Here is a 230,686-nt window from a genome sequence, read left to right as displayed (position 1 = left end):
CCGGCACCGCCGTGCTGAACTCCGTCAAGGGCCGCAAGGAGCGCATCGGCAAGATCTACCGCATGCACGCCAACAAGCGTGAGGAGATCGAGTCGGTGGGCGCCGGCGACATCGTCGCCGTGATGGGCCTGAAGCAGACCACCACCGGTGAGACGCTGTCCGACGACAAGAACCCGGTGATCCTGGAGTCCATGGACTTCCCGGCGCCGGTCATCCAGGTCGCCATCGAGCCCAAGTCGAAGGGCGACCAGGAGAAGCTCGGCGTCGCGATCCAGCGGCTGGCCGAGGAGGACCCGTCCTTCCAGGTCCACTCCGACGAGGAGACCGGCCAGACCATCATCGGCGGTATGGGCGAGCTGCACCTCGAGGTGCTGGTCGACCGGATGCGCCGTGAGTTCAAGGTCGAGGCCAACGTCGGCAAGCCGCAGGTCGCGTACCGCGAGACGATCCGCAAGGCCGTCGAGAAGGTCGAGTACACCCACAAGAAGCAGACGGGTGGTACCGGTCAGTTCGGTCGCGTCATCATCGCGATCGAGCCCATCGAGGGCGGCGACGCCTCCTACGAGTTCGTCAACCAGGTCACTGGTGGTCGTATCCCGAAGGAGTACATCCCCTCGGTCGACGCCGGCTGCCAGGAGGCCATGCAGTTCGGCATCCTCGCCGGTTACGAGATGACCGGTGTGCGTGTGACGCTGCTCGACGGTGCCTACCACGAGGTCGACTCCTCCGAGCTCGCGTTCAAGATCGCCGGTTCGCAGGCCTTCAAGGAGGCCGCGCGCAAGGCGTCCCCCGTGCTCCTCGAGCCGATGATGGCCGTCGAGGTCACCACGCCCGAGGACTACATGGGTGACGTCATCGGCGACATCAACTCCCGCCGTGGCCAGATCCAGGCCATGGAGGAGCGGGCCGGTGCCCGCGTCGTGAAGGGCCTCGTGCCCCTGTCGGAGATGTTCGGCTACGTCGGAGACCTCCGCAGCAAGACGTCGGGTCGCGCAAGCTACTCGATGCAGTTCGACTCCTACGCCGAGGTTCCGCGGAACGTCGCCGAGGAGATCATCGCGAAGGCCAAGGGCGAGTAACGCACCGCGTTCACACGCCGTAGGCTTGACTCCGGAGCCTCACGGGGCATTCCCCCGCATTCCCGGGTGAATGCCCCGGGTTCCGGGTTTTGACAGCAAAGATCACCTGGCGCCGATGAAGTAAGGCGTACAGAACCACTCCACAGGAGGACCCCAGTGGCGAAGGCGAAGTTCGAGCGGACTAAGCCGCACGTCAACATCGGCACCATCGGTCACATCGACCACGGTAAGACGACCCTCACGGCCGCCATTACCAAGGTGCTGCACGACGCGTACCCGGACCTGAACGAGGCCACCCCGTTCGACAACATCGACAAGGCGCCGGAAGAGCGTCAGCGCGGTATCACCATCTCCATCGCGCACGTCGAGTACCAGACCGAGGCGCGTCACTACGCCCACGTCGACTGCCCGGGTCACGCGGACTACATCAAGAACATGATCACCGGTGCCGCCCAGATGGACGGCGCGATCCTGGTGGTCGCCGCCACCGACGGCCCGATGCCGCAGACCAAGGAGCACGTGCTCCTGGCCCGCCAGGTCGGCGTTCCGTACATCGTCGTCGCCCTGAACAAGGCCGACATGGTGGACGACGAGGAGATCATGGAGCTCGTCGAGCTCGAGGTCCGTGAGCTGCTCTCCGAGTACGAGTTCCCGGGCGACGACCTGCCGGTCGTCCGTGTCTCCGCGCTCAAGGCCCTGGAGGGCGAGCAGGAGTGGGTCGACTCCGTCCTCAACCTGATGAAGGCTGTCGACGAGTCCATCCCGCAGCCCGAGCGTGACGTCGACAAGCCGTTCCTGATGCCGATCGAGGACGTCTTCACGATCACCGGTCGCGGTACGGTCGTCACCGGCCGTATCGAGCGTGGTGTCCTCAAGGTCAACGAGAACGTCGACATCATCGGCATCAAGACCGAGAAGACCTCCACCACGGTCACCGGCATCGAGATGTTCCGCAAGCTGCTCGACGAGGGCCAGGCCGGTGAGAACGTCGGTCTGCTGCTCCGCGGCATCAAGCGCGAGGACGTCGAGCGCGGCCAGTGCATCATCAAGCCGGGCTCTGTCACCCCGCACACCGAGTTCGAGGCCCAGGCCTACATCCTGTCGAAGGACGAGGGTGGTCGCCACACCCCGTTCTTCAACAACTACCGCCCGCAGTTCTACTTCCGTACGACTGACGTGACCGGTGTCGTGCACCTCCCCGAGGGCACCGAGATGGTCATGCCGGGCGACAACACCGAGATGCGCGTCGAGCTGATCCAGCCCGTCGCCATGGAGGAGGGCCTGAAGTTCGCCATCCGTGAGGGTGGCCGGACCGTGGGCGCCGGCCAGGTCACCAAGATCGTCAAGTAAGTGACCTGGTAGCTCCAGCTGCGAGCTCCTGAAGGGGCCCGTACGACTTCGGTCGTACGGGCCCCTTTGCCGTGCCCGGCCGCATTCGAAAATCCAGACGGTTGCGCTCGGTCTGAGTGAAAACTGGTCGAACGTTGTGCGGCGGATTGGCGAGAGTTACGGCAACTCCCTGTGACCACGGGGGGATTGTTCTTTTCTGGACCCGTGGGACGGCAGCCGCCGACGTAGCGTGAAGCGTCTGTCCAGTGGCCGTCGGGCCCCGAGTCTCTCCCGAGGATGGCTAGGTCTCCTGATGCAGGGTGTGCGCAGCCGATTGTCGATACCCATGCCGGTCGCGGCGGCAGAGCAGCCGCCGCAGCCGCTGGGTGCGCCGAAGGCAGCCACCTCGGCACGCGCCGCCCGGCGTCCGCGGCTCTACGTCGTCGACGGCATCCGCCTCGTCGCCGCGCTGATGGTCGTCCTGCACCACTTCGCCGGTACCCGCCGGGCCAACGAGCCGGGCAACATCATCTGGGACCGCCCGGTGTCGGAGCTCATGCCGACGGTGTTCCGGGTCGCCTCCTTCGGCTGGATCGGCGTCGAGATCTTCTTCGTGATCAGCGGCTTTGTGATCTGCATGTCGTGCTGGGGCCGGACGCCGAAGGACTTCTTCGTCTCGCGCGTGATCCGGCTCTACCCGGCGTACTGGTTCGCCGTCTTCTTCACGTCGGCCGTGCTGGTGCTGCTGCCGGGTGTGCAGGAGCGGCTGCGGCTGCGGGAGATCCTGTTCAACCTGACGATGCTCCAGGCCGGTTCCGACATTCCGAACGTCGACCCCGTGTACTGGACGCTCTGGTCGGAGCTGCGGTTCTATTTGTTGTTCCTCGTCGTCGTGGCCATGGGCCTGACGTACCGTCGGGTCGTCGTCTTCTGCTGTATCTGGGGTGCGGCGGCGATGCTGGCGCCGATCTCCAAGTTCCCGCTGCTGACGCTGGTCGCCGACCCGAGCGCCGCCTGGTACTTCATCGCCGGTCTCGCCCTCTACCTCATGCACCGCTTCGGCCAGGACCTGCTGCTGTGGGGCATCCTCGCGATGTCCTGGCTGATGGGGCAGCTGGAGCTGGGGGAGCGGGTCGAGTACGAACAGGTCAGCAGCTGGCGCGGCGCGGTCGTCATCTTCACCGCGTTCATGCTGCTGATGGTGGCCATCGCGCTCGGCCACACCGACCGCATCCGCTGGAAGTGGCTGGTGACGGCGGGCTGCCTGACGTACCCGCTCTACCTCATGCACTACCTCGCGGGCATCGTCTTCATCCACCACCTGCGCGGCACCATGGACCCCCGCCTCCTGGTCGCGGTCCTGGTCGCCGGGTTCCTGGTGCTGAGCTGGCTGGTGCACCGGTTCGTGGAACGGCCGGTGGCGCGGGCGTTGAAGCGGGGGCTGGAGTCGTCGTTCGTGCGGTTGCGGAGGTTTGAGCGGGTGGTCTGACGAACTCAAAAGCGGCTACAGCGGCGGCAATGGCGGCGCCTGGCAGGCCCCCGCCCTCTGACGCGTCGCTCAGTGCGGCAGCGCGATGCCGAAGGCGTCGCCGTTGCCCCCGGTTCCACCGCCCAGGCTGCTCTGCGAGACGGCCGTCGCCGACTCGAGCGTTGCGGGTTTGACCTTGAGAATGGTGACCGTTCCGGCGCCGTAGCCGGGCGCGCCCACCAGAGGTTCCACGCGGCCGTCGCCGTTGGTGTCGAGGGCGCCGACGGTCCAGCCGAAGTGGTTGCCGATGGCCACGGCGCCCGGCACTCCCTCAACGTCCTGGTGGATCGTCACCAATCCGGTCGTCGTGATGCCCTTGCCGCTGCTGCCGAACAGCACCGCCGAGGAGCCGGAGCCGGTCGCCGATCCGAGGGCCTCGCTGCGCATGCCGACGATCAGGTCGTCGATTCCGTCTCCGTCGAAGTCACCAGCGGCGAGTGACCCCGCGAAGTAGTCCTCCGGTTCGGGAGTGGCGTTGATGCCGGGAGTCGTCTGGTCGAACACCTTGACGCGGTCGTAGGACAGGCCGTCCTCGTCCGCGTAGAGCACGGCGAGTCGGCCTGCCGCACCGTCGTCTCCGACAAGCTGGTCGGAGACGCCGACCGCGACGTCCATGTATGGGTCGTCGTTGAAGTCCCCTACGGCCAGGGACGTACCGGAGAACTCGCTCACGCCGTCCACGTAGGTGGAACCGATGTACTCGCCCCCGGAAGGGCTGTCACCGAACGGGCCGAAGAGGACGATGATCGAGCCTCGGTCTGAGCTGCCGGTTATCTGCTCGCCGACGCTCGACACGACGAGGTCGTTGTCACCGTCGCCGTTGATGTCGCCGATCGCGACCTGCTCCCCGAACCGGTCGCCCACCTCCGGGCCGCCGGGCACATGGGGGCTGTCCTGGTCGAGCCACACCGCGGAGCCGGCGGTGAGGCCGGCGGCGGAGCCGAACAGCAGGCGGACGGAACCGGCCGCCGAACGTCCGCCGGCGGAGTCCAGAGGCTGTCCGACCGCGAGGTCGGCATAGCCGTCACCGTTGAGGTCGCCGGATGCCAGGGCGTATCCGAAGATGCGATCTATTCCGGCCTCACCGGGAATTCCCGGAACGTCCTCATGGAAGACGTCCGTCTCCGAGCCGGAGAGGCCGCCGGACGCACCGTAGTGCACGGTGATCGACCCGGCGCCCGTGATGGTGCCGAGCGCCTCCATCGGAGTACTGACGGCAAGGTCGGCGTAGCCGTCCTTGTCGAAGTCCGCGCTGGTGAAGGTCTGGCCGAATTTGTCGTCGGTCTCCGCCGCGCCGGACAACCCCGCCGCGTTCTGGCTCAGCTGCACGGAGCTGGTCGCGGGGCCAGTGGTGGTCCCGTTGGCGACGGTGACCGAGCCGGCGCGCGGGTTCCCGTCGATGGTGTCGCCCGGAACGCCGACGGTGAGGTCCGGCTTGCCGTCGCCGTTGAAGTCGTACGGCTTGGCGGAGGTACCGGATCCGGCCACGAGGGCGACGGTGGTCACCAAGCCGGCACAGACCACCAGGGCCACGGCGGCGTGCCAGGCCCTCAGCCGACGCTTGGTTGCCTTCTCTGCGGCCATGACCGTCCTTCGCTCATCAGACCTGGTCAGCGTGATTGATGAGGCACATTAGCCAGATGACCGTCTCGAATTGATCACGGCCTGTGATTTGCTCTGTGGTCCGCCTGGAAGGTGGCTGGAAATGATTGGCGCTGGTCAGTGGGGGTGGCGGGACCTGTGCAGGCGCCGTGACAAGCAACCCGTTGTCATGGGCACGATCTCATGCGTCTCTAATCATCTACGGTGTACGCCCATCCGGGTTATGCCGTGCCCAGACGTTCGGCGTATCTGGCTTCTCTGCTTCCGGCCGGTCGTCCCGCGCGTATGTCCGTGCGGGCGATCGGCTTTGTGGTGTGAAGGAGTTCCGTGTCCAGCCGCCCCCGTCACCGCTCGTTCGCGGGTCTCCTACGACACCGCTCCGGGCGTTCCGCGCGTGCCGTCGCGCTGACGTCCGGCAGTGTGCTGCTGGCCCTGTGCGCCACCCTGCTGCCGATGCCCGCGCTGACGCCGTTCGTCCAGGAGGCCCGGGCCTCTTCCTGGTCCGACGGCACTCCGCCTGAGCAGCAAGCCGGCACTGCGGCCGGCCGGGACCACGAGGTCGACGCCGCACTCACGGACGCCAACGGGGACAACAACGCCGACCCTGCCGACCTGCCTGGGGGCCAGGGAGCCCTGCCGCTGCACGACGCCGGTACCGGTTTCACAGCTGTCGAACCGGAGTTGCAGACGACAGAGATCCAGTCGCACACCACGGAAGGCGGGGGTCACGGCGGCTACGACCCTGAGCTGAGTACCGAGCTTCCCGGTGAACGTACCGCCACCACCAAGGAGTTCAGCAACCCCGACGGCACACGCACCACTCGCGTCTACACCGAGCCGGTGCACTTCCAGGACGCCTCCGGCGCGTGGAAGAACGTCGATACCTCGCTGGTCCCGGCCGACTCCACCGGCGACAGATTGGCGCCCGCGGCCGACGACACCGACCTCACACTGGCCCTGCGCGGAGACGATCCTGTCCTGGCCGAGCTGAGTGTCGACGACGGCCGCCACGAGGTCGGCTTCGGTATCGCCGGGGCTGCGAGCGCCGCCGCCGAGGTCAACGGCGATGCCGCTCGCTACCAGGACGTACGCCCTGACTCCGACGTGGTCCTGCAGGCCGTGCATGGCGCGGTCAAGGAGACCATCATCCTCAACTCGCCCGACGCGCCGCGCGAGTGGACCTTCCCACTCGACCTCGGCGAACTCACTCCGTCGCTCGACGCGCACGGGGCCGTCGTGCTGAAGGACGCGGCGGGCACGGTGCAGGCCGTCATCCCCAAGGGATGGATGGAGGACTCCTCCCGTGACCCCACGACTGGCGGCCCAGCGCTCTCCGGCGGCGTCGACTACCGGCTCACGCACAGCAGTGACCGCTGGTCGCTGACAGTGGTGCTCGACGACGCCTGGCTGTCCGCACCGGAGCGCGTGTATCCGGTGAAGGTCGATCCCAGCGTCACCGACGTCGACACCAACGGCGACTCGTTCGTCCAGGACTCCTGGCCCGACAGCAACTTCTCCAGTGACGACGAGCTGAAGATCGGCAGCTACGACGCCGGTGTCAACCGAGCGATCAGCTACATACGATTCGACAGCGTCACCAGTCAGCTGAAGAACCGTTACATCCTCAACGCCGACCTGGGCCTGTACAACGTCTGGTCATCCAGTTGCACGGCGCAGGAGATGCTGGTCAAACAGGTCACTGGCTCGTGGAGTTCCAGCACCGTCACCTGGAACAACCGTCCGGCGAGCTCCACCAACGTGATCGCCGGCGACTCCTTCGCATACGGCGAGAACTGTGGTGGTTCCAAGTGGCGTGTGATTGACCTCGGCAAGAAGGGCACCGATCTCGTCGAGGGCTGGGTCAACGGCTCGGTCACCAACCATGGTCTGTCCATCTGGGCCGACTTCGCTTCCTCCGGCCCCTGGAAGCGGTTCGGCAGCAACAACTCGGTCAACAAGCCGTACCTGGCCGTCACCCACAGCGCATACGGCGCGCAGTACACCGTCGGCGAGCAGACCGAGCCGCTGACCGGAGGCCAGGGCGGCGAGGTCACCGTCACCGTGAAGAACCTCGGTGATTTCACCTGGGAGCCGCTCGGCTGGAATGACGTCCGCCTCGGCGCCCGGGTGCGCAACTACAGCACCGGCGCGCTGATGAACCAGGTCGCCTTCACTCGACTCAACGAGCGCGTCACGCCCGGCGACGACACCGTCCTGAGCGCCCGTATACCCTCGCTGCCGCCGGGCCAATACAAGATCAACTTCGACATGCAGCTGCTGCGTGATCAGAGGTGGTTCTCCAGCCAGGACGTCCCCGTCGCCACGGTCACCGTCACCTCGCAGGACATCGGCCCTCGCATTACCAGCGTCTACCCGCACCCCGGCGGCCAGGTCGGCAGCCTGACCCCGGCGCTGTTCATGGCCACCGAGTCCATCGACCGCTACCCGGCCGGCGCGGCGATCGACTCCTACTTCCAGGTCTGCGAGGGCACCTCCGCCGCGCCCGTGAACTGCGTCAGCTCCGGCTGGCAGAGCAAGCGCATCTGGAACGTCCCCGCCGGCAAGCTCGCCTGGGGCAAGCAGTACATCTGGCGAGTGATGGCCCGTGAGAACGGCCTGGCGACCCCGCTCAGCCCCTTCTACACCTTCACCACCGCTGTCGAGCAGCCCGCCATCACCTCACACCTCGGCGGTCAGGGCCTGGACGGCACCGGCCGCGAGATCGACCCCGGCATCGGCAACTACACCACCACCGACACCGACGCGACCGTCGCCACGGTCGGCCCCGGCCTGACCGTCACCCGCACCTACAACAGCCGCGACCCGCGTTCCGACAACGCCTTCGGCTCCGGCTGGTCCACCCGCTACGACATGCGGATCACGCCGGACGGCGACGGCACCGGCAACGTCGTGGCCACCCTGCCGACGGGCCGTCAGGTCCGCTTCGGCAAGAACCCCGACGGGAGTTACGCACCCCCGTACGGCAGCTTCTCCACCCTCACCGCCGTCACCGGCGGCGGCTGGAAGCTGACCGACAAGGAACAGACGACCTACGTCTTCGACGCGAGCGGTCGCCTCACCCAGGTCACCGACTACCGGGGCCGCGCCCTGACGCTCACGTACGACGCGACGACGGGCAAGCTGACCACGGCCACCGCCACGGGCGGTCGCACCCTGCACTTCACCTGGTCCGGCGGCCACGTCACCTCCGTCACCACCGACGCCCCCGAGACCGGCACCGACCCGCTCACCTGGACCTACACCTACTCCGGAGACCGGCTCACCCAGGTCTGCGGCCCCGAGGACGCCCCCGGCGCATGCACCGCATACGGCTACGGCGACGGCTCCCACTACCGCACCGTCGTCCGGGACGCCGGGCCGTTCTCCTACTGGCGGCTGGACGAGACGGCCGGTGCCGACGATGCGGTGAGTGACCTGCCTCTGGACCGGAAGGACCACTACGGCGGCTACCACGGTGTCCAGCTCGGCACCGTCGGCGCCCTGCCCGGCAGCACGGACACCGCGGCTACGTTCAACGGCAGTTCGGCGTATATGGACCTGCCCGACCAGCTGCTGACCGACAGCCCGTTCCTCACTGTCGAGATGTGGTTCAGAACAACCGAGCCAGGCGTCCTCGCCACGCTGCAGAACACCGCCGTGGGCACCCAGCCCACGCAGTTCAGCCCGTTCCTGAACGTCGATGCGAACGGAAAACTGCGCGGGCAGTTCTACACGTCCGAGTACTACGGGACCAAGCCGATCGTCTCCAGCCAGGCCGTCACCGACGGCGCCTGGCACCACGTCGCCCTGACCGGCGCCGGCAACACCCAGAACCTCTACCTGGATGGCACCGCCATCGGCAGCCTCACCGGCACGATCGTGATGCGCGACGGCCAGTCCGCCTTCGTCGGCGGCGGCTGGAGCAGCCCAGGCTGGATGGGCGTCACCGCAGGCACCCACTACTTCGCCGGCGACATCGACGAGGTCGCCGTCTACACCCGCCCGCTCGGCGCTCGAACCATTGCCGAGCACCACGCCGCCGGCACGATCGCCCAGCAGCTGACGAAGGTGACGCTGCCCAGCGGCCGGGTGCACGCCGAGGTCACCTACGACACCGTGCACGACCGTGTTTCGTCGTACACCGACGCCAACGGCGGCACCTACCAGCTCTCCGACCTCGCCCTGACCGGCACTGCGGACCAGCCCGCCGGTGACAATGAACCGGCCGTCGCCGGCACAACCACCCTCACGGTCACGGTCACCGATCCCGACCAGCGCAAGTCGAGCTACACCTACGACCCGCTGCAGGGCAACCGGCTCATCAGCCAGACCGACGCGGCGGGCCACACCGGCACCTTCGACTACGACACCGGCGGCTACCTGGCGGCCACAACCGGCCCCGACGGCACGGTCACCCGCTTCGGCAACGACGCACGCGGCAACAAGATCTCCCAGACCACGTGCCGCGACACGGCGAACAGCGCCACCTGCCACACGGCGTACTACAGCTACTACCTGAACGCAGCGGACCCGCTCGACCCGCGCAACGACCAGCTCACCGCCGTACGCGACGCCCGCTCGGCGAGCGCGAGCGACAACACGCACAAGACGAGCTACGGCTACAACACCTTCGGCGACCGCACGTCCACCACCTCCCCGGCCACCCCGGACTTCCCGTCCGGCCGCACCGAGTCCTTTACCTTCACCGACGGCACGGAAGCCGCGGTCGGCGGCGGCACCACCCCGGCGGGCCTCCTCGCCACCAGCACCGACACACGCGGCGCCGTGACCACACGGCAGTACACCGCGACCGGGGACCTGGTGAAGGTCACCGACCCGGCGGGCGTCGTCACCGAGTACACCTACGACGCGCTCGGCCGCGAGACCGGCAGCAAGGTCGTCTCCGACACGCACCCCGACGGCGTCACGACCACCACCACCTACGACGGCGAGTCCCGCCCGCTGACGGTCACCGGCCCGGTCACCACCAACGAGGTCACCGGCACCGACCACCAGGCGCGCACCACGTACACCTACGACGCCGACGGTAAGGTCCTGACGGAGTCCGTTGCCGACCTCCTCGGTGGCGATTCCACCCGCACCACCCGGCGCACCTACGACACGCACGGCCGCCTGGCCACGCTCACCGACCCCGAGGGCGGGCAGGAGACGTACACCCACGACGTCCACGGCCACCAGACCAGCCGTACCCTGCCCGGCCGGGGCACCTTCCGCTACGCCTACACAGCGCTCGGCCACCTCGCGACGGTGACGCTCACCGGCTACACCGGCGATCCGAACAACCCGTCCACCGCTGAGGACGTGGTGCTGGACTCCTATGCGTACGACCCGTCCGGCCGCCTGGGCGAGCACACCGACGCGATGGGCCGCACGACGCGAAACACCTACTACGACGACGGCCTGAAGGCCCAGGAGATCCTCGTCGGCTTCCGTGACCCGGACGGCTCCACCCGCGACCTGGTGCTGAGCGATCGCACGTACGACGCCGCGGGACACCTCGTGCGGGAGACCACCGGCAACGGCAAGGTCACCACCGCCTACGAGGTGGACGCCGCCGGCCGCACCACCGCCGACGTCCTGGACCCGACGGGCCTGGCCTGCCGTACCGCCTACGCCTACGACGCGGGCGGCGCCGTCCTCGCCGTGACCGCCACGGGGGCGGGCGGAACCCGTACCGAGAAGGTCAGCTACCAGCGCAACGTCACCGGTGACATCACCCGCGAGACGGTGGAGAACGGCACCGACGACCTCGTCACCACCTACGAGGTCGACGACCGTGGCCTGGTCGTCGCCGTGACATCCCCGCGCGGCAACGCCACCGGCGCCGACCCGGCCGCCCACACCACCGACCACCGCTACGACGCGCTCGGCCGCCTGGTCGAGACCCGCCAGGCCCCGGTGACGGCCCAGACCCGGCAGTCCCCGGCGGCCACCGTCCGCCCAACCGTCACCGTCGGCTACAACACCTTCGGCGAGGCGACCGACGTCCGCGACCCCAACGGCCACGTCACGCGCACCGCGTACGACCGCCTGGGCCGGGCGACGAGCACGACGCTGCCCGACTACACGCCGCCGGGCGCCACGACCCCGCTGACGTCGAAGGTCACCCGGACCTACGACGCGGCCGGCAACCTGGCGAGCGAGACCGACGCTCTGGGCAAGGTCACCACCTACACCTACGACCAGCTCGGCAACCTGGCCAAGGTGGAGGAACCGGCCCCCGAGGACGGCGCCACCGCCCCGGTGTCCACCTTCACCTACGACCTGCTGGGCGAGCAGCTGTCGGCCACCGACCCGACGGGTGCCCGCACGGAGGCGACGTACGACGACCTCGGCCGCCAGGTCACAGCCACGGTGTTCGAACGCCGCCCCGTGCAGGGTGCGTTCACCACAACGCTCACTTACGACGACGCCGGAAACCTGCTGTCGACGAAGAGCCCTACCGGCCTGACCACGTCCGGCACCTACAATGCGGCGGGCGACCTGCTCACCGCCAGGGACACCGCGGGCGGCGTGACCGCCTACACCTACGGCCCCACCGGCCTGCCCGCGTCGGTGACGACCCCACAGGGCCGCACCAGCCGCACGACGTACGACCTGGCGGGCCGGGTGACCGGGATAAGCGACGAGGACGGGGCGGGCACGGTCCTGCGCACCACGTCCTCCGTCCACGACCCGGACGGCAACCCGGTCGAGGTCACGGACGCGCTCGGCCACACGGTCCACCAGACGTTCGACGCCCTTGGCCGTCTGACGAAACTGGTCGAGCCGGTCGACGCGGACACCTCGATCACGACGGCGTACGGCTACGACGCGACGGGCAGCCGCACGCGTCTGACGGACGGTCGGGGCAACACAACCTGGTACGACTTCACCAGCCACGGCCTGCCGGAGTCGGTGGTGGAGCCGTCCACCACGGCCCACCCGGATGCGGCGGACCGTACCTGGACCACGGTCTACGACGCGGCCGGCAGGCCGGTGAAGGAGCTGGCGCCGGGAGACGTGACGGTGCAGCGCACATTCGACGCGCTGGGCCGTCTCACCGAGGCCAGCGGCACGGGCGCCGAGGCGGCCACGACCCCGGACACCTTCGGCTACGACGCGGCGGGTCGCCTCACCTCGGCGAGCGCGCCGGGCGGCACGAACACCTTCACGTACGACGACCGCGGCAACCTGCTCGCTTCGGACGGCCCGTCGGGCACGGCGACCTTCTCCTACGACGAGGAGGGCAGGCTCACCGGACGCACGGACGCGGCGGGCCAGGCCACCTTTGGCTACGACACCGCAGGCCGCCTGAGGACGACGGCGGATGCGCTGACCCAGGCGACGCATACGTACGGCTACGACACGGCATCCCGCCTGACGTCGGTGGCGTACGGCGCCACGGGCGCGACGCGCTCGCTGGGCTATGACGTCCTGGACCGTCCGACGTCGGACACTTTGAAGTCCCCGTCCGGCACGACGACGGCATCGGCGGCATACCGCTACGACGAGGCGTCCCACCTGACCGAGAAGACGACGACCGGCACCGCGGGCGCGGGCACCCAGTCCTACGGCTACGACTGGGCCGGCCGCCTGACCAGTTGGACCGGCGCAGACGACACGGTCACGTCGTACACCTGGGACGCGGCGGGCAACCGCACGAGCGCGGGCGATGTGACGGCGACGTACGACGAGCGCAATCGCCTGCTGTCGGCCGGGGACACGACGTACACGTACTCGGCACGCGGTGCCCGCACCGGCAGTAGTGACGGGAGCGGCAGCCACACGGCGGCCTTCGACGCGCTCGGCCGGATGGTGTCGGCGGACGGCACGGCGTACGCGTACGACGCGCTGGGCCGACTGGTGAGCCAAGGCAGCCAGTCCCTGGAATACGCCGACCTGTCCAACAACCCGGTCGCCGTGGCCGGCGGGCTGGTCTTCCGCGATCCGGCCGGTGACCCCCTGTCCTCGGCCGACGCGGACGGCACGAACGCCGCCGTGCTGCTGTCGGGCCTGCACGACGACGTCACCGGTGCCTTCGATCCGGCCACGGGCGCGCTGACCGGCTCGACCGGCTACTCACCGTTCGGCGAGGTGACCGCCCGGTCGGGCGCCACCAGCGCGCTGGGCTACCAGGGTGAGTACACCGACCCGGCCACAGGCCAGGTGAACATGCACGCCCGCTGGTACGACCCGGCGACCGGGGGCTTCTCCGCCCGGGACTCCTGGACGCTGAACCCGGTGCCGTCGATCAACGCGAACCGGTACGGGTACGGCAACGGTAACCCGCTGGTGAACACCGACCCGAGCGGACACGACGTGTGCCTGTTCGGCGGCTGCATCGACACCGACTGGGTGGACCGGGGGATCCGGGAAGCCGAGAGGTACGCCAACAAGGGGTACCAGGCGGCCAAGTCGGGTGCCCGCTGGGTGGTTAGGAACCCCGGAAAGGTGCTGCGTTTCGTCGGCAAGCGGGCGCTCGGCCCGATCGGCTGGGCCTGGGATGCCTACGACCTGTACCGGAGCCTGACGCGCGAACCCACGACCCACTGGGGCCCCGTCACGAGGCCCGACTCCAGTCCCGGAGTCCAGCCGTCAGGCCCGAACAACTACCGCACCGGCCCGTACCGCGGCCGTGTGATCAGCACTTACTACGGGGGTTCCGGCGGTGGTCCCGGCGGCGGGCCCGACGTGTGCGTCTATTCCTGCGTCGATCCCGGCCCGCCTCCGCCTCCGCCCCCGCCGCCGTGGCAGGAGCTGATCAAGGATGCGCTGTTCACCGAGACGGCGCGTCCTACCACCGCGGCCACCACGGACGACGAGCACGACCGGTTCGTGGACGAGTCGTTCACCCGGTCACTGAAGGACCTGGGGCTGAGCGAGAAGGAACTGCGCAGGTTCTTCAAACACTTCCCGGGCTTCGACCAGCAGGGTGAGCTGAGCGAGGAGTTCAAGGGTCTCCTCGCCGAGTGGAACAACCAGCCGGGCAACTGCATGAAGGGCGGCGGCAAGTCCTGGGTGTACTACCATCCGCTGGACTCCCGGGACCGGGCCACCGGTGTCACCGCCTGCCTCCGGGCGGACGCGGTCGACTACCGCGGTCGCGGCAGGAAGGCCGACCCGGGCAAGGACACGGACATCATGGGCGGCGACACCACCCGGGGCCGCGGTACCGACCGCAGCAACCCGGCGGGGTGGCAGCACCTCGACGGACAGCGGGGCTGGGCCCGCGGGCATCTGCTCGGACGCCAGCTGGGCGGCAACGGCCGGAACCGGCGCAACCTGGTGAAGATGTACAACGCGGCCAACTCCGACGTCATGGAAGGATACGAGTCGGCCGTCCGCGCGAGACTCGACGCCGGGGAGCGGATCTTCTACGCCTCCGTCCCCCGGTACGAGGGCAGCAACCCCGTGCCCGTCACCGTCGAGCTGTACGCGCTGGGGAGCAGTGGCCGCCTCCAGCACTGGACCGTCCACAACACCCCCGACGGACTCCCGCCGACCTCTGGAGGAACGCCGTGAGCATCGAGCAACTCGCCCGTGACGCGGGCCTGACCGTCCCGCGGCGCTACCAGGTCGACTGGGACCGGGCCGAGGCTGCCGTGGGAACCCGGCTGCCGGCGGACTACAAGGAGTACGTGTACTGGTTCGGGCCGGGCAGTTTCGACGAGTATCTGATCGTCTGCGTCCCCGGCGTGGAGAACAGCAACACCGAGTTGGCCGCGCGCCTGGACCAGGAGCGCCGGAGCGCCCGAACCCGTGCCGAGCTCACCGGGCAGGCGCCTCGCGTGCCGCTCTTCCCCGAGCCCGGCGGCTGGCTGCCCTGGGGGTTCACCACGGGCGGCGACGGACTGTACTGGGTGACCGCCGGCGACGACCCGGACCGCTGGACCGTTGCGGGCCGACCGGGTCGGGGAGCGGACACCGCCCGGTTCGACGGCGGCTTCGCCGCCTTCCTACGGACGTTTGTGTGGGACACGGTGGACATGCCCTTCATCCCCGAGGCCGAGGGCGGGGTACCGGTCCCCTTCGAGCCGGACACCGGGGAGTGGCTGGAGGGCGGCGCCGGTGAGCGTCTGGCGGCCTACGGCCGCTTCGCGTAGCAAGCACAACCTGACGAACAGAGAGTGAAAGAGCGTGAGTACCGTCCCGCCGCCCGAGCGTCCCGACGGCGAGCCGTCCGGTGAATCGTCCTCTGTCATATCCGACGAGCAGCTGGAGTCGTTCCTGCGCGAGGCCGCCGAAGGCGGTGGCGCACCGGCGCCCAAGGAGCCGTCGGCGCGGGCGCGGATGGTGGCGGCGCGGCTGCGGGAGCAGGACAAGGCGGCTCGGCGCGCCCAGGGCGGCGCAAGGTGGCCGCGCCGGAAGCGGAAGGTGCAGGGCCTGCCGCCCGGCACCCCGCCGGGTTGGCGTACGGGCCCGGCGTGGCAGGAGATGAACGGCACCCGCGCCCGTCGCCGCCAGATCGGGTCCGTCATCGGCGTGACCCTGACCGTGGCGCTCGCCGTGGTCGCCGTACGGCCCTCGCTGGTGCTGGACCCGATACCCGGGCGGGAAGCCGAAGCAGCCGCATCCCCGACCCCGCTGCCCGCCGAGACCGCGCTGCCCACCAGCGCCCCCGGCCAGGTCGACGCCGCACTGCCCACCCGCGAGCATCCGTTCCGCGGCTCGCCCGCCGAGCGTTGGGCCGACGGCGCCGACGCCATCGAATTGCCGGAGGCGAAGGCCGTCGCCGGGCTGACCGAGGCGGACGTGGCGCTGGCGCTGCGGAACACCAAGGAGTTCCTGGTGGCCGGCAACCTGGACCCGGCCGTGCTGCGCGGCGAGCAGCCCGAACGGGCACTGGACCTGCTGGAGCCCAAGCAGTCGGCCCTGCTGTCCGAGCTGCGCCGGGCGCTGCGCGAGCCGACCCGGAAGAACGATCCCCTCAGGCTCTTCACCCGCTTCGACCCGGATGAGGTGCGCCTGGCCGGTGACGTGATCAAGGTGCGCGGCCACATGACCTTCGCCGCCTCGCGGCCGGGCGAGGTGAAGGTGCACGCGGACTACACGTTCGTCTACCCGCTGGTCCGCGCGCACGGGGGCGGGGACCAGGTGGCGCGCACGATCGTCCGCCGTGACCTGACGCTGACGATGGCCGACCCGGGCCGGTGGGCGGCCACCGAGGGCAAACTCCTGCCCGAGGGCTACACGGCCGACTACGCCAACTCCGACTGCGACGCCCACGACGGCTACCTGAACCCGGCCTTCCCGGACGACCTTCGCGGACCCGTGCCCACCGGTTTCGCCGAGGACCCCTACGACCGGAGCAGGCCGCTGACCGACGAGGCACGAGACGTGGCCGCCTGCGGGGTGGCCACCCGTACGTGACCGGGCCCGGTGAGCTACTGGCTGTTGGCAGGAATTCGATGTCGTCCGTCGGTCCTGCCACTCCCGTGCGGGTCGGCCCCCGGCGACGCTGGGTCCATGAACAGTGCCTTCGACACGGCCCTCCAGGCCGTCATCGCCCTCGCCGTGCTCGCTGTCGCGGTGGTCCCCGCGGTCATTGGAACGCTCCGGGACCGGCGCGTCGACGTCCAGTTGAGGGACGCGGCCGAGGGGCGGGACCGCCGTACCGGGGTTCTGGTCGTCTTCGACCTCGCCTACGGGCCGCACGAGGAGCGGGTGTTCCGCGCCCATGCGAGCCGCGAGCACGGCTGACCGGGGCAGGACCCGACCGGGCCGGGGTGCCGGTCGGCGCACACCCGGGCCCGGTCCCACCTCCCGTGGGTGTCAGTGGGTCACACCCGCTGCCACAGCGCCGGTACGTTCGGCGGCTCCCAGCCCGGCTGGGCCTGGTGGCTCTGGAGGCAGCGGTAGCCGGCGCCGCCGTACGTCACCGTGTCGCCCGCCTGGTAGACGGTGCCGGGCGCCCAGGTGCCGCCCGGGTCACCGGGGTCGCCCGGGTCGCCGGGGTCCGTGGTCGTCTTCAGGGTGAGGCCGTAGTTCTGGAGCAGCGGGTTGATCGGCTGGTGGAACGTCGTACCGCCGCTGCTGCAGTTGCCCGAGCCGCCCGAGGTGACGCCCTGCGCCTGGCTGCCGGAGATGTACGAGCCGCCGGAGTCGCCGGGCTCGGCGCACACCGTGGTGCGGGTGACGCCGGTGATGGTGCCCTCGGGGTAGGTGACGCTGGTGTTGTGCTGCTGGATGGTGCCGCAGTGCCAGCCGGTGGTCGAGCCGGAGCGGCACACGGAGGCGCCGACGGGCGCCTGCGTCGACCCGGTGACCTGGACGTTCTGGCCGCCGACGCCCCGGACGTACGGCGTCGCCGTCCACTGCGAGTTGGTCGCCACCCACGCCATGTCGCGGCCCGGGAAGACCGAGCCCTGGAAGGTGCCCTGCGCGACACGGTTGTAGCCGCTGGTGCTCGCCCCGGTCCGGCCGCAGTGCCCGGCCGTGGCGTAGCCCTGCTGGCCGCCCCGGGTGACCGGGAAGCCGATCGAGCAGCGCCCGCTGTTGTTGATGTAGTACGCCTCGCCGCCGCGCAGGTCGTACAGCGCGCGGGGCCTCTCGGTGGTCCTCTCGACCCGGGCGAGGGAGGCGTCGACATCGGCCGCATCCAGCAGGGCGCGGGCGGCGGACGGGCGTACGGCCTGCACCACGACGCGGTTCGTGGTGACGTCGACGTACCAGACCGGCGCGTCGGTGGTGTCCTCGTGCGCCGCCGCCCGGTCCAGGCGGGCCTTGGCGGCGTCCAGGTCGGCGAGGGAGTGGCGTACGACGGTCGCGTCGGCGCCTCGCGCCTCGATCGCGGGTACGTCGGCGGCGTCCGTGGTCGCCACGGTGAGGGTGCCGGAGTCGGCGCCGCGCACCCAGGCACCCGCGAAGTCGCCGCCGAGCGCGGCGCGCAGGCGGCCCGCGGTGGCCCCTGCCTCCGCCTCGTTGGCCAGGCGCCGCTCCGCCTGCCGCCGGTCCAGGCCGAGGTCGCGCTCCATGGCGCGGAGCAGGGCGGGGGAAGCGGCGTCGGCGCGGAGGGTCTCGGCGGCCGAGGGGGCGGTGGGGGCGGTGGGGGAGGCGGGTACGTCGGAGGCGGCCGCCCGCCCGCTCGTGGCGCCGCTGAGCCCGGCCACGAGCAGGGCGGCCGTCGCCGCCACCGCGGCACCCGCGGCTCTGGCTCGGGTGTGTCGCTGGAGCATGGGGATCTCCTCGGTCTCGGTCTCGCTCGGTGGGGAGTGCCGAAACCGTAGGGAGGCACAACAGGCGTACATAAGACGTCGGTTGACCCTCTCCCCGGCGTTATGGAAGGCGTTGGGAAGGCACGTGTGGAGGGCGGTGTGGAAGACGTTGTGGGAAACAACGTCAGGGCACGCGCCGCGCCGCCAGCCACTGGGTGTAGCTGTCGCTGCGCGCCGCCACGCCCGCGTGCGCCCTGCGGGCCTGCGCGAGAACGGTGGCGGCGGTGGCGGCGTTGTCCGTCTTATCGGTGTACTGCGCCACCGCATGCCGGCCGAGCAGATGCCGCCAGGTCAGCGGCGTGCCGCGCAGCGGCCGGGTGACGATCCCCGGCGTGGTCGGGAACGTCGCCCGGCACAACCCCACTGCCCGTCCCACCTGTACAAGGTGGACGACGGACGAGGTGTCCGTCTCGTACATCCGGCGCGGTGTGAAACCGGCGCGGGCGCAGGAGGCGGTGAAGCAGTCCCCGAAGCACCCGTCTCCGGGTACGCACGCCCACTCCTCCGCCGCCAGCTCGGCCAGCGCGACCTCGTGCGCGGCGGCGAGGGCATGCCCCTCGGGGACCATGACGAACACCGGGTCCACGGCGACTTCCTGCCAGAGCAGTTCGTCGGCGCCGGGCGGGGCGGCCGACCCGCAGGTCCCGGCGAGCGCGAAGTCCAGCCGCCCCTCGGCGAGCAGTTCGGCCAACTGCCGCTCGGACCAGGAGGCGCAGGTCGTCACGCGGGTGTCGGGCACCACGTCCGCCAGCCGGTCCACCAGCGCGCCGAGCAGCGGACCGTGGGTGCCGCCCAGCCGTAAGCAGGCCGTGGCGCGCGGGGTGCGGGCGAACCGCGCCGCCTCCTGCTGCAGTTCGGTCACCGCGGGCAGCACGACACGGGTCCGCTCCAGCACCAGCTCGCCGAGCGCCGTGGCCCGCACTCCATGCCGGCCACGCTCGAACAACGCGCCTCCCAGGGCCCGTTCGATGCGCTTGAGCTGTGCGCTCAACGCAGGCTGTGCGAGCCCGAGCGCCGTCGCCGCCCTGGTGAGACTCCCGGCGTCGGCGATGGCCCGGACCGTCTTGAGATGCCGCAACTCCAGCTCCATGAGCCGAGCTTGCGGCGGGGGAGGGGTGGGAGCAAGAGGTTGGTACAGACCAGTTGGGCCGACCGTGCGTCCGCAGGGTCAGATGCGGTGGACCGTGTGCAGCGTGGTGGCGTAGAGGCCCGTGCCGTCCAGAAGTGACGCGCCGCCCAGGTCGGACATGGTGGGGCCGTTGATCGTCTTACGGCTGGAGAGGAAGCGGCGTTTGCCTGTTGCGTCCTTGCCGAGGTAGATGCCGACGTGGTCCACCGTGATCGTCGCGTTGTCGTCGCCCGAGTCGGCGTTGAAGAGGACCAGGTCGCCGGGCTGGAGCAGGGGCGCCGTGGGTGGGTTCGTGCCGTCGGTGCGGGCGATGCGTACGCCGGGGGCGTACTCGGCCATGTCGCGGGACTTGCGGGGTATCCGCGTGCCGGAGGTGTCCTGGCCCGCGGCCATCGGTACGCCCATGTGGTAGCCGTACACCATCCGCGTGTAGCCCGAGCAGTCCAGGTTGCCGACCTGCTTGCTGGACGGGCCCGTGTAGGCGCCGTCGGGGAAGGTCCAGCCGAGGTTCATGTACTCGTGGAAGTCGGCGCCCTCGTAGCGGTAGCCCTGCGGGTCCAGATAGCCGTACCCGGACTCGCCCAGGACCTGCTTGCCCTCGGCCGGTCCGGAACCGGCGACGACGGCGGGCGCACCGGCGAGGAACATCGCCGCGTGGGCGAGGACGTCCGGGGCGGTGGAGCCGGCCCAGCCGCGGACGACCTCTTCGATCGCCGGGGTCCAGGTGCCGTCGAAGGGCTCCGGCAGTACGCGCACCCAGTCGCTGTGGGTGACGGTGGGCGGCGTCGCCCAGTTCGCGGCGCTCACCTCGAAGTGGCTGACGAGCAGTCTGACCGGCAGGTTGGTGCAGCCGTCGTTGGCGAGCGCGCGCAGGCCGACGCGTCCCTTGCCGAAGGTGGTGTCGGTGACGTCGACGGCCCAGGCGGACGGTTCCGTGGCGGCCGAGCGCCAGGCCTTGACCCGGATACGGGTGCCCTCGCGGCGGACCCGGATGGTCCAGTCGGTGCCCGCGGGCACGTTGGTGGCCAGGGTGGTGGCGGACGTCAGCTGGGTGACCGCGTCGGCGACCTCCTTCTCCACCCGCAGCTGGACGTCGCCGCCGGTGGTGAAGGACAGCCGGGCCCGGTAGTTGTTGTGGGTGTCCTGGTAGCCGAAGGACAGCGCGTAGGAGCAGGCCTGCCCGGTGGGCACCTTGTCGAACCGGGCCACGGACCGGACGTCCACGTCCGTGATCTCCCCGTCCCGGACGCTGGCGTGGCGGCTGGCGTAGTCGGTGGTGAGGGCGATGACGCCGGTGCCGGGTGCGACCGAGTAGTCCGTGTCGGCGGGCCCGAGGGTGGACCAGCTTCCGCCGCCGGGGGAGCTGCCCCAGGTGTCCGCCAGCGTGCGCTGGAAGTCGTCGGCGAAGGGCTTCTTGTTCTCCGTGAAGGTCCGCTCCGGGCCGGGCAGTACGACGGTCCGGGCCCCGTGGGTCAGCAGGGCGACGCGCCGGCTGCCCGAGGTCACCTCGGTGCGGGCCGGGGTGCCCGGCAGCACGGTTGCGGTCAGCGGCGTGCTCAGGGTCGCCTGCGTGAAGTAGGAGGCGTTCAGGGGCGGCAGTGTCACCGAGGAGCGGGCCGAGGTGAGACCGGCGGGAGCGGCGAGCGGTTCGACGGTGTGGACGGAGCCGGCGGCGCGCGCCGGGGCGGCGGCCAGGCCGCTGAAGGGGACGGAGGCGGCCGAGGCCGCGAAGACGGCGAGCAGGCTGCGCCGGGAGGTGATCGACATGCCGACCATGATCGGGGAAGGGGGCGGCGGAAGATAGCCATCCGCTGAGGGGTGGGGGGCTGGTGGGGCGGGCGGTGGGCGGTGGGTGAGGGGGCGCCGGGGCCGTGGGCTGAGGCGGTTGGTGGCGTGAGGGGTGCGGCCAGGGGATCGGCGTGCCTGGTTGCTGTGGGCCGGGGCCGGAGTACCTGGGTTGCTGTGGGCCGGGGTGGGCAGTGGGGCCTGGTGGAGGCTGTGCGGGCGCCGTACCTGATCGGCGTAGTGGCGCGCGGTAGTGGCGGGCGGGCGGGTCGGTCGCGGTTTAGGGTCCGCGTTATGAAGAGGGTCCCCGGATGAAGCCCAGGGCGGGCGTCGCCCTCACTTCGGTCATGGTGCTGCTCACGCTGACGACCGGCATGATCGAGGCCGTCAGCTTTCTCGTACTGGGCCCGGTCTTCACGGCGGTGCAGACCGGTAACCTCCTCTTCCTCGCCTTCGCGCTCACCGGCGCGGCGGCACTGTCCCCGGCCGCGGCCGGGATCTCCTGCGCCGCCTTCGCGGTGGGCGCGCTGTTCGGCTCCCGGTTCGAGTCGGTCGTGGACACGCATGGCCGCCGCTGGTTCGCGCCCGGCCTGATCGTCGAGGCGCTGCTGCTGGGACTCGGCGCTCTGGTCGCCTGGCGCACCGGCGTCGACGAATCGGACGCAGCCCCCACAGGTCGCCACTTCGCCGTGATCGCCCTGGTGGCCGCGGCCATGGGTGTACGCAACGTCACCACCCTGCGCGTGCGGGTTCCGGACGTGCCCACCACCCTGTCCACCCGGGCCCTGACCGCCCTCCTCAGCGGCCTGTCCCCGGTTCCCGACACCCGCATCGGCTCGGGCCTTCGCCACGAGGGCCGCCGCTTCGCCTCGGTCGGCGCGATGTTCGCGGGCGGCCTTCTGGGGGCCTGGCTGCTCCATGAGGCGGTGCGTCCGGCGGTGGTCCTGCTGGTGCCCGCCGCGCTGGTGCTGCTGCTGGGCCTGGTGTTCTGGGCGACACCGCGGGAGCGGACGTCGGAGCCGGGGTGAGGTGCTCCGGCTTTCGTGGCCTGCTGTATCCGTGGGCCTGTTCCGGGAGGGCGCGGGCCTTGGCGGCCCTGGGGCAAGGCGTCGCCGGTACCGCCGAGTTCGTGGCGTCCCGGGTCAGTGACCGACGTCGTGGTCGCCCGCTTCGACGAGGCCGCTCTCGTAGGCGAAGATCACGATCTGGATGCGGTCGCGCAGCCCGAGTTTGGTGAGGATGCTGGACACATGTGACTTGACCGTGGCGGCGCCGATGACGAGTTGCTCGGCGATCTCCGCGTTGCTCGCGCCCCGGGCCACGGCGGTCATGATCTCGCGCTCGCGGCCCGTGAGCCGTTCCAGCCGGCCCGCGACGGCGGTGTTGGCGACCCGGCGCGGAGCGAAGCGGTCGATGAAGCGCCGTGTGATCGACGGGGCCAGCAGCGTCCCGCCCTCGGCCACGGTACGTACGGCGGTGGCCAGTTGCTCGGGCGGAATGTCCTTCAGGACGAACGCGCTGGCGCCGGAGCGCAGCGCCTTGTAGACGTACTCGTCCGGGTCGAACGTGGTCAGGATCAGCACCCGGGGGCCCCAGTCGGCCTCCTGAAGGATGCGCGACGTCGCTTCGAGGCCGTCCATCTCGGGCATGCGGATGTCCATGAGGATCACGTCCGGGCGGTGCAGGCGCGCCGCGTCGACCGCCTCCACGCCGGTGCCCGCCTCGGCCACCACCTCGATGTCCGGGTGGACCCGGAGGATCATCGCGAAGCCCCGCCGTACCAGCGCCTGGTCGTCGGCCACGACGACACGGATGCTCACCGGGGCTCTCCCTTGGGCTCTCCCTTGGGTGTGCCCGTGACGTGCTCTCCCGTGACGTGCTCTCCCGTGACGGGCAGCCGGGCGGTGAGCCGGAATCCGCCGCCGGGACGGGGCCCGGCGTCGAGGCCGCCGCCCAGCAGGACGGCTCTCTCCCGCATACCGACGATGCCATGGCCGGGCAGGCCCTCGTGGGCGCCCGACATCGACCGGACCGCGGCGCCGCGGCCGTCGTCCAGGACCTCGATGGTGAGGCCGTCACCCTCGCCGCGCAGACGCACCTCGGTGCGGGTGCCCGGTCCGCTGTGCTTGAGCACGTTGGTCAGCGCCTCCTGGACGATGCGGTACGCCGAGAGATCCACGCGGGCCGGCAGCGGCGCCCCGACGCCGCCGGTGACCGTGACGTCCAGACCCGCCTCGCGGACCTCGGCCACGAGCCGGGGCAGATCGGCCAGGCCCGGCTGGGGGCCCAGACCGTCGCCCTCCGCCTCCGGCCGCAACACTCCCAGCAGGTGCCGCAGTTCGTCCAGTGCCTGGCGTCCCGCTTCCTCCACCGCCGCCATCGCCTCCAGGGCGCCCCGCGGATCCTCGGCGGCCACCATCCGGGCCGCCCCGGCCTGAACGGTCATCATGCTCACCCGGTGGGCGACCACGTCGTGCAGTTCACGGGCGATGTGGGCGCGCTCCTCGGTCACGATCCGCCGCGCCTCGGCGGCCTGCTCCTGACGGAGCCGGGCGGCACGCCCGGCGCGCAGCCGCAGGCGGCGGCCGAGGTACCAGGCAACGTCCATGACGAAGGCGCTGAAGACGATCTCCCCCCAGGGGAGGGAGGCCAGGAGACCGTCGACCGTGACCGCGGCGGCGGCCGCGCCGATACCGACGGGGCCCCACCGGAAGTCGTCCGCATGCCGGCCGACGCTGTACAGCGCGACGATCACGACCCCGCCCAGCGTGGCGTAGCTGCTGCCCAGCGTCGGGGCCCAGGCGGCGAGCGCCACGCACAGGACGGCGACCGGCCGGTGCCTACGCCGGTAAAGCGCCGCGCCGGCCGCCGTGAAGAGCAGGAGGACGGGCAGGGGGACGTCCGTGAGCGGGCGGAAGACCAACGAGTCCCCTGGCCCCTCCTCCAGGAACGTCGTCGCCAGGAACAGCGCCGTCGCGAGGACGGCGTCAGCGCTCCGCGGCCAGCGGGTGAACGGGCCGCGGAACCTGCCCGGCGCGCTGCCTCCCGCGGGCGGGGGCTCGGTGTGCGGAGCCGTGCGGTTCATCGACGCTCCATCGAGAGGCGGCCGGTGTCCCGGCGCGGGATGCGGGTCTTCCGGACGCACCGGGCGCGTCATCGTAGTTCCGGCTCCAAGGCACCGTCACCCGTCTGCCGACGGATCCGCCCTCCGCCCCCGGGCGGAGACGCCGCCCTGTTCTCCCCGCCGCGCGCGGGAGCCCACAACCCACCGGGCGGCGGGAGACGGCAAGGGTGCCCGCGACCACGCTGGAAGCGCTCGCTTCTTCCGTCGTCCGGCACCCACGGCCTGTCCGGCCGCCGTCCCACAGGAGCCCCGCCATGAACCGACTCACGCGCCGTATCGGCGACGCGAGCGCCCGCCGGCCATGGGTGACCATCGCCGCCTGGCTGGCCGCCCTCGCTCTCGTCCTGCCCCTGGCCGGGCTGGCCGGCGGCTCGTTCGTCGACGACCTCGTCGCCCCCGGCAGCCAGAGCGAGGAGGCGATGGAACTGCTGGAGGAGCGCTTCCCCGAAGCGTCCGGCGGCACCGCCATGGCCGTTTTCGCCGCCCCGGAGGGGGACCGGATAGAGCGTCACCGGCCCGCCGTCGAGGCGGCGGTGGCCCGGATCGCCGACGTGGAGCACGTCGCCGCGGTCACCGACCCCTTCCGCGCGGGCACGGTCTCGCCGGACGGGCGGATCGGCTTCGCCCAAGTCACCTTCGACCTGCCGCCGATGGACGTGAAGCCCGAGCAGATCGACGCCCTGGACGGCGCGATCGAGCCCGCACGCGACGCCGGTCTCGTCGCCGAACTCGGCGGCGACACCGTCTTCATCAACGCCGAGACACCGACCTCGGGCGCCGAGGCGGCGGGCCTGCTGGCCGCGCTGGTCGTCCTGGTGGTCGCGTTCGGCACGATCGTCGCCGCGCTGGTCCCGATCGCGCTCGCGCTGGTCGCCGTCGCCGTCGGCCTGGGGAGCATCACGCTGCTGGCCCACGTCATGGACGTGTCCACCGCCGCCCCCACGATCGGCGCGATGATCGGCCTCGGCGTCGGTATCGACTACGCCCTGTTCATCGTCGCCCGCTGCCGGGAGAACCGTACGGCCGGACAGGACGCCGCCACCGCGCTGTCGAACGCCATGGCGTCGTCGGGTGCGGCCGTCCTGTTCGCCGGCAGCACCGTCGTCGTGGCGATGGCCGCGCTGGCGCTGACCGGCCTGGGCTTTCTGACCTCGATCGGCCTGAGCACCTCGCTGGTGGTGCTGTTCGCCGTCGCGACCGCCCTGACGCTGCTGCCCGCGCTGCTGTCCCTGCTGGGCGACCGCGTCCACCACCGGCGCCGCCGGGCCTCCCGGACCCGTCGCACGAAGAACCCCGAGAACACGGCGTGGTGGCGGTTCGCGCACCGCGTCTCCGCCCGGCCGTGGCGCCACCTGATCGCCGCGTCCGCGGTGCTGCTCGCCCTGGCCGCCCCCGCGCTGCGCATGGAGACCGGCTTCCCCGACGCGGGCGACGACGCGACCACCTCCACCCACCGCCGTGCCTACGACCTGCTGGCCGAGGGCTTCGGGCCCGGCTTCAACGCCCCGCTGCTGATCGTCGCCGACCTGCGCGGCCCCGGCGTGGACGCCGAAGGCATCCCCGAGCTGTCCCGGAGCCTGGCCGCCGACCCCGGCATCGCGTCGGTCGGCGAGCCCCGGACGTCCGCGGCGGGGGACACCGTCGTCCTGCCCGCCCTCCCCACCACGGCCCCGGCGGACGCCGCGACCTCCGCCACCCTCGAACGCGTCCGCGACGCGGTGCCCGACAACGTCGCCGTCTCCGGCCTCACCGCCATGACCGACGACCTCACCCGCCAGCTCAACCACACCCTGCCGCTGTTCATCGCCGCGATCATCCTGGTGTCGTGCCTGCTGCTGATGCTGGTGTTCCGCTCCGTCGCGGTGCCGCTGAAGGCGGCCGTCATGAACCTGCTGTCCATCGGCGGCGCGTACGGGGTCGTGGTGGCCGTCTTCCAGTGGGGCTGGCTGGGGGGCCTGTTCCACCTCGACGAGACCCTGCCGATCGCCTCGCCCCTGCCGACGATCTTCTTCGCGGTCCTCTTCGGCCTGTCCATGGACTACGAGGTGTTCCTGCTGTCCCGGGTGCGGGAGGAGTACGACGCCACGGGCGACCCGGCCGAGTCGGTGGCGCGCGGCATGGCGGTCACCGGCCGCGTGATCACCTCGGCCGCGCTGATCATGACGGTGGTCTTCCTCAGCTTCGTCGCCAACCCCTCGCCGCTGGTCAAGATGATGGGCCTGGGCCTGGCGACCGCGATCGTGCTCGACGCCACGCTCGTCCGCATGGTGCTGGTCCCCGCGGCCATGGCCCTGCTGGGCCGCGCCGCCTGGCGTCTCCCCCGCGCCCTCGACCGACGCCTGCCCCGCATCGGCACTGAGGGCCCGGCCACCCCACCGCCACCGACCGAGCCCGCGCTCGCTCCCACCGGTCCCCGGAGGGGCTGAGGTTCCACCACGGGCCCGTGACCGGTCACCGCGACAAGTGGCGCCCGGCCAGCTCCCGGACCCGGTCCACGTCGGCGGCGTCCCGCACCGCCCGCTTCGGCAGCACGCACATGTCGTCCATGGCGGGAGCGTAGTCGTCGCTGGTGTTTGATCCGCGTCACCCTCGGGGTATTCTCTCCGGCTCGATTGGCGGAGCCCCGGCCCCGTATGGCAGACTGTCCGAGTTGCTCGGTCGAGTGTTGATGCTGCGCGCCTCCCGCCGGGAGGACCGGAAGCGAGTCCCACAGTACTCGTCGTCCCTGATCAGGGGCGGACGTACGGGAATCTTCCGGGAAGCGTGGGCGCGGCACCGGCCAGGCGCCCGGTGGGCCTCTCGCCCCCGGTTCACGGTTCGTAGGGCCGTGTGCAATCCCGCAGGGATGTTCGGACAAGGGACATCTGTGTCAGCGGGAGTGCGACACGCCCGACCGCGTGGGTCGGAGAAGAGGCTGGAACGCCGGGTTCCAGAGCTGTAGAGAGACAGGACTACGAAGTAGCCATGGCGGGACAGAAGATCCGCATCCGGCTCAAGGCCTACGACCACGAGGTCATCGACTCCTCGGCGAAGAAGATCGTCGAGACGGTGACCCGCACTGGTGCGTCGGTCGCGGGCCCGGTGCCGCTGCCCACTGAGAAGAACGTGTACTGCGTCATCAAGTCGCCGCACAAGTACAAGGACTCGCGCGAGCACTTCGAGATGCGCACGCACAAGCGCCTGATCGACATCCTCGACCCGACGCCCAAGACCGTTGACTCTCTGATGCGACTCGACCTTCCGGCCGGTGTCGACATCGAGATCAAGCTCTGAGGGGTCGTGATCTGAAGATGGCTAAGCAGATCAAGGGCATCCTGGGCGAGAAGCTCGGTATGACGCAGGTGTGGGACGAGAACAACCGTGTTGTTCCGGTCACCGTCGTCAAGGCCGGGCCCAACGTCGTCACCCAGGTCCGCACGAACGACGTCGACGGCTACGAGTCCGTCCAGATCGCCTTCGGCGAGATCGACCCGCGCAAGGTGAACAAGCCCCTCAAGGGCCACTTCGCCAAGGCCGACGTCACCCCCCGTCGTCACCTCGTCGAGATCCGCACCGCGGACGCCTCCGAGTACACGCTCGGCCAGGAGATCACCGCTGAGGTGTTCGAGGCCGGCGTCAAGGTCGACGTGACCGGCAAGAGCAAGGGCAAGGGCTTCGCCGGCGTCATGAAGCGCCACAACTTCGGTGGCCTCGGCGCCGGACACGGCACCCAGCGCAAGCACCGCTCTCCCGGTTCCATCGGTGGCTGCGCCACCCCGGGCCGTGTGTTCAAGGGCCTCCGCATGGCGGGTCGCATGGGCAACGAGCGGGTCACCACCCAGAACCTGACCGTCCACGCCGTTGACGCGGAGAAGGGTCTGCTGCTCATCAAGGGCGCGGTTCCCGGTCCGAACGGCGGCCTCGTCCTGGTCCGCACCGCGGCCAAGGGGGCCTGAGGTAACCGATGAGCACTGTTGACATCCTTTCGCCGGCAGGCGACAAGGCCGGTTCCGTCGAGCTCCCCGCGGAGATCTTCGACGTTGAGAAGGTCAGCATCCCGCTGATCCACCAGGTCGTCGTCGCGCAGCTGGCCGCCGCCCGTCAGGGCACGCACAAGACCAAGACCCGTGGCGAGGTCCGCGGCGGTGGCAAGAAGCCGTACCGCCAGAAGGGCACCGGTCGCGCCCGTCAGGGTTCGACCCGCGCGCCGCAGTTCGCCGGCGGTGGCGTCGTCCACGGCCCGCAGCCGCGCGACTACTCGCAGCGGACTCCGAAGAAGATGAAGGCCGCGGCCCTGCGCCACGCCCTCACCGACCGGGCCCGCCACAACCGCATCCACGTCGTCTCCGGCGTCGTCGAGGGGGAGACCCCGTCGACGAAGGCCGCCAGGACGCTGTTCGGCAAGATCTCGGAGCGCAAGAACCTGCTCCTGGTCGTCGACCGCGCCGACGAGGCCGCGTGGCTGTCCGCCCGCAACCTGCCCCAGGTCCACATCCTGGAGCCGGGCCAGCTGAACACGTACGACGTTCTCGTCTCGGACGACGTGGTCTTCACCAAGGCCGCCTTCGAGTCCTTCGTGTCCGGCCCGAAGGCTGTAGACACCGAAGGGAGCGAGGCCTGATGGCTATCCGTCACCCCGCCATTGCCTCGAAGGCCGCCAAGGCCGCCAAGGCCGCTCGCGTCGCCAAGGCGCGTCGCCACGCCGCCGAGGGCAAGAACACCGTCGAGACGCCGCTGAGCAAGTCGTACACGGACCCCCGTGACGTCCTGCTGAAGCCGGTCGTCTCCGAGAAGAGCTACGCGCTGCTCGACGAGAACAAGTACACGTTCGTCGTCGACCCGCGGGCCAACAAGACCCAGATCAAGGAGGCCGTCCAGGCGGTCTTCCAGGTCAAGGTCACCGGGGTCAACACGATCAACCGCATCGGCAAGCGCAAGCGGACCCGCACCGGCTTCGGCCAGCGTGCCGCCACCAAGCGCGCGATCGTGACCCTCGCCGAGGGCGACCGTATCGACATCTTCGGCGGTCCGACCTCCTGACCGGAGGTCCGGATCGTTCGATATCGGACGAGGACTGAGAAATGGGTATCCGCAAGTACAAGCCGACGACTCCTGGCCGTCGTGGCGCCAGCGTCGCCGACTTCGTCGAGGTCACGCGGTCCACGCCGGAGAAGTCGCTGGTCCGTCCCCTGCACAGCAAGGGCGGCCGTAACAATTCCGGTCGTGTGACCGTTCGCCACCAGGGTGGCGGACACAAGCGCGCCTACCGCGTGATCGACTTCCGTCGTCACGACAAGGACGGCGTGCCGGCGAAGGTCGCGCACATCGAGTACGACCCCAACCGCACGGCGCGTATCGCGCTGCTGCACTACGCCGACGGCGAGAAGCGCTACATCCTCGCGCCGCGCGGCCTGCAGCAGGGCGACCGCATCGAGAACGGTCCCGGGGCCGACATCAAGCCGGGCAACAACCTGGCCCTCCGCAACATCCCGGTCGGTACCACGATCCACGCGATCGAGCTCCGTCCCGGTGGCGGTGCCAAGTTCGCCCGCTCCGCCGGTGCCTCCGTGCAGCTGCTCGCGAAGGAGGGCTCGATGGCCCACCTGCGCATGCCGTCCGGAGAGATCCGCCTGGTCGACGTGCGCTGCCGCGCCACCGTCGGCGAGGTCGGCAACGCCGAGCAGTCGAACATCAACTGGGGTAAGGCGGGCCGCAAGCGCTGGCTGGGCGTTCGCCCGACCGTGCGTGGTGTGGTCATGAACCCGGTCGACCACCCGCACGGTGGTGGTGAGGGCCGTACCTCCGGTGGCCGCCACCCGGTTTCCCCGTGGGGCAAGAAGGAAGGCCGTACTCGTTCGCCCAAGAAGGCGTCGAACAAGTACATCGTCCGCCGCCGCAAGACGAACAAGAAGCGCTAAGGACGGGTTGAGATGCCTCGTAGCTTGAAGAAGGGGCCCTTCGTCGACGACCACCTGATGAAGAAGGTGGACGCCCAGAACGAAGCCGGTACCAAGAACGTCATCAAGACCTGGTCCCGTCGCTCGATGATCGTGCCGGCCATGCTCGGCCACACGCTCGCGGTGCACAACGGCAAGACCCACATCCCGGTGTTCGTCACCGAGTCGATGGTCGGCCACAAGCTCGGCGAGTTCTCGCCGACGCGCACCTTCCGGGGCCACGTCAAGGAAGACCGGAAGTCGAAGCGCCGCTAGGCGCGGATCGCAACAGACAGTAAGTAACTGAAGGGACAACCATGGAAGCCAGGGCCCAGGCGCGGTACATCCGCGTCACGCCCATGAAGGCCCGCCGCGTGGTGGACCTCATCCGTGGCATGAACGCCACGGAGGCCCAGGCCGTCCTGCGATTCGCTCCGCAGGCTGCCTCGGTTCCGGTTGGCAAGGTGCTCGACAGCGCCATCGCCAACGCCGCGCACAACTACGACCACACCGACGTCGACAGCCTCGTGATCTCCGAGGCCTACGTCGACGAGGGCCCGACCCTGAAGCGGTTCCGTCCGCGCGCCCAGGGCCGTGCCTACCGGATCCGCAAGCGGACCAGCCACATCACCGTGGTCGTCAGCAGCAAGGAAGGAACCCGGTAATGGGCCAGAAGGTAAACCCGCACGGGTTCCGGCTCGGTGTCACCACCGACTTCAAGTCGCGTTGGTACGCCGACAAGCTGTACAAGGACTACGTCAAGGAAGACGTCGCCATCCGTCGGATGATGACGTCCGGCATGGAGCGCGCCGGTATCTCCAAGGTGGAGATCGAGCGCACCCGTGACCGTGTCCGCGTGGACATCCACACCGCTCGCCCGGGCATCGTCATCGGCCGCCGCGGCGCCGAGGCCGACCGCATCCGCGGTGACCTGGAGAAGCTGACCGGCAAGCAGGTCCAGCTGAACATCCTCGAGGTCAAGAACCCGGAGACGGACGCTCAGCTGGTGGCCCAGGCCGTCGCCGAGCAGCTGTCCTCCCGCGTCTCCTTCCGCCGTGCCATGCGCAAGAGCATGCAGTCGGCGATGAAGGCGGGCGCCAAGGGCATCAAGATCCAGTGCGGTGGCCGTCTCGGCGGCGCCGAGATGTCCCGCTCGGAGTTCTACCGCGAGGGCCGCGTGCCCCTGCACACGCTCCGCGCGAACGTGGACTACGGCTTCTTCGAGGCCAAGACGACCTTCGGCCGCATCGGTGTGAAGGTCTGGATCTACAAGGGCGACGTCAAGAACATCGCCGAGGTCCGCGCCGAGAACGCTGCCGCCCGTGCGGGTAACCGCCCGGCCCGCGGTGGCGCCGACCGCCCGGCCCGTGGTGGCCGCGGTGGCGAGCGGCGCGGTCGCAAGCCGCAGCAGGCTGCCGGCGCCGAGGCCCCCAAGGCCGAGGCCCCCGCGGCTGCCGCTCCGGCTGAGAGCACCGGAACGGAGGCCTGACCGACATGCTGATCCCCCGTAGGGTCAAGCACCGCAAGCAGCACCACCCGAAGCGCTCTGGCATGTCCAAGGGTGGAACGCAGGTTGCGTTCGGCGAGTACGGCATCCAGGCGCTGACCCCGGCGTACGTCACGAACCGCCAGATCGAGGCGGCTCGTATCGCCATGACCCGTCACATCAAGCGTGGCGGCAAGGTCTGGATCAACATCTACCCGGACCGCCCGCTGACCAAGAAGCCCGCCGAGACCCGCATGGGTTCCGGTAAGGGTTCGCCGGAGTGGTGGGTGGCCAACGTCAAGCCCGGACGCGTGATGTTCGAGCTGTCGTACCCCAACGAGAAGATCGCCCGTGAGGCGCTGACCCGTGCGGCCCACAAGCTGCCGATGAAGTGCCGGATCGTCAAGCGCGAGGCAGGTGAAGCGTGATGTCGGCCGGTACCAAGGCGTCCGAGCTGCGCGAGCTGGGCAACGAGGAGCTTCTGGCGAAGCTTCGCGAGGCCAAGGAAGAGCTGTTCAACCTCCGCTTCCAGGCGGCGACGGGCCAGCTCGAGAACCACGGCCGTCTGAAGGCGGTCCGCAAGGACATCGCCCGGATCTACACCCTCATGCGTGAGCGTGAGCTCGGCATTGAGACGGTGGAGAACGCCTGATGAGCGAGAACAACGTGACTGACCAGAAGACTGAAGCGCGCGGCTTCCGCAAGACCCGTGAGGGTTACGTCGTCAGCGACAAGATGGACAAGACCGTCGTCGTCGCCGTCGAGGACCGCGTCAAGCACGCGCTGTACGGCAAGGTCATCCGCCGTACGAACAAGCTCAAGGCGCACGACGAGCAGAACGCCGCGGGTGTCGGCGACCGCGTCCTCCTGATGGAGACCCGGCCGCTGTCCGCGACCAAGCGCTGGCGCGTCGTCGAGATCCTCGAGAAGGCCAAGTAATCCCTCCTAGGGGGACCCCCTAGGCATCGTTCCGCCAGGCTCGGGGCGGGTGTGCAAGTGTCACAGCCCGCCCCGGGAACCGGCAGACAACCAGGAGATAGACGTGATCCAGCAGGAGTCGCGACTGCGTGTCGCCGACAACACTGGTGCGAAGGAGATCCTTTGCATCCGTGTGCTCGGTGGCTCCGGTCGCCGCTACGCGGGTATCGGTGACGTCATCGTCGCCACCGTCAAGGACGCGATCCCCGGTGGCAACGTGAAGAAGGGTGACGTCGTCAAGGCGGTCATCGTTCGCACCGTCAAGGAGCGCCGCCGTCCGGACGGCTCGTACATCCGCTTCGACGAGAACGCCGCCGTCATTCTGAAGAACGACGGCGACCCTCGCGGCACCCGTATCTTCGGCCCCGTGGGCCGTGAGCTGCGCGAGAAGAAGTTCATGAAGATCATCTCGCTCGCGCCGGAGGTGCTGTAAGCATGAAGATCAAGAAGGGCGACCTGGTCCAGGTCATCACCGGCAAGGACAAGGGCAAGCAGGGCAAGGTCATTGCCGCTTTCCCGCGCGAGGAGCGCGTCCTGGTCGAGGGTGTCAACCGGGTCAAGAAGCACACCAAGGCCGGTCCCACGGCCCGCGGTTCGCAGGCCGGTGGCATCATCACGACCGAGGCGCCGATCCACGTCTCCAACGTCCAGCTGGTCGTTGAGAAGGACGGCAAGAAGGTCGTGACCCGCGTCGGCTACCGCTTCGACGAAGAGGGCAACAAGATCCGCGTTGCCAAGCGGACGGGTGAGGACATCTGATGACGACCACCACCACTCCGCGCCTGAAGACGAAGTACCGCGAGGAGATCGTCGGCAAGCTGCGTGACGAGTTCAAGTACGAGAACGTCATGCAGGTTCCGGGCCTCGTCAAGATCGTGGTCAACATGGGTGTGGGCGACGCCGCCCGCGACTCCAAGCTGATCGAGGGCGCCATCCGCGACCTCACCACGATCACCGGTCAGAAGCCGGCCGTCACCAAGGCCCGCAAGTCCATCGCGCAGTTCAAGCTGCGTGAGGGCCAGCCGATCGGTGCCCACGTCACGCTCCGTGGCGACCGCATGTGGGAGTTCCTGGACCGCACCCTGTCGCTCGCGCTGCCGCGCATCCGCGACTTCCGCGGCCTGTCCCCCAAGCAGTTCGACGGCCGTGGCAACTACACCTTCGGTCTCACGGAGCAGGTCATGTTCCACGAGATCGACCAGGACAAGATCGACCGCGTCCGGGGTATGGACATCACCGTGGTCACCACGGCGACCAACGACGCTGAGGGCCGCGCGCTCCTTCGTCACCTCGGCTTCCCCTTCAAGGAGGCGTGAGCGAGATGGCGAAGAAGGCTCTGATCGCTAAGGCTGCTCGCAAGCCCAAGTTCGGTGTGCGCGCGTACACCCGCTGCCAGCGCTGCGGCCGTCCGCACTCCGTGTACCGCAAGTTCGGCCTGTGCCGCGTGTGCCTTCGTGAGATGGCTCACCGTGGCGAGCTGCCGGGCGTGACCAAGAGCTCCTGGTAATCCCCCACATCAGGGATTCCGGAAGCTCTCGGTAAGTAAAGGGCAGTGTCAGGTGCCCACCTCTCCATGGCTTAGGCTTGGAGGGTTGGGCGCCTGACGCCCATACGACTTACTACGCCGTAGGTCCACCGCGCCGCACCCGTCCCGTCTCGGATCGGGGAGAGGGATGGCGCACCAGGAAACCCCGGCGAGAGAGGCCGAAGGCCAATTCATGACCATGACTGATCCGATCGCAGACATGCTTACGCGTCTGCGGAACGCGAACTCGGCGTACCACGACACCGTGGCGATGCCGCACTCGAAGATCAAGTCGCACATCGCGGAGATCCTCCAGCAGGAGGGCTTCATCACGGGCTGGCGCGTCGAGGACGCCGAGGTCGGCAAGAACCTCGTCCTGGAGCTGAAGTTCGGCCCCAACCGTGAGCGCTCCATCGCGGGCATCAAGCGGATCTCCAAGCCCGGTCTCCGGGTGTACGCGAAGTCCACCAACCTGCCGAAGGTGCTCGGCGGCCTGGGCGTGGCGATCATCTCCACGTCGCACGGGCTCCTCACCGACAAGCAGGCCGGCAAGAAGGGCGTAGGCGGAGAAGTTCTCGCCTACGTCTGGTAACGGAAGGGAACGGAGGAAACAGCTATGTCGCGCATCGGCAAGCTCCCCATCGCGGTTCCCGCCGGCGTGGACGTCACCATCGACGGCCGCACGGTCTCGGTCAAGGGCCCCAAGGGCGAGCTGACCCACACCGTCGCCGCGCCGATCGAGATCGTCAAGGGTGAGGACGGCGTCCTGAACGTCACCCGCCCCAACGACGAGCGTCAGAACAAGGCCCTGCACGGCCTGTCCCGCACGCTGGTGGCGAACATGATCACCGGCGTGACCCAGGGTTACGTGAAGAAGCTCGAGATCAGCGGTGTCGGTTACCGCGTGCAGGCCAAGGGCTCGAACCTGGAGTTCGCGCTCGGCTACAGCCACCCGATCACGGTCGAGGCCCCCGAGGGCATCACCTTCAAGGTGGAGACCCCGACCCGTTTCTCGGTCGAGGGCATCGACAAGCAGAAGGTCGGCGAGGTTGCGGCCAACATCCGCAAGCTGCGCAAGCCGGACCCGTACAAGGCCAAGGGCGTCAAGTACGAGGGCGAAGTCATCCGCCGCAAGGTCGGAAAGGCGGGTAAGTAAGCCATGGCATACGGGCAGAAGATCCTGAAGGGCGACGCCTACAAGCGCGCCGCGATCAAGCGCCGTCACATCCGGATCCGCAAGCGGATCAACGGTACGGCGGAGCGTCCCCGTCTGGTCGTGACCCGCTCCAACCGCCACATCGTGGCCCAGGTGATCGACGACCTCAAGGGTCACACCCTTGCGTCGGCGTCCACCCTGGACACGTCGATCCGCGGTGCCGAGGGCGACAAGTCCGCGCAGGCCAAGCAGGTCGGCGCCCTGGTCGCCGAGCGTGCCAAGGCCGCCGGTGTCGAGGCCGTCGTATTCGACCGTGGTGGCAACCAGTACGCCGGGCGCATCGCCGCCCTGGCGGACGCCGCCCGCGAGGCCGGACTCAAGTTCTGAGTCGGTTCCGTAGCTAGCGGAAAAGAGAGAGGTAAATCCAATGGCTGGACCCCAGCGCCGCGGTGGCGGTGCCGGTGGCGGCGAGCGGCGGGACCGGAAGCGTGATGGTCGGGACGGTGGCGCCGCCGCCGAGAAGACCGCATACGTCGAGCGTGTCGTCGCGATCAACCGCGTCGCCAAGGTTGTGAAGGGTGGTCGTCGCTTCAGCTTCACCGCGCTGGTCGTGGTGGGCGACGGTGACGGCACCGTGGGTGTCGGATACGGCAAGGCCAAGGAGGTGCCGGCCGCCATCGCCAAGGGCGTTGAGGAGGCCAAGAAGCACTTCTTCAAGGTCCCCCGGATCCAGGGCACCATCCCGCACCCCATCCAGGGTGAGAAGGCTGCCGGCGTCGTGCTGCTCAAGCCCGCGTCCCCGGGTACCGGTGTGATCGCCGGTGGTCCGGTGCGTGCCGTGCTCGAGTGCGCCGGTATCCACGACGTGCTGTCGAAGTCGCTCGGCTCCGACAACGCGATCAACATCGTGCACGCGACCGTGGAGGCCCTGAAGGGTCTGCAGCGTCCCGAGGAGATCGCGGCCCGCCGCGGTCTGCCGCTGGAGGACGTCGCCCCCGCGGCTCTGCTGCGTGCGCGTGCCGGGGCGGGTGCGTAATCATGGCGCAGCTCAAGATCACGCAGGTCAAGTCCTACATCGGCAGCAAGCAGAACCACCGTGACACCCTGCGGTCGCTTGGTCTCAAGGGGATCAACACCGTGGTCGTCAAGGAGGACCGCCCCGAGTTCCGCGGCATGGTGCACACCGTCCGCCACCTCGTGACGGTCGAGGAGGTCGACTGATCATGGCGGAGCAGAACCCGCTGAAGATCCACAACCTCCGTCCGGCCCCCGGCGCCAAGACCGCCAAGACCCGTGTCGGTCGTGGTGAGGCGTCGAAGGGTAAGACGGCCGGTCGTGGTACCAAGGGCACCAAGGCCCGCTACCAGGTTCCGGAGCGCTTCGAGGGTGGCCAGATGCCGCTCCACATGCGTCTCCCGAAGCTGAAGGGCTTCAAGAACCCGTTCAAGACCGAGTACCAGGTCGTGAACCTCGACAAGCTGGCCGCGCTGTACCCGGAGGGTGGCGAGGTCACCGTCGAGGGTCTCGTCGCCAAGGGTGCTGTTCGCAAGAACAGCCTCGTCAAGGTCCTCGGCCAGGGCGAGATCTCCGTGGCGCTGCAGGTGACGGTCGACGCCGTCTCCGGCTCCGCCAAGGAGAAGATCACCGCCGCCGGCGGTACCGTCACCGAGCTCGTCTGAACGCATCAGGCGTCTCGATGACTTGAGCGATCCCGACCGGGGATGCCCCACAAATGGGGTATCCCCGGTTGGTCGTTCCAAGGGGGGCAGTCCCGCGGGTAAGGTGGCCTGCACTGCCAACTTTCACAGCTGCCGCACCTCGGGCACTTTGAGCGGCAGTTGACCGTTACCCATGTCGTTGTTCTATTGGAACCTCAAGACCGTCACCCTTGACGCAGATGCGCGGGGGTCGCAGGAGGCACCGTGCTCACCGCGTTCGCCCGGGCGTTCAAGACGCCCGACCTGCGCAAGAAGCTGCTCTTCACGCTCGGCATCATCGTGGTGTACCGGATCGGCACGCACATCCCGATTCCGGGCGTCGACTACCAGAACGTCCAGACCTGTATCGACGTAGCCAAGGGCAACCAGGGTCTGTTCGGTCTGGTCAACATGTTCAGCGGCGGGGCCCTGCTCCAGATCACGATCTTCGCGCTCGGCATCATGCCGTACATCACGGCGAGCATCATCCTGCAACTGCTGACGGTGGTGATCCCCCGCCTCGAAGCCCTCAAGAAGGAGGGTCAGGCCGGTACGGCGAAGATCACGCAGTACACCCGCTACCTGACCGTGGCGCTGGCCGTCCTGCAGGGCACCGGCCTCGTCGCCACCGCCCGCAGCGGCGCCCTCTTCTCCGGCTGCCCGGTGGCCAACCAGATCGTCCCCGACCAGTCGATCTTCGTCACCGTCACCATGGTCATCGTGATGACCGCCGGTACGGCCGTCGTGATGTGGCTCGGTGAGCTCATCACCGACCGCGGCATCGGCAACGGCATGTCGATCCTGATGTTCATCTCGATCGCCGCCACCTTCCCGGCCGCGCTGTGGGCCATCAAGCAGCAGGGCAGCCTGGCCGACGGCTGGATCGAGTTCGGCACGGTCATCCTCGTCGGCCTGTTCATGGTCGGCCTGGTGGTCTTCGTCGAGCAGGCGCAGCGCCGGATCCCCGTCCAGTACGCCAAGCGCATGATCGGCCGCCGGGCCTACGGCGGTACGTCCACGTACATCCCGCTCAAGGTGAACCAGGCGGGTGTGATTCCCGTCATCTTCGCCTCGTCGCTGCTCTACATCCCGGCGCTGATCGCGCAGTTCTCCAGCGGCACCTCGGGCTGGAAGACCTGGATCGAGGCTCACCTCGTCCAGGGCGATCACCCGATTTACATCAGTCTGTACTTCTTGCTCATTGTTTTCTTCGCGTTCTTCTACGTGGCGATCTCCTTCAACCCCGAGGAAGTCGCCGACAACATGAAGAAGTATGGTGGCTTCATCCCGGGCATCCGGGCTGGCCGACCGACCGCTGAGTATCTGAGCTACGTACTCAACCGGATCACCTGGCCGGGTTCGCTGTATCTGGGTCTGATCGCTCTCGTTCCGACAATGGCGTTGGTTGGTTTCGGGGCAAACCAGAACTTCCCGTTCGGCGGTACCAGCATCCTGATCATCGTGGGTGTCGGTCTCGAGACGGTGAAGCAGATTGAGAGCCAGCTCCAGCAGCGCAATTACGAAGGGTTCCTCCGCTGATGCGAATCGTCCTCGTCGGGCCGCCGGGTGCCGGTAAGGGTACGCAGGCCACGCGCCTTGCCGAGAAGCTGTCGATCCCGCACATCTCCACGGGCGACCTGTTCCGCGCCAACATCAGTCGGCAGACGGAGCTCGGCAAGCTGGCGAAGTCGTATATGGACGCCGGCAACCTGGTACCGGACGAGGTCACCATCGCCATGGCGAAGGACCGCATGGAGCAGCCGGACGCCGAGAACGGCTTCCTGCTGGACGGCTTCCCGCGCAATGTCTCGCAGGCCGAGGCGCTGGACGAGCTGCTCCAGTCCGAGGGCATCAAGCTGGACGCGGTGCTGGACCTGGAGGCCCCCGAGGACGAGGTCGTCAAGCGGATCGCCGGGCGGCGGATCTGCCGCAAGGACTCCGCGCACGTGTTCCACGTGACGTACAGCGCGCCGAAGAAGGAGGGCGTCTGCGACGTCTGCGGCGGTGAGCTGTACCAGCGGGACGACGACTCCGAGGAGACCGTGCGCAAGCGGCTGGAGGTCTATCACACGCAGACCGAGCCGATCATCGACTACTACAAGGCGCAGGGGCTGGTCGTGACCATCTCGGCGACGGGTGCGGTCGAAGAGGTCACGGGGCGTGCGCTGGGGGCACTCAAGCGCGAGGACGACGCTCAGTAGTCGTGTCAGTACGTGGTGGCGGCCGCGGTCCCTTGTGAAGGGGCCGCGGCCGCTGCGTGGGGTGGGCCGGTGCGGCAGCCCCGTATCGTGGAAGCAGTCCGTCCCTCCCCGGTCCAAGAAAGGCCGTCGTCTTCATGGTGCAGATCAAGAGTCCCGAGCAGATCGCCAAGATGCGTGAGGCCGGGCTGGTCGTCGCCGCCATTCACGCGGCCACGCGTGCGGCCGCGGTGCCCGGGGCCAGCACGAAGGATCTGGACGAGGTCGCGCGCAAGGTGCTCGCGGAGCACGGAGCGAAGTCGAACTTCCTGGGGTACGGCGGCTTCCCCGCGACCATCTGCACCTCGGCGAACGAGGTCGTCGTCCATGGCATCCCGTCCGACGACGTCGTGCTCAAGGACGGGGACATCATCTCCATCGACGCCGGCGCGATCGTCGACGGGTGGCACGGTGACGCCGCCTACACGGCGTTCGTGGGGTCCGGTCACGCTCCGGAGCTGGTCGAGCTGTCTCGGGTGACCGAGGAGTCGATGTGGGCCGGTATCGCGGCCATGAAGCAGGGCAACCGGCTCGTCGACATCTCCCGGGCCATCGAGACGTACATCCGCCGCCAGCCGAAGCCCGGCGGCGGGCGGTACGGGATCATCGAGGACTACGGCGGTCATGGCATCGGCAGCGAGATGCACATGGACCCGCACCTGCTGAACTACGTCGACCGGCGCCGGGGCAAGGGCCCGAAGCTGGTCCCCGGCTTCTGCCTCGCCATCGAGCCGATGGTCTCCCTGGGCACCCCGAAGACGGAGGTCCTGGAGGACGACTGGACGGTCGTCACGACCGACGGCACCTGGTCCTCGCACTGGGAACACTCGGTCGCCCTGACCGAGCAGGGCCCGCTGGTCCTGACGGCCCCGGACGGGGGCAGGGCGAAGCTGGCGGAGTACGGGGTCACGGCGGCCCCCGATCCCCTCGCATGATGATCTTCTGTGAGGGGCAGACTGGCTCGATTCGTGTTTCCGGGTGCGCTGACGTAGACTGACTCGTCGGCTCTTGTGTACCCGCATGTCTGCATGCGCTCACAGTGAGTCGATCAAGGTAGTCGATTCCGAAGGGCAAAGCGTGGCCAAGAAGCAAGGTGCCATCGAGATCGAGGGCACTGTCGTCGAGTCTCTGCCGAACGCCATGTTCAAGGTCGAGCTCCAGAACGGCCACCAGGTCCTGGCACACATCAGCGGCAAGATGCGTATGCACTACATCCGCATCCTCCCTGACGACCGGGTCGTGGTGGAGCTGTCTCCGTACGACCTGACGCGTGGCCGGATCGTCTACCGCTACAAGTAGATCTTGCCCGCGCCCCGGGCTCCCCGAGGCGATGGCACTGACCCGGAGAACCTCACCCCATGAAGGTCAAGCCGAGCGTCAAGAAGATCTGCGACAAGTGCAGGGTGATCCGCCGTCACGGCCGGGTCATGGTCATCTGCGAGAACCCGCGCCACAAGCAGCGCCAGGGCTGACCGCACGACCTACCCCTCTGCACCGCTTTCGCAGAGATTCGCGCGACGCGAGCTGAATATGTTCATACGCAGGGCCCGAGCCGCGCGACGGCTTGATACCCCCGGTCGGAGGCCGGGGACCCAGTCCGTACCTGATACGGCGGCTGGGAACCGGTCCTGTGGAAGACCTCCGAAGATCACCAGGAGCCATTGAATGGCACGCGTTTCCGGTGTCGACATCCCGCGCGAAAAGCGCGTGGAGGTCGCCCTCACCTACGTGTTCGGCATCGGCCGGACCCTTTCGCAGCAGACGCTGGCCGCCACCGGCGTCGACCCGAACACCCGCGTCCGCGACCTCTCCGAGGAGCAGCTCGTCGCGATCCGCGAGTACGTCGACAACAACATCAAGACCGAGGGTGACCTCCGTCGCGAGATCCAGGCCGACATCCGCCGCAAGGTCGAGATCGGCTGCTACCAGGGTCTGCGGCACCGCCGTGGCCTGCCCGTCCGCGGTCAGCGCACCAGCACCAACGCCCGCACCCGCAAGGGCCCGCGTCGCGCCATCGCCGGCAAGAAGAAGCCGGGCAAGAAGTAGTCCGCAGCGGACCACCGTCCACGGTCTTCGCTGTAGGACCGACCACCTCCCGTAGGAGTTAAGAGATGCCCCCCAAGGGACGTCAGGGCGCTGCCAAGAAGGTGCGCCGCAAGGAAAAGAAGAACGTCGCTCACGGCCACGCGCACATCAAGAGCACGTTCAACAACACGATCGTTTCCATCACGGACCCGTCCGGCAACGTGATCTCCTGGGCCTCCGCCGGCCACGTCGGCTTCAAGGGCTCCCGGAAGTCCACGCCGTTCGCCGCGCAGATGGCCGCCGAGTCGGCTGCCCGCCGCGCTCAGGAGCACGGCATGCGCAAGGTCGACGTGTTCGTGAAGGGTCCGGGTTCGGGTCGTGAGACCGCGATCCGTTCGCTCCAGGCGACCGGTCTCGAGGTCGGCTCCATCCAGGACGTCACCCCGACCCCGCACAACGGCTGCCGTCCGCCGAAGCGCCGTCGCGTCTGACGTACGGGCGCTTCGTCCGGTCTGTGGTTTCGGGCGGTACGGCTCTTCGGGGCCGTATCGCCCGTACCCTTGCAGTACCCGTCCCTTTTGCCGGGGACGGTTCCGTCGGGCGTCAAATAGCGGGCGTCCACGACAGAAGGATCTGATCCACACATGCTGATCGCTCAGCGTCCCTCGTTGACCGAAGAGGTCGTCGACGAGTTCCGCTCCCGGTTCGTGATCGAGCCGCTGGAGCCGGGCTTCGGCTACACCCTCGGCAACTCCCTCCGCCGTACGCTCCTGTCGTCGATCCCCGGCGCTGCTGTCACCAGCATCCGCATCGACGGTGTCCTGCACGAGTTCACCACCGTGCCGGGCGTCAAGGAGGACGTCACCGACCTGATCCTCAACATCAAGCAGCTGGTCGTCTCCTCGGAGCACGACGAGCCGGTCGTGATGTACCTGCGCAAGCAGGGTCCGGGTCTGGTCACCGCCGCCGACATCGCGCCCCCGGCCGGTGTCGAGGTGCACAACCCCGACCTCGTCCTCGCCACGCTCAACGGCAAGGGCAAGCTGGAGATGGAGCTGACGGTCGAGCGTGGCCGCGGTTACGTCTCCGCCGTGCAGAACAAGCAGGTGGGCCAGGAGATCGGCCGTATCCCGGTCGACTCCATCTACTCGCCGGTGCTGAAGGTCACGTACAAGGTCGAGGCCACGCGTGTCGAGCAGCGCACCGACTTCGACAAGCTGATCGTCGACGTCGAGACCAAGCAGGCGATGCGTCCGCGTGACGCCATGGCCTCCGCCGGTAAGACGCTGGTCGAGCTGTTCGGTCTCGCCCGCGAGCTGAACATCGACGCCGAGGGCATCGACATGGGCCCGTCCCCCACGGACGCCGCTCTTGCCGCTGACCTGGCGCTGCCGATCGAGGAGCTGGAGCTCACCGTTCGGTCGTACAACTGCCTCAAGCGTGAGGGCATCCACTCCGTGGGTGAGCTGGTCGCGCGCAGCGAGGCCGACCTGCTCGACATTCGTAACTTCGGTGCGAAGTCGATCGACGAGGTCAAGGCGAAGCTGGCCGGCATGGGCCTGGCCCTGAAGGACAGCCCGCCCGGATTCGACCCGACCGCCGCCGCCGACGCCTTCGGTGCGGACGACGACGCGGACGCGGGTTTCGTGGAGACCGAGCAGTACTGATCAGTACTTGATCGGTCGTTGCCGGTGAGCATCCGCTCATCGGGTTCCTGACCCCGGTACCTGATACGGCCGGGGCAGACACACAGGAGAAGAACAATGCCGAAGCCCACCAAGGGTGCCCGTCTGGGCGGCAGTGCCGCGCACGAGAAGCTGATGCTCGCGAACCTCGCGAAGTCGCTGTTCGAGCACGGCCGTATCACCACCACCGAGGCGAAGGCCCGCCGCCTGCGCCCGTACGCCGAGCGTCTGATCACCAAGGCGAAGAAGGGTGACCTTCACAACCGCCGTCAGGTGCTCCAGGTCATCACGGACAAGGGCGTCGTCCACACGCTCTTCACCGAGATCGGCCCGCGCTACGAGAACCGTCCGGGTGGCTACACCCGTATCACCAAGATCGGTAACCGCCGTGGCGACAACGCGCCCATGGCCGTCATCGAGCTGGTCGAGGCGCTGACGGTTGCTCAGCAGGCCACGGGTGAGGCCGAGGCTGCGACGAAGCGTGCGGTCAAGGAGGCCGAGGCTGCGGAGGCTACTGAGGCTGCTGAGGACAAGGTCGATGTGACCAAGGCCGAGGATGCCGCCGAGGAGTCGAAGGACGCGTAAGCGTTCTGCCGGGGGCTGTTTCGATGGCGGGTGCGGCTTTCGTCGTGGCTTGTCGCGCAGTTCCCCGCGCCCCTTGAGGGCGTTGCGGGCCCGTTCCTTTCGAGGAGCGGGCCCGCTCTTGTGTTGCTGAGAGGATCTGTACGTGAGTGATGTAGCAGCGCCCGGTTTCGTTCGTGTCCGGCTCGACCTGTCCTATGACGGCAGCGCGTTCCATGGGTGGGCCAAGCAGGCCGGTGGGAAGCGGACCGTGCAGGGTGAGATCGAGGACGCCCTGGCGACCGTGACGCGGTCGCGGCACACGACGTACGAGCTGACCGTGGCCGGGCGGACGGACGCCGGCGTGCATGCGCGGGGCCAGGTGGCGCACGTCGATCTGCCCCGGGAGGTGTGGGCGGAGCAGAACGGGAAGCTGCTCAAGCGGCTCGCCGGGCGGCTGCCCAAGGATGTGCGGGTGTGGGCCCTGCGCGAGGCCCCGGCCGGTTTCAACGCCCGTTTCTCGGCGATCTGGCGCCGTTACGCCTACCGCGTCACCGACAACCCGGGCGGCGTGGACCCGCTGCTGCGGGGCCACGTTCTCTGGCACGACTGGCCGCTCGACGTCGACGCGATGAACGAGGCGGCTCAGAGGCTGCTGGGGGAGCACGACTTCGCCGCCTACTGCAAGAAGCGGGAGGGGGCCACGACCATCCGGACGTTGCAGGAGCTGAGCCTCGTGCGGGGCGAGGACGGGATCATCACCGCGACCGTGCGGGCCGACGCCTTCTGCCACAACATGGTGCGCTCGCTGATCGGCGCGCTGCTGTTCGTGGGCGACGGGCACCGCCCGCCGGACTGGCCGGGGAAGGTGCTCGCCGCCGGCGTACGGGATTCCGCGGTGCACGTCGTACGGCCGCACGGGCTGACGCTGGAGGAGGTCGGCTACCCGGCGGACGACCGGCTGGCCGCGCGCAACAAGGAGGCGCGCAACAAGCGGACGCTGCCGGGTACGGCGGGGTGCTGCTGACCGGCGTCCTACTCGTTCGCCGCCGCCGACGCCTGTGCCTCGCCGCGCCTGCGGATCTGGCGGAAGGTGAACTCGGCCAGGTCGTCGCCGGTGGAGAAGACCGCCGTGTCCTTGGGGGTCACGTCGTTGCCGTTGGTGAAGCCGGCGATGGTGAAGTAGGCGTAGCGGCCGTAGGAGTTGGTAGTGGAGCGGCAGACGGCGGCGTTGCAGAAGGCCTTGACGCCGCCGCCGGACAGGGACTCCACGATGCTCTTGCTGTCGGCCTGCTTCTTGGCCTTGGCGGCCTGCGCCTCGGTGTCGAAGACGGCCACGCCGACCGTCACCGCGATGCCGTCCTTGGTGTAGGTGACGCGCAGCATACGGGTGCAGTCGTTGGCGGTGAGGACCTTGGGGAGGGTGCCCGCGGCGGCCGTGGCGCAGCTCTTGGTGTCGGCCGTCGGGCCCTTCTTGTAGACCGTCTCGCCCATGGTCAGCTGGGTGCCGGGGAAGAGGCCGGTCACGCTGAGCGGGGCGGTGTCCTTGGTCTTGCTGGCGACGAAGTCCTTCGGGTCCAGCGGCGGCGGGGCGCTGGTCGGCGCGAAGGACGGGGCCGGGGCGCTGGACTCGCTGGGGATGTCGGCGGTCGCGGGCAGCTGGGAGGTCGGGTTGTTCGACGCCTGGCTGTTGCCGTCCGCGGAGACGACGGCCACCGCGACGGCGGTGCCGATCGCGACGGTCGCCAGCGCGCCGCCGCCGATGAACAGCAGCCGGCGCCGCTTGTTGCGCGCCTCGGAGGCCTCGGCGAGCGCGGCCCAGTCCGGCGTCTGGTCGCTGCTGCCGCTGTTCCACGGCTGCTGCGAATGTGGTTTCCAGGGATCCCACTGGGACTGGGGTCCCCCCTGCCCATAGCTCATGGGGCGCAGTTTAGACGGGCCGAGGGGTGTGCTGGTCCGTCTCAACGAGCCCTGGAACCCCTAGCGTTCGCTCCATGAGCACGGGCAAATACGGCATCTGTGGGTGGTTGGTACGAAGGGTCGCGGGCGGCCTGTGGGGGGTGCTCGTCGAGATCGCGGTGGGCGTGGTGCTCTCGGGGACCCGGATGGCGGGTCCGTCGTACGACCTTCTGCTGCTGGTCGTGCCGCGTTGCTGCTCGGCGCGGGCGCGCCACAGGGCGCGGCGGGCCCTCACGTTCTGTGTGGCGGCCGTGACCGTGCGGGGCGAGCGTGCGGGGCTTTGAGTGTGGCCGCGAACACGCTCGGAAAGTGGGCCGTAAAATGGGGCGCGGAGCGGGCTCCCCGGCCGTCGTCCACCCGTTTTGACCGTGTGGACACGCCCCGGGTATCCTGCTTCTTCGTTGTGTATTGGCTTGCTCATTCTCACGGGACGGGCCCTTACACCGGTCCACCGGGCCGATGACCAGCGACCAGCACGCGGTTTGCGTCACCGCTGTGCGGTCAGGGCTGTCGTGATCGTTTCGGTGACCTTGTCTAGGACCATTCACTCGAAGCGAAGGCTACGAACCGTGCGTACGTACAGCCCCAAGCCCGGCGATGTGACGCGCCAGTGGCACGTCATTGACGCTCAGGACGTCGTCCTGGGCCGACTCGCCACCACTGCCGCCACCCTCCTCCGGGGCAAGCACAAGCCGATCTACGCGCCGCACGTCGACGCTGGTGACTTCGTCATCATCATCAACGCCGACAAGGTGCACCTCTCCGGCAACAAGCGGACCCAGAAGATGGCGTACCGCCACTCCGGCTACCCGGGTGGTCTGCGCTCCGTCCGCTACGACGAGCTGCTGGACAAGAACCCCGAGAAGGCCATCGAGAAGGCCGTCAAGGGCATGCTCCCCAAGAACTCCCTGGGCCGTCAGATGCTCTCCAAGCTGAAGGTCTACCGCGGCGAGAACCACCCCCACGCTGCCCAGCAGCCGGTTCCGTTCGAGATCACCCAGGTCGCGCAGTAAGTCCGGCCACCCCCTAAGACTGAAGAGAATCTGAGGAGAATCGTGGCCGAGACCACTGCCGAGCAGCCGCTCGAAGAGCTTGACATCGACAGCTACACCACCGAGTCCGAGGTCCCCGTCGAGGGCGAGTACACCTCGGAGTCCATGGCCTCCCGCTTCGGCGAGCCCCAGCCGGCCGCCGGCCTGGGCCGCCGCAAGAACGCCATCGCCCGCGTCCGGATCGTCCCGGGCTCCGGCAAGTGGAAGATCAACGGTCGCACCCTTGAGGACTACTTCCCGAACAAGGTGCACCAGCAGGAGGTCAACGAGCCCTTCAAGGTGCTCGAGCTGGAAGGCCGTTACGACGTCATCGCCCGCATCGCCGGTGGCGGTGTCTCCGGTCAGGCCGGTGCGCTCCGTCTCGGTGTCGCCCGTGCGCTGAACGAGGCCGACGTCGACAACAACCGCGGTCCGCTGAAGAAGGCGGGCTTCCTGCGCCGCGACGACCGTGCGGTCGAGCGCAAGAAGGCCGGTCTGAAGAAGGCCCGCAAGGCTCCGCAGTACAGCAAGCGCTAAGCGCGGGCCGTACTCCGAACGCCCCGACGGCACGCCATGGTGCCGCCGGGGCGTTCGTTTATCACAGACACAGGCGTATAACGGCACAAGACGCTCAAAGTTTTGTGTGATCGGATGGTCAGGCATCGTATGCCTGGGACCCGGGAGCCGCATGCGTGGGCCGCACCCGCAGGGCTACCCGAACTGACGTTTCCTCAGGAGGACAAGTGGGACGACTCTTCGGCACGGACGGCGTGCGCGGTGTCGCCAACGCGGATCTGACGGCCGAGATGGCGCTCGGTCTGTCCGTCGCGGCGGCCCACGTGCTGGCCGAGGCGGGCACCTTCGCGGGCCACCGGCCGACGGCGGTGGTCGGGCGGGACCCGCGCGCGTCCGGGGAGTTCCTGGAGGCCGCGGTGGTCGCCGGCCTCGCCAGCGCGGGCGTGGACGTCCTGCGGGTCGGTGTGCTGCCGACGCCGGCGGTGGCGTATCTGACCGGCGCGCTGGGGGCCGACCTCGGCGTCATGCTCTCCGCCAGCCACAACGCCATGCCGGACAACGGCATCAAGTTCTTCGCGCGCGGCGGGCACAAGCTGCCGGACGAGATCGAGAACCGGATCGAGTCCGTCTACGAGGAGCACCGGCGCGGTGAGCCCTGGGAGCGGCCGACCGGGGCCGGCGTCGGGCGGGTGCGGGACTACGAGGAGGGCTTCGACCAGTACGTCGCGCATCTGCTGGGCGTTCTGCCGAACCGGCTCGACGGGCTGAAGATCGTCCTCGACGAGGCGCACGGGGCCGCGTCGCGGGTGTCGCCGGAGGCGTTCGCGCGGGCCGGGGCCGAGGTCGTCACGATCGGGGCCGAGCCGGACGGGCTGAACATCAACGACGGGTGCGGGTCGACGCACCTGCAGCAGCTGAAGGCCGCGGTGGTCGAGCACGGGGCCGACTTCGGTATCGCGCACGACGGTGACGCGGACCGGTGCCTCGCCGTGGACCACACCGGTGAGGAGGTCGACGGCGACCAGATTCTGGCCGTGCTCGCGCTGGCGATGCGGGAGCGTTCCGTACTGCGCTCCGGCACCGTTGTCGCGACCGTGATGTCGAATCTGGGCTTCAAGCTGGCCATGGAGCGCGAAGGGATCCAGCTGGTCCAGACGGCGGTCGGGGACCGGTACGTGCTGGAGGAGATGAAGGAGCACGGCTACGCGCTCGGCGGCGAGCAGTCCGGGCACGTGATCGTCCTCGACCACGCGACGACCGGGGACGGCACGCTCACGGGGCTGATGCTGGCGGCGCGGGTCGCGGAGAGCGGGCGGTCGCTGCGGGAGCTGGCCGGTGTGATGGAGCGGCTGCCGCAGGTGCTGATCAATGTGCCGGACGTGGACAAGTCCCGGGTCGGGAGCTCGGCCGAGCTTGCCGTTGCCGTCGCTGAGGCGGAACAGGAACTGGGGGCTACGGGGCGGGTGCTGCTGCGGCCTTCGGGGACCGAGCCGTTGGTGCGGGTGATGGTTGAGGCTGCGGATATCGATCAGGCTCGGTCCGTGGCGGGGCGGTTGGCTGATGCGGTGAAGTCGGCGCTTGGGTAGTGCTTCGTTCCCGGTGGGGGCGGGGGTTTCTGTTCGCCGCGGACCGACCGTTGTGTGTGGTTGCTCGCGCAGTTCCCCGCGCCCCTTCGACCGGCGTTGCTTCGGCGGCGTCGTCGGGTGGACCAGAGCCACTTCTGGGTCAGGAGGGTGAGGGTGCCGGCCAGGAGGATGCCGAGCAGGTTGAGCAGAAGTTGCTCGATGAAGCCCACCGTTTGACCAGGGACCCGGTCTGTGGCCGGGCGCCCTCCAACTGGTCCTCGGTGAACAGGCCGACATGCACCGCCCTCGTGCAACGCCACCGCCATCGCGCCCACGATCAGGATCGCGTTGTCGAGGACGACACCGCAGGCCGCGATCATCGTGGCCGGCGTGATGAACGCGAGGTACGTGATCGACAGGGTCGACTCCTCGTGCGTCGCGTCGGTCAGGTGTTCCCACAGCACCGCGTCCGCGGCTTCGCCCGGAGCCTCCTTCTCGGCTCGCGGCTTCGCCGGGAGCCTCCTTCTCGGCTTTCTCGGCGCGCTTGGACAGCGACAGGTCGAGCTTCTCGACGGCGATCGAGCCGCAGTCCTCGATGCCCAGTTCCTGGAGTCCGCTGAGCAGTTCGTCGCCCGCCTCGCGGGCCACGTCACAGGTCACCACGTCCCCGGCCGGGTTGCGGGCGGCGCCCCGCCCCGCGTCACAGCTTGCGCAGGCGGAGGCGCTGGACCTTGTGGTCGGGCCCCTTGCGGACAACCAGGGTGGCGCGGCTCCGGGTGGGGGCGATGTTCTCGACGAGGTTGGGTTTGTTGATGGTGCGCCAGAGAGTCCGGGCGTAGTCGAGGGCTTCTCCCTCGGAGACCTGGGTGTACTTGCGGAAGTAGGAGTCCGGCTTCTGGAAGGCCGTCTGGCGGAGCTTCTTGAAGCGGCTGAGGTACCAGCTCTCGATGTCCTCGGCGCTCGCGTCGACGTACACGCTGAAGTCGAAGTAGTCGGCGAGGCCGACCCGGGTGCGGCCGTCCTTGCCGGGGAGGGCGGGCTGGAGGACGTTCAGGCCCTCGACGATCAGGATGTCGGGGCGGCGTACGACGAGCCGCTCGCCGGGGACGATGTCGTAGATGAGGTGGGAGTAGACGGGGGCGGTGACCTCGTCCTTGCCCGCCTTGATGTCGGCGACGAAACGGGTGAGGGCGCGGCGGTCGTAGGACTCGGGGAAACCTTTCCGCGACATCAGGCCGCGGGCTTCCAGTTCCTTGGTGGGCAGCAGGAAGCCGTCGGTGGTGACCAGCTCGACGCGCGGGTGCTCGGGCCAGCGGGAGAGCAGGGCCTGCAGGAGGCGGGCCACGGTGGACTTGCCGACCGCGACCGAGCCGGCGACGCCTATGACGAAGGGGGTGCCGGACTGGGAGCCCTGTTCGCCGAGGAACGTGTTGAGCGCGCCTCTGAGGCCGTCGGTGGCGGCGACGTAGAGATTGAGCAGCCGGGAGAGCGGGAGGTAGATGTCCCGCACCTCGTCGAGGTCGATGACATCGCCGAGGCCGCGCAGCTTCTCGACTTCCTCCGCCGTCAGCGGCAACGGGGTCTTGTCGCGCAGCGCGCTCCACTCGGCGCGGGTGAGGTCGACGTAGGGAGTCGCCTCCGGCCGGGGCCGGTGGGCGCTCCGCGTCGGGGAGACCGGAGAGATCACAGTCCATTGTTACGGGAGTCTGAACGGGCGGTGGGGTGGGATGCGTCACGCGGGTGTGCCGGTCAGCGGCAGTGGAAGTCCCCGCCGATACGTTCGTACCCTCGTGGGAATTTCCGATTTCGGGCACGCGGAAGCCATTTCGGGTGGCTGTCGGACCGTAGGCTGCCGCTCATGTGCGGAATCGTGGGATACGTGGGGTCGCAGTCGGCGCTCGAGGTCGTGACGGCCGGGCTGAAGCGGCTGGAGTACCGGGGGTACGACTCGGCCGGCGTCGCCGTGCTCGCGGACGGTGGGCTGGCGGCGGCGAAGCGGGCCGGGAAGCTGGTCAACCTGGAGAAGGAGCTGGGGGAGCGGCCGCTGCCGACCGGTTCGACGGGGATCGGGCACACGCGGTGGGCCACGCACGGCGGTCCCACGGATGCGAACGCCCATCCGCATCTGGACAACGCCGGGCGAGTCGCCGTCGTCCACAACGGGATCATCGAGAACTTCGCGTGCCTGCGCGCCGAGCTGGCGGAGCGGGGCCACGACCTGGCGTCCGAGACCGACACCGAGGTCGTCGCTCATCTGCTGGCCGAGGAGTTCTCGTCGTGCGCGGATCTCGCGGAGGCGATGCGGCTGGTGTGCCGGCGGCTGGAGGGCGCGTTCACGCTGGTCGCGGTGCATGCGGACGAGCCGGATGTGGTCGTGGGGGCGCGGCGGAACTCGCCGCTCGTGGTGGGCGTTGGAGAGGGCGAGGCCTTTCTCGCCTCGGACGTCGCCGCGTTCATCGCCCACACGCGGTCGGCGATCGAGCTGGGTCAGGACCAGGTGGTGGAGCTGCGCCGGGACGGCGTGACGGTGACCGGCTTCGACGGCCGTCCGGCCGAGGTGCGTTCGTACCACATCGACTGGGACGCGTCGGCCGCGGAAAAGGGGGGTTATGACTACTTCATGCTCAAGGAGATCGCCGAGCAGCCCAAGGCGGTCGCCGATACGTTGCTGGGGCGCATCGACGCGTCCGGCTCGCTGACGCTGGACGAGGTGCGGATCCCCGCGGGAGCGTTGCGGGAGGTCGACAAGGTCGTCATCGTCGCGTGCGGTACGGCCTTCCACGCGGGGCTGATCGCGAAGTACGCCATCGAGCACTGGACGCGTATCCCGTGCGAGGTGGAGCTGGCGAGCGAGTTCCGGTACCGGGACCCGATCCTGGACCCGCAGACGCTGGTCATCGCCATCTCCCAGTCCGGCGAGACCATGGACACCCTGATGGCGCTGCGGCACGCCCGCGAGCAGGGCTCCAGGGTGCTGGCGATCTGCAACACCAACGGCTCGACGATCCCGCGCGAGTCGGACGCGGTGCTGTACACGCACGCCGGGCCGGAGGTCGCGGTGGCGTCCACGAAGGCGTTCCTGACGCAACTGGTGGCGTGTTACTTGGTGGCGCTGTATCTGGGCCAGGTGCGGGGCACCAAGTGGGGGGACGAGATCCAGGACGTGATCCGGGATCTGTCGCACATCTCCGGTGCGGTGGAACGGGTCCTGGAGACGATGGAGCCGGTACGGGAGCTGGCGCGCACGCTCGCCGACAAGAGGACGGTGCTCTTCCTGGGGCGGCATGTGGGTTACCCGGTGGCTCTGGAGGGCGCGCTCAAGCTGAAGGAACTCGCCTACATGCACGCCGAGGGCTTCGCGGCGGGGGAGCTCAAGCACGGGCCGATCGCGCTGATCGAGGAGGATCTGCCGGTGGTGGTCGTCGTGCCCTCGCCGCGCGGGCGGTCCGTGATCCACGACAAGATCGTGTCCAACATCCAGGAGATCCGGGCCCGGGGCGCGCGGACGATCGTGATCGCGGAGGAGGGGGACGAGGCGGTGGTGCCGTACGCGGACCATCTCGTACGGATCCCGGCGACGCCGACGCTGTTGCAGCCGCTGGTGGCGACGGTGCCGTTGCAGGTGTTCGCGTGCGAGTTGGCTACGGCGCGGGGGAATGAGGTGGATCAGCCTCGGAATTTGGCGAAGTCGGTCACCGTGGAGTGAGAGGGCTGCGGCGTAGGGCGGTGGCAATGGCAGCGTTTTACTGGTAAATGAGCTGTGGTCATTATCACTTCACCACATGGACTCCTTGTGGACTCCATGTGAAGTTGCTTAGAACTGCCTCCACTCTTGGTTCATGCGGTGGGGGGTTCCGTGCGTCCGGCACGTTCATTTGTCGTTGCTGTCGCCTTCGTGCTGGCCGTGCTGACTGGTACCGAGCAGGCTGCCCTGCCGCTTGGCAGGCCGGCCACGGGCTCCACGGCGGACGCACCCGACCAGCGGTGGGGTTCCGCCGCCGGGCGTAGCAACAGCGCGTCCGGAGAGGTCACGGACGCGGCCGCGAAGGGCGGCAACACCGAACCGCTGCCCGGGCGGGGAGAGTTGCCCGCCGACCGGAAGCCCGGTGTCACCCGGTTGCCCAGCACCTCCCGGCTGCCCGAGCCCGGTCCGGTCCGTCGGACCGACGCGCCGGACACCTCCACGCCTCAGGGCTTCGACTCCAAGCGCAGCCAGGAGGTGAAGAGCGAGCGGAGCCAGCGGCAGCGGACGTACCGGAACCCGGACGGCACGTACACGACGCGGTTCTACACCGAGCCGGTCAACTTCCGCGCCGAAGACGGTGGCTGGCAGGCCATCGACAGCACGCTCGTGAAGTTTCCCCGTGATCTCGGACACGTGATCGTTACGCCGCAAGGGCGTGCTGGTGTCGTTGCCTGGTCTCGGCCGGGGTGAGGTAGCCGAAGATTTTGTGCTTGCGCAGACGGCGGCGGTTGTAGAAGGTCTCGATGAAGGTGAAGACCTCGGCGCGGGCGGTCGCCCGGTCGGGCCAGGTCCGGGTGCCGATCTCCTCCTTCAGGAGGGCCCAGAAGCTCTCCGCGGCGGCATTGTCGAAACATGACCCAGTCCGCCCGCAACTCTGCCGGAGTCCCAACTCCTCTATCCGGTAACGGAATTGGGACGAGGTATACTCGCTGCCGCGATCGCTGTGGATCACACATCCCGGCTCCAGGTTCCCCGGCCATGTGCCATGTCCAGGGCGTCGACGACGAGGTCGGCTCGGTGGTGATCGGCCATGGCATAGCCGACGACCTCGCGGGTGGCCAGGTCCAGCCAGCAGGCGAGTTAGAGCCAGCCCTCGGCGGTGGGCAGGTAGGTGATGTCGCCGACCAGCTTGATCCCGGGACGCTCGGCGTGGAAGTCACGGCCGATCAGGTCCGGGGCCGGCTTCGCCTTCGCATCCGGCCGGGTCAGCGAGCGGCGCTTGCGCCGTGTGACGCCGCGTATGTCGCGCTCGCGCATCACGCGGGCGACACGCTTGCGGTTCACCCGCTGCCCCAGGCGTCGCAGTTCAGCGTGAATGCGCGGGACACCGTAGGTATGGCGGGAGGCGATGTGCAGCACCGTGATCTCATGCCCGAGCGCGTCGTTCGCGGCCTCCCGGGCGCGGCGGGCCGCCTCGCCATCACACCACGCGTAGTACGACGAGCGGGCGACCTTCAGCACCCGGCACAGCAGAACGACCGGGTAGTTCGCCTTCTCCGTGTGGATGAACCGGTACAGCTCGCTCACCGGTCGTTCTCCTTCACGAAGAAGGCGGTCGCTTTTTCAGGATCTCGATCGTCTGCTGTTGTTCGCGGACCTCCTTGCGCAGCCGCTTGAGTTCCTCGCGCTCGGCGCTGGTCAGCTCACCGGGCTCGCCCTCGCCCCGGTCCGCCTTGGCCCGGCGGTACCAGCCACGCAGGGACTCCGAGCTGATGCCGAGTTCCCGGGCCACCGCAGTGACCGTCTTGCCCGAGGAGTCGACGAGCGCGATCGCGTCCCGCTTGAACTCCTCGGTGTACCGCTTCGTGTACTTGCTTCCCACCTGGTGCTACTTCCTCTGGAACCTCAGGTCCCAGTCTCCAGGTGTCCACGATCAAGGGGAAGCTTCACTCGTGCCTCGGGAGAACTCGGGTCCCAGCACCATGAGCGCGGAGGGAGAGGGCTGGGAGACCAGCTCCACCGAAGCTCCGATCGAGTTCGCCGGGGCCGCCGACGCCGACCCGGTGGTGCGGATGGAGGTCGGGGAGGGACTCGCGGTCGCGTACGGCGTCGACGGCGCCAGCTCCGCCGCCGGGCGGGCCGACGGCAGCACGGTGACGTACGAGGATGTGCGGACCGACTCCGACGTGGAGTTCATCGCGGGCAGCGAGTCGGTCAAGGAGACCTTGGTCCTCAAGGGCGCGGACGCCCCCACCGAGTGGCGCTTCCCGCTGCTGCTGGAGGGACTCACGGCACGCATCGACGAGCACGGCGGCGTGGTGTTCAGCGACGCCGAGGGAGTGGTCCGTGCGTGGACACCCGCCGGGTGGATGCAGGACTCGAACTTCGCCCCGGACTCCAACGAGGGGGCGATCTCTTCCGGAGTCACCTACAGCCTGGTGGAGGAAGAAGGCCGTCAGGTCCTGGTCGTGACGCTCGACAAGGCCTGGATCACCGCGCCTGAGCGCGTCTTCCCGGTCCGTGTCGACCCGTCCGTGAAGTCGGTCGACGCCACGTCGGGCACGTACGTCGAATACCCGTACAACACGAACTTCGCTTCCGACACGGTGCTCAAGGTCGGCACGTACGACGGTGGCAGCCACAAGGCGTCGGCGTTCCTGCGCTTCGCCGGCCTGGAGACCACGCTGAAGAACGCATGGGTGATCGGCGCCAACCTCTCCCTGTACAACTCCTGGTCGTACTCATGCACCGCCCGGCCGGTGACGGTGCACGCCATCACGTCGAACTGGTCGGAGACCACCACGTCGAAGTGGCCGGGACCGTCGACCGGTGCGTCGCTGGCATCGAAGCCCTTCGCGCACGGCTGGCGGCCATCGGGCGCCAGCAGTTGGTCGTGCGGCCCGGCCTGGGAGACCATCAAGCTCGGCTCGGCGGGCCGGGATTTGGTCGACGACTGGACGCATGGCCGGAAGAAAAACTACGGACTGGCAGTCAAGGCCTCGACCAGTGACTCCAAGGGCTGGAAGCAATTTGGTTCGGACGACTACCCGAACGGCAAGCCCAGCCTGGACGTCACCTGGACCAAGTACGGAGCCACCTACAAGCTCGGTGACTTCACCGCCCCGGTGACGGCCACAAGTGAAGGCGTGCAGAAGGTCACCGTGACCAACCAGGGGCAAGAGACCTGGCCTGCGGGCGGTAACTACAACCTGCGCTACAACCTGTTCGACTCCTCCGGTAAGGAGATCACCGAAAGCGCGAAGATCCGCTGGACGGAGATGCCGGAGGCGGTCTCGCCGGGCGAGAGTGTGACGCTGAACGCGCGGATCGCGCCACTCCCGCCCGCCACGTACACGGTGCAGTGGACCATGAACGACCTCGGTGTCAGCCGCTTCACGGCCGCAGGTGTACCGGGCCCGGCCGTGAAGATCGCCTCGGTGAACATACCGCCCCAGTTGACGGCGGAGTCGCCGGCCAGTGGCGTCACCGTCGACACGCTCACGCCGACGCTGTGGGCCAAGGGCATGGACGCGGATCGCTACCCGAAGTCGGCGCTGCAGTACACCTTTGAGATCTGCGAGGTCGAGGGCAACAACCTGCGCAAGAACTGCAAGTCGAGCACACGCGGCAGCGCGCAGCAGTGGGCGGTGCCGTCCGGCTGGCTTTCCTGGGGCAAGTCGTACACCTGGTACGCGTACGTCTATGACGGCTCCGCCACCTCAACCCGCCCGGGGCCCGCACTGCTGACCACGCAGGTGCCCCAGCCGACGGTCACCAGCCACCTGGGCGGTGCAGACGGCGGCAAGGAGATCGGCACCCGGGCGGGCAACTGTGTCACTGCCGCGACGGACGCGGCGATCGCCACGGTCGGCCCCGAGTTGTCGGTCACTCGTACCTACAACTCCCTCGACCCGCGGCGCGGCGGCGTATTCGGTGGTGGCTGGTCGACGCGCTGGGACATGCAGGTGCGTGAGGAGCCGGACACATCGACGGTCTTGGTGACGCTCGCGGATGGATCACAGGTGCGGTTCGGGCGTAACACCGACGGGACGTACACGGGGCCGACGGGTGGTTCTCTCACGCTCATCAAAGAGGCGGGGGAGGGCTGGACTCTCCGGGAGCGCTCCGGCACGACGTACCAGTTCATGCCCAGCGGTGTTCTCGCCCGGATCAGGGACGTGGCCGGTCGGACCCAGTCCGTCACACACGAGTCAGAAGACGGCGGTCCGGTGAAGAAGGTCACCGACGACCTGTCGGGCCGCTCACTGACCTTCGGCTGGGCCAACGGGCGCGTCGAGACGGTGACCACGAGCGCAGTCGACGCGTCCGCGCCCGGGCTGACCTGGTCGTACTTCTACACCGGGGGACGACTGACCAAGGTGTGCCCGCCGTCGTCGACGACCAAGTGCACGGTCTACGAGTACGGAGGCGGCTCGGTCTACCGCAGCGGCGTCCTGGATGCGGCGCCCACTTCGTACTGGCGCCTTGGTGAGCGAGAGGGCTCCGCGGCGGCCAGCGAGTCCGTCTCGAACACCGGCCTGAATGAGGCCGTCTACCGGGACGTGCAGCTTGGCACGGACTCCGCCGTCGCGGGGACCACGGACACATCGGTCAGCTTCGACGGCACGGACTCTGTGATCGAACTGCCCACGGACACGCTGAAAGGTGCTGCCTTCCCGGCCGTCGAGTTGTGGTTCAAGACGAGTACGCCGTCCGGTGTCCTCGTAGCCTTCCAGGACGCCGAGTTGGGTGATAAGCCGACTTCATGGCGGACCACGCTGAACATTGATGGCGACGGCAGGTTGCGCGGCCAGTTCTATCTGGCCGGTGTTTCCGGGGCGACGCCGATCGTGTCGCCGCAGGCCGTGACGGACGGCAAATGGCACCACGCGGTCCTGTCGGCGGGTGCCACCACCCAAACTCTTTATCTCGACGGCGCGAAGGTCGGTTCGCTGAGCGGTGCCCTCGCCGAGCAGGCCCGCGAATACGCCTACCTCGGCGCGGGCTACAGCAGCCCCGGTTGGATAGGCCTGCCTGCGGACGTGTACCGCTTCAAGGGTCAGATGGATGAAGTGGCCGTCTACAACCACCCGCTGGACGCCGCAACTGTCGCCGAGCACTACGCTGCGCGCACGGCGATCGGTCAGATGACGAAGGTGAGCCTGCCCTCCGGCCGGGTGCATGCCACGGCCTCCTACGACCCGGTCAGCGGTCGCCTCACCGAGCACAACGACAACAACGGCGGCACCTGGAAGGTGTCGGCACCCTCCTACTCGACCGCGTCCTCGTCCTATGCGGAAACGATCCAGCGCAGCGGCCCGACCGGCTACTGGCGCCTGGGTGAGCGTGGCGGCGCCCAGGCCGTGAGCCCGCTCGGCGAAGCGCTGACCGGCAGCTACCTGGACACCGTACGGCTGGGCAGCGCGGGCATCTTCGCCGACGGCGACGACACGGCGGCGAGCTTCACAGGCGAAGGCGCGGTGGAAGTGCCCGTCGAGTCACTCGGCACCGGCACGTCCATGTCGGTGGAACTGTGGTTCAAGACGTCCGGGTCCGGCGTGCTGGTCACCAACCACGATGCCGAGTTCGGTGAGGTTGCGCACGGACGTCCCATGCTGCTGATCGACTCGGACGGCAAACTACGGGGCAGATTCTCGAACGCGGCGGCGAGCATCTTTTCCATTGAGACCGTCACGGACAACAAGTGGCACCACGTGCTCCTCACCGGCAATGAGGGCATCCAGGCGCTCTTCATCGACGGCCAGTACCAGGGCAGCACGAACACCGGCGTCGAAGCGAACCGCCACTCGCACGTATTCGTCGGCGGAGGTTTTTCCTCACCCGGCTGGGACGGAGAGGCCGACGGCTATCGCAACTTCACCGGACAGATCGACGAGGTGGCGTTCTACGACAAGCCGTTGGCGACCTTCTGGAAGGTCACGAACGCCACCGGTGAAGAGAGGTGGGTGTACCTGCGCTTCCCGGTCGATGTGGCGGACCGTCACGTCCAGGCCCGTACCGCCTTGGTCCGGGGCACGGGTGACCAGTACCAGGGCGTGGCCGTCGCGGACGCACCCGCCGCGTACTGGCGGCTCGGCGAGGGGGCCGGCACGGTCCTGCGCAGTGAGGTCGGCGGTACCGGCATGAACGCGACCTTCCACCCGGACAACACGGTCGTGACCAATTCCGCGCTGTACAAGCCCGGCGTGTTCGGGCTCGGTGACGACCGGGCCCTAGGGGTCGCCTACGGCGGTCACGTCCAGGTGCCCGGCTCGATCCTCGCCGGTGCCACCGATCTGTCCGCCGAGATGTGGTTCCGTACCACCTCACCGTCCGCCGTACTCCTGGGCTTCCAGGACAAACCCATCGGACAGACCCCGACCTCGTGGCGGCCGGTACTGAACATCGACGGTTCCGGCAAACTGCGCGGTGAGTTCTTCCGCTCCGGCTCCACTGCGACCCCCATCGTCTCCGCCCAGACGGTCACCGACGGTGCCTGGCACCACGTCGTGCTCTCCGGCTCCGGCACCACTCAGACCCTCTACCTGGACGGCGTCAAGGTCGGCTCCCTCGTCGGTGCCATCGTCGACCAGGCCCGCCCGTACGCCTACATCGGCGGCGGCTACACCAGTGCCGGCTGGAACGGCCTGTCCTCCGGCACCTACTACCTCAACGGTCAGGTCGACGAGGTCGCCCTGTACCGCGGGGCGCTGACCGCCGACCAGGTCTCCGCCCACTACCGGGCGCAGGCCGAGGCGGCAGGCTCGGGCCTGACCGCCACCGTGACGGTCACGGACCCCGCCGGGCGCAACAGCACCGCCGGCTACGACGCGCTGCGCGGCCAACGGGTGGTGTCGAGGAAGGACGCGACCGGCGCGGTCACCTCGTACGCCTACGACACCGACGGCAACCTGCACACGGTCACTGACCCGAATGGGCATGCCACGGTCACCGGTCATGACGCGCGCGGGAACGTGGTGTCGACCACGGCCTGCCGGGATGCCGACTCGTGCTGGACGAGCTTCTCCTCGTACTACGTCAACGCGACCGATCCGCTGGACCCGCGCAACGACAAGCCGCTGACCTATCGCGACCAGCGGTCGAGGGACCACAAGGACGACCGCTACCGCACCGAGTACACGTACAACTCCCTGGGCCTGCCCACGAGTACGGTCCGCGCGGACGGCAGCACCGCCTCGACCACGTACACGGCAGGCACCGAGGCCGCGGTGGGCGGCGGCACGGTTCCGGCGGGGCTCGTGCTGACCCAGACCACGCCGGGCGGCTCGAAGACGTCGTATCGCTACTTCGCGAACGGTGACCTGGCCGAGATCACCTCGCCTTCCGGACTCGTCACCGCGTACACGTACGACGGACTGGGCCGCAAGACCTCCGAGAAACAGGTCTCCGATACGTTCCCCAACGGCGTGACCACCACGTACGGCTACGACAAGGCCTCGCACGTGGTGACCGAGACCGGTGCGGGCGTGAAGAACGAGATCACCGGCACCAGAAGATCACCCGCGGCTACGACGAGGACGGCAACCTGCTGTCCGAGACGACCGAGGACACCACCGGCGGCGACGCGGCCCGCAGCACCACGTTCCACTACAACGCGTACGGCCTGAAGGACAGCGTCACCGACGCCGAGCAGAGCACCACCAGGTTCGAGTACGACGCCTTCGGCCGGGTCAGTGGCATGACCGACCCGGCAGGTACGCACCTCACCTACACGTACACCCCGCGTGGCCAGCACGCCGAGACGATTCTGAACGACTGGACCGGCGATCCTTCGGGCACCGTGCGGGACCTGACGGTGGTGTCCAACGCGTACGACCCGGCCGGACGCCTGGCCTCCAGCACGGACGCGATGGGCGCGACGACGGCGTACACGTACTTCGACGACGGGCTGCCCGCCACCACCACGGCCAAGCAGGTCACCCAGTCCGACGGCAGCCGGCGCGACATCGTGCTGGAGGCCAACACCTACGACCCGGCCGGCAACCTGACCAAGCAGGTCACCGGCGGCGGCAAGACCACCGAGACGTTCACGGTGGACGCCCTCGGGCGCACCGAGACCAGCGTCCTCGACCCTGGTGGCCTGAACCGCACCAGCACCTACGCCTACGACGGCGACGACCGGGTGAAGGAGCAGACCCAGTCGATCACCGCGGACAGAAAGCTGACCACGACGTTCTACTACGACGCGGCGGGCAACGTCACGAAGGAGACGGTCACCGACGGCACCAGCACGCACACGACCACGCACACCTACGACGACCGCGGCCTGCCCCTGACGACTGTCAGCCCGCGCGGCAACGTCACCGGTGCCGACGCGTCCGCGTACACCACCACCTACCGGTACGACGCCCTGGGCCGCCTGGTGCAGGGCACCGCCCCCGCCGTGCAGGCCGAGGAGAACGGCGGTGCGGCGACGACGGTGCGGCCCACCACGCTGACCGGCTACAACACCTTCAGCGAGGCGACCGAGAGCAAGGACGAGCGCGGCAAGGTGACGCGTACCGAGGTCGACCGCCTCGGGCGTACGACCGCGGTGACCCTGCCGGACTACAGCCCGCCGGGCGTCGCGGCCGCTCTCACGGCAACGACCCGCGCCACCTACAACGCGCTCGGCCTGCCGCAGACGGTCACCGACCCGCTGGGCCGTATCACCCGCTACGGCTACGACCAGTTCGGCCAACTGACCAGCAGGACCGACCCGGTGGCCGACGCCGCCGCGGCCCTGGCGGCGACCGAGAGCAGTGACCCGGCTCTGCTCGCGTCCACGAGCGCGGACGGCGGCGGAGTCACCCGCTACACCTGGACCCCGACCGGCCTGCAACTGTCGGTGACCGATCCGACGGGCGCGCGCAGCGAGGCCACATACGACGAACTCGGCCGGCAGCTCACCGCGACCACGGTCGAGCGGTACCCGAGCCTTCTGAACCTGACTAGCCGCTACGCCTGGGACGACGCAGGCAACCAGACCGTATCCGTCAGCCCCTCGGGCCGCACCACCTCCGCCACCCACACCCCGGCGGGCGAGGTCCTGTCGGTGACCGACGCGGCCGGCACCACCCGGTTCGCCTACGACGGCCTCGGCCGTCAAACGGAGACCACCGACGCGACGAACCGCCGGACCACGACGACGTACGACGCCCTCGACAACGTCACCGCGATCACCGGCTACGGTACCGGTACCACTGCACTGCGCACGTCCGAAGCCGAGTTCGACGCCGAGGGCAACCGCACCGCCGTGATCTCCCCGCAGACCAAGGCGCGCACGACATACGCGTACGACGCGCTCGGCCGGATGACCCAGCAGGTCGAGCCGGTCACCGGCAGTCAGTCGATCACGACGACGTTCGGCTACGACGCTGCCGGCAACCGCACCCGGCTGACGGACGGGCGCGGCAACACCACCGTCCACACCTTCAACGCCTGGGGCCTGCCCGAGTCCACGATCGAACCGTCCACGAGCGCCCACCCGGCCGCCGCCGACCGCACCTGGACCACCGTCTACGACCAGGCCGGACAGCCCGTCACCGAGCTGTTCCCCGGCGGGGTCAAGCGCGGGCGCACCTACGACGGCCTGGGCCGCCTCGTCCACGAGACCGGCACCGGCGCGGAGGCGGCCACCAGGGACCGCATCCTGGAGTACGACCTGACCGGCCGCCTCACCGCCGTCGCCACGGCGGACGGCCTCACTCGGAACACCTACACCTACAACGACCGCGGCCAGCTGCTGACCGCCCAGGGACCGGGCGGCACCTCCAGCTACACCTACGACGCCGACGGCAACGTCACGGAACGCAAAACCGGCCAAGTCTCGACGAGCTACGGCTACGACAGCGCCGGACGCATCGACTGGGCCTGGGACTCCATCACCGGAAAGGACATCTGGTACGACTTCGATGCCGCCGGCCGGCCGCGACTGGAGCAGTACGCCACGAAGGCCGCCGACGGCACGTCGTACACCGTCACCGCCAAGCGCACCTATACGTATGACGCGCTGGGCCGCCTCGACGGCGACACCGTCACCAGCCCCGACGGCACGACGACCGTCGCCTCCCTCACCTACGGCTACGACCTGGACGACAACCTGACGTCCAAGAAGACGACCGGCACGGCGGGGGCCGGGAACAACTCCTATGGCTACGACCACGCGGGCCGCCTGACCTCCTGGACGAAGGACGGCACGACCACGTCCTACGAGTGGGACGCGGCGGGCAACCGCACCAAGGCAGGGACGACGACGGCGACCTTCGACGCCCGCAACCGTCGACTCACCGACGGCGCGAAGCAGTTCACGTACTCCGCGCGCGGCACGCTGGCGTCGGTCACTGGGGGCAGCGGCAGCGCGCGAACGCTGACCTTCGACGCCTTCGAACGTAAGATCACCGACGGGGACACGGCGTACACGTACGACTCCCTGGACCGGGTCCAGACCCGTGGCTCGACGACCTTCACCTACGACGGCGGCTCCAACAACCTCGCGGGCGACGGCACCAGCACGTACAACCGCACGCCGGGGGGCACTCTGCTCGCTCTGTCCACGGGCACGACCAGGCAATTGGCCGTCACGGACCAGCACACCGACCTCGTCGCCGGCCTCAACGCCGACGCCACCCAGGTCACCGGCTCCACGGCCTACGACCCCTTCGGCACGGAAACCGCCACCAACGGCACCACCCCCGCCGTCGGCTACCAGTCCGGCTACACCGACCCCGCCACCGGCGACGTCAACATGGCGGCTCGCTGGTACCAGCCGGGCACGGGCTCCTTCGCCTCGCGGGACACCTGGCAGCTCGACCCGAGCCCGTCGGCCCAGGCCAACCGGTACGCCTACGCCAACGACGATCCGGTCAACGGGACGGATCCGACGGGACATGTCTGTGCGTGCGGAGGCGGGAGCATATACAGCTCACGGCTGGTGGGTTCCGGGGTGCGCGGGGTGGGGCGCAGGGCCCACGACATCGCTCCGAAGGGACACACCGGCCGCAGTCCGAGCAGCCGGACGCGCACCTCCACCAGCCGCGGCCGCTCCACCTCCATCAGCCGGGCACAGGCCCGCAGGAACCAGATGGAGCTGCAGCGCATCGAGACCACCCGCTCCTCGGTCCGACCGAGCACGAGGACCGGCGCGGGCCGAGGGGGTGGAGGTAACCGCGGCTGTACGTACGGATGCACCACGTACAGCCCGTACCGCGGCAGCGCAACCACCCGTGGCAATGGCGGAACCATGCGCACCGGCACCACCCGCCCGCCCAAGCCGCCGACCCCTCAGAACCCGAACCGCGGCAAGAACCCGACACCGGCGCCCACGAGACCTGCCCCGAAGCCGCGCGTCGACGTCGCGCGCATCCAGCAGCGGTCCCTCGAACGCGCTGTCGTCATCGACCAGCGCGCGATGCTCAATCAGACAGTTGGCCTGTACGACGCCTCGTACACGCCGGACCCGCAGGAGGCGTATGAGACCGCGCCCGGGCACGGCGGCGACTCGGCCACCCGGAACCGTGACGACCAGGACTGTCGCCGCAATGGCGAGGGCTGGGTGGAGTACGGCGACCTGGACAGCGCGCACGGCAGTCGTGCCACAGGTGTGGAAGCCTGCCTCGACAGCGCCTACCTCAAGACCCACCCGGGATCTGCTACCAATTGGAAGGAGGTGGCTCCCTCTGGATACGAGTGGGCTCGTGACTATGCTGGCTACCTGGGCAACCGGCCTCCGGGGGAATGGGTCAACGCCTGCCATCTCCTCGGTAAGAGCCTGAGCGGTGACGGCCTGAAGTCGGAGAACCTGTCCACGTGTGCGCGATCGGCCAACTCCTACCCCGTCGCAGCGACCGACCCGGGGGTCGTCGATCACATGGCCTTCTTCGAGAGCCGGGTGAAGGCCGCGATTGATCAGGGACAGGTTGTGCACTACAAGGTGACCCCGGCGTACGTGGGGCCAAGGACCGTACCAGTTGTCTACGAGATAACTGCGCACGGCACCCTGAATGGCAAGCCTCGCCTCTCGCTGGACATCCCGGTGCCGAACATGATGTATAGCAATAAGTTCAAGAACTGGTACAACATCGGCTTAGTTACGCATAAGGGGATTCCTGTGCCGACCGGGGCCACACCTTAGACGGTGTGCGGCGAAATGGGAGAGGATCATGAACCGCTGGACGAGGAAGGCGCCATGCGCGACGCACTGGAACAACTGAGGGACGCTATGTCTTTGCTCTACGAAGGGGGAGCAGCAGGGGACACGGTCGACTGGGAAGCAGCGGCGGCCGAACTCGGTGTGACATCGTTCCCGGGCGACTACCGGGAGTTTGTCTCGACATTTGGCGCCGGATCGATCGAGGAAAGCTTGTATGTGTGGATTCCGCGCCCTGGATCGGCAAGTGCACCGCTGACGGTGGGGCGCCTGCCGGTCAACGCCCTCCGGTCGGAGTCGATGAATACGTGGCAGGAGTCCGGAGCAAGCTCCACGTACCGACTGGAAGACATGCTTGTCTGGGGACAGACGAACAGCGCCGACGCCCTGTGCTGGGTGGCGTCAGGTTCCAACCCGGACACATGGCCCGTTGCGGTGTGGGAGCGTCAGGGCGGAGGTTGGAGGGTCCACGACCGCGGAATGGTGGAATTCCTCCTGGGACTATTGCGGGGTGACTTCTCCGAGTGCCCAGTGAGCGACGAGGCCTTGTGGGGAGTGCGGAGCGCCAGATTCCTGAACTTCAGGGACGAGGAGCGATCCCTCGACGCGGGTGTGGACCCATGGACAGGCAGGCCGCTGCACAGATTCGACTGAACTTGGTTCGCCCAGAACAGCGAACAGGATGGTGGCGCGGATTCGCGCCGGCGCAGAGGGCGAGGCCCGGGAGCACCTCGAGCCGTGGGTCTCAGGTTTGGCCGCGGGGTACCGCGCGGCCTGGGCGGCAGCCATCCTGCGCGTCCTGGACACGCGCGGCGTCGAGTTCTCCGAACATCTCCACCGGGGCCTCAAACTGTGCTCCAACACCGACGGACCACCCGCTTCCTCGATCGGGCCGTCACCGCGACCCGCGAGGCCGACCTCTGGGAACGGCGGCGCCATTCGAGCCGGGTGATCTTAATGCGCTCGATCCGATCGTTGCGCGACCGGCTGCTCCAGCAGGAGGCGGCGACGCCGCCGTCGAAGGGCCTGACAGTAACCGGAGCAACAGGTGTGATACGGGAGCGGGCTTCAACTCCAAGGGCAACGTCGTGTACCTGCCGCGCCGAGAGCATGCAGGTCAGTGTGTTGCGACAGGAGCGTTCGCCAGCCTGACCCGAGCGGATTGCACTCCACTTCCCCGGCCAGCCCTGTCTTTCCCATTGCCGGGGCTGCCTGACTGTCAAAGGGAAACCGAGCACGTGGCCAATGACCGCATGTACAAGGAAGCAGAGGACGTTGTTGTCAAGTCAGATTCATTTCATTCGGAGCGAAGGAAGTTCGGTGTGAATTCGATAACGTTGTTGCAGCCGCATACAGTTGTTGGTGAACTTGAGATGGAGGAAGAGTGTCTTCCGTAGAGCGGCTGAAGGATTTGCTGGGGGTGCCTCCTCGGAGAGGTGAGAGCGGCGGTTTCAGCGCGATAGAGGCCGCGCTGGGTGTCGAGTTGCCGCAGGAGGTGAAAGGGGTATGTTCCCTCTACGGAGATGTGATGATCTCTGATTTCATCTTCGTCTTCGGGCCTGAGTGCATGGTCGAAAAGAGTCTATGGATGAGTGAATTTGTTCGGGAGGGTCATCCTGCGATCCCGAAAGCTGTGCTACCTGACGCCGGTGGAATGCTTCATTGGGGACACTCCATCGAAGGGGACCAGTTCTTCCTTGAGGATCAAGGAGGCGGTAAATGGATTGTCTCTGCTTTTCGGCGAAACTGGGGAGACTGGTACGAGTCTGATGAGTCCATCGCCGATTGGCTGGTGGGAGTGTTTGCGGGTCGGTTGGCTGTGGACTGGATGCCGGAATGGCCCACTTCGCATTGGTTTGAAGTTTGAGACTGGCCGGTAAGGTGCGCGACGCTGGGCACGGTGGGGCTGGTGTCGGGTCTGGCCATGCTGGGAGCGGTTTGGGTGTTCCGCTGATCAAGGCGTGCGGCCCGGGCAGACGCCCGGAGTGGCGGCGGTAGTGCGAGGCCCGCGGCTCGACGAGCTTCGCCTACGACCGGAGGCTCCGACAACCTCGCGGGCGACGGCACCGACACAACAACCGTGCGCCGGAGGGCACGTTGCTCTCCCTGTCCACGGGCACGACACGGCAACTGGCCGTCACGAACGAGCACACCGCCCTCGTCGCCGGCCTCAACGCCGCCGTGAGACTGGCCTTCCACCTACCCGAAGGGACCTCGTTTGCCCCACCCCGCTGTTGCCCGCCTGCGCGAGTTGCTTCCACCCCCTATCTCCGGCGGGGACGCGGTGGTGTGGGAAGAGGTCGAGCGGACGACGCGTCTGGCGTTGCTGGCCGACTACCGCGAATTCGTGGAGTCGTACGGTGGCGGCGAGATCGACGAGTACCTGTCCGTCAGCACTCCGCCGGTTCCCGGCTCGGCGTACGGGGATCTTCTGGACAGAGTCGATCCTGCTCTCTCAGACCGGGACCGCGAAGAGTTGGGCGCCCTCTTGCCGGGTAGTGCACGACCTCCACTGCTGCCTTTTGCGGACTCGGCGAGCAGCGATGTCGCGTTCTGGCTGCACGATGGCGCTCCCGACGACTGGCGGGTGGCCGTCTTCGGGAGGCAGGCGCCGCACGGGATGAACCGCTGGACGGTGTTCGCGGGCGGTATGGCGTCGTTCTTGGTGGCGGTCATGACCGGCGAGGTGAGCCCTTTCAGCGAACGGCTCCCGGCCGGGGACCGGCATGAGTTCGTGAGCTGGCGTAACCTGCAATGACCGAGCGGCTGGATGAATGAGTTCGATGTCTTCTTTTGAGTCGCTACTGGGCGGGCGGCAGCGCCTTCGTCCAGCAGCGCCGCAATCATGGCGCGCTGTGGAAGAGTGGCTTGGGCGTGATCTGCCTGCGGACTACAAGGAATTCGTGAACGGCTACGGTGACGCCATCCTCTATGGTCACCTGTTCGTCCCACATCCCGAAGGTGCTGACCCCCTTCTTGATTTTATGCGGGAAGAGAGGCGTAGCTTTCAGGAGGCCTACGGAGATGTGTGGGATATTCCGCCCATCTTGACGGCCGTATGGAAACGTATTGTTCCGTGGGCATATCACCACTGGAACGGGGATGTCTGCCTGCTCTTTCCAGACCCGGATTGCGGCCGGTGGCGGGTTGCCGTTGCATTCCGTCAGTGCCCCGAGTTCCTGATGCTCGACGGAGGTGTCACCGAATTCCTGATGGAACTATTGGTGGCGCGGAGGCTCCCTCGGGGCTGGCCACCACGGGAGCCGCTGTGGCAGTCCGCGCCGGAAAGCCCGGTGATATGAGATTTCGGCCGGTCGTACCTGGGAGACTGTACGAGTCTGATGAGGTTGGTCTGTAGGGTGAGCCGATGCTCCGGGCGTTCGGTGCGGGAAGGTGGTGGTGGGCATTTTGGTGGTTGACCAACGGGCCCGGGTCGTGCTTTCGCGGTTGGAAGCATTGGGGCTGGGTGTCGAGTCTGGCCACGAGCGGTTGGGTGCGTGCGTCCGATGTGATTCGACAATGACGTCAATGGGACCCACAGGTGCTGGTCGGGTGATTTGAGTGGGCTCAAAACTGGATGAACTGCGGCGTATTCTGGGACCGTCTCCCTGGAGTGAAGGGCGAAGTTTCGCGGCCGTTGAGCGTGAGTGGGATATCACGGTCCCTTCCGATGTCAAGGATGTCGGTCTCCTGTACGGAGACTGTATGGTGAGCGACTTCTTGTTCATCTTCGGGCCGGCCTCCATGGTTCCGAAAGGTGACTGGATGAGCTCCTATGTAAGGGAAGGGAAGTCGCGCAAAATCCCGCGGCCTGTGATCCCCGACGCCAGTGGGATGTTGCACTGGGGACACTCGATCGATGGGGACAGGCTTTTCCTTGAAGATCGCGGAAGTGGATTTTGGACCGTCTCCGCATTTCGTAAGGACTGGGGTGACTGGTACGAATCTGACCTAGCTCTGGCTGACTGGCTCGTGGAAATTTTCGAAGGGAGGCTGGCTGCGGACTGGATGCCTGAGTGGCCTGCCACTCACTCGCTTGAGACGCTTGATTGAACGCGTAGCGGTACCACCCGCCCGCAAAAGAGGTCATCTCGTTTGGGGCTGTCCCTGCCGGTGAGTGCCAGCGCCACACATCCCGCGGTCTGGGCCGTACCAAGGCTCGGGATGATGTTCGCCGGCAGACATCGGGAGATGCTGCAGTTTCACAGGGCCTGGATAGAAAGCCGAGCTGTTGGGACCGGTCATGTCTTCGCCGATCAGGTAGCGATGGAGCCATTCGGTGAAGCTCAGGCGGTGCTCTGCCCAGGTTTCGCCATAGTTGACCACGAGCCTCGTGGCATCGGCGGCTGCGTCAAGGAAGATCGTCTCTCCTCGGTCGGTGCACGCGATCGGCCATAGGCCGTTGCGGGTGCCGAAGCTCAACTCCTCGAGTCCGAAGAGCCGGCGGGGGTCCTCGTCCGCGTCGAGGTCAAGCTCATCCCAGGGCACTTCTGACCACGCGTGGATGGTGTCCCGGATCCACTGGGCCAGGTTCCAGCGCTCGGTCGCGAGGTGGGACAGGTACAGGTGGCCGTTGAGCTGGATCGGGGCGTATGCGTCGACGATCACCCGGTAGTCGGGCGGCAAACCGTCTGCCGAGATCGGCGTAGAGGCGCTCCATGCCGACGGCTGTGCATAGCGGTTCTGGGCCGGTCCAAGCATCGCCATGGTGGCAGCCAGGTAATCGGTCGCCTCGTTGGTATGGGGCGATGCTGAGCAACAGGCCAGCGGCAGGGGGGCATCGTCCGAAATGCGAGATGATGGCCGCCAGCACCTACCGGTCCCCGTACCTGCGCCGGCCTCCGCCCTGCGGCCGAACCGCCAGTCATCCACGCGACCGTGGATGTCGCTGAGTATTACATCCGATTGAGGTCGATCTACTTCCCCGCCCTCCCGGTCAACACCCGTTCGCTACCGGTAAAGGTCTATAGACCCGTGAATGCTTCAGACCCGCATGTCAACGCCTTCGCCGAGATCTTCGGCGATCCGCCGGCCGACTACGCCGTACCTGTCGACTGGACGGCAGTCGAGTCCTGGTTGGGGACGAGCCTGCCCGCCGACTACAAGGCCATCGCCGCCGTGTACGGCCCACTCGACATTGGCGCCTGGCTCTGGCTTCACATGCCATGCGTGAACCGCGGTTGGTTCGACTATGGGGCCTGGGTCCAGCAGACTCGGCGTAACGCCCCCGGCGTCCTACCCTTCGGCGCCACCCGTACCGCCGATACCCTCTACTGGGACACCACAGCATCCGACGACCCCGACCAGTGGCCGGTCGTCATGCACTGTCAGGACGACGAGAACGCGGGCCGCGACCCCTGGCGGCGCTTCGCGACCCCGCTCGTACCGACGCTGGCCCGGCTCGTGGCCGACGGCATGCGCCCGGTGGCCGCCCGAAGTGGCATGCAAACCGACCTGGAGCGCACCCCGTGGACACCGCCGCCACGGCGACCGGAGCCAACCGCTCAGCAGCGGGCGGCGCTCACCACAGGCAGCGGACTGGAGACTTTGATCGCACTCGTCCCGCCGCCGGAGACACCCGCGCTCGGTAAGCACAACTGGAACTGGCTGTACGAACGGCTGGGTACACGTCTGCCCGGCGAGTACGTACGACTGATGGAGCGGTACGGGGCCGGCACCTGGTGCGGCTGGCTGCGCTTTAACATCCCCTTCGGCGAGGACCAGTACGCGCTCGCACCGTGGGCCGAGTGGTACGCGGAGACCTACCAGGGGCAGCGAGCCGAGTTCCCTGAGTATCATCCCCTGGCTGTCTATCCCGAGCCCGGCGGATTCCTGCCCTTCGCCGACTCCATCGACGGCGACCAACTGTGCTGGCTGACCGAAGGTGCCACGCCGGACGACTGGCCATTGATCGTTGTACCGCGCCATGCCGACCAAGGCCCACCGCTCAACACCGACCTCACCAAAACACTGCTGGAGTGGCTGCGCGGCCGGTTCGCGACCGAGGGCCTGCCCCCGCTCGGACGTCGCGACGAGGACCCCCTCGACTACATCGAATTCGAGCCCTACGACGCAGAACCAGCCGCTGATGACCAATGATTCAGCGCCACATCGGTCGAGTTGTGGGAGTTCGACTCGGGGGAGATCGCGCGCTATTCGGTCACTCCCCCAATACATCGGTCCTCCCAACTCCTTGTACAGCCCGTCGAAGCAACAGCGGAGAAATCTAGGTACCGTGACGCACAACGGTATCCCCCAGCCGATCGGATCCATGCCATGAGCTCTCTTCCGCCTGGCGACCTGGCTCGCCTCTTGTCGGTGATGCGAACCGACCAGGGTGAGGACGAGCAGGTCGATTGGGAGGCACTCCGGTCAGCTTGGGGGTTCGGGTTCCCCTCGGACTATGTGGCCTTCATGTCGCACTATGGGGCTGGGGGTATCGATGATTCATTTTCAGTGCTGGTGCCCAATGAGCCGGACGACGTTGGCCAAGGGGGCGTCGCGGGCGAGACACGTAACGCCATTGGCTTGTGGACCGCGGGTACTGCGCATGTCCTGGCTTGGGGAGTGACTGTTGCCGCGGACATCATCTGCTGGAAAACGGAGCACGAGGATCCCGACCGGTGGCCCATCCTTGTCTGGCGACGTCAGAAGTCCTCGCCGCGGTGGGTCGAATACGACCTGCCCATGAGCGGATTCCTGTGCGGGTTGTTTTTCCAGGAGTTCGACGATTGCCCGCTGAGTGACTCGACTCTTTGGGGAAGTCGCTCTCCTCGGTTCATCAACCACAGGCAGGAGCAGCGACTTTATGACGCCGGAATAGATCCATGGACGGGAGAGCCTGATCCCTATGCCGACCTTTCGTTTGACGACTGACAGGAGGATGGGCCCCGATGTTTGACTGCAGGTCCGGGTGTCTAGTGCATGTTTCTCGCTTTCGTGAACTTTTGGGGCGGCCGTTTGTCAACGGTGATGTGGAACAGGACTGGACGGTGGTCGAGGCGCGTTCCGGGGTGGCGTTCCCTGACGACTACAAGTGCTTTGTCACGGCATATGGACCCGGGTGTCTAAATGATCAGTTGTATCTGTTTCATCCCAGAGCGGTTGGCGGGCATGAGGGGCTTCGCCTCGAGTCGCTTTGGGAGCAGGCTTCCTACGCGTACTCGGAGCTGTCCCGGAATGCTCCGGAGCTGTACACGTATTCTGTCCATCCAGAGCCTGGCGGATGTATTCCTGTTGCCCGGTCGGTATCCGGAAACCACGTCTTCCTGGCTCCGCCGGATGCTGGATACACGGATTGGTTCGTCGTCGTTGAGATGGGGCAGTGGGTGTCGTTGCGGATGTCGTTCACGGATTTTTTGTGGAAGGCGCTCCGAGGTGAGCTGGAAGTGCCACTGCTCCAAGGCCAACCGACATTCGAGCCGGTAGGCACGGTCGAGCCGTGATTTCGGCAGCTACCTTGAAAGGACGCTTGGTGGGGATGTTCTGGGCTCGCCGACGGAGTGTTGTCGGTGGTCGTGCGTCGCAGGTGGGGGCGGTGGGGCTGGTGTCGGGCCTGATTGTGCTGGGCTTGGCTGGGTGTTCCGCTGGTGAGAGGGCTGGGACTGGCCAGAAGACTGGGGTGGGGCAGTCGGTGATGCCGTCTGCTTCGGTGTCGGGGACGGGGAAGAGCGGCACGGCTTCGCCTTCCTCCTCGCCCAGTCCGTCCAAGTCGGCGGCGCCTGTGGCTGCGCCTACGCCTACGCCGTCGAAGGGTGCTTCCGTGGGGCGGGCGCCGGCTTCTTCGGTGGAGGACGGGGGTCCCGGGGGATCGGGTGGCTCCGGTGGTGCGGTGGGGGGAGCCGGTGAGGGTGGCGGTGTGCCGCAGAATCCGAACCGGGGGCCGAATCCCTTGCCTGCGCCGCCGCGACCGTCGCCTACGCCGGAGTGGAGTTCGGCGGAGTGGGAGCCGGGGGATCCTGTGGAGATGACGGCTCCTGTAGTGGTGCCGTCTGATCAGGGGTGAGGTGTGCCGGGGGCTTTCTGGCGCAGGTCAGAGCTTGAACAGGGCTCCTCGCCAGGTCCAGCCCGCGGCGAGGACTGTGTCCCGCAGAGGGTTCTGCATTTCACGGGAGTCGAAGTGGAATGTCTTGACCTTGTGGCGTGATGGCGATATCTGAATCTCCTCACCAGGTGCTCGGCGTGGCTCCAGAGTTGCTCGGCTGGATTCCCCAGACAAAGCCGCACCCTGCAGCCAGCCGCCAACGGAGAGGCTGCCGGTGGCCAACTGCATCGCGGGCGCGCGACTCGACCGTGCGGGCCTCAGCAGTCGTAGCGGTGGGTGCAGGGGGTGTCGGGGCAGCCGCGACAGACGAAGAAGTACATGCCGCCGAGGTCGCCCAGGGCCATGTCGTGCCCGAAGGCGTCGAGGGCGGCGGGATCGGCCTCGGCCATCCAGCACGGAGTCGCGGTCTCATCCTGGCTGGAGGCCCAGTCATTCAGAGGGAGCCACCGGCCCATGCCCGGCTCCGTCGCGGTGACGCTGAGCAGGTGTTCCATGCGGGTGCCGCAGCCTGCGCAGTCGGGCCAGTCGGGCGGCTGAGTCCACCCCGGGTAGCCCCCGACCTTGCTCTGTTGCGTGGTGGCAACTTCGAAGTAGTCGTAGCCCTTTTCCGCCTTCAGGGCCTCGAACCGCTGGTCAAGCAACTCGCTGAGTCCCTCCGGCAGGTCCCAGTTCGGGTACTCCACGGCCGGAGTGGGGGAAACGGTGCATGGGCGAGGCAGGTAGTCCTCGTCCGCGGTATGCGGGCGAGGCGGCTCCCCGGCGATGGCGTCGGCGGCCGTAAGCGCCGCGTTGCGCCAATGGAGCCGGGGGCCGGCCGCGTACTGGTCGTCCTCATGAACGAGCGGGCACCACAGGATCTGCAACAGGTCGGTGCCGGCGGGGAAGACAAGGCCGGGCACATCCCGTGCGTACAGCTGGACTACCGGGACCATCGCGACCGGCTCCGGCCTGACGGGCGGGTCGAGCGGCTTGTAGTGGCCTGGTTCGGCGCACGTCGGCCAGGGCTCGTCGGCCGGCCACAGCAGCGGCCCGCCGATAGAACTGTCACCCGGTCCCGGCTGCCCGGCCCGGGGGTAGAGGAGGGTGACATCCCGCGCCGTACCGATCAACTCCGGAAAGACGGCCTCGACATCGCAGGGAAGTGGAGCCAGCGGCCGGGGCCCGGTCGGCTGGTCCTCGGCGGTGTCCTGCTGCGCGTCCCCTGGCGGCATGGCGTCCTCTCTTGCTGGTGGTCCCAACGCGCCGACCCTAGCCCGCGCGCGACCCGGCCCAGCGAGGAGCGTGACGCTCGCTGAAGCTCTCCACTCGTAGAACGTCGTACCGAATGAGGCGACGAGCACCCCTGGCCGATTCCAAAGATCCCCATCAGCGTCGGCCGTCGGCTCCGTGCTCGTACGTCCATTCCCAGGAGACCGTCGTTATCTGGGGGCCGCGTCCGTACTTGCGTGATGTGGCCAGCCTGGGTGAGACCCCGGTCCACGTCACTTCCCGCTGCTCGACGATCGTTCGGACCTCGCGCTTCGACGGGATCAGGCGCATCAGGGTCGTGTGAGTTCGCTCCAATTGTTTGCGGGTGACGGAGGAGCCGACGGCAGGTTCCAGCATGCGCCACTCCGCCACCAGGCCGGCCTTCTCGGAGGGGCGGGCGTTGCGTACGGCGAACGGGACACCCGTGCCGTTGATGCCGAGCAAGGCGGACCGGAGCTCCATGGTGGGCAGCCGTGCGACGCCGTCGGCGGGGTACCTCGTGCCGGTCAGTCTGTCGAGAAGGCTCATCGCGGTGTCAGGGGGCGGGGGTGTTCTTGAGGGCTTGTATGAACGTGGCGAAGGCTCCGGTCGGGAAGGTGAGGGTGGCCCTGGCCGGGGCCTTGGAGTCGCGGATGGCGACGTGGGTGGGGGAGTTCGCGATCTCCACGCACTCGTTGCCGTCCCCTTCGCCCGAGTAGGACGACTTCCGCCAGTTGTCCATGCCTCACAGCTCTTTCGTCAACCTGTGGATGAATTCGCGCGACCGTTCGGGTTCGAGGGACGCTGTCTCTACTTTACGGAAGCTCATTCGATAGAGGCTGAGTTGAGCATCGGAATCGATGAAGACTGAGCCATGCGGGGCGTCACGCACCACTGTGTCCAGCTTCGGCAAGGGGCCGCCCACGTACGTCATCGTGCTTGAGGCTCTGGCGAAGCCGTCCAGGTCAAGGGGAATGACGCGCACGGTGATGTGATCCTCCTCGGAGAGCTCGAGGAGCTTGGCCAGTTGAGCCTTCGAGGTGGCACGGTCGCTGACCCTGATCCGCAGCGCCGCCTCGTGGATCACCACTTCGTACGGGATGGTGATCTGCTGGCGTGTCATTCGGTGCCGGATGCGCAACTCAAGCTCATCAGCCGTGAGTTCGGGCAGCCTGGATGAGAAGACGGCACGCGCGTAGTCCTCTGTCTGCAGCAGGCCCGGCACGAACAGGATGGCCACGTGCCGTTGAAACTTGGCGTGGTGCTCCAGCTCGGAGAGATCCAGGAACGGCGTGGGCAGCAAGCCCCGGTAGTCCTCCCACCAGCCGCGTGTTCGGTCGGTGGCCATCGCGACCAGGGCATCGATCAACTCCTCGTCCGTGCAGGCATAGTGGGAGGCAAGGCGGCGAAGCCGCTTCTCGCTCACTCCCGCGAGTGCGGACTCAATGTGGGTGATCTGGGCGGGGCTCACGCCGAGTAGTGCTGCTGCCTGCCGGGCGTTGAGGCCTGCCGCTTCGCGCAGCCTGCGCAGTTCAGTGGCCAGACGCATCTGGCGTGCCGTTGGTTCGCGCCTCAAGAGTCTCGACTGCTCCTAGGTTCAACCCGCCTTTGGGTGCGACTCGTTCGGCGTCAGATTACGCGATCGGCTTGCTGCGTCTCTAGGTTTATATCTACTGTCGGTGATGCGACGCACACACTGCGGAACGCCGGGGTGTCGGAAGCGCACCGTTTCGTCCTGCCAAGACGGACGCGGCAATGACACCGCCCCCCCCCACGACGACCCCTCTCCCGCCGAACGGAGTTCACGCATGCCCGAAAACGAGTCCTGGGAGTACTCCCTCCACATCCCGAACGACCTGCGTGCGGTCACCGTCAGCCGCCGCACGCTTCGCCTGATCCTCACCCTGCACGGCCTGATCCGGCTCGTCGACGTCGCCGAGTTGCTGGCGACCGAGCTGGTCGCCAACGCCGTACGGCATACCAAGGGGCCCGCTGCCCTACGGGTGCGCTGGTCGGACGGTGTGCTGCGGATCGGGGCGTGGGACGCGGACCCTGAACCGCCCGAGCCCCCGCGGCCGTTCGACGAGGTTGGCGAGGTGGAGGACGGCCGGGGGCTGGCGCTCGTGCGGGCCTGCGCTGACGTGTGGGGGTGGCAGCCGCTGGCCAGGGACGGGAACCGGGGCAAGTTCGTGTGGTGCGAGCTGGCCGCGGTGGCGTGAACGTCTTGTCGCCGCCCGAAAGGGTGAACGTATCCCGATCGCCCGCCAATCCGCCCCTTCGGCCCAGCAGGGTTGCGCACATGGTCACATCAGCTCACGAGGGCATGCACCGCATCTTCCAGGAGCGGCCCGAGATCCTCACGCCCATCTTTCAGCTGCTCGGCATCGAGTTACCCGAGAAGCCGACGGTGGACGCGATCGTCTCCGACGTGACGGAGGCCAAGCCGATGGCCCGCTACGTCGACACGGTGCTGCGGGTCAGCCCCGCCGACGGGGACGCCTTCCTCCTGGCTATCGAGTCCCAGGAAAAGCGCAACCCCAAGAAGGAGCTGAGCTGGCCGTACTACGTCGCGTACCTCCAGTCCAAGTACGGACTGCCGGTACTGCTGATCGTGGCCTGCCGGGACCGGGCCACGGCGAAGTGGGCTGCGGGCCCGTTCGACTGCGCAGCCCGTGGCTGGACCGTCCAGCGAACGTATCCCTTGGTCGTGGGCCCGGACAACGTTCCGGTGATCACGGACGAGAGAACGGCCGCAGAGAAGCCTGCCATGGCGGCGTTCTCCGCGCTGACACACGCCAACAGCCCTCATATCGAGGCCATACTGGAGGCACTGGCCCGTGGCTCCAAGGGGCTGCCTCCTGAGGACTCGGACTTCATCGTTCAGTTCATGGACGCTGTCCTGGCTGGTACTCCCGCCGGAGAAAAATGGAGGAAAATCATCATGACGTTCGTCAACTACTTTCCTGGCCGGGGCACCGTCATGGAGCGGGCCTACCTCGACGGCAAAGCCGAGGGCGAGGCCAAGGGCGAGGCCAAGGGCGAGGCCAAGGGAATTCTGCGCGTGCTGGAAGTGCGCGGGCTCGCGGTCTCCGATGAGGTTCGCGAACGCATCAGCACCTGTACCGACCTCGACCGCCTCAACGACTGGCTCGACCGGGCCGGCACCGTGGAGCATGCGGAAGACCTGTTCGACGCGGCCCCGGAGGCTCCCCCGAGCGCTCCTGAACATGGCTGACCAGTGGACGGTTCCCAGCCGGTGAGGCCCGGGGCGCGCAGTCGGGTCCGATCCTGCGAGTGTCGAACGGGTCGTAGGGTGCCCAGGTGAGCATTATCGGGGTCGGTATTGATGTCGCGGAGATCGACCGGTTCCAGGCGGCGTTGGAGCGTACGCCCGGGCTGGCCGATCGGTTGTTTTTGGAGAGTGAGTTGCTGTTGGCCAGTGGGGAGCGGCGTGGGATCGCCTCCCTTGCTGTGCGCTTCGCGGCTAAAGAGGCGCTTGCCAAGGCGCTCGGGGCGCCGGCCGGGCTGCACTGGACCGATGCCGAGGTCTACGTCGAGGGCAGCGGGCAGCCGCGGATCCGGGTGACCGGGACCGTGGCCGCCCGCGCGGCCGAGTTGGGTGTGCGGTCATGGCATGTGTCGCTCAGCCATGACGCCGGGGTGGCTTCGGCTGTCGTCATCGCCGAGGGGTGAAACGATCCTCGGCGGTTGACGTCAGCAGATCGACTGGCTGCTGTTGACCAGGCGGTTGTTGCGGAAGGTCGTGTTCTCGCCGCAGGGGCTCTCCCGTATCGCCGAGTTGGTCACCGTCAGGTTCTGGATGATGATGTCCCTGTTGTTCGGGAACTCCGAGCGGGCGGCCAGGCGCATCTCGCCACCGCCCGTGACACTGCCGCTCTGGGCCGCGAGGTTGACGTTGTAGCAGTTCTCGATCAGGACCGAGTTGTTGCCGGTGTTGGAGATCGTGACCCGGTCGATCGTCGCGCCGCCGCTCTCCGAGACGCAGAAGACGCCTCGGCCGCCGCCCCGCGCGATCACTTCGCCTACGCGGATGTTCGTGGGGTAGCCGCTGCCCACCCGGCCGTTGCGGTTGGCCATGCGGAAGGCCGCGTAGCCGGTGCCGGTGCCCGCGTTCTCCGCGTCGACCCTCGTGACGGTGGCGTTGATCGTCTGGTTGAGGAGCAGGCCCGACTCGCCTACGTTGCGGGCCGTCACCGTGCCGATCGTTATGCCGTCCACGCCGTAGGTTTCGACCGCGTGGCTTGATGCGCCGGAGACGTACACGTTGTCCATGCGGACGTTGCGCGTCCACTGGGACGTGTTGCCGCGGTTGTCTATGCGGATGCCCAGGCCGCGCGACAGGCGCATGTCTATCTGACCGAGGATCACGTTCTGTACGTTGCGCATGAAGACGCCGTACAGGGGTGTGCCGGTGACGTTGAGGTGCTGGACCTCCACGTCCCGGGTGCCTCGGGAGTAGATCGGGGCCTGGTCGCCGCTGCCGCTGCCGGTGACGTTGATCGTGCCGCAGACGTCGAGGGTCGTGTAGCTCGGGAGCGAGATGCGGGAACCGGCCGACATCGAGCCTGAGCCTCGTACTACTACTCGCTCCTTGGCGGTTCGGCCGGCCGTGAGGCTGTTGACCGCCGCCTGGACCGCGGAGCGGAGGTCCGTGCCGGTGTAGACCGTCGTGCCGCCTCGGCGGGCGGTCCAGGTGCTGCCGTTCAGGACCGCCTCGGCCTGGTACGAGCCCTCGCCGCAGGCCGCCGCGGGGGCGGCGGTGGCCGCCTCGGCCTTGGCCGGGGCCGTCAGGGCGCCTGCGGTGGTGAGGAGGGCGATGGCGGTGGTGGCTGCGGCGGTGGCCAATGCCGCGGGCCTTCGCCTGGAGAGCGCGGGAAGTGGGGGGAGTGCGGCGAGTGCTGGGCGTGCGGCTCTGCGTCCCATGGGGGGTGGGTCCTCCGGTCGAGTGGGGCTGAAGCGATCCGGGTGTCGAAAGCGTTCGACTGAATCGATTCATCCTGTGGGGGTGGTGAGTTTGGCAATGGCGTGGCAAAGCGTCAATGGGTGCGACGGTGTCAGTGGTCTGCGGGAGACTCGGGCGTATGCGTACTGCGTACAACGTGGAGACGGTCCGGGCGGCTGAGCGGGAGTTGATGGCGCGGCTTCCGGAGGGGGCGTTGATGCAGCGGGCCGCGGCCGGGCTTGCCGCTGCCTGCGCGGAGTTGCTGGGGCGGGTGTACGGCAGCCGGGTGGTGCTGCTGGTCGGGAGCGGGGACAACGGGGGCGACGCGCTGTACGCCGGGGCGCGGTTGGCTCGGCGGGGGGCCGGGGTGACGGCTGTGTTGCTGTCGCCGGAGCGGGCTCACGGGGGTGGGCTTGCGGCGTTGCGGCGGGCGGGGGGCTCTGTCGCGGGGGTCGCGGGTGCTGAGGGGTTGATCGAGCGGGCTGATCTCGTTGTCGACGGGATTGTGGGGATCGGGGGGAAGGGAGGGCTGCGGGCCGAGGCCGTGCCATTGGCGGAGGCTGCTGCTCGGGCTCGGGCTCGGGCGGCTGTGGTTGCCGTTGATCTGCCGAGTGGTGTCGATGCCGATACCGGGGAGGTGCGGGGGCCGGCTGTCCGGGCGGATCTGACCGTGACCTTCGGGACGCACAAGCCGGGGTTGCTGGTCGATCCTGCGCGGGAGTACGCCGGGTCGGTGCGGCTTGTCGAGATTGGGCTGGAGTTGCCGGGTGGGGGCGGTGAGTTGGAGGCCCTGCAGCATGCGGATGTCGCTGCGCTGTTGCCGGTGCCTGCTCCTGAGAGTGACAAGTACCGGCGAGGGGTTGTGGGAATCGCAGCCGGGTCGGCTCGGTATCCGGGGGCCGCTGTGCTGGCCGTGGCCGGGGCGCTGCGGGGTGGGGCGGGGGCCGTGCGGTACGTCGGGCCTGCTGCGGATGCGGTGATCGCTCGGTTTCCCGAGACGTTGGTGTCGGATCAGGGGCCTCGGCGGGCGGGGCGTGTGCAGGCGTGGGTCGTGGGGCCGGGGGCCGGGGACGACGCGGGCACGGTGAGCGAGGTGTTGCGGGCCGATGTGCCGGTGCTGGTGGATGCGGACGGGTTGCGGTTGGCGGAGGTCGGGGCTGTGCGGGGGCGGAGTGCGCCGACGTTGATGACTCCGCATACGGGGGAGGCGGCGGCGTTGCTGGGGGTGAGCCGGGAGGAGGTCGAGGGGGCTCGGCTCGCTGCTGTGCGGGAGTTGGCGGGGCGTTATGGGGCGACTGTTTTGTTGAAGGGGTCTACGACGTTGGTGGCCGAGGCGGGGGGTGGGGTGCCCGTACGGGTGAATGCGACCGGGACCGGGTGGCTGGCCACGGCCGGGAGTGGGGACGTGTTGTCGGGGCTTGCGGGGTCGTTGCTGGCGGCGGGGCTTTCGGCTCGGGATGCGGGGAGTGTGGGGGCGTATCTGCACGGGTTGGCCGGGAGGTTCGCGGCGGATGGGGCGCCGGTGGGGGCGCTGGATGTGGCGGGGGCGGTTCCGGGGGCTTGGCGGGATGTTGTGAGTGGTAGGTGCGGGGCCGGTGGGGGGCTGAGGGCGGCAGCCCTCCCAGGGACGGGACGGGTCACCACGGTCGGGTCGCACGGATGCGTCAATCTGCGGGTGGGGGACGCGCGCAGGCTGTGGGGCGTACTGAAGAAGGGGGACCGGGTGTACGTGTGGGGGCGGAGGCCGGGGACGTAGGTCGCTCCCTGGGGCCCGCGGTGGGGCCGGTGTCGAAGGGATGTCCGACCCCTCTGAGACACTGGGCGCGATGAGTACCACAGCACCGCTGCCGAGCACCGCCCCGCTGCGCGCTCGCGCCGAGATCGATCTTGCCGCGTTGCGCGCCAATGTGCGGACGCTGCGTGCCCATGCGCCCGGCGCGGCCGTGATGGCCGTGGTGAAGTCCGAGGCGTACGGCCACGGGGCGCTGCCGTGCGCGCGTGCGGCCGTGGCGGCGGGCGTCGGCTGGCTGGGGACCGCCACGCCCGAGGAGGCCCTGGCGCTGCGCGGGGCCGAGGGGATTCCGGCGGATGTCCGGATCATGTGCTGGCTGTGGACGCCCGGCGGGCCGTGGCGCGCGGCCATCGAGGCCGATCTCGACGTCTCCGTGAGCGGTATGTGGGCCCTGCGCGAGGTCACCGAGGCGGCCCGGCAGGCGGGGCGGCCCGCGCGCGTGCAGCTCAAGGCCGACACCGGGCTCGGGCGCAACGGCTGCCAGCCCGGCGACGACTGGGCCGAACTCGTGGCGGAGGCGGCGCGGGCGGAGGGCGAGGGGCTGGTCCGGGTCACGGGGCTGTGGTCGCACTTCGCCTGCGCCGACGAGCCGGGGCATCCGTCCATCGCCGTGCAGCTCGGCCGCTTCCGGGAGATGGTGTCGTACGCCGAGGGGGAGGGCCTCAGCCCCGAGGTGCGGCACATCGCCAACTCGCCCGCCACCCTCACCCTTCCCGAGGCCCACTTCGACCTCGTACGGACGGGAATCGCGCTCTACGGGATCTCGCCCAGCCCCGAGATCGGCACCCCGGCCGACTTCGGGCTGCGGCCGGTGATGACATTGTCGGCGTCGTTGGCGCTGGTCAAGCATGTGCCCGGGGGGCACGGGGTCAGTTACGGCCATCGGTACACCACCGCCGGGGAGACCACCCTCGGCCTCGTCCCGCTCGGTTACGCCGACGGCATCCCGCGGCACGCCTCGGGGACCGGGCCGGTGCTGATCGGCGGGAAGTGGCGGACCGTCGCGGGGCGGATCGCGATGGACCAGTTCGTCGTCGACCTGGGGGGAGACGAGCCGCCGCCGGGATCGGAGGCCGTGCTCTTCGGGCCCGGTGACCGGGGGGAACCCACCGCCGAGGACTGGGCGCAGGCGGCGGGGACGATCGCGTACGAGATCGTGACTCGCATCGGTACGCGCGTTCCGCGCGTCTATGTCGATAGCGATGTCGATGCGGAGATCGGTGCGGAGCAGGCCGTCGGCCACGGGCACATGTCGGCCGGGAACAGCCCTTCGGGGGATAGGTGAACGGGGAACAAGACGGGTAACCCGTCCCGGGGTTCGGCCATCAGAAGCACCAGCACCACCTGACCCACCGACGAACCTGACCCACCGACGAACCTGATCCGATGACCAACGACAACAATCCGGCGAAGAGGAGCGGTACGTGAGCGAGAGCAGTGCGGAGGGCGTCGTCAACGCCGCCGCGGCCGTCGCTTCCGCCACGGGGGTGGCCGGAAACTGGCGCAAGGTGACCGGTATCGCCGGAGCCGCCATAGGGGTGATCGCCGCCGGCGCGGCCGCCGGGGTCGCGATAGAGCGGATGACCGTCGGCCGGGGGATGCGCCAAAAGGCCCGGCTCGCCCTCGACTCGACGGGGCCGTACGGCGCGCTGCGCGGCACGCCCGGGCGGGCGAACGCCGACGACGGCACGGAGCTGTACTACGAGGTCGACGAGGTCGAGGTCGAGGCGGGCGTGTCACCGCGGCGGCGTCGGCTGTTCGGCCGCAAGGCGCCCGCGCCGGTCACCGTCGTCTTCAGTCACGGCTACTGCCTCAACCAGGACTCCTGGCACTTCCAGCGGGCGGCGCTGCGGGGTGTCGTACGGACCGTGCACTGGGACCAGCGCAGCCACGGCCGGTCCGAGCGCGGGGAGTCGCAGGTCCAGGACGGTGCGCCGGTCACCATCGACCAGCTCGGCCGAGATCTGAAGGCCGTGATCGACGCGGCCGTGCCGGAGGGGCCGATCGTGCTGGTCGGGCACTCCATGGGCGGCATGACGATGATGGCGCTGGCCGCGCAGTACCCGGAGCTGATCCGGGAGCGGGTGGTCGCGGTCGCACTCGTCGGTACGTCGTCGGGGAGGCTCGGCGAGGTCAACTTCGGGCTGCCCGTCGCGGGCGTCAACGCGGTGCGGCGCGTGCTGCCCGGGGTGCTGCGGGCGCTGGGGCAGCAGGCGGAGCTGGTGGAGAAGGGGCGGCGGGCGGTCGCCGATCTGTTCGCCGGGATCATCAAGCGGTACTCGTTCGCCTCCCGGGACATCGACCCGGCCGTCGCGCGGTTCGCCGAGCGGATGATCGAGGGCACGCCGATCGACGTGGTCGCCGAGTTCTATCCGGCGTTCACCGACCACGACAAGACCGAGGCGCTCGCCCACTTCGCGGATCTGCCGGTGCTGGTGCTGGCGGGGCTCAAGGATCTCGTCACGCCGAGCGAGCACAGCGAGGCCATCGCCGATCTGCTCCCGGACGCGGAACTGGTCCTCGTACCCGACGCGGGGCATCTGGTGATGCTGGAACACCCGGAAGTGGTCACCGACCGGCTCGCCGACCTGCTCACCCGCGCGGGTGCCGTGCCGGCAGGGGCTACCGTGGGTGGCTATGGAAGCACCAGCGGCACCGCACAACCCGGCTGAGACCGAGCTGATCGTCCACTCGCCCGAGCAGATGCGTGACCTCGGGCGCCGGCTCGCCAAACTGCTGCGCGCCGGTGACCTGGTCATGCTCAGCGGGGAGCTTGGCGCGGGCAAGACCACGCTGACCCGGGGGCTCGGCGAGGGGCTCGGCGTGCGCGGGGCGGTCACCTCGCCGACGTTCGTGATCGCGCGCGTACATCCGTCCCTCGGGGACGGGCCGCCGCTCCTCCATGTCGACGCGTACCGCCTGGGCGGTGGGCTGGACGAGATGGAGGACCTCGACCTCGACGTCTCGCTGCCCGAGTCGGTGGTCGTGGTGGAGTGGGGCGAGGGCAAGGTCGAGGAGCTGACCGAGGACCGGCTGCACGTCACGATCCACCGGGCGGTGGGGGACACGACGGACGAGGTACGGCACGTGACGCTCACGGGCGTCGGCGAGCGGTGGACGGCGGTGGATCTGGGTTCGGTGTCGGCGTGAAGCCGTGGCCCGGCTCGGGGGTCCGATAAATCGCCCGGGATTTCGACGAACGTTCCGACATCACGTCGGCAACATATTGCGTCCGAGGTCTCGGGCGTGGTCACATGGTATCCAGTCGGTAGTTAGGTGTACCTAAGTTGCGCCCGACCACCTCCGCCCCCGGCCCTCAGGAGGCGTCCATGTCGACCACGGACCGCACGCCGCAGCCGCGGCCCGGCGCGCCCGCCGGGGTGTCCATGCGCGATCTGCTGGCGTCCTGCGCCGCCGCGCACGCGATCTCCACGCCCCCGCGCGCACCGGAGCCCCCGGCTCCCGAACAGCCGGTGAACCAGCGCGAGGCCGCGTAGCACGGCTACCGGGTGGGTGAGGTCGCCGGCACGGGCTGCCGGATGAGGCCGCGCAGTACGGCTACTGGACGCGGCCGCAAGCATGGGCTGCTGGATGAGTTCGCTGGTACGGGCTGACGGAGGAGGCTGCCACCGCGGGCTATTGGGTGCGGCCGCAAGCATGGGCTGCTGGGTGAGTTCGCTGGTACGGGCTAGCGGAGGTGGCCGCCACACGGGCTACTGGATGCGGCCGCAAGCATGGGCTGCTGGGTGAGTTCGCTGGCCTGGGCTAACGGATGAAGCCGCCGCACGGGCTACTGGATGCGGCCGCAAGCACGGGTTACCGGATGGATGAGTTCGCTGGCACGGGCTACCGGATGAAGCCGCCACCACGGGCTACCGGATGAGGCCATGGCACGGGCCACCGGAGAAGACCGCCGGCGCGGGCCACCGGAGAAGAACGCTGGCGCGGGCCACGGACCAGGTCGCTCGTACGGGCTACCGGATGACGACGACCTTCTGCCCGATCGTCGCGAACTGCCACATCGCGTCCCCGTCCGCCCGCTTCTCCCGGATACCCCCCGTCCGCACCGCCGGGTCGGGTGGCGGGGCCGCGCCGTCCACCGCCGCGCTGAAGCCGATGACCACGCCGTCGACGCTGGTGAAGCGGACGACGTGCTCGACGGGCGTGCCGTCGGAGCCGGTGGTCGCGCCCGTGCGGGACGTCACCGCGTAGGTGCCCGGCGGCGGGTCGACCGGGCTGGGCATGACCTTGAAGGTGCGCTGGACCCTGTTGCGCGGGCCGACCAGCCACACCCGGTCGTCGTCGAGCGAGTACACGACCCGTTCGCCGGTGCCGGAGCCGCCGGGCAGGGCGGTGGGGTGCCGTCTGTCGCGGGGGGCCTTGGACGCGGTCGCCGCGGGTGAGCCGCCGGGGCTGTTCGGCGATGCGCTCAGCTCGGCCGGTACGGTTGCCGCCGCCTGGTAGGCGAGGAACCCGACCGCCGCGAGGGCGGCCGCCGTCAGCCCGGTCACGATTCCGGCGCTGGTGCTGGCCACGGCGCCCTCCTCCGCGTCGTATGTCCTGTATGTCCTGACGTGTGGTTACGGTAGGTGACGGTAGCAGTACTGGCGGCGTGGACCCGGGCGGCTGCCCGCCATCGGGCACCGTGTCGGAGCATCCGTGGCCCGCGTCCGCCACGGCGTCCGCCACCGGGCACCAGGAGCCGTAGGCTGTTTGCGTGCTCTTGCTCGCTCTGGATACCGCCACCCCCGCCGTGACCGTCGCCCTGCACGACGGCACGGACGTCATCGCCTCGTCCAGCCAACTGGACGCCCGCCGGCACGGTGAGCTGCTGCTTCCGGCCGTCGACCGCGTCCTGACGGACGCCGGGCTGAAACTGGACGCCGTCACCGGCATCGTCGTAGGGATCGGCCCGGGGCCGTACACCGGGCTGCGCGTCGGGCTGATGACCGCCGACACCTTCGGGCTCGCGCTCGGTGTGCCCGTGCACGGCGTGTGCACCCTGGACGGCCTCGCCTACGCGGCCGACATGGAGGGCCCCTTCGTCGTGGCGACCGACGCCCGGCGCAAGGAGGTCTACTGGGCGCGGTACGACGACTCCCGCACCCGCGTCACCGACCCGGCCGTCGACCGGCCCGCCGACATCGCCGAGCAGGTCAGGGACCTGCCCGCGATCGGCGCGGGCGCGCTGCTCTACCCGGACACCTTCCCGGTCGCGCACGAGCCGGAGCATGTGTCCGCCGCCGCACTCGCCCGGCTGGCCGTCGAGCGGCTGGACAAGGGCGAGGAACTGCCGCCCGCCCGGCCGCTGTATCTGCGCCGCCCGGACGCCCAGGTGCCCAAGAACTACAAGGTGGTCACCCCGAAGTGACCGAGTCCGTGACGCCCGTGCTGCGCGAGATGCGCTGGTGGGACATCGATCCCGTACTGGAGCTGGAGCGGGATCTGTTCCCCGACGACGCCTGGTCGCGGGGCATGTTCTGGTCCGAGCTCGCCCACGCGCGCGGCCCCGGGGCGAGCCGGCGGTACATCGTCGCTCAGGACGGCGACCGGATCGCCGGGTACGCCGGGCTCGCCTCCGCCGGGGACATCGCCGACATCCAGACGATGGCCGTCGCCCGGGACTACTGGGGCACCGGCCTCGGCGGGCGGCTGCTGACCGAACTGCTGCGGGCGGCGACCGCGTTCGAGTGCGCCGAGGTGATGCTCGAATGCCGGGTCGACAACGTCCGCGCCCAGAAGCTCTACGAGCGCTTCGGCTTCGAGGCCATCGGTTTCCGGCGCGGCTACTACCAGCCCGGCAACGTGGACGCCCTGGTGATGCGCCTGACCGACCCCGCAACCTCTGTACAAGGAACCGAGATCCAACATGGCTGACGAACCCCTGGTCCTGGGGATCGAGACCTCCTGCGACGAGACCGGCGTCGGCGTCGTCCGCGGCACCACCCTGCTGGCGGACGCCGTCGCCTCCAGCGTCGACGAGCACGCCCGCTTCGGCGGTGTGGTGCCGGAGGTCGCGTCCCGCGCGCACCTGGAGGCGATGATCCCGACGATCGACCGGGCGCTGAAGGAGGCCGGGGTCAGCGCGAGGGACCTCGACGGCATCGCGGTGACGGCCGGTCCGGGGCTGGCGGGCGCGCTGCTGGTCGGCGTATCGGCCGCGAAGGCGTACGCGTACGCGCTCGGCAAGCCCCTCTACGGCGTCAACCACCTCGCCTCGCACATCTGCGTCGACCAGCTGGAGCACGGGGCGCTGCCCGAGCCGACGATGGCGCTGCTGGTGTCCGGCGGCCACTCGTCGCTGCTGCTGTCCTCCGACATCACCTCGGACGTACGGCCGATGGGCGCCACCATCGACGACGCGGCCGGCGAGGCCTTCGACAAGATCGCCCGGGTGCTGAACCTGGGCTTCCCCGGCGGTCCGGTCATCGACCGGTACGCGCGCGAGGGCGACCCCGAGGCGATCGCGTTCCCGCGCGGCCTGACCGGGCCTCGCGACCCGGCGTACGACTTCTCCTTCTCCGGCCTGAAGACGGCCGTGGCCCGCTGGATCGAGGCCAAGCGGGCGGCCGGGGAGGACGTGCCGGTGCGCGACGTGGCGGCGTCCTTCCAGGAGGCGGTCGTGGACGTCCTGACGAGGAAGGCGGTACGGGCCTGTCGCGACGAGGGCGTCGACCACCTGATGATCGGCGGTGGCGTCGCCGCCAACTCCCGGCTGCGCGCCCTCGCCCAGGAGCGCTGCGAGGCGGCCGGCATCCGGCTGCGGGTGCCCCGGCCCAAGCTGTGCACCGACAACGGGGCGATGGTCGCGGCGCTGGGCGCGGAGATGGTGGCGCGGGGGCGTGCGGCGTCGAGCTGGGACCTGTCGGCGGACTCGTCGCTCCCGGTGACGGACCCGCATGTGCCCGGGCACTCCCACGACCATGTGCACGAGGTCAGCAAGGGGAACCTGTACTCGTGACGGTCGCGTTGATGTGGGAGGCGCGGGCGGTGCCGGGGCGGGGCGAGGAACTGCTGGCGTGGGCGCGCGAGCAGCGGCTGGAGCCCGGCCCGCTGCGCCGGGAGACGTTCCGCGCGCCGCAGGACCGGGTGCTGGTCATCACGTGGTGGGATGCGGCGTATGACGCCGAAGTGCCCGAATTGCCGGAGCCGGACGATGAGTTGGTGACTCGGGCCGTGCATCGGTGGCGGTTCGAGTCGGTCGGGGCCGCATAGCCGCCCGTCGCCACGGCTACGGCTGCGGCTGTGGTGCCGAGAGGGCCCAGACCGACGCGGACAGCGTTCCGAGGGCCAGGGCGAAACCGACGACGGAGGTCGGGGTGCCCTCGGCCACCAGAAAGGCCAGGACGATGCCGGCCCCGGTGCCGTACGCGGCGGTCAGTGCGCCCGGGCGCCATCCCGGGCGGGCCGGGCGCGGGACGGCACCGGCGGGGAGGACGAAGTAGTCCCGGGGGCCGGGGCGTACGGCCTCGTCGGCGTCGAGGAGTTCACCGGCCGGCCGGTGGTCGCGCAGTCGGCCGAGGGGGACCAGCCGGGTGCCGTCGGCGAGTTCCACCACGACCGGACGGCGGCGGCGACCGGACCCGCGGACGGTCACCGGGACCGGGCCGGAGCAGTCGGCCAGCGCCGGATGCCACATGACGCGCTGCCAGCGGGTCGTCGTTCCGCCCTCGCCGTCGGGTCCGGTCAGGACCAGCCAGGTAGTGGTCGTCTCGCGGGCGAGTGCCACGAGGCGCTCCACGGTCCGCACGGTCGCCGTCATGGCATGCCCCGGACGCCGTGTCGTCAGCCGGAAGCGCAGGCCGCGCCAGGCCCACACGCACAGGAGAGACAGGGCGACGACGCCGGCGAGGAAGACGGGGACCAGCAGGTCGTCCTCGGCCGCGGTTTCCTCGGGATCGGCCGGGAAGCCCCGGGGGGCCGAGGTGGCGGGGTCGTAGGCGACCGGGAACCGCTCGCCCTCGACGTAACGGTCGGTGTCGTAGATCCCGAAGCGCTGCACGTGCACGTGGCCGGCCGCGTCGCTCCACCGCACGCGGATGTCGCCCTCGTCGCCGATGCCGTCCTCGACGACGACACCGGAGGCCGTCGCCGTGGCCCGGTCGCGGGCGGTGACGTAGTCGTGGGCGTGCACACCGAGCCAGCCGGCGAACAGGGCGTAGCCGAGCAGCGTCACGGCCACGCCGAGGAGGGCGACGCGAAGGGCGGGGCGAGGCGCCGGGTTCATGCGGCCGCCTCCTTCCGCGTCTTCGCGGCCGCCGTCAGCAGCGCCCGCAGCGGCGCCGGATCGCCGGCGCGTACGGCCTGCGCCGCCAGCTCGTGGAGGTCGGTCACCGTGCCGTCGGGCGCGGTGAGCACGGTGGCCAGCCAGCGGTGCGCGCGGGTCCAGCCGGCCGGGGGCAGCACGGCGTTCAGCGTCTGGGCGAGCGCGGTGGTCAGTACCGCTTGGGCGACCGTCGTGCGGGCGGCGGCGGGCATCCGGCGCAGACCGGGCTCCAGCAGCCCGGCCAGCCGCGGCCAGGTGCCGTCGGCGAGGGCGTCCAGGGCGGCGGACAGCGCCCGCTCGGGGGATTCCTCGCCGGTTGCGAGCAGCAGGAGGTCCTTGCCTGTTTCGTCGCCGAGGTCGTGGAGCTGGTCCGGGGTCATGTCGAGGAGCCGTACGGGGCGCGGGTCGTCGTCGGGGTCGGGGTCGGTGTCGTCCAGCCCGGCCAGTCCGCCGAGGCACCAGCGCTCGATCGACGCGGCGGCGCGCAACGTGACGGGTTCGGCGCCGTACGCGGCGGCAGCCACGGCGTCGGGCGGCAGCGCGGCGAGGCGCTGTTCGGCGGGTGGGTGGTCGGCCGTGGCGTACGGGTCGACGGCGTCCTCCTCGGCCACGCCACGGGCCGCGCGGGCCGCGACGTAAGGGTCGCGCACGGCGGTTTCGAGGGCGTCGTAGAAGTCCACGGGATACGTGTCCTCCTCGGTGAGTGCGGACCACCAGGTGCTGCCGAGCCCCTCGAACGCCTCGTGCAGCACCCCGGTCCGCCGCAGCGCCTGAGCGGTCGCCGCGCTTCCGGTGACCCGGGCGGCGTCGGCGTCGGCGGCCAGCTCCGCCCGCCACATCGGCGGCTGGGATGCCCGCAGCAGCGGTGCGGCCAGTGCGGCGAGCGGGCGGAAACGGCGGTCCATGCGGTCGGCGAGCACCTGGCGCGCGAAGCGCAGGGCGGCGGTACGGCGGTCGCGTACGTGCTCTTCGTGCGCCAGCTCGTGCGCCACCACCGACGCCAGCTGGTCCGCGCTCAGCATGCGCAGCAGCGGGTAGCCGAGGAGCAGGGCGTAGGCGCGACCCCCGGCGGTCTTCGTGGGCGCGAGCGACGCGTCGACGGTCGGAACGACCCGGACGAGGAGCGGTTCCCGGAAGCCGATCCGCCCCGCCACGTCCCGCACCAGCGCCGCCAACTCCGGCTCGTCACCTGGGCGGAGGGCCTTCCCCGGGAGCCGTTCGCGCCGCATGGCCTCGCCGACGAACCCGGCCACGAACAGCGTCAGCGGCACCAGCACGACCGCGTGCGGCGCCCATGCCAGCCCGGCGAGGACCAGCGCCACGCCGACGACGGCCGTCGGCAGCCAGGCCACGACCAGCATGGCGGCGGCGAGCATCCACGCACGCAGGGGTGACGTTCGTATGTCCATGCTGATCCCGTGAGGTTCGCGCCGGGCGGGGCTGAGGTGTCGAGGGATTGTGTCACGGGGGCCGGAGGTGAGGAGAGGGTGGACAGGATGTGCGGATGTGTTCGTCAGCCCTCCGTCGAAGTGGGGCACAGCAACCGCCGGTCCCGCCCCAGCACCCGTGCCGGACCCGCCAGCCGCACCGGCGCCGTGTGCCGTACGTCCGCGCTGGACGCCGCCAACCGCAGCTCCAGTGCGCCCGGTTCGACGATCCGGTCGCCCGTGCGGTCGGTGAACGACGACAGGTCGGCGTGGAAGTGGAAGGTCACCCGGCGCGATTGCCCAGGCTCCAGTTCCAGTCGCCGGTAGCCGATCAGGCGGACGTCCGGGCGCGTCACCGACGCCACCGGGTCGTGGAGGTAGAGCTGGACGACCTCCGCGCCCGTCCGGTCGCCCGTGTTGCGGACCGTGACCGAGAGGTCGTACGAGCCGTCCGTGGGAATCTCCGGGGTGCCGTCGGTCATGTCCTCCCACGCGAACGTCGTGTACGAGCGCCCGTGCCCGAAGGGATACAGCGGCGTCGGGTCCAGGTTGCTGACCTCGCCCGCCAGGCCCAGTGGGGGCTGGAGGTACGTCCACGGCTGGCCGCCCGGGTCGTGCGGCACGCTCACCGGGAGGCGGCCCGAGGGGTTGACGCGGCCGGAGAGGACGCCCGCCACCGCCGGGCCGCCCTCCTCGCCGGGGAAGAACGCCTGCACCACCGCCCCCAGGCGGCCGTGCCAGCGGCCCAGTGCGTAGGGGCGGCCGGTGAGCAGGACCAGGACCACCGGGACACCCGTCGCCACCAGGGCGTCCAGCAAGTCCGCCTGAATGCCTGGGAGCTGGAGGTCGGTCGCATCGCAGCCCTCGCCCGACGTGCCGCGGCCGAAGAGGCCCGCCCGGTCGCCGAGTACCGCCACGCACACATCCGCCTCCGCCGCCCGCGTCACCGCCTCCTCGATGCCGGACGGGTCCGGGTCCGCGACCCCGCAGCCCTCCGCGAACGTCACCTTCGCGTCCGGGAGTTCCGCGCGCAGGGCTTCCAGCAGCGGCGGGATCTCGATGCCGGTGCGGGTCTCGGGGTGGCGGGGGAGGACGTGGGAGGGGAAGGAATAGCAGCCGAGCATCGCCAGGGGGTCCGCCGCTCGGGGGCCGATCACGGCGATGCGGGTGTCGGGGGCGAGGGGCAGTACGCCGTCGGGGTTGTCCAGCAGGACCACCGACTCCTCCGCCAAGCGGCGGGCCAGGGCTCGGTTCGCCGTCGAGTCCAGGTCGATCGGAGCCTCTGTCGGCTCCGGCTGCCAGTCCTCGTCCAGCAGGCCCAGTTCGCACTTCTGGAGCAGGACCCTTCGCGCCGCCCGGTCCACCAGTGACTCCGGTACCTCGCCCGCCCGCACCGCTTCCACCAGCGGCTGTCCGTAGCACTTCAGGGTCGGCAGCTCTACGTCGATCCCGGCCGCCAGCGCCGCGTGCGCGGCCTCGGCGGTGTTGCCCGCCACGCGGTGCAGGGTCTGGAGGAAGCCGATGCCGAAGTAGTCCGAGACCACCGTGCCGGTGAAGTTCCATTCGGTGCGGAGGAGTTCCGTCAGCAGGCCCGGATCCGCCGAGGCCGGGACTCCGTCCGTCTCCGTGTACGCCGCCATCACCGAACGCGCGCCGCCCTCGCGCAGCGCCAGTTCGAAGGGAGGCAGGGTGACGTCCGCGAACTCGCGGGTTCCGGCCCGTACGGGAGCGAGGTTGCGGGCGCCGGCGGAGGAGGCGTACCCGGCGAAGTGCTTCAGCGTGGCCACGATGCCGGTCGACTCCAGGCCCCGTACGTACGCCGCGCCGATCGTGCCGACCAGGTACGGGTCCTCGCCGATCGTCTCCTCGACCCGTCCCCACCGCGGGTCGCGGACCACGTCCAGCACGGGCGCCAGGCCCTGGTGCACACCGACCGAGCGCAGGTCGGCGCCGATCCGCCGGGCCATCTCCTCGACCAGGGCGGGGTTGAAGGTCGCACCCCAGGCGAGCGGGACCGGGTACGCCGTCGCGCGCCACGCCGTGAAGCCGGCGAGGCACTCCTCGTGGGCGATCGCCGGGATGCCGAAGCGGCCGGACGCGGCGATCCGGCGCTGGGCGCGGGCCAGGGAGCGGGCGCCGGACTCCGGGTCGACGGGGGCGGTGCCGAAGGGGCGGGTGAGCTGGCCGAGGCCGTGCCGGATCAGCTCGTCGAAGTCGTAGTCGGCGGTCATGTCGTGCTGGTGGGGGGCCACTCCGTCGCCGTCCGCGGTGGCGCCCACCCACACGCCGTACAGCTGTGCGGTCTTCTCTTCGAGGGTCATCCGGGAGAGCAGGTCCGTGACCCGGACGTCTGCGGGGAGGTTGCGGTCACGCCAAGGGGCGGTGGTCATGAAACTCCTGTCGTTGAACGCCTACGAAGAGTACGAGGAGCGCTACTTGCCGCCGACGCCCATCAGGCCGCCCACCAGTGCCCGCCGCGCCACCAGGTAGACGGCGAAGATCGGGACGCCCGAGAGGACGACCGAGGCGAGCAGGGCGGGGATGTTCACGCCGAACTGGCTGACGTAGTTGAACAGGCCGAGGGTGAGGACGCGCGGGCCGTCGGACTGGGTGAAGATCAGCGGGAAGAGGAAGCCGTTCCAGGCCTGCAGGGCGGCGTAGATGACGACCGTGCTGATGCCGCCCTTGGCCAGCGGGATCGTCAGCTGGAACAGCATGCGCAGAGGTGTGGCACCGTCCAGGGCCATCGCCTCGTAGAGGTCCTCGGAGACGTCTCGCAGCGTGCCGACCAGGACCAGTACCGACACCGGCATCGCGAAGGCCGCCGTGGGGAGGATGACGGCGAGCAGGGTGTCGTACAGGTCGAGTTGGGCGATCAGGAGATAGAGGGGTACGACCACTGCCTGCGCCGGGATCGCCACGCCGAGCAGGAACAGCCGGAAGGCGGCGCCGGACCAGCGGTCGCGGGTGCGGACGGCGACGTAGGCGAGGGGGATCGAGAGGACCAGGACGATGGCGACGACCGCCACGGCCACGATCGCCGTGTTGGTGAGGAGGTGGCCGAAGCCGCTGTTCAGGACGGTGTTGTAGTTGTCGAGGGTGGGGTCGGTCGGCGGGCTCAGGGGGTTGCCGGTGAGGGCGCGGTCCTGCGGGGTGAGGGAGGCCGACAGCATCGCGTAGACGGGGACGACGACGATCGCGAGCCAGAGGGCGGAGCCGAGGCCCGCCACCGGGTTGGCGCGTTTCGTCCAGTGCCGTCGGCGGCGCTTCGGTGGCGGGGGCGGGGCCGCCTGGCCTCTCGTCGTCTTCGCCGGGCGGGACAGGGTGTCGTAGGTCATGAGAGCCGTCAGATCCCTTCCCGCGTGCTGCGCATGGCGCCGAAGCCGGACAGCCGGACGAGGAGCAGGGACAGGCCCGTCGCCGCCAGGACCAGGAAGGACGCGATGGCGCTGGCGTAGCCGAAGTCGTAGCTCTTGAAGCCCGCCTCGTACATCAGGTACGGCAGGATCGCCGTGTCCGTGCCGGGGCCGCCCTTGGTGAGGATCAGGACCGTTTCGAAGTACGTCAGTGAGCCGACGACGATCAGCACGGTGGACGTGATGACGGTGTTGCGCAGCTGCGGCAGGGTGATCGAGAAGAACTGGCGGTAGCGGCCGGCGCCGTCGATGGCCGCCGCCTGGTAGAGGACCTGCGGGATCTGGCGGGCCCCGCCCTGGTAGATGAGGGTGTGGAAGGGGATGAACTGCCAGCCGCCGACGAACACGATCGCGAGGAACGCGCCGCTGGAGGAGCCCAGGGTGTCCTTCTGGATGATGCCGAAGTTCGGGTCGAGGAGGGCGTAGAAAAGCAGGGCGACGGCGGTGGAGGAGAGCAGGAGCGGGACGAAGAAGATCGCGGAGAGGACGGCGCGGTTGCGTTGCGGGCCCGCCGCCCAGACGCCGAGGAGCAGCGCCACGACCGTCTGGAAGGCCCAGCTCGCGGCGGTCAGCAGGATCGTCAGCCACAGCGACTGGGTCATGCGTGGGTCGTCGAGGAGCTTCTGCCAGTTGGCCAGGCCGACGGGCCGCGGGTCGCTCAGGCCGTCCCAGGTGGTGAAGGAGAGATAGAAGGCGAGGGCCATCGGGACGACCGCGAAGAAGGCGAAGAACAGGACGCCGGGGAGGGCCCAGACGGCGTGCGGGCGGCCCACCCTCGTCCGGGTGCTCACTTCTTCAGCTCCTTGCAGGCCGCCACGAACTCGGTCGGCGACGACTTCCCCGCGAACAGCTTCCCGATCTCCGTGTGCATCGGGGTGCCCAGCTCGCCGAGCGCCTGGTCCCAGGAGAGGGTGAACGCGGGGGCCTGCTGGACCATGTCGTACTGGAACCTGGCGTACTCGGGGTTGGGGGCCGAGTCGAGGAGCTTGGCCGCGTTGGAGGTCGTCGGCACGTCTCCGAGGTCGATCAGGTCCTTGGCGTACGCCTCCGAGGCGGCCTCCTTGAGGAACGCGATCGCCAGGTCCTTGTTGCGGGTACGGGAGTTGACGGACCAGTAGTTGGTCGGGTTGCCGACGACGTTGCGCACGTCGCCGGTGCCGCCCTCGATCTCGGGGAACGCCGCCCAGCCCAGGTGCTGCTTGGCGAAGTCGGGGAACTTGCCGAGCTGCGTCGAGTACTCCCAGGAGCCCATCAGGTGCATCGCGGCCCTGCCCTTGGCGAAGACCGCGGGCGCGCCGCCGTTGACGTACGAGACGGACGTGAACTTGTCGCCGAAGGCGCCGCCGTCGACCAGTTCCTTCACCATCTCGGCGGCCTGGAGGACGGCCGGGTCGCCCCAGCCCTCCGCGTCGCCGTCCTGGATGCGCTGGAAGACCTCGGGGCCGCCGACGCGGTCGACCAGGTACTCCAGCCACATCAGCTCGGGCCAGATGTCGGAGCCGCCGAGCGCGAAGGGCGTGATGTTCGCCTTCTTCAGCTTGGCGTTGAGGTCGAGGAGCTGGTCCCAGGTGGTGGGCGGCTCAAGCTTGTGCTCGGCGAAGACGGACTTGTTGTAGAAGAGGATCACGGGCTGCATGCCGCGCATCGGGATGCCGTAGTGGCGGCCCTTGAGGTCGCCGGCCGCGAGGACGGAGGGCAGGAAGCCGTCCTTGAGCACGGGGTCGCCGTTGATCGTGTCGGTGAGGTCGAGGAGCTTGCCCGCCTCCTCGTACGCCCGGATGGAGCCGCCGCCCCAGTTGAAGAAGACGTCCGGGGCGCTGGGCGAGCCCATGGCCGTCCGCAGCTTGGGGGAGTAGTCGGAGCCGGGGACCTTCTCCAGCTTCACGGTGCCGCCCGCCTCCTTGGCGGCCGCCGACTTGTTGAAGCGCTCCACGGCCGCCTGCTGGACCTTCACCGCGTCGTCGCCGTACACGAAGGCGGTGATCGTGCCGCCGTCGCCGCCGCCCGCGCCGCTGCCGGAGCCGCACGCGGTGAGGCCGGGGAGACCGGTGGTGAGGAGGGTGGTGGCGCCGGCGCCGAGTATCCAGCGCCTGCTGAACGATCGTCCGCCTGCGGACGACGTGGTGGACCCCATGAGACAGCACCTCTCGGGAGGACGTGCGTGTGGACAGGCCGGTCGAACAAGCCGGTCGACAGGTCGGTCGACAGGTCGATCGGCGAATGTTTCGGGAAGTAGCTCGAATGTTCCGGGAACGTAGGGTGCCGCAGGAGGCCCGTCAAGGGGTCGCGCAGGGATACGATCGCCGGCATGACTCCTCCGGAACGCCCGCAGACCCCGACAGCACGGCGGTCCGCGCAGACCGCGACCCTCGCCGAGATCGCCCGCGAGGCCGGGGTCTCCGCGCCGACTGTTTCGAAGGTGCTCAACGGCCGGGCCGACGTCGCCCCGGCCACCCGCAACCGCGTCGAGGAGCTGCTGCGCACCCACGGCTACCGGCGGCGCCGGGCCGAGGCCACCCGCTCGCCGCTGATCGACCTGGTCTTCCACGAGCTGGAGAGCGCCTGGGCGCTGGAGGTCATCCGGGGCGTGGAGAACGTGGCCCGTGAGGCCGGGCTGAGCGTCGTGCTCTCCGAGAGCGCGGGGCGGCTGACGCCCGGACGGACCTGGGCCGACCAGGTCGCCGCCCGCCGTCCGCACGGCGTGATCCTGGTGCTGAGCGAGCTCGACGAGTCCCAGCGGGCGCTGCTGACCAGCCGTTCCATACCGTTCGTGGTGATGGACCCGGCCGGTGACCCGGGCACCGACGTGCCCTCGATCGGCGCCACCAACTGGCAGGGGGGCCTCGCCGCCACCCGGCATCTGGTCGAACTCGGCCACACCCGGATCGGCGCGATCACCGGGCCGTCGCGGATGCTGTGCAGCCGGGCCCGGGTGGACGGCTACCGGGCCGCGCTGGAGACCGCCGGGCTGCCGGTGGACGTCGGCTTGATCAAGACCGGGGACTTCCACCACGAGTCCGGCTACCGGCTGGGGCTGGAGCTGCTGCGCCGCCCGGACCGGCCGACCGCCGTCTTCGCCGGCAACGACCTCCAGGCGCTCGGGCTGTACGAGGCGGCGCGCGAGCTGGGGCTGCGGGTGCCGGACGACGTGAGCGTGGTGGGGTTCGACGATCTGCCGGTGGCGCGCTGGGTGGGGCCGCCGCTGACGACCGTACGGCAGCCGCTGACGGAGATGGCGGAGGCCGCGGCCCGGCTGGTGCTGGAGCTGGGGCGCGGGGAGGGGGCCGCCGCCGCGACGCGGGTGGAGCTGGCGACGAGCCTGGTGGTGCGCAGCAGTACGGCGGCGCCGGGGGCGGCCGAAAGCTGACGTATTGACGGGTGGGGCCGGCGCCTCAACACTCCTCCGAAGTCAATCGGATGCACCACCGAAACTTTCGGAGGCACCCGCACATGAGACACACGAGATGGGCGTCGCTGTTCACCGGCGTCGTCGCCCGCCGCGCCTTGCCGGCTGTAGCCCTCGGCGCCTTACTGGTCGCGACCCTCGGCGCCCTACTGGTCGCCGCCCCCTCCGCGCAAGCCGCCGACCCGCCGCTGCGCGACCTCGCCGCCGCCAAGGGAAAGATCATCGGCACCGCGGTCACCGGAGGCAAGCTCACCGGCACCTACGCCGACATCGCGGGCCGGGAGTTCAACTCCCTCACGCCCGGCAACGCCATGAAGTGGGAGTCGGTCGAGCCGAGCCGGGGCACGTACAACTGGGCCGAGGCCGACCGGATCGTCGACTTCGCCGAGGCCCACGGCCAGCAGGTACGCGGGCACACCCTGGTCTGGCACAGCCAGAACCCGGGCTGGCTGACGGGCGGCTCCTGGACACCGGCCCAGTTCAGCGCCATCGTCCAGGACCACATCACCACCGAGGTCGGCCGCTACCAGGGCCGCGTCGACGCCTGGGACGTGGTCAACGAGCCCTTCAACGAGGATGGCACCTACCGGCAGAGCCTCTTCTACAACCACCTCGGCCCGGACTACATCGCCCAGGCCCTGACCTGGGCACGGGCCGCCGACCCGACCGCCGAGCTCTACATCAACGACTACAACGTCGAGGGCGTCAACGCGAAGAGCACCGCGCTGTACAACCTGGTCAAGTCCCTGAAGGAGCGCGGGGTCCCGATCGACGGCGTCGGTCTGCAGGCCCACTTCATCCTCGGCCAGGTCCCCTCGACGCTCCAGCAGAACATCCAGCGCTTCGCCGACCTCGGGGTCGACGTGGCGATCACGGAGCTGGACATCCGGATGCAGGTTCCGGCCACCGACGCGAAGCTCGCGCAGCAGGCCGCCGACTACAAGGCCGTCATGAACGCCTGCGTGGCGGTCGCCCGCTGCACCGGCGTCACCGTGTGGGGCTTCACCGACTCCGACTCCTGGATCCCGGACTTCTTCGAGGGGTACGGGGCGGCGACACCGTACGACGAGAACTTCGCGCCGAAACCGGCGTACTACGCGATCGCGCAGTCGCTGGGCGGCACCGGTGACGGCGGCGGTGGCGAGCCCACGGACGGCTGTACGGCGTCGTATCGCGTCGTGAACCAGTGGAACACCGGCTTCACCGGCGAGGTGACGGTCTCCTGCGCAGGCGCCTCGCTCTCGTCCTGGAAGGTGAACTGGACGTACGGCGCGGGTCAGCGGATCACCCAGGCCTGGAACGCGAACTGCACGCAGAGTGGTGCAACGGTCAACTGCTCCCACGCGTCCTACAACGGGGCGGTGCCGAACGGCGGTTCGGTGACCTTCGGCTTCAACGGCTCCTGGAGCGGCAGCAATCCGGTGCCGACCGTGGCGCTGGGCTGAGAAGTCTGAGAATTTCGGAAGAAAACCGGGTTCGCGTCCCCGCCCGTAATAATTCGGACGTACGTTCCTGTCCGTGACGGGACACATAACGGAGCACGACGGGGACGGAGACGAGGGCCTAAGAGGGGGAGGCCGGCGGTCGCGCCCGCTGAAGGCCGCCGGTCTCGCCCTCGTCGCCGTCCTGGCGCTCGGCGGCGCTGGTGCGGGCTGGGCCTACTGGCAGCTGAACGACAACATCAACAGCGTCGACATCAACAGCGCCCTCGGCGACGACCGCCCGGCGAAACCGACGCCCTCCGTCTCCGCGTCCGCCGCGACGCCGCCCACAGAGGCGCTGAACATCCTGGTGCTGGGCTCGGACTCGCGCAGCGGCGCCGAGAACCAGGCCCTCGGGGGCGGCGACAGTTCCGGCGCCCGGTCCGACACGGCGATGGTGGTGCACCTCGGCGCCGGGCGCACCGAGGCCACCGTCGTCAGCATCCCGCGCGACACCCTGGTCACCCGCCCGCCCTGCCCGCTGGAGTCGGGAGGTGAGTCGGCCGAGGCCTCCAATGTCATGTTCAACAGCGCCTACTCCGTGGGCGGTCCGGTGTGCGCGGTGAAGACCGTCGAGTCGATGACCAACGTCCGGATGGACCACTACGTCGAGATCGACTTCGCCGGCTTCGCCAGGCTGGTGGACGCGCTCGGCGGGGTCACCGTCACCACCGAGGAGGACATCGACGACGAGGACAGCCACCTGACCCTGCCGGCCGGTACCCATCACCTCGACGGCGAACAGGCCCTGGGCCTGGCCCGCACCCGGCACGGCATCGGGGACGGCAGCGATCTGGGGCGCATAGGCCTGCAGCACCAGCTCGTCAAGGCACTCATGGAACGGATCGCGGCGACCAGCCTGCTCTCGGACCCGACCCGCCTGTACGAGGTCGCGGACGCGGTGACCGGCAGCCTGACCACCGACACCGGCCTCGACTCGCTGACGGAGCTGGTGGGGCTCGGGCAGAGCCTGCGGGGCCTGTCGGCGGACGCCATGGAGACGGTGACGATGCCGGTGGTCACGGCGGCGTGGGACCCGAACCGGGTGGTGGCTCAGGAGCCGGAGGCGGGGGAGTTGTGGGAGTCGTTGCGGTAGAGGTCTCCACGCCCCGGGCGGCGTTGGCCCGCAACGAACGGGAGCGGGGGCTGCTGGAGTCGCGGGCGCGGGAATGCGGTTGACCGATCGGGGCACGATCACTCGTTCGGCTGATCGGCGCCGGTTACGGGCCGTCAGGAGCCGTGCCTCCGTAGCGTCGGCGGTGTTGCTTGTGCCGCAGTGGCGCCCGCGCCCACACTTGAAGGAGGAGGTGCTTCACGATGACCGCTCTCGTAGAAGAGGTGGCCCCGGTGGTGGAAGACAAGCCGGTTTCCGAGCCGGTTTCCGATCTGGACGAGGTCCTGTGGCAGGCGTGGAAGGCCATGGATCTCCCCGAGGGCTACCGCGCCGAGATCATTGAGGGGACCATCGAGGTGTCGCCTACCGGTCGTCGTCGTCATACCGTTCTCATGGGCCGACTCCACAGGGCGCTCGACACGCACCTCGCCGGTAGCGGATACGCAGTGCACCGCGACGGCAACGTCATCCACCGCCACAAATGCTGGATCCCCGACCTCTTCGTCGCCCCCCTCGACCTCGATGAGATCCCCGACGAGGAAGGCCTCGGCGTCGACGCCGCCGGGGTCAAGATGGTCATCGAGGTCACCTCACCCGGACACCGCAACCTCCAGCGCGACCGTGCCCGCAAGCGCCGTGAGTACGCCCGGGCGGGCATCCCCGTGTACGTGATCGTCGACGACTTCGACGACGACGGAGCCGTTGTCGTTCTGACCTCCCCGGACCCGAAGAAGGCCAAGTACACCGACGAGCACCGCGTTCCCTACGGCACCGACGCGGTGGTCCCGGAAGGGCCGGCCAAGGGGTTCACGATCGGTAAGGCGATCGTCGCGTCCTGACGTCGGTCAGCCCGACGGGTGGCCGATCAGCATGGTCGGCGCCCCCGCCACCCGCGTCAGAAACACCGTCGCGGAGTTCGGCCCCTGTGGCTTCACCTTCTTGCGGAGTTCCTCCGGCTCCACCGCCGACCCCCGCTTCTTCACGGTCAGGATCCCCACCTCCCGCTCCCGCAGCAGCGCCTTCAACTTCTTGACGCTGAAGGCGAGTTGGTCGGTGATCTCGTAGGCGGAGGCGTACGGCGTGGGGCGCAGCTCGTCGGCCGTGACGTACGCGATCGTCCCGTCGATCAGACCGCCGTCGAGCTCGACGGCCACCTCGGCGACCAGGTGGGCGCGGATGACGGCGCCGTCCGGCTCGTACAGGAAGCGCCCGACGGGACGTACCGCCGGATTCGGCAGGCCGCGGGAGCGGAGTGTGCGCGGGCCGGGGAGGAGGGTGGCGCGCACCAGGCCGGGCTCGGTGCCGAACCACAGCACCGCCTCCTTCACCTCCCCGCCGTCCGAGATCCACTCCGCCTCGGCGGCGTCGGGCACGGCCTCGTGCGGGATGCCGGGCGCGACCTTGAGGGCGGCGTGCGGGGCGGTCGTAGCCACCCGGACGGCCCAGGAGAGCGGGGGCGAGTACGCCTCCGGATCGAAGATCCTGCCCCGGCCGCCTCGTCGCGCCGGGTCCACGAAGACCGCGTCGTACGCCGACACGTCCACCTCCGTGACATCCGCCTCCCGTACCTCGATCAGCCCGGCCAGCCCCAGCGCCTCGGCGTTCGCCCGCGCGGCGGCCGCCGTCAGCGGGTCGCGGTCCACGGCGAGGACGCGGATCCCGGCGCGGGCGAGGGCGATCGCGTCCCCGCCGATCCCGCAGCACAGGTCGGCCACCGACGTCACCCCCAACTCCCCGAACCGCCGCGCGCGATACGTCGCCACGCTCGCCCGCGTCGACTGCTCGACCCCGTTGGGCGTGAAGTACATCCGCTCCGCGTCCGCCGCCCCGAACTTGGCCACCGCCCGCTGCCGCAGCCGCGCCTGGCCGAGCGCCGCCGACACCAGGTCGGCCGGGTGGTCGCGGCGCAGCCGGGTGGCGACGGCGAGTTCCTGGGTGGGGTCCGTGCCGCGCACCTCGTCGAGGAGGGCCCGGCCTTCGGGGGTGAGGAGAGGGGCGAGGTCGTTCACCGGGCCATTGTCGGCCAGTCGGTGGATGGTGCGCCTCCGGCGGCGGTGTCGGCGGCGGTTCGGGGGCGGGGCCTGGGAGGATCCGGCTCCATGCGACTAGTAGTACAAAATGACAAAATTAGGGCGCGTCGGCTTCGGAGAGCTACGGCGATCAGAGCCGGAATCGCCGTACTGACCGTCGCCGCCATCGCCTCCGGCTGCACGCGCGGCGAGGACGAAGCGCCCCCGCCCCTCAAGGCGCCCCCGGCCCGCGCCCTGGACGGCTACGCCGCCAAACTCCGCGCCGACCACGCCGCCCTGGTCGCCGCCGCGCAGCGCTGGGGCCTGAAGGAGACCCCGCTGCGGCCGCCGCGCCCGCCCGCGAAGAAGCCGACGATCACCACCCGCGTCGGCTTCGAGGTGGACGAACACGAGGAGCAGGGCCTCCCGCCGGTCTTCACCACCATCCCCACCGACCAGAAGGTCGTCTTCCTGACCATCGACGACGGCGCCGAGAAGGACCCGGCGTTCCTGCGGATGATGACCGACCTGCGGATCCCGTACACCGCGTTCCTCAGCGACTACCTGATCAAGGAGAACTACCGCTACTTCGAGCAGATGCAGGCCAGGGGAGTGGTCCTGAACAACCACACCCTCAACCACCCCTACCTGCCCGGCCTCTCCTACACCGACCAGAAGCGCGAGATCTGCGGCATGCAGGACGTCATCGAAGAGCGCTACGGCACCCGCCCGCTGCTGTTCCGCCCGCCCTACGGCAACTACAACTCCGACACCCTGCGCGCCGCCAAGGACTGCGGCATCAAGTACGTCCCGCTGTGGAACGAGGAGGTCTTCGTCGACCACTGGGACTACCGCGAGTGGGACCGCGACATCCACCCCGGCGACATCGTCCTCAGCCACTTCCGGGGCACGGACGACTGGGCGGGCGGGATGCCCGACATGATCCGCGTCTTCCTCGACAAGATCACGGCGAAGGGGTACGCGGTGGGCCGCCTGGAGGACTACCTGTGACTCGGCGCGGGCGGACGGCAGGGGCCGCGGCGCTCCTGGTCCTGCTCGCCGGCTGCGCCCTGCCCGACGCCCCGCCCTCGCGCTCCGTCGAGGCGGGGGCGGCACCCGGCTCGGCCGCCTCGCAGCCCCCGCCCCACCGCCGCTGGGGCCTGCCCTCGCCGCTCTCCCCGCCCCCCTCGCCGCCCCGCCACCCCGCACGACCTGCGGACGGGCTGCCGCCGGTCCTGGACCGCATCCCGACCCCCCACAAAGTCGTCTTCCTCACCTACGACGACGGCGCCGAGAAGGACCCGCGCTTCGTCGACATGGTCCGCGAGCTACGGCTGCCGGTCAGCATGTTCCTCACCGACAGCGTCGTCGGACCCGGCTACGGCCACTTCGCGCGCCTTCGCTCGGTCGGCGCCAGCATCCAGAACCACACCCTCGACCACGCCGCCCTGCGCGGGCTGCCGTACGCCGGTCAGCGCGCCGAGATCTGCGGGCAGCAGCACAAACTCCACACCCGGTTCGGCATCCGCCCCCACCTCTTCCGCCCGCCCTACGGCACGTACGACACGACGACCCGCCGGGCGGCCGCGGACTGCGGCATCAAGGCGATCGTGCTCTGGCGCGCCACGATGAACGCGGACGACCTCACCTTCACGAACGGCCCCGCACACCTCCGCCCCGGCGACATCATCTCGGTCCCCTCGACCGAAGCCCCGACCCCGATGCTCCGCGAACGCACGACGCGCCTGCTGCGCCGGGTGCAGGAGGCGGGGCTGACAGTGGGGCGGCTGGAGGATTACCTCTGACCACGCGAGGCTTTCGACGCCGGTCCGCGCCGCTCGGCCCGTCCGGCGTTCGAGGACGAGTCCGGCCGACGCGCCGCAGGCAATTGGCACTCCGCTTGACCGAGTGCTAACCGCAGTCATAGTCTCGGCTCTGGCACTCCCCCCTGGAGAGTGCCAAACAAGCGACGGGCAGGTCCGGCACCCGCGACGACGGATCGACCTGGTCGCCACCTCAGACAGTTAACCCCGTGAGATCTCCGAAGGGGGAGGTCGGATCGTGACGACCGCCAGCTCCAAGGTTGCCATCAAGCCGCTCGAGGACCGCATCGTGGTCCAGCCGCTGGACGCCGAGCAGACCACGGCCTCTGGCCTGGTCATCCCGGACACCGCCAAGGAGAAGCCCCAGGAGGGCGTCATCCTCGCGGTGGGCCCGGGCCGCTTCGAGAACGGCGAGCGCCTGCCGCTCGACGTCAAGGTCGGCGACGTCGTGCTGTACAGCAAGTACGGCGGCACCGAGGTGAAGTACAACGGCGAGGAGTACCTCGTCCTCTCGTCCCGCGACGTGCTCGCGGTCATCGAGAAGTAATCACCTCAGGCAACACACCGTTTTGAGCTGCGCCCCTGGCCCCCGCGACCGATAACGAAGCCGGGCGCCCGGGGCGCAGTTTCATTACCCCAAGACTTTCCGAGAGGGCTCCCGCTGCCATGGCGAAGATCCTGAAGTTCGACGAGGACGCCCGTCGCGCCCTCGAGCGCGGCGTCAACAAGCTCGCCGACACGGTCAAGGTGACGATCGGCCCCAAGGGCCGCAACGTCGTCATCGACAAGAAGTTCGGCGCCCCCACCATCACCAACGACGGCGTCACCATCGCCCGCGAGGTCGAGGTCGAGGACCCCTACGAGAACCTCGGCGCCCAGCTGGTCAAGGAGGTGGCGACCAAGACCAACGACATCGCGGGTGACGGTACGACCACCGCGACCGTGCTGGCCCAGGCGCTGGTCCGCGAGGGCCTGAAGAACGTCGCCGCCGGCGCCTCCCCGGCCGCCCTCAAGAAGGGCATCGACGCCGCCGTAGCCGCCGTCTCCGAGGACCTGCTGGCCTCGGCCCGGCCGATCGACGAGAAGTCCGACATCGCCGCCGTCGCCGCGCTGTCCGCCCAGGACCAGCAGGTCGGCGAGCTGATCGCCGAGGCGATGGACAAGGTCGGCAAGGACGGTGTCATCACCGTCGAGGAGTCCAACACCTTCGGCCTGGAGCTGGACTTCACCGAGGGCATGGCCTTCGACAAGGGCTACCTGTCGCCGTACTTCGTGACGGACCAGGAGCGCATGGAGGCCGTCCTGGACGAGCCGTACATCCTCATCCACCAGGGCAAGATCTCCGCCATCGCGGACATGCTGCCGCTGCTGGAGAAGATCATCCAGTCCAACTCCTCCAAGCCGCTGCTGATCATCGCCGAGGACGTCGAGGGCGAGGCCCTCTCCACCCTCGTCGTGAACAAGATCCGCGGCACCTTCAACGCCACCGCCGTCAAGGCTCCCGGCTTCGGCGACCGCCGCAAGGCGATGCTCCAGGACATGGCGGTCCTCACCGGCGCCACGGTCATCTCCGAGGAGGTCGGCCTCAAGCTCGACCAGGTCGGTCTGGACGTGCTCGGCACCGCCCGCCGCGTCACCGTCACCAAGGACGACACCACCATCGTCGACGGCGCCGGCAAGTCCGAGGACGTGCAGGGCCGCGTCGCGCAGATCAAGGCCGAGATCGAGGCCACGGACTCCGACTGGGACCGCGAGAAGCTCCAGGAGCGCCTCGCGAAGCTGGCCGGCGGCGTGTGCGTGATCAAGGTCGGCGCCGCCACCGAGGTGGAGCTGAAGGAGAAGAAGCACCGTCTGGAGGACGCCATCTCCGCGACCCGCGCCGCGGTCGAGGAGGGCATCGTCTCCGGTGGTGGCTCCGCGCTCGTCCACGCCGTGAAGGTCCTTGAGGACAACCTCGGCAAGGAGGGCGACGAGGCCACCGGTGTCGCCGTCGTCCGCAAGGCCGCCGTCGAGCCGCTGCGCTGGATCGCCGAGAACGCCGGCCTGGAGGGCTACGTCATCGTCTCCAAGGTCGCCGAGCTGGAGAAGGGCAGCGGCTACAACGCCGCCACCGGTGAGTACGGCGACCTGATCAAGTCCGGCGTCATCGACCCGGTCAAGGTCACCCGCTCCGCCCTGGAGAACGCCGCCTCCATCGCCTCCCTGCTGCTCACGACCGAGACCCTGGTCGTCGAGAAGAAGGAAGAGGAGCCGGAGCCGGCGGGCCACGGCCACGGTCACGGCCACGCGCACTGACGCGAGCCGTAACAGGCAGTAGGGGAGGCCCGGCACCCGGGGTGCCGGGCCTCCCTGTATCCCCTCGCGGGTCTAACGCTCCAGCTCCTCGAAGACGCCCAGCTGCTCCATCAGCCCCAGCCGGTCGTACTCCCACCAGCCCTCGACGAGCTTGCCGTCCCCGCCGCACCGGAAGACGGTCGTACCGCTCATCGACACTTCCTTCCCGGTGGCCGGAATCCCCAGGAACTCGCCCTTGTGCGTGCCCTTCCAGAACCACCGCGCGCACACCTTGTCGCCCTCGGCGATCAGGTCCTCGATGCTGAACGAGAAGTCGAACCCGTCCCGCCAGACCCGCAGGTCGCGCCGGACATGATCCATCCCGATCACATCCTGCTCGTTCGCCGGATTGTGATCGTGATAGTGCTCCCCCATCACCTCATCGAGCGGCGGCAGCTCCCCGGGCGTCGCCACCAGCTCGAAGAACCGCCGGACCGTGGCACTGAACAACTGCTCGTCCCGCACCACGTCCAGATCCGTGAACGTCGGCATCTCGTCGCACAGCGCGACCATCTCGTGAAAGATCCGATCGGTCTCCGGAAGATTCGAATTCCGCATCGCCTCTTCGTACGACGGAAACTCCACGATCTCGATGAAGTGCGACGCGTCGGACCGGTCCTTCCCGATCACACTGTGCGTCGCCGTCCGCTTTCCCTTGGTCTTCTCCACCCACGCGTCCATCAGCCGGTTCATCTCCTCGAACCGACTGGTCTTGCAGTCGATGACCTGCACGAACGTCATGGCGCCACCTCCGGCCCCCCTGGATCCGGTCGAACAGCTCCATTGTCCTACGAGGGCCTCGACCGGCACCCGCTACTGAGGCCCGTACTTCCGGCCCGCCCGCGACGAGACCCCGCCCAGCAACCCTCGCGGCGCCACCTTCACCACGCCCATGATGGCCTTGTACCGCGGGTCCGGAATGGACAGCGTCTTCCCCCGCGCCAGATCCGAGAGCGCCGCCGCCACCAGCTTGTCCGCGTCGAGCCACATCCAGCCCGGGATGTTGTCCGTGCCCATGCCGGCGCGCTCGTGGAACTCGGTGCGGACGAAGCCGGGGCACAGGACCATCATCCGTACGCCGGTGCCCGCCAGGTCACGGGCGGCGCCCTGGGTGAACTGCACGACCCAGGCCTTGGACGCGCCGTACGTTCCCCGGGGGAGGAAGGCCGCGACCGAGGCGACGTTCACGACGCCTCCGCGTCCCCGCTCCCGCATCGCCTCGGTCGCCGCCGACGTCAGCCGGAGCACCGCCTCGCAGTGCACCTTGAGCATCTTCAGCTCGTCGGCCATGGGGACGTCGAGATAGCGGCCCTTGTTGCCGAAGCCGGCGTTGTTGATCAGGAGGTCGACGGGGTTCTTGCGGTCGGCGAGGCGAGCGGCGACCGCCTCGATGCCGTCGTCCGTCGCCAGGTCCGCCGTGAGTACCTCCGCCTCGATGCCGTGCCCGTCGTGCAGTTCGGTCGCCTGCTCGCGGAGGCGTTTGGTGTCGCGGGCCACCAGGACGAGGTTGTGCCCGTCCGCCGCCAGCCGCCGCGCGAACGCGGCGCCGATTCCCGCGGTCGATCCCGTAATCAGAGCCGTTGTCATGTGCCAAGGGTAGTGACCCGGACTGTGCGCGGCTGATCTCCGTAGGGTCTCAGTAGGGGGAATGCCGGGGGAATGCCGGGGGATTGACGGGGGATTGACGGGACGTTTGCGGAGGGCTTGGAGGGGATTTGTAGGGGGCTTGTAGAGGGGGCCCGGCAGGGCGTGGAGAGGGAGCTCGGCGGGCGTGGAGAGGGGGCCCGGCGGGGCGTGGAGAGGGAGCTCGGCGGGGCCTGGAGAGAGGGCCCGGCGGGGCCTGGAGAGGCTGGAGAGGAACTCGCTCAGCCGTGCTCGTGGTCGTCCGCATGGCCGTTCCCAGGCCCCGCGTGCCCCGACGGCGCGCCCGCCCGCTGCCCCTTGTCCACCACCACGAACTGGCCCATCATCCCTTCGTCCTCGTGGTACAGCAGATGGCAGTGGTACATGTACGGCGTGTCGGGATCGGCCGGCCCGGTGAAACGCAACGCCAGCTTCATGGTCGTCCCGTGCGGCACGAACACCGTGTCCTTGGGCCCGCGCAAGGCCGGTGGCGGCGCCGCGCCGTTCACCTCCAGCACCCTGAACTGCACGTCGTGCACATGGAAGTTGTGCGGCATCCCGTTGGCGTTGCGGACCGTCCACACCTCCGTCGTCCCGCGCGTGACCGTCTCGTCCACCCGCCCCATGTCCATCGACCGCCCGTTGATCCCGGACCGCTTCAACTCGAAGTACCGGCCCCGCGCCGCGTCCGTGCCGTCGGGTATCTCCAACTCGCCCAGGGCGGTGGGCAGGTCCGGAGACGGTCGCAGCCGTCCGGCCGCCCGCAGCTCCAGTACGTCGAAGGAGTCGTCCCCTCCGCCGAACCGCCGCTGCCAGCCGTCCCCGTAGTTGTCCTGCGGAAAGCTGCGCAGCATCACCCGCTCACCCGCCCGCATCCGCACCACGATCTCGGCCCGCTCGCCCGGCGACAACTGCACCCGCTTCTGGGACACCGGCCGCTCGAGCAGACCCCCGTCCGTGCCGACCAGGGAGAAGGAACGGTCGTCCGGGAAGCCGAAGGCGTAGGTGCGGGCCGTGGAGGCGTTGAGCAGCCGCAGCCGTATCAGCTCGTCGGCGACCTCGCGGTAGGGGCGCAGCGTGCCGTTGACCATCGTCTGGTCGCCGAGGAAGCCCACGTTCTGCAGAAAGCCGCGGTCCCCGTCGAGCCGGGCGCCGTCGAAGCGCACGTCCTGCACGACGACGGGCAGGTCGTCCACGCCGTACCGCTTCGGCAGCGCGAGGCGCGCCGACCGCTCGTCGTCGAGGAGGAACATGCCCGCCAGGCCCCGCCGGACGTGGTCCTCGGTCGCGCCGTGCGGGTGGGGGTGGTACCAGAGCGTCGCGGCCGGCTGGTCCACCGTCCACTGCGGGCTCCAGGTGCCGCCGGCGGCGATCTCCTGATGCGGGCCCCCGTCCATCTCGGCGGGCAGGTGCATGCCGTGCCAGTGCACGCTCGACGCCTCGTCGAGCCCGTTCCGTATGCGCACGCGGACCTTCTCGCCGCGTTCCGCGCGCAGAGTCGGGCCGAGATAGGTGCCGTTGAAGCCCCACGTCGGGGTCTTCCGCCCCGCCTCGAACTCGGTCTCGCCCGCCTGCATGCGCAGATCGAAGACACGCGTGCCGTCCTTGTCGACATGCGACTCGGCCAACGGCGGTATCGCGAGCGCGTTGTCGAACGACGCCTTGCCGACCGTACTGACCGGGGCGTCGGTCCACAGCCACGCGAACAACCCACCGATCGTCACGGCGCCGACGGTCACGACCGCGCCGAGGACGATGAGCACCCGCTTGAGACGAGACGCACGCCGAGGCGTGCCACCAGATCTGCGACGAATCATGCTTCGAGCGTCCTCGCCGCGATCCCGCGAAACATCGGGGACGTCCCCCGCCCCACCCCGACCCGGCCCCGGCCCGCCCTCCGGGAATTTCCCCTAGGAGGCGTGGGACGCCTGGACGCCGAACAGGTTTTGAATACCCGTCAGGAGGTCTGCATCTGCATGTACTTCCGCGCCGCCTCCCGCGACTCCGGATGCAACGCCTCGCCCGCCGCCAGCAGCCGCGGCAGCAGCGCCCGCTCCGTCGTGACCGCCCGGAACTGCAGGGCCACCGTCACCTCGTGGTCCGGACGGTGCACGATCTCGATCGGGTCGCTCGCCCGGACCTCGCCCGGCGTGATCACTCGCAGATACGCTCCCGGCGCACCCCGCTGCGTGAACCGCTTGACCCAGCCCGGCTCACCCAGATGACTCTGGAAGGTCCGGCAGGGAATCCGCCCGGAGGTGACCTCCAGCACGACATCACGCCCGATCCGCCAGCGCTCGCCGATCAGGGCGCCGGAGACGTCGATGCCCGACGTCGTGAGGTTCTCGCCGAACGAGCCGTTCGTCAGCGTGCGGCCCAGTTCGCGCTCCCACGCGTCGAGGTCCTCGCGGGCCACCGCGTACACGGCCTGGTCGTCGCCGCCGTGGTGGCGGGTGTGGCACACCGCGTCCCCGGCCAGCCCGCTCGCCCCGATGCCCTTGGGTCCGGGCGCCGCCACCCGAACGGGCTCGTCGACCGGGCGCTTGTCGATACCGGTCACGCCGTCGGGATGGTCCGTGTAGGTGACGGCCTTCGCGCGGCCCAGGTTCACAGAGAGAAGCCTCATGGCGGCACGGTAGGCGACAAAAACCAAAGTGTCGACGCGTTATTCGGCGTCGTACCCAAGGCTCGCTTATGCTTGAAGGGTGATCGAGGCCCGTCATCTGCGTGTCCTGCGCGCCGTCGCCGCCACCGGCTCCTTCTCCGCGGCGGGGCGCGAGCTGGGCTGCACCCAGCCCGCCGTCAGCCAGCAGATGAAGGCGCTGGAGGCGTCCGTGGGGACGCCCCTGCTGGTGCGCACCGGACGCGAGATGCGGCTGACGCAGGCCGGCGAGGCGCTCGTACGGCATGCCTCGGGCATCCTCGCCGGGCTCACGGCCGCCGAGGAGGAGGTCGCCGCGATCGCCGGGCTGCGCGCCGGGCGGGTGCGGCTGGTGTCCTTCCCCAGCGGCAGCTCCACCCTCGTGCCGACCGCCCTCGCGGCCCTGCGCGCCGCGCACCCCGGCACCCGCGTCTCCCTGGAGGAGGCCGAGCCGCCCCAGTCCGTCGACAAGCTGCGGGCCGGTGACTGCGATGTCGCGCTCGCGTTCCGTTACGAGGGGGCGCCGGGCGTCGAGGAGTGGGACGACCTCGTCGTGCGACCGCTGCTGAGCGACCGGTTGGTGGGGCTGGTGCCGGAACGGCACCGGCTTGCGCGGTCCGAGTCCGTCGCCATCGGCGATCTCGCCGAGGAGCCGTGGATCGCGGGCTGTCCGCGCTGCCGCGGCCAGTTGATCGAGGTGTGCGCGGGGGCCGGTTTCACGCCCCGCATCGACTTCGCCACCGACGACTATCCGGCGGTGGTCGGCCTGGTGGGCGCGGGGCTCGGGGTGGCGGTGCTGCCACAGCTGGCGATCGAGTCCGTACGGCCGCGGGGGGCGCGGGCGGTGGCCTTGGAACCGGCGGTGCGGCGGGAGATCGTCGCGCTGACGCTGCCCGATCTGGCGCAGGTGCCGGCGGTGCGGGCGACGCTGGATCAGCTGGCGCGGGCGGCGGCTCGGTAGTCGGGCTTCGGTGGTCGGGCTTCGGAGTCGGGCTTCGGTGGTCACGCCCGGTAGTCCTCGGCTGCCCCGGCAGTAAGAGACCCCCCGTAGTCACCCCCCGTAGCCACCCCCCGTAGTCAAAGGCAGGGGCACGCGTGTGCGTGCCCGTCGGAGAAACGTTCCTTCAGGTGTTCGGGGCGGCATTCCCGCCGGCCGTCGACGCCGACACCAGCCGGTGGCGTGCCCGCCCCATGAGCTCTTCGCGCTCGTCCTCGGTCAAACCGCCCCACACGCCGTACGGTTCGCGCACCGCCAGCGCGTGTGCCGCGCACTGCGCGCGGACCGGGCACCTCATACAGACCTCTTTGGCCGAGTTCTCGCGAGCACTCCGAGCCGCCCCGCGCTCACCCTCCGGATGGAAGAAGAGCGAACTGTCCACGCCGCGACAGGCAGCCAGGAGCTGCCAGTCCCATAGGTCCGCGTTCGGTCCGGGAAGGCGGGAGAAATCTGCCATTGCGTGACCCCTTGTAGCCGTTCTGAGCGGATACGGTGCCCACGACCGTACATCTACGATCTAAGGAGATGAAAATATGACTCATTGCGAATCTAGCCTCAGACATCAGCAGATGGGAAGAAATGGGTCTAAATGGGGCATAGGTTGTGATGAAACATTGAGGGTCTCTTGCACATGTCTGCAGCGTGTCCGCACCCTCACGTAGAGTGCCGAAGACGGCACACAGCCCCGTAACTCTTTCGAGTGACCGTCGTTGAGAGTGCGGAGGCGGTTGAAAACACAAGCGCTCGGGCAGGCGTCCGAGACGGTCGACCGCACAGGTGACGATTTCGTACCAGCCTGGAGGCTCAAGGTGACGCGCATCAGCTGCGGAGGGCGGCCATGACTTCCGTCCTCGTCTGCGACGACTCCCCGCTTGCCCGAGAGGCGCTCCGCCGCGCGGTCGCGACCGTGCCCGGTGTCGAGCGTGTGACGACGGCGGCCAACGGCGAGGAAGTCCTCCGCCGCTGGGGTGCCGACCGCTCGGACCTCATCCTGATGGACGTGCGCATGCCCGGACTGGGCGGCGTCGAGACCGTGCGGCGACTGCTGTCCGCCGACCCCGGTGCGCGCATCATCATGCTCACCGTCGCCGAGGACCTCGACGGCGTGGCCCTCGCGGTCGCCGCCGGCGCCCGGGGTTACCTGCACAAGGACGCCTCCCGCGCGGAGTTGCGCGCGACGGTCACGCAGGCGCTCGCCGACCCGACCTGGCGGCTCGCCCCGCGCCGGCTGCGCTCCGCCGAGATGGGGGCCGCGCCGACGCTCACCGCGCGTGAGATCCAGGTGCTCGAAGGCATGAGTCACGGCCGCTCCAACGCCGAGATCGGCCGCGAGCTGTTCCTCTCCGAGGACACCGTCAAGACCCACGCCCGCCGCCTGTTCAAGAAGCTCGGCGCCTCGGACCGGGCGCACGCGGTGGCGCTCGGCTTCCGCTGGGGCCTGGTGCGCTGACGCTGCCGCGTGGTGCTGCCGCGTGTCCCGGCGAGCGGGGGCGGCGATGAGCCCCCGCTCGGGTGGGGGAGGAGGCGACATGATCGGGGCACCTCCCTGCCGGGTCCGGGTCGCACCGACGCACGACGGCGCATGCGCCGGGCGTACGGGGGACCAGGTGCGCGGCGGGCGCACAGGCGAGCCGACGGCCGGTCCAGTCTGCACCGGGTGTGCGCGGAAGACGCTGCCCTGCGGACATGGCGGCGGGCCCACGGTCGGGGCGACGCCGTGTCGGGTCTGCGCTGGGCGTGCGGTTGGGGCGACGCCGTGTCGGGTCTGTGCTGGGCGTGCGGTTGGGGCGACGCCGTGTCGGGTCTGTGCTGGGCGTGCGGTCGGGCCGACGCGCTGTCGGGTCTGCGCCGCGCGTTCGGATCGGCAGAGGACCCGTCGGGTCTGTGCCAGGCGCTCCGGCGGGCCGGATGCCGGTGTTCCGGTCTGCGTGCCCGGTCGTTCCACGGCCCGTGGGATGGAATTCGGGTGTTCGTGTGAGCAACGCCCCTGGAGTGCCGTCGTGCGTGGTCACAGGGGGCGTACGGGGGTCCCGGACGTGGCGGTTGACCCCGCGGTGGGGTGGGAGCGGGGGATGGTCGCTGCTCGTTTCGGCGCGGATGCCGCATCCTTGAGGTGTGGAGTTCCTCGGGGACGAGTCGGTCGAGCGGAAGGGGAGGGCGCAGGGGATGACTTCCGGCGCACCTGCTCATAACGCTTCGGTGCACAACAACGGAGGCAGTGCCGCGGAGCATCCGGCCGCAGGGCACCATGGACCGATGCGTGACGACGAGGCGGCCACTGCCCCAGGGGTGATCGGTGCGCTCGTCCACCGCGCGGTCGACGGGGACGAGCAGGCCACGCACGACCTGCTGGCCCATGTCCACCCACTGGCACTGCGCTACTGCCGCACCCGGCTGTCCCGCCTTCCGGGGGACGCGCGCCACTTCGTGGAGGACCTGGCCCAGGAGGTCTGCGTCGCCGTCCTGCTCGCGCTGCCGCGCTACAGGGACACCGGGCGCCCCTTCGAGGCCTTCGTCTTCGCCATCGCCGCGCACAAGGTCGCCGATCTGCAGCGGGCGGCCATGCGGCACCCCGGCTCGACGGCGGTCCCGTCCGACGAGATGCCCGAGCGGCCGGACGACTCGCTCGGCCCCGAGGAGCGGGCGCTGCTCAGCAGCGACGCCGAGTGGGCCAAGAAGCTGCTGGCCAACCTCCCCGAGAACCAGCGCGAGCTGCTCCTGCTGCGCATCGCGGTGGGCCTCACGGCGGAGGAGACTGGACAGATGTTGGGAATGTCACCAGGGGCGGTACGGGTGGCCCAGCACCGCGCGCTGAGCAGACTGCGGGCGCTGGCCGAACAGTAGACGGGCCCGCGGATGAACAGCCGTGCGCGGTGTTCCGTACGAACATACGAAGCCCTCAGCGGTCCACAACCGTGGAATTTGAGAGCCGTGCTTCCCGTTAGCATGGACATCCGCACCGATCAAGGCCATTTGGGGAAGGTGTCATGACTGCCAACGTCGACGGAGTGCCCGGAAAATTCGCGACACTCGGGCTGACCTACGACGACGTGCTGCTGCTGCCGGGCGCCTCCGAGGTGCTGCCGAGCGCGGTCGACACCTCGTCCCGCATCTCCCGCAACGTCCGGGTGAACATCCCCCTGCTCTCGGCCGCGATGGACAAGGTCACCGAGTCCCGCATGGCCATCGCCATGGCCCGTCAGGGCGGCGTCGGGGTGCTGCACCGCAACCTCTCCATCGAGGACCAGGTCAACCAGGTCGACTTGGTCAAGCGTTCCGAGTCCGGCATGGTCACCGACCCGATCACGGTCAACCCGGACGCCACGCTCGCCGAGGCAGACGCGCTGTGCGCCAAGTTCCGCATCAGCGGTGTGCCGGTCACCGACGGCGAGGGCAGGCTGCTCGGCATCGTCACCAACCGCGACATGGCCTTCGAGAGCGACCGCTCCCGCCGGGTGCGCGAGGTCATGACCCCGATGCCGCTGGTCACCGGGCACGTCGGCATCTCCGGCACCGACGCCATGGAGCTGCTGCGCCGCCACAAGATCGAGAAGCTTCCCCTGGTCGACGACGCGGGCGTCCTCAAGGGCCTCATCACCGTCAAGGACTTCGTCAAGGCCGAGCAGTACCCCAACGCCGCCAAGGACGCGGAGGGCCGCCTGATCGTCGGCGCCGCCGTCGGCGCCAGCCCCGAGGCCCTGGAGCGGGCCCAGGCGCTCGCCGCGGCCGGGGTGGACTTCCTGGTCGTCGACACCTCGCACGGCCACAACAGCAACGCCCTCAGCTGGATGTCGAAGATCAAGTCGAGCGTCGGCGTCGACGTGATCGGCGGCAACGTCGCCACCCGCGACGGCGCCCAGGCGCTGATCGACGCCGGTGTCGACGGCATCAAGGTGGGCGTCGGCCCCGGCTCGATCTGCACCACTCGGGTCGTCGCCGGCATCGGTGTCCCGCAGGTCACCGCCATCTACGAGGCCTCGCTCGCGGCCGGCCCGGCCGGTGTCCCGCTGATCGGCGACGGCGGTCTGCAGTACTCCGGCGACATCGGCAAGGCGCTCGCCGCCGGCGCCGACACCGTGATGCTGGGCAGCCTCCTCGCGGGCTGCGAGGAGTCGCCGGGCGAGCTGCAGTTCATCAACGGCAAGCAGTTCAAGTCCTACCGCGGCATGGGCTCGCTGGGCGCGATGCAGTCCCGCGGCCAGGGCAGGTCGTACTCGAAGGACCGCTACTTCCAGGCCGAGGTCGCCTCCGACGACAAGCTCGTGCCCGAGGGCATCGAGGGCCAGGTGCCCTACCGCGGCCCGCTGGCCAACGTGCTGCACCAGCTCGTCGGCGGTCTGCGCCAGACCATGGGCTACGTGGGGGCCGCGACCATCGAGGAGATGGAGTCGAAGGGCCGCTTCGTCCGGATCACCTCGGCGGGCCTGAAGGAGAGCCACCCGCACGACATCCAGATGACGGTCGAGGCGCCGAACTACAGCCGTAAGTAGCCCGCCAGTCTCCTCTGGGCGGTCCCGGAACCTCCGGGGCCGCCCTTGTCGTACCCGTCGGGGATACTGGAAGGCGCTGCAACGCATCAGGGAAAGGCCACAGACGTGACTGAGATCGAGATCGGGCGCGGCAAGCGCGGCCGCCGGGCGTACGCCTTCGACGACATCGCCGTCGTCCCCAGCCGCCGTACGCGGGACCCGAAGGAGGTCTCGATCGCCTGGCAGATCGACGCCTACCGCTTCGAGCTGCCCTTCCTGGCCGCCCCCATGGACTCGGTCGTCTCGCCGGCCACGGCGATCCGCATCGGCGAGCTGGGCGGCCTGGGCGTGCTGAACCTCGAAGGCCTGTGGACGCGGTACGAGGACCCGCAGCCGCTGCTCGACGAGATCGTCGGCCTGCCGGTCGAGGCCGTGACCCGCCGCCTCCAGGAGATCTACGCCGCGCCGATCAAGGAGGAGCTGATCGGGCAGCGCATCAAGGAGGTGCGCGACTCGGGCGTGGTCACCGCGGCCGCGCTCTCCCCGCAGCGCACGGCGCAGTTCTCCAAGGCCGTGGTGGACGCGGGCGTGGACATCTTCGTCATCCGCGGTACGACGGTGTCGGCGGAGCACGTCTCGTCGTCGCACGAGCCGCTGAACCTGAAGCAGTTCATCTACGAGCTCGACGTCCCGGTGATCGTCGGCGGCTGCGCCACCTACACCGCCGCCCTGCACCTGATGCGCACCGGCGCGGCGGGCGTCCTGGTCGGCTTCGGCGGCGGCGCCGCGCACACCACGCGCAACGTCCTGGGCATCCAGGTGCCGATGGCCACGGCGGTCGCGGACGTGGCGGCCGCCCGCCGGGACTACATGGACGAGTCCGGCGGCCGCTATGTGCATGTGATCGCGGACGGCGGTGTCGGCTGGTCCGGCGACCTGCCCAAGGCGATCGCCTGCGGCGCGGACGCGGTGATGATGGGCTCCCCGCTCGCGCGCGCGACGGACGGTCCGGGCAAGGGCCACCACTGGGGCATGGAGGCCGTCAACGAGGAGCTGCCGCGCGGCAAGAAAGTCGACCTCGGCACGGTCGGCACCATCGAGGAGATCCTCACCGGCCCGTCCCACACCCCGGACGGCTCGATGAACTTGTTCGGCGCCCTGCGCCGCGCCATGGCCACCACCGGCTACAGCGAGCTGAAGGAGTTCCAGCGCGTCGAGGTGACGGTGGCGGACTCACAGCACCGGCGGTAGCCGTACGGCGGCGCAAGGGCCGGTCACCCGGGGTGGGTGACCGGCCCTTTTGCGTGCTGCCCACCGGGCCAGTGGGCGGCGTACTTCACGAGCCCCCCTTCACAACCGATGCGCCGCCCCCGTAGGCGTAGCCCCCCGCGTGTCCAGCAGCAGCTGTGCCTTCACCGACAGGCCCTGCAGGTCGTAGGTGCGGTGGTTCTGGAGCAGGATCGTGAGGTCGGCCTCGGCCGCCGCTTCGTACAGGGAGTCGGCGCGGGGGACCGGGCGGTCGATGATGCTCCAGGACGGGATGTGCGGGTCGTGGTAGCTGATGGCGGCGCCGAGTTCCATCAGGCGGATCGCGATCTCCTGCGCCGGGGTGGCCTGCTGGTCGGCGAGGTCGGGCTTGTAGGTGACGCCGAGGAGCAGCACGCGCGCGCCGCGGGCCGACTTGCCGTGTTCGTTGAGGAGGGTGGCGGCGCGCTGCACGACGTACCGGGGCATCCGGCTGTTGACCTGCTGAGCCAGTTCCACCATGCGCAGGCCACGGCCCGCGCGGCCGGTGAGGTCCTGCGAGACGGCGTGGCCGCCGACCCCGGGTCCCGGGCGGAAGGCCTGGAAGCCGAACGGCTTGGTCTCCGCGCAGCGGATGACGTCCCACAGGTCGACGCCCAAGTCGTGGCACAGGACGGCCATTTCGTTGACCAGGGCGATGTTGACGTGCCGGTAGTTGGTTTCCAGGAGCTGCACCGTCTCGGCCTCGCGGGGGCCACGCGCGCGTACCACCTTGTCGCTGAGGCGGCCGTAGAAGGCGGCGGCCGACTCGGTGCAGGCGGGGGTGAGGCCGCCGATCACCTTGGGCGTGTTGGCCGGGCTGAAGTCGCGGTTGCCGGGGTCGACGCGGCTGGGCGAATAGGCGAGGTGGAAGTCGCGGCCCGCGCGCAGCCGTGAGCCCTCTTCGAGCAGGGGGCGGAGGAATTCCTCGGTCGTGCCCGGGTACACGGGCGACTCCAGGATGACCGTGGTGTGCGGGCGCAGCCGGGCGGCCAGGATGCGGGCGGCCGCCTCCACCTGGCTCAGGTCCAGTCCGCCGTCCGCGCTTCTGGGGGTCGGGGCGCAGATGACCGCGGTGCGTACCCGGCCGAGTTCGCTCGGGCCCACGGCGTGCCGGAAGCCCCCCGAGAGCATCCGGCGCAGTTCGGCGGGGCTGAGCGAGCCGGGCTCGGGACCGGTCTTGTAGCCGACGGTGGGGATACCGGCGGCGACAGCGGCCTGGGCCAGCGGCAGGCCGAGCGGGCCGAGTCCGATGACGGCGAGATCTGCGGGCATGGCGTGGTGGCCGTCCTTCCCAATAACCGAAGCGGGACAGATGCGCAAGCCCTGTGGACAAGATGAGAGAGCGCAATGTCAGACTAGGAGTAAATATGACCGTTTTGCGGTATTGATCGCGCCCGTGTCCGCGCGCGTGTCCCTCCCTGGCCGCCGGTATCCGTGCTGGTTATCCACAGGCTGGAGATGCGTGGTGGCTGAAGTCGGACGACCCGGTCAGACTTTGAGCGTGGGGGATGTGGACGGGTCTCGCCCGACGGGTGCGGCCGACCCGAGGCGATGAGCGGGAGGCAGCGGTGAGGACAGGGACACTGGGGCCGGCGCAGCGCGCCGAGTCGCTCGCGGCGATGGCCGAGCGGGAGCTGGACCTGCTGGTGGTGGGCGGCGGAGTGGTCGGCGCGGGCACCGCGCTGGACGCCGTGACCCGCGGCCTGTCGACGGGCCTGGTCGAGGCGCGTGACTGGGCGTCGGGCACGTCGAGCCGGTCCAGCAAGCTGATCCACGGCGGCCTGCGCTATCTGGAGATGCTCGACTTCTCCCTCGTCCGCGAGGCACTGAAGGAGCGCGGCCTGCTGCTGGAGCGGCTGGCCCCGCATCTGGTGAAGCCGGTGCCCTTCCTCTACCCCTTGCAGCACAAGGGCTGGGAGCGGCTGTACGCCGGTTCGGGCGTCGCGCTCTACGACGCCATGTCGATGGCCCGCGGGCACGGACGGGGCCTGCCGATGCACCGGCACCTGAGCCGCCGTCACGCGCTGCGCGCGGCACCGGCGCTGAAGAAGGACGCGCTGGTCGGCGCGTTGCAGTACTACGACGCCCAGATGGACGACGCCCGGTTCGTCGCGACGCTGGTGCGCACGGCGGTGTCGTACGGGGCGATGGCGGCCAACCGCGCACGGGTGACCGGCTTCCTGCGCGAGGGCGAGCGGGTGGTCGGCGCGCGGGTGCAGGACGTCGAGGGGGGCGGGGAGTACGAGATCCACGCCAAGCAGATCGTCAACGCGACCGGCGTGTGGACCGACGACACCCAGGCGATGGTGGGGGAGCGGGGGCAGTTCCACGTCCGGGCGTCCAAGGGCATCCACCTCGTCGTGCCGAAGGACCGCATCCACTCCACCACCGGGCTGATCCTGCGCACGGAGAAGTCCGTGCTGTTCGTCATCCCCTGGGGCCGGCACTGGATCATCGGCACCACCGACACCGACTGGGACCTCGACAAGGCGCACCCCGCCGCGTCCAGCGCCGACATCGACTATCTGCTGGAGCACGTCAACTCGGTGCTCGCCGTGCCGCTGACGCGGGACGACGTCGAGGGCGTGTACGCCGGCCTGCGGCCGCTGCTGGCCGGTGAGTCGGACGCCACCAGCAAGCTGTCCCGCGAGCACACCGTCGCGCATCCGGTGCCGGGGCTGGTCGTCGTGGCGGGCGGCAAGTACACGACGTACCGGGTGATGGCCAAGGACGCGGTGGACGAGGCGGTGCACGGCCTCCACTTGCGGGTCGCCGAGTGCGTCACCGAGGACGTACCGCTGCTCGGCGCGGAAGGCTACCGGGCCCTGTGGAACGCGCGGGCGCGGACAGCGGCGCGCACGGGCCTCCATGTGGTGCGCGTGGAGCACCTTTTGAACCGGTATGGGTCACTGTCGGAGGAGCTGTTCGAACTCATCGGCGGGAACTCCTCGCTGGGCGAGCCGCTCACCGGCGCCGACGACTATCTGCGCGCCGAGATCGTGTACGCCGCCTCGCACGAGGGCGCGCGGCACCTGGACGACGTGCTGACGCGGCGCACCCGCATCTCCATAGAGACCTTCGACCGGGGCACCCGCTGCGCCCGTGAGGCCGCCGAGTTGATGGCGCCGGTGCTCGGTTGGGACAAGGACCAGATCGAGCGCGAGGTCCAGCACTACGAGAAGCGGGTGGAGGCCGAGCGGGAGTCGCAGCGCCAGCCGGACGACCTGACGGCGGACGCGGCGAGGCTGGGGGCGCCGGACATCGTGCCGTTGTAGGAGCTGGGGGGCACCCTGGGCGTGAACCGCTTGTCGGGTGAGGGACAATGGAGGCTCTGTCAGGGCGGGTTGCATGAGGGGACGCATGTCGGAGGCGGAGCGGGCGGGGACATCCCGTCAGGACACTCGTCAGGACAAGAGCGAGCGTCTTCTCGCCGGGCGGTACCGGCTGGGAGACGTGCTCGGCCGCGGCGGCATGGGCACGGTGTGGCGCGCCGAGGACGAGACCCTCGGCCGGACGGTCGCCGTCAAGGAACTGCGGTTCCCGGCCAATATCGACGAGGACGAGAAGCGTCGGCTCATCACGCGCACCCTGCGCGAGGCCAAGGCCATCGCGCGGATCCGCAACACCAGTGCGGTGACGGTCTTCGACGTGGTCGACGAGGACGACCGGCCGTGGATCGTGATGGAACTCGTCGAGGGCAAGTCCCTCGCCGAGGTCATCCGCGAGGACGGCGTGCTGCAGCCCCGGCGCGCCGCCGAAGTCGGCCTCGCCGTTCTCGACGTGCTGCGCTCCGCGCACCGCGAGGGCATCCTGCACCGCGACGTGAAGCCGTCGAACGTGCTGATCGCGGACGACGGCCGGGTCGTGCTCACCGACTTCGGCATCGCCCAGGTCGAGGGCGACCCGTCCATCACCTCCACCGGCATGCTCGTCGGCGCGCCCTCCTACATCTCCCCGGAGCGCGCCCGCGGCCACAAGCCCGGCCCGGCCGCCGACCTGTGGTCGCTCGGCGGTCTGCTGTACGCGGCGGTCGAGGGTTCCCCGCCGTACGACAAGGGCTCCGCGATCGCCACCCTCACCGCGGTGATGACCGAACCGCTGGAGGAGCCGAAGAACGCCGGCCCGCTCAGGGACGTCATCTACGGGCTGCTCACCAAGGACGCCCAAAAGCGCCTCGACGACGCCGGTGCCCGGGCTCTGCTCAAGGCCGTGATCAACGCACCCGACCCGAAGACGGCCGAGCCGGCGGACGCGACCAAGGTCGTACCGCTGCCCCCGCAGCCGGACGCGCCCACGAAGAGCGGGAGTTCGACGGGCGGCGAGCGCCGGGAAGGGTCCGAGCGGCTGCGCGGGGCGCTGCGGTCGGCTCGCAAGGCCGCCGTGGTGACGGGAGCGGCGGCGGGGGCTCGTACGACGTCCGGGAGTGGTTCGGGTGCGAGCGGTACGACCGCCGTGTCGGCGTCGGACTCCGGTGGGGGCGCCAAGGGCACGTCGGACGGCCGGAGTTCCGGGTGGCCCGTGATGACGCCGCCGGACCTGCCGCCGCGGCCGGTGCCCAGGGCACCGCTCACCGACGTGGTGCCCCGGCGGACGCTGGTGGTCATCGCCGTGGTCGTGGTGCTCGCCGTGCTCGGTGTCGTACTGGCCGTGGCGCTCAACTCGGGCGACGACGGCTCCAACCAGTCCCAGGGCGGCGGCGACAGGACGACCGCCGAGGCGAGCGGGAGCGCCGACACCAAGTCCGGCGACGGTGGGGTCCACACGGACAGTGCCGCGACGGCGTCGGCCTCGACGGGATCCACGCCGGGCAACACGCCAAGCGCGAGTGGCGGGGCGGCGGCCGGGAACGGCGACGAGGAGTCGGACGGCTCCTCCGACGGGCAGGATTCCTCGGACGACACCGCCGCCGAGGAGACGTACACGGGCGACCAGGGCTACTCCATCGGACTGCCCAAGGGCTGGAAGTACGGGTCGTCGGACGCGGCGGGTGACCGGTTCACCGGGCCGGGCGGGCAGAAGCTGCTGATCGCCTGGACCTCCACGCCCAAGGACGACCCCGTCCAGGACTGGAAGAACCAGGAGCGCTACATGACGCGCTCGCAGTACGACCGGATCCGGATTGTGGAGGTGGACTACCGCGGCTGGAAGACGGCCGACTGGGAGTTCACCTATGTCGACGGGGGCACGAAGTACCGGACGATCGACCGCGGGTTCGTCGTCAACGACCATCAGGGCTATGCGTTGATGTACACGGCGAAGGCCGCCGCGTGGGACGGCGAGCTGCGCAAGTCCACGTGGCGGACGCTGACCGGCACCTTTGCACCGAAGGCGTGATCGGGCCGGGGAGCGGTTGGGCACATGAGGGGAATGGTGGGCCCATGAGATCCCGTGAGATCTCCCCATCCCTCCGTGCAAGTTGCCTCCGGCACGTATCGTGAGTGGTTGCGAACCGTACGCATCGGGAACGCATCCGGAACGGGACGCCACACGAACGGAATTGACCACCGGGCGGCCGGGGGAGGCAACGTGGACGACTATGCGGGGCGGGTACTCGCCGACCGCTACCGCCTGCCGCTGCCGCCCTCCGACGAGTACGAACTCACGGAGACCCGCGCCTTCGACACCTACAGCGGGCAGGAAGTCCTGGTACGGCAGGTGCCGTTGCCGGAGGTCGTCGAGGCGGAGGTGCTCGACGCCGAGGGGTTGCCCGAGGGGTTCACGGCGCGTGACCGTGCGGCGCGGCGGCCGACGGCCGGGCGCGCGGGGGCGGTTCGACGGCCCACGGATCCGGCGGTACGGCGTGCCGTGGAGGCCGCCCAGGCGGCTGCCGCGATCCCCGACCATCCGCGGCTTGACCAGGTCTTCGACGTCTTCGCCGAGGGCGGGTCGCTGTGGGTGGTGAGCGAGCTGGTGGCCGCGCGACCGCTGGCCGCGCTGCTCGCCGAGCAGCCGCTGACGCCGTATCGGGCGGCCGAGGTCGCCTCCGATGTGCTGATGGCGTTGCGGGTGCTGCATGCGCACGGCTGGGTGCATCGGAACATCACCGCGCGGACGGTGCTGGTCTGCGACGACGGGCGGGTCATGCTGACCGGCCTGGCGGTGGGGGCGGCGGAGGAGGCGTTGTGCGGGTACGACCCGGTGCCGGCGCCGCTGTATGACGACGGTGGCGGTGGTGACGGCGGCGGGGCCGCGGTGGGTTCGGAGGCGGCTCGGGGGACGTTCGGAGCCGACGGCTCGGCTGGGGGCCGTGGTCCGAACGTCATCAGCGGCGGCGATCCCGAGGCTGCCCGGCGGGCCGCCATCGAGGCGCGGGCGGCCGGGGGGTTGCCGGTGGCCGGTGCGGATGCGGCGGGCGGCGGGGGAGGTTCGGCGGCGCCGGTCCGCAGGGCACCGGAGTCCGGCGGGGACGTCCGGGCGGCGCGGGCCGGGGCGATCGCCGCGTACCGGGCGGGGGCGCGGGCCGCGGCCCGGGTCCAGGAGGCCCAGCAGAACAGCCGCGCGGCCCTGCCCGGCGCCCGCCCCGCATCCGAGGGCGGCACGGAGCAGCCGCCGCACGCCCGCGGGCCCGAGAGCAACCCGCCGGGCCAGATAGCCGACCCGTACGGCGTACGTGCCACGCCCTGGCACGGCGCGGGGCGGCGCAACACCGGGGCGGGGACCATCGGGCAGTCCCAGGGCGGCGGGCCCGCGCCTCAGGGCATGCCGGACCAGGGCCGCGGGATCGCTCAGCCCGGCGTGCCACCGCACGGCAACGGCCTGGCCCAGCCGGGCGGACGGCTCCAGAGCAGCGGCCTCGCCGAGTCTGACGTAGCCCCGCACGGCAGCGGCCTCGCCCAGGCGGGCGTGCCGCCGCACGGCAGCGGTCTCGCTCAGCCCGGCGTAGCCCCGCACGGCAGTGGTCTCGCCGAGTCTGGCGTGCCGCCGCACGGCAGCGGTCTCGCTCAGCCCGGCGTAGCCCCGCACGGCAGTGGTCTCGCCGAGTCTGGCGTGCCGCCGCACGGCAGCGGTCTCGCTCAGCCCGGCGTAGCCCCGCACGGCAGTGGTCTCGCCGAGTCTGGCGTGCCGCCGCACGGCAGCGGCCTCGCCCAGTCCGGCGTGCCGCCGCACGGCAACGGTCTCGCTCAGCCCGGCGTACCCCCGCACGGCAACAGCCTCGCCCAGCCCGGCCTACCGCCCCAAGCCGACAGTCTCACCCGACCGGGCATCCAGCCCCCCGCCCGCGGCAACGGCCTCGCTAACCCCGCCGTACCCGCGCCTGCTCAAGAGGCGGCGCCCCAAGGGCGTACCGGCACCCGCTGGGACGACCTGGTGGCCGGAACCCCCGTGACCCGTCGCGGCCCCGCCACCGCCTTGGCGGCGGAGCGGGCGCGGCAGGCGCGGATGGCCGTGGTGGGGCCGGTGACCGAGCGGTGGGCGCCGGAGCAGGCCGGACCGGTGCACGAGAACTGGCAGCTCGCGCCGCCCATCGGCCCGGCCACCGACCTGTGGGCGCTGGGCGCGTTGCTGTTCAGAGCCGTACAGGGGCATGCGCCCTACCCGGAGGAGTCGACGGCCGAGCTGGTGCAGTTGGTGTGCGCCGAACCGCCCGCCTTCGCCGAGGAGTGCGGGCCGCTGCGGCCGGTCGTGGAGTCGTTGCTGCGCCAGGACCCCACCGAGCGGCTGGACTTCGAGGAGTTGCGCGGCTGGCTGCGTTCGCTGGTGCGGTCCGCGCCCGAGCCGGAGGCCGGTGTGCATGTCGTCGCCGCGCCGCCGCCCGACGCGAGCCGGCTGCCGATCGTGCGCCGCAAGGGCGAGCTGGTGCGCAGGCGGCGCGCCGGGCTGCCCGCGCGGCACGGGCGGCACAAGCGGGGCAGGGAGAAGACGCGTTCGCCGCGCAGCCTCGGCCGCACCCTGCTCCTGCTGATACTGCTCGCGCTGGCGGGCGCGATCGCGTACGCCATGCTGTTCATGCCGAAGGCCGGCGAGGGCAGCGGCAGCGGCGCGACCCCCGACCGGACCGGGGCAGCCGGGCAGGTCAGCCAGGCGCCCGACCCGACACCCGAGGCGAGCAGCGAGCCGCGCCCCGACCAGAACGCGCCGGAGGAGGACCCCACCGGGACGCAGGCCGAGGTCGCCGACGGCTTCACCCTGCACGACGACCCGGAGGGCTTCCGTGTCGCCGTCGCCGAGGGCTGGCAGCGCGCACCCAAGAACGGCAGCGGGCAGGTCGTCTACTCCCAGGGCGACTTCGAGCTGATCGTCGTACCGGGCAGGGACAGCGCGGACGAGTACGGCAGCGATCCGATGGCGTACCAGAAGGAGCGGGAGCCCGAGCTGCGGCCGTACCGGGAGTCGAGCTGGGCCACCTCCACCGGTCTGAAGACCATCGAGGTGGGCGGGCGGACCATGGCCGAGGGGCAGTTCACGTGGAGTGACGACGACGGCCGCGATCTGTTCGTGCGCAACCTCGCGATGCTGCTCGACGGGCGCTACCACGTGCTCCAGGTGCGTGGACCGGAGGCCGAGCGGGACGAGGTGACCCGGCTGTTCGAGCAGGCGGCGGCGACCTACCAGGCCACCGGCTGACCCTGCCGGGGCAGTTGGCCCGACGGTTGCTTCTCGTCACAGAAAGCGACAACCGTCACAGTGCGGTCTCCGTGGCGCCCCCGTTGTTCCCCGTTCGCGGGCCGGTCCCTACCCTGACTCTGTCAAGAACATTGCGGGGAAACGTGAATCAGATGCAGGGCCTGCTCATCGGGGGCCGCTACCGGCTCACCGACGCCATCGGCAGCGGTGGCATGGGCCGGGTGTGGCGTGCCCATGACGAGGTGCTGCACCGGGCCGTCGCGATCAAGGAATTGACCGCCGCGCTCTACGTCTCCGAGAGCGACCAGGCCATCCTGCTGGCCCGCACCCGGGCGGAGGCGCGCGCGGCCGCGCGGATCAACCACTCGGCCGTCGTCACCGTCCACGACGTACTCGAACACGACGGCCGGCCATGGATCGTGATGGAACTGGTCGAGGGCCGCTCGCTCGCCGACGCCGTCAAGGCACAGGGCCGCGTCGAGCCGGTCGAGGCCGCCCGGATCGGTATGTGGGTGCTGCGCGCCCTGCGGGCCGCGCACACCGCCGGTGTGCTGCACCGGGACGTCAAGCCCGGCAACGTCCTGCTCGCCGACGACGGCCGCGTGCTGCTCACCGACTTCGGCATAGCGCAGATCGACGGCGACACGACGATCACCCGCACCGGAGAGGTCGTCGGCTCCGTCGACTACCTCGCCCCCGAGCGGATCCGCGGGCACGACCCGGGACCGGCCGCCGACCTGTGGGCGCTCGGCGCGACGCTGTACACGGCGGTCGAGGGCACCTCGCCGTTCCGCCGCACCTCGCCGCTGGGCACCATGCAGGCCGTCGTCGAGGAGCACCCCGCCGAGCCGCGGTACGCCGGTCCGCTCGGGCCCGTGATCAACGCGCTGTTGCGCAAGGAACCGGCCACGCGGCCCACCTCCGACGAGGCGGAGCGACTGCTCGCCGAGGTGGCCGACGGGCGCCGGCCGCAGATGACCGAGGTGTACGTGCCGCCCGCACGGCAGCCGGAGGCGGGCCCGGCGCGGCAGGAGACGCGGGAGCACTCCCGGCCGCACCCGCTCGGCACCGGCACGGCGGCCGTGCCGACCCCACGGCGGCGCAGGCTGCGCGCCCTGGCCCTCGTCGTGGCCATGGCGGCGGTCGTCGGCGGGGCCAGTGCGGTGGTGGTGCAGCACTGGAACGAGAGCCACGCCCGGGACGGTGCGTCCGCCTCCTCCTCGGCCTCACCGAGCCCCGGGGAGTCCGTCCCGGCCACCTGGGTGCGCAAGGACGACCCGGCGGGTTTCAGCCTCTCGGTGCCCAGCGACCGCTGGCAGCGGAAGGTGTACGGCGTCCAGGGCGACCTCACGCAGATCGACTACACGCCCGACGGTGGTAAGCACCTCATCCGCATCGCCGTCGACACCTCACCGGACTTCGACGACCCCTACGAGCACCAGCGGGACCTGGAGGAGCAGCTTCAGCGGCTGGCGCAGTACCAGCGCGTGACCATGAAGGAGAACCTTTACCGGGACCGCAAGGGTTCCCTGTGGGAGTACACCTGGACCGCACTGGCGAAGGACACGGAGTACCCGGGGCCGCGCCGGGCGATCGAGGAGATGTACATCACCCGGGACGGCGTCGAGTACGCGATCTACATGTCGTCACCCGCGGGGGACTGGGCGACGACGCGGAAACAGTTCGACACGCTGCTGCAGGGGTGGCGGCCGGGGGCGCCGTCCTGAGGGCCCCGGCCCCGGGGATGGTCGTTTGTCGGCCATGCCACCCGTTCGGCCCGGAGGGTCCCGCTCCGGCTGGGGCATGATGTGCTCATGGGGAGCGAGGGGTCCGACGAGCGGGTCATCGCGGGCCGTTACCGGCTTGAGGCGGCGCTCGGGCGGGGCGGCATGGGCGTCGTCTGGCGGGCCACCGACCAACTGCTCGGCCGTCAGGTGGCCGTCAAGGAACTCGTCCCGGACGACTCCCCGTCGGCGGCCCGCGTCCGCTCCTCGCGCGACCGCACGCTGCGCGAGGCCCGTGCGCTCGCCCAGTTGCAGCACCCGCACATCAGCGTCGTCCACGACGTCGTCGAGCACGACGAACGCCTCTACATCGTCATGGAGTTGATCGACGGCGGCTCCCTCGCCGACCGGATCGCCGCGCACGGCCCCGTCGACGCCCGCGAGGCCGCCCGGATCGGCGTCGCCCTGCTCGGCGCGCTGCGCGCGGCGCACGAGGACGGTGTCCAGCACCGCGACCTGAAGCCCGCCAACGTTCTCATCGAGTCCGGCACCGGCCGAGTCGTCCTCACCGACTTCGGCGTCGCCCAGGTCGAGGGCGCCACCACGCTCACCGAGTCGGGGACGTTCGTCGGCTCGCCCGAATACACCGCGCCCGAGCGGATGTCGGGGTCCGGCACCGGCCCGGCCTCCGACCTGTGGTCGCTCGGCGTGCTGCTGTGCGCGGCGGTCAGCGGCGAATCGCCCTTCCACCGCGACTCGTTGGGCGGCATCCTGCACGCCGTGGTGGCCGCGCCGATCCGGCCGCCCGCGCAGGTCGGGCCGCTGCTGCCCGTCGTACGCGGGCTGCTGGAACGCGACCCGGACCAGCGGCTGGACGCGGCGCAGGCCGAGCGGATGCTGCGGGAGTTCCTGGAGACGGGCCGTACGCCGGAGCCGACCCGCTGGCAACGCACCCCGCGGGACCGGCTGGTGATCGCGCTGCTGGTCGCCGCGATGGTGGCGGCGGGGGTGTCGGCGGCGGCGCTGCTCCTGAACGGCGATGGTGGGGAGGGCGGGGGTACGCCGGTGAGTCCGACGCCGAGCACGTCCTTGAGCACGTCCGCGTCGCCGTCCCCGAGTGGCGCCAACAGCCCACCCAAGTAGGAGATAAGCGGGAGATATGCGGCGACCTGGGTCACGGGTCTGTGACCGGTGAGCCTTCGCGGTGGATGCAGAAGCGCTTGCCGCGATATGCATGAACGCATGAGCAACAACGGGGGAGCCCGCCACGGGTCCGACGAGCCAACGAGTTTCGGTCTGCAACCGCCGGTTCAGCCCACCGCCGTACCGCATCCGAACAACCCGTACGCATCGCCCACCCAGGTCGTGCCGCCGCAGCAACAGCCCCCGCGTCCTGCCCAGCAGCCCCCGCATCTTGCCCAGCAGCCCTCGCATCCCGGTCGGCAGCAACCCACCCACCAGCCCCCACAAGACCCCGGCGCCGGGCGCCTCATCGCGGGCCGCTACCGGCTGCTCGCCAAGCTCGGGCACGGCGGCATGGGCACGGTGTGGCGGGCGAAGGACGAGACGGTGGACCGGGAGGTCGCGGTCAAGGAACCCCGCGTACCGGACCACCTTCCCGAGCGCGAACGCGCCAACGCCTTCGAGCGGATGCGCCGCGAGGCCCGCGCCGCGGCCCGGCTCGACCACCCGGCGGTGGTGAACGTGCACGACGTCGCCCTGGTGGACGGCCGGCCGTGGATCGTGATGGAGCTGGTGCAGGGACGTTCCCTCGGTGACGCGCTCCAGGAGGGCACCCTCTCCGCCCGCGAGGCCGCCAGGGTCGGCCTGGAGGTGCTCGGCGCGCTGGAGGCCGCGCACGCCGCCGGCATCCTGCACCGGGACGTCAAGCCGGACAACGTCCTGCTGGGCCGTCATGACCGCGTCGTCCTCACCGACTTCGGCATCGCGCAGATCGAGGGCGAGACGAACCTGACCGACACCGGCGGCTTCGTCGGCTCCCCCGAGTACATCGCCCCGGAGCGGGTGCTGGGCCAGCGGCCCGGCCCGGCGTCGGACCTCTGGTCGCTGGGCGTCGTGCTGTACGCGGCCACGGAGGGCGTGTCGCCCTTCCGCCGCAGCAACACCCCGGCCACCCTCCAGTCCGTCCTCAACGCCACGCCCGCGCCGCCCGCCTCGGCGTCCGGTCCGCTCGCCGAGGTCATCAACGGCCTGCTCCAGAAGGACCCGGCGCGCCGTCCGAACGCCGCCCAGGTCCGCTCCCTGCTGGAGGCGGCCGCCCACCCGCCCGCGCCGGTGCCCACGCAGGTCGTGACCGTGGGCGGCGGCGACAGCGGGCGGGGCGGCGGGATCCGGCTCGGCCGCAGGACGCTGCTCGGGCTGGGCGCGGCGGTCGTCGCGGCGGCGGTGGCGGCGTACCTGGTGATCGCCGACCCGTTCGCGGGCCCGCTGCCCGAGGGCTGGAACACGAAGGCCGAGCAGGACGTCGCCGCGACCGTCGCGTATCCCGACGGCTACACGCGAGGCGTGCCCGAGGAGTCCGACGACGGCCACTGGGTGACGTACACCGACCCCAGCGGCAGCATCTGGCTCGGCCTGCGCCTGGACAAGAGGTCCGAGGACACGAGCAACTCCATCAAGGAGTCCGCGGCCGCCGAGATGTACGAGGACAACGGCGTCTTCGAGGAGAACGGCAGTTACGACTTCGGCATGCCGGAGAACCCGGACACCAAGCCGGACGGCGGGATCAAGTACAAGGGCAAGGACGCCGCGCGGAACACCATCGCGTACGAGACGACCGACAGCCGGAACCCGCGCCCCCGCGAGGTGCAGATCTTCTACTACAAGAACTCCGACGGGAACATGTACAAGCTCACCGTCAGTTACCCCGGCAAGGGCGACTTCACCGAACGGGGCCGCGAGGTGGCCCGGGTCGCGATCGCGAACCTGGACATCGACCGGCTCTGACGTCACGTCGACAAAGACGTGTGCCGCAGGGTAGGCATGGGACATGAGTGACGGCGGCGAACACCAGCGCGACGGACGTCTGGTCGGCGGGCGCTACCGGCTGAGCGAACGCATCGGCTCCGGCGGTATGGGCACCGTCTGGCGGGCGCGCGATGAACTGGTCGAGCGTGACGTCGCCGTCAAACAGCCCCGGTTGCCGGGCGATCCGGAGGACGAGTCCCATCGCCGGGCCGCGCACCGTCTGTACCGCGAGGCCCGGGCCGCCGCCCGTGTCGACCATCCGTCCGCCGTCACCATCCACGACGTGGTGGAGGATGACGGAATCCCCTGGATCGTCATGGAGTTGATCCGGGGCGAGTCCCTTCACGAGGTGCTGCGGCGCGGCCCGGTGGACGCCCCCGAGGCGGCCCGTATCGGCCTCGCCGTCCTCGGCGCCCTGCGCGCCGCGCACGCCGTCGGCATCGTGCACCGCGACGTCAAACCCGCCAACGTCCTGCTGAGCCCGCACGGCCGTGTCGTCCTCACCGACTTCGGCATCGCCCACGTCCAGGGCGAGGAATCCCTCACCATGAGCGGCGAGTTCGTCGGCTCACTGGAGTTCATCGCCCCCGAACGCATGTCCGGCCGTAGCGCGGGCCCCGCCTCCGACCTGTGGTCCCTGGGGGTTCTGCTGTACGCCGCCGTCGAGGGCTGGTCTCCGTTCCGCCGTACGACGCTGGAGTCCACGCTCGCCGCCATCCTCGCCGCGGATCCGCCCGAGCCGAAGCAGGCCGGTCCACTGGGGCCGCTGCTCGTCCGGCTCCTGGCGAAGGACCCCGAGCGGCGACCGGGGGCGGAGGAGGTAGCCGTGGCGTTGGGGGCGGTGGCGGAGGGCTGGCCGGAGGTGCCGGACGGTGCGGCGACGGCTGCTCAGGAGGCGGCGGAGCTGGAGGGGTTCGCGGACGACGCCGGGACGGTACGGCTGCGGGGGGAGGCCACGGCTGCGCCGGAGCGGCGGACGGTCGTACCGGAACCGGAACCGGAACCGGACGCGGACTCGGGCTCGGGCTCGGGCTTGGACTCGGACCAGTACTCGGCACCGGACTCGAACCCGGACTCGGAGGCGGGCTCGGGTTCGGGCTCGGGCTCGGACTCGGATCCGGGCTCGGGCTCGGGCTCGGGCTCGGCACCGGACTCGGATCCGGACTCAGACTCGGGTTCGGGTTCGGGCTCGGACGCGGACCCGGACGCGGAACCGGCCCCGGACTCCGACCCGGACCCGCATTTCACCGAACAGCCCCCGAATCCGACCCGTCACCCCCTCCGCCATCCCGTCCCCGCCGTCCTGCTCGGCGTCCTCGTCGCCGGGGGCGTCTGGCTCGCCACCTCCTCCTTCCGCCCCGACCCCGACGACACATCGGGCACGGAGCGCACCGCCACCTCCAGCTCGGCCCCCGGCGTCGTCGCGTCCCCCAGCCCCACGTGGATCGATCACCGCGAGAAGGACCTCGCAGCCGTCCTCTCCCTCCCCAGCACCTACAAGGAAGCCGCCCGCGAGGGCAGCACCGACGATCCGCCCCGCCTGGTCGTCTACGACCTCGGCAACACCATCCAGGTCCGCCTGACCCAGTGGGACAAGGCACCCGGCTCCCCGATGACCCGGGCCCGTCAGGCCCACGCCACCTGGGACGGCTACAACGGCGACGCCCGCACGCAGTACACCCGTACGACCTTCGACGGCCGGGAAGCCGTCCTCGCCGACACCACCTACAACATGGCGGAGGACCCGACCCGCGTGATGCAGCTGGTGATCCTCACCGAGGACAACCGTATGTACGAGCTGCGCGTCGACATGCCCAAGGGCACGCCCGACGAGAAGAAGGGCACCGACGTGTTCAAGGGCGCCCGCGGCCGACTGGAGATCGACGCCGGCCCAGCCTCACCAACGCCCTGATCAGCACGTTCGTTGCCAGTGATCACTGGCGGTATGTGTGTACTCCGTGAATCCCGATTACCGACGGGTACACAAAGCCTTCGACGGGGCATACCCTGCGGCTCATGACGGACTCGCAGGCCCTGGAGCAGGCCACGCACAGCACCGGCACCAATCCCCTCGCCCCCGCCCCCGAAGGCGCCCGCACCGCCGCGGACGTGGTCACCCCCGAGCTGATCGCCCAGCTCACCCGGGGCGTGGCCGGTTCCGGCCGGACCGCCAACCACACGCCGTTCACCGGCGAGAAGCTGGCCGACCTGCCCGAGTCCACGCCGGAGGACGTACAGAAGGCGTTCGCGGCGGCCCGTACCGCACAGGCCGTGTGGGCGCAGACGGCGGTGCGGCAGCGCGCGGCCGCGCTGCTCCGCTTCCACGACCTGGTGCTGGAACGCCAGGCCGAGGTCCTCGACCTGATCCAGCTGGAGACCGGCAAGGCCCGGCTGCACGCCCACGAAGAGGTGCAGGCCGTCGCCGTCGCGGCCCGGCACTACGGCCGTATGGCCGCCGCCTATCTGAAGCCCAAGCGGCACACCGGCGCCGTCCCGACCCTGACGAAGGTCACCGAACTGCGCCATCCGCGGGGTGTGGTCGGCCAGATCGCCCCCTGGAACTACCCGCTGGAGCTGTCGGTCGGCGACGCGCTCCCGGCCTTCGTCGCGGGCAACGCGGTGGTGATGAAGCCGGACACGGAGACCTGCCTCACCGCCCTCTGGGCGCGCGACCTGCTGATCGAGGCCGGGCTGCCCGCCGACGTCTTCCAGGTCGTCCTCGGTGAGGGCCCGGTCGTCGGCCCCGAGGTCGTCAAGCACGCCGACTACGTCTCCTTCACCGGCTCCACCCGCACCGGCCGCGAGGTCGCGCAGGGCGCCGCCGCCCGCCTGGTCGGCGTCTCCCTCGAACTGGGCGGCAAGAACGCCATGGTGGTGCTGGACGACGCCGACGTGGAGAAGGCCGCCGCCGGAGCCGTCCGGGCGTGCTTCTCCTCCGCCGGTCAACTGTGCATCTCCATCGAGCGGTTGTACGTCCACGAGTCGGTCGCGGACGCCTTCGTGGAGCGCTTCGCCGCCCGCACGAAGGCCATGCGGCTCGGCACGTCCCTCGCGTACGGCGCCGACATGGGCTCACTGGTGGGCGAACGCCAGCTGGAGACCGTCAAGCGGCATGTGGAGGAGGCGGTGGCCAAGGGCGCGAGGCTCGTTGCGGGTGGGGTGGCCCGCCCGGACATCGGCCCGTACTTCTACGAGCCGACCATCCTCGACGGCGTCGAGCCGCCCATGGCCGTCTGCACGGAGGAGACCTTCGGGCCGGTCGTCTCCATCTACCGCTTCAAGACCGACGACGAGGCGATCGAGCACGCCAACTCCACGCCGTACGGCCTGAACTCCTCGGTCTGGACGACGAACGCCCGCCGCGGCCGCGAGGTCGCCGCCCGCCTGCGCACCGGCACCGTCAACATCAACGAGGGCTACGCGCCGGCGTACGGCAGCGTCCAGTCGCCCATGGGTGGCATGAAGGACTCCGGCCTGGGCCGCCGCCACGGCTCCGAGGGCATCCTCAAGTACACGGAGGCCCAGACGATCGCCCACCAGCGGCTGCTGCCGATGGCCCCGTCCCTGGGCATGGACGACGAGAAGTACGCGGCGTTCATGAGCCGCAGCCTGAAGGTGATGAAGGCACTGCGGTTCCGCTGACGCCCTGGCCCTCCCCCATCCCCACTGTTCTCAACGAGGAGAGCACGTGCCCAAGGACGTGTACGACTACGACGTCATCGTGGTCGGCTCCGGCTTCGGCGGCTCGGTGACCGCCCTCCGCCTGACCGAGAAGGGCTACCGCGTAGGCGTCCTGGAAGCCGGCCGCCGCTTCACCCGAGCCACCCTCCCCAAGAACTCCTGGGACCTGAAGAACTACCTCTGGGCCCCCAAGCTCGGCATGTACGGCCTCCAGCGCATCCATCTGCTCGGCAACGTCATGGTCCTGGCCGGAGCGGGCGTGGGCGGCGGCTCGCTCAACTACGCCAACACCCTCTACGTACCGCCGAAGCCGTTCTTCAAGGACCCCCAGTGGGGCCACATCACCGACTGGCAGGAGGAACTGGCGCCGTACTACGACCAGGCCCAGCGCATGCTCGGCGTACGGCTGAACCCGACGATGACCCCTTCCGACGTGCACCTGAAGGCCGCCGCGCAGCGGATGGGCGTGGGCGACACGTTCCACATGGCGCCGGTCGGAGTCTTCTTCGGCGACGGCAAGGACGCCGACGGCACGGTCAGGGCCCGCCCCGGCGAGGAGGCGGTCGACCCGTACTTCGGTGGGGCCGGACCGGCCCGCCGTGCCTGTGCCGAGTGCGGCGAGTGCATGACCGGCTGCCGGCACGGCGCCAAGAACACCCTCAACGAGAACTACCTCTATCTCGCCGAGAAAGCCGGCGCGGTCGTCCACCCCATGACCACGGTCGTCGCCCTCACCGACGACTCACAGGGCGGGTACGCCGTCACCACCCTGCCCACCGACCAGGGCAAGAAGGGCAGCGGCCGCACCTTCCGCGCCCACCGCGTCGTCCTGGCGGCCGGCACCTACGGCACCCAGACCCTGCTGCACCGCATGAAGGCCACCGGCCGGCTGCCGTACCTCTCCGACCGCCTCGGCGAACTCACCCGCACCAACTCCGAGGCCCTGGTCGGCGCCCAGACCACCAACCGCCGCTACCGTAAGGTCACCGGCGAGCGGAAGGTCGACTTCACGCGCGGCGTCGCCATCACGTCCTCCGTCCACCCGGACGCCAACACCCACATCGAGCCGGTCCGTTACGGCAAGGGCTCCAACTCGATGGGCGGCATGGCGATCCTCCAGATCCCGTACGCGGAGGGCTCCTCCCGCCTGCTGGCCTTCCTGCGCAACGCCGCCCGCCACCCCCTCGTGCTGCTCCGCTCCCTCAACAACCACCGCTGGTCGGAGCGGACCATCATCGGCCTGGTGATGCAGTCGCTGGACAACTCGCTGACGACGTATCTGAAGCCGGACGGTGTCGGCAAGGGCCTGCTGACCGCCCGGCAGGGCCACGGCGCGCCCAACCCCAAGCAGATCAAGGCCGCTTCGCAGGGCGCGTCGGCGATCGCCGCCGAGATCAACGGCTTCGCCGGCAGCAACATCGGCGAACTGATGGGCACCCCGCTCACCGCGCACTTCCTCGGCGGCTGCCCGATCGGCGACTCCCGCGAGACCGGCGTGATCGACCCCTACCACCGGCTGTACGGCCACCCGGGCATCTCCGTCGTCGACGGCGCGGCCGTCTCCGCCAACCTGGGCGTCAACCCGTCCCTCACCATCACCGCGCAGGCCGAGCGGGCGATGTCGTACTGGCCCAACAAGGGCGAGGCCGACCCACGACCGGCGCAGGGAGCGGCGTACGAACGCCTGAAGCCGGTCGAGCCCAAGTCCCCGGCGGTCCCGGCGGACGCGTTCGGCGCGCTGCGGCTGCCGTTCCTGGGGATGCCGACGGTGCCGCCGAAGTCCTGACGACGGGAAAATTCTGGCGACAGGAAAGTCCTGGTGACACGGAAGCCCTGACGACAAGAAATAAGAGAGAGGGACCTGCGCCCCCCTCCGAGCGCAGCTCCCTCTCTCTTTGTCCAGGGCTCAGGCGTGCTTACGCCTGCGCACCGGCCTTCTTGCGCCGGACGACGAACACCGCACCCGCACCGGCGACGACGGCGACACCGCCGACGAGGCCGATCATGGGCAGCGCGGAGCTGGAACCGGTCTCGGCGAGGTTGCCGGTGATCTCCTTGACCGAACCCTGCGGCTTCGTGCCGTCGTTGAGGTCGGGCTTCTCACCGCTCGGCTTGGCGTCGTCGACGTTGTCGGACGGCTTGCTGCCCGCGGCGAGCACGGTGAAGTCGTAGAAGTCACCGTTGAAGTAGCACGTGGACTCCTCGCCCGCGTACACGGCCTGGCTCAGCGCGAACGAGGCGCCCGCCGGAGCGTCCTTGTTCACCCGCACCCGGAGGTCCATCGTGGTCGTGGAGTGCTTCTCGAGGGAGTCGAGGAGGCCGACGAAGGTGCCCGTGAAGTGGAACTTGCCGTCCTCGTCCTCGAAGTAGTCCTGGTAGTTGCTGGTCCACTTGCCGTCCAGCTTGTACTGGATCTCGGCCAGGTCGAAGGCGAGCGACGCGTCCTCGTTCGTGTCGTCCGAGTACTCCGTGAACGCCTCGACCCAGACCTTCTCGAGGTCCTTGTCGGAGTCGTTCGTGACCACGAACTCGAACTCGTGCCAGCCGGAGCCCGCGACGATCTGGTTCGGCAGCCCGGAGATGGAGGCCGTGAGCTTCTCGTCCAAGTCGACGGACTTGCACTCCTCGTACGGGTTCCACGACTCGTCGTCGGACGGAGCGGACTCGCTGGCAGAGGGAGTGGCGGAGCTGGTCGGCGTGCTGGTGGCCGTCTCGGTGGCGGACTCCGTCGCACTCGGGTCCGCGGTCGGGGACTGGCTGTCGGTCTGGGACGGGTCGCCCGTAGCGGTCGCGGTGGCCGACTGGCTCTCGGACGCGCTCGGGCTGACGGTCGCCGTCTCGGTGGCGGACTCCGTCACGGTCGGGCTCGCGGAACCCGGGGTTTCCGTCGCGTAGGCGGCCGGTGCCGCGAGCAGCGCCATCGGGGCTATCGCGGCCGACACGGCGGTGGCTGCCAGGGCGCGGCGAAGCTTCATGAAGACCTACCTGCTGAGTCGGAAGGGCTCCGCGTACGGCGTACGGGTGTGGCCCTTGGTTCTGCAGGTTTGATCAACGAAGCCCGGGAATGGTTGTCCACCCTTCACACAGTTTTTATGTGATGTGGATCACTTGATGTGGCGGGCGTGCGGGCATGAGAAGGGCCCCGCGGGGCGGAGCCGCGGGGCCCTTCTTTCGTCAGCACCGGCGTCAGGGCAGCGCCGGTGCCTGGGCAGCGGCGCCGGGGGGTTGCACCGCTTGCCTCCGGATGGTCTCGGCCACATTTCCGCCGGTCGGCCCCGGGCGTCCCCGGAGCCGACCGTTCTCTTGGGTGACCGGGCTGCTGTCCCCTGCCGTCCGGTCACTTCCCTGGAGCGAGGTCCCACGACGCACGGCACACTCCGTACGTCTCATCGCTCCAGTGAGCCACGCGTGGTTCTTTCGGGCCCGCCCCTGGCTGGCACGGACATCGGGACCAACGAAGCGCGGCGGGCGGCGGTCACGTGCCGTACGGGTGAGAGGGGGTGCGAACTCAGATGCGACCCCTGCACAGTTCGAGAAGCGTCATGGCGAGGGCGGTGCCCGGCTTGCCGAGCTCCTGCCGGTAGCGGCCGAGCACCTCCATCTCCCGGGAGAGGTTCACGCGCCGGCCGCCGGAGGTGATGCGGGCTTCCTGGATCACGGTCGACACGGCCATCCGTTCCTGGATCAGCCCGATGATCCGGTCGTCGAGCGCGTCGATGCGTTCGCGTGCGCCGGTGATCAGCTCGGCGGCCTCGTCGGTGCGGGCGCCGGTCTTGTCGGTGGTGGTGGGGGTCTTGTCGGTGGCCGTGGGGGTTTTGGCGGTGGCCGTGGGGGTCTTGTCGGTGGCGGTGGCGGTGGTGGTCATGATCGGGGGCTCCTCGTCGGACGCGGCCCCGGAACGGACAAGGCCCGGAGAGCGCCAGGCGCCCCGGACCTTGTCGGCCCGGGGCGCCTGGGAAGTCGCTTGTCAGTTGCTCAAGCAGCACGACCATGGCAGCCGGCGGGCCGGTTGCCATAGGTAAAGAGGAAGGTCGGGTGCGTGAGCATGCGGTCAGTATGCCGTGGCCTTCGGTGACGGCCAAGCCGGTTCGCATCCTGAGACGGGAGCCACCTGTGGCAGCCCCGTTAGAATCGGTGGCACAGCCCCTTTCAAGCCGCCGGAAGGCAACCCGTGTCATCAGCGACCCCCGCCGCCCCCGACACCGTCCTGGTCGTCGACTTCGGTGCGCAGTACGCCCAGCTCATCGCCCGACGCGTCCGCGAGGCCCGGGTCTACAGCGAGATCGTGCCGAGCACCATGCCGGTCCGGGAGATGCTCGCCAAGAACCCGGCGGCGATCATCCTGTCCGGCGGCCCGTCGTCGGTGTACGAGAAGGGCGCGCCCCGCCTGGACCGCGAGATCTTCGAGTCCGGCGTCCCCGTCTTCGGCATGTGCTACGGCTTCCAGCTGATGGCCCAGGCCCTCGGCGGCACGGTCGACAACACCGGTGCCCGCGAGTACGGCCGTACCTCGCTGCACGTCTCCAAGTCGTCCTCCACCCTCTTCGAGGGCACCCCGGACGAGCAGGCCGTGTGGATGTCGCACGGCGACGCCTGTTCCGCCGCCCCCGCGGGCTTCAGCGTCACGGCCTCCACTGACGTCGTCCCGGTCGCCGCGTTCGAGAACGACGAGAAGAAGCTGTACGGCGTCCAGTACCACCCCGAGGTCATGCACTCCACGCACGGCCAGCAGGTATTGGAGCACTTCCTCTACCGCGGCGCGGGCCTGAGCCCGTCCTGGACCACCGGCAATGTGATCGATGAGCAGGTCGAGGCGATCCGCGCCCAGGTCGGCGACAAGCGCGCGATCTGCGGCCTGTCCGGCGGCGTGGACTCCGCCGTCGCCGCCGCCCTCGTGCAGAAGGCCATCGGCTCCCAGCTGACCTGCGTGTACGTGGACCACGGCCTGATGCGCAAGGGCGAGACCGAGCAGGTCGAGAAGGACTTCGTGGCCGCGACCGGCGTACAGCTGAAGGTCGTGGACGCGAGTGAGCGGTTCCTGTCCGCTCTGAAGGGGGTCTCCGACCCGGAGGAGAAGCGGAAGATCATCGGCCGGGAGTTCATCCGCGTCTTCGAGCAGGCGCAGGCCGAGATCATCGCGGACGAGGGTCCGGCGGTGGAGTTCCTGGTCCAGGGCACGCTGTACCCGGATGTGGTGGAGTCCGGCGGCGGCACCGGCACCGCCAACATCAAGTCCCACCACAACGTCGGCGGCCTCCCCGAGGACCTCGAGTTCAAGCTGATCGAGCCGCTGCGCAAGCTGTTCAAGGACGAGGTCCGGATGGTCGGCCAGGAGCTGGGCCTGCCGGAGGAGATCGTCCAGCGCCAGCCGTTCCCGGGACCGGGGCTGGGCATCCGTATCGTCGGCGAAGTGACGAAGGAGCGGCTCGACCTGCTCCGTGAGGCCGACGCCATCGCCCGCGAGGAGCTGACGGCGGCCGGCCTCGACCGGGACATCTGGCAGTGCCCGGTGGTGCTGCTCGCGGACGTCCGCTCCGTCGGCGTCCAGGGCGACGGCCGGACGTACGGCCACCCGATCGTGCTCCGCCCGGTCTCCTCCGAGGACGCCATGACGGCCGACTGGTCGCGCCTGCCGTACGACGTCCTCGCCCGGATCTCCACCCGGATCACCAACGAGGTGCGGGACGTCAACCGGGTCGTCCTCGACGTGACGTCGAAGCCGCCGGGGACGATCGAGTGGGAGTGAGCCCTGCGTGCGTTTGATCAGGTGCGCTTGATCGTGCGCAGGGATTCGCCGGGTTTCCAGAGCTGGACGACCAGATACGTGTCGTTCTCGACGTAGGTCCTGACGACCTCCGTCAGCTCGGTGCGGAAGAGGTGGAACAGCTCCGGCGGTTCCACCTCTTCGCCGTACGCGGCCTTGGTCCGCGCGTCCTCGACCTCGATCGCCCGCCCGGCGATCCGTACGTCACCGCCGCCCATCGACGTTCCCTCCCCGGGGTTCGCCTGGAGCGCGAAGCGCGGGTCGCGGCGCAGGTCCAGCGCCTTTCGCGAGTCCGGCATCATGCCGAGCCACAGCTCGCCGTTGAGGAACCGCACCTCGATCCCCGTGGTGCGCGGTGAACCGTCCTTGCGCAGGGTCGCGAGGACGTGGTGAGTGTGGGCGCCGAAGCGTTCCTCGACGGTCTTCGCCAGATCGGGTTCGGCGGCGGTGAAAGCCGCCCAGTTTGCTGCCATACGACGAGTGTGGCGGCGAAACCTGCGTAGCCCTGTTCTCCTGTGCTGACCGGGGGTAACTTCCGCTCCGTATCGGAACCCAGCGCCGGAGGACCCATGCCCGCGCCCACCCCGCCCCCGCCCCTGCCCACCGACCGGCTGCAGTTCGCGATGCCGCCGATGTACGAATCGGTCGACGACGATCGCCGGCACCGCAAGGAACGGCTCGCGGCGGCGCTGCGGATCTTCGGGCGGTACGGCTTCGAGGACGGCGTCTCCGGGCACATCACCGCCCGCGACCCCGAGTACACGAACTGCTTCTGGGTCAATCCGTTCGGGATGCCGTTCCAGCACGTCACGGTGAGCGACCTGGTGCTGGCCAACCAGGACGGGCAGGTCGTCGAGGGCCGCTACCACGTCAACCAGGCCGCCTTCACCGTGCACGCCCAGGTGCACGCCGCCCGCCCCGACGTCGTCGCCGTCGCCCACTGCCACTCCGTGCACGGCCGCGCCCTGTCCGCGCTCGGCGACCTGCTCGACCCGATCACCCAGGAGAGCTGCGCCTTCTACGAGGACCACGCGCTGTACGACACCTACTCCGGCGTCGCCGTCGATGCCGAGGAGGGCCGTCGTATCGCGGCCGCGCTCGGCTCCCACAAGGCCCTGGTGCTGCGCAACCACGGCCTGCTGACCGTCGGCGACTCGGTGGACGCGGCGGCCTGGTGGTTTCTGTCCATGGAGCGCTCCTGCCAGGTGCAACTGACCGCGAAGGCGGCGGGCCGCCCGATCCTGATCGACCACAAGCAGGCGGTCGCGACGCGGGAGCAGTTGGGCGGGGATCTGGTCGCGTGGATCAACTACCAGCCGCTGTGGCAGGACATCACGCGCCGAGAACCCGACCTGCTGTCCTAGCGGGTTGCCCGTATGTCTCCTGTCACGCCGGATGATCCCTGACGTACGGGAATTCTCGCAGCCGGGTCAACACGGCGACCGTCCGTTCACCCACGCTGACAGAGCTGCCCGGACCTGACGGACGCGTACCGGGTGGCGTAGGGCACAATTCGCTGACGTCGCGGGGGAGTCGTACAACGTCGCGGCGGCTCCCGGACGAGTCGGGCAGCCGAGTGGGGCATGGGGATGCGCGGAAGGCAGGCGTCGGGCGTGGCGGTGCAGGAGGCGAGGCAGGGCGCGGAGGCGCGCACGGGCGCGTTCGGGAGCGCTCATGACGGTGGCTGCACCTGCGGGGACTGTCCGCACGGGGCGCGTGCGGGGCACCGGCGGGCGGTGGCCGAATTCCTGCTGAAGCGTGATGAGTTCGCGGCCGGGCAGGGTCTGCCTGCGGCCGTGGCCCACTCGGCTTCGGCCTCCCGCCAGTGGGTCTCCGACGAACTGACCCAGTCCGCGGCGGCGGTCGCCGAACGCGCCCGCGCCGAGGGCGAGGCCTGGCTGTCCCGCCTGTGGCGCCGCACGGCGTGCACGGTGTGGGCGCTGGTCCTGCTGTTGCTGCTGGTGCAGTCGCTGACGGCGATCGGTACGGGCTGGACGACGGCCCGTACCGCCGGGCTGCTCGCGGCGCTGCTGGTCGCGGCGGCACTGACGGCGGCCTCCTTCTTCCACCGGGCACGGGGTGGCGTACTGGCCCCGGTCATCGGCGAGGACAACCGCCTGTCCACGTCCCGCGCCGTTGCGGCGATGTGGGTGCTGTTCGTGGCGTATGCGGTCCTGGTGCTGGCGGGGCAGCTGGCGGCCGCCTCTGCACCCGGCGCGCGCGACGAGCTGATCGCCGGGCTCGAACTCGCCCGTGGCGCCGGGGTGGTGACCGTCCTCGCCGTGGCCTGCGGGATCGCCGTGCTGGTACGGCGGGTGGTCGGCCTGCGCGTGCTCGGACAGCGGTTGCAGAAGGTCCGCGCGGACCGGCCGAGGGCGGCCGATCTGCTGACGGACGACTCGGGGCGGGGCACCTTCGCCGACATCCAGTACGTCGTGATCAGCGCCGTCGCCCTGGTGTTCGCGTCCGTGCGGCTGGCGCGTCGGCCCGACCAGCTGCCCGACCTGCCGTGGGGGCTGGCGGTGGTGGTACTGGTGTCGGCGGCCACCTACCTCGCCGGCAAGTACGCCGAGGGCGGCCGCCCTGTCGTACTCTCCGTCGTCCGCTCCCGCGAGGCCGGTGATCTGGACGCGCCCATCCGCACCGGCGAGGACATCGAAATCCGCGGCGCGGGCTTCGTCCCGCCGGGTGCCGGCACCGCCGATCGCCTCTCCCGCATGGTCGTCCGCATCGGCCCGGTCCACGTCCACGTCCCCCTGGTCCCGGTCACCGGCGGCTTCAGCAACCCGACGGACACTCTGCTGACCGTGCCGGTACCGGCGGAGGTGGAGCCCGGGCGGGTGGAGGTGCGGGTGGTCACGGCGGCGGGGGCGGAGACGAACGCGTATGTGATCGAGGTGACGGAGTGAGGCTGAGCTGGGGCTGATCGGGTGTCGTTGGCCCGGTTGGCCTGTGGTCGGCCTGTGGTTGCCTGAGGGGCTCGGCCTGACCTGACCTCGGCTTATGAAGGCGCACCCGGGACGGCGGCCGACCTTTGCCAAATCCGTCCGGAACGTGAATGAGCGGGTCCTTCCTTTCGTACGTATGGTCTTTTGAGGGGCAGGCTAGCGACGGCACGGCGTGCGAGAGGCGGCTATGCAGTGATGACTCACGGTGTTCGTACAGAGACGCACAGCGCCCACTACAACGGCGGCCGTGCCGACTGGCGGGACACCGCCACCCGCTATGCCCTCCTTCCCCTCCGGGTCTTCCTCGGCATCACCTTCATCTACGCCGGGCTCGACAAACTCACCGACAGCGCGTTCATGCAGGAAGCCGGTGCCGGCTCCATCGGCGACACGATGCGCACCGTCCGGGACTCCTCGGCCATCCCGGCCCTGGTCGACCTGGCCCTGGAGAACCCCGTCGCCTTCGGCTACGCCATCGCCGGCGGCGAACTCGCCGTCGGTATCGGCACCCTCCTCGGCCTCCTCACCCGCCTCGCCGCCCTCGGCGGCGCGCTGATCTCCCTCAGCCTCTGGCTCACCGTGAGCTGGGCCTCCGACCCGTACTACTACGGCAACGACCTCGCCTACCTGATGGCCTGGCTCCCCCTCGTCCTCGCCGGCGCCCCGTTCCTCTCCCTGGACGCGACCCTCCGCTCCCGACGGCGACGGCGGGCGTATCGCTAGCACGGGGTCAGGGGGGGGGCTGGGTAGCTGGCTGTTGGGTGCGGTTGCCTGCTGGGGCGGTTGGCGGTTGGGGGCTAGGTGCGGTTGTCTGCCGGGGTGGCTGGGCGGTTGGGGGCTGAGTGCTGTTTGCCTGCCGGGGTGAGCCATCCCCCTCGCGTCCAAGCCCGACGGCGGCCCGGAACGGGCCTGCCCCTGGTCCTCGCCTTCGCCTTCGCGTCCGCCCCCACGCGACCCGGGCGGCCCTAAGCCTCGCCCCGGCCTTCCCGGCGTGCCCCACGGCGGCGTATGCCTCGGCCCAGCATTCCCGCAACGGCGGCCAGACACAGACCGCCCACCATCAGGGGGAACGCCGCGAACCACGGTGTCTCCCAGGCGCCACCCGCGTCGCCGGCGTACGTGACGCCAGCCACGGTGATGACGGCCCCGGCCACCAGCCGTCCCGGCTGGAACTCATGACGCAGCACGGCTCACCTCCACCTGACCGACGCCCACCTTGAGGTCGAGGTCGACCGTGCCGACGCTCTCCACGCCCGGCGCCGGATCCAGCGTCACCTCCCGGTACTTGCCCGGCTCCACATCCACGTCCTGCTTCTGCTCGCCCGGCAGCTGGATGTCACCCACCCCCACATCGATGTTCGCCTTCACAGTCACGTCCGGCGGCACGATCACCCGCAGTTGGCCCACGCCCACCTCGGCGTCCGTGGACACCGTCTGGCCCTTGGCCGGGTTCAGCCGGGTCAGGTCCAGGGTGCCGACGCCGGTGCCGAGGTCGTACTTCCGCTCCACGTCGGCCACCGCGGCCGGCCGCCACGTCGTGCGTATCCACTCCGTGCCGATGTTCTTGGGCAGCGCCGCCGCCCCGGCGAGCAGCCCCGCCGTGATGACAGCCAGGAAGATCGACCCCGCTCCCGTACGCCCAAGGAACGCGCTGACGACGATGCCCAGTCCGATGACGGCGAGCGCGCAGGCGAGGCCGGTCTGCAGGCTGGTGCCGAGCGGTTGCTCCTGCCAGGTCGCGCGTGTGCCGATGGCGCCCGCCAGGAGCGCGAGCAGGAAGACCCAGCCGCCTATCCAGCGCGGGCCGCGCGGTTTCGGCGGCGCCGTGCGCTGGGCGAGCGGGGCCTGGGGGCCGGTGTCCGTACCGAGGCTGATGTTGACGGCCGCCGCGATGTCCCGGTCGCGTGATTCGCTGGGGCCCCACAGATAGCCGGTGCCGCCGACGTGCGTGCCGTCCTTGACGATCGGGTCCCGCCACCAGGAGGGGTAGGCGGTGGGGACCGGCGGCGCCTGGGCCTCCGGCGGGGCGTCGGCGACGGCCTGCGCCGCCAGCGGGTCGGGGTCGTGAGCGCCCCGGCGCTGCGACCAGTAACCGGCGCCCGCGAGGAGGAGGGAGAGGACGACGGCGAAGGTCAGCACACCGCCGTTGTTCAGCAGTGTCAGGAAGACACCGCAGCCGACCAGCGCGAACAGCACGGCGGTGAGGGCCTGCCCGTCGACACGGCCGGTCAGGAGCTTGCGGACCTCGTTCTCGTCCTCGTCGTCGTACGGGACGAAGAGCCAGGCGAAGCCGTAGAAGATGAGACCGATACCGCCGGTCGCGGAGAGCACGGCGAGGGTGATCCGGAAGATCACCGGATCCATGTCGCACTGCCGCCCCAGGCCGGCGCACACCCCCGCGAACATCTTGTGCCGCCGATCCCGCCGGAACTTGTGTGGCGGCTCCAGCGTCATGGGCCCATCGGGCGCCGCGGTCGCTCCGGGCTCGCCGGTCGCTCCGGGCTCGCCGCGTGCTCCGGGCTCGCTGGGTGCTCTGGACTCGCCGGGGGCTCCAGGTCCGCCGGGCATGCCCGAGGCTCCGGGGACGCCGGAGTCACCGGGGACGCCGGGATCACCAGGCACGCCGGGATCACCGGGCAGGCCAGCGTCACCGGGCACGCCTGCCCCGCTTCCGGAACTCGTGCTGCTTTTGCCGTGTGCGCCCGCGCCCGCGTGCGCGCGCGGTTCCTCACCTGCGGCGGTCGCGGCCGCAGCGTCGGACGCGGTGCCCGCGTCGGGCACGGCATCCGCGGCGTGCTGGTGATCAGTCATGGGTCCATGGTGACGGTCGAGCCGCCGCCGCGGGAGTCGGAATGACCCTGGCCGGACCCTGATATCACCCCTGAGCCGAGGCCGGGGAGGCGTTCGACGGACCGGCCCGTCGAAGATCAGGGGAGTCTCGGGGGTCGACCCTGATGCTCCGGCCGGCCTGCCGTGTGACCATCAATGGCATGCCGGAAGCCGCAACCGCAGCAGCGCCACTCGACGAACCGCGGCCGCCGCGCAAGCTCTACCGCAGCAGTGACGGACGCTGGCTCGGTGGCGTGGCGCGGGGGCTCGCCGGGCATCTCGGCCTGCCCGTGATCTGGGTGCGCCTGGTGTTCGTCGGTCTGTTCATGGCCGACGGCCTCGGCGCGCTGCTCTACGCCGCCTTCTGGTTCTTCGTGCCCCTCGGCGTCGGCGGCGTCGAGGCACAGAAGCCGCCGTCCCTGGTCACCACCGAGACCTCCGCCGACGGCCGCAAGAGACTCGTGGCCCGCAAGCCGGACAAGGGCCAGATCGTCGCTCTGCTCCTCATGGTCGTCGTGGCCATGGTCTTCGTGGGCAATGTGAACCTGGGCCGCGGCGCCCAGGCCTACCTCCTGCCGACCGTGCTGGTCGGCGCCGGTGTCGCCCTGGTGTGGCGCCAGGCGGACAACGCCCGCCGGGCCCGCTGGGTCGAGGTCGGCCGCCGCAAGCGCACCCTCACCCTGCTGCGCGCGGTGGCCGGCGTCCTGCTGGTCACGACCGGCGTCACCGGCGTCTTCGTGCTCCAGGGCTCCGCCGCCCACCTCGGCTCCGTCCTGCAGGCGGCCCTCGCGGTGCTCGTCGGCATAACGCTCCTCGCCGGTCCGTACCTCGTCCGTATGACCCAGGACCTGTCCGAAGAGCGCCTGATGCGGATCCGCGCCCAGGAGCGCGCGGAGGTCGCGGCCCACGTCCACGACTCGGTGCTGCACACCCTGACGCTGATACAGCGCAACGCGGACAACCCCAACGAGGTGCGCCGCCTCGCCCGCGCCCAGGAGCGCGACCTGCGCACCTGGCTCTACAAACCGGAGGGCACCGGCAAGGACGAGGCCGACGAGCCGACCACGCTCGCCGACGCGGTACGGCGCAACGCCGCGGAGGTGGAGGACAAGCACGGCGTACCCATAGAGGTCGTCGTGGTCGGCGACTGCCCGCTCGACGAGAAGATCGGCGCACAGATGCAAGCCGGGCGCGAGGCGATGGTGAACGCCGCCAAGTACGGTGGCGAGGGCGGCGCCGTGCAGGTCTACGCCGAAGTCGAGGGAAAGACGGTCTTCGTGTCCGTCCGGGACCGCGGTCCCGGCTTCGACCTCGACTCGATACCCGCCGACCGCATGGGCGTCAGAGAATCGATCATCGGCCGCATGGAGCGCAATGGCGGTACGGCCCGGCTGCGGGCGGTGCCGGACGGCGGCACGGAGGTCGAGCTGGAGATGGAGAGGGCGGAGAAGACGTCATGAGCGACCCGACCGAGGCGAACGGGACGGCGGGAGCGGAGGAGGCGGCCGAGCCCGCACAGACGCCGGGCGGCGGAGCGGGACGACGGCACGTGCGCGTCGTCCTCGTCGACGACCACCGGATGTTCCGTACGGGTGTGCAGGCCGAGATCGGCCAGACCGAGCAGACCGGCGTCGAGGTCGTCGGCGAGGCCGCGGACGTCGACCAGGCGGTCACGGTCATCACCGCGACCCGGCCCGAGGTGGTGCTCCTGGACGTGCACCTCCCGGGTGGCGGCGGGGTCGAAGTGCTGCGCCGCTGCGCCACCTTGATGGCCGACGCCGAGCAGCCGGTCCGATTCCTCGCCCTGTCCGTCTCGGACGCGGCGGAGGACGTGATCGGCGTGATCCGCGGCGGCGCGCGGGGGTACGTCACGAAGACGATCACCGGCACGGACCTGGTCGACTCGATCTTCCGGGTCCAGGAGGGCGACGCGGTCTTCTCACCGCGTCTGGCCGGCTTCGTCCTCGACGCCTTCGCCTCCACCGACGCCCCACCGGTCGACGAGGACCTGGACCGACTCACCCAGCGTGAGCGGGAGGTCCTGCGCCTCATCGCCCGTGGCTACGCGTACAAGGAGATCGCCAAGCAGCTGTACATCTCCGTGAAGACGGTCGAGTCCCACGTCTCGGCGGTTCTGAGAAAGCTCCAGCTCTCCAACCGGCACGAGCTGACGCGGTGGGCGACGGCCCGACGCCTGGTGTGACGGCCGCGCGTCAGACCACCCGGGTCGCCCCGGCGAACGGCATCTCGTCGAGCGGGGCCAGGCGGACCGGAGCCGAGGGGTTGGGCGCGTGGATCATCTGGCCGTTGCCGACATAGAGGCCGACGTGGCTGATGCCGGAGTAGAAGAACACCAGGTCGCCCGGGAGTAGTTCGGAGCGTGAGACGCGGCGGCCCGCGTCGATCTGGGCGTAGGTGGTGCGGGGCAGGGAGACCCCGGCGGAGCGGTAGGCCGCCTGGATCAGGCCCGAGCAGTCGAAGGCGTTGGGACCGGTGGCGCCCCAGACGTAGGGGCTGCCGAGCTTCTGGTAGGCGTACGAGACGGCGGCCGCGGCGCGGGAGTTGGGCGCCGTCGCCGTGGCGGACCCGGGCGCCTGGAGGCTGTCGCGGCCGGACGCCGAGGCGCGTGAGGCGCGGTCGGTGCCGTCGCCCGGCGCGAGCCGGGCCCGCTCCTCGGCCGTCAGCCGGGACAGCAGCCGCCGTGCCTCGTCCAGCTTGCCGGTGACGGTCTTCTTGTGCCGGTTCAGTTCGGCCTGCCGTGACTGGAGCGAGGCCAGTTCGACGCGTGCGGCGCCGCGCAGCTGCTCGATCTCCCGCAGCTGCCGGCGTACGCGTGCGACGGCGGCCGCCTGCCGGTCACTCGCGCGTTCGGCGAAGGCGGCGCCGTCGAGGTACTGGTCGGGGTCGTCGGAGAGGGCGAGTTGCAGGGCGGGGTCGAGGCCGCCGTCCCGGTACTGGGCGGCGGCGTACGAACCGAGCGCGTCGCGGGCGGAGTTGAGCCGGTCCTCCTTGCGGGCCGCCTCGTCCTGCAGGGTGCTCAGCCGTTTCTGCGCCGCGTCGGCCTGCTCCTTGGCGCCGTTGTACTTCTGGGTGGCGACCTCCGCCTCCTGGTACAGCTTGTCCACCTTGGCCTTGACCTGCCCCGGCGTCAGCTGGGGCTCGGCGTGGCCGGTCCCGTCGAGGCCCGTGGCGGTCGCCGCGCCCGCGAGGGCGATCGTCGCCGCGGTACGGGCCTTGGTGCCGTGGGCCGAGCGTTGTCGGGGCTTGCGGTGCGCTGCCACGTGGACTGCACGTCCTTTCCTGCGACTCGGGCGACCGCCGTGTGCGTACGGCCACCGGGTGGACGTACGACCGCCGGGCGGCGGCTTACGCGTCCGGCGGCGCCCCGGACAGGGGATGCGGGGCGCCGCCGGACCTTCTCGGCGGTGGTGCCCGGCTGCCGCCCCTGGCCATGGGCGGCGGTGGGGAGCCGGTCACCTGGTGGAGGACGCTAGACCCGGGTGTGTCGGCGCGGTGACGCCTTGTGCGGAAGTGACGACAGGGGATCGGTGGGTGACCATATGTGATCGTGATCCCGTTTCTGGGTCGTCGTCTTCACGCAGCGCGATGACCGATGCGGCGATTCCGGGGGCGGGTGCGAGGGTCGGGGTGCTATGGCGCGCATATATGCAGTCACCGTGTGCTCCACGGGCGGCCCGGTGTCGGGTGGCCCGGAACCCCCTGATTAGGCTCCGGCCCCATGGACGTACTCATCCACCTCTTCGTCGGCCTGCACATCATCGGCATCGCCTCGCTGCTCGGTGGTTTCCTCACCCAGATGAAGGCGATGGGCCAGGGCACCGCACGATTCGTCCCGGCGATGCTGCACGGCGCGCTGACCATGCTGGTCACCGGCGTGATCCTGGTCGGCCTCAACCAGGCCGACGACCAGCCCGTCAACAACATCAAGATCGGCGTGAAGCTGGCCCTGCTGATCGTGATCCTCGGCCTCGTCTATGTGAAGCGGGACGAGGAGAAGGTGGACAAGGGCATGTTCGGGCTGGTGGGCCTGCTGACCACGGCGAACATCTTCATCGCCGTGCTCTGGACCTGACGTCCTGCCGCACGCGCGCGTACCACGGAAACCGCCGTACGCGCGCGTGCCCCTCAGCCGCCTTTCGGCGCCGGTTGTCAGGCCGGGCGGACGACGCTGTGGATGGAGGACTCGCCGTCGTAGTAGACCGACTCCTCGCGGACGTACGTGCCCGGCTTCGGGGCGTGGATCATCATGCCGTTGCCGATGTAGAGGCCGACGTGCGTGACGTCGTCGTAGAAGAAGATCAGGTCACCCGGCTGGGCGGCGGCGATGGAGACCGTCGTGCCGGCGTCGACCTGGTCGTAGGTGGTGCGGGGCAGGCTGACGCCGGCCGCCTTCCACGCGGCCTGGGTGAGGCCGGAGCAGTCGTAGGAGTCGGGGCCGGTGGCGCCCCAGACGTACGGCTTGCCGATCTGCGCGCGGGCGAAGGCGAGCGCCTTCTCGGCCTTGGTGGCGTACGCGGAGTCCGACACGGAGGTGCCGGAGCCGGACTCGTTGCCCGTGCCGGCTGAGGCACCGCCGCCGGCCGACTCCTGCTCCTGCTGCTGCGCCGCCTCCTGGCGTCGCTGTTCCTCCGCCTGCTGGCGGGCGAGCTCGGCGGCCTTGCGCTCGGCCTCCTCCTGCTTCTGCTTCTCGATCGCCGCGAGGCGGGCCTTCTCCTCGGCGGTCAGCTTCGACAGCAGTTCGCGCGCGTCGGCGAGCTTCTTCTGGACGGTGGCCTTGGCCGTCTGCAAGTCGCTCTGCGACTCGGTGAGCCGTGCCAGGCTCTCGGTGGCCTCCTGGCGCTTCTGCATCGTCGCCGACTGCTCGGTGAAGTACTCGTGGACCGCGTCCTTCTGACGGCTGGTCAGCCGACCCATCAGCTGGGTCTGGTCGAAGTAGTCCTGCGGGGAGTCGGCGAGCAGGAAGGTGGCGGTGTCGGGGACGGACGCGCCGGTGCGGTACTGGGCGGCGGCGTACGTCCCCAGCTCCTCACGCGCCTCGTTGAGCTTCTGCGTGCGCTGGGCGACGTCGTCCAGGAGGGCGTCGACGCGCTTGCGCTGCTTCGCGGTCTTCTCCTTGGCCGCGTTGTACTTCTCGGTCGCCGACTCCGCCTGGCGGTAGAGGTCGTCGACCTTTTTCTCGACCTCTTCGAGACTCGGATTGTCGTCGGCCGAGGGTGCGGCGTTGGCGGTCTGGGAGAGCAGAGCCACGGAGGTCAGGGCAGCGGTGGCGAGGGCGGGGGTCCGTATGCCTGCTACGCGCGCGCCCGTGGGGCGCGACTTGCGGTGCGACGCCAAAGGAGGCGACTCCTTCCATGTGCCGCCTACCGGGTTAGCTGTCGGGTTCGGGCGGGTGGTTCGGAAGGGTTGCCCTACGGTCCGCTCCCGGTAAGGGAGTTTGACCGATTCACCCCAAGTTCGGTTGGGTCCCCGGCTCCGGCTGCCTCAGGCGCACCGGACTCGGCGGAGGCCGCGCGGCCCGGCGACGTTCGCCGGTGGGGGTCGTGCGGCCTGACCGGCACGGTAGCCAACTCGTGTGGCCCGTGTGAAGGTTGGTGGGTGATATGCCCGATACATTTTCGTGACCTTTAGTCAGCCATTACGGCCCGCGTGAGATCGTGTTCGGACGGTGAGCGCCTGGCCGGTGGGGGCCGGGCGTTAATGGGGTGGGCAAGATCGTCGGCTTTCCCGGCCGGGATTTCCGGGGCGGCCGCGGGTTGTCAGTGGGGAGCCCTAGACTCGGAGAGCGATGAGCAGCCTCTTTGACGACAGCTTCCTGGCGGACCTCCAGGCCCCACGGGCCCACGAGGAGCCTCCGCCGCCGCCCGAGGACGATCACACTCCGGAGTCGATTCCGGACGATCTGTTCGGCGGGAAGTTCGACGTGCCCCCGGACCGGGACGCCTACTACCGCGACGGCGCCCCGCGCCCGGCCATGGACTCCGCCGCGCTCCTGGAGGGGCTGAACGACAACCAGCGTGCCGCCGTCGTCCACTCCGGCTCGCCCCTGCTCATCGTGGCCGGTGCCGGCTCCGGCAAGACGCGCGTCCTCACCCACCGCATCGCCTACCTCCTCGCCGAGCGCGGGGTGCACCCGGGCCAGATCCTCGCCATCACCTTCACCAACAAGGCGGCGGGCGAGATGAAGGAGCGCGTCGAGCAGCTCGTCGGCCCGCGCGCCCACGCGATGTGGGTGATGACCTTCCACAGCGCCTGTGTGCGCATCCTGCGCCGGGAGTCCAAGAAGCTCGGCTTCACCTCGTCCTTCTCGATCTATGATGCCGCCGACAGCAAGCGCCTGATGGCCCTGGTCTGCCGCGACCTGGACCTCGACCCCAAGCGCTTCCCGCCCAAGTCCTTCAGCGCCAAGATCAGCAACCTCAAGAACGAGCTGATCGACGAGGAGGACTTCGCCGCCCAGGCCGCAGACGGCTTCGAGAAGACCCTCGCCCAGGCGTACGCGCTGTACCAGTCACGCCTGCGTGAGGCGAATGCCCTCGACTTCGACGACCTGATCATGACGACGGTCAACCTGCTCCGCGCCTTCCCGGACGTCGCCGAGCACTACCGCCGCCGCTTCCGGCACGTCCTGGTCGACGAGTACCAGGACACCAACCACGCCCAGTACGCCCTCGTCCGCGAGCTCGTCGGCACCGGCGAGCGTGCCGCCGAGGACATCGACGTACCGCCCGGCGAGGACGACCTGGCGCCCGCCGAGCTGTGCGTGGTGGGTGACGCCGACCAGTCGATCTACGCCTTCCGCGGCGCGACCATCCGCAACATCCTCCAGTTCGAGGAGGACTACCCGGACGCGACGACGATCCTGCTGGAGCAGAACTACCGCTCCACGCAGACGATCCTCTCCGCAGCCAACGCGGTCATCGAGCGCAACGAGTCCCGCCGCCCCAAGAACCTGTGGACCAACGCGGGCGCGGGCGCGCGCATCACCGGCTATGTCGCCGACACCGAGCACGACGAGGCGCAGTTCGTCGCCGACGAGATAGACCGCCTCACGGACGCGGGCGAGGCGAAGGCCGGCGACGTCGCCGTCTTCTACCGGACGAACGCCCAGTCCCGTGTCTTCGAGGAGATCTTCATCCGCGTCGGACTGCCCTACAAGGTCGTCGGCGGTGTCCGCTTCTACGAGCGCAAGGAGGTCCGGGACGTCCTGGCCTACCTGCGGGTGCTGGCCAACCCGGAGGACTCGGTCCCGCTGCGCCGGATCCTCAACGTGCCCAAGCGAGGCATCGGCGACCGCGCCGAGGCGATGATCGACGCCCTCTCCCAGCGCGAGAAGATCAGCTTCCCGCAGGCGCTCAAGCGGGTCGACGAGGCCTACGGCATGGCCGCGCGGTCGACGAACGCGGTGAAGCGGTTCAACACGCTGATGGAGGACCTCCGTACGATCGTCGACTCCGGCGCCGGCCCGGCGACGATCCTGGAGGCCGTGCTCGAACGCACCGGCTACCTCGCCGAGTTGCAGGCCTCCACCGACCCGCAGGACGAGACCCGGATCGAGAACCTCCAGGAACTCGCCGCTGTCGCCCTGGAGTTCGAGCAGGAGCGCGGCGAGGGCGAGGCGGGCACGCTGGCCGACTTCCTGGAGCAGGTCGCGCTGGTCGCCGACTCCGACCAGATCCCGGACGAGGAGGAGGGCGAAGGCGTCATCACGCTGATGACCCTGCACACCGCCAAGGGCCTGGAGTTCCCGGTCGTCTTCCTCACCGGCATGGAGGACGGCGTCTTCCCACACATGCGCGCCCTCGGCCAGACCAAGGAACTGGAGGAGGAGCGCCGCCTGGCGTACGTCGGCATCACCCGCGCGCGGGAGCGGCTGTACCTCACGCGGTCGGCGATGCGCAGCGCCTGGGGCCAGCCGCAGTACAACCCGCCGTCCCGCTTCCTGGAGGAGATCCCCGCGGCGCACGTGGACTGGAAACGGACGGGCGCCTCCGCGGCCCCCGCCGGCCGGGTCTCGGGCGTGGCGGCCTCCCTGTCCTCGTCCCGCTCGCGCTCCTCGGCGTCGGGCGCGTCCGGGTTCGCCACACGGCGGACGGCCGAGCAGCCGGTGGTCGGGCTGGCGGTGGGGGACCGGGTGACGCACGACCAGTTCGGGCTCGGCACCGTCGTCGCGGTGAAGGGCACGGGCGCGAACGCCGAGGCGACGATCGACTTCGGGGACGCGAAGCCGAAGCGGCTGCTGCTGCGGTACGCGCCGGTGGAGAAGCTCTAGAAGCAGGGGAACGGGGGTCGGGGGTCTCGCGCAGAGGCCCCGCTCACCCCGGCGTTTGTTACGACGGGTCGAGCCCGTGGCTGCGCAGCCAGGACAGCGGGTCGATCGACGATCCGCCGCCGGGGCGCACCTCGAAGTGCAGGTGCGGGCCGGTCGAGTTGCCGGAGTTGCCGGAGTACGCGATCGGGTCGCCGGCCTTGACGGTCGTACCCGAGGCGACCCGGTAGCTGGAGAGGTGGCAGTACCAGGTCTCCGTACCGTCCATCGCCGTCACGATCATCATGTTGCCGTACGCGCTGTTCCACTCCGTACGGACCGTGCCGTCCGTCGCGGCCATCACTGTCGTGCCGTACGAGACGGGGAAGTCGATGCCGGTGTGCACGGACATCCAGTTGATGCCGGCCTGGCCGTAGTAGGCGCTGAGCCCGTGCTGCGCGACCGGCAGCGCGAACTTCGGGCGCAGCCGCTCCTTACGGGCCGCCTCCTCCGCCGCCCTCCGCTTCTCGGCCGCCTGCTGCTCCTTGAGGTCGATGCGCTCCTGCGTACGGCTGACCCGGTCGCCGAAGTCCTGGGCCTCCGCGGTGAGGCTTTCGAGCTGCGTGTTCAGCTGCTGGTTGGCGGCGGATGGTTTCACCGCGAGCGTGTCCGCGGCCGTGGCCGAGGTGTCCTGGTCGTCTCCGGAGAGGGTGCCGACGGAGGCGGCGGCGATACCCGCCACGCCCATCACACAGGCCGAGGGCACGGCGACGGTCAGCAGCGCGGAGCGCTTGGCGGGCGTACGGCGACGGGAGCGGGCGGCGTTGCGTGCGGCCGCGCGGCCGGTCGGGGCGGAGGTGACCTGCTCCTGGTCGTCGAGGAGGAGCGGGGTAGCGGCGGGCGTCTCGCCGGTGGTGTCCGGCTCGCCGTCACCGTGGGTGTCTTCGCCGAGGTCGACCTGCTCGAAGGTCGCGGTCGACTGCTGGTCGAAGGTCGCGTTCGCCTGCTCGTCGAAGGTCGCGCTCGCCTGGTGGTCGAAGGGCTCGGCGTGCTGGGCGAAGTCGTAGGCCTCGGTGTGCTGTTCGTACTCCTCGGTGGCCTGGCCGGTGTCGTGACCGCCGCCGTCGGAGTTCCACTGCGTGGCGTCGTACGCGCCCGTGTCGAAGGCCTGCGTGCCCCATTCCCACTGCTGGGTCTGGTCGGCCGGGCCGCCCTGCTCGGGCTGGAGCCATGCGCTCGCGTCCCACTGGCCGCTGGCGTCCACCGCGCCCGCCTGCTGCGGGATCAGCGGGAGCTGCTGGTGCTCGGCGGTCCAGGTGGTCGTGTCGTAGGCGCCGGTGTCGTAGGCGGCGTGGTGCTGGGCCGCGTACGGGTCGTAGTTGACGGTTTGATGGCTGCCGGTGGACCACTGGGAGGCGTCGTACGCGCCGGTGCCGTGACCGCTGCCCGCGAGGTCGCCGAAGAGCGGATCGCTCTCGAAGGTCGTGGTGGCGGTCGGGGTGGTCGTCGTGGCGTGGCTGCCGGTGTCAAATCCGTTGGCGGAGTAGCCGGCGTATGTGGTGAAGTCGCCGTACTGGGCTTCCTGGGTGCCATACGACGCGTAATGCGCCGAGGCGGCTTCGGAAGCCGGAGCCGGGGTGGTCATGGTCCCCGACGGGTGACGGTCGTTCACCAACTTCTCTTTCGCCTCGACAACAGGGGCTGGCAGAGCAGTGCGGCGACTGTACCCGGCGGTACGCGGGCACGACAATCTTCTGCAGGTTTCGCGCGCGCAGGAAACGGGCATTCGGCGGTGTTTTGGCGGACTGCGGGCACGGGTTTGGGGTTGTGTTCGAAGACCGTTCGATGTCGACGGCTGTTCCGAGGCGATGAGTTGGCTGTGGGGCCCCGGTGCGGGCAGGTGGCCAGGGGGTGACCGGCCGGGGCTGGTGGGTGACGCGCCGGTGACCGGCGGGGAATGGTCAGGCCACGGTGAGGCCGCCGTTGCGCGTGGCGGACTGTGCACCCTCCGTACTGCTGTGGTAGGCGCCCTCGAGGGCCTGGCGTATGCCGGACGCGACGGCGGGGTGCACAGGGAGGGCGAGGTGGCCGATGCCGCTCACCCGGACGTTCTGCGCCCGCAGGTCAGGGTGCTCCAGGCAGGCCGTCTCCAGTGGGTCCATCAGGTGGTCGAGGTCGCTCCAGAAGCTCACGAACCGCGTACGGCAGCCGGGCGCGGGCAGCGCGAGCTCCTCGATGACGGCGGAGCCGGGGCGCATCTGGCGCACTATGGGGTGCGCGTTCGCCAGCGGCGCCACCCGCGTGCCGGAGTGGGGTGTACCGAGGGTGACGAGTGTCCGGACGCGTGTGTCGCCGGCGAGTCGCTGCACGTAGTAGCGCGCGATCAGGCCACCGAGGCTGTGGCCCACGATGTCGACCTGATCGCTGTCCGTGCGCTCGCAGATCTCCTCTATGTGTCGGCCGAGCAGCTTGGCGGCCGCACGGATGTCGCAGGTCAGCGGGGAGTAGTTCAGCGATACGACCTGGTGCCTGCCGTGCTGCGCCAGGGAGCGGCGCAGGAGCAGGAAGACCGAGCGGTTGTCGATGAATCCGTGCAGCAGGACGACCGGCGGCTTCGACTCCGTGGGGAGCTGGGCGGCGTCCTCCTGGGCGGGGATCCGGGGAGCCGGCGTACGGCGTTCCTGGACGATGCCGGAGGGATAGAGGATCAGGTGCCCGGCCAGGATCGCGATCTCCAGGGCGGTGGCTTTCAGGAGGGCCAGTGAGAGTCCCGCGAGGCTGCTCGGGATGGGGAGTAGATGCCGGTGGAGCGGGTGAAAGGGCAGCAGCGCCCTGGTGACCTGCGTGACCTTCATGGCCGACCTCCCGTCGGCACACGGTGGACGGCTCTGTCCCGTGTGCGCCCGTGGGAGTCGCGGTGGAGGGCTACGGGGCGCGAAGGGTGGCGCGTGGTGCGGGGCGGTGCGGAGTGGTCCGGGGTAGTGCGGGTGGCGCGGGTCGTACGGCGTGTGCGCTGGGTACGGGGTGTGCGCCGTGGTGCTTGGTGGCGCGAGGTGGTGCAGATTGTGATGTGGGTCGCGCTGTGTGTGGCCTTGCCGCCTGTCTGGTGTTGTTCGGTCTCGTGCTGGACTGTGATGCGTTGTGTGTGCTGTGAGGCTGATGTGGTGTCGGTGACTTTCTGTATCCCCTGCGCTACGTGTCGGTGATGCCCTTCGTGCCTGCGTCGATACGCCTCACCGACCCGCGGCGCGCGGCCTGCGGCGCGGAGATGGGGCGGCCTCGTTGCGGCTCCCGTTGCGCGGGGTTCCCTGGAACTCCGCGCGTTCGAATGTGTCCCACTATGTGATTTCCCCCTCGGTCCACACCGTAAAACTGCCGGTTGCGGGCTGCTGGCGATAACGTTCGTTCACTTCCCCGGTGGGTGCGGCCGGGTGCGGCCCGGCGAGCGTGCGGTGGTCGTCGGTGCGGGTGGCGCGCCGCGCGTACGGGCATGACGGATCTGTGCGGTACTTGTCGGTACGGATGGATGTAATCGCTTCATGGAGGCAGTGATGGGTGTGGCAGCCGGTCCGATCCGCGTGGTGGTGGCCAAGCCGGGGCTCGACGGCCACGATCGCGGGGCCAAGGTGATCGCGCGGGCGCTGCGGGATGCCGGTATGGAGGTCATCTACACGGGGCTCCACCAGACGCCCGAGCAGATCGTCGACACCGCGATTCAGGAGGACGCCGACGCGATCGGACTGTCGATCCTGTCCGGGGCGCACAACACGCTCTTCGCCGCCGTGATCGACCTCCTCAAGGAGCGTGACGCTGAGGACATCCTGGTCTTCGGGGGCGGCATCATTCCCGAGGGGGACATCGCTCCGCTGAAGGAGAAGGGCGTCGCCGAGATCTTCACGCCCGGGGCGACAACCACGTCGATCGTGGAGTGGGTGCGGGAGAACGTGCGGCAGCCGGCGGAGGCGTGAGCCTTGCGCGGTGGCGGCGGGGCGAGCGCGCATCTGGCGCGGTGCTCCGTTGCCGGGGCGGGGTGAGGGCGTCCAGTCCGGAGCCGTGAGAACGCCGGGGCCGCAGCAGGGCAGCGGTCGTGTCGCAGCGTTCCGCCGCCGGGGTGGGGCTGGTGAGGGCTGGTGTGGTGGCCGTTCCGGCGGTGGGGCTGGTGAGTGCTGTTGTGGTGGCCGTTCCGGCGGTGGAGCACGTGAGGGCTGGTGTTGTGGCCGCCCGGCGATGTGGCAGGCGAGGGCCGGTGCCGTGCTCCGTTTCCGTCAAGGGTTCAGCTCCTCGGCCATCGCCGCTCGTAGGCGCAGGGTCGTGACCAGGCGCTGGAAGGCCTCGGCCCAGTAGCCGCCTGCTCCTGGTGACGCGTTCTCCGGTTCCTCGGGTATCGACAGGAGGCCGTCGAGGCGGTTGGCCTCGGACGGGTCGAGGCAGCGTTCCGCCAGGCCCATCACTCCACTGAAGCTCCATGGATAACTTCCCGCGTCCCGCGCGATATTGAGCGCGTCGACCACCGCCCGTCCGAGAGGCGCGGACCACGGCACCGCACAGACCCCCAGCAGCTGGAACGCCTCGGACAAGCCGTGCGTGGCGATGAACCCCGCGACCCAGTCGGCTCGCTCGTCGGCGCCGAGGGTGTCCAGCAGCTTGGCCCGCTCGGCCAGCGACACAGCGCCGGGGCCGCCCGCCTCCGGGGCCGAGGGCGCGCCCAGCAGGGCGCGGGACCAGTCGGCGTTCCGCTGTCTGACCGCCGCCCGGCACCAGGCGGCGTGCAGATCGGCCTGCCAGTCGTCGGCCACCGGGAGAGCCACAATCTCCTGGGGCCTACGGCCGCCCAGCCGGGCCTGCCAGGTCGCGAGGGGCGCTGCTTCCACCAACTGGCCGAACCACCAGGAGCGTTCGCCGCGCCCGGCCGGGGCCTTGGCGACCACGCCGTCCCGCTCCATGCTCGCGTCGCACTCGTGCGGTGCCTCGACGGTGATCGTGGGCGTGTCCCGGGTGTGGTCCAGGGCCACGCACGCCCCGGCGCGGACCGCCATCCGCGCGGCCAGTGCCGAGCCGGGCAGTGCCGAGAGCAGCTCGGCCGCGGTGGCCCGTACGTTGCGGCTCCGGTCGGCCAGGGCCTGCTCCAGGAACGGCTCGTCCTCGGCGGTGAGATTCGTACGAAGGGAGTCGAGGAACATCAGGCGGTCCTCGGCCCGTTCCGTCGCCCAGGTGGATGCGAGCAGATCGCGTGCGGTGGTGGCGTCCTGGGCACGGAGTGCGGCCAGGAGGGACACCCGTTCGGCGAACAGGCCCTCCTGCCAGAGTTGTTGCACGTTCTCCGTGTCCTGGAGGTGCGGCAGCGTCGTGCCTCCGCCCGGGGTCGCGCGCAGCGCGAAGCGCCAGTCCGGGTTGAGGCGGGCCAGCCACAGAGCGCGCGGGCCGGCGAAGGTCAGGGCGGCGGGGCGGAGGTCCGTACGGCCGCGGGCCGCGTCCAGGAGCGCGGGCAGTGTCTCCGGGGGTGCCGCGTAGTGGTGGGCGTTGGCCAGCGCGAGCCACTGCGGCAGCAGCTCCATGAGGTCCGGTGCCGCGCCTCTGCGGCCGCCGCCGGATGCGCCGGGGCGGTCGGCCAGCAGCAGGGCGAGTCTGCGGGCCGCGGCGGCCGGGAGGGGCGGGCGCGAGTCTTCGGGGGCCGGGTCGGGGCGCGGTGCCGGGCGGGCGGGGCGGAGGCCGGCCCGGCGTCGTACCGTCTCCGCGGCCGCGGCGTCCAGCAGGGCCATCGGTGCCTCCCGGCCCGGAGCGGAGAGAGCGGAGAGTGAGGGTGGCGGCGTGCGCCGGTCCGTGCCGAGCAGGGCGGTGGTGACCAGGTCCTCCCAGGCGGTGGCGCCCGCGTGACCGTGGTCGGCGAGCACGCCCGGTGCGGGCGGCTCCACAGCAGTTGCGGTCCTGTTCACGAGAGTCCTTTCGGTGTCAGGAGAGTCCCTTCGGCGCGCTGATCCGCGGCCGTCCGGGGCGTACGGCGGTGAAGGGCGGGGTCAGCACAGTGGTACCGGCGTGTCCGTGCCCTGGGGCCAGGCCGTCAGTGGGGTGAAGCCCTGGTGGCCGCACTCGCCGAAGACCTTGACGGGGGCGCCGCCCGAGAGGGCGACGAGCCGCCAGAGGCCCGGGCGGGCGCGGGCGGCCGGGGTGAGGGGCAGCGCCGCGTCCTCGTCGGCGTCGGCCAGCTGCCAGGAGTTGCCGTCCGGGGTCGGTATGACCCGGTCCAGGGTTGCCGGGACCGAGTCGAGCCACGGGTCGGCGCGGAGTGCCTCGCCGTAGTGGACGGCGGCTTGGGTCGTCGTCATGCCCGGAGGCCGGATCGACGTCGGTGCGGGCGGCGCGAACTGTTCGCCGAGTGCCGCGCGCGCCTGGCCCGCCCCCGGGTAGGCGGAGACCTCCGCCTCCAGGGTCAGTCCGACCGGCAGAGCGAGCTCCGGAGCCCGGCCGGCCGCGCCGTAGGAGAGGAGAAGCGTGGTGCGGTCGGAGTCGGCGCCGTACAGCCAGATCCGGCGCGTCGTCAGTCGGGTGTCCGCCGTGTCGTACTGGGCGAGGACCAGCCAGCGGTCGCGCACCGGCGGGCCGTCCGCCGAGGCGGGCAGGCCGACACGGGAACGGACCGTCGCCGCCAGGCTCTCGGGCAGCCGGTCGCGGTGCAGCCAGCCCTGGTCGAGGAGGTGGAGCAGCGCGCACTCCTCCAGCAGTCGCACCGGCCACCCCGGCCCGGACGCCGGGATCGCCCCCAACTCCCTCACCCGCGCGGCCAGCCCGGGCGCCTGGGCGTCGACCATGCGGGCCGCCGTCTCCTCCCACAGTCCGTACCCCGCCTGCTCCGCCGCGGCCAGGCCGCCGCGCAGCAGGTCCGCCAAGCGCTGCTCCAACTCGGTCGCGCCCGCCGTGATCCGCTCGGCACGTCGCTCCGCACGACGCCGCGCCGCCTCGGGATCAGCGGCGGCGGGCGGCGAACCCGCCGTCCCCGGCGTCCGTTTCTCCGCGGCGCGCTGCCGTCTGCCCGCTATCCACTGCTCGGCCCAGTCCGGCGCCTGGCCCGGCGGCACCGCCCCGTCGTCGCCCGACCAGAGCAGCAGCAGCCCGAGCGCGTGCTTGCACGGGAACTTGCGGCTCGGACAACTGCACTTGTACGCGGGGCCGGACGCGTCCGCGATGTCGATGACCGTCTGATACGGCCTGCTGCCGCTGCCTTTGCACAGTCCCCATACCGTCCCCTCGTCGGAACTCCCCGCCTCGGACCACGGCCCGGCCGCTCCGAGTTTGCTTCCCGCCTTGCGTGACGCGGCGTCAGGCGCCAGTGCCAGCACCTGTTCCGCAGTCCAGCGCACCCCCTGCTGAGTCATGCCATCGAAGGTAGATCCCACCACTGACAATCGGCCCGGCGAGCACATTTTCGCAGTTCAGAACGCATTGTCAGTGGTGTGGTGCAACGTGGATGCCAGATCCGAACCGGCCGAGCTGGAGGGGGACTCAGCCATGCCTGTGTCCGAGGAACCGACGTTTGTCGATCAGACCGAGAACACGTCCGTGCAAGAAGAAGCGGAGGCGCTGCGGCCGCACGCCGAGGACGCCTTCGCGGATGAACTCGCCGCGCTGGCCGCGCAGGACGACAGGCCGCGCCCGGCCCGCTGGAAGCTGTCGCCGTGGGCCGTCGCCACCTACCTCCTCGGCGGCACGCTGCCCGACGGCACGGTGATCACGCCTAAATACGTGGGACCGCGCCGCATCGTCGAGGTCGCCGTCACCACGCTGGCCACCGACCGCGCCCTGCTCCTGCTCGGCGTGCCCGGCACCGCGAAGACATGGGTGTCCGAGCACCTGGCCGCGGCGGTCAGTGGCGACTCGACGCTGCTCGTGCAGGGCACCGCGGGCACACCGGAGGAGGCGATCCGGTACGGCTGGAACTACGCGCAGCTGCTCGCCCACGGCCCCAGCCGGGACGCCCTCGTGCCGAGCCCCGTCATGCGGGCCATGGCCGAGGGCATGACCGCACGGGTCGAGGAACTGACCCGGATCCCGGCCGATGTCCAGGACACGCTCATCACGATCCTGTCGGAGAAGACGCTGCCGATACCGGAGTTGGGCCAGGAGGTGCAGGCCGTCCGCGGCTTCAACCTGATCGCCACGGCCAACGACCGCGACCGCGGGGTCAACGACCTGTCCAGCGCACTGCGCCGCCGCTTCAACACGGTGGTGCTGCCGCTGCCGGACAGCGTCGAGGCCGAGGTCGACATCGTCTCGCGCCGCGTCGACCAGATCGGCCGCTCGCTCGACCTGCCGGCCGTGCCCGACGGCGTCGATGAGATCCGGCGCGTGGTGACCGTGTTCCGTGAGCTGAGGGACGGGATCACGGCCGACGGCCGTACGAAGGTCAAGTCGCCCAGCGGCACGCTGTCCACCGCCGAGGCGATCTCCGTCGTCACCAACGGTCTTGCGCTGGCCGCCCACTTCGGCGACGGCGTGCTGCGGCCGAGCGACGTCGCCGCGGGCATCCTCGGCGCGGTCGTCCGGGATCCGGCGGCGGACCGGGTCGTCTGGCAGGAGTACCTGGAGGCGGTCGTACGGGAGCGGGACGGCTGGAAGGACTTCTACCGGGCCTGCCGGGAGGTGAGCGCATGAGCGTCAACGGGTGGGACACAGCGGTCGTGGAGTGCGTCGGCGCGACGGATGACGACGACCTGGGGTGGCCTCGGAGGCGAGGGGGACGGTGTGACGGGCGTTGAGCGCGCCGGGAGCAGCGGCTTGACCGGCACTGAGCCGCTGCTGTTCGGCGTACGGCATCACGGGCCGGGGTCGGCTCGGGCCGTGCGGGCGGCGTTGGACGCGGCCCGGCCGCGGGTGCTGCTGATCGAGGGGCCGCCCGAGGCCGACGCGCTGATCCCGCTGGCCGGCGACGAGGACATGCGGCCGCCGGTCGCCCTGCTGGTCCATGCCGTGGACGAGCCCGGGCGTTCGGCGTTCTGGCCGCTGGCCGAGTTCTCGCCGGAGTGGGTGGCGATTCGGTGGGCCCTGGAGCAGGGGGTTCCGGCCCGCTTCATCGACCTGCCGGCCACGCACACGCTGGTGTGGGGGAGCGAGGCGGAGGGGGAGTCGGCTGGGGACGGCGGTGGTGTTGGGGGCGGTGAGGCTGGGCCCGACGCCGACGCCGACGCCGGCGCCGACGCCGGCACCGATGCTGCCCCCCAGTCCGACGTGCGGGTCGATCCGCTCGGTGTGCTCGCCGAGGCGGCTGGTTATGACGACGCCGAGCGCTGGTGGGAGGACGTCGTCGAGCATCGGGGGCTCGGTGAGGGGGACGCGTTCGCTCCGTTCGCCGTTGTCGAGGAGGCGATGGGCGCGCTGCGGGAGGTGTACGGGAGCGGGGGACATGACCGGGACCTCGTGCGGGAGGCGTATATGCGGCTCCAGGTGCGGACTGCCCAGCGGGAGTTCGGGGGCGGTGTGGCCGTGGTGTGCGGGGCGTGGCATGTGCCCGCGCTGCGGCAGAAGGTGACCGTCGCGGCAGACCGGGCGCTGCTGAAGGGGCTGCCCAAGGTCAAGGTCGACATGACCTGGGTGCCGTGGACGCATCGCAGGCTGGCGCGGGCGAGCGGGTACGGCGCGGGGATCGACTCGCCGGGGTGGTACGGGCATCTGTTCTCGGCGCCGGACCGGCCGGTCGAGCGGTGGATGACCAAGGTGGCGGGGCTGCTACGGGCCGAGGACCGGACCGTCTCCTCGGCGCATGTCATCGAGGCGGTCCGGCTGGCCGAGACGCTCGCCGCGATGCGCGGGCGTCCGCTGGCCGGGCTCGGTGAGACCACCGACGCCATACGGGCGGTGATGTGCGAGGGGTCGGACGTGCCGCTGGCGCTGGTGCACGACCGGCTGATCGTGGGGGACGTGCTGGGGGAGGTGCCGGACGCGGCGCCGGCGGTGCCGTTGCAGCGGGACCTCGCCCGGCTGCAGCGGCGGCTGCGGCTGAAGCCGGAGGCGCTGGAGCGGGAGCTGGAGCTCGATCTGCGCAAGGAGGCCGATGCCGGGCGCAGCAGGTTGCTGCATCGGCTGCGGTTGCTGGGCGTGGTGTGGGGCGAGCAGGTGGTGTCGCGGGGCAGTACGGGGACGTTCAGGGAGACCTGGCGGCTGCGCTGGGAGCCGGAGTTGTCGGTGCGGGTCGCCGAGGCGGGAGTGTGGGGGACGACTGTGCTCGCCGCCGCGACCGCCAAGGCGGAGGCCGACGCGATGGCGGCGCAGGGCCTCGCCGACGTCACCGCCCTCGCCGAGCGCTGCCTGCTGGCCGAACTGCCGGACGCGCTCCCTGCGGTGATGCGGATCCTCGCCGACCGGGCGGCCCTCGACGCCGATGTCGGCCATCTCGCGCAGGCGCTGCCCGCCCTGGTCCGCTCGCTGCGCTACGGCGACGTGCGCGGCACGGACACCGGCGCCCTCGGGGAGGTCGCCGCGGGCCTGGCCGAGCGGATCTTCGTCGGACTGCCGCCCGCATGTGCCGCGCTCGACACCGACGCCGCGGAGGAGATGCGGCGTCATGTGGACGCGGTGCACACGGCGGTGGGGTTGCTCGGCGAGGCTCCGGCAGCGGGACACGGTGACCTGCGGGGCCGCTGGCACTCGGTGCTGCGAGTGCTCTCCGCGCGGGACACCGTGCCCGGCGTGATTCGGGGGCGTGCGGTGCGGCTGCTGCTGGACGACGGGCAGTTGGCGCAGGACGAGGCGGCGCGGTTGATGGGGCTGGTGCTCTCGCCGGGGACGCCGCCGGGGGACGCGGCCGCGTGGATCGAGGGGTTCGTCGGCGGGGGCGGCGGCGGAATGCTGCTGGTGCACGACGAGCGGCTGCTGGGGCTGGTCGACGGCTGGCTGACCGGGGTACCGGCGGAGGCGTTCACGGACGTACTGCCGCTGCTGCGGCGCACCTTCTCGGCGTACGAGCCGGGGGTCCGCAGGACGCTGGGGGAACTGGTGCGGCGGGAGCCCGGGCAGCGGGGGAGCGCGGCGGCCGTGGGCTCGGGGATACCGGGCTTCGGAGCGGGGCTCGATGCCGAGCGGGCCGATGCCGTGCTGCCGGTGGTGCGGTTGCTCCTGGGGTTGGACGGGGCTGGAGAAGAGGACAGCGCCGAGCTCGCTGGGGTGGCCGGATGAGCGGGAGCGGGATTCATGGGATTCGTGGGGAGGAGGCCGTATGACTGCGGAAGCCATGGGCGTGGCTGAGCTGGATGACGCCGGGCGGGAGCGATTGCGGCGGTGGCGGCTGGTGCTGGGGAGTGACGCGGCGGACGGCACCGGGTGTGCCCTCGGCGGGCGGGATGCCGCGATGGACGGGGCCCTGGCCGCGCTCTACGGGCAGGGGGACAAGCCGCAGACGGGGAGGGAGCGTGCGGCGGGGCTGGGGGCGTCGGCGCCGTCCGTGGCGCGCTGGCTCGGAGACATCCGGACGTACTTCCCGTCGTCCGTCGTGCAGGTCATGCAGCGGGACGCCATCGACCGGCTCGGGCTGTCCGCGCTGTTGCTGGAGCCGGAGATGCTGGAGGCGGTGGAGGCCGACGTGCATCTCGTCGGCACCCTGCTGTCGCTGAACAAGGCGATGCCGGAGACGACGAAGGAGACGGCGCGGGCCGTCGTGCGCAAGGTCGTCGAGGACCTGGAGAAGAGACTCGCCACCCGCACCCGGGCCACCCTCAGCGGGGCGCTCGACCGTAGCGCGCGCATCAACCGGCCGCGCCACCACGACATCGACTGGAACCGCACGATCGCGGCCAACCTCAAGCACTACCTGCCGGAGTACCGAACGGTCGTACCGGAGCGGCTGATCGGTTACGGGCGGGCGTCCCAGTCAGTGAAGAAGGAGGTCATCCTCTGTATCGATCAGTCGGGATCCATGGCGGCGTCGGTGGTGTACGCATCGGTGTTCGGGGCGGTGCTGGCATCCATGAGGACGATATCCACGCGACTCGTGGTGTTCGACACGGCGGTTGTCGATCTCACCGACCAGCTTGAGGACCCGGTCGATGTGCTGTTCGGTACGCAGCTCGGCGGCGGTACGGACATCAACCGGGCGCTGGCGTACTGCCAGTCGCAGATCACCCGGCCCGCGGAGACGGTGGTCGTGCTGATCAGCGATCTCTACGAAGGGGGGATACGGAACGAGATGCTGAAGCGGGTGGCGGCGATGAAGGGGGCGGGGGTGCAGTTCGTGACGCTGCTCGCGCTGTCGGACGAGGGCGCGCCGGCGTACGACCGGGAGCACGCGGCCGCGCTGGCGGCGCTCGGGGCGCCGGCCTTCGCCTGTACGCCGGACCTGTTCCCGGAGGTGATGGCGGCGGCGATCGAGAAGCGTCCGCTGCCGATACCGGACACCGCGTGACGACCGGGGGAGGAGCGGGTGAGTCCTGCGCGAAAGGGGATATGACTACCCATCGGTAACGCCGGGCTTGCGCAACCTCGGGAGTCACGTGCAAGGATCGACGTCTCATCGGCGGGGCGGTGCGCTCCGCTTGCCCGTACCGCGTAGTCGTCGATACGTGACTTGTTCCGCCGCACGGGAGGATGCTCCCCCTCTTGACCTGGTCAGCCGCACTGTCCGGCGCCGCCACGCGTGTGTTGCGCGTGGCGGCGGGGCGGCGTGCGCCGCACCTGGTCCTGCTGGTGGGTGGGTTGTTCGTGCTGGGGGTGCTGTGCGGGGAGCGGGCGGACGCGGCTGAAGCGGCGCCGGGCCCGGGGACTTTGGCACGGGTGGCTGCGCCGGTGGCTGTGGTGCCGGGTGAGCGCGCGGGCGGCGAGGGCCGTTTCGGCGGCTCCCGGGGCGGCGCGCTCGGCTCGCGTGGGTCGGCCGAACCGGCCGTTGGGCAGCCCGTCGTTGAGGGTGTCGGGCGGTCCGTGGGTGAGCGGGTTGTTCGGCCGGTCGGGGATGTCGTGGAGACGGTGTCCGGTCGGTTGGCGGGGACGGAGGGGCAGGGGGCGGCGTCGATCGGGTTGCCCTCGCGGCCGGAGTCGCCTTCGTCGCCCGGGGTTTCCGGCCTGCCTGGTTCTCCTGACCTGCCGGACCTGCCTGGCCTGCCTGAGTCGCCCGACCTGCCTGGGCCTTCCGGCGTCCCCGCGATTCCCGGCATCTCCGGGTTTCCCCAAGCTCCGGCGTTTCCCAGGGTCCCGGCAGTGCCCGGGGTTTCTCAGCTTCCCGGGGTTTCCGCGCTTCCGGTTCGGACCTTGCCGCTCCCCGGCGCGGTGGTGTTGTTGCCGGGTGGGGTCGGGGGCTCGGCTTCTCATGACGGTGGTTCGGAGGAGCGCGGTCGTGTGGTGGGGGCGGTTGGCCTCCATGGGCCGGGGCTTGGTGTGGCCACCGGTGGTGTGGGTGCTGCGGTGGACCGAGACGGGGTTCGGCAGCGTGGTGGCGCCGGTGGGGAGTATGCGCCCGGGCATCGTGCGCCCGCCGGTCGTGGCGAAGGGGTGCTGGACAGTCGGTCGGCGGCGGACAGTGGTTCGCCGCGGCATGGTGACGCGCACGCGGTGACGGTGAGTCAGCGGACGCCCGTGGGGCTCATGCCGGGTGCGGCCGCGCGCGTCGAGGCGGACGGGACGCGGGACCGGCACCGGGACATCCCCGTTTTCCCCGGCTAGGGCAGGCCTTCCCCCCGCCGTAGACCTGTCGCGCGGGGGCGGAACAGGTCTGCCCGACCGTCCGGACCTTTCCTGGTCGACGGACGGAAGCCGCCGGCGTCGTATCCGAAGCGCTTGTTGGTCCCGAGTTCCGGGATCGCGGTCGGTGACGGTGCCGGAAGGTCCCCAGTCCCTTGGCGGGAGCCCCTGGTCAGAGGTCGCCGTTGCTCGGTGATCCGGCCGGTGGGCTTGTGCCTCGGACGTCCGGTTCCGGACGTCCAGTCCCGAAGGATCAGACACACGCAATGAACAAGAACATCCGTCGTTCCATCGTCATAGCCGCCGGGGTCACCGGCGCGTGGGCGCTCGGTTCCGCTGCCGCGAGCGCCGATGAACTGCCCGCTTCCTCCCTCTCCGTTTCGGATGCGACCGTGGATGCCGAGGGTTCGCTCGGCGAGGTCACCGATGCGGTTGACGGGGGTGTCTCCGAGGTGAGGGAGACCGTTTCCGAGAAGGTCAGCGGGAACACCGTCGTGGGGACCAGCGGCGCGCAGGCCGGGGACGCCAAGGCCGGTGTGAAGACCGGCAAGGCGGTCGGCGCGGCGGCGTCGGCCGGGGGTGGCGTCGCCGAGCAGGCGCGTCGGTATGTCGATGCCGACGTGACGGTTCCGAACGGGGCGAAGGTCCGGGGTGCGCAGGCCATTCAGGGGGCACAGGCCGCTCGGGCGGCTGCGCAGGTCGAGGCCAGGGCCGCGGCCGGGGCTGCCGTTTCCGACGCCGGTGCGGTCGCCTCGCAGGACGTTGTCGACTACCTGTTCGGTCCGCTCTCCGCGTTCGCACCCGAGTTGGACCGGGCGCTGCAGGCGCAGGGGGCCGAGGGGCTCGTACGGACGAAGGCGCAGTACGCGGTCGCCGGTGCGGGGGGTACGGCGGCGGGTGCGGACGCAGTGGCGCAGGGCGCGGTTGCCGGAGTCGATGGGCGGGCCAGGGGGCTGGTCAGCACCGCCCAGGGAGAGGTCGGTGCGGTGACCGGGGCCGCTCACGGGAGTGTCGCCGGTGTGCCGGGGCAGGTGACGGGCACCGTTGACGGGGTGTCGAGCCATGTCACGGGCACGGTTGCCGGGGTACCGGGGACCGTCGCGGCGGTTGCCGCGGAGACGGGAGCCGCTGTGGTGCCGCCCGTGGTCGGGACTGCCGTGGGCGGAGTGGGGCCGGTTGCCCAGGGGGCCGTGGCTGGGGCGGTGCCCGTCGCCGGTGCGGCGGTGGCCGGGGTGACGCCGGTCGCCGGCCACGCCGTGCAGGGTGTGACGCCGGCCGTCACCGGGGCGGTCGCCGGGGTGACGCCGGTTGCGGAGGGTGCCGTGCACGGGGTTGCGCCCGTGGTCACCAACGCGGTGTACGGCGTGACGCCGGTCGTCGGCGGGGCCGCGGCCGGGGTCGCCCCGATCGCCGGGCACGCGGTGGGCGCCGCGGCCGCGCTGGCGTACGGGGTGGTCGCCGATGTGCAGCCCGTCGTCGGCGGGGTGGTGCAGGGCGTGCAGCCTGTCGCCGGTGCGGCGGTGGCGGACGTGCAGGCTGTCGCGGGCGGTGCGGTCGCCGGTGCGGGGCCGGTGGCCGGTGAGGCCGTGACCGATGTGCACGGCGTGGCCGGAGGCGCGGTGGGTGACGTGCGGACGGTGGCCGAGGGCGCTGTCGCGGACGTACCGCCGTACGCGCAGGGCGTCGTAGCCGACGTGCCGCCGTACGCCGCCGGGTTTGTCGGCGAGGTCACCGCGGATGCCGCCGGTGCCGTACTGCCGCCGGTCGCGAACAGCGCCGTGCGGGGCGTCGTGCCCGTCGCCGGGCATGCCGTCGCGGACGCGGGCGGGCTGGCGTACGGCGTCGGCGGGGACGTCGAGGCGTTCACGGGCGGGGTTGCCGGGGGCGTACCGCCGCTGGCGTACGGCGTGGCCGGGCAGGCCGGTGGGTTCGCCGAGGGCGTGACGGGCGAGGTGCCGGCGTTCGTGGACGGCGTCACCGGCGCGGTCCAGCCGCTCGTCGACACCGTCACCCGGACCGTGCGGCCGGTCGCCGAGGGCGTCGGCGGCAGCGCGACGACGCTGGCGTACGGCGTGACGGGCGAGGTCGCTCCCTTCGCGGACGGCGTCGCCGGCGAGGCCACCCCGTACGTGCACGGCGTCGCGGGCGGCATCGCGCCCTTCGCGCAGGACCTGACCGGCACCGTCCAGTCCACCGGCGGCTCGCTGACCGGCCACGCCGTCACCGGCGCGGAGAACGTCACGGAGTCGCTCACGCCGGGCTACGCCCAAAGCCACGTCCAGGACATCCAGAACATCCAGGACGTCCAGGACATTCGCCAGGGCGGCACGTACCGCATCTGACCCAGGGCCGGTCGCGCGCTGGGCGCACCCCGCACCCGCACGCCCTCAAGGCGTGCTCCCGACCCCGCAGGCACCCGGCACGGGCGGCCGAACACCGTCGGCTCGTCCGGACGGAACCCTGCGGACGGGGTTCGGCGGTCCCCATTGGGGTGGGGGCCGCCGGACCCGAAGCCCCACGGGAGGACCGTTGGTACCCCATCGGGGCAGCTCAAGGGGCCTCACCGGGTCAACCCCAGCCCGGTGAGGCCCTGCGCCGCCCCGCGTGCGCCCCGCCCGTCCGCCGACACCGCACCCGCCCCATTTCCCGCGCCCGCGTTGCCTGCGCCGTCCCGCTCGGCTCATTCCCGTGCCCGCGTTGCCTGCGTCGCCCCGCCCGGCTCATTCCCGTGCCCGCGCGCTGCCTGCGTCGCCCCACCCGGGCTCCGCCCCCGCGTCGCCCCCGCGCTGCTTCGCCGCCGCCCCGTGCTGCCCGCTCCACCACCTCTACGTCCCCACCCCGTCCCCCACCCGCTCACCCCGTTCCCTCACCCCCGGCACCCCGTGCCAGTGAGCCCGGCACCATGTGACAGGTATCACCGCTCACATGTGACCCGCGATTTAGAGGCCCCCCGCAAGCAGAGATAACCTGCGAGACGGACATGCCGCGCGCTCGGACACCGTGTGCGCTTCCCTTGTGACACATGCGGTCGTCACGTTGCCCTTCGCGGCACGCCCACGCATCCAACGAACCGCGAGATCACTGATAGGGACGGAAGCGCGTGGACCTGTTCGAGTACCAGGCGAGGGACCTCTTCGCCAAGCACGATGTACCGGTGCTGGCCGGTGAAGTCATCGACACGCCTGAGGCGGCGCGCGAGATCACCGAGCGTCTGGGCGGCAAGTCCGTCGTCAAGGCGCAGGTGAAGGTCGGTGGCCGCGGCAAGGCCGGTGGCGTGAAGCTGGCCGCCACCCCGGACGAGGCCGTTGCCCGCGCGACGGACATTCTCGGCATGGACATCAAGGGCCACACGGTCCACAAGGTCATGATCGCCGAGACGGCCCCGGAGATCCTCGAGGAGTACTACGTCTCCTTCCTCCTCGACCGCGCCAACCGCACCTTCCTCTCCATCGCCTCCGTCGAGGGCGGCGTGGAGATCGAGGAGGTGGCGGCCACCCGTCCGGAGGCCGTCGCCAAGATCGCGATCGACCCCATCGACGGTGTGGACGAGGCCAAGGCCCGCGAGATCGTCGAGGCCGCCAAGTTCCCGGCCGAGGTCGCCGACAAGGTCGTGAACGTCCTCGTCAAGCTGTGGGACACCTTCATCAAGTCGGACGCCCTCCTCGTCGAGGTGAACCCGCTCGCGAAGGTCGCCTCCGGTGACGTCATCGCCCTCGACGGCAAGGTGTCGCTGGACGACAACGCCGAGTTCCGTCACCCCGAGTACGAGGAACTCCACGACAAGGCCGCCGCCAACCCGCTCGAGGCGGCCGCCAAGGAGAAGAACCTCAACTACGTCAAGCTCGACGGCGAGGTCGGCATCATCGGCAACGGCGCGGGTCTCGTGATGAGCACCCTGGACGTCGTCGCGTACGCCGGTGAGAAGCACGGCAACGTCAAGCCCGCCAACTTCCTGGACATCGGCGGCGGCGCCTCCGCCCAGGTGATGGCGAACGGCCTGGAGATCATCCTCGGCGACCCGGACGTGAAGTCCGTGTTCGTCAACGTCTTCGGCGGCATCACCGCCTGCGACGAGGTCGCCAACGGCATCGTCCAGGCCCTGAAGCTGCTGGAGGACCGCGGTGAGAACGTCACCAAGCCGCTGGTCGTCCGTCTCGACGGCAACAACGCCGAGCTCGGCCGGCAGATCCTCACCGACGCCAACCACCCGCTGGTCCAGCGCGTCGACACCATGGACGGTGCGGCCGACAAGGCCGCCGAGCTCGCCGCAGCCGCCAAGTAAGCACCTAGGACGAGGACATCCACACACCATGGCTATCTGGCTCAACAAGGACAGCAAGGTCATCGTCCAGGGCATGACCGGCGCCACCGGCATGAAGCACACCAAGCTCATGCTCGGTGACGGCACGCACGTCGTGGGCGGCGTGAACCCGCGCAAGGCGGGTCAGTCCGTGGACTTCGACGGCACCGAGGTACCCGTCTTCGGCACCGTCAAGGAGGCCATCGAGAAGACCGGCGCCAACGTCTCCGTCATCTTCGTGCCGGAGAAGTTCACCAAGGACGCGGTCGTCGAGGCCATCGACGCCGAGATCCCGCTGGCCGTCGTCATCACCGAGGGCATCGCCGTGCACGACTCGGCGTCCTTCTGGGCGTACGCCGGCAAGAAGGGCAACAAGACCCGCATCATCGGCCCGAACTGCCCCGGCATCATCACCCCGGGCCAGTCCAACGTCGGCATCATCCCGGGCGACATCACCAAGCCGGGCCGCATCGGCCTGGTCTCGAAGTCCGGCACGCTGACGTACCAGATGATGTACGAGCTGCGGGACATCGGCTTCTCGACGGCCGTCGGCATCGGTGGCGACCCGATCATCGGTACGACGCACATCGACGCCCTCGCCGCCTTCCAGGCCGACCCCGACACCGACCTGATCGTGATGATCGGCGAGATCGGTGGCGACGCCGAGGAGCGGGCCGCGGCCTTCATCAAGGAGAACGTGACCAAGCCGGTCGTCGGCTACGTCGCGGGCTTCACCGCCCCCGAGGGCAAGACCATGGGCCACGCCGGCGCCATCGTCTCCGGTTCGTCGGGCACCGCCCAGGCGAAGAAGGAGGCCCTGGAGGCCGCGGGCGTCAAGGTCGGCAAGACCCCGACCGAGACCGCGAAGCTGGCCCGCGAGATCCTCGCCGGCTGACACGGCGCACAGCTGACGCAGCGCACAGCTGATACAGCGAATAGCAGACGGAAGGGCCCGCACTCCGGCCACCACTCGGCCACGGGAGCGGGCCCTTCCGCACGCTCAGCTCACGCACACCGCACGCTCAGCTCACGCACACCTCACGCTCAGCTGACGCACACCGCACGCTCACCTCGCCTCCGGCACCAACCGCTCCTCCCCACTCGCCATCGCCTGCCGCAGCTTCTCCCGCAGCATCAGCTGTTCGTACGACAGCGGGCCCGGCGCCGCCCGCGGGGGCACGCCCCGCACGGTCTCACCGGGGGGCACCGGTGGCTCGTACTGCGTCGGAGCCGTCCGCAGGGTCAGTGCCGTCGCACCGATCAGGGTGACCGTGAACGCGATCGCGGCCCGGGTCCAGAACTGGGCCCGGCGTTCGCCGCCCCTGCGGACCGCGACGGGTCTGGCCGCGCGCAGCCGCTCCGTGGACGCCAGGTCGGTGAGCCGCCGCTGCAGTTCTTCCGGGTCGGCGAGGTCGGGCAGGCAGGACGCGACGGCCTGGCGCGCGTGCATCAGACGGTTCGCCGTCGCCGGGGTGCTCGCCTCCGTCTCCGCCGCGGTCTCCGGCAGGTCGAGGCCCACACCGTCGTAGAGGAGGAGGGTACGGCGGTACGGGGGCGGGAGTTCCAGGAGGGCGCTGAGCAGCGCGCGGTCGCGCTGGTCGGCCGGTGGGGGCTCCGGATGGCGGTAGCGGGGGCGGAAACGGTGCCAAGGGGAGAGCGCGTACTCGTACGCCGCCAGCCGCACCCAGCCCGCCGGGTCCGGGTCCACGGCCACCTCGGGCCAGCGCTGCCAGGCGAGTTGGAAGGCCCGCTCGACCGACTCGCGCGCCAGCTCGCGCCGCCCGGTGAGCACATAGGCCTGCCGGACGAGGTCGGGCGCGCAGAACGCGTAGAGCGCATCGAAGGCCTGAGCGGGCGTCAGGGGTTCGAGGCCCGACTCGCGTTCGGGTGACGATTCGGGCAGCGATACCGGCGAGGAATCGGGTGGCGACCCGGGTAGCGACCCGGGTGACGATTCGGGTGACGGCTCAGGGCCGGATGCGGGCTGCTCTTCGGTTCGTACGGCGGTGGCGGCGGCCTCGGTCGCGAGGGAGGCCAGCAGTGTCGCGTACGCCTCCGCCTTCCGGCCGTCGGGCGTCGTGCGACCGGACTCCCACGCCCGCACCGTTGCCTTGGAGACGCCCACCCGGGACGCGACCTGAGCCCGCGTCAGGGCACCGGCCTCGCGCAGGCGTCGCCGCTCCTCGGGCGGGGGAAGCGGAGTTACAGGGCTCTCTGTCACAGGTCACCCCTTTGAACGAAAAAGCACATAAGCACATATTGAGCGACACTTCGGTGGTTCGCCTGTTACGCCGGGAAAGCGCGTGTCGTTGGGAGCATGGCCGTCGTGATCCTGATGACCGACCGCCGATCGTCGTTGTCTCCCCGGCCCACCCGGACGCGCCGCCGGTCGCCCGGACTGGCCACCAGCCTTCTGGGCGGCGTGGTGGCGGCCGGGCTGGGGCTGGGCTCGTTCGCCGTGCTGGTGATGATGCTGTGGATCAGCTCGCCCTATCCCGACAGCGGGCCGGGCGGCGCGCTGCACGTGGCCGCGGCGCTGTGGCTGCTGGCGCACGGCGCGGAACTCGTCCGCACCGACACCCTCTCCGGCGCCCCCGCGCCCGTGGGACTCACGCCCATGCTGCTGCTCCTGCTGCCGGTGTGGCTGTTGTACCGGGCGGCCCGGGACGCGGTGGACGGGGCCTACGAGGGGGACGGACCGGCGCCCCTGGTGGCCGGGCGTACGGCGTGGGCCGGGGTGGTGCTCGGCTATCTCGCGGTCGGCGGCGTGGTCGCGGCGTACACGGCGGGGGGCATGCTGCGGCCGGACTGGATGTGGACGGCGCTGTGCCTGCCGCTCGTCGCCGTGGGCGCGGCCGGGGCCGGGGTGTGGACGGCGTACGGGTGGCCTCGCCGGCCGGTGGACAGCGTGCTGCACCGGCTGGGGCCACTGGGACGGGCCTTCCTCGGGACGCAGACCCGGGAGCGGCTCGGTGTCTCGGCGCGGGCGGCGACGGCCGGGGCGGCGGTGCTGGTCGGGGGCGGAGCCTTGCTGGTGGCGGCGTCGCTGGTGTGGCACGGCCCGGCCGCTCGGGTGGCGTTCGCGCAGCTGACCGAGGGGTGGTCGGGCCGGTTCGCGGTGCTGTTGCTGTGCCTGGCGCTGGTGCCGAACGCGGCGGTGTGGGGCGCGGCGTACGCCCTCGGGCCCGGTTTCGCGCTGAGCGCCGGGCATGTGACAGGCCCGCTGTACTCCGACCCCGCCCCTCTCCTGCCGCCGTTTCCGCTGCTGGCGGCGGTGCCGGGGGCGGGGGCCGGTACGCCGCTGAACTGGGCGGCGGGCGTGGTGCCCGTGGTGGCCGGGGCGACGGTGGGGTGGTTCACGGCTCGGGCGGCGGCGGGGGCGCGGGGTGGACGTGAGCCCTGGTCGCTGGGGCGGACTGCGGGATACGCCGGGGTGGCGGCGGTGCTGTGCGGGGCGTGGCTCGCGTTGCTGGCGGGGTTGGCGGGCGGGCCGCTGGGGGTGGAGGCGCTGGCCCGGTTCGGGCCGGTGTGGTGGCAGGTGGCGGTGGCGACGGTGGCGTGGGTGGCGGTGGTGGGGGTGCCGGTGGCTTTGGCGGTGCGGTGGTGGGGGTGCCGGGGGACGGTGGGGGAGGGCGAGGCGGAAAAGTCGGCCACGGGAGTGCAGGTGGCGGAGCGCAAGCAGGTGGCTCCGGCGGATGCCGAGGCGACGGACGTGAAAACGGACGCCGACGCGGGACCGCGGGGCACCGAACCCGACCCGGCGCAGGACCCCGCATCACCCGAACCGACCTCCGACCTGGAAGACCTCGGCCTCGCGGAGGACACGTACGACACCGACGGCGCGTACGACACTCAGGACGCGTACGACACCCAGGACGGGTACGACAGCTACGAGCCCTACGAACCCCTCCCGCTCAGCCCCCCGTCCCCCTGGCCCCACGACGACGCCGCCCGCGAGGACCGCTGGGCGGCGTTGCGGGAAGTCTCCGCGAAAGCGGAGGAGATGGAACCGGCGGAGCGGACGCAGCGGCCGCAGTTGACGGAGCGCACGGAGTCGATGGAGCCGAGGGAGTCGACGGAGCCGACGGTGCTGAGGGAGCCGACGGAGTCGACGGAGCTGAGGGAGTCGACGGAGCCGAGGGAGCCGTCGGAACGGACGGAGTCTACGAAGTCGGAAGGTCCGCCGAAGGCTCCCGAGCCCAAGGCGCCGGCCCATGAGGCATAGGCGGGTATTGGGGCCGGAGTGTGAGGCGTCGGCCCTGAGCCCTGGCGCCCGGCCCCGAGCCCAAGGCGCCGGCCCTCAATCCTCGCGCCCCCGATCGCTACGAGTTGGCCCCCAGTACATCCCGCAGCTGTTCCGGCAGCAGCTTGCTGCAATCCTGGCGGGCCTCGTTCGTGAGGGCGTCATTGGTGCACGTGTAGTAGTCGCGGTACACGAGCTGCGCCGCGAACGACGCGCCGACCAGCGCGATCGCCAGCGACGCCGTGACCAGACCGCTCACCGCCGCCGCGGCCTGCGGGCGGGCCGGTGTCGCGCCCGCCGGTGTGTCCGGCGACGGGGTGCGCGGCTTGGTGCGCAGGGCGCTGATGCCCCAGTACAGCGCCAGCGCACCCAGCAGCAGCGCGACGTACGTCCAGGTGAACAGCGCGAAGAAGAAGGCCCACATGCCCGCCAGCAGCGCATAGCGTGCCCGGCGCTGTGCCGGGTCCGTGGGGTCCCAGCGCATGCCCGGCGCCGGACCGCCGGGTCGCTCGGGGCCGCCGCCGGGCCGGTCGCCGAAGCCGCCGCCGGAGGAGCGGCCGGGCTGCCGATCGCTCCACTGACTGCCCCACGCCGGACGCCCGCCGTCTCCCTGAGAGCCCTCCGAGCCCGTCGAGCCCGTCGAGCCCGCCGAGTCCCCGCTGTCGCCCGAAGGCCGCCGCGGCTGCCACGGCCGGTCCGGCGTGCCCTCCGGCGGGGGAGCGAAGGGGTTGTCGTCCTGCCTGTCGCCGTTGGCGTCGCCCGACGGTGCGTCGGCCGGTGAGGCGGGGCGCTCCCGCAGCAGCACGCCGCTGCGCTCCCTCCCCTGTACCGACTGCGGGGGGAACGTGAGGAGTCGCAGACTGCGGTCCGGCATCAAGAGAGCGTCTTCCCCTTATGGATCTGGCTGTGGATCTGACTGCGGTGGAACTGGCTGCTGTGGAACTGGCTTGCGTGGACCCGGCTCGGATTTTGCTGGCCCATGCTCGTGCATCTCGCTCGTTACTGGTGAACGCACGGTGCCCGGATCACGTTCCCGAACCGGCTCCTCCCAGACGCTACCTCCCGGCCACGCCCCCGTCCCGTGGGGGCCGCCCGGTGTGCCGGTATCGTTGCTGACGGTCGGTTGCTTCGTAGGCTTCCCCGTATCCGGGGGCGCGAAGCATTCGTAGGACCCTACAAACCGCCGACCCTGCAAAATGCTCTCGAGAAAGGGCCCCACCGTGGCCGCCAAGCCCGTGGCCAAGCGCGCCAAGCGCCTCGTCGTGCTGGTCTCCGGATCCGGCACCAATCTGCAGGCGCTGCTCGACGCCATCGCGGCCGAGGGCGCCGAGGCGTACGGTGCCGAGATCGTGGCCGTCGGCGCCGACCGGGACGGTATCGAGGGGCTCGCGCGGGCCGAGCGTGCCGGGCTGCCCACCTTCGTACGGAAGGTGAAGGACTACGAGAGCCGCGAGGCGTGGGACGCCGCCCTCGCCGAGGCCGTCGCCGCGTACGAGCCCGATCTGGTCGTCTCCGCCGGGTTCATGAAGATCGTGGGCAAGGAGTTCCTGGCCCGTTACGGCGGGCGGTTCATCAACACCCACCCCGCGCTCCTCCCCAGTTTTCCCGGCGCCCACGGCGTCCGCGACGCGCTCGCGTACGGCGCCAGGGTCACCGGCTGCACCGTCCACTTCGTCGACGACGGCGTCGACACCGGGCCGATCATCGCGCAGGGCGTGGTGGAGGTCCGGGACGAGGACGACGAGAGCGCGCTGCACGAGCGCATCAAGGAAGTCGAGCGAAGGCTGCTCGTCGATGTCGTGGGGCGGCTCGCCCGCAACGGCTATCGCATTGAGGGACGAAAGGTAGTTATCCAGTGACCGCCACCGCCGAGAGCAACAAGCGGGCCATCCGTCGCGCGCTCGTCAGCGTCTACGACAAGACCGGGCTGGAGGAGCTCGCCCGTGGCCTGCACGAGGCGGGCGTGGAACTCGTCTCCACCGGCTCCACCGCCGCCCGCATCGCCGCCGCCGGCGTCCCCGTCACCAAGGTCGAGGAGCTCACCGGCTTCCCCGAGTGCCTGGACGGCCGGGTGAAGACCCTGCACCCGAAGGTGCACGCGGGCATCCTCGCCGACCTGCGGCTCGACAGCCACCGGCAGCAGCTCGACGAGCTGGGCGTGGCGCCGTTCGACCTCGTCGTCGTCAACCTCTACCCGTTCGAGGAGACCGTCGCCTCCGGCGCCTCGCCCGACGAGTGCGTGGAGCAGATCGACATCGGCGGCCCGTCGATGGTCCGCGCCGCCGCCAAGAACCACCCCTCGGTCGCCGTGGTCACCAGCCCGGAGCGATACGCCGACGTCCTCGCCGCCGTGCGCGACGGCGGCTTCGACCTCGCCGCCCGCAAGCGGCTGGCCGCCGAGGCGTTCCGGCACACGGCCGAGTACGACGTGGCGGTGGCCGGCTGGTTCGCGGGCGAGTACGCCGGTGAGGGTGCGGAGTTCCCGGAGTTCATCGGGGTGACGTACCAGCGCAAGCAGGTGCTGCGCTACGGCGAGAACCCGCACCAGCCCGCCGCGCTGTACACCGGCGGCTGCGGCGGCCTGGCCGAGGCCGAGCAGCTGCACGGCAAGGAGATGTCGTACAACAACTACACGGACACGGACGCCGCCCGCCGTGCCGCGTACGACCACGACGAGCCGTGCGTCGCGATCATCAAGCACGCCAACCCGTGCGGTATCGCGATCGGCGCGGATGTCGCCGAGGCGCACCGCAAGGCGCACGCCTGTGACCCGCTGTCGGCGTTCGGCGGTGTCATCGCGGTGAACCGTCCCGTCAGCAAGGAGATGGCGGAGCAGGTCGCGGAGATCTTCACCGAGGTCATCGTCGCGCCCGACTACGAGGAGGGCGCGCTGGAGGCCCTCGCCAAGAAGAAGAACATCCGCGTCCTGCGCTGCCCGCAGGCACCGGAGACCTCGGCGGAGTTCAAGCCGATCGACGGCGGCGGCCTCGCCCAGATCACGGACGTCTTCCAGGCCGAGGGCGACGACCCCGCCAACTGGACGCTGGCGACCGGTGAGGCGCTGAGCCCCGAGGAGCTGAAGGAGCTGGCGTTCGCCTGGAGGGCGTGCCGGGCCGTGAAGTCCAACGCCATCCTGCTCGCCAAGGACGGCGCCTCGGTGGGCGTCGGCATGGGGCAGGTCAACCGGGTCGACTCCGCGAAGCTGGCGGTCGAGCGGGCCGGCGCCGAGCGGGCGCAGGGCTCCTACGCGGCCTCCGACGCCTTCTTCCCCTTCCCCGACGGGCTGGAGATCCTCACCGAGGCGGGCGTCAAGGCCGTGGTGCAGCCGGGCGGTTCGGTCCGCGACGAGCAGGTCGTGGAGGCGGCCCGCAAGGCGGGCGTGACGATGTACTTCACGGGGACACGGCACTTCTTCCACTGAGCCGTAGCGCGATGACGTGGACGGGCCCACCGGTTGCCGGTCGGCGGGCCCGTCCACGCTTGCGTTGCGGTACGGGAACCGCCGGGGCACCGTTGGGGCACGGCGCGTCATCACCGGGCCGCCGTCGGGAAGCATCACACCATGCTGTCGTGCGCGTGCTTCAACCCGGTCGACATCATGGTGGCCTGGACCGGGTACGGCCTCCTGGGTGTCGCCGGGCTCATCATCGGTTTCGTCTGCCTGGTCGGAATGCTGCTCGCCGGAATGGCCGTCGTCGGGCACGTCATTCGCCGATGGCAGGGCGACGACCACGTCCCGGGAGCGGGCGGCACGGACGAGGAACGGCTCGGCCTCGCGTCCTTCCGCTGGGAATCCGAGCCGGACTGACCGGTTCGCGCCGTCATGTCGAACTGCGCAGCGCTCCCCAGGTGTTGGCGCCCACGATGCCGTCGACGTCCAGGCCCTTGGCGCTCTGGAACTTCTTGACCGCGGCCCGGGTGCCGTCGCCGAACTGGCCGTCCACGCCCGCGTTGCCGACGCTGTAGCCGCGCTTGACCAGCATGCACTGCACCTGTGTGACGCGGCTGTTCTTGTCGCCGTACCGGGTCAGTGCGGTGCCGGAGTAGTACGTGCACTGGGTGTTCCACGGCGGTTCGGCGGGCGTGGTGGCGGTCTCGGTCGGAGAGGTGCCGGTGCCGCCGGCGGTTCCGCTGCCGGAGGTGGCGGTGACGGTGACCGTGGGCTGCGCACCGCCCGTGCCACCGCCGGACGAACCGCCGCTGCCGTCGGCTGCTCCGCCGGTGGCCTGCTCGTCCTCGCCCTGGCCCTCGCTCTCGCCCTTCTCCTTCTCCTTGCCTTCCTCCTTCTCCTTCTCCTTCTCCCTGCTGGAAGGGGAGCTGGAGGGGCTGGGAGAGACTGACCCCGGCTCGTTGTCGGAGGCGGTGCTGCCGGAGGTCGTCGGGGAGGCGGAGGCCGTTTCGTCGAACTCGGGGCGGGTGAGCAGGAAGGCACTGACGATCACGGCGACGACGGCGACGCCCGCGGCGACGGCGAGGTACGGCTTCCGTCCTGATCGCCTCGTGCCGCTCGCGCCGTTCCCGACGCTGGGCGGGCCCTGCGGGGACGTGCCGTAGTGCGCCGGGGGCGTGGCCATGCCGTACGCGGCCGGTGGGGTGGACGGGGTGCCGTACGGGCCGGGAGGCGTGGGCGGCGCGCCGTACGGGCTTGGCGGCGTCGCAGGTCCGAAGGCGGGGCGGGGAGCAGGGGAGGCCACGGGTTCCGTGGGAGCCCGGAAGTGGCCGGTCTGCCGGGCGGAGGCGCGCTCCAGTACCTCGCAGGCCTGTTGCCGGGAGAGAAGGTGGCCGCCCAGGGGCTCCTGCCAGGAGGGTGCGTGGCCGTGCCCGGCGGCCGCCGCCGCGTCGATCAGCTGTCGCGGGGTCGGCCGCCCGGCCGGGTCCTTGGCGAGGCAGGCCGAGAGGAACGCGGCCAACTCGGGGTCCACGACCGTGAGTTCGGCCATGATCTCGGCCTTGGGCTCCTCGAAGGCGACCCGGTGCATCACGTCCACGCCGGTTCCGTCGCCGAAGGGCGCGGTGCCGGTGGCGGCGTAGATGAGAGTCCCCGCGAGCGAGAAGACGTCGGAGGCGGTGTCGCAGCGGCCCTCGCGCAGATACTCGGGGGACATGAAGGCGGGGGTGCCGACCCGGGAGCCGGTCGTGGTGATGGAGCTCGCGTCCGCGGCCTGCGAGATGCCGAAGTCGATGACGTGCGCGTGCCGCAGGGACAGGATCACGTTGGACGGCTTGAGATCACGGTGTACGACCCCGGCGGCGGCCAGCGCCGACAGGGCCTGCCCGAGTTCGGCGACCAGCCGCCACAGCCCGGCGGACCCCAGGCCGCCGCACTCACGGACGGCGTCGGCGAGGTTGAGGCCGGGCAGGTACTGCGTGGCCATCCACAGCAGCGAGTCGTCGAACCCGGTGCCGAGCAACTGTGGCGCGTGCGGGGTGTGGACCCGGGCCTGGACGGCGGCCTCCCGCTCGAACCGCCGCCGGAACTCCGGGTCCTCGGCATACTCGGGCCGGATCACCTTCACGGCGGCCAGTCCCGGACTGTCGTCGGCCGGGCGGGCCAGATACACCCGCCCCATCCCGCCGCTGCCGAGCAGCCCGAGCGGTACGTACGGTCCGATCCGCCCGGGATCGGCGGCCTCCAGCGGCTTTGCACCCGCCTGCCTCAGCGCGGCGTCACCGGCCGCCGGTGTGTACGGCGACCCGGGTCGCTGGTCTGTCATGGGTCCCCCGACCTGCTCTCTCTTACGCAACGTGCTCTCGTGCCACGCTGGTTGGCTGGTGAGAGGCTATCGTCCCGGCGCGGGGGAGTGGCCGGGATGCGGCGGGACCGGTGCGGGGGCGCCGTACGGCTGCGCGACGGGGGCGGGGGCCGCCTGGGGCGCCTGCGAGCCCGCCGGGCAGGAACAGGATCTGGAAGACGCGGGCTGCGGGATGCATGGGCGGGGACTCCACTTGCTGCAGGGCCGGGCCCTGGCGGTTGAGCGACGGGTGCGGTGCCGGACGGTGCGCCCGGCGGTGAGGGGATCGGGGGAGGGGACCGAGACGGCCGCGGTGAGCGAGGGGAAACATCACGCTCACCGCGGCCGCGCCTGCGGGGCCGACCGTGCACCCCTGCTCGCGGTCTCCTCCGTCAGCCGCGCCGACTCCCCGGGGCGGCACGGGGCCATGGTGGCGGACGGGAGTGGGGGACGGTACCTGTGACTCTTCAGGTTGTCGGCCTCAGACGCCCGGGGCCGTGCACTGGGTGGTGGCGTTGCCGTTGTTGTAGACGCGCCAGCCCATCTTCTTACGGGTCTCCGGGCCGTAGATGCCGTCGTTGGCGATGTCCCTGTACTGGGTCTGGACGTTGTACACGGCCTGCCTCGTCTTGGGGCCGTAGATCCCGTCCTTCCCGCCCGTGTCCTGCCTGTAGCAGGTGATCAGGGCGTCCTGCAGCGCGGTGACGGCCGAGCTGCTGTTCCCGTACTGCAGGATGCAGTTCCTGCTCCCGGTGCCCGAGTAGTAGGGCTGCCTGACCCACACTGTCGAGGACAAGTACACCCGCTTGACCGCGTTGCAGGTCGGATACGACGCCGCCGAGGCGGCCGGTGCGACGGCGAGCGCTCCTCCCAGGAGCGTTGCGGTGAGGGCCCCTGTGACAAGGCCGACCCGGATGTGAGGCGAACTGCCTCGGACCATGATTCCTCCACTGACGACGGATGGATGGACGGCGTGTCGATCTGTCTGCGGCGGGGGTCAGCAATTGGCGTACGTGTACGACGCGGGCTTCCAGCCGACGTTCGGGATGTACACCTTGTAGACGCCACTCGCGCTGCGGTACAGGAAGAAGGCGTGTTCGTTGCCCTTGTAACGCAGCTTGGTCCGGTAGGGGTAGCTGTCGTTGTTGCTGGACACCCACTCGATGTTGCCGTCGACCGCGCCGAAGGTCTCGTTGCCGACGATGCCGTCGATGGACTTCAGCTTCAGCGTGCGCTGCAGGCTGATGGTGGCGGACTTGGTGTCCGAGCCGAACCAGCAGTCGATGTCACCGTGGGCGAACGCGTCGCCGTTGCTCTTCTTGGCTCCCTCGGCCCACAGGATCCACTGCCACAGGGCGGTGGCGTTGGTGTGTGCGTGCGAGCCGGTGGACAGCGTTCCCTCGTCGCCGAAGTCGTCCTGGTACATGTACGCGCCCTTGACGTACCCCTCGGAGACGTTGGCCGATGCCGGCTGGGCGCTGACGGTGAGCATGCCGGCGGCCACGGTGGCCGCGACGACAGCGGTGGTCAGGCGGATCCGAGGCATGGCGATGTTCATGTGTGTCCTTCCCCCTGGTGGTGGCGCGGTGCGTCCTGCCACGGTCATGGTGGTCGAGGTCGGTGGCTGGGGGAACCTGCAATGTTTCAGGGACGCGATGCGGAACCGTCCGGGCCACCGGGCGCCTGCTGCGGACACGTCGCGGACGTAGCCGAACGGGTGAGTGCGTCGAGGTCGCCGACAACCTGAACGGCGCCGTCCCCATCCGGGACTCCAAGAACCCCGGCGGCGCCGTTCTCCTCGTCTCCGCCCGCGCCTGGGCGCCCTTCCTCTCCTCTCCGCGGGCTACTCCCAGGTCAGCGCGCTGATGAGCGAGGAACCCGCGTCGTAGACGAAGCCGGCCGCCGCGGTGCCGACCTTCGACATCACTTGGCCCTTGCCGAAGAAGAGCCCGTTGACCGCGGTCATGCCGAGCGCGCTCTTGAACTCGGCGCTGTCGAACCCGTGCTCCTTCCCGGTGAAGTACGTGCCCGCGGACTGGCTGACCAGTGACGCGATGCCGAATCCCAGGGCGACCGCTCCGAGAACCAGCGCGCCGCCCGGGATGAACAGGGCTGCGGCGCCGGCGATCAGCCCGGCCCACCCGAGGATTGCGCTGGTGCGATTGCTGAGCGTCGCCGAAGCCTCGTAATCCGGGCTCCCGTCAGGGTTCAGCGTCCAGTCCATGTACCAGGGCATGTCCTGCTCGGGCACCTGCGAGGGGTTCGTCCCGTTCTGCTCGGCCTCCAGCGCGTCCAGCGCCGCTTGCCGTGCCTCGGCCTCCTGTTCCGCCTCCCGCCTCTGCGTCGCGACCTCCTGTGCCTGGCTCGCGGCCTCGGCCGCCGCGTCGGCGTCCTCGCCGGCCGCTTCTGCGGAGGCCTTGGCCTGGGAGGCGGAGAGCTGGGCGTCGGCGGCGTGGGCCACGGCCTTCTCCGCTGACGCCATCGCCTGCCGCATCGAGTAGTTGGCGCTGCGTGCCGCGCTGCGGGCCACCGACGCGGCCTGCTTGGCGCCGGCAGCCGAAGCGGCAGCCTCGGCTGCGGACTTGTCGGCGGCGTCGGCGTTGGCCTTGGCTTCCTGCGCCGCGTTCGCCGCGTCGGTGGCGTAGCCCTTGGCCTTGGCCGCCCACTCGGACGCCTCGGCCGCTGCCTGGCGGGCCTCGGCGGCCGCCTTGGAGGCGAGTGCCGCGTCCTCCTGGGCCTGCGCGGCGATCCTCGCGGCGTGGGCGATGGCGGCGCGGATGGCGGCGACGTGCGCGGCGTGGTCCTGGTCAAGGCGGGCGATCTCGTACTTGTCGCGGACGACGAAGTGCCGCCGCATCGCTGCGGCGCCCTCCAGGACGATCCGTGCCGCCGACTTCATGTAGGGGCCGCCGGATTCGAGGAGGCGGAGGATCTCGACGCGGTCGTCCTCCTTGACGGCCTCCGCCAGCTCGATGGTGAGGAAGCGGTTCATCGCCGTCGCGCTTCCGTCGTCGAGTGCCGCCTCGGCCTTCGCCTTGACGGCGGGGCCCGGGTTCTGCCCCAGGATGCCGAGCACGGTGACCCGGTAGTCCGTCTTCGCCGCCTCGATGGCCCCGCCGGTCAGGAAGGCGGCGGGGGCCCCCGGGTCCTCGCTCGCCAGGGCCTTGTGTGCCGCGTCGGCGACGGACGCCCTGGACGCCTTGCCGACGGCCAGCACGGCCTCCCGGTCGTCCTGCCGCTGGGCCAGGACCCGGTCCGCGTCGATCCAGTTGAGGACGGACTCGTCGGTGTCGGCGAGGGCGAACTCGGCGGCCTCCCGGGTCCAGGTGCCGGACGAGTCCAGCAGCTTGACGGCGGCCTTGCGGCCGGTGGCGACCGCGGTGGCGGTGTCTCCGCCCCTCAGGGCCGTCTCCGCTGCGGCGATCAGTTCCTTGATCTCCGCGGAGGTCTTCTCCGCCTGCGTCCGCTCCCGGTGCGCCCGCTCCGCCTCGGCGATCTCCGCCTGCGCCCGGATCCGTGACTCCTGGATGCCGAGCTCGGTGTCCTGCGTGATGCGCGCCGTCTCCGCCTCACGCGCCGCCTGCTCGACCTCCTGAGCCTTCTCGACGGCGCCGGCCGCCGTGTTGGCCGCCTCCACCGCTGCTGCCGCATGGGCGGTGGAACGCTTGGCGTACTCGATCGCCTGGCCCGCGTGGGCCGCCGCCTCGTCCGCCGCGTCTGCGGCCTTCTCGGCGTGCGCGGCAGCGCTGTTCGCGGCATCGCGGGCCGCGCGGGCCGCGACTGCGGCGCGGTTGGCCAGGGTCTGGGCGGTGCTCGCCGCCTGGGTGGCCCGATGGGCGGCGGCATTCGCCTCGGCCGCCGCCTGCCGGGCCTTGGCGGCCTGGGACTGGGCGGCGCCCGACGCTTCGGCGGCGTCGGCGGCGGCGTCGGCGGCCGCGGCCGCGTTGGTGGCGGCGCTCGCGGCGGCGTCTCCGGCGCCGGCGGCCTCCGCCGAGGCGACGGCGGCCTGGTCGGCCGCCGCGGCGGCAGTGCGCGCCTGGCCCGCGGCAGCCCGTGCGTTCTGCGCCGCCTGGCGGGCTGCGTCGGCCTTGGACGCGTCCGCGGACGCGGCGATCGCGGCGTTGTAGGCGCGGGAGGCCGCGCTCCCGGCGGCGGCAGCGGCCGCCGCGGCGGCCTGAGCGGCCCGGGCGGCGCGGCTGGACGCGGCTTGTGCCGTGCGCGACGCGGCGATTGCCGTGTTGGCGGCGTTGGCGGCCCCGCGCGCGGCGCTCGCCGCGTCGTTCGCCGCCCGGGCCGACTTGGCGACATCCTGCTGGGCCGCCCGCGCCTCCTCCGCCGCCTTCAAGGCCGCCGCCTTGGCCTTCTCGGCGGCCTCCTTCGCGCGGGCGGAGGCGGCGACGGCCTGTTCCGTCTGGAGCTTCGCCCGCCGGCCCTCGCGCTTGACGATCTCCACCAACTGGCCGATCGTGGCGGCCTCTTCGTCCCGGGCGCGGGCGATGTACTGGCCGGAGACCAAGAACTGGCGGATGGCGTCGGGTGAACCATCGTTCAGCGCCCGCTCGGCGTACTTCTTCACCTCGGGGGAGGCCGTGGCGAGGATGGCGAAGACCGCCGCCCGGTCGTCCTCCTGCTGCGCGGTGTACTGGGTCTGCTCCAGGAACGTCCGCAGGGCCGCCGGAGTGCCCGCCCCCAGCGCTTTGCCGGCCTCGCGCTGCACGGCCGTACCGCCGTGATTCATGACAGTCAGGACAGCGACCCGCAGGTCCTCGTGCACGGGCGCCTCGTAGCCGTCGCTCAGGAACGCCGCGACCGCGTCGTCCCCGGCGGACAGGGCCGTACTGGCGGACGCGCGGGTGGCCTTCCCTGCGTAGGGGAGGCTGGAGATGACGGCGAAACGGTTGTCCTCGGCCTGCGCGACGGGCAGTTCGTCGGCGAGGAAGGCGGTCACTGCGGCCGGCGGTCCGGCGAGGGCGAGGGCGGCAGCCTCCCGTACCGCCCTCCCCCCGGTCTTGTACGCCCAGACGGCCCGGCCCCGTTCGGTGTCGGGCAGGCCGTGATACGTGCCGTCGGGATCCGTCTCGGCGGCATACGCGGGCGCGGCGGTCAGCGTGAGCGCGGCGGGCAGGGCGGGGGCGGCGGTGACTCCCGCCAGAGTGGTCAGTAAGCGGCGTCTGCTCCAGAGCGAGGGGGGCAAATCAGGCATCCTTCCCGTGCGGCAAGGGGATTGGGCGACGCACCGTAACCCGCGCTACGGGAGTGCCCACCCTCGAACTTTCGAGGGTCACGGGGCATAAATCGGTTGATAGAGAGAGCACATGAGATCCCTGAGACCCCTGCTTCCGCCGGCCCTGGCCGCCGCTGTCGCCGCCACCGCCGCCGCCCTGCTGCTCACCGGCGCCCCCCTGGCCACCGCCGACGACCTGCCGCCCGTCGCCGTCGAGGACTTCGCCTATCCCGACGCCGACAAGATCTACGCCGAGCACGGCATCCGTCTGCTCACCGGCGACGGCAACATCCTGTTCGCCGACTGCGGCTCCGCCACCAACCTGATCCAGGTCTACGCGCGCGGCCACAGCGACCCGTTCTGCTTCTCCGCCAAGGGCCAGTCCGGCCGGGTCGCCATGGAACTGCCGCAGGTCTACGGCATCAGGACCAACGAGTACAAGATCGTCGCCGACATGACGGTGGACGGCACCGAGACCTCGTACACCGTCGCCGCGAACTCCTGGGGTGCGGTCGGCGAGAGCGTGGACGGCCGCGACCACACCCTGGTCGAACTCCACGCCACCAAGTAGGCCTCGAAGGGACCACACAGCCATGTCCTCGTACGACAGACGCCCGCATCGCGTCACCCGCGCCCTCGCCCTGCTGGCCGCCGGCGCCGTCCTCGCCGTGCCCGCGCCCGCCGCCAACGCCGTGGTCGGCACCCCGACCCCGGAAGGCACCCACACCTTCACCGCCCACCTCGACATGGGCAACGGCATCCGCGCCTGCTCCGGCGCCCTGGTGGACGCCGAGTGGCTGGTCACCGCCGCCTCCTGCTTCGCCGCCGACCCGCAGTCAGGCACCGCCCCGGCGGCCGGCAAGCCCGCGCTGAAGACCGTGGCCACCATCGGCCGCACCGATCTGAACGGCACCGGTGGCCATGTCGCCGAGGTCACCCACATCGTGCCCCGGGCGGGCCGCGACCTGGCCTTCGCCCGCCTCGCCTCCCCGGCGACCGGCATAGCCCCGGTGAAGCTCGCCGCCACCGCGCCCGCCGCCGGCGACGCGCTGACCGTCCTCGGCTACGGCCGCACCAAGACCGAATGGGTGCCGGGCAAGCTCCACCAGGCGAACTACACCCTCGACTCGGTCGCCGACGGCACCCTCGCCATGACCGGCAAGACCGCCGACGACTCCGTCTGCAAGGGCGACACCGGCGGCCCGGTCCTGCGCACGACCGGCAGCGGCTCGTACGAACTGGTCGCCGTCAACTCCCGCTCCTGGCAGGGCGGCTGCCACGGCACCACCGAGACCCGCACCGGCGCGGTCGCCGCCCGCGCCGACGGCTCCCCGGGCGGCGCGGCCCTCACCCCCGGACAGACCCTGCGCCCTGGCGACTCGCTGCTGTCGAAGTCGGCCAAGGTCACCATGGGCGCCGACGGCAACCTGACCGTCGCGTCCAACGCCGGCAAGACCCTGTGGTCGTCGGGAACGGCCGGCCACCCAGGAGCCACCGCCACCTTCAGCGAGACCGGCAACCTCGCCGTGAAGGCGGCCGACGGCACCACCCTGTGGGAGTCGAAGACCTCCGCGCCCGGGGGCAGCGCCGTCGTCCAGGACCGCGGCAACCTGGTCGTCCGGAACGCCTCCGGCGAGAACCTCTGGTCCAGCAACACCGTCGTCCGGGGCGACTACAACGGCGACGGCCGCTCCGACATGGTCACCTGGTACGACTACCGCGACGGCCGCGACGCCAGCTTCCGCTTCCTCACGAGGCCGGACGGCACCTTCCAGGCACCCGCCTCATCCTGGGCGGGCCCCGCGGGCAACTGGACCGCGTCCAACGCCAAGCTGCTGCACGGCGACTACAACGGCGACGGTCTCTCCGACCTCGCCGCCGCCTACGGCTACTCCGACGGCACCATGGGCATGTGGACCTGGATCTCCCAGGGCGACGGCGCCTACGCCACGCCGTTCCGCTCCTTCAGGACGGAGCCCGGGGACTGGACCTTCTCCCGCTCCACCCTCGTCAGCGGCGACTTCAACGGGGACGGCCGGGACGACATCGCCGCCTGGTACGACTACGCCGCCGGCCACGACCGGCTGTTCACCTTCCTGTCCGACCGGAACGGCGGCTTCACCTCGCCCACCAGCTCGCTCACCATCGCCGAGGGCAGCTGGACCGCGACGGCCGCCAAGCTGGTGACCGGCGACTACGACGGCAACGGCCGCGACGACATCGGCGTCTTCTACACCTACGACAGCGGACTCGCCCGCACCTTCACCTTCCTCTCCACCCCCCAGGGCGGCTTCGCCACCGGCGTCAGGGGCTGGGAGGGCGCGACCTGGGGCAGCCGCGACCGCACCTCCGTCTACTCCGGTGACTTCGACGGCGACGGCCGCGACGACCTCGCCGCCTGGTACGACTACAGCGACGGCTCTGACGGGGTCCACACCTTCCTGAGCGACGACCAGGGCGTCCTCAGCACCTACAAGGGCTCCCCGAGAGTCGCGGCCGGGAACCTCACACGTGCCAGCATGAAGATCGCCGCCGGCGACTACAACGGCGACGGCCGGGACGACCTGGGCTTCATGTACGGCTACGGCAACGGCACCGTGCGGATGTGGACCATGCCCGCCCGCGGCGACGGCACCTTCGGCGCCTACACCGGCGGCTGGGCCTCCACCGGTTCGAACTGGGGCTTCACCGCCACCCAAGTGGTGGAGCGCCACCCCCAGCAGTGACTGACCGACCGCAGTGAGTGACTCTCCGGCCCACCCGGCCCCGGGAACCGTCCCGGACCGGGTGGCGCCGGTTACGCCGAGCGTCTGACGGCGCCGGAACCTCGAAAGGTCGCAGGGTGCCGGGTCAGTCCGTGGCGCCGTCCCCGCAGTGTTCGATGAACCGGTGGGACAGCGGTGCGTAGGTGCCCGCCAGGTTGCCCTGGGCGCGTTGGGACGTGCAGCCGGTGCGCAGGCGGGAGTTCGGGCGGGTGATGTCCTCGCCGACGGGGGTGTAGTCGCGACCCCGGTAGTAGGCCACGCCGCCGAGCCCCGTCGACTCGTCGGCGTTGTAGAAGATCGACTTCACCGGCCGGTCGGCGGTCCACATGCAGGTGTCCTCGCCCGACAGCCAGTCCGGATCGTTCCCTTCCCAGCTGCACATCTCACCGGTGCCGTTCTGCTCGCTGAAGAAGCAGACGGTTCCGAAGGGGCAGCGGTGATAGCCGTACGACGGTCCGTCGTCCCGCAGCGTCGCGTACGTCACCGCTGCCGCCCCCGCCAGGAGCGCCGTCGCGAGGCCGGTCACCAGGGCGGGCCGACGCCAGGCGCGGGGGCGCAGGCGGGGCAGGCGGGGGGAGGGGGCGGTGCCCGCGGCCTGTTCCACGCGGCGCAGCAGCACCTCGGCGGTGATCCGGTCCTCGTGTGTGCGGGCCAGGCAGTCGGTGATGATCTTCCGCCATGTGTCCGGGAGTTCGGGGGACAGACGCAGTTCCTCGGTGCCGCGCGCATAGCGCATCGCCGCGTCGGTGCGGGCCTCCGTCGTACCGCCCGGCAGTGGGAAGGTGCCGGTGAGGACGAGGTGGGCGATGACGCCGTAGGCCCAGATGTCGGCGGAGGGGCGGATCCGGGTGCCGCGCTCGTCGATCTCGGGCCAGAGGAGTTCGGGTGGGGTGTAGTCGGGGGTGGCGAAGGCGGGCGCGTAGGCGTGGGTGCCCTCCAGCTCCGCGGCCATGTTGAAGTCGGCGAGGCGGACCGAGCCGTCCTTCATCAGCAGGACGTTGGCGGGTTTGAGGTCGCCATGCACCCAGCCCGTGTGGTGCAGCTGGTGCAGGCCCTCGCTGATCTGGGCGAGCAGGGCGGGGCCGGAGGCGGGGGCCCGCTCCGCGTCCAGTACGGCGTTCAGGGAGCCCTCGGCCCGCTCCAGGGCCAGGACGGTCGCGCCGTCGAGCTCGGGGTGGTCCGGGTCGTCGACCGTCAACGTGTCGTACATGCGGATCAGGCGGGGTGCGCGCAGCCGACCCAGTAACTCCACTTCCCGCTCCGTCAGTTCGCGCAGGTGGCGCAGCTGGCGTGGGGTGCGGGTGCCCGTGGGCAGGAACTTCAGCGCCGCCCGGCGCGGCAGGTCCGGCGCCTCGCCGTCGACGCGCCGGGCGGCGTAGACCGTGGCGAACGCGCCGGAGGCGAGCGGCTCGCGGACCTCCCAGGGGCCGACCCGGTAGCCCTTCGGGACAGGGACGGCGTGCCCCTCGTACGCTCTCCCGGACATCATCGGACCGCCTCGCTCGGTGCCGCGGCGAGTACGACGAGGTCGTCCTCGCGGACCAGGTCGAAGCGGAGGGCGAGCGAGACCAGCGTCTCCTTCTTGCCGTTGAGGCGCCGGCCGGGTTCGGCCGTGTCGGGGCCGGGGCGCAGGCGCAGCTTGAGCGTGAGGTAGTCGATGTTCCAGTAGACGGAGGACCGGCTGACCGTCGGCCAGGTCGGGCGCAGGCGCTCCACCAACTGCTCCACGACGGGCAGCGGGGCGTGCGGTTCGCCGCGCAGGCGTGGCTCGCACAGGGCGACCAGGACCGCGAAGTACCGCTTGGTGCGGTCGAGGGCGAATGCCGGTGCGGTGGTGGCCCCGGTGAGTCCGTGGCGCGCGGCGCTGCGGAAGGTGTGCCGCGGTGCCCAGACGTCGAAGGCGAGCAGATCGCCGGCCGCGGGCAGGACCACGCGCGAGAACTCGAACGGCACGGGCGCCTCCACCCGGCCCGGCGCGACCTTGACGTGCTCGCCCGCGCCCTCCGGGTTCTCCACGACGTAGGTCTGCTCCTCGCTGAGGTTGCTCAGCAGCCAATAGGTCCGGTGCGCCGTGATCTCTCCGGCGAGCCGGGGCACTCCGTCGTGTGCGATGGCCAGGCCGACACCCTCCGGTACGGCCCTTCCGAACGTGAGCGCCTCACCGGGCGCCATCCTGATCTGGTCATCCGGCCTGCTACTCACTGGCGGCACCACGATGACGCTGTACATGGGCCGTCCCCCTCCCCCGAGCGAACAAATCACGGGCAGGGTAAGGGACGTATCCGAGCAACTGCGAAGCTTCCGTGCGTCACGGCGGGTCTGTGAAGAAGTGGGGGCCGAACGCCCCCCAAGTGTTCATCCGGAGTTCTCCCGAGCAGACGCTTGCGAGACGAACTCGCACCACACCGTCTTGCCGACGGGTGACAGCCACACGCCCCAGCGCCGTGCGACCGCGTCGAGCAGCAGCAGGCCGCGGCCGGTCTCGTCGGTCGCGTCCGGCGCGCGTGCGACCAGCGATGTGCGGGCGTCGGGGTCCGTGACCTCCAGCCGGATACGTCCGTCCGGGGCGCGGTGCAGACGCACGGTCACCGGCGTGCCCTCGCCCAGGTGCCGGATCACGTTGCTCAGCAACTCGCTGACGCACAGCTGGACTTCGGGGCAGGGTGCACGGAGATGGTCGCGAACCGCCCGACGGGCCTCGGGGACGGCCTTGGGAAGCGCGAGCAGTTCCAGGACGAGCGGTTCGGTCACTGGTCGGCCGCCTTGTTCAGGGCGGCGGTCAGGGCACGGGCGGTGGCCTGGTTGCAGTTGCCGAGTGCGATGAGGGGCCGTGCGGGGAGCGCGCCGGCGAAGGTCGGCAGGTCGACGCCGAGGGAGGGGAGCGTGATGCCGTTCGCCTCCAGGGCGGTGCGGAGGTCTTCGACGCAGGTGTCGGTTTCGTCGTGGGGGTGCATGGGGGCGTAGGCCTTTCCGGTCCTGTGCGTTCTGTGACGAATCACTCACAGCGTGGCGTCAAGCGGCGTACCGTGAAAGGGGTTTCGGCTGCGCACGGTAAGTAAGAAACGGCGGTGGTGAGTTGTGCCCGCGAAGAAGGACCCTGACGCGTCGACGAGTGTTCCCTGCTTCTACGGCGCCGAGTTGCGCTACAAGCGGGAGCAAGCCGGGCTGACGCTGGAGCAGTTGGCAGAGGGGAGCTTCCGGGGGATCTCGTTCCTCAGTCAGATCGAGCGTGGCGAGCGCAGGATGCCCATGGATCTGGCCAAGCATGTGGACGAGCGGCTGGGGACGGACGGGTTTTTCCAGCGGCGGTGTGAAGACGCGGCCAAGGCGCGGCGGGTGGGGCATCCGCTGGGTTTCCAGGACGTACCGGATCTGGAGAAGCAGGCAAAGACGCTGGAGGAGTGGGGGCCCAATGTCATCCCTGGCCTGCTCCAGACCGCTGACTACATGCGGGGTCTCGTTCGGTACGAGAGGCCGTTGACGTCATCGGAGACGGCCGAGGAGCGTGTCCGCGCCCGAATGGCGCGTGCGGAGCTGTGGAAACGCGAGGACCGGCCCAGCTACTGGGGGATCCTGCGGGAGTCGGTCATCCGACACACGCCTCTTCCACCGGCGGTGATGGCCGACCAACTTGAGCACGTCGTCGACCTGATCCGGTCCACGCAGAGCATTCTTCAGATCGTTCCGGAAAAGACCCCTTGGCATCCCCTCATGCATGGCATGGCCAAGATCATGACCTTTGCTGAGGCCCCGCCGCTGGTGTGGACGGATACCAACTTCGACGGGCGGATCATCGACTTTCCGACCCTCGTGAACGAGTATCGGAGGTCGTACGATCTGCTCAGGGCCGTCGCGCTCCCACCCGAGGCGTCCCTTGCCCTGATCGAAGAAGCAGTGAGGACCTACAAACATGAAGCCCAGCAGGAGGCTTGACCTCAATTCCGCCGTCTGGCGCAAGAGCAGCTACAGCGATGGGTCCGGCGCCGACTGCGTCGAAGTCGCCGACAACCTCCCCGGCATCACCCCCGTCCGCGACTCCAAGAACCCCGAAGGTCCCGCCCTCGTCTTCCCAACCCCCGCCTGGGCTGCCTTCGTCACCGGCCTGAAAGCGTAGGGCCGCGGACCCCCGTTGCGGAGGCCGCGGCCCTTACTCGGTGTCCGGGTGGCTCAGTAGCGCGGGCGGTTGAACCAGTGGCTGCCGTTCTTGTTCGCGCAGAAGACGATGATCAGGATGCCGAGGACCAGGCTGATCAGCGCGAAGACGTTGGCGGTCAGCAGGCTGATGACGCTGAACAGCGTGACCAGCGAGGCGTAGATGATCGCGGAGACGCGGACGCCGGTGCCGCCGGTCTTGAACTTGACCGCCGTGAGGATCGCCCAGACAGCAAACGCCAGGACGACCACGCCGAGGCCGATCATGACGCCCGCACCGACGCTGGCGACGGTGTCCGCGTCCTCCGCGGAGATGCTGGGGTCGGAGGAGATCTCGTCCTCGAACAGGTCGGCGAACCAGGCGCTGGCGACCATCATCAGCACACCGCCGAGCACCTGGAACCCGCCGAGCACGTACAGCATCACGCGGGCGGCCTTGACGCTGCCCGGCATGACAACCGGGGCGGGCTGGTAGCCGTAGGGCTGGGCCGGCGGGGCGGCGGGGTAGCCCGGGGTCTGGGGCTGCTGCTGGGGATAGCCGTATCCCTGCTGCTGGCCCTGCGGCGGGCCGTAGGGGTTGTTCGGGTCGCCGAAGCTCATGGCGGTCTTCCTCCGTTTTGCTGATGTGCGGGGACGACGCGGCGCGATTCGGAGGAAAGTTGCTACAGATGCGGTTCGTCCCCCCGGTACAGCCCGCGGCACTGTGCCGTCAATCGTTCTTCAGCCATGGGTTGCTTGTCCAGCCGGATTCCCCAGGTGTTGTGCAAGTGCAACATCACCGATCATGAGGGGAGCAGGTGGACATACGCCGGGACGGGCCCCGGGCGACCCGGATTGGAACCGGGAGGCGGTCATCCGGGAGGATGGGGCCATGACCGCCCAGATTCTCGATGGCAAGGCCACCGCAGCCGCGATCAAGTCCGATCTGACCGCCCGCGTGGCGGCGCTGAAGGAGAAGGGCGTCACGCCCGGCCTCGGCACGATCCTGGTCGGGGACGACCCCGGCAGCCAGAAGTACGTCGCCGGCAAGCACCGCGACTGCGCGCAGGTCGGCATCGCCTCGATCCAGCGCGAGCTGCCGGGTACGGCGTCGCAGGAGGAGATCGAGGCGGTCGTACGGGAACTCAACGAGGACCCGGCGTGCACCGGTTACATCGTGCAGCTGCCGCTGCCCAAGGGCATCGACGAGAACCGCATCCTTGAGCTGATGGACCCGGACAAGGACGCGGACGGGCTGCACCCGATGAACCTGGGCCGCCTGGTCCTGAACGAGCCCGCGCCGCTGCCCTGCACCCCCAACGGCGTGCTGACGCTGCTGCGCCGCTACGGCGTGGAGATCAAGGGCGCGGAGGTCGTGGTCGTCGGGCGGGGCGTGACGATCGGGCGGCCGATGCCGCTGCTGCTCACGCGGCGCAGCGAGAACGCGACGGTGACGCAGTGCCACACCGGTACGCGTGACCTGTCGGCGCATCTCAGGCGCGCGGACATCATCGTCGCGGCCGCCGGGTCCGCCCACCTCGTCCGGCCCGAGGACGTCAAGCCGGGCGCGGCCGTCCTCGACGTCGGCGTCTCGCGCAGCGCCGAGGGCAAGATCGTGGGCGACGTCCACCCGGACGTCGCGAAGGTCGCCGGCTGGATCTCCCCGAACCCCGGCGGCGTCGGCCCCATGACCCGGGCCCAGCTGCTCGTCAACGTGGTCGAGGCGGCGGAGCGCAGTGTCGGCTGAGTCGGCGGAGTCACCTGAGGAGAAGGGCGCTGCCGCGCGGAACGGGGATGCTGCCGCGCGGAACGGCGATGCCGCGAACGGCGTGTCGCCGAGCGGCGGGGCGCATGCGGCGGACGGCGCATCGCCGAACGGCCGGATGCCCGGGTCGGGCGGCGAGTCCCCGAGCGGCTCCGTGCCCGGGTCGGACGGCGAGTCCCCGAACGGCTCCGTGCCCGCGTCGGAGGGCGTGTCGCCGAGCGGCGGGGCGCGCGCGGCAGACAGGGAGGCCCCGAGCGGCGGGGCGTGCGTGGCAGACAAGAAGTCCCCGAGCGGCTCCCTGCCCCCGTCGGACGGCGTATCGCCGAACGGCTCCGCACCCCCCGCCCACGGCGCGTCCGTGAACGGTGCTCTCGATGACGCCGAGCTTGCCGTGCGGGACGCGATCAGTGTCGTGGACGAGGACGGGACGCCCCGGCGGACCACCCGCCGCTTCCCGTTGTTCACGAAGGACACCGCGCGGCCCGAGGGCGGCGGCCGGGCGGCGTCCGGGGACGCGCCCGCGCCCGCGCGGCAGTGGCCGATGCTCGCCGTGCTGGTGCTGGTCGGCCTCGGCCTGCTGCTGACGGCGTTCGACGCGTTCCGGATCGGCACGATGCTGGTCGGCGCGGCGCTGGTCGGCGGTGCCGTACTGCGCTGGCTGCTGCCCGGCGTCGGCATGCTCGCCGTGCGCTCCCGCTTCACGGACATCGTCACCTACGGCGTCCTCGGCCTGGCGATCGTCCTGCTGGCGCTGATGGCCCAGCCGAAGCCCTGGCTGGAGATCCCGTTCCTGAAGGACACGCTGCACTTCACCGTCAGCAGTTAGCCCCGGTTCCCCCTCACGGAACGGCGGCCCGTCCCCTCCCCCGAGGAAGGACGGGCCGCCGTCGCATTCAAACTCCCGCACGCCGAACAACCTGTTCAACGGCTGTCCGTGCGCTGTGGCACGGAAGTGACCGTTCCGCTACGGTGTCCGCGCCCCGCCACAGTCGAGGGGCGTTGCGTGTGGGCGCGAAGCGCACCGCTGAGACGTCCGAGGTCAGCGATGTGTTCCCGTTGTGTCGATGTGTCGACAGCTTCGGGGATGCCGGCCCTGGGCACGGCACGGCGGGGCTAATCTGCCGAATTGGGACGTCCCCGGAAGCGAGACCTGAGGGGTGCATCCCAGTCGGCGGGGGAACAACCGGCACGTACAGGGGGAAAAGGGGGGAAGTCATGCCTCGTTGGAAGGCCTTGCCGGACGAACTCGATCCGCAGATAAAGGAGTTCGCCGATCAGCTGCGGCGGCTCGTGGACCGCAGCGGCCTGAGCATCTCCGCACTGTCCGACCGCACCGGTTACAGCAAGACGTCCTGGGAGCGCTACCTGAACGGCCGGCTGCTCGCGCCCAAGGGCGCGGTCGTCGCGCTGGCCGAGGTCACCGGCACCAACCCGATCCATCTGACCACCATGTGGGAGCTCGCCGAACGGGCCTGGAGCCGCTCGGAGATGCGCCACGACATGACCATGGAGGCGATCCGGATCTCGCAGGCGCGCGCGGCGCTCGGCGAGTTCGGCGCACCCCCGGCGAACACCAAGGGCAGGACGGCCCGCAGGGGCGGCCGCGCGACGGCCACGCCGGGCATCGCGGGCCCGGCGGGCGTCGCCCCGACGGTGCCGCCCCAGCCGACGGCTCCCGACGCGAACGCCCGGGACGCCGAGGCACGGCCGGCGGTCAACTCGTGGGGGCTCGCGGGATACACCGGACCGTCCCCGGCGAGCGGCCGTCCCGGCGCCGGTACGGGGGTGAATCCGGCGTCGGCCGGGCGTGCGCCCGGTACGGGGGTGAGTCCGGCGTCGACCGGGCGCGCGCCCGGCGCCGGTGCGCCGACGCCGCCCCCACCGGGCACCCCTTCCGGCCGCGCCTCCGGCAGGAGGCGGCCGGCGATGTTCCTCGCCGGTGCCGTTGCCGTGGTCGTCGCGGCCGGTGCCGCGTACTACCTCACCCGCGACGGCGACACCAACGGCACCGCGAACGCCTCCCCGTCCCCGTCCGTCAGCACCGACGCCAATCTGCCACCCGGCGTGAAGTGCAGCGGCGACAGCTGCACCGGCAAGGATGCGGAGGCCATGGGGTGCAGCGGCGACCTCGTCACCACCGCCAGGACGGCGACCGTCGGCACCACCGTCGTCGAGGTCCGCTACAGCGAGACCTGCGGCGTGGCGTGGGGCCGTATCACCCAGGCCGCCCAGGGCGACGAGGTCCAGGTGACCGTGGGCACCACCAAGGAGAACGGCTCCATCACGGCGGTCGGTGACACCATCGCGTACACCCCGATGATCGCCGTGCAGGACGCGGGCGAGGCCACGGCGTGCGCGACGCTGGCGTCGGGGGAGCGGGGCTGCACACAGTAGAAGCACAGGCGGCTGCACGCCGTAGAAAACACGCCGTAGAAAACACGCCGTAGAAAAAGGGACACCGGTGTCGCGCATGCCGTTCCGCGATCCCGGGCACCCGCACAGTACCCCCACGGGAGTCCGGCAACGGCACCCCCACCCGGCGGTCGTCCCGTCTCTCCTCTCCCGGACGGGCGGCCGCCGCCTTCCGTGGGTTCTGTGGGCTGGGCCACACGGACCCGGACGTCCGGCATCCCGGATGCGCGATAGCCTGACCGCTGGATCTCTCTTGACGCCAAGAGATCGATCAAAAAAAGCCGGGGCAGGGACGCCCCACCGCCAGCTGTCATACGGAGAACGCCATGACCCGCACTCCCGTGAACGTCACCGTCACCGGCGCGGCCGGCCAGATCGGTTACGCCCTGCTCTTCCGCATCGCCTCCGGCCAGCTGCTCGGCGCGGACGTGCCGGTCAAGCTCCGCCTGCTGGAAATCACCCCGGCGCTGAAGGCCGCCGAGGGCACCGCGATGGAGCTGGACGACTGCGCGTTCCCGCTGCTCCAGGGCATCGAGATCACCGACGACCCGAACGTCGCCTTCGACGGCGCCAACGTCGCCCTCCTCGTCGGCGCCCGCCCGCGCACCAAGGGCATGGAGCGCGGTGACCTGCTGGAGGCCAACGGCGGCATCTTCAAGCCGCAGGGCCAGGCCATCAACGCGCACGCCGCGGACGACATCAAGGTCCTGGTCGTCGGCAACCCGGCCAACACCAACGCGCTGATCGCGCAGGCCGCCGCCCCGGACGTACCGGCCGAGCGCTTCACCGCGATGACCCGCCTGGACCACAACCGCGCGCTGACCCAGCTCGCGAAGAAGACGGGCTCGACGGTCGCCGACATCAAGCGGCTCACCATCTGGGGCAACCACTCCGCCACCCAGTACCCGGACATCTTCCACGCCACGGTCGCCGGCAAGAACGCCGCCGAGGTCGTCAACGACGAGAAGTGGCTGGCCGAGGACTTCATCCCGACCGTCGCCAAGCGCGGCGCCGCCATCATCGAGGCCCGAGGCGCCTCGTCGGCCGCGTCCGCCGCCAACGCCGCCATCGACCACATCTACTCCTGGGTCAACGGCACGCCCGAGGGCGACTGGGTCTCCATGGGCATCCCGTCCGACGGCTCCTACGGCGTCCCGGAGGGCCTGATCTCCTCCTTCCCGGTCACCTGCAAGGACGGCAAGTACGAGATCGTCCAGGGCCTGGACATCAACGACTTCTCCCGCGCCCGCATCGACACCTCCGTCAAGGAGCTGGAGGAGGAGCGCGAGGCGGTCCGCGGCCTCGGCCTCATCTGACCCCGACGCCACCAGTCACACGACCCCCGGCCCGCCACCACGGGCCGGGGGTCGTCGTTTTCCCCGGGCGCATGTCTTCCGCGTACGACGCTCAGAAGCTCCTCAACTCCCTGTCCCGCCCGGCGGATCACCCGCGAGGATGATCCACATGTTCGGAAAGAGTCGGGGCGCGCCTCGGCGAGGGCGCGTGCGCGAGCGGCTGGACGCCGTCGGGTACGAGGGCCCCGCCGACTCGGTCCAGGCGATCAAGCACCTGCGCGAGGCGGCCCCCGGCCTCAGCCTCCTGAGCGCCGTCCAGCTGGCCAAATCGGCGGCGGCGCACGGCGTTTGGCCGACCGGGCAGGTCAGCGCAGCCGCTTCTCGAACCAGTGCCCGGCGTAGACGTGTTCCGCGTATGCCGGGATCTCCCTGTACCCGGCCGCCCGGTACATCGTCTGTGCCTCGGTGAGCACGGCGTGCGTGTCCAGGCGTACGACGTCGAATCCGCGCTCGGTCGCCTCGCGCTCCAGCTCCGTCAGGATCCGGCGGGCCAGCCCCAGCCGGCGGGCGTCCGGGTGGACCCACACGTGCTTGATCTCGCCCACGCCCGGTCCGAGACGGCGCAGCCCGCCGCAGCCGACCGGGCGTTCGGCCTCGTACGCCACGAAGAAGGCGCCCGAGTCGCCGGACACCTCTTCCGGGCGTACGAGATCGGCGGCGTCGAAGCCCTCCGGGAAACGTTCGTCCAGCTCGGCGGCGTAGGCCGCGAGGCCGGCGCGGGCGTCCGGGGACGTGCCGTCGACGTGTTCGACGGTGATGCCGGCCAGGCGCAGCAGGCGCTCGGTGGTGGTCATGGCCTCCGTGAGCCGGGCGCGCTGGGCCGGGGTCAGGCCGTCGAGCAGGTCGGCGACCAGGGCGTCGGCCCGGCGGTTCTGTTCCTTGACCTCGACGCGTCCGGCCGGGGTGAGTTCGATCAGGCGCAGCCGCTTGTCGCCGGGGTGGACGCTCAGCCGGACCATGCCCTGTGCCTCCAGGGCCTTCGCCATCCGGCTCAGATAGCCCGCGTCCAGGCCGAGCCGGGCGCGCAGCTCGCGCAGCGAGGCGCCGTCGCCGATCTCGAAGAGCAGGCGGGCCTCACCGAGGGGGCGGTTCTGGCCCAGGTAGTGGTCGTCGAGGGCGCCGATGCGGCGGGTGAAGTAGCGATTGAAGCGGCGGAAGGCCGCGACCTGCTCCGACACCGCTTCGTGTTCTGACGCCGCCCCGTGTTCTGGCACTGCCTTCATATTTCTTTGACTTTAGTCAAAGGACCCCCGGTGGTCCATAGGGGGCGAGTGGCTTTTTCGGGGTGTTTGTCCGAATTGCTAGTGAGGCGGCGCACTTTCGGCCACCGATTTCGCATGCCGTTACCGGCTCCGGGCAGGCGCTCACCTCCTGAACAGGAATGGAAGGCAAGAACCGAGCATGTCGGACAGAGACACGATCCACGTGGCAGGGGAGTGGCGGCCCGCCGTCTCCGGCGCCACGCGCGAGATCCTCGACCCCGCGGACGCCCTGCCGTTCGCCGTGGTCGCCGAGGGCGACGAGAAGGACACGGACCTGGCCGTCGCGGCCGCCCACCGTGCCTTCGACGGCGGGCAGGGCGCCTGGCCCCGCACCCCCGTCGCCGAGCGCGCCGCCCTGCTGCGCCGCGTCGCCGACCTGCTGGTCCGTGACCGCGAGGCACTCGGCCTGCTGGAGAGCCGGGACGCCGGCAAGACCGTCGAGGAGGGCCGCGTCGACATCGACTGCGTGGCCGACGCCTTTCGTTACTTCGCCGATCTGGTGGCCGGCGAAGGGGGTGGCCGGGTCGTCGACGCGGGCTCGCCCGACATCCACAGCGTCGTCGTCCACGAGCCCGTCGGCGTCTGCGCGCTGATCACGCCGTGGAACTACCCCCTGCTCCAGGCCAGCTGGAAGATCGCGCCCGCGCTCGCGGCCGGGAACACCTTCGTGGTCAAGCCGAGCGAGATCACGCCGATGACCACCATCGCCCTGATCGACCTGCTCGTCGAGGCCGGGCTGCCCGCCGGGGTCGCCAACATCGTCACCGGCCCCGGCCACACGGTCGGCGCCCGCCTCGCCGAGCACCCCGACGTCGACCTGGTCTCCTTCACCGGCGGCCTGGTCAGCGGCACGAAGGTGGCCGCGGCCGCCGCGCCCACCGTCAAAAAGGTCGCCCTCGAACTCGGCGGCAAGAACCCCAACGTCGTCTTCGCCGACGCCTGCGCCACCGACGAGGCCTTCGACACCGCCGTCGACCAGGCCCTCAACGCCGCCTTCATCCACAGCGGCCAGGTCTGCTCCGCGGGCGCGCGCCTCATCGTCGAGGAGTCGGTCAGGGAGCGGTTCGTCGCCGAACTCGCGCGCCGGGCCTCTCGTATCCGCCTCGGCCGCGGCACGGCGGACGGTGTCGAGTGCGGCCCCCTCGTCTCCGAGCAGCAGCGCGCCAAGGTCGAGTCGTACGTCGCCTCCGCGCTGGCCGAAGGGGCGGTGCTGCGCTGCGGCGGCAAGCGTCCCGAGCCCGCCCCGGAGCGCCCCGCGAACGGCTACTTCTACGAGCCGACGGTGCTGGACCAGTGCCACCGCGAGATGACGGTCGTACGCGAAGAGGTCTTCGGGCCGGTGCTGACGGTGGAGACCTTCCGTACCGAGGACGAGGCCGTGGCGCTCGCCAACGACACCGAGTACGGGCTGGCCGGTGCCGTCTGGACCGCCGACGCGGGGCGCGCCCGCCGGGTCGCGGGGCGGCTGCGGCACGGCACCGTCTGGATCAACGACTTCCACCCCTACCTCCCGCAGGCGGAGTGGGGCGGCTTCGGCAAGAGCGGCGTCGGCCGCGAACTCGGCCCGGCCGGGCTCGCCGAGTACCGCGAGACCAAGCACGTCTACCAGAACCTCGCGCCGAAGCCGGTGCGCTGGTTCGCGGGCTGACCCCGCTCACTTCCCCGACCCCCCACTGGAGCACTGGAGTACGACCCCCCATGCCCGAGACCACCCATACCTACGACTACGTCGTCATCGGCGGCGGCACGGCAGGCTCCGTCATCGCCTCCCGCCTCACCGAGAACCCCGACGTCACCGTCGCCGTCATCGAGGGCGGCCCCAGCGACGTGGACCGCGAGGACGTCCTCACCCTGCGCCGCTGGATGGGCCTGCTCGGCGGCGAACTCGACTACGACTACCCCACCACCGAGCAGCCACGCGGCAACTCCCACATCCGGCACAGCCGCGCCCGCGTCCTCGGCGGCTGCTCGTCCCACAACACCCTCATCGCCTTCAAGCCGCTGCCGTCCGACTGGGACGAGTGGGAGGCGGCCGGCGCCAAGGGCTGGGGCGCGGTGCAGATGGAGGCGTACTTCGCCCGGCTGCTGAACAACATCGTCCCGGTCGACGAGAAGGACCGGAACGCCATCGCCCGCGACTTCGTCGACGCCGCCCAGAACGCGCTGGGCGTGCCGCGCGTGGAGGGCTTCAACAAGAAGCCGTTCACCGAGGGCGTCGGCTTCTTCGACCTCGCCTACCACCCCGAGAACAACAAGCGGTCCTCGGCCTCCGTGGCGTACCTCCACCCGGTGATGGACGAGCGGCCCAATCTGACGCTGCTGCTGGAGACCTGGGCGTACAAGCTTCAGCTGAACGGCACCCGCGCCGAGGGCGTCCACGTCCGCACCAAGGACGGCGAGGAGATCCTCGTCCGCGCCCGCAACGAGGTCGTGCTGTGCGCCGGCGCCGTCGACTCGCCCCGGCTGCTGCTGCACTCCGGCATCGGTCCGAAGGAGGATCTCGCGGGGCTCGGCATACCCGTGGTCCACGACCTGCCCGGCGTCGGCCAGAACCTGCTCGACCACCCCGAGTCGGTGATCGTCTGGGAGACCCACGGGCCCATCCCGGAGAACTCCGCGATGGACTCCGACGCCGGCCTGTTCGTGCGCCGCGACCCCGAACACGCGGGCCCCGACCTGATGTTCCACTTCTACCAGATCCCGTTCACGGACAACCCGGAGCGCCTGGGCTACGAACGCCCGCCGTACGGAGTCTCTATGACCCCGAACATCCCCAAGCCGAAGAGCCGCGGACGGCTGTACCTGACCAGCGCCGACCCGGCCGAGAAGCCCGCGCTCGACTTCCGCTACTTCACCGACGAGGACGACTACGACGGCCGCACCCTCGTCGACGGCATCCGCATCGCCCGTGAGATCGCGAAGAGCGAGCCGCTGGCGGGCTGGCTGAAGCGTGAGGTGTGCCCCGGCCCGGACGTCACCAGCGACGAGGCGCTCAGCGAGTACGCCCGCAAGGTCGCGCACACCGTGTACCACCCGGCGGGCACCTGCCGGATGGGCGCCGCCACCGATGAACTCGCGGTCGTGGATCCCGAGTTGCGCATCCGTGGCCTGGACGGCATCCGGATCGCGGACGCGTCCGTGTTCCCGACGATGACGGCCGTGAACCCGATGATCGGGGTGCTGATGGTCGGGGAACGGGCCGTTGACCTGATTGGTGGTGGTGAGTGATGAATACCCCCGTCTTCTCCGTGGACGGCCTGTGGAAGGTCTTCGGTCCCAAGGCCGAGCGCGTACCGGCCGACGCCGCACTGACCGCGCTCGCCTCCGCCGAGCTGCGCGCCCGCACCGGCTGCACGGCCGCCGTCCGGGACGTCTCCTTCGACGTGCGCAAGGGCGAGGTCTTCGTCGTCATGGGCCTGTCCGGCTCCGGCAAGTCCACGCTGGTGCGCTGTCTGACCCGGCTGATCGAACCGACGGCCGGGACCATCGCCATCGACGGCGAGGACGTCCGCGCCATGGACAAGGCCCGGCTGCGCGAACTGCGCCGCCACCGCGCCGCGATGGTCTTCCAGCACTTCGGCCTGCTCCCGCACCGCACGGTCCTGGACAACGTGGCGTACGGCCTGGAGATCCAGGGCGTCGGCAAGGCCGAGCGCCGTGAGCGGGCCGCCGAGGTGGTCGACAAGGTCGGCCTCACCGGCATGGAGCTGCGCCGGCCGTCCCAGCTGTCCGGTGGTCAGCAGCAGCGCGTCGGCCTGGCCCGCGCGCTCGCCGTCGACCCCGAGGTGCTGCTGTTCGACGAGCCGTTCAGCGCGCTCGACCCGCTCATCCGGCGGGACATGCAGGACGAGGTCGTCCGGCTGCACCGCGAGGAGGGCCGCACGATGGTCTTCATCACCCACGACCTCAGCGAGGCACTGAAGCTGGGCGACCGCATCGCGCTGATGCGCGACGGCGAGATCGTGCAGCTCGGCACGCCCGAGCAGATCGTCGGCTCCCCGGCCGACGACTACGTCCGCGAGTTCGTCCGTGACGTGCCGCGCGAGCAGGTCATGACCGTCCGTACGGCGATGCGCCCCGGCGACTGCGGCGGCCCCGACCACCCGGCCGCCCTCGCCCCCGACACCGTCGTCTCCGGCGCCATCGACGTCGTCGCCCGCACCGGCAAGGCCGCCTGCGTCGTGGACGAGGGCCGCTGCCTGGGCCAGGTGGACCACGCCGGCCTGTTGCGGGTCGTCGCCGGAATCGACAGCAGCACCACGAAGGAGGCCGCCTGATGCGCGCCACCGAGAGAACAGCCGCGCCGGACGGGATATCCGGTACCAGCCGGGGGTGGACCGCATGAGTGCCGTCGTCACCCCTGCCCCGCCGCCGACTCCCGTCGAGCCGGCCAAGGAACCCGCGCCCGCCGCGACCCGCTCGCGCCTCGGCCACCCGCTCGTACGCCGCATACTCCCGCTGGCCGTCGTCGCGGCCGTGGTCGTACCGGTCGTCGCCGTGGTCTGGGGCAGCGGAGCCTGGCCGTCCGCGCTGACCGTCGACGTCAAGACGCCGCTGGACGACGCCTACGCGTGGGTCGTGAACAACCGGGACACCAGCCCGGTCTTCCTCTACTTCCTGCTGCACCTGAGCAACTGGTCGGACAGCTCCGTCACCTGGATGACGGACCTGCTGGTGAACCTGGGCTGGTTCCCGGTGACGCTGGGCGCCGTCCTGCTGTCCTGGCGCATCGGCGGCCTGCGCGGCCGGCGCGGGCTCAGGCTCGCCGCCGTCACGCTGGGCGCCTTCGCGGTGTGCGGAGTGCTCGGCATGTGGGAAGCCACCATGGAGACCCTCGCCCTCATGGCGGTCGCGGTCGCCGTGTCCGCGGTCGTCGGCGGCCTGCTCGGCCTCGGCGCCGGCCTGTCGGACCGCTTCGAGAAGATCCTGCGCCCGGTGCTGGACACCATGCAGATCATGCCGGCGTTCGCGTATCTGCTGCCGCTGGTGCTGCTCTTCGACATCGGCGTGCCCTCCGCGCTGATCGCCACGATCATCTACGCCGCCCCGCCCATGGCCCGGCTCACCTCGCTCGGCCTGCGCGGCGCCGACCCGGGCGTGATGGAGGCCGCCCAGTCGCTGGGCGCGAGCCCGTGGCAGCGGCTGCTGACCGCACGGCTGCCGCTGGCCCGCAAGGAGATCCTGCTCGGTCTCAACCAGACGATCATGATGGCCCTGTCCATGGTCACCATCGCCTCCGTCATCGGCGCCGGCGGCCTCGGCGAGGAGGTCTTCCAGGCCCTGTCCACCGTCGACGTCGGCAAGGCGCTCGCCGCGGGCATCCCGATCGTGCTGCTGGCCATCTGGCTGGACCGTACGACCGCGGCCGCCGGTGACCGCCTCGGCGAGGGCTCCGACCCGTCCGCCAACCGGCTGCTGCACGGCTGGCGCGGCTGGAGCCTGACGGCCGGCGTGTTCGCCGTGGCCGCCACGGTGGGCTCGATCCTGCTCATCGAGGAGTGGCCCGAGCCGTGGACCGTGGACATCTCCCCGCCCGTCAACGAAGCCGTGGCCTGGTTCACCGGCCACCTCGCCGAGGGCGTGCCCGTCCTGGGCGGCACCCGCACCTGGGCCGACGGCTTCACCATGTGGGTGCTCGACCCGCTCCGCGACGGCCTGATCGCCGTCCCGTGGTGGCTGCTCGTGCTGCTCGCCGCCGTGCTCGGCCTGCTCGCGGGCGGCTGGGGCGCGATGGCCACGGCCGCCGCGGCGATGGCCGGCGTCGGCGTCATCGACGTGTGGAACGACTCCCTCGACACCCTCTCGCAGGCCATCGCGGGTGTCGTCGTCACCCTGGTCCTCGGTTTCGTGATCGGGGTGGCCGCCGCCCGGATGCCGCTGCTGGAACGGCTGCTGCGGCCACTGCTGGACACCATGCAGACCCTGCCGCAGTTCATCTACCTGATCCCGGTGGTGGCCCTGTTCAACGTGGGCCGCTCCGCCGCGGTCGCCGCGGCCGTGCTCTACGCGCTGCCCGCCGTCGTCCGGATCACCGTGCAGGGCCTGCGCCAGGTCGACCCCGCGGCACTGGAGGCGTCCCGCTCCCTGGGCGCGAGCGCCTTCCAGCAGATCCGCCAGGTCCAGGTGCCGCTGGCCCGCCCGGCACTGATGCTCGCCCTCAACCAGGGTGTCGTCCTCGTCCTCGCCATGGTCATCGTCGGCGGCTTCGTCGGCTCCGGCGCCCTCGGCTACGACGTCGTCTACGGCCTGCAGAAGAGCGAACTGGGCACCGGCCTGACCGCCGGCGTCGCCATCGTGCTGCTCGGCCTCGTCCTGGACCGCACCACCCAGCGCACCCGACGCGGGACCACCACGCAGTGACACCCGACCCCGGCACCCGCTCCCGAGTCCCGTACAGCCGCTCCCGCAGGAACACCTGCCCGTCCGAAACGAGAGACCCCTCGATGAACATGAAGAACCTGAACCTGAAGACCCTCAGGAACCTCAAGACCAGAAAGCACCTCACCCGCGCCGCCACCGCCACCGCCGTCGTCCTCGGCATCACCGGCCTGAGCGCCTGCGCCGCCGCCGACACCGGCTCGTCGTCGGCGGGCGGCTCCTCCGGCTCGGTCACCATCGTCGTGCCGTCCTGGGTCGGCGCGGAGGCCAACGCGGCCGTCGCGAAGTACATCCTGGAGAACGAGCTGGACACCGAGACCAAGCTCACCCAGCTCGACGAGTCGGTCGGCTTCGACGCCCTCAACAGCGGCAAGGCCGACGCCATCCTGGAGGACTGGGGCGGCGCCCCGAAGAAGGTCAAGCTGTACGTCGACGACAAGAAGTCCGTCGTCGCGGGCGGCGACCTCGGCGTCGTCGGCCACATCGGCTGGTTCGTGCCGAAGTACCTGGCCGACGAGCACCCGGACATCACGGACTGGAAGAACCTCAACAAGTACAAGGACCTCTTCAAGACCGCCGAGAGCGGCGACAAGGGCCAGCTCCTGGAGGGCTCGCCGTCGTACACCACCAACGACGACGCGATCATCAAGAACCTGAAGCTGGACTACAAGACGGTCTACGCCGGGTCCGAGGCCGCCCAGATCACGCAGATGAAGGAGGACTACAAGGCCAAGAAGCCCTTCATCACCTACTGGTGGACGCCGCAGTGGCTGAACGCCCAGCTCGACCTGGTCGAGGTGAAGCTGCCCGAGTACATGGAGGGCTGCGACTCCGACCCGAAGAAGGTGGCCTGTGGTTACGCCCAGACCCCGCTGCAGAAGTACTTCAACGCCGACTTCGCCAAGGACGGCGGCGACGCGGCCGAGTTCCTGAAGAACTTCAACTGGACCGCCGAGCAGCAGAACGAGGTCGCCGCGATGATCGCGGACCAGAAGATGAGTTCGGAGAAGGCGGCCGAGAAGTGGGTCAAGGCCAACGAGGACGTCTGGAAGGCGTGGCTGCCCAAGTAGCCGACGGCAGCGGGAGCGGACGCACCCCGGCCGGGCACCCGACACACGTGCGGGAGCCCGGCCGGGGTGCGTTCTACTGCACCGCCCCCTGGTGGCCGCCCGGCTGGTAGTGGCCCGGCGTCATACGGCAGGTCACACCGAACCGGTTCCAGGCGTTGATCACCGTGATCGCGGCGAGCAACTGCGCCAGCTCCGTCTCCTCGAAGTGCTGAGCGGCCCGCTCGTACACCTCGTCCGGCACGAACCCGTCCGTCAGCACGGTCACGGCATCCGTCAGCTCCAGGGCCGCCAGCTCCTTCTCGGTGTAGAAGTGCCGCGACTCCTCCCACGCGTTCAGCTGCACGATCCGCTCGACGCTCTCGCCCGCCGCGAGCGCGTCCTTGGTGTGCATGTCGATGCAGAAGGCGCAGTGGTTGACCTGCGAGGCGCGGATCTTCACGAGTTCGTACAACGCCGGGTCCAGGCCCTGCCGGGCGGCCATGTCGAGCCGGACCATCGCCTTGTAGACGTCGGGGACGAGCTTGGCCCACTCCAGACGCGGGGTGACCTCGGGGGCGTACTGCACAGCTGCCGTGTCTTCTGTCGTCGTCATGCCCTCGACCCTACGAGCGAGGCAGCCCAGGAGTATGGTCCATTTCCATGGCGAAACCTCGGGCCACTTTGGGCATCGACCTGCACATCGAACCCGCCGGACCCGGCCTGCGCCGCGGTCTGACCGACGCCCTGCGCGAGGCCGTCCGCACCGGCCGCCTCGCGCCCGGCACCCGGCTGCCCTCGTCCCGCTCCCTCGCCGCCGACCTCGGCATCGCCCGCAACACCGTCGCCGAGTCCTACGCCGACCTCGTCGCCGAGGGCTGGCTCACCGCCCGCCAGGGCTCCGGCACCCGGGTCGCCGACCGCCCCGTCCCGCCACCGCCCGACCGGCGGTCCCCGCACCACCGCGAACCCGGCCGCGCCGCCCACAACCTGGTCCCCGGCACCCCCGACCTCGCCTCCTTCCCCCGCGCCGAGTGGCTCAAGGCCACCCGCCGCGCCCTCACCGCGGCCCCGAACGACGCCCTCGGCTACGGCGACCCCCGCGGCCGCATCGAACTGCGCACCGCCCTCGCCGACTACCTCTCCCGCGCCCGCGGCGTACGCGCCGACCCCGACCGCGTCCTCGTCTGTCCCGGCTTCGCCCACGGCCTGAAACTCCTCGCCGAGGTCCTCCACACCCGCGGCCTGCGCACCCTCGCCGTGGAGTCCTACGGCCTGGACGTGCACTGGAACCTCGTCGAACGCACCGGCCTGCGCACCGTTCCGCTCCCCTTCGACGCACACGGCACCTTGCCGGGGGCCCTCGACTCCCCCCGGGAGCGAGCAGCCGAGGGCAGCCTCAGCGACGACCTCGCCGCCGCGCGGGCCGTGCTGCTGACGCCCGCGCACCAGTTCCCGATGGGTGTCGCCCTGCACCCCGCGCGTCGCGCCGCCGTCGTGGACTGGGCCCGGCGCACGGGCGGACTGATCCTGGAGGACGACTACGACGGCGAGTTCCGCTACGACCGCCAGCCCGTCGGCGCCCTCCAGAACCTCGACCCCGACCACGTCGTCTATCTCGGCACCGCCAGCAAGTCCCTCGCCCCCGGCCTGCGGCTGGCCTGGATGGTCCTGCCGCCCTCGCTGGGACCGGACGTCATGCGGCACGCGGCCAGCTCGGCCACCGGCGTCCTCGAACAGCTGACCCTCGCCGAGTTCCTCACCTCCGGCGCCTACGACCGCCATGTCCGCGCCGCCCGCCTGCGCTACCGGCGCCGCCGCGACGACCTGGTCGCCGCCCTCGCCGAGCACGCGCCCGACGTCCGCGCCACCGGCATCGCGGCCGGTCTGCACGCCGTCCTCCAACTCCCGCCCGGCACCGAACAACCGGTCGTCCGCGCGGCCAACTGGCAGGGTGTCGCCGTCCACGGCCTCTCCCGCTATCGCCACCCCGCAGCCGAGGCCCAGCCCCCCGACGCCCTGGTCGTCGGCTACGGCACCCCACCCGACCACGCCTGGACGGGCACCCTGGACGCCCTGTGCAGAGCGCTGCCCTGAGACCTTCCCCGCCCATACGTGATCGCGTACATTCAGGCCAGTCGCATATGATCACGGGTCGAACAGACCAACGGGGAGAAAGAACATGGCGGAAACCCGACGACGGCTGCGCTCCAGCACCGTCGTACTCGGCGGCATGGGCGTCATCGCCGCGGCCCTCACCTCCTGCGGCTCCGAGCCGGACCGCCGCTGCGTGGACCGCGACAGCTACGACTACCTCAACGGCTACAAGATCGTCGCCGACAAGAACTGCAAGTCCTCCTCCTCCGGCACCTCCTACGGCAAGGGCCGCAAGAGCACCGGCCAGCGCGTCGACGCCGCCTGGTACTACGAACCCACCGAGGTCAGCGGCGGCTACGCCCAGTACGGCACCTTCAGCCGCAGCGAGGCCGTCGACCGCGGCGGCTTCGGCTGCTCGGGCGACGGCAGCGGTGGCAGCGGCGGCGGCTGAAGCCCGTCGCCTACCCCGTCGACCGGAGGACCCTTTTCGTGGAACGCCGCACCATCGAGCCACGCCCCGGCTGGCAGCAGACCGTCGAGGAGCAGGGCCTGATCTACCCCCTCACCCGCTACCCCGACAACTCCCTGCGTCCCTACTGGGACGAGAGCGCCTACTACGTCTTCTCGCTCCCCGAGGTCGAGGCCCTGGAGGAGGTCGTCGAGGAACTGCACCGCATGTGCCTCGTGGCCGCCGAGCACATCGTCGCCACCGACCGCTTCGCCGACCTCGGCATCACCGACCCCCGCGTCGCCCACGCGGTCGCCGAGGCCTGGCACCGCCGCGCCGAACTCCCCTCCGTCTACGGCCGCTTCGACCTCCGCTACGACGGCACCGGCCCCGCCAAGCTGCTGGAGTACAACGCCGACACCCCCACCTCCCTGGTCGAAGCCGCCTCCCCCCAGTGGTTCTGGATGGAGGAACGCTTCCCGGGCGCCGACCAGTGGAACTCCCTCCACGAACGCCTGATCGCCGCCTGGAAGAACCAGGCCACCCTCCTCCCACCGGGCAGCCCCCTGTACTTCGCGCACTCCAGCGCCGACGAACTCGGCGAGGACCTGATGACCGTCGCCTACCTCAAGGAGACCGCGGACCAGGCCGGCCTCGACACCGACTGGATCTCCATGGAGGAGATCGGCTGGGACCCCCTCTCCGGCCGCTTCGTCGACAACCACCTCCGCTTCATCCGCAGCTGCTTCAAGCTCTACCCCTGGGAATGGCTCACCACCGACCGCTTCGCCGGCCACGTCCTCGACACCCTCGACAACGGCGGCGGCACCGGCACCACCCTGTGGATCGAACCGGCCTGGAAGATGCTGCTCAGCAACAAAGCCCTGCTGGCCATCCTCTGGGAGCTCTACCCCGGCCACCCCAACCTGCTCCCCGCCCACCTCGACGGACCACGCGACCTGGCGACCACGAAGGGGTACGTCGCCAAGCCCCTCCTGGGCCGTGAGGGCGCCGGCGTGACCGTCCACGAGCCGGACGCCGCCCCCGTCGTACGCGACGAGCCCTGCTGCTACCAGGAGTTGGCGCCGCTGCCGTCCTTCGACGGCAACCGTGTCGTCCTCGGCGCCTGGGTCGTCGAGAACGAGTCGGCCGGCCTCGGCATCCGCGAGTCCTCCGGCCTGATCACGGACGAGTACGCCCGCTTCCTGCCGCACGTGATCCTCTAGGACCTGTCCTGGACAGAGCCCTGCACACCGAGCACCCCGCGCAGTTGGGCCAGCCCCCAGTCCAGGTCCTCCTTCCCGATGACCAGCGGCGGTGCGATCCGGATCGTCGAACCGTGCGTGTCCTTCACCAGCACCCTCCGGTCCATCAGCTTCTCGGACACCTCCCGCCCGGTGCCGAACCTCGGATGGATGTCCACCCCCGCCCACAGCCCGCGCCCGCGCACCTGCGTCACCCGCCCCGTGCCGGTCAGCGCCACCAGCTCCCGGTGCAGATGCTCACCCAGCTCCGCCGCCCGCGCCTGGTACTCACCCGACCGCAGCATCGCGATCACCTCCAGCGCCACCGCGCAGGCCAGCGGATTCCCGCCGAACGTCGACCCGTGCTCCCCGGGCCGGAACACCCCGAGCACCTCCGCCGACGACACCACCGCCGACACCGGCACGATCCCCCCGCCCAGCGCCTTGCCCAGCACATACATGTCCGGCACCACGCCCTCGTGCTCGCACGCGAACGTCCGCCCCGTCCGCCCCAGCCCCGACTGGATCTCGTCCGCGACGAACAGCACGTTCCGCTCCCGGGTCAGCTCCCGCACCGCCGGCAGGTAGCCGGCCGGCGGCACGATCACTCCCGACTCGCCCTGGATCGGCTCCAGCAGCACGGCGACCGTGTTCTCGGTCATCGCCGCCCGCATCGCCGTCAGATCCCCGTACGGCACGATCTCGAAGCCCGGTGTGTACGGGCCGAAGTCCGCCCGCGCCTCCGGGTCGGTGGAGAAGCTGATGATCGTCGTCGTACGGCCGTGGAAGTTGCCCGACGCCACCACGATCTTCGCCATCTCCGCGGGCACGCCTTTGACCCGGTACCCCCACTTGCGGGCCGTCTTCACCGCGGCCTCCACCGCCTCCGCGCCCGTGTTCGCCGGCAGCACCATCTCCATCCCGCACAGCTCCGCCAGCTGCGTGCAGAACGCCGCGAACCGGTCGTGATGGAAGGCACGCGACGTCAGCGTCACCCGCTCCAGCTGCGCCTTCGCCGCCTCGATCAACCGCCGGTTGCCGTGCCCGAAGTTGAGCGCCGAGTAACCGGCCAGCAGATCCAAATAGCGTCGGCCCTCCACATCCGTCATCCACGCCCCGTCGGCCGAGGCGACGACCACCGGCAGCGGGTGATAGTTGTGCGCGCTGTGCGCTTCGGCTTCGGCGATGAGGCTTTCCGTAGCGGTCACGGCAACTCCCGAACATGAGGCTGGACCCCTTTCTTATCGTCGCTCGCATGGTGGACTGGGGAACCGGACCGTCCGGCGCGCCCGGTAGGCTGATCGCCGGGCCGTGACTGGCGCGCTGGGATGGGACCGACCATCGGGGAGCGGCCTGTAGTGAGCGAGTGCCGTGCGCCTGGGCCGAACCGTGAACCGTGACCGCTGAAAGCCACGCCGCCCGGAGGCCGAGATGTCAGAGCAGCCCCTCTCCACCGAATCCACCGCCTTCCGCTCCGCCCTCGACGTGATCCGCGCCGTCGAGCCGCGCGTGGCCGACGCCATCGGCCAGGAGGTCGCCGACCAGCGCGAGATGCTCAAGCTGATCGCCTCCGAGAACTACGCCTCCCCCGCCACCCTCCTGGCGATGGGCAACTGGTTCAGCGACAAGTACGCCGAGGGCACCGTCGGCCGCCGCTTCTACGCCGGCTGCCGCAACGTCGACACCGTCGAGTCCCTTGCAGCCGAGCACGCCCGCGAGCTCTTCGGCGCCCGCCACGCCTACGTCCAGCCGCACTCCGGCATCGACGCCAACCTCGTCGCCTTCTGGGCCGTCCTCGCCGACCGCGTCGAGGCCCCGTTCCTGGAGAAGACCGGCGTCCGCCAGGTCAACGACCTCTCCGAGGCCGACTGGGCCGAGCTGCGCCGGGCCTTCGGCAACCAGCGCATGCTCGGCATGTCCCTGGACGCCGGCGGCCACCTCACCCACGGTTTCCGTCCGAACATCTCCGGCAAGATGTTCGACCAGCGCTCCTACGGCACCGACCCCGCCACGGGCCTGATCGACTACGAGGCGCTGCGCACCTCGGCCCGCGAGTTCAAGCCGCTGATCATCGTCGCCGGCTACTCCGCCTACCCCCGTCTCGTGAACTTCCGGATCATGCGCGAGATCGCCGACGAGGTCGGCGCCACGCTCATGGTCGACATGGCCCACTTCGCCGGCCTCGTCGCCGGCAAGGTCCTCACCGGCGACTTCGACCCGGTCCCGCACGCCCAGATCGTCACCACCACCACCCACAAGTCGCTGCGCGGCCCGCGCGGCGGCATGGTCCTGTGCGACGACTCCCTCAAGGACCAGGTCGACCGCGGCTGCCCGATGGTCCTCGGCGGCCCGCTCCCGCACGTCATGGCCGCCAAGGCCGTCGCCCTCGCCGAGGCCCGTCAGCCCGCCTTCCAGGACTACGCCCAGCGCATCGTCGACAACTCCCGCGCCCTCGCCGAGGGCCTGATGCGCCGCGGCGCTGCCCTGGTGACCGGCGGCACCGACAACCACCTCAACCTGATCGACGTCGCCACCTCCTACGGCCTCACCGGCCGCCAGGCCGAGGCCGCACTCCTCGACTCCGGCATCGTCACCAACCGCAACGCCATCCCGGCCGACCCCAACGGCGCCTGGTACACCTCGGGCATCCGCATCGGCACCCCCGCGCTGACCACCCGCGGCCTGGGCACCGCCGAGATGGACGAGGTCGCCGCCCTCATCGACCGCGTCCTCACCACCACCGAGCCCGGCACCACCAGCAAGGGCACCCCGTCCAAGGCGCAGCACGTCCTCGACCCGAAGATCGCCGACGAGATCTCCCGCCGTGCCACCGACCTCGTCACCGGCTTCCCGCTGTACCCGGAGATCGACCTGGGCTGACGCCCACGACGAAGCCACACGGGCCGCGCAGATCCAGGTCGATCACCTCCTGGCGTGGCTCCTCCCGCGGCGGTCCGGCTCCCTGCCGGGCCGCCGCGCGGCGTATCAGCACGGTGCCGCCGACACCGGCCGCGAGCCCGACGGCCGGCCCCACCACCGCCCACCCGGCATCACCCATCACCGGGCCGGGCCGGCGTCCGGCGACCTCCCCGTCCGTTTCGCCGACCTTCATACGTCCCGCAGTTCCTGCCTCGGCCCCGGCTCACCCCGCAGGCGGCCCCACGGCAGTCGCGCGGTGAAGGGGCGCAGAACCAGCGCGAGCACGGCCCCGGCCGCCAGGCCCGGAAGCGCCCACCACCAGTCCGTCCCGTCGCCCGACCCTGACGACTGGGCCCGGGACGCCTCGGCCGCCGTGCCCGTGGCGTCGGCCGCCGTGCCGGACGAGCCCTTCGCGCCCTCGTCCGGCCCGTATACCTCCCACGCCGGTGGGAAGATCGCTGAGTTTCCGTCGGCCGAAGCCTTGCCCATCAGACCCAGCTTCTTGAGCAGGGCGCGCAACTGGGCCGGATGATCGGCGCGGTGCCAGGTGCCGTTCGTCGTGCTGTCCAGGTTCGCCGCCGTGTGTATCCAGACATCCCGCCCGTCGTCGGCCGGGTAGACCCGGTCGAGGCGCCAGGGCGTCACGTCATGGACCATCCACGTGACGTTGATCTGGCGGGCTGCCGTCAGGCCCGCCTCGGGCGGCTTGTCCCGTGTGCTCCGGCCCGGTGCGCCGAGCAGCCGCTCGAGCTCGCCGTACTCCTTGTCGGAGTAGTACAGCGCGGCCGTCTCCGTGCTCTCCGGTGAAACCAGGAGCACGCTGGTCGGCCCTCCGGCTGACGCGGGCGCCGCCGCGCCCCATAGCAGGAGGGCGAGCGCCGCCGCCAATGCCCCTGTCAGTCCCGCGAGTTCACGACAACGGCCCCTCCAGCCGCCCCCGCCGCGCCCGCGTCCACGCGAGCGATCTCCCGAGCGGCCGACCCCATGTCCACTCATCCGAACCCCCAGTCGAGCGATCCCCGTGCGGCCCGTCTCCGAGCCGCATGTCACTTCTGGTACACCGCCCGAACCGCCTGGGTTCCCATCCGGAACCCACATTTTCCGGACCGGCCGTTTCAGAACTAGTGCGAGAGCTAGTGCGAGAACTAATGAGAGAACTAATGAGAGGAACTAATGCGAGGACACCTCGGACGGCCTCTCCATGGATCGCGCGATCTGCACGGCCCGCTCCTTCGATGCCACCCCTTCCAGCCGCAGCGTCACGGCTTTGTCCTCCGCGTCGCGGGTCCACCACAGCAACGTCGGACCGGCCGTCCGCTCCTCGCGCGTGTAGCGCTCGCCGCTCGCGTCCACCAGCCAGACGGTCAGCAGGTGCGGGCGGGGGAACCACAGGACCGGATCGTGCGCGGCGCCGGTCGAGGCGTCGGGGCCCAGCGATATCCATTCCGGCGGTTCGCGCACTGTCTTGGCGAAGCTGATGTCCAGGCTCGCGCGCCGCTGGTCCAGCCGTATCGTGCGCCCGTCCTCGCGCCAGCACAGGCTCACCACGAATCGTCCCGCCGGTTCACCCGTCACCGAGACCGTGTCCGGCATGCCGAGCTCCTCCGGCACCAGCGGCTCGAACCCGGCACGGTCCTCCGCCTGGGCGAGCGACACCGAGCGACCGCAACCGGGGACCTCTGCGCCGGGCGACGGCACCGCCGACGGGTCGTACCGCACCTCGACTCCGGCGAAGTCGAACCAGTCGAAGACCGCCGCCCGCACCGGGGGCGTGAGCACGAGCACCGTCAGCAGACCGCACAGCGCCGCGGTCAGCGAACGCCAGCGCATCCGCGTCCAGCGCCGCACCGCCCGCAGCCGCTCGGCGGCACCCGGCGGCTCGGCCGCCGGGACAGGCACACGCTCGGCGAGTATCTGCCCCAGCACCCGCTCGACCATCGTCTCGGCGCCGTCCGCCGCACCACCCGGCACGTCCAGCGAACGCCCGAGGGCCCGCAGCTCCTCGGGCAGCCGGGTCGGGTCTCCACGCCGGCCGTGATCGCCGGCGCCCCGACCGTGCCCACCGGTGCCTCCGGCGTCCCCGGCGGCCCCGGCGCCGTCATGCTCGTACGCACGCCGCCGGTCACCCTCGTGCGCCCCTTGCCCGTCACCGTCGTACGGCATCCGCCACTCACCGTCGTACGGCATCCGCCACTCACCGTCGTCCGGCATCCGCCCGTCACCCATGCTCATCACCCCCTTCCCGAGGTCGAAAATCCGGCAGCAACCGCCCCAGCTTCCGCAGCGCGCGGTTCAGCCGGGACTTCACCGTGCCCCGAGGCCAGCCCAGGGCCTGGGCCGTCTCGGACTCGTCCATCTCAAGGAGATAGCGGTAGGTGACGACCAGGCGATGCTCCTCGCTGAGCTTGCCCAGGGCGGCCTGGAGCGCGGCGCGGCGCTCCCTCTCCAGCGCGGCCACCGCCGGGTCCGCCGCTTCCGGTATCAGCGGTTCCGCCTCCACGAACGCCGCCTCACGCCCGGCGAGCGTGCGCTGGCGGGCCGCCGTGCGCACTGTGTTCCTCGTCTCATTGGCGACGATCGCCAGCAGCCACGGCTTGAACGCCGAGCCGTCCTTGAACCGGCCCAGCGAGCAGTACGCCTTGACGAAGGCCTGCTGCACCACGTCCTCCGCGTCCGCACCCGCCCCGAGCGCGGCGGCCGCCCTGAGCGCGATACCCGTATGGGCCCGCACCAGCTGCGCGTACGCCTCCGGCTCTCCGGCGCGTACGCGTGCGATCACCGCGGCCTCATCGACGATGCGGCCCCCCTCCCGCGTCCTCACACCTTTGTTACACCGCCGGGGACGGTTCGGTTCCCATCTGTTTCCGACCAGTTCCGGACCGGCCCCCGGAACCTGAGAGAATGGTGAGCATGGCCTCTGACCGACCCCGCGTGCTCTCCGGAATCCAGCCCACCGCAGGCTCGTTCCACCTCGGCAACTACCTCGGCGCCGTCCGCCAGTGGGTGGCCCTGCAGGAGACCCACGACGCGTTCTACATGGTCGTCGACCTGCACGCGATCACGCTCCCGCAGGACCCCAAGGACCTGCGCGCCAATACCCGGCTCGCCGCCGCCCAGCTGCTCGCGGCCGGACTCGACCCCGAGCGCTGCACGCTGTTCGTCCAGAGCCACGTCCCCGAGCACGCCCAGCTCGCCTGGGTCATGAACTGCCTCACCGGCTTCGGCGAGGCGTCCCGCATGACCCAGTTCAAGGACAAGTCCGCCAAGCACGGCGCGGACCGGGCCTCCGTCGGCCTGTTCACGTACCCGATCCTGCAGGTCGCGGACATCCTCCTCTACCAGGCCAACGAGGTCCCGGTCGGCGAGGACCAGCGCCAGCACATCGAGCTCACCCGCGACCTCGCCGAGCGCTTCAACGGCCGCTTCGGCCAGACGTTCACGGTCCCGAAGCCGTACATCCTCAAGGAGACGGCCAAGATCTACGACCTTCAGGACCCGTCGATCAAGATGAGCAAGTCGGCGTCCACGCCGAAGGGCCTGATCAACCTGCTCGACGAGCCCAAGGCCACGGCGAAGAAGGTCAAGAGCGCCGTCACCGACACGGACACCGTGATCCGCTTCGACCCCGAGGCCAAGCCGGGCGTCAGCAACCTCCTCTCCATCTACTCGAACCTCACCGGGACGGGAATCGCGGAACTGGAGGAGAAATACGTCGGCAAGGGCTACGGTGCGCTCAAGACGGACCTCGCCGACGTCATGGTCGAGTTCGTGACGCCGTTCCGGGAGCGGACCAACCAGTACCTCGACGACCCGGAGACGCTGGACTCGATCCTGGCCAAGGGCGCGGAGAAGGCGCGCGCCGTCGCCGCGGAGACCCTGGCACAGGCCTACGACAGGGTGGGCTTCCTGCCCGCCAAGCACTGAGCCGGGCCGTACGCCCGTACCTCGGGGCCGTACGCCCGTACCCCGGGGCCGCACACCCGCGACCCCGGCCGTACACCAGCGGCCCCGGTCGTACACCCGCGACGCCGGGCCGTACCCCCATACACCGCACAAGCGCTGCACATCACTGCGGCTGCGCCTGCCCACGGCACAGCCGGAGCCGTACAGTCGATAGCCGGACGGCCGCACCCGCGGCCGCCCGTGCCGGCTTGAGGCCCGTACCCGACACGACGACAGGAGACGACGTGGGGACCGTAACGATCGGTGTGTCGATCGCGGTCCCGGAGCCGCACGGCAGCCTGCTCCAGCAGCGGCGCGCGGGCTTCGGCGACGCCGCGGCTCACGGTATCCCCACGCATGTCACCCTGCTGCCGCCGACGGAGGCCGACGACTCGGAGCTGCCTGCGATCGAGGCGCACCTCGCCGAGGTCGCCGCCGCCGGGCGCCCCTTCGCGATGCGGCTGTCCGGCACCGGGACCTTCCGGCCCCTCTCGCCGGTCGTGTACGTCCAGGTCGTCGAGGGCGCCGAGGCCTGTACGTGGCTGCAGAAGCAGGTCCGGGACGGCTCCGGCCCGGTGGCCCGCGAACTGCAGTTCCCGTACCACCCGCACGTCACCGTCGCCCACGGCATCGACGAGGCGGCCATGGACCGCGCCTTCGAGGAACTCGCCGACTACCAGGCCGCGTGGGCCTGCAGCGGCTTCGCCCTGTACGAGCAGGGCAGCGACGGCGTCTGGCGCAAGCTGCGGGAGTTCGCGTTCGGCGGTGCGGTGGTGCCTCCGCAGGCGGGACATGTGGAGCGGGGCACCATTCCCAGCCGCTAGGGCCGTCCGGCGGATCACGCCGGCGTGGCTACACCGGCAGGCGCCGGAACACCCCGCGCGGGACATGTCGTAGCGCAGCCATCACCAGACGGAGCGATCCGGGTACCCACACCGTCTCCGAGCGGCGGCGCAGACCCAGTTCGATGGCCGTCGCGACCGCTTCGGGGGTGGTGGCGAGCGGGGCTTCCTCAAGGCCGGTGGTCATCTTCGAGCGGACGAATCCGGGGCGTACGACCATGACGTGGACGCCCGTTCCGTGCAGCGCGTCGCCCAGCCCTTGGGCGAACGCGTCGAGGCCCGCCTTGCTGGAGCCGTAGATGAAGTTGGCGCGGCGGGCGCGTTCGGCGGCGACCGAGGAGAGGACGACCAGGGAGCCATGGCCCTGGGCCTGCAGCGCGCGGGCGGCGACCAGGCCCGCCGAGACCGCTCCCGTGTAGTTGGTCTGCGCGACACGCACCGCGCTCACCGGCTCGCGCTCGTCGCGCGCCTGGTTGCCGAGGATGCCGAACGCGAGCAGCACCATGTCGATGTCGCCCTCCGCGAAGACCTTGTCGAGCACCGTCTCGTGGGACTCGGGGTCGAGCGCGTCGAACGCGACGGTGTGCACGTCGGCGCCCAGGGCGCGCAGGCCGTCGGCGGCCTCCCCCAGGGCGGGCGAGGGGCGTCCGGCCAGCCACACCGTGCGCGTACGGCGGACGATCAGGCGGCGGGCGGTCGCCAGCGCGATCTCGGACGTGCCGCCGAGGACGAGGAGGGACTGGGGGAGACCGAAGGCGTCCTTCATGACAGCTCCTGGAGGGGCGGGCGGGCTGGGGTTGACGTAGGGGCGGGCTAGAGGCCGAGTCGGCGGGAGAGGTCCGAGGCGAAGACCCCGCGCGGGTCCAGTTCCGCGCGCAGGGCGCGGAAGTCGGCGAGCCTCGGGTACATCGCGGCGAGCAGGTCGGGGCGCAGCCGGGAGTCCTTGGCCAGGTAGACACGGCCGCCCGCGGCCGCCACCTCCTCGTCCAGCTCGTCGAGGAAGGCGGCGAGACCGGGCAGGCCCGCCGGGATGTCCAGCGCCAGCGTCCAGCCGGGCACGGGGAAGGAGAGCCAGCCCGGGTCGGCGTCCCCGAAGCGCTTGAGGACGGCCAGGAAGGACGGGCAGCGGCGCGCGGCGACGCGCCGCACGATCCGGCGCAGGGTCTCCTCCTGGCCGTATCCGACGACGAACTGGTACTGCACGAAGCCGCCGCGGCCGTAGATCCGGTTCCAGTGCGGTACGCCGTCCAGGGGGTGGAAGAAGGCGGAGAGCTTCTGGAGATGGCCGGTACGCGCGCGTGGTGCCGTGCGGAACCAGAGTTCGTTGAACAATCCGACCGTGTGGCGGCTCAGCAGGCCCTCCGGCACCACATCGGGGGCGGTGGGCAAGCGCGTGGGGCGGAAGGCGAGAGGGGCTCTACGCGCGCGCGTGCCCTCACGCAGTGCCTCCAGCGGTGCGTGGTCGCCGCGGGTCAGTACCGCGCGGCCCGTCGCCGCGCCGCGGGCCAGCAGGTCGATCCAGGCGACCGAGTAGCGGTAGCGGTGGTCGGTGGCCGTCAGGCGGGCCATCAGGTCGTCCAGGTCGCCGGCGCGCTCGGTGTCGACCAGCATCCATGACGTCTCGACCGGCTGGAGCCGGACGCTTGCCGTCAGGATGACGCCGGTGAGGCCCATGCCGCCCGCGGTCGCGTCGAAGAGGGGGGTGCCCTGGGCGACGGTGCGGATGCCGCCGTCGGCGGTGAGGAGTTCCAGGGACGGTACGTGGCGGGCGAAGCAGCCCGCGACGTGGTGGTTCTTGCCGTGGATGTCGGCGCCGATCGCCCCGCCGACCGTGACGTGCCGCGTGCCCGGCGTGACGGGCAGAAACCAGCCGAGCGGCAGCAGCACGTCCATCAGGCGGTGCAGGGAGACGCCCGCGTCGCACAGGACGGTCCCGCCGCCGACGTCGATGGCGTGGATCCGGTCCAGGCCCGTCATGTCGAGCACCGCCCCGCCGGCGTTCTGCGCCGCGTCCCCGTACGCCCGCCCCAGACCCCTCGCGATGCCGCCGCGAGCCCCGCAGTCCCGGACGGCTGCCACGGCCTCCTGGTACGTCCGGGGGCGGATCACCCGGGCGGTGGTGGGAGCGGTGCGGCCCCACCCGGCGACGGAAGCAAGGGTGGTGTGGGGGGCGGTGTGGGCAGGCATGGTCGTGACCGTAACGCCCTATGTGTCGCATTCATCCTGAAACATTCGTCAGCTACCCGAAACGGGTGATTAATGGGATGTCGCTCAATATTGCCGGAGTTGCCAGAAGGTTGACGTGAACAGTGAGTCCCCATGGACCACCGGCACGTCGAGGCGGCCCGCACTCCACATCAGGCGGTGGGGGCCGCCCTCCCCGCGGCCCTCCTCAGAACCGCCCGCCCCAAACAGTGGGTCAAGAACGTCCTGGTCGTCGCCGCCCCGGCCGCCGCCGGCCAGCTCTTCTCCCGGCACGCCCTCACCCAATTGGCCCTGCTCTTCGCCCTGTTCACGGCCTGCTCCGCCGCCGTGTACCTGATCAACGACGCCCGGGACGCGGAGGCCGACCGGGCGCATCCCGTCAAGCGGCACCGTCCGGTCGCCGCGGGCGAGCTCCCGGTGGCCGGCGCGTACGCCGTCGGCGGCGCCCTCGCCGTCCTCGCGCCCGCCGTGGCGGCCTGGCTGTGCCCGCCGGCCGTAGCGGCCCTGCTGGTGGCCTACCTGGGCATGCAACTGGCGTACTGCGTCAGCCTCAAGCACGTCCTGGTGGTCGATCTCGTGGTCGTCACGACCGGGTTCCTGATGCGGGCGATGGCCGGCGGACTCGCCCTCCGCATCCCGCTGTCGCGCTGGTTCCTGATCACGGCCGGGTTCGGCGCGCTGTTCATGGTGGCGGCCAAGCGCTACTCCGAAGCCGTACAGATGACCGGAAGAGCAGGTGCCACGCGCGCGTTGCTGACCGAGTACTCCACCGGATACCTGCGTTTCGTCTGGCAACTGGCGGCCGGTGTCGCCGTCCTCGGCTACTGCCTGTGGGCGCTGGAGGGCGGCGGCACCCAGCACAGCGGCCTGCTGCCCTGGCGTCAGCTGTCGATGGCCGCCTTCATCGTCGCGATCCTCCGTTACGCCGTCTTCGCCGACCGTGGCACGGCGGGCGAACCCGAGGACGTGATCCTGCGCGACCGCGCCCTCGCCGTCATCGGCGTGATCTGGCTGGCGATGTACGGTCTGGCGGTGGCCCATTGGTGAGCCGCCCGGGCGGACGCACACCGTTGGGCAGTGATGGTGCGGCCGACGGCCGCGTCGGGCGGATCGACGGTGCGGTGGAGGGCAGGCTCGGGGCATGGACTGGCTGAAGAAGCTCCCCGTCATCGGCCCCCTGGCCACCCGTCTGATGGCCACGCACGCCTGGCGGTCGTACGAGCGGCTGGACCGCGTGAAGTGGACACGGCTGGCCGCCGCGATGACGTTCACCAGTTTCGTCGCGCTGTTCCCGCTGCTCACCGTGGGCGCCGCGATCACCGCCGCCACCCTCAGCGCCGAGCAGCAGAAGGAGATCCAGGACAGGATCGCCGACCAGATCCCCGGCATCTCCGACCAGTTGAACATCGGCTCCCTGGTCGACAACGCCGGCACCGTCGGCCTCATCGCCGGCGCCCTGCTGCTGCTCACCGGCATCGGCTGGGTCGGCTCGATGCGCGACTGTCTGCGCGCGGTGTGGGAGCTGCCGGACGACGAGGAGAACCCCGTCCTGCGCAAGGCCAAGGACGCGGTCGTCCTGCTGGGCCTTGGCGGGGCGCTGCTCGTCACCCTTGCCGCGTCCGCCGTCGCCTCGGCCGCGGTCGGCTGGATCGCCCGCCAACTGGGTCTCGACGAGCACGGCTGGGGCAGCCTGCTGCTGCGCGTCGCCGCGTTCGCCGTCGCCGTACTCGCCGCCTTCCTGCTCCTGCTGTACGTCCTCACCCTGCTGCCCGGTGTCGAGCCGACCCGGCGGCGGCTGATCGTGGGCGCGCTGGTCGGCGCGATCGGCTTCGAGCTGCTGAAGCTGCTGCTGAGCGGCTATATGCAGGGCGTGGCCGCGAAGAGCATGTACGGCGCGTTCGGCGTCCCCGTCGCCCTGCTGCTGTGGATCAACTTCACCTCGAAGCTGGTCCTGTTCTGTGCGGCCTGGACGGCGACGCCGAGCAAGGGGGCGACTGAGGAGGCGACCGGGGGCTGAGCAGCAACCCCCGACGACCTGTCAGGTGGTCACCGCCGACGCAGCGGCCACCGCCGGTTCACCAGGAACGCCCCGCCCGCGAGCAGCGCCAGCAGCCCGCCCGTGATCGCGAAGGCGATGCCGATGCCGCTGGAGCCGCTCTCGGTCGTCGCGCTCGCCACGGGCTTGGCCGAATCCCCGCCGGTCCCGGTCCCGGTGCCGCCGCCCGCCTCGCCGGACCCGTCGGCGTCGTTCGCCTCGCTGGAGGCGGTGGCGCCCGGCTGGGCGTCGGCCGCGCTCTTCGGCGGAACCAGCTCACCCACCGGCTCCACCTTCCCGGCCGCCTTGAAACCCCAGTCGAACAGCCGCGCGGTCTCCTTGTAGACCTCGTTGTGCTCGGCCTTCTGCGGGTTCATCACGGTGACCAGCAGCACCTTGCCGTCCCGTTCGGCGACGCCGGTGAAGGTGGAGCCCGCGTTGGTGGTGTTGCCGTTCTTGACGCCCGCGATCCCCGGGTACTGGGAGATGTCGTAGTCGCCGGTCAGCAGCCGGTTGGTGTTCTGGATCTCGAAGGACTTCCGGACCGTCTTGCCCTTCTTGTTCTTCGCCGTCTCGCCCGGGAACTTCGCGGTCACCGTCGAGGAGTACTCGCGGAAGTCCTTCTTCTGCAGCCCGGAGCGGGCGATCAGCGTCAGGTCGTACGCGGAGGAGACCTGGCCGGGGGCGTCGTAGCCGTCGGGGCTGACCACGTGCGTGTCGAGGGCCTGGAGTTCCTCGGCGTGCTGGTTCATCTCCTGGACGGTGTTCTTGACGCCCTTGTTCATCGCGGACAGCACGTGCACGGCGTCGTTGCCGGAGCGCAGGAAGACACCGAGCCACAGGTCGTGGACGGTGTACGTCTCGTTCTCCTTTATGCCGACCATGCTGGAGCCGGAACCGATGCCCGCCAGGTCGGAGGGGGCCACCTTGCGGGTCGCCGTCTTGGGGAACTTCGGCAGCAGCGTGTCCGCGAACAGCATCTTCAGGGTGCTCGCCGGGGCCAGCCGCCAGTGCGCGTTGTGCGCGGCGAGCACCTCGCCCGACTCGGCGTCGGCGATGATCCAGGACCGCGCGGTGACGTCCTTGGGCAGGACCGGGACCCCGCTCGCCAGGTTCACCTGCGTCCCCGGACGGCCGAGCCGCGCGCCGCCCACGGTCGACATGTTCGCCGGGGGAGTGGCCGACTGGCTCGGCGACGAACTCGGCGACGAACTCGGCGTCGGGCGGGGCGCCGCGAAGGCGGCGGGCGCGGTCAGCGAAACGGACAACAGAGTCGCGGAAGCGAGCAGCAGCGATCGCCGGGCGTTCTTCTTGGGTGCGGGCACGATCGAGAACGTACATGTACGGTCCCCGGAAGTCCCGCGCCCCTCCCCACCCCTGCGCACGAACCGGACACCCGGCGGCGATACTGAACGCATGAAACTCAGCCGCCCGATCTCCTGGTTCCTGCTCGCCTTCGGGGTGTGGAGCTGGGTCATCTGGGTCACTTTCATCAACAACCTGATCAAGGACAGCAGCGGGCTGGCGTTCGAGGACGGTCAGCCGACGGCGTACTTCTGGGTGCATCTGCTGCTCGCCGTCGTCTCCCTCGTATTGGGGACGGTCATCGGGGTCATTGGGTTGCGCGGACTGCGCGCACTGCGCCACAAGTCATAGCGATCCGAACCCCGGCCAAGGAGAGAACAGCAGCATGGTGATCGTCTTTCTGCTCGTCGTCGTGAGCGTCCTCGTGGTGGCGAACTGGTATCTGTGGCGCCGCCTCTTCCGCGACACGACCCGGCGAGCGGGCGCGCTGCGCCGTGCCGGGGCGGTGCTGATCGGGGGCGGCTGGGTGCTCGCGATCGGCGCCCTGGTGGCCGAACGCGCGGGCGCCCCCTTCTGGCTCCAGCAGACCCTGGCCTGGCCGGGCTTCCTGTGGCTCGCGCTGTCGATCTATCTGCTGCTCGCCGTGGTCGCGGGTGAGGTGGTACGACCGCTGCTCCGGCGTTTCCTGGAACGCCGGGACGCGCGGAAGCAGGTGCCCGCCCCCGCCGACGTACCGCGGCCGGAGCCGATACCGGCCGGAGCACCGCCCACGGAGGCCGTCGCCACGGAGGAGCCGCTTTCGCAGGAGGCACCCCTTTCCCCGGACACGCCCCTTTCCCCGGACGCGCCCGTCTCCCCCGAGGCCGAGGCACCCACCCCCGCAGCGGAACCGCAGTCCCCCTCCCGCCGCCTCTTCGTCTCCCGCGTCATCGCGGGCGCCGCCGCCGTGGCCGCCGTCGGCACGGTCGGCACCGGCACCTACGGCGTCCTGAACGGCCCCGGCGTCAAGCGCGTCACCGTCCCGCTGGCCAAGCTCCCGCGCGCGGGGCACGGTTTCCGGATCGCGGTGGTCAGCGACGTCCACCTGGGCCCGGTGCTCGGCCGGGGCTTCGCCCAGAAGGTCGTCGACACGATCAACGCCACGCAGCCCGACCTCATTGCGGTGGTCGGCGACCTGGTCGACGGCAGCGTGCAGGACCTGGGTCCCGCCGCCGCGCCCCTGGCCCAGCTGCGCGCCCGGCACGGCGCGTACTTCGTCACCGGCAACCACGAGTACTTCTCCGGCGCCGAGCAGTGGGTCGAGCAGGTACGGCGGCTCGGCCTGCGCCCGCTGGAGAACGCGCGGACGGAACTGCCCTGGTTCGACCTGGCGGGCGTCAACGACGTCGCGGGCGAGAGCGAGGGCCAGGGCCCGGACTACGCCACGGCGCTCGGCGACCGCGACGCCACGCGCGCGTGCGTGCTCCTCGCCCATCAGCCGGTCCAGATCCACGAGGCCGTCAAGCACGACGTGGACCTCCAGCTCTCCGGTCACACCCACGGCGGCCAGCTGTGGCCCGGCAACCTCCTCGCGGCGGCCGCGAACCCGACCGTCGCCGGTCTGGAACGCTACGGCGACACCCAGCTGTACGTCAGCCGCGGCGCGGGCGCCTGGGGACCGCCCACGCGCGTGGGCGCCCCCTCCGACATCACGGTGGTCGAGCTGGCGTCGACACAGGCGTAGGCCCGCCGCAGGCGAAGTGCGCCCACCGGATCCGCCCAAGTGCCGCCGGACAGCGCCCGGACACAGCACCATGTGTCGGAGGTGTGCGTGCGGTGAGGAGCGAACGTGGTGAGACGCTACGCCTTCCGGCTGCCCCGGCACCCGGCGTCCGTCGGTCTCGCGCGACGCCGGGTGCGGGACCATCTGACCGACTGGGGGCACGGGCCCGACGCCCCGTCGCTGACCGACGCCGTGCTGCTCGTGTCCGAGCTCGCCACCAACGCCGTACGCCACGGACCGCGCACGGAGGCGGAGTTCGAGGTCGCGGTGACCGCGCTCGCCGACGGCTCCTGCCTCATCGAGGTCTCCGACGAGGGCCGCCACATACCCCGCCTCCGGCCGGTCGACGACACCGAGGAGGCGGGCCGGGGCCTGCACCTGGTGGAACACATCGCCGCGGCGTGGGGGGTGTGGAGCCGGGGCAGCCACGGCAAGACAGTGTGGGCGCTGATACACGCCGAGGCGTAGGCCGTATGCCCTCCGTCGGCCCGGCCCGGCCCTACACCCGCACCGGCGCCCGCACCGGCAACGTCACCGTCACCGCAAGTCCCGCACCCGGTGCCGTACACACCCCCACCTCACCCCCGTGCGCCTGGACCACCCCCTGCACGATCGCCATCCCCAGCCCGCTGCCCGCGCCGCCTGCCGCGCGGAAGAAGCGGTCGAAGATGCGGGCCGCGTCCTGCTCGTCCAGCCCGGGCCCGTCGTCGGCGACGCACAGCCGCACCACCCCGTCGTCATCCCGCTCCACCCCGAGCCGCACCGGCACGTCGGGGGGCGTGTGGATGCGCACGTTGGCCAGCAGGTTGCCGAGGATCTGGCGCAGCCCGGACTCGTCGGCGTGCACCAGCACCGAGCCGTCGGCGTGGACGGATATGGGCCGCTCCGGCTGCTGGACGCGCAGATCCTCGGCCGCCTCGCGCACCAGACGGCTCACGTCGACGTTGCGGAAGCGCAGTTCGGGCTGCTGGTCGAGGCGGGCGAGGGTGAGCAGTTCGTCGACGAGCCGGCCCATGCGGTCGGTCTCCGCGAGGACCCGCTCCCAGGCGCGTTTGCGGTCGGCCGGATCACGCAGCATGCCCTTGTCGTAGAGCTGGAGGTAGCCGCGTATCGCGGACAGCGGCGTGCGCAGCTCGTGCGAGGCGTCGGCGACGAAGCGGCGCAACTGGGCCGCGCTGCGCTCGCGCGTGCGGTACGCCGACTCCACCTGGTGGAGCATGGAGTTGAGGGCGAGCCGCAGCTGCTCGACCTCCAGGGTGGGCTCACGGCTGGACGGCACGCGCCGGGTGAGGTCGCCCTCGGCGATGGCCGTCGACGTCTCGACCATGTCCTCCAGGGGCTGGGTGCGGCGGCGCACGCTGACCATCGTCAGCCAGGCCAGCATGGCCAGCAGCAGCGTGCCGGCGGCGAGGTCGAGCTTGACGGCCCGGGCGACGACCTGGTGCAGCGACTCGGTGGAGGTGGCGAGCAGCACGGTCGTGCCGTCGGCGAGCTGTCCGGCGGTGACGCGGTACTGGTCGCCCCGCACCTCGACGTCGTGCGGCTCTGGGTCGGCGGTGAGGGCCGCCGGGTCGTCCACGGCAGCGGCCAGGGCGCGCTGGGTTCCGGTCGGCGCGAGACCGCCGAGGGTCCGGGCCTGCCCGCCGCGGTCCACGGCCACGAAGACCGAGCCCTGCACCGGTGAGTCGGCCTCGGCGCCCGCGGAGTCGGGGGCCAGCTTTTCGCTGAGGGCGAACAGCGCGGCCATCGAGTCGACCTGCTCGAACGTCAGCGGCACGTCGCCGATCGAGTCCCTGGACAGCATCAGCTGCCGGTCGACGGCGTCGAGCAGATAGAGCCGCATGCCCATCACACTGACACAGGTCGCCACGACGACACCGAGGGCCAGCAGCAGCACGTTCGCCAGCGTCAGCTTGCCGCGCAGGGAGCGCGGGCCGCGCTCGCAGCGCCACGTCGGCCGCCTCATGCCAGTCCGTATCCGACGCCGCGCCGGGTGGTGATCACGGGCGGTCCCAGGGTGTCCAGCTTGCGCCGCAGATAGCTGATGTAGGTCTCCACGACGGTCGACTCGGGCGGCAGGTGCTCGTACTGCCAGACGTGCCGCAGCAGTTGCTCCTTGGGCACGATCCGGCCGCCGTTGCGCACCAGGAAGCGCAGCAGGGCGTACTCGGTCGGGGTCAGCTCGACGGACTTGCCCGCGCGGTGCACGCAGTACGTCGTCTCGTCCAGCTCCAGGTCGCCGTACCGCAGGGGCGGTCGCTGCGGCAGGACGTCGGCGGGGCGGGTGCGGCGCAGCACCGCGGTCACCCTGGCGACCACCTCGTCGATGTTGAACGGCTTGGTGATGTAGTCGTCGCCGAAGCCGAGGGCGCCGACGATCTCCGCGGGCGAGTCGCGCGCGGTCAGGAAGACCAGCGCCAGGTCGGGGCGCCGCTCACGCAGTTCACGGCCCAGCGCCCGGCCGTCGCCGTCCGGGAGCATGACGTCGAGCAGCGCCGCGTCGGGCCGGGTGCGCTCGGCCAGGGTGAGCGCCTCGCGGACGGTGCCCGCGGTCATGACCTCGAAACGGTGGTAGCGCAGGGCGATCGCGAGGACGTCGGCGATGCTCACCTCGTCCTCCACGACCAGCACGGTGCCGGGAGCCGTCGTCATGCCCCCAGTATCGGCGCGGGCAATGACAACGGGGCCCGGTTCGCTTTGGAGTTCCTTGAGAGTCATGGCCGGGTCGTGTCCACGCGCGCGTGCCGCCACCAATCCTGGTGCGCAGGACCTGGGGGACCAACCGACTTGCGACGAAGGAGCGTTGAGCGTGGCGACATTGGCACGGTGGTGCTATCGGCACCGGCTGGTGGTCCTGGTGCTGTGGGTGGGGGCGCTGTTCGGACTGGGCTTCTCGGCGACGACGGCGGGCACGGACTACGCGAACGTGTTCTCCTTGCCGAACACCGACTCCAAACGCGCGTACGACCTGATGGAGAAGGCCTTCCCGGAGAGCGCCGGCGACACCGACACGGTGGTGTGGAAGGTCGACGAGGGCTCGGTGCGGGACGCGGACGTACGGTCCCGGATCGAGCCCGCGCTGGCCGAGATCGGCCGGATGGACGGCGTCGGCGAGGTCGCCGGCCCGTACGCCGGTGAGCGGGGCGCGGCGCAGATCAGTCGGGACGGGCGGATCGCGTACGCCCAGATCACCTTCACCGAACAGGCGAACGCCATCCCGATGGAGCTGATCGAGGACGTCGTCGACACCGCACAGGCGGCCGAACGCGACGGCCTCCAGGTCGAGCTGGGCGGCCAGGCGATCGCCCGCACCCAGGAGCCGCCCACCGGCACGGCCGAGCTGGTCGGCATCGTGGCGGCGGCGATCGTGCTGTTCCTCGCGTTCGGCTCGCTGTTCGCGATGCTGCTGCCGATCGTCGTGGCGATCTTCGGTGTGGGCACCGGCATGCTCTCGACGATGCTGCTCAGCCATGTCACGGACGTGCCCGACGTGGCCCCGCTGCTGGGCTCGCTGATCGGCCTCGGCGTCGGCATCGACTACGCGCTGTTCATCGTCACCCGGCACCGGCGCGGCA

Annotated in this window: 198 protein-coding genes, 2 pseudogenes and 2 riboswitches (2 of these 202 cut by a window edge); of the genes and pseudogenes, 135 read left to right on the top strand and 65 right to left on the bottom strand. The window is 70.5% G+C overall.

What is annotated here, in order from left to right:
* The 3 genes from fusA to HJD23_RS16285 all read left to right on the top strand — a co-directional run.
* Positions 1-1,079: the 3' portion of an elongation factor G gene (gene fusA, locus HJD23_RS16295; protein ID WP_171114327.1), read on the top strand. 1,048 nt of this gene lie to the left of the window's left edge; only the last 1,079 of its 2,127 coding nucleotides appear in the window; the start codon falls outside the window, past its left edge; it ends in the stop codon at positions 1,077-1,079.
* Between the two features lie 156 nt (positions 1,080-1,235).
* On the top strand, positions 1,236-2,429 hold the full coding sequence (gene tuf / locus HJD23_RS16290) for an elongation factor Tu (protein WP_171114328.1): 1,194 nt from the start codon (positions 1,236-1,238) through the stop codon (positions 2,427-2,429).
* 313 nt (positions 2,430-2,742) lie between these two features.
* Positions 2,743-3,897: an acyltransferase gene (locus tag HJD23_RS16285; RefSeq protein WP_240980728.1), complete on the top strand. Its 1,155-nt coding sequence runs from the start codon at positions 2,743-2,745 to the stop codon at positions 3,895-3,897.
* Positions 3,898-3,966: 69 nt separating this feature from the next.
* On the opposite strand, the gene HJD23_RS16280 is transcribed toward HJD23_RS16285, so the two are convergent.
* Positions 3,967-5,520, bottom strand: coding sequence for an FG-GAP-like repeat-containing protein (locus HJD23_RS16280; protein ID WP_171114330.1), 1,554 nt, complete (start codon positions 5,518-5,520; stop codon positions 3,967-3,969).
* A gap of 345 nt (positions 5,521-5,865) precedes the next feature.
* On the opposite strand from HJD23_RS16280, the gene HJD23_RS16275 reads away from it, so the two are divergent.
* From HJD23_RS16275 to HJD23_RS16260, 4 genes are all read left to right on the top strand, one after another.
* On the top strand, positions 5,866-15,063 hold the full coding sequence (locus HJD23_RS16275) for a DNRLRE domain-containing protein (RefSeq protein ID WP_171114331.1): 9,198 nt from the start codon (positions 5,866-5,868) through the stop codon (positions 15,061-15,063).
* The gene (locus tag HJD23_RS16270) at positions 15,060-15,644 is read left to right on the top strand and encodes an SMI1/KNR4 family protein (RefSeq protein ID WP_171114332.1); all 585 of its coding nucleotides are present in this window, start codon (positions 15,060-15,062) and stop codon (positions 15,642-15,644) included. Before HJD23_RS16275 ends, HJD23_RS16270 begins: the two co-directional genes overlap by 4 nt.
* Before the next feature lie 34 nt (positions 15,645-15,678).
* Complete coding sequence (locus HJD23_RS16265; protein ID WP_171114333.1) at positions 15,679-16,911, top strand: hypothetical protein; 1,233 nt, start codon at positions 15,679-15,681, stop codon at positions 16,909-16,911.
* A gap of 96 nt (positions 16,912-17,007) precedes the next feature.
* Positions 17,008-17,241, top strand: a complete 234-nt coding sequence (locus HJD23_RS16260; RefSeq protein ID WP_171114334.1) for a hypothetical protein — start codon at positions 17,008-17,010, stop codon at positions 17,239-17,241.
* A gap of 80 nt (positions 17,242-17,321) precedes the next feature.
* Here HJD23_RS16260 and HJD23_RS16255 read toward each other — a convergent pair whose 3' ends face one another.
* The 3 genes from HJD23_RS16255 to HJD23_RS16245 form a co-directional block, all read right to left on the bottom strand.
* Positions 17,322-18,716: a carbohydrate-binding protein gene (locus tag HJD23_RS16255; protein ID WP_171134036.1), complete on the bottom strand. Its 1,395-nt coding sequence runs from the start codon at positions 18,714-18,716 to the stop codon at positions 17,322-17,324.
* Between the two features lie 163 nt (positions 18,717-18,879).
* A complete protein-coding gene (locus HJD23_RS16250) occupies positions 18,880-19,845 on the bottom strand; it encodes a LysR family transcriptional regulator (protein WP_171114336.1) in 966 nt (321 codons plus the stop codon).
* 78 nt (positions 19,846-19,923) lie between these two features.
* Positions 19,924-21,651, bottom strand: a complete 1,728-nt coding sequence (locus HJD23_RS16245; protein WP_171114337.1) for an NlpC/P60 family protein — start codon at positions 21,649-21,651, stop codon at positions 19,924-19,926.
* 329 nt (positions 21,652-21,980) lie between these two features.
* On the opposite strand from HJD23_RS16245, the gene HJD23_RS16240 reads away from it, so the two are divergent.
* Positions 21,981-22,697 carry a YoaK family protein gene (locus tag HJD23_RS16240; RefSeq protein ID WP_171114338.1) on the top strand — a complete coding sequence of 239 codons (717 nt, stop codon included), beginning with the start codon at positions 21,981-21,983 and terminating at the stop codon, positions 22,695-22,697.
* Between the two features lie 114 nt (positions 22,698-22,811).
* Here HJD23_RS16240 and HJD23_RS16235 read toward each other — a convergent pair whose 3' ends face one another.
* Together HJD23_RS16235 and HJD23_RS16230 are read right to left on the bottom strand one after the other, a co-directional pair.
* A complete protein-coding gene (locus tag HJD23_RS16235) occupies positions 22,812-23,489 on the bottom strand; it encodes a response regulator transcription factor (protein WP_171114339.1) in 678 nt (225 codons plus the stop codon).
* Positions 23,486-24,754, bottom strand: a complete 1,269-nt coding sequence (locus HJD23_RS16230) for a sensor histidine kinase (RefSeq protein ID WP_171114340.1) — start codon at positions 24,752-24,754, stop codon at positions 23,486-23,488. The genes HJD23_RS16235 and HJD23_RS16230 overlap by 4 nt, the downstream gene beginning before the upstream one ends.
* A gap of 293 nt (positions 24,755-25,047) precedes the next feature.
* On the opposite strand from HJD23_RS16230, the gene HJD23_RS16225 reads away from it, so the two are divergent.
* From HJD23_RS16225 to truA, 32 genes are all read left to right on the top strand, one after another.
* Positions 25,048-27,219: an MMPL family transporter gene (locus HJD23_RS16225; protein ID WP_171114341.1), complete on the top strand. Its 2,172-nt coding sequence runs from the start codon at positions 25,048-25,050 to the stop codon at positions 27,217-27,219.
* A 538-nt stretch (positions 27,220-27,757) separates the two neighbouring features.
* Entirely contained in the window at positions 27,758-28,066 is a 309-nt protein-coding gene (rpsJ, locus tag HJD23_RS16220; protein ID WP_003948644.1) for a 30S ribosomal protein S10, read from the top strand.
* Between the two features lie 17 nt (positions 28,067-28,083).
* Positions 28,084-28,728, top strand: a complete 645-nt coding sequence (gene rplC, locus HJD23_RS16215) for a 50S ribosomal protein L3 (RefSeq protein ID WP_103781446.1) — start codon at positions 28,084-28,086, stop codon at positions 28,726-28,728.
* An 8-nt stretch (positions 28,729-28,736) separates the two neighbouring features.
* On the top strand, positions 28,737-29,393 hold the full coding sequence (gene rplD / locus HJD23_RS16210) for a 50S ribosomal protein L4 (protein ID WP_171114342.1): 657 nt from the start codon (positions 28,737-28,739) through the stop codon (positions 29,391-29,393).
* Positions 29,393-29,812, top strand: coding sequence for a 50S ribosomal protein L23 (rplW, locus tag HJD23_RS16205; RefSeq protein ID WP_171114343.1), 420 nt, complete (start codon positions 29,393-29,395; stop codon positions 29,810-29,812). Before rplD ends, rplW begins: the two co-directional genes overlap by 1 nt.
* Before the next feature lie 41 nt (positions 29,813-29,853).
* Entirely contained in the window at positions 29,854-30,690 is an 837-nt protein-coding gene (rplB, locus tag HJD23_RS16200; protein ID WP_171114344.1) for a 50S ribosomal protein L2, read from the top strand.
* A gap of 12 nt (positions 30,691-30,702) precedes the next feature.
* Positions 30,703-30,984: a 30S ribosomal protein S19 gene (rpsS, locus tag HJD23_RS16195; RefSeq protein ID WP_030233885.1), complete on the top strand. Its 282-nt coding sequence runs from the start codon at positions 30,703-30,705 to the stop codon at positions 30,982-30,984.
* A 41-nt stretch (positions 30,985-31,025) separates the two neighbouring features.
* The gene (rplV, locus tag HJD23_RS16190; RefSeq protein ID WP_171114345.1) at positions 31,026-31,373 is read left to right on the top strand and encodes a 50S ribosomal protein L22; all 348 of its coding nucleotides are present in this window, start codon (positions 31,026-31,028) and stop codon (positions 31,371-31,373) included.
* Positions 31,373-32,197 carry a 30S ribosomal protein S3 gene (gene rpsC, locus HJD23_RS16185; RefSeq protein WP_010036723.1) on the top strand — a complete coding sequence of 275 codons (825 nt, stop codon included), beginning with the start codon at positions 31,373-31,375 and terminating at the stop codon, positions 32,195-32,197. Before rplV ends, rpsC begins: the two co-directional genes overlap by 1 nt.
* Before the next feature lie 5 nt (positions 32,198-32,202).
* A complete protein-coding gene (gene rplP / locus HJD23_RS16180; protein WP_093613754.1) occupies positions 32,203-32,622 on the top strand; it encodes a 50S ribosomal protein L16 in 420 nt (139 codons plus the stop codon).
* Entirely contained in the window at positions 32,622-32,846 is a 225-nt protein-coding gene (gene rpmC, locus HJD23_RS16175) for a 50S ribosomal protein L29 (RefSeq protein ID WP_007494763.1), read from the top strand. The genes rplP and rpmC overlap by 1 nt, the downstream gene beginning before the upstream one ends.
* A complete protein-coding gene (gene rpsQ, locus HJD23_RS16170; protein WP_171114346.1) occupies positions 32,846-33,133 on the top strand; it encodes a 30S ribosomal protein S17 in 288 nt (95 codons plus the stop codon). Before rpmC ends, rpsQ begins: the two co-directional genes overlap by 1 nt.
* 103 nt (positions 33,134-33,236) lie before the next feature.
* A complete protein-coding gene (rplN, locus tag HJD23_RS16165; protein WP_003998823.1) occupies positions 33,237-33,605 on the top strand; it encodes a 50S ribosomal protein L14 in 369 nt (122 codons plus the stop codon).
* Between the two features lie 2 nt (positions 33,606-33,607).
* Positions 33,608-33,931, top strand: a complete 324-nt coding sequence (gene rplX / locus HJD23_RS16160) for a 50S ribosomal protein L24 (RefSeq protein ID WP_171114347.1) — start codon at positions 33,608-33,610, stop codon at positions 33,929-33,931.
* Positions 33,931-34,488 (top strand): 50S ribosomal protein L5, encoded by a 558-nt coding sequence (gene rplE, locus HJD23_RS16155; RefSeq protein WP_141309629.1) that lies wholly within the window; start codon positions 33,931-33,933, stop codon positions 34,486-34,488. Before rplX ends, rplE begins: the two co-directional genes overlap by 1 nt.
* A 5-nt stretch (positions 34,489-34,493) precedes the next feature.
* Complete coding sequence (locus HJD23_RS16150) at positions 34,494-34,679, top strand: type Z 30S ribosomal protein S14 (RefSeq protein ID WP_003956452.1); 186 nt, start codon at positions 34,494-34,496, stop codon at positions 34,677-34,679.
* A 211-nt stretch (positions 34,680-34,890) separates the two neighbouring features.
* Positions 34,891-35,289, top strand: a complete 399-nt coding sequence (rpsH, locus tag HJD23_RS16145; RefSeq protein WP_129799270.1) for a 30S ribosomal protein S8 — start codon at positions 34,891-34,893, stop codon at positions 35,287-35,289.
* 24 nt (positions 35,290-35,313) lie between these two features.
* Entirely contained in the window at positions 35,314-35,853 is a 540-nt protein-coding gene (gene rplF / locus HJD23_RS16140) for a 50S ribosomal protein L6 (protein ID WP_141309630.1), read from the top strand.
* Between the two features lie 3 nt (positions 35,854-35,856).
* The gene (rplR, locus tag HJD23_RS16135; RefSeq protein ID WP_095748088.1) at positions 35,857-36,240 is read left to right on the top strand and encodes a 50S ribosomal protein L18; all 384 of its coding nucleotides are present in this window, start codon (positions 35,857-35,859) and stop codon (positions 36,238-36,240) included.
* Between the two features lie 40 nt (positions 36,241-36,280).
* Positions 36,281-36,889, top strand: a complete 609-nt coding sequence (gene rpsE, locus HJD23_RS16130; protein ID WP_171114348.1) for a 30S ribosomal protein S5 — start codon at positions 36,281-36,283, stop codon at positions 36,887-36,889.
* Between the two features lie 2 nt (positions 36,890-36,891).
* On the top strand, positions 36,892-37,074 hold the full coding sequence (gene rpmD, locus HJD23_RS16125) for a 50S ribosomal protein L30 (RefSeq protein ID WP_003998814.1): 183 nt from the start codon (positions 36,892-36,894) through the stop codon (positions 37,072-37,074).
* Positions 37,075-37,076: 2 nt separating this feature from the next.
* On the top strand, positions 37,077-37,532 hold the full coding sequence (rplO, locus tag HJD23_RS16120; RefSeq protein ID WP_014674382.1) for a 50S ribosomal protein L15: 456 nt from the start codon (positions 37,077-37,079) through the stop codon (positions 37,530-37,532).
* Between the two features lie 243 nt (positions 37,533-37,775).
* Positions 37,776-39,089 (top strand): preprotein translocase subunit SecY, encoded by a 1,314-nt coding sequence (secY, locus tag HJD23_RS16115; protein WP_171114349.1) that lies wholly within the window; start codon positions 37,776-37,778, stop codon positions 39,087-39,089.
* The gene (locus HJD23_RS16110) at positions 39,089-39,751 is read left to right on the top strand and encodes an adenylate kinase (protein WP_171114350.1); all 663 of its coding nucleotides are present in this window, start codon (positions 39,089-39,091) and stop codon (positions 39,749-39,751) included. The genes secY and HJD23_RS16110 overlap by 1 nt, the downstream gene beginning before the upstream one ends.
* Before the next feature lie 134 nt (positions 39,752-39,885).
* Complete coding sequence (gene map / locus HJD23_RS16105) at positions 39,886-40,722, top strand: type I methionyl aminopeptidase (protein WP_171114351.1); 837 nt, start codon at positions 39,886-39,888, stop codon at positions 40,720-40,722.
* A 142-nt stretch (positions 40,723-40,864) separates the two neighbouring features.
* Positions 40,865-41,086: a translation initiation factor IF-1 gene (infA, locus tag HJD23_RS16100; protein ID WP_003948620.1), complete on the top strand. Its 222-nt coding sequence runs from the start codon at positions 40,865-40,867 to the stop codon at positions 41,084-41,086.
* 59 nt (positions 41,087-41,145) lie between these two features.
* Positions 41,146-41,259, top strand: a complete 114-nt coding sequence (gene rpmJ / locus HJD23_RS16095; protein ID WP_003998809.1) for a 50S ribosomal protein L36 — start codon at positions 41,146-41,148, stop codon at positions 41,257-41,259.
* A 193-nt stretch (positions 41,260-41,452) separates the two neighbouring features.
* Positions 41,453-41,833 (top strand): 30S ribosomal protein S13, encoded by a 381-nt coding sequence (gene rpsM / locus HJD23_RS16090; RefSeq protein ID WP_037858429.1) that lies wholly within the window; start codon positions 41,453-41,455, stop codon positions 41,831-41,833.
* A 65-nt stretch (positions 41,834-41,898) separates the two neighbouring features.
* Complete coding sequence (rpsK, locus tag HJD23_RS16085; protein WP_003956432.1) at positions 41,899-42,303, top strand: 30S ribosomal protein S11; 405 nt, start codon at positions 41,899-41,901, stop codon at positions 42,301-42,303.
* Between the two features lie 153 nt (positions 42,304-42,456).
* A complete protein-coding gene (locus tag HJD23_RS16080) occupies positions 42,457-43,479 on the top strand; it encodes a DNA-directed RNA polymerase subunit alpha (protein ID WP_003966937.1) in 1,023 nt (340 codons plus the stop codon).
* A 96-nt stretch (positions 43,480-43,575) separates the two neighbouring features.
* The gene (rplQ, locus tag HJD23_RS16075) at positions 43,576-44,082 is read left to right on the top strand and encodes a 50S ribosomal protein L17 (protein ID WP_141309634.1); all 507 of its coding nucleotides are present in this window, start codon (positions 43,576-43,578) and stop codon (positions 44,080-44,082) included.
* Positions 44,083-44,224: 142 nt separating this feature from the next.
* Complete coding sequence (gene truA / locus HJD23_RS16070; protein WP_171114352.1) at positions 44,225-45,085, top strand: tRNA pseudouridine(38-40) synthase TruA; 861 nt, start codon at positions 44,225-44,227, stop codon at positions 45,083-45,085.
* 8 nt (positions 45,086-45,093) lie between these two features.
* On the opposite strand, the gene HJD23_RS16065 is transcribed toward truA, so the two are convergent.
* Complete coding sequence (locus tag HJD23_RS16065; RefSeq protein WP_171114353.1) at positions 45,094-45,978, bottom strand: hypothetical protein; 885 nt, start codon at positions 45,976-45,978, stop codon at positions 45,094-45,096.
* A gap of 74 nt (positions 45,979-46,052) precedes the next feature.
* Here HJD23_RS16065 and HJD23_RS16060 point away from each other — a divergent pair, with 74 nt between their 5' ends.
* The 4 genes from HJD23_RS16060 (at position 46,053) to glmM (ending at position 49,150) form a co-directional block, all read left to right on the top strand.
* A complete protein-coding gene (locus tag HJD23_RS16060) occupies positions 46,053-46,301 on the top strand; it encodes a hypothetical protein (protein ID WP_171114354.1) in 249 nt (82 codons plus the stop codon).
* A 285-nt stretch (positions 46,302-46,586) separates the two neighbouring features.
* Positions 46,587-47,030 (top strand): 50S ribosomal protein L13, encoded by a 444-nt coding sequence (gene rplM, locus HJD23_RS16055; RefSeq protein WP_171114355.1) that lies wholly within the window; start codon positions 46,587-46,589, stop codon positions 47,028-47,030.
* 42 nt (positions 47,031-47,072) lie between these two features.
* Positions 47,073-47,585, top strand: coding sequence for a 30S ribosomal protein S9 (gene rpsI, locus HJD23_RS16050; RefSeq protein ID WP_129799256.1), 513 nt, complete (start codon positions 47,073-47,075; stop codon positions 47,583-47,585).
* A 206-nt stretch (positions 47,586-47,791) separates the two neighbouring features.
* The gene (gene glmM, locus HJD23_RS16045; RefSeq protein WP_171114356.1) at positions 47,792-49,150 is read left to right on the top strand and encodes a phosphoglucosamine mutase; all 1,359 of its coding nucleotides are present in this window, start codon (positions 47,792-47,794) and stop codon (positions 49,148-49,150) included.
* A gap of 98 nt (positions 49,151-49,248) precedes the next feature.
* On the opposite strand, the pseudogene HJD23_RS43825 reads toward glmM, so the two are convergent.
* Positions 49,249-49,819, bottom strand: a pseudogene (locus tag HJD23_RS43825) (hypothetical protein); the annotation flags it as partial.
* A gap of 10 nt (positions 49,820-49,829) precedes the next feature.
* Complete coding sequence (coaA, locus tag HJD23_RS16040) at positions 49,830-50,816, bottom strand: type I pantothenate kinase (RefSeq protein ID WP_171114357.1); 987 nt, start codon at positions 50,814-50,816, stop codon at positions 49,830-49,832.
* 171 nt (positions 50,817-50,987) lie between these two features.
* On the opposite strand from coaA, the gene glmS reads away from it, so the two are divergent.
* Together glmS and HJD23_RS16030 are read left to right on the top strand one after the other, a co-directional pair.
* On the top strand, positions 50,988-52,835 hold the full coding sequence (glmS, locus tag HJD23_RS16035) for a glutamine--fructose-6-phosphate transaminase (isomerizing) (RefSeq protein WP_171114358.1): 1,848 nt from the start codon (positions 50,988-50,990) through the stop codon (positions 52,833-52,835).
* Between the two features lie 198 nt (positions 52,836-53,033).
* Positions 53,034-53,564, top strand: coding sequence for a hypothetical protein (locus tag HJD23_RS16030; RefSeq protein WP_171134035.1), 531 nt, complete (start codon positions 53,034-53,036; stop codon positions 53,562-53,564).
* Here the strand turns inward: HJD23_RS16030 and HJD23_RS16025 are convergent.
* From HJD23_RS16025 to HJD23_RS16015, 3 genes are all read right to left on the bottom strand, one after another.
* The gene (locus HJD23_RS16025) at positions 53,515-53,826 is read right to left on the bottom strand and encodes an integrase core domain-containing protein (protein WP_171133994.1); all 312 of its coding nucleotides are present in this window, start codon (positions 53,824-53,826) and stop codon (positions 53,515-53,517) included. The genes HJD23_RS16030 and HJD23_RS16025 overlap by 50 nt on opposite strands.
* A 128-nt stretch (positions 53,827-53,954) precedes the next feature.
* Positions 53,955-54,401: an IS3 family transposase gene (locus HJD23_RS16020; RefSeq protein ID WP_171134034.1), complete on the bottom strand. Its 447-nt coding sequence runs from the start codon at positions 54,399-54,401 to the stop codon at positions 53,955-53,957.
* Between the two features lie 13 nt (positions 54,402-54,414).
* Positions 54,415-54,696: a transposase gene (locus tag HJD23_RS16015; RefSeq protein ID WP_171133957.1), complete on the bottom strand. Its 282-nt coding sequence runs from the start codon at positions 54,694-54,696 to the stop codon at positions 54,415-54,417.
* Positions 54,697-54,796: 100 nt separating this feature from the next.
* On the opposite strand from HJD23_RS16015, the gene HJD23_RS45005 reads away from it, so the two are divergent.
* The 8 genes and pseudogenes from HJD23_RS45005 to HJD23_RS15985 all read left to right on the top strand — a co-directional run bounded on the left by HJD23_RS45005 (position 54,797) and on the right by HJD23_RS15985 (position 69,015).
* Positions 54,797-60,442 carry a LamG-like jellyroll fold domain-containing protein gene (locus HJD23_RS45005; RefSeq protein ID WP_346770309.1) on the top strand — a complete coding sequence of 1,882 codons (5,646 nt, stop codon included), beginning with the start codon at positions 54,797-54,799 and terminating at the stop codon, positions 60,440-60,442.
* Positions 60,439-60,492: pseudogene (locus HJD23_RS45000) on the top strand (hypothetical protein); the annotation flags it as partial. The gene HJD23_RS45005 and the pseudogene HJD23_RS45000, both read left to right, overlap by 4 nt.
* Positions 60,493-60,513: 21 nt before the next feature.
* Positions 60,514-64,947, top strand: coding sequence for an RHS repeat-associated core domain-containing protein (locus tag HJD23_RS44995; RefSeq protein WP_346770308.1), 4,434 nt, complete (start codon positions 60,514-60,516; stop codon positions 64,945-64,947).
* A 54-nt stretch (positions 64,948-65,001) separates the two neighbouring features.
* Positions 65,002-65,616 carry a hypothetical protein gene (locus HJD23_RS16005; protein ID WP_171110471.1) on the top strand — a complete coding sequence of 205 codons (615 nt, stop codon included), beginning with the start codon at positions 65,002-65,004 and terminating at the stop codon, positions 65,614-65,616.
* Between the two features lie 730 nt (positions 65,617-66,346).
* The gene (locus HJD23_RS16000; RefSeq protein ID WP_171110470.1) at positions 66,347-66,829 is read left to right on the top strand and encodes an SMI1/KNR4 family protein; all 483 of its coding nucleotides are present in this window, start codon (positions 66,347-66,349) and stop codon (positions 66,827-66,829) included.
* A gap of 420 nt (positions 66,830-67,249) precedes the next feature.
* Positions 67,250-67,720 carry an SMI1/KNR4 family protein gene (locus HJD23_RS15995; RefSeq protein WP_240980727.1) on the top strand — a complete coding sequence of 157 codons (471 nt, stop codon included), beginning with the start codon at positions 67,250-67,252 and terminating at the stop codon, positions 67,718-67,720.
* A gap of 25 nt (positions 67,721-67,745) precedes the next feature.
* The gene (locus tag HJD23_RS15990) at positions 67,746-68,264 is read left to right on the top strand and encodes an SMI1/KNR4 family protein (protein WP_171110468.1); all 519 of its coding nucleotides are present in this window, start codon (positions 67,746-67,748) and stop codon (positions 68,262-68,264) included.
* 403 nt (positions 68,265-68,667) lie between these two features.
* A complete protein-coding gene (locus HJD23_RS15985; RefSeq protein ID WP_171110467.1) occupies positions 68,668-69,015 on the top strand; it encodes a hypothetical protein in 348 nt (115 codons plus the stop codon).
* 33 nt (positions 69,016-69,048) lie between these two features.
* Here the strand turns inward: HJD23_RS15985 and HJD23_RS15980 are convergent, their stop codons facing one another.
* Positions 69,049-69,669 carry an SMI1/KNR4 family protein gene (locus HJD23_RS15980; RefSeq protein WP_171110466.1) on the bottom strand — a complete coding sequence of 207 codons (621 nt, stop codon included), beginning with the start codon at positions 69,667-69,669 and terminating at the stop codon, positions 69,049-69,051.
* Between the two features lie 171 nt (positions 69,670-69,840).
* Here HJD23_RS15980 and HJD23_RS15975 point away from each other — a divergent pair, with 171 nt between their 5' ends.
* Both HJD23_RS15975 and HJD23_RS15970 read left to right on the top strand, forming a co-directional pair.
* Positions 69,841-71,061, top strand: coding sequence for an SMI1/KNR4 family protein (locus HJD23_RS15975; RefSeq protein WP_171110465.1), 1,221 nt, complete (start codon positions 69,841-69,843; stop codon positions 71,059-71,061).
* 177 nt (positions 71,062-71,238) lie between these two features.
* On the top strand, positions 71,239-71,838 hold the full coding sequence (locus tag HJD23_RS15970) for a hypothetical protein (protein ID WP_180686302.1): 600 nt from the start codon (positions 71,239-71,241) through the stop codon (positions 71,836-71,838).
* A gap of 1,425 nt (positions 71,839-73,263) precedes the next feature.
* Here the strand turns inward: HJD23_RS15970 and HJD23_RS15965 are convergent.
* The 4 genes from HJD23_RS15965 to HJD23_RS15950 form a co-directional block, all read right to left on the bottom strand.
* Positions 73,264-74,217 carry a hypothetical protein gene (locus HJD23_RS15965; protein WP_232107873.1) on the bottom strand — a complete coding sequence of 318 codons (954 nt, stop codon included), beginning with the start codon at positions 74,215-74,217 and terminating at the stop codon, positions 73,264-73,266.
* 154 nt (positions 74,218-74,371) lie between these two features.
* Positions 74,372-74,782 (bottom strand): hypothetical protein, encoded by a 411-nt coding sequence (locus HJD23_RS15960; RefSeq protein ID WP_171110464.1) that lies wholly within the window; start codon positions 74,780-74,782, stop codon positions 74,372-74,374.
* A gap of 7 nt (positions 74,783-74,789) precedes the next feature.
* Positions 74,790-74,975 carry a DUF397 domain-containing protein gene (locus HJD23_RS15955; protein ID WP_171110463.1) on the bottom strand — a complete coding sequence of 62 codons (186 nt, stop codon included), beginning with the start codon at positions 74,973-74,975 and terminating at the stop codon, positions 74,790-74,792.
* Positions 74,976-74,978: 3 nt separating this feature from the next.
* Entirely contained in the window at positions 74,979-75,782 is an 804-nt protein-coding gene (locus HJD23_RS15950) for a helix-turn-helix transcriptional regulator (RefSeq protein ID WP_171110462.1), read from the bottom strand.
* Between the two features lie 259 nt (positions 75,783-76,041).
* Between HJD23_RS15950 and HJD23_RS15945 the strand changes: the two genes are divergently transcribed.
* The 3 genes from HJD23_RS15945 to HJD23_RS15935 all read left to right on the top strand — a co-directional run bounded on the left by HJD23_RS15945 (position 76,042) and on the right by HJD23_RS15935 (position 77,926).
* Complete coding sequence (locus tag HJD23_RS15945; RefSeq protein ID WP_171110461.1) at positions 76,042-76,452, top strand: ATP-binding protein; 411 nt, start codon at positions 76,042-76,044, stop codon at positions 76,450-76,452.
* 80 nt (positions 76,453-76,532) lie between these two features.
* Positions 76,533-77,468, top strand: coding sequence for a hypothetical protein (locus tag HJD23_RS15940; RefSeq protein WP_232107874.1), 936 nt, complete (start codon positions 76,533-76,535; stop codon positions 77,466-77,468).
* Positions 77,469-77,554: 86 nt separating this feature from the next.
* Complete coding sequence (locus HJD23_RS15935) at positions 77,555-77,926, top strand: holo-ACP synthase (protein ID WP_141309656.1); 372 nt, start codon at positions 77,555-77,557, stop codon at positions 77,924-77,926.
* Positions 77,927-77,947: 21 nt separating this feature from the next.
* Here HJD23_RS15935 and HJD23_RS15930 read toward each other — a convergent pair whose 3' ends face one another.
* Complete coding sequence (locus HJD23_RS15930; protein ID WP_240980726.1) at positions 77,948-79,177, bottom strand: hypothetical protein; 1,230 nt, start codon at positions 79,175-79,177, stop codon at positions 77,948-77,950.
* Between the two features lie 158 nt (positions 79,178-79,335).
* Between HJD23_RS15930 and HJD23_RS15925 the strand changes: the two genes are divergently transcribed.
* The 5 genes from HJD23_RS15925 to HJD23_RS15900 all read left to right on the top strand — a co-directional run bounded on the left by HJD23_RS15925 (position 79,336) and on the right by HJD23_RS15900 (position 84,485).
* Positions 79,336-80,952 (top strand): NAD(P)H-hydrate dehydratase, encoded by a 1,617-nt coding sequence (locus HJD23_RS15925; protein ID WP_180686305.1) that lies wholly within the window; start codon positions 79,336-79,338, stop codon positions 80,950-80,952.
* 70 nt (positions 80,953-81,022) lie between these two features.
* Positions 81,023-82,273: an alanine racemase gene (gene alr, locus HJD23_RS15915; protein WP_171117486.1), complete on the top strand. Its 1,251-nt coding sequence runs from the start codon at positions 81,023-81,025 to the stop codon at positions 82,271-82,273.
* 139 nt (positions 82,274-82,412) lie between these two features.
* Complete coding sequence (locus HJD23_RS15910; protein WP_171117488.1) at positions 82,413-83,660, top strand: alpha/beta hydrolase; 1,248 nt, start codon at positions 82,413-82,415, stop codon at positions 83,658-83,660.
* On the top strand, positions 83,626-84,138 hold the full coding sequence (tsaE, locus tag HJD23_RS15905; protein ID WP_171117490.1) for a tRNA (adenosine(37)-N6)-threonylcarbamoyltransferase complex ATPase subunit type 1 TsaE: 513 nt from the start codon (positions 83,626-83,628) through the stop codon (positions 84,136-84,138). Before HJD23_RS15910 ends, tsaE begins: the two co-directional genes overlap by 35 nt.
* Positions 84,139-84,317: 179 nt before the next feature.
* A complete protein-coding gene (locus HJD23_RS15900) occupies positions 84,318-84,485 on the top strand; it encodes a hypothetical protein (protein ID WP_171117492.1) in 168 nt (55 codons plus the stop codon).
* 477 nt (positions 84,486-84,962) lie between these two features.
* On the opposite strand, the gene HJD23_RS15895 is transcribed toward HJD23_RS15900, so the two are convergent.
* Positions 84,963-85,523, bottom strand: coding sequence for a hypothetical protein (locus HJD23_RS15895; protein WP_171117494.1), 561 nt, complete (start codon positions 85,521-85,523; stop codon positions 84,963-84,965).
* A gap of 182 nt (positions 85,524-85,705) precedes the next feature.
* On the opposite strand from HJD23_RS15895, the gene tsaB reads away from it, so the two are divergent.
* From tsaB to HJD23_RS15875, 4 genes are read left to right on the top strand one after another with little or no spacing between them, the layout of a single operon-like run.
* Positions 85,706-86,359, top strand: coding sequence for a tRNA (adenosine(37)-N6)-threonylcarbamoyltransferase complex dimerization subunit type 1 TsaB (tsaB, locus tag HJD23_RS15890; RefSeq protein ID WP_171117496.1), 654 nt, complete (start codon positions 85,706-85,708; stop codon positions 86,357-86,359).
* Complete coding sequence (gene rimI, locus HJD23_RS15885) at positions 86,356-86,865, top strand: ribosomal protein S18-alanine N-acetyltransferase (RefSeq protein ID WP_180686307.1); 510 nt, start codon at positions 86,356-86,358, stop codon at positions 86,863-86,865. The genes tsaB and rimI overlap by 4 nt, the downstream gene beginning before the upstream one ends.
* Positions 86,858-87,949 carry a tRNA (adenosine(37)-N6)-threonylcarbamoyltransferase complex transferase subunit TsaD gene (gene tsaD / locus HJD23_RS15880; protein WP_171117498.1) on the top strand — a complete coding sequence of 364 codons (1,092 nt, stop codon included), beginning with the start codon at positions 86,858-86,860 and terminating at the stop codon, positions 87,947-87,949. The genes rimI and tsaD overlap by 8 nt, the downstream gene beginning before the upstream one ends.
* The gene (locus tag HJD23_RS15875) at positions 87,946-88,203 is read left to right on the top strand and encodes a hypothetical protein (RefSeq protein ID WP_171117500.1); all 258 of its coding nucleotides are present in this window, start codon (positions 87,946-87,948) and stop codon (positions 88,201-88,203) included. Before tsaD ends, HJD23_RS15875 begins: the two co-directional genes overlap by 4 nt.
* A gap of 16 nt (positions 88,204-88,219) precedes the next feature.
* Here HJD23_RS15875 and HJD23_RS15870 read toward each other — a convergent pair whose 3' ends face one another.
* The 6 genes from HJD23_RS15870 to HJD23_RS15845 form a co-directional block, all read right to left on the bottom strand.
* On the bottom strand, positions 88,220-89,215 hold the full coding sequence (locus tag HJD23_RS15870; RefSeq protein ID WP_171117502.1) for a hypothetical protein: 996 nt from the start codon (positions 89,213-89,215) through the stop codon (positions 88,220-88,222).
* Complete coding sequence (locus HJD23_RS15865) at positions 89,212-90,663, bottom strand: M48 family metallopeptidase (RefSeq protein ID WP_171117504.1); 1,452 nt, start codon at positions 90,661-90,663, stop codon at positions 89,212-89,214. The genes HJD23_RS15870 and HJD23_RS15865 overlap by 4 nt, the downstream gene beginning before the upstream one ends.
* 104 nt (positions 90,664-90,767) lie before the next feature.
* Complete coding sequence (locus HJD23_RS15860; RefSeq protein ID WP_171117506.1) at positions 90,768-93,071, bottom strand: glycoside hydrolase family 3 N-terminal domain-containing protein; 2,304 nt, start codon at positions 93,069-93,071, stop codon at positions 90,768-90,770.
* A gap of 42 nt (positions 93,072-93,113) precedes the next feature.
* Positions 93,114-94,019 (bottom strand): carbohydrate ABC transporter permease, encoded by a 906-nt coding sequence (locus HJD23_RS15855; RefSeq protein ID WP_171117509.1) that lies wholly within the window; start codon positions 94,017-94,019, stop codon positions 93,114-93,116.
* Positions 94,020-94,027: 8 nt separating this feature from the next.
* A complete protein-coding gene (locus HJD23_RS15850) occupies positions 94,028-94,888 on the bottom strand; it encodes a sugar ABC transporter permease (protein WP_240980725.1) in 861 nt (286 codons plus the stop codon).
* A complete protein-coding gene (locus HJD23_RS15845) occupies positions 94,885-96,231 on the bottom strand; it encodes an extracellular solute-binding protein (protein WP_171117511.1) in 1,347 nt (448 codons plus the stop codon). Before HJD23_RS15845 ends, HJD23_RS15850 begins: the two co-directional genes overlap by 4 nt.
* A gap of 174 nt (positions 96,232-96,405) precedes the next feature.
* On the opposite strand from HJD23_RS15845, the gene HJD23_RS15840 reads away from it, so the two are divergent.
* From HJD23_RS15840 to HJD23_RS15825, 4 genes are all read left to right on the top strand, one after another.
* Entirely contained in the window at positions 96,406-97,464 is a 1,059-nt protein-coding gene (locus HJD23_RS15840; protein WP_171117513.1) for a LacI family DNA-binding transcriptional regulator, read from the top strand.
* 83 nt (positions 97,465-97,547) lie between these two features.
* Entirely contained in the window at positions 97,548-98,948 is a 1,401-nt protein-coding gene (locus tag HJD23_RS15835; protein WP_171117515.1) for an endo-1,4-beta-xylanase, read from the top strand.
* 73 nt (positions 98,949-99,021) lie between these two features.
* Positions 99,022-100,080 carry an LCP family protein gene (locus HJD23_RS15830; RefSeq protein ID WP_240980724.1) on the top strand — a complete coding sequence of 353 codons (1,059 nt, stop codon included), beginning with the start codon at positions 99,022-99,024 and terminating at the stop codon, positions 100,078-100,080.
* Between the two features lie 221 nt (positions 100,081-100,301).
* A complete protein-coding gene (locus HJD23_RS15825; RefSeq protein WP_171117517.1) occupies positions 100,302-100,937 on the top strand; it encodes a Uma2 family endonuclease in 636 nt (211 codons plus the stop codon).
* 6 nt (positions 100,938-100,943) lie between these two features.
* Here the strand turns inward: HJD23_RS15825 and HJD23_RS15820 are convergent, their stop codons facing one another.
* Complete coding sequence (locus HJD23_RS15820; RefSeq protein ID WP_332110676.1) at positions 100,944-102,134, bottom strand: methyltransferase domain-containing protein; 1,191 nt, start codon at positions 102,132-102,134, stop codon at positions 100,944-100,946.
* Between the two features lie 63 nt (positions 102,135-102,197).
* Here HJD23_RS15820 and HJD23_RS15815 point away from each other — a divergent pair, with 63 nt between their 5' ends.
* The 4 genes from HJD23_RS15815 to groL all read left to right on the top strand — a co-directional run bounded on the left by HJD23_RS15815 (position 102,198) and on the right by groL (position 106,225).
* Positions 102,198-103,118 carry a polysaccharide deacetylase family protein gene (locus HJD23_RS15815; RefSeq protein WP_171117521.1) on the top strand — a complete coding sequence of 307 codons (921 nt, stop codon included), beginning with the start codon at positions 102,198-102,200 and terminating at the stop codon, positions 103,116-103,118.
* Positions 103,115-103,912, top strand: a complete 798-nt coding sequence (locus HJD23_RS15810; RefSeq protein ID WP_240980723.1) for a polysaccharide deacetylase family protein — start codon at positions 103,115-103,117, stop codon at positions 103,910-103,912. The genes HJD23_RS15815 and HJD23_RS15810 overlap by 4 nt, the downstream gene beginning before the upstream one ends.
* 256 nt (positions 103,913-104,168) lie before the next feature.
* Positions 104,169-104,477 carry a co-chaperone GroES gene (gene groES, locus HJD23_RS15805; RefSeq protein ID WP_171117523.1) on the top strand — a complete coding sequence of 103 codons (309 nt, stop codon included), beginning with the start codon at positions 104,169-104,171 and terminating at the stop codon, positions 104,475-104,477.
* Between the two features lie 119 nt (positions 104,478-104,596).
* Complete coding sequence (groL, locus tag HJD23_RS15800; protein ID WP_171134033.1) at positions 104,597-106,225, top strand: chaperonin GroEL; 1,629 nt, start codon at positions 104,597-104,599, stop codon at positions 106,223-106,225.
* A gap of 72 nt (positions 106,226-106,297) precedes the next feature.
* On the opposite strand, the gene HJD23_RS15795 is transcribed toward groL, so the two are convergent.
* The 4 genes from HJD23_RS15795 to HJD23_RS15780 form a co-directional block, all read right to left on the bottom strand.
* The gene (locus tag HJD23_RS15795) at positions 106,298-107,005 is read right to left on the bottom strand and encodes an ester cyclase (protein ID WP_171117525.1); all 708 of its coding nucleotides are present in this window, start codon (positions 107,003-107,005) and stop codon (positions 106,298-106,300) included.
* A gap of 72 nt (positions 107,006-107,077) precedes the next feature.
* Complete coding sequence (locus HJD23_RS15790) at positions 107,078-107,851, bottom strand: SDR family oxidoreductase (RefSeq protein WP_171117527.1); 774 nt, start codon at positions 107,849-107,851, stop codon at positions 107,078-107,080.
* Positions 107,852-108,129: 278 nt separating this feature from the next.
* Complete coding sequence (locus tag HJD23_RS15785) at positions 108,130-109,704, bottom strand: multicopper oxidase domain-containing protein (protein WP_171117529.1); 1,575 nt, start codon at positions 109,702-109,704, stop codon at positions 108,130-108,132.
* Positions 109,705-109,844: 140 nt separating this feature from the next.
* Positions 109,845-110,513, bottom strand: a complete 669-nt coding sequence (locus tag HJD23_RS15780) for an MOSC domain-containing protein (protein ID WP_171117531.1) — start codon at positions 110,511-110,513, stop codon at positions 109,845-109,847.
* Positions 110,514-110,592: 79 nt separating this feature from the next.
* Here HJD23_RS15780 and HJD23_RS15775 point away from each other — a divergent pair, with 79 nt between their 5' ends.
* A complete protein-coding gene (locus HJD23_RS15775; protein ID WP_171117533.1) occupies positions 110,593-111,489 on the top strand; it encodes a LysR family transcriptional regulator in 897 nt (298 codons plus the stop codon).
* A 163-nt stretch (positions 111,490-111,652) separates the two neighbouring features.
* On the opposite strand, the gene HJD23_RS15770 is transcribed toward HJD23_RS15775, so the two are convergent.
* The gene (locus HJD23_RS15770) at positions 111,653-111,982 is read right to left on the bottom strand and encodes a WhiB family transcriptional regulator (RefSeq protein ID WP_171117535.1); all 330 of its coding nucleotides are present in this window, start codon (positions 111,980-111,982) and stop codon (positions 111,653-111,655) included.
* Positions 111,983-112,363: 381 nt separating this feature from the next.
* On the opposite strand from HJD23_RS15770, the gene HJD23_RS15765 reads away from it, so the two are divergent.
* The 4 genes from HJD23_RS15765 (at position 112,364) to HJD23_RS15750 (ending at position 117,245) form a co-directional block, all read left to right on the top strand.
* Positions 112,364-112,975, top strand: coding sequence for a response regulator transcription factor (locus HJD23_RS15765; protein ID WP_003948568.1), 612 nt, complete (start codon positions 112,364-112,366; stop codon positions 112,973-112,975).
* 806 nt (positions 112,976-113,781) lie between these two features.
* A complete protein-coding gene (locus tag HJD23_RS15760; protein WP_171117537.1) occupies positions 113,782-114,369 on the top strand; it encodes a sigma-70 family RNA polymerase sigma factor in 588 nt (195 codons plus the stop codon).
* A 143-nt stretch (positions 114,370-114,512) separates the two neighbouring features.
* On the top strand, positions 114,513-116,015 hold the full coding sequence (gene guaB / locus HJD23_RS15755; RefSeq protein WP_171117539.1) for an IMP dehydrogenase: 1,503 nt from the start codon (positions 114,513-114,515) through the stop codon (positions 116,013-116,015).
* A gap of 105 nt (positions 116,016-116,120) precedes the next feature.
* Positions 116,121-117,245: a GuaB3 family IMP dehydrogenase-related protein gene (locus HJD23_RS15750; RefSeq protein WP_171117541.1), complete on the top strand. Its 1,125-nt coding sequence runs from the start codon at positions 116,121-116,123 to the stop codon at positions 117,243-117,245.
* Positions 117,246-117,344: 99 nt separating this feature from the next.
* Here the strand turns inward: HJD23_RS15750 and HJD23_RS15745 are convergent, their stop codons facing one another.
* Complete coding sequence (locus tag HJD23_RS15745; protein ID WP_171117542.1) at positions 117,345-118,553, bottom strand: nucleotide sugar dehydrogenase; 1,209 nt, start codon at positions 118,551-118,553, stop codon at positions 117,345-117,347.
* A gap of 296 nt (positions 118,554-118,849) precedes the next feature.
* On the opposite strand from HJD23_RS15745, the gene HJD23_RS15740 reads away from it, so the two are divergent.
* The 9 genes from HJD23_RS15740 to HJD23_RS15700 all read left to right on the top strand — a co-directional run bounded on the left by HJD23_RS15740 (position 118,850) and on the right by HJD23_RS15700 (position 136,025).
* Entirely contained in the window at positions 118,850-120,556 is a 1,707-nt protein-coding gene (locus HJD23_RS15740) for a glycerol-3-phosphate dehydrogenase/oxidase (RefSeq protein ID WP_171117544.1), read from the top strand.
* An 85-nt stretch (positions 120,557-120,641) separates the two neighbouring features.
* Positions 120,642-122,615, top strand: a complete 1,974-nt coding sequence (locus HJD23_RS15735) for a serine/threonine-protein kinase (RefSeq protein ID WP_171119162.1) — start codon at positions 120,642-120,644, stop codon at positions 122,613-122,615.
* A 192-nt stretch (positions 122,616-122,807) separates the two neighbouring features.
* On the top strand, positions 122,808-125,846 hold the full coding sequence (locus HJD23_RS15730) for a protein kinase (RefSeq protein WP_171134032.1): 3,039 nt from the start codon (positions 122,808-122,810) through the stop codon (positions 125,844-125,846).
* A 152-nt stretch (positions 125,847-125,998) separates the two neighbouring features.
* Positions 125,999-127,573: a serine/threonine-protein kinase gene (locus tag HJD23_RS15725; protein ID WP_171119164.1), complete on the top strand. Its 1,575-nt coding sequence runs from the start codon at positions 125,999-126,001 to the stop codon at positions 127,571-127,573.
* Positions 127,574-127,660: 87 nt separating this feature from the next.
* Complete coding sequence (locus HJD23_RS15720) at positions 127,661-128,713, top strand: serine/threonine-protein kinase (protein ID WP_171117548.1); 1,053 nt, start codon at positions 127,661-127,663, stop codon at positions 128,711-128,713.
* A 99-nt stretch (positions 128,714-128,812) separates the two neighbouring features.
* Entirely contained in the window at positions 128,813-130,537 is a 1,725-nt protein-coding gene (locus tag HJD23_RS15715) for a serine/threonine-protein kinase (protein WP_171117550.1), read from the top strand.
* A gap of 43 nt (positions 130,538-130,580) precedes the next feature.
* Positions 130,581-132,470 (top strand): serine/threonine-protein kinase, encoded by a 1,890-nt coding sequence (locus tag HJD23_RS15710; protein ID WP_171117552.1) that lies wholly within the window; start codon positions 130,581-130,583, stop codon positions 132,468-132,470.
* 104 nt (positions 132,471-132,574) lie between these two features.
* The gene (locus HJD23_RS15705) at positions 132,575-134,200 is read left to right on the top strand and encodes a succinic semialdehyde dehydrogenase (RefSeq protein WP_171117553.1); all 1,626 of its coding nucleotides are present in this window, start codon (positions 132,575-132,577) and stop codon (positions 134,198-134,200) included.
* A 46-nt stretch (positions 134,201-134,246) separates the two neighbouring features.
* Entirely contained in the window at positions 134,247-136,025 is a 1,779-nt protein-coding gene (locus tag HJD23_RS15700) for a GMC family oxidoreductase (RefSeq protein WP_171117555.1), read from the top strand.
* Between the two features lie 130 nt (positions 136,026-136,155).
* Here HJD23_RS15700 and HJD23_RS15695 read toward each other — a convergent pair whose 3' ends face one another.
* Both HJD23_RS15695 and HJD23_RS15690 read right to left on the bottom strand, forming a co-directional pair.
* Positions 136,156-137,214 (bottom strand): LAETG motif-containing sortase-dependent surface protein, encoded by a 1,059-nt coding sequence (locus tag HJD23_RS15695; protein WP_171117556.1) that lies wholly within the window; start codon positions 137,212-137,214, stop codon positions 136,156-136,158.
* A 533-nt stretch (positions 137,215-137,747) separates the two neighbouring features.
* Complete coding sequence (locus tag HJD23_RS15690) at positions 137,748-138,104, bottom strand: chorismate mutase (protein WP_171117558.1); 357 nt, start codon at positions 138,102-138,104, stop codon at positions 137,748-137,750.
* Positions 138,105-138,410: 306 nt separating this feature from the next.
* Here HJD23_RS15690 and guaA point away from each other — a divergent pair, with 306 nt between their 5' ends.
* Positions 138,411-139,985, top strand: coding sequence for a glutamine-hydrolyzing GMP synthase (guaA, locus tag HJD23_RS15685; RefSeq protein ID WP_171117560.1), 1,575 nt, complete (start codon positions 138,411-138,413; stop codon positions 139,983-139,985).
* 17 nt (positions 139,986-140,002) lie between these two features.
* On the opposite strand, the gene HJD23_RS15680 is transcribed toward guaA, so the two are convergent.
* Positions 140,003-140,476: a pyridoxamine 5'-phosphate oxidase family protein gene (locus HJD23_RS15680; RefSeq protein WP_171117561.1), complete on the bottom strand. Its 474-nt coding sequence runs from the start codon at positions 140,474-140,476 to the stop codon at positions 140,003-140,005.
* Between the two features lie 96 nt (positions 140,477-140,572).
* Between HJD23_RS15680 and HJD23_RS15675 the strand changes: the two genes are divergently transcribed.
* The 3 genes from HJD23_RS15675 (at position 140,573) to HJD23_RS15665 (ending at position 143,674) form a co-directional block, all read left to right on the top strand.
* Positions 140,573-141,367, top strand: coding sequence for a class II aldolase/adducin family protein (locus HJD23_RS15675; RefSeq protein WP_171117563.1), 795 nt, complete (start codon positions 140,573-140,575; stop codon positions 141,365-141,367).
* Between the two features lie 249 nt (positions 141,368-141,616).
* Entirely contained in the window at positions 141,617-142,912 is a 1,296-nt protein-coding gene (locus tag HJD23_RS15670; RefSeq protein ID WP_171119166.1) for a hypothetical protein, read from the top strand.
* 234 nt (positions 142,913-143,146) lie between these two features.
* Positions 143,147-143,674, top strand: a complete 528-nt coding sequence (locus HJD23_RS15665) for a DoxX family protein (RefSeq protein ID WP_171117564.1) — start codon at positions 143,147-143,149, stop codon at positions 143,672-143,674.
* Positions 143,675-143,916: 242 nt separating this feature from the next.
* Here the strand turns inward: HJD23_RS15665 and HJD23_RS15660 are convergent, their stop codons facing one another.
* Together HJD23_RS15660 and HJD23_RS15655 are read right to left on the bottom strand one after the other, a co-directional pair.
* Positions 143,917-144,138, bottom strand: a complete 222-nt coding sequence (locus tag HJD23_RS15660; protein WP_171117566.1) for a hypothetical protein — start codon at positions 144,136-144,138, stop codon at positions 143,917-143,919.
* Positions 144,125-145,762 carry a PspC domain-containing protein gene (locus HJD23_RS15655; RefSeq protein WP_171117568.1) on the bottom strand — a complete coding sequence of 546 codons (1,638 nt, stop codon included), beginning with the start codon at positions 145,760-145,762 and terminating at the stop codon, positions 144,125-144,127. The genes HJD23_RS15660 and HJD23_RS15655 overlap by 14 nt, the downstream gene beginning before the upstream one ends.
* A gap of 143 nt (positions 145,763-145,905) precedes the next feature.
* Here HJD23_RS15655 and HJD23_RS15650 point away from each other — a divergent pair, with 143 nt between their 5' ends.
* Together HJD23_RS15650 and HJD23_RS15645 are read left to right on the top strand one after the other, a co-directional pair.
* Complete coding sequence (locus HJD23_RS15650; RefSeq protein WP_171117570.1) at positions 145,906-147,240, top strand: ATP-binding protein; 1,335 nt, start codon at positions 145,906-145,908, stop codon at positions 147,238-147,240.
* A complete protein-coding gene (locus HJD23_RS15645; protein WP_171117572.1) occupies positions 147,237-147,983 on the top strand; it encodes a response regulator transcription factor in 747 nt (248 codons plus the stop codon). The genes HJD23_RS15650 and HJD23_RS15645 overlap by 4 nt, the downstream gene beginning before the upstream one ends.
* Positions 147,984-147,993: 10 nt before the next feature.
* Here HJD23_RS15645 and HJD23_RS15640 read toward each other — a convergent pair whose 3' ends face one another.
* Positions 147,994-149,061 (bottom strand): C40 family peptidase, encoded by a 1,068-nt coding sequence (locus HJD23_RS15640; protein WP_171117574.1) that lies wholly within the window; start codon positions 149,059-149,061, stop codon positions 147,994-147,996.
* A gap of 458 nt (positions 149,062-149,519) precedes the next feature.
* Here HJD23_RS15640 and HJD23_RS15635 point away from each other — a divergent pair, with 458 nt between their 5' ends.
* Positions 149,520-149,873, top strand: coding sequence for a hypothetical protein (locus HJD23_RS15635; RefSeq protein ID WP_171117576.1), 354 nt, complete (start codon positions 149,520-149,522; stop codon positions 149,871-149,873).
* A gap of 77 nt (positions 149,874-149,950) precedes the next feature.
* Here the strand turns inward: HJD23_RS15635 and HJD23_RS15630 are convergent, their stop codons facing one another.
* Entirely contained in the window at positions 149,951-151,135 is a 1,185-nt protein-coding gene (locus HJD23_RS15630) for a C40 family peptidase (protein ID WP_171117578.1), read from the bottom strand.
* Positions 151,136-151,142: 7 nt separating this feature from the next.
* A riboswitch (cyclic di-AMP (ydaO/yuaA leader) is annotated at positions 151,143-151,313 on the bottom strand.
* A gap of 273 nt (positions 151,314-151,586) precedes the next feature.
* Between HJD23_RS15630 and pcrA the strand changes: the two genes are divergently transcribed.
* The gene (gene pcrA / locus HJD23_RS15625) at positions 151,587-154,070 is read left to right on the top strand and encodes a DNA helicase PcrA (protein WP_171117580.1); all 2,484 of its coding nucleotides are present in this window, start codon (positions 151,587-151,589) and stop codon (positions 154,068-154,070) included.
* A 58-nt stretch (positions 154,071-154,128) separates the two neighbouring features.
* On the opposite strand, the gene HJD23_RS15620 is transcribed toward pcrA, so the two are convergent.
* Together HJD23_RS15620 and HJD23_RS15615 are read right to left on the bottom strand one after the other, a co-directional pair.
* Positions 154,129-155,718 carry a M23 family metallopeptidase gene (locus tag HJD23_RS15620; RefSeq protein ID WP_240980722.1) on the bottom strand — a complete coding sequence of 530 codons (1,590 nt, stop codon included), beginning with the start codon at positions 155,716-155,718 and terminating at the stop codon, positions 154,129-154,131.
* Positions 155,719-156,007: 289 nt separating this feature from the next.
* Positions 156,008-156,901 (bottom strand): alpha/beta fold hydrolase, encoded by an 894-nt coding sequence (locus HJD23_RS15615; protein WP_171117584.1) that lies wholly within the window; start codon positions 156,899-156,901, stop codon positions 156,008-156,010.
* A 696-nt stretch (positions 156,902-157,597) separates the two neighbouring features.
* Here HJD23_RS15615 and HJD23_RS15610 point away from each other — a divergent pair.
* A complete protein-coding gene (locus tag HJD23_RS15610; protein WP_171117585.1) occupies positions 157,598-158,014 on the top strand; it encodes a cobalamin B12-binding domain-containing protein in 417 nt (138 codons plus the stop codon).
* 297 nt (positions 158,015-158,311) lie between these two features.
* Here the strand turns inward: HJD23_RS15610 and HJD23_RS15605 are convergent, their stop codons facing one another.
* Together HJD23_RS15605 and HJD23_RS15600 are read right to left on the bottom strand one after the other, a co-directional pair.
* A complete protein-coding gene (locus HJD23_RS15605) occupies positions 158,312-159,937 on the bottom strand; it encodes a DUF5691 domain-containing protein (RefSeq protein ID WP_171119168.1) in 1,626 nt (541 codons plus the stop codon).
* A 123-nt stretch (positions 159,938-160,060) separates the two neighbouring features.
* Positions 160,061-161,416, bottom strand: a complete 1,356-nt coding sequence (locus HJD23_RS15600; protein WP_171117586.1) for an SWIM zinc finger family protein — start codon at positions 161,414-161,416, stop codon at positions 160,061-160,063.
* 133 nt (positions 161,417-161,549) lie between these two features.
* On the opposite strand from HJD23_RS15600, the gene HJD23_RS15595 reads away from it, so the two are divergent.
* The 6 genes from HJD23_RS15595 (at position 161,550) to sucD (ending at position 172,894) form a co-directional block, all read left to right on the top strand.
* Entirely contained in the window at positions 161,550-162,692 is a 1,143-nt protein-coding gene (locus HJD23_RS15595) for an AAA family ATPase (protein WP_171117587.1), read from the top strand.
* 48 nt (positions 162,693-162,740) lie between these two features.
* Positions 162,741-165,209, top strand: coding sequence for a DUF5682 family protein (locus HJD23_RS15590; RefSeq protein WP_240980721.1), 2,469 nt, complete (start codon positions 162,741-162,743; stop codon positions 165,207-165,209).
* A gap of 40 nt (positions 165,210-165,249) precedes the next feature.
* Positions 165,250-166,431 (top strand): VWA domain-containing protein, encoded by a 1,182-nt coding sequence (locus HJD23_RS15585; RefSeq protein WP_171117589.1) that lies wholly within the window; start codon positions 165,250-165,252, stop codon positions 166,429-166,431.
* A gap of 1,534 nt (positions 166,432-167,965) precedes the next feature.
* On the top strand, positions 167,966-170,041 hold the full coding sequence (locus tag HJD23_RS43060; RefSeq protein ID WP_206326323.1) for a hypothetical protein: 2,076 nt from the start codon (positions 167,966-167,968) through the stop codon (positions 170,039-170,041).
* Between the two features lie 758 nt (positions 170,042-170,799).
* Entirely contained in the window at positions 170,800-171,981 is a 1,182-nt protein-coding gene (sucC, locus tag HJD23_RS15575) for an ADP-forming succinate--CoA ligase subunit beta (RefSeq protein ID WP_171117590.1), read from the top strand.
* A 28-nt stretch (positions 171,982-172,009) separates the two neighbouring features.
* Positions 172,010-172,894: a succinate--CoA ligase subunit alpha gene (gene sucD, locus HJD23_RS15570; protein WP_141312482.1), complete on the top strand. Its 885-nt coding sequence runs from the start codon at positions 172,010-172,012 to the stop codon at positions 172,892-172,894.
* 171 nt (positions 172,895-173,065) lie between these two features.
* On the opposite strand, the gene HJD23_RS15565 is transcribed toward sucD, so the two are convergent.
* Complete coding sequence (locus HJD23_RS15565; protein ID WP_171117591.1) at positions 173,066-174,220, bottom strand: helix-turn-helix domain-containing protein; 1,155 nt, start codon at positions 174,218-174,220, stop codon at positions 173,066-173,068.
* A gap of 96 nt (positions 174,221-174,316) precedes the next feature.
* On the opposite strand from HJD23_RS15565, the gene HJD23_RS15560 reads away from it, so the two are divergent.
* Entirely contained in the window at positions 174,317-176,224 is a 1,908-nt protein-coding gene (locus HJD23_RS15560) for a DUF6350 family protein (protein WP_240980720.1), read from the top strand.
* A gap of 97 nt (positions 176,225-176,321) precedes the next feature.
* Here the strand turns inward: HJD23_RS15560 and HJD23_RS15555 are convergent, their stop codons facing one another.
* The gene (locus HJD23_RS15555; protein ID WP_171117593.1) at positions 176,322-177,116 is read right to left on the bottom strand and encodes a hypothetical protein; all 795 of its coding nucleotides are present in this window, start codon (positions 177,114-177,116) and stop codon (positions 176,322-176,324) included.
* A gap of 346 nt (positions 177,117-177,462) precedes the next feature.
* Here HJD23_RS15555 and purN point away from each other — a divergent pair, with 346 nt between their 5' ends.
* From purN to HJD23_RS15540, 3 genes are all read left to right on the top strand, one after another.
* Entirely contained in the window at positions 177,463-178,101 is a 639-nt protein-coding gene (gene purN, locus HJD23_RS15550) for a phosphoribosylglycinamide formyltransferase (protein WP_171117595.1), read from the top strand.
* Positions 178,098-179,663, top strand: coding sequence for a bifunctional phosphoribosylaminoimidazolecarboxamide formyltransferase/IMP cyclohydrolase (purH, locus tag HJD23_RS15545; RefSeq protein WP_171117596.1), 1,566 nt, complete (start codon positions 178,098-178,100; stop codon positions 179,661-179,663). Before purN ends, purH begins: the two co-directional genes overlap by 4 nt.
* Positions 179,664-179,804: 141 nt before the next feature.
* A complete protein-coding gene (locus tag HJD23_RS15540) occupies positions 179,805-180,050 on the top strand; it encodes a hypothetical protein (RefSeq protein WP_171117598.1) in 246 nt (81 codons plus the stop codon).
* Between the two features lie 13 nt (positions 180,051-180,063).
* Here HJD23_RS15540 and HJD23_RS15535 read toward each other — a convergent pair whose 3' ends face one another.
* The 3 genes from HJD23_RS15535 to HJD23_RS15525 form a co-directional block, all read right to left on the bottom strand.
* Positions 180,064-181,956, bottom strand: coding sequence for a serine/threonine-protein kinase (locus tag HJD23_RS15535; RefSeq protein WP_171117600.1), 1,893 nt, complete (start codon positions 181,954-181,956; stop codon positions 180,064-180,066).
* 499 nt (positions 181,957-182,455) lie between these two features.
* Positions 182,456-182,914: a peptidoglycan-binding domain-containing protein gene (locus HJD23_RS15530; protein WP_171117602.1), complete on the bottom strand. Its 459-nt coding sequence runs from the start codon at positions 182,912-182,914 to the stop codon at positions 182,456-182,458.
* A 57-nt stretch (positions 182,915-182,971) separates the two neighbouring features.
* On the bottom strand, positions 182,972-183,532 hold the full coding sequence (locus HJD23_RS15525) for a hypothetical protein (protein WP_171117604.1): 561 nt from the start codon (positions 183,530-183,532) through the stop codon (positions 182,972-182,974).
* A gap of 2 nt (positions 183,533-183,534) precedes the next feature.
* On the opposite strand from HJD23_RS15525, the gene HJD23_RS44990 reads away from it, so the two are divergent.
* Positions 183,535-183,840, top strand: a complete 306-nt coding sequence (locus tag HJD23_RS44990; RefSeq protein WP_346770307.1) for a DUF397 domain-containing protein — start codon at positions 183,535-183,537, stop codon at positions 183,838-183,840.
* On the opposite strand, the gene HJD23_RS44735 is transcribed toward HJD23_RS44990, so the two are convergent.
* Entirely contained in the window at positions 183,818-187,168 is a 3,351-nt protein-coding gene (locus HJD23_RS44735) for an ALF repeat-containing protein (protein ID WP_277347776.1), read from the bottom strand. The two genes, HJD23_RS44990 and HJD23_RS44735, sit on opposite strands and share 23 nt — an antisense overlap.
* 121 nt (positions 187,169-187,289) lie before the next feature.
* On the opposite strand from HJD23_RS44735, the gene HJD23_RS15510 reads away from it, so the two are divergent.
* Positions 187,290-187,769 (top strand): hypothetical protein, encoded by a 480-nt coding sequence (locus HJD23_RS15510; protein ID WP_171110757.1) that lies wholly within the window; start codon positions 187,290-187,292, stop codon positions 187,767-187,769.
* A 22-nt stretch (positions 187,770-187,791) separates the two neighbouring features.
* Positions 187,792-189,924, top strand: a complete 2,133-nt coding sequence (locus tag HJD23_RS15505) for a trypsin-like serine protease (RefSeq protein WP_171134031.1) — start codon at positions 187,792-187,794, stop codon at positions 189,922-189,924.
* Positions 189,925-190,048: 124 nt separating this feature from the next.
* Here the strand turns inward: HJD23_RS15505 and HJD23_RS15500 are convergent, their stop codons facing one another.
* From HJD23_RS15500 to HJD23_RS15485, 4 genes are all read right to left on the bottom strand, one after another.
* A complete protein-coding gene (locus HJD23_RS15500) occupies positions 190,049-191,449 on the bottom strand; it encodes a protein kinase (protein ID WP_171118798.1) in 1,401 nt (466 codons plus the stop codon).
* The gene (locus HJD23_RS15495; RefSeq protein ID WP_171114302.1) at positions 191,449-192,192 is read right to left on the bottom strand and encodes an FHA domain-containing protein; all 744 of its coding nucleotides are present in this window, start codon (positions 192,190-192,192) and stop codon (positions 191,449-191,451) included. The genes HJD23_RS15500 and HJD23_RS15495 overlap by 1 nt, the downstream gene beginning before the upstream one ends.
* Positions 192,193-192,318: 126 nt before the next feature.
* On the bottom strand, positions 192,319-192,714 hold the full coding sequence (locus HJD23_RS15490; protein WP_171114301.1) for an ATP-binding protein: 396 nt from the start codon (positions 192,712-192,714) through the stop codon (positions 192,319-192,321).
* A complete protein-coding gene (locus HJD23_RS15485) occupies positions 192,711-192,917 on the bottom strand; it encodes a hypothetical protein (protein WP_171114300.1) in 207 nt (68 codons plus the stop codon). The genes HJD23_RS15490 and HJD23_RS15485 overlap by 4 nt, the downstream gene beginning before the upstream one ends.
* Positions 192,918-193,041: 124 nt before the next feature.
* Between HJD23_RS15485 and HJD23_RS15480 the strand changes: the two genes are divergently transcribed.
* Both HJD23_RS15480 and HJD23_RS15475 read left to right on the top strand, forming a co-directional pair.
* Positions 193,042-193,896 (top strand): helix-turn-helix transcriptional regulator, encoded by an 855-nt coding sequence (locus HJD23_RS15480; RefSeq protein ID WP_171114299.1) that lies wholly within the window; start codon positions 193,042-193,044, stop codon positions 193,894-193,896.
* A complete protein-coding gene (locus HJD23_RS15475; RefSeq protein WP_171114298.1) occupies positions 193,874-194,077 on the top strand; it encodes a DUF397 domain-containing protein in 204 nt (67 codons plus the stop codon). The genes HJD23_RS15480 and HJD23_RS15475 overlap by 23 nt, the downstream gene beginning before the upstream one ends.
* Positions 194,078-194,130: 53 nt before the next feature.
* Here the strand turns inward: HJD23_RS15475 and HJD23_RS15470 are convergent, their stop codons facing one another.
* Positions 194,131-194,715, bottom strand: coding sequence for a hypothetical protein (locus tag HJD23_RS15470; RefSeq protein WP_171114297.1), 585 nt, complete (start codon positions 194,713-194,715; stop codon positions 194,131-194,133).
* Positions 194,716-194,986: 271 nt separating this feature from the next.
* On the opposite strand from HJD23_RS15470, the gene HJD23_RS15465 reads away from it, so the two are divergent.
* From HJD23_RS15465 to HJD23_RS15450, 4 genes are all read left to right on the top strand, one after another.
* Positions 194,987-195,841 carry a bifunctional methylenetetrahydrofolate dehydrogenase/methenyltetrahydrofolate cyclohydrolase gene (locus HJD23_RS15465; protein ID WP_141312470.1) on the top strand — a complete coding sequence of 285 codons (855 nt, stop codon included), beginning with the start codon at positions 194,987-194,989 and terminating at the stop codon, positions 195,839-195,841.
* 208 nt (positions 195,842-196,049) lie between these two features.
* A complete protein-coding gene (locus HJD23_RS15460) occupies positions 196,050-196,685 on the top strand; it encodes a DUF3017 domain-containing protein (protein ID WP_346770337.1) in 636 nt (211 codons plus the stop codon).
* Positions 196,686-197,074: 389 nt separating this feature from the next.
* Entirely contained in the window at positions 197,075-198,253 is a 1,179-nt protein-coding gene (locus HJD23_RS15455) for a DUF2690 domain-containing protein (RefSeq protein WP_171114296.1), read from the top strand.
* 344 nt (positions 198,254-198,597) lie between these two features.
* A complete protein-coding gene (locus HJD23_RS15450) occupies positions 198,598-199,587 on the top strand; it encodes a malate dehydrogenase (protein ID WP_171114295.1) in 990 nt (329 codons plus the stop codon).
* Positions 199,588-199,931: 344 nt separating this feature from the next.
* Here HJD23_RS15450 and HJD23_RS15445 read toward each other — a convergent pair whose 3' ends face one another.
* Positions 199,932-200,849 (bottom strand): helix-turn-helix domain-containing GNAT family N-acetyltransferase, encoded by a 918-nt coding sequence (locus HJD23_RS15445; protein ID WP_171114294.1) that lies wholly within the window; start codon positions 200,847-200,849, stop codon positions 199,932-199,934.
* A 178-nt stretch (positions 200,850-201,027) separates the two neighbouring features.
* Here HJD23_RS15445 and HJD23_RS15440 point away from each other — a divergent pair, with 178 nt between their 5' ends.
* From HJD23_RS15440 to HJD23_RS15420, 5 genes are all read left to right on the top strand, one after another.
* Complete coding sequence (locus HJD23_RS15440; RefSeq protein WP_171114293.1) at positions 201,028-202,536, top strand: aldehyde dehydrogenase family protein; 1,509 nt, start codon at positions 201,028-201,030, stop codon at positions 202,534-202,536.
* Positions 202,537-202,586: 50 nt separating this feature from the next.
* On the top strand, positions 202,587-204,116 hold the full coding sequence (locus HJD23_RS15435; RefSeq protein ID WP_171114292.1) for a GMC oxidoreductase: 1,530 nt from the start codon (positions 202,587-202,589) through the stop codon (positions 204,114-204,116).
* Entirely contained in the window at positions 204,116-205,165 is a 1,050-nt protein-coding gene (locus HJD23_RS15430) for a glycine betaine/L-proline ABC transporter ATP-binding protein (RefSeq protein WP_171114291.1), read from the top strand. The genes HJD23_RS15435 and HJD23_RS15430 overlap by 1 nt, the downstream gene beginning before the upstream one ends.
* 64 nt (positions 205,166-205,229) lie before the next feature.
* Positions 205,230-207,248 (top strand): ABC transporter permease subunit, encoded by a 2,019-nt coding sequence (locus tag HJD23_RS15425; RefSeq protein WP_171114290.1) that lies wholly within the window; start codon positions 205,230-205,232, stop codon positions 207,246-207,248.
* 83 nt (positions 207,249-207,331) lie between these two features.
* Positions 207,332-208,336 carry an ABC transporter substrate-binding protein gene (locus HJD23_RS15420; protein ID WP_240980719.1) on the top strand — a complete coding sequence of 335 codons (1,005 nt, stop codon included), beginning with the start codon at positions 207,332-207,334 and terminating at the stop codon, positions 208,334-208,336.
* A 73-nt stretch (positions 208,337-208,409) separates the two neighbouring features.
* Here HJD23_RS15420 and HJD23_RS15415 read toward each other — a convergent pair whose 3' ends face one another.
* The gene (locus HJD23_RS15415; RefSeq protein ID WP_171114289.1) at positions 208,410-208,928 is read right to left on the bottom strand and encodes a carboxymuconolactone decarboxylase family protein; all 519 of its coding nucleotides are present in this window, start codon (positions 208,926-208,928) and stop codon (positions 208,410-208,412) included.
* Between the two features lie 47 nt (positions 208,929-208,975).
* Between HJD23_RS15415 and HJD23_RS15410 the strand changes: the two genes are divergently transcribed.
* From HJD23_RS15410 to HJD23_RS15400, 3 genes are all read left to right on the top strand, one after another.
* Positions 208,976-210,409: a PLP-dependent aminotransferase family protein gene (locus HJD23_RS15410; RefSeq protein WP_171114288.1), complete on the top strand. Its 1,434-nt coding sequence runs from the start codon at positions 208,976-208,978 to the stop codon at positions 210,407-210,409.
* A gap of 85 nt (positions 210,410-210,494) precedes the next feature.
* On the top strand, positions 210,495-210,860 hold the full coding sequence (locus HJD23_RS15405; protein ID WP_171114287.1) for a hypothetical protein: 366 nt from the start codon (positions 210,495-210,497) through the stop codon (positions 210,858-210,860).
* A 38-nt stretch (positions 210,861-210,898) separates the two neighbouring features.
* The gene (locus HJD23_RS15400) at positions 210,899-212,083 is read left to right on the top strand and encodes a glutathionylspermidine synthase family protein (RefSeq protein WP_171114286.1); all 1,185 of its coding nucleotides are present in this window, start codon (positions 210,899-210,901) and stop codon (positions 212,081-212,083) included.
* Here the strand turns inward: HJD23_RS15400 and rocD are convergent.
* Positions 212,080-213,309, bottom strand: coding sequence for an ornithine--oxo-acid transaminase (gene rocD / locus HJD23_RS15395; protein WP_171114285.1), 1,230 nt, complete (start codon positions 213,307-213,309; stop codon positions 212,080-212,082). The genes HJD23_RS15400 and rocD overlap by 4 nt on opposite strands.
* A gap of 93 nt (positions 213,310-213,402) precedes the next feature.
* Positions 213,403-213,491, top strand: a riboswitch (ZMP/ZTP riboswitch).
* A gap of 41 nt (positions 213,492-213,532) precedes the next feature.
* Here rocD and HJD23_RS15390 point away from each other — a divergent pair.
* Positions 213,533-214,981, top strand: coding sequence for a glycine hydroxymethyltransferase (locus tag HJD23_RS15390; RefSeq protein ID WP_171114284.1), 1,449 nt, complete (start codon positions 213,533-213,535; stop codon positions 214,979-214,981).
* 228 nt (positions 214,982-215,209) lie between these two features.
* Here HJD23_RS15390 and HJD23_RS15385 read toward each other — a convergent pair whose 3' ends face one another.
* From HJD23_RS15385 to HJD23_RS15375, 3 genes are all read right to left on the bottom strand, one after another.
* The gene (locus HJD23_RS15385) at positions 215,210-215,839 is read right to left on the bottom strand and encodes a hypothetical protein (RefSeq protein WP_240980718.1); all 630 of its coding nucleotides are present in this window, start codon (positions 215,837-215,839) and stop codon (positions 215,210-215,212) included.
* Positions 215,840-216,190: 351 nt separating this feature from the next.
* Positions 216,191-217,252 (bottom strand): hypothetical protein, encoded by a 1,062-nt coding sequence (locus HJD23_RS15380; protein ID WP_232107979.1) that lies wholly within the window; start codon positions 217,250-217,252, stop codon positions 216,191-216,193.
* On the bottom strand, positions 217,239-217,799 hold the full coding sequence (locus tag HJD23_RS15375) for an RNA polymerase sigma factor (RefSeq protein ID WP_240980717.1): 561 nt from the start codon (positions 217,797-217,799) through the stop codon (positions 217,239-217,241). Before HJD23_RS15375 ends, HJD23_RS15380 begins: the two co-directional genes overlap by 14 nt.
* Positions 217,800-217,930: 131 nt before the next feature.
* On the opposite strand from HJD23_RS15375, the gene trpS reads away from it, so the two are divergent.
* Entirely contained in the window at positions 217,931-218,944 is a 1,014-nt protein-coding gene (gene trpS, locus HJD23_RS15370; protein WP_171114282.1) for a tryptophan--tRNA ligase, read from the top strand.
* Between the two features lie 263 nt (positions 218,945-219,207).
* Entirely contained in the window at positions 219,208-219,786 is a 579-nt protein-coding gene (locus HJD23_RS15365) for a 2'-5' RNA ligase family protein (RefSeq protein WP_171114281.1), read from the top strand.
* A gap of 28 nt (positions 219,787-219,814) precedes the next feature.
* Here the strand turns inward: HJD23_RS15365 and HJD23_RS15360 are convergent, their stop codons facing one another.
* Complete coding sequence (locus tag HJD23_RS15360; RefSeq protein WP_171114280.1) at positions 219,815-220,570, bottom strand: decaprenylphospho-beta-D-erythro-pentofuranosid-2-ulose 2-reductase; 756 nt, start codon at positions 220,568-220,570, stop codon at positions 219,815-219,817.
* A gap of 47 nt (positions 220,571-220,617) precedes the next feature.
* Positions 220,618-221,991 (bottom strand): FAD-binding oxidoreductase, encoded by a 1,374-nt coding sequence (locus HJD23_RS15355; protein WP_171114279.1) that lies wholly within the window; start codon positions 221,989-221,991, stop codon positions 220,618-220,620.
* A gap of 132 nt (positions 221,992-222,123) precedes the next feature.
* On the opposite strand from HJD23_RS15355, the gene HJD23_RS15350 reads away from it, so the two are divergent.
* Both HJD23_RS15350 and HJD23_RS15345 read left to right on the top strand, forming a co-directional pair.
* Entirely contained in the window at positions 222,124-223,056 is a 933-nt protein-coding gene (locus HJD23_RS15350) for a decaprenyl-phosphate phosphoribosyltransferase (RefSeq protein ID WP_171114278.1), read from the top strand.
* A 94-nt stretch (positions 223,057-223,150) separates the two neighbouring features.
* Positions 223,151-224,026, top strand: a complete 876-nt coding sequence (locus HJD23_RS15345) for a YihY/virulence factor BrkB family protein (protein WP_171114277.1) — start codon at positions 223,151-223,153, stop codon at positions 224,024-224,026.
* Positions 224,027-224,055: 29 nt separating this feature from the next.
* Here HJD23_RS15345 and HJD23_RS15340 read toward each other — a convergent pair whose 3' ends face one another.
* Complete coding sequence (locus HJD23_RS15340) at positions 224,056-225,369, bottom strand: D-alanyl-D-alanine carboxypeptidase (protein WP_346770306.1); 1,314 nt, start codon at positions 225,367-225,369, stop codon at positions 224,056-224,058.
* Positions 225,370-225,460: 91 nt separating this feature from the next.
* On the opposite strand from HJD23_RS15340, the gene HJD23_RS15335 reads away from it, so the two are divergent.
* From HJD23_RS15335 to HJD23_RS15325, 3 genes are all read left to right on the top strand, one after another.
* Positions 225,461-225,700 carry a hypothetical protein gene (locus tag HJD23_RS15335; protein ID WP_171114275.1) on the top strand — a complete coding sequence of 80 codons (240 nt, stop codon included), beginning with the start codon at positions 225,461-225,463 and terminating at the stop codon, positions 225,698-225,700.
* 34 nt (positions 225,701-225,734) lie between these two features.
* A complete protein-coding gene (locus HJD23_RS15330; protein ID WP_171114274.1) occupies positions 225,735-227,072 on the top strand; it encodes a metallophosphoesterase in 1,338 nt (445 codons plus the stop codon).
* A 105-nt stretch (positions 227,073-227,177) separates the two neighbouring features.
* Entirely contained in the window at positions 227,178-227,579 is a 402-nt protein-coding gene (locus tag HJD23_RS15325; RefSeq protein ID WP_171114273.1) for an ATP-binding protein, read from the top strand.
* A 31-nt stretch (positions 227,580-227,610) separates the two neighbouring features.
* Here HJD23_RS15325 and HJD23_RS15320 read toward each other — a convergent pair whose 3' ends face one another.
* Complete coding sequence (locus HJD23_RS15320) at positions 227,611-229,077, bottom strand: HAMP domain-containing sensor histidine kinase (protein WP_171114272.1); 1,467 nt, start codon at positions 229,075-229,077, stop codon at positions 227,611-227,613.
* Positions 229,074-229,763, bottom strand: a complete 690-nt coding sequence (locus HJD23_RS15315) for a response regulator transcription factor (protein ID WP_171114271.1) — start codon at positions 229,761-229,763, stop codon at positions 229,074-229,076. Before HJD23_RS15315 ends, HJD23_RS15320 begins: the two co-directional genes overlap by 4 nt.
* Positions 229,764-229,929: 166 nt before the next feature.
* On the opposite strand from HJD23_RS15315, the gene HJD23_RS15310 reads away from it, so the two are divergent.
* Positions 229,930-230,686: the 5' portion of an MMPL family transporter gene (locus HJD23_RS15310; RefSeq protein ID WP_171118789.1), read on the top strand. Its footprint extends 1,655 nt past the window's final position; 757 of the gene's 2,412 nt are visible here — the first part of the coding sequence; the start codon lies at positions 229,930-229,932; its stop codon lies off the right edge, out of view.

This window comes from Streptomyces sp. Z423-1, from assembly GCF_013009255.1.
Taxonomy (GTDB): Bacteria; Actinomycetota; Actinomycetes; order Streptomycetales; family Streptomycetaceae; genus Streptomyces; species Streptomyces gossypiisoli.
The sequence above is the reverse complement of the archived record's forward strand: the minus strand, read 5'-3'. Positions and strand labels throughout refer to the sequence as shown.

Excerpts from the sequence above, each read along its gene's own strand:
- HJD23_RS16280 (WP_171114330.1), bottom strand. The coding sequence starts at position 5,520 with ATGGCCGCAGAGAAGGCAACCAAGCGTCGGCTGAGGGCCTGGCACGCC.
- HJD23_RS16260 (WP_171114334.1), top strand. The coding sequence starts at position 17,008 with ATGAACAGTGCCTTCGACACGGCCCTCCAGGCCGTCATCGCCCTCGCC.
- HJD23_RS16255 (WP_171134036.1), bottom strand. The coding sequence starts at position 18,716 with ATGCTCCAGCGACACACCCGAGCCAGAGCCGCGGGTGCCGCGGTGGCG.
- HJD23_RS16250 (WP_171114336.1), bottom strand. The coding sequence starts at position 19,845 with ATGGAGCTGGAGTTGCGGCATCTCAAGACGGTCCGGGCCATCGCCGAC.
- HJD23_RS16245 (WP_171114337.1), bottom strand. The coding sequence starts at position 21,651 with ATGTCGATCACCTCCCGGCGCAGCCTGCTCGCCGTCTTCGCGGCCTCG.
- HJD23_RS16240 (WP_171114338.1), top strand. The coding sequence starts at position 21,981 with ATGAAGCCCAGGGCGGGCGTCGCCCTCACTTCGGTCATGGTGCTGCTC.
- HJD23_RS16230 (WP_171114340.1), bottom strand. The coding sequence starts at position 24,754 with ATGAACCGCACGGCTCCGCACACCGAGCCCCCGCCCGCGGGAGGCAGC.
- HJD23_RS16225 (WP_171114341.1), top strand. The coding sequence starts at position 25,048 with ATGAACCGACTCACGCGCCGTATCGGCGACGCGAGCGCCCGCCGGCCA.
- rpsJ (WP_003948644.1), top strand. The coding sequence starts at position 27,758 with ATGGCGGGACAGAAGATCCGCATCCGGCTCAAGGCCTACGACCACGAG.
- rplC (WP_103781446.1), top strand. The coding sequence starts at position 28,084 with ATGGCTAAGCAGATCAAGGGCATCCTGGGCGAGAAGCTCGGTATGACG.
- rplD (WP_171114342.1), top strand. The coding sequence starts at position 28,737 with ATGAGCACTGTTGACATCCTTTCGCCGGCAGGCGACAAGGCCGGTTCC.
- rplW (WP_171114343.1), top strand. The coding sequence starts at position 29,393 with ATGGCTATCCGTCACCCCGCCATTGCCTCGAAGGCCGCCAAGGCCGCC.
- rplB (WP_171114344.1), top strand. The coding sequence starts at position 29,854 with ATGGGTATCCGCAAGTACAAGCCGACGACTCCTGGCCGTCGTGGCGCC.
- rpsS (WP_030233885.1), top strand. The coding sequence starts at position 30,703 with ATGCCTCGTAGCTTGAAGAAGGGGCCCTTCGTCGACGACCACCTGATG.
- rplV (WP_171114345.1), top strand. The coding sequence starts at position 31,026 with ATGGAAGCCAGGGCCCAGGCGCGGTACATCCGCGTCACGCCCATGAAG.
- rpsC (WP_010036723.1), top strand. The coding sequence starts at position 31,373 with ATGGGCCAGAAGGTAAACCCGCACGGGTTCCGGCTCGGTGTCACCACC.
- rplP (WP_093613754.1), top strand. The coding sequence starts at position 32,203 with ATGCTGATCCCCCGTAGGGTCAAGCACCGCAAGCAGCACCACCCGAAG.
- rpmC (WP_007494763.1), top strand. The coding sequence starts at position 32,622 with ATGTCGGCCGGTACCAAGGCGTCCGAGCTGCGCGAGCTGGGCAACGAG.
- rpsQ (WP_171114346.1), top strand. The coding sequence starts at position 32,846 with ATGAGCGAGAACAACGTGACTGACCAGAAGACTGAAGCGCGCGGCTTC.
- rplX (WP_171114347.1), top strand. The coding sequence starts at position 33,608 with ATGAAGATCAAGAAGGGCGACCTGGTCCAGGTCATCACCGGCAAGGAC.
- rplE (WP_141309629.1), top strand. The coding sequence starts at position 33,931 with ATGACGACCACCACCACTCCGCGCCTGAAGACGAAGTACCGCGAGGAG.
- HJD23_RS16150 (WP_003956452.1), top strand. The coding sequence starts at position 34,494 with ATGGCGAAGAAGGCTCTGATCGCTAAGGCTGCTCGCAAGCCCAAGTTC.
- rpsH (WP_129799270.1), top strand. The coding sequence starts at position 34,891 with ATGACCATGACTGATCCGATCGCAGACATGCTTACGCGTCTGCGGAAC.
- rplF (WP_141309630.1), top strand. The coding sequence starts at position 35,314 with ATGTCGCGCATCGGCAAGCTCCCCATCGCGGTTCCCGCCGGCGTGGAC.
- rplR (WP_095748088.1), top strand. The coding sequence starts at position 35,857 with ATGGCATACGGGCAGAAGATCCTGAAGGGCGACGCCTACAAGCGCGCC.
- rpsE (WP_171114348.1), top strand. The coding sequence starts at position 36,281 with ATGGCTGGACCCCAGCGCCGCGGTGGCGGTGCCGGTGGCGGCGAGCGG.
- rpmD (WP_003998814.1), top strand. The coding sequence starts at position 36,892 with ATGGCGCAGCTCAAGATCACGCAGGTCAAGTCCTACATCGGCAGCAAG.
- rplO (WP_014674382.1), top strand. The coding sequence starts at position 37,077 with ATGGCGGAGCAGAACCCGCTGAAGATCCACAACCTCCGTCCGGCCCCC.
- HJD23_RS16110 (WP_171114350.1), top strand. The coding sequence starts at position 39,089 with ATGCGAATCGTCCTCGTCGGGCCGCCGGGTGCCGGTAAGGGTACGCAG.
- map (WP_171114351.1), top strand. The coding sequence starts at position 39,886 with ATGGTGCAGATCAAGAGTCCCGAGCAGATCGCCAAGATGCGTGAGGCC.
- rpmJ (WP_003998809.1), top strand. The coding sequence starts at position 41,146 with ATGAAGGTCAAGCCGAGCGTCAAGAAGATCTGCGACAAGTGCAGGGTG.
- rpsM (WP_037858429.1), top strand. The coding sequence starts at position 41,453 with ATGGCACGCGTTTCCGGTGTCGACATCCCGCGCGAAAAGCGCGTGGAG.
- rpsK (WP_003956432.1), top strand. The coding sequence starts at position 41,899 with ATGCCCCCCAAGGGACGTCAGGGCGCTGCCAAGAAGGTGCGCCGCAAG.
- HJD23_RS16080 (WP_003966937.1), top strand. The coding sequence starts at position 42,457 with ATGCTGATCGCTCAGCGTCCCTCGTTGACCGAAGAGGTCGTCGACGAG.
- rplQ (WP_141309634.1), top strand. The coding sequence starts at position 43,576 with ATGCCGAAGCCCACCAAGGGTGCCCGTCTGGGCGGCAGTGCCGCGCAC.
- HJD23_RS16065 (WP_171114353.1), bottom strand. The coding sequence starts at position 45,978 with ATGAGCTATGGGCAGGGGGGACCCCAGTCCCAGTGGGATCCCTGGAAA.
- HJD23_RS16060 (WP_171114354.1), top strand. The coding sequence starts at position 46,053 with ATGAGCACGGGCAAATACGGCATCTGTGGGTGGTTGGTACGAAGGGTC.
- glmS (WP_171114358.1), top strand. The coding sequence starts at position 50,988 with ATGTGCGGAATCGTGGGATACGTGGGGTCGCAGTCGGCGCTCGAGGTC.
- HJD23_RS45005 (WP_346770309.1), top strand. The coding sequence starts at position 54,797 with ATGAGCGCGGAGGGAGAGGGCTGGGAGACCAGCTCCACCGAAGCTCCG.
- HJD23_RS44995 (WP_346770308.1), top strand. The coding sequence starts at position 60,514 with ATGACCGACCCGGCAGGTACGCACCTCACCTACACGTACACCCCGCGT.
- HJD23_RS16005 (WP_171110471.1), top strand. The coding sequence starts at position 65,002 with ATGCGCGACGCACTGGAACAACTGAGGGACGCTATGTCTTTGCTCTAC.
- HJD23_RS15990 (WP_171110468.1), top strand. The coding sequence starts at position 67,746 with ATGTCTTCTTTTGAGTCGCTACTGGGCGGGCGGCAGCGCCTTCGTCCA.
- HJD23_RS15985 (WP_171110467.1), top strand. The coding sequence starts at position 68,668 with ATGGTGAGCGACTTCTTGTTCATCTTCGGGCCGGCCTCCATGGTTCCG.
- HJD23_RS15980 (WP_171110466.1), bottom strand. The coding sequence starts at position 69,669 with ATGGCGATGCTTGGACCGGCCCAGAACCGCTATGCACAGCCGTCGGCA.
- HJD23_RS15970 (WP_180686302.1), top strand. The coding sequence starts at position 71,239 with ATGAGCTCTCTTCCGCCTGGCGACCTGGCTCGCCTCTTGTCGGTGATG.
- HJD23_RS15965 (WP_232107873.1), bottom strand. The coding sequence starts at position 74,217 with ATGCCGCCAGGGGACGCGCAGCAGGACACCGCCGAGGACCAGCCGACC.
- HJD23_RS15960 (WP_171110464.1), bottom strand. The coding sequence starts at position 74,782 with ATGAGCCTTCTCGACAGACTGACCGGCACGAGGTACCCCGCCGACGGC.
- HJD23_RS15955 (WP_171110463.1), bottom strand. The coding sequence starts at position 74,975 with ATGGACAACTGGCGGAAGTCGTCCTACTCGGGCGAAGGGGACGGCAAC.
- HJD23_RS15950 (WP_171110462.1), bottom strand. The coding sequence starts at position 75,782 with ATGCGTCTGGCCACTGAACTGCGCAGGCTGCGCGAAGCGGCAGGCCTC.
- HJD23_RS15945 (WP_171110461.1), top strand. The coding sequence starts at position 76,042 with ATGCCCGAAAACGAGTCCTGGGAGTACTCCCTCCACATCCCGAACGAC.
- HJD23_RS15940 (WP_232107874.1), top strand. The coding sequence starts at position 76,533 with ATGGTCACATCAGCTCACGAGGGCATGCACCGCATCTTCCAGGAGCGG.
- HJD23_RS15930 (WP_240980726.1), bottom strand. The coding sequence starts at position 79,177 with ATGGGACGCAGAGCCGCACGCCCAGCACTCGCCGCACTCCCCCCACTT.
- HJD23_RS15925 (WP_180686305.1), top strand. The coding sequence starts at position 79,336 with ATGCGTACTGCGTACAACGTGGAGACGGTCCGGGCGGCTGAGCGGGAG.
- alr (WP_171117486.1), top strand. The coding sequence starts at position 81,023 with ATGAGTACCACAGCACCGCTGCCGAGCACCGCCCCGCTGCGCGCTCGC.
- tsaE (WP_171117490.1), top strand. The coding sequence starts at position 83,626 with ATGGAAGCACCAGCGGCACCGCACAACCCGGCTGAGACCGAGCTGATC.
- HJD23_RS15900 (WP_171117492.1), top strand. The coding sequence starts at position 84,318 with ATGTCGACCACGGACCGCACGCCGCAGCCGCGGCCCGGCGCGCCCGCC.
- tsaD (WP_171117498.1), top strand. The coding sequence starts at position 86,858 with ATGGCTGACGAACCCCTGGTCCTGGGGATCGAGACCTCCTGCGACGAG.
- HJD23_RS15870 (WP_171117502.1), bottom strand. The coding sequence starts at position 89,215 with ATGAACCCGGCGCCTCGCCCCGCCCTTCGCGTCGCCCTCCTCGGCGTG.
- HJD23_RS15865 (WP_171117504.1), bottom strand. The coding sequence starts at position 90,663 with ATGGACATACGAACGTCACCCCTGCGTGCGTGGATGCTCGCCGCCGCC.
- HJD23_RS15860 (WP_171117506.1), bottom strand. The coding sequence starts at position 93,071 with ATGACCACCGCCCCTTGGCGTGACCGCAACCTCCCCGCAGACGTCCGG.
- HJD23_RS15855 (WP_171117509.1), bottom strand. The coding sequence starts at position 94,019 with ATGACCTACGACACCCTGTCCCGCCCGGCGAAGACGACGAGAGGCCAG.
- HJD23_RS15845 (WP_171117511.1), bottom strand. The coding sequence starts at position 96,231 with ATGGGGTCCACCACGTCGTCCGCAGGCGGACGATCGTTCAGCAGGCGC.
- HJD23_RS15840 (WP_171117513.1), top strand. The coding sequence starts at position 96,406 with ATGACTCCTCCGGAACGCCCGCAGACCCCGACAGCACGGCGGTCCGCG.
- HJD23_RS15835 (WP_171117515.1), top strand. The coding sequence starts at position 97,548 with ATGAGACACACGAGATGGGCGTCGCTGTTCACCGGCGTCGTCGCCCGC.
- HJD23_RS15825 (WP_171117517.1), top strand. The coding sequence starts at position 100,302 with ATGACCGCTCTCGTAGAAGAGGTGGCCCCGGTGGTGGAAGACAAGCCG.
- HJD23_RS15815 (WP_171117521.1), top strand. The coding sequence starts at position 102,198 with ATGCGACTAGTAGTACAAAATGACAAAATTAGGGCGCGTCGGCTTCGG.
- groL (WP_171134033.1), top strand. The coding sequence starts at position 104,597 with ATGGCGAAGATCCTGAAGTTCGACGAGGACGCCCGTCGCGCCCTCGAG.
- HJD23_RS15795 (WP_171117525.1), bottom strand. The coding sequence starts at position 107,005 with ATGACGTTCGTGCAGGTCATCGACTGCAAGACCAGTCGGTTCGAGGAG.
- HJD23_RS15790 (WP_171117527.1), bottom strand. The coding sequence starts at position 107,851 with ATGACAACGGCTCTGATTACGGGATCGACCGCGGGAATCGGCGCCGCG.
- HJD23_RS15785 (WP_171117529.1), bottom strand. The coding sequence starts at position 109,704 with ATGATTCGTCGCAGATCTGGTGGCACGCCTCGGCGTGCGTCTCGTCTC.
- HJD23_RS15780 (WP_171117531.1), bottom strand. The coding sequence starts at position 110,513 with ATGAGGCTTCTCTCTGTGAACCTGGGCCGCGCGAAGGCCGTCACCTAC.
- HJD23_RS15770 (WP_171117535.1), bottom strand. The coding sequence starts at position 111,982 with ATGGCAGATTTCTCCCGCCTTCCCGGACCGAACGCGGACCTATGGGAC.
- HJD23_RS15765 (WP_003948568.1), top strand. The coding sequence starts at position 112,364 with ATGACTTCCGTCCTCGTCTGCGACGACTCCCCGCTTGCCCGAGAGGCG.
- HJD23_RS15760 (WP_171117537.1), top strand. The coding sequence starts at position 113,782 with ATGCGTGACGACGAGGCGGCCACTGCCCCAGGGGTGATCGGTGCGCTC.
- guaB (WP_171117539.1), top strand. The coding sequence starts at position 114,513 with ATGACTGCCAACGTCGACGGAGTGCCCGGAAAATTCGCGACACTCGGG.
- HJD23_RS15745 (WP_171117542.1), bottom strand. The coding sequence starts at position 118,553 with ATGCCCGCAGATCTCGCCGTCATCGGACTCGGCCCGCTCGGCCTGCCG.
- HJD23_RS15735 (WP_171119162.1), top strand. The coding sequence starts at position 120,642 with ATGTCGGAGGCGGAGCGGGCGGGGACATCCCGTCAGGACACTCGTCAG.
- HJD23_RS15725 (WP_171119164.1), top strand. The coding sequence starts at position 125,999 with ATGCAGGGCCTGCTCATCGGGGGCCGCTACCGGCTCACCGACGCCATC.
- HJD23_RS15720 (WP_171117548.1), top strand. The coding sequence starts at position 127,661 with ATGGGGAGCGAGGGGTCCGACGAGCGGGTCATCGCGGGCCGTTACCGG.
- HJD23_RS15715 (WP_171117550.1), top strand. The coding sequence starts at position 128,813 with ATGAGCAACAACGGGGGAGCCCGCCACGGGTCCGACGAGCCAACGAGT.
- HJD23_RS15710 (WP_171117552.1), top strand. The coding sequence starts at position 130,581 with ATGAGTGACGGCGGCGAACACCAGCGCGACGGACGTCTGGTCGGCGGG.
- HJD23_RS15705 (WP_171117553.1), top strand. The coding sequence starts at position 132,575 with ATGACGGACTCGCAGGCCCTGGAGCAGGCCACGCACAGCACCGGCACC.
- HJD23_RS15695 (WP_171117556.1), bottom strand. The coding sequence starts at position 137,214 with ATGAAGCTTCGCCGCGCCCTGGCAGCCACCGCCGTGTCGGCCGCGATA.
- HJD23_RS15690 (WP_171117558.1), bottom strand. The coding sequence starts at position 138,104 with ATGACCACCACCGCCACCGCCACCGACAAGACCCCCACGGCCACCGCC.
- HJD23_RS15680 (WP_171117561.1), bottom strand. The coding sequence starts at position 140,476 with ATGGCAGCAAACTGGGCGGCTTTCACCGCCGCCGAACCCGATCTGGCG.
- HJD23_RS15675 (WP_171117563.1), top strand. The coding sequence starts at position 140,573 with ATGCCCGCGCCCACCCCGCCCCCGCCCCTGCCCACCGACCGGCTGCAG.
- HJD23_RS15665 (WP_171117564.1), top strand. The coding sequence starts at position 143,147 with ATGACTCACGGTGTTCGTACAGAGACGCACAGCGCCCACTACAACGGC.
- HJD23_RS15655 (WP_171117568.1), bottom strand. The coding sequence starts at position 145,762 with ATGACTGATCACCAGCACGCCGCGGATGCCGTGCCCGACGCGGGCACC.
- HJD23_RS15650 (WP_171117570.1), top strand. The coding sequence starts at position 145,906 with ATGCTCCGGCCGGCCTGCCGTGTGACCATCAATGGCATGCCGGAAGCC.
- HJD23_RS15645 (WP_171117572.1), top strand. The coding sequence starts at position 147,237 with ATGAGCGACCCGACCGAGGCGAACGGGACGGCGGGAGCGGAGGAGGCG.
- HJD23_RS15635 (WP_171117576.1), top strand. The coding sequence starts at position 149,520 with ATGGACGTACTCATCCACCTCTTCGTCGGCCTGCACATCATCGGCATC.
- pcrA (WP_171117580.1), top strand. The coding sequence starts at position 151,587 with ATGAGCAGCCTCTTTGACGACAGCTTCCTGGCGGACCTCCAGGCCCCA.
- HJD23_RS15615 (WP_171117584.1), bottom strand. The coding sequence starts at position 156,901 with ATGAAGGTCACGCAGGTCACCAGGGCGCTGCTGCCCTTTCACCCGCTC.
- HJD23_RS15610 (WP_171117585.1), top strand. The coding sequence starts at position 157,598 with ATGGGTGTGGCAGCCGGTCCGATCCGCGTGGTGGTGGCCAAGCCGGGG.
- HJD23_RS15600 (WP_171117586.1), bottom strand. The coding sequence starts at position 161,416 with ATGACTCAGCAGGGGGTGCGCTGGACTGCGGAACAGGTGCTGGCACTG.
- HJD23_RS15595 (WP_171117587.1), top strand. The coding sequence starts at position 161,550 with ATGCCTGTGTCCGAGGAACCGACGTTTGTCGATCAGACCGAGAACACG.
- HJD23_RS15590 (WP_240980721.1), top strand. The coding sequence starts at position 162,741 with ATGACGACGACCTGGGGTGGCCTCGGAGGCGAGGGGGACGGTGTGACG.
- HJD23_RS15585 (WP_171117589.1), top strand. The coding sequence starts at position 165,250 with ATGACTGCGGAAGCCATGGGCGTGGCTGAGCTGGATGACGCCGGGCGG.
- HJD23_RS43060 (WP_206326323.1), top strand. The coding sequence starts at position 167,966 with ATGAACAAGAACATCCGTCGTTCCATCGTCATAGCCGCCGGGGTCACC.
- sucD (WP_141312482.1), top strand. The coding sequence starts at position 172,010 with ATGGCTATCTGGCTCAACAAGGACAGCAAGGTCATCGTCCAGGGCATG.
- HJD23_RS15560 (WP_240980720.1), top strand. The coding sequence starts at position 174,317 with ATGGCCGTCGTGATCCTGATGACCGACCGCCGATCGTCGTTGTCTCCC.
- HJD23_RS15555 (WP_171117593.1), bottom strand. The coding sequence starts at position 177,116 with ATGCCGGACCGCAGTCTGCGACTCCTCACGTTCCCCCCGCAGTCGGTA.
- HJD23_RS15540 (WP_171117598.1), top strand. The coding sequence starts at position 179,805 with ATGCTGTCGTGCGCGTGCTTCAACCCGGTCGACATCATGGTGGCCTGG.
- HJD23_RS15535 (WP_171117600.1), bottom strand. The coding sequence starts at position 181,956 with ATGACAGACCAGCGACCCGGGTCGCCGTACACACCGGCGGCCGGTGAC.
- HJD23_RS15530 (WP_171117602.1), bottom strand. The coding sequence starts at position 182,914 with ATGGTCCGAGGCAGTTCGCCTCACATCCGGGTCGGCCTTGTCACAGGG.
- HJD23_RS15525 (WP_171117604.1), bottom strand. The coding sequence starts at position 183,532 with ATGAACATCGCCATGCCTCGGATCCGCCTGACCACCGCTGTCGTCGCG.
- HJD23_RS15510 (WP_171110757.1), top strand. The coding sequence starts at position 187,290 with ATGAGATCCCTGAGACCCCTGCTTCCGCCGGCCCTGGCCGCCGCTGTC.
- HJD23_RS15505 (WP_171134031.1), top strand. The coding sequence starts at position 187,792 with ATGTCCTCGTACGACAGACGCCCGCATCGCGTCACCCGCGCCCTCGCC.
- HJD23_RS15500 (WP_171118798.1), bottom strand. The coding sequence starts at position 191,449 with ATGTCCGGGAGAGCGTACGAGGGGCACGCCGTCCCTGTCCCGAAGGGC.
- HJD23_RS15495 (WP_171114302.1), bottom strand. The coding sequence starts at position 192,192 with ATGTACAGCGTCATCGTGGTGCCGCCAGTGAGTAGCAGGCCGGATGAC.
- HJD23_RS15485 (WP_171114300.1), bottom strand. The coding sequence starts at position 192,917 with ATGCACCCCCACGACGAAACCGACACCTGCGTCGAAGACCTCCGCACC.
- HJD23_RS15475 (WP_171114298.1), top strand. The coding sequence starts at position 193,874 with ATGAAGCCCAGCAGGAGGCTTGACCTCAATTCCGCCGTCTGGCGCAAG.
- HJD23_RS15470 (WP_171114297.1), bottom strand. The coding sequence starts at position 194,715 with ATGAGCTTCGGCGACCCGAACAACCCCTACGGCCCGCCGCAGGGCCAG.
- HJD23_RS15465 (WP_141312470.1), top strand. The coding sequence starts at position 194,987 with ATGACCGCCCAGATTCTCGATGGCAAGGCCACCGCAGCCGCGATCAAG.
- HJD23_RS15455 (WP_171114296.1), top strand. The coding sequence starts at position 197,075 with ATGCCTCGTTGGAAGGCCTTGCCGGACGAACTCGATCCGCAGATAAAG.
- HJD23_RS15450 (WP_171114295.1), top strand. The coding sequence starts at position 198,598 with ATGACCCGCACTCCCGTGAACGTCACCGTCACCGGCGCGGCCGGCCAG.
- HJD23_RS15445 (WP_171114294.1), bottom strand. The coding sequence starts at position 200,849 with ATGAAGGCAGTGCCAGAACACGGGGCGGCGTCAGAACACGAAGCGGTG.
- HJD23_RS15440 (WP_171114293.1), top strand. The coding sequence starts at position 201,028 with ATGTCGGACAGAGACACGATCCACGTGGCAGGGGAGTGGCGGCCCGCC.
- HJD23_RS15435 (WP_171114292.1), top strand. The coding sequence starts at position 202,587 with ATGCCCGAGACCACCCATACCTACGACTACGTCGTCATCGGCGGCGGC.
- HJD23_RS15430 (WP_171114291.1), top strand. The coding sequence starts at position 204,116 with ATGAATACCCCCGTCTTCTCCGTGGACGGCCTGTGGAAGGTCTTCGGT.
- HJD23_RS15425 (WP_171114290.1), top strand. The coding sequence starts at position 205,230 with ATGAGTGCCGTCGTCACCCCTGCCCCGCCGCCGACTCCCGTCGAGCCG.
- HJD23_RS15420 (WP_240980719.1), top strand. The coding sequence starts at position 207,332 with ATGAACATGAAGAACCTGAACCTGAAGACCCTCAGGAACCTCAAGACC.
- HJD23_RS15415 (WP_171114289.1), bottom strand. The coding sequence starts at position 208,928 with ATGACGACGACAGAAGACACGGCAGCTGTGCAGTACGCCCCCGAGGTC.
- HJD23_RS15410 (WP_171114288.1), top strand. The coding sequence starts at position 208,976 with ATGGCGAAACCTCGGGCCACTTTGGGCATCGACCTGCACATCGAACCC.
- HJD23_RS15405 (WP_171114287.1), top strand. The coding sequence starts at position 210,495 with ATGGCGGAAACCCGACGACGGCTGCGCTCCAGCACCGTCGTACTCGGC.
- HJD23_RS15390 (WP_171114284.1), top strand. The coding sequence starts at position 213,533 with ATGTCAGAGCAGCCCCTCTCCACCGAATCCACCGCCTTCCGCTCCGCC.
- HJD23_RS15380 (WP_232107979.1), bottom strand. The coding sequence starts at position 217,252 with ATGAGCATGGGTGACGGGCGGATGCCGGACGACGGTGAGTGGCGGATG.
- trpS (WP_171114282.1), top strand. The coding sequence starts at position 217,931 with ATGGCCTCTGACCGACCCCGCGTGCTCTCCGGAATCCAGCCCACCGCA.
- HJD23_RS15360 (WP_171114280.1), bottom strand. The coding sequence starts at position 220,570 with ATGAAGGACGCCTTCGGTCTCCCCCAGTCCCTCCTCGTCCTCGGCGGC.
- HJD23_RS15355 (WP_171114279.1), bottom strand. The coding sequence starts at position 221,991 with ATGCCTGCCCACACCGCCCCCCACACCACCCTTGCTTCCGTCGCCGGG.
- HJD23_RS15350 (WP_171114278.1), top strand. The coding sequence starts at position 222,124 with ATGGACCACCGGCACGTCGAGGCGGCCCGCACTCCACATCAGGCGGTG.
- HJD23_RS15345 (WP_171114277.1), top strand. The coding sequence starts at position 223,151 with ATGGACTGGCTGAAGAAGCTCCCCGTCATCGGCCCCCTGGCCACCCGT.
- HJD23_RS15335 (WP_171114275.1), top strand. The coding sequence starts at position 225,461 with ATGAAACTCAGCCGCCCGATCTCCTGGTTCCTGCTCGCCTTCGGGGTG.
- HJD23_RS15330 (WP_171114274.1), top strand. The coding sequence starts at position 225,735 with ATGGTGATCGTCTTTCTGCTCGTCGTCGTGAGCGTCCTCGTGGTGGCG.
- HJD23_RS15320 (WP_171114272.1), bottom strand. The coding sequence starts at position 229,077 with ATGAGGCGGCCGACGTGGCGCTGCGAGCGCGGCCCGCGCTCCCTGCGC.
- HJD23_RS15315 (WP_171114271.1), bottom strand. The coding sequence starts at position 229,763 with ATGACGACGGCTCCCGGCACCGTGCTGGTCGTGGAGGACGAGGTGAGC.